Raw genomic sequence first — 230,686 nt, forward strand, 5'->3', positions numbered from 1 at the left:
CGAATTACTAAAAATCTAGTTTCTAATTAAGATTATTTGGGCAAGTTGCCTGAAAAAGGCAAACAGGCTTTTCACTATATCTTTTTTTAAAGAAAAAAAGGATGTCGTTTCAATCCTTCTTGCGTGTACTTGTAGAGGTTTTGTTTTATGTAAAAGGGAATTCTATTCCATAAACTGAAAATCGCCAAACTTCTCTAATACTTCATCAAAAGCAGCAAAAACATCTGCAGATGCATCGCTAGTTACCATTTTCATTCTATATTCCTTAAAGTGAGGAATGCCTTTAAAATAATTAGTATAGTGCCTTCTCGTTTCAAAAACACCTAAAATTTCTCCTTTCCAATCAATAGCCATTTGTAAATGTCTACGTGCTGCCTCAACACGTTCTTGCATAGTAATGGGTCTATAATGTTCTCCCGTTTCAAAAAAGTATTTTACTTGTTTAAAAAACCAAGGATTCCCTATGGTTGCACGACCAATCATTGCACCATCTAACCCATACTCATCACGCATAAGCATTGCTTTTTCAGGAGAGTCTACATCACCATTTCCAAAGACAGGAATATGCATTCTTGGATTATTCTTTACAGCTGCAATTGGTTTCCAATCGGCTTCCCCTTTATACATTTGTGCTCTAGTACGACCATGAATAGAAATAGCAGCACAACCAACATCTTGCAGTCTTTCGGCAACCTCCACTATTTTAATAGAGTCATGATCCCAACCCAATCGGGTTTTTACAGTAACTGGTAAATTGGTACGTTTCACCATTTCGGCAGTAAGCTGTTCCATTAAACAGATATCTTTTAAAATTCCTGCTCCTGCTCCTTTACTTACTACTTTTTTTACAGGACAACCAAAATTAATGTCTATAATATCTGGTTTCGATTTTTCTACAATATCAATGGTTTGCAACATGCTTTCCATATTGGCTCCAAATATTTGAATGCCAACAGGTCGTTCCTTCTCGTAGATATCTAACTTCATGACGCTTTTTGCTGCATCGCGAATTAAACCTTCACTCGAAATAAATTCTGTATACACTACATCTGCACCTTGTTCTTTACATAATGCTCTAAAAGGTGGATCACTAACATCTTCCATTGGAGCTAATAATAAAGGAAAATCTGGAAGTTCTATGTTGCCTATTTTAACCAATTCTGTTTTATTTTGTGGCAAAATTACACCTTTTTATTCAATAGACCTTTCCTGTTTTAAAAACCTAACAAGGCTAGGCTATAATTTATTAGCATTTATACTAAAACACGGAAAAAAGCGGTTATATGTAAATATGTATATTTGCTTCAAAAAAAAACAAAATGAAAAAGAGCCTAATTACACTTTTCATCTCTTTTGCACTACTTTTAAATTGTAGTGTTGTAGATGAATTAACCAAATTCGATTTAGAGTATCAGACAAGTTATTCTGTACCATCTTCTACATTATTAAATACACCTTTCGATTTTCAAACTCCAGATATGACAACAGAATCGGAGTCTACTTTTGAAAACAATGATACACGTAAAGATTTAATTGAAAGTATTAAACTAAAAACAATTAAACTTACTATTGAAACTCCTGAAGATGGAAATTTTAACTTTTTAAAAGAAATTCACATTTATATTAATGCTGAAGATGTTGAGGAAATAGAAATTGCCAATGCTTTTGATTTAGAAAATATAGGTGCTACTACGTTAGAATTAGAAGTTACAGACGAAGAATTAAAAGAGTTTATTAAAAAAGACAGTTTTAACTTACGTGTACAAACAGTTACAGACGAAACTATTAATGAAACACACGATATTACCATTGACACAAAATTTAGAGTTGATGCTAAAATTTTAGGCGTGTAATCTATTAACAACATAAAATTTGCATATACCATTTGAACCCATTCTATTTGGTTACACTATAAATATTCACCTTGTTTTAGAGTATTTAGCATTTTTTATTGCCTTTAGGTATTATCTTTTTTTAAGACGAAAAAGCACAGATAGTATTACTTCTAATAACAGATTATCTATTATTCTTGGTGCTGCTTTAGGTGCTTTAATTGGTTCTAGGTGGATAGGTTTTTTAGAAAACCCGCTAATAGAATATACACAACAAAACCTTATACAATTACTAAACACCAAAACCATTATGGGTGGTTTATTTGGTGGTTTAATTGGTGTAGAATTAGCAAAAAAGATTATTGGAGAGAAACATTCTTCTGGAGACTTGTTTGTGTTCCCTATACTATTAGGGATCTTTATTGGTAGAATTGGTTGTTTCTTATCTGGTGTAAATGAATTTACCTATGGTAAAGAAACCTATTCTGTTTTTGGTATGGATTTAGGAGATGGTTTGCTACGACATCCTACTTCACTTTACGAACTATTTTTTTTAATTTTCTTGTTTCTTTTTTTACAACAGATTAAAAATAAGATGGTTTTAAAAAATGGTGATTTATTTAAAATCTTCATGCTAAGCTATTTTGGTTTCCGATTTTGTATCGAGTTTTTAAAGCCAAATGTGTTTTATGTTTTTGGTTTTAGTACTATTCAACTATTATGTGTAATTTGTTGGTTGTATTACAGTACGTTTATTGCTAATCTATTAGTACGTTGGAAAGCGCGTTAAGGATTGTAGTGAAAATCCTTTTTCTTGTCTGTTCGAGTGTTTTAAGAAGTATGAGTAAAATGTATCGAGAACACAAGCAAAAAGATTGCAACGTAAAGCCTGACTTTTTTTGATCCTGTAAGTTCTTAAAAACTTGACAGGATTGAAAAAAGTAACGCTATAAAAACATTTAAAAAACAAAAAATGCCAGTTAGAAAATATACCTATTATGATTTTACCTTAAGTCTGTGTCCAGACTGTTTAAAGCGTGTAGATGCAAAAATTGTGTTTGAAGATGGTAATGTGTATATGCTGAAACGCTGCAAAGAACATGGTAATTCTAAGGTGCTTATTGCAGACGATATTGAATATTATAAAAACATACGAAACTATAATAAACCTAGCGAAACACCATATACGTTTAATACAAAAACCGATTATGGTTGTCCGTACGATTGTGGTTTGTGTCCAGACCATGAACAACATTCTTGTTTAACCGTTGTAGAGGTTACAGATCGTTGTAATTTAACCTGCCCTACTTGTTACGCTGGCTCTTCGCCAACCTATGGAAGACATCGTACTTTAGACGAAGTTAAAGCCATGTTAGATACTATTGTTAGGAATGAAAAAGAACCTGATGTGGTTCAAATTTCGGGAGGTGAACCTACAATTCATCCGCAGTTTTGGGAAATTATGGATTATGCCAAATCTTTGCCTATTCGCCATCTAATGCTAAATACCAATGGAATTAAAATTGCTAAAGATTTCGCTTTCGCGGAAAGGCTAAAAACTTATGCTCCAGATTTTGAAATTTATTTACAATTCGATTCGTTTGAGAATAGCGTTTTACAAGAACTTCGTGGTGCAGATTTAAATGACATTAGAAAAAAAGCAATTGAAAATTTGAATAAATTAAACCTATCGACCACTTTAGTAGTTACCCTTCAAAAAGGTTTAAATGATAGCGAAATTGGGAAGATTATTGATTATGCTTTAAAGCAAAAATGTGTTCGTGGTGTAACTTTACAACCAACACAAATTGCAGGAAGATTAGAGCATTTTAATCCAGAAACCGATAGAATGACATTAACAGAAGTGCGAAGAAAAATCTTAGAACAAACTTCTGTTTTTAATCCTGACGATTTGCTTCCTGTGCCTTGTAATCCAGATGCTTTGGTTATGGGCTATGCATTAAAATTAGGAGATGAAGTTTTACCGTTAACGCGTTATATTAATCCGAATGACTTATTAGATAATAGTAAAAATACTATTATTTACGAGCAGGATGAACAGTTACAAGATAAAATGATCGAACTTTTTAGCACAGGTAATTCGGTAGAAGTTGCCGAAGAAAATTTAAAATCTATTATGTGTTGTTTACCAGATATTGATGCGCCAAATTTGGGTTACGACAATTTATTTCGCGTAATTATTATGCAGTTTATTGACGCCTATAATTTTGATGTTCGCGCCATTAAAAAATCTTGTGTACATATTGTAGACAAAGACAATAAAATTATTCCTTTTGAAACCATGAATTTGTTTTATCGGGATGATAAAAAAGCACGATTAGAAGCACTTAGAAATGAAATATAAGGATGTGGTTTATTCTAATTCTTGTGATGTTTTTGCCTGCAGCAATATTCGCTATTTATGGTAAAGAAGCAGAAAAAGGAAGTGCTAAACAAAAACAATACTATCAATTAGCAATAGTGTGTTTGGTTGCTAGTTTTGTTATTTATAGCGTTGTAGTATTAACTAATTTATAAAATATATGAGTACCTTATTATTGGAAGCAACAGGAGGAATGAATTTAGATGGTCTATTTATAATCATTGGTTTGATTATGTTTGGTCCAGCTATTTTACTTGCTATAATAGGTGCTTTTGTGTTTAAAAAAAATAAAACAGCAGCTAAAGTACTATTTATTTTAGCTGCTGTTTATTTGATAATTAGTTTAGGTGTTTGCGGAAGTATGATGCTTTAAAACTGTATTTCAGCTTCTACTTCTTTACCATTTCTTTCCACAACCACTTTAGTAGTATCTCCTTTTTCAAACTTAGATAATCCCATCATATATGTTTTCATATCTATAACATCAATATCCCCAAGTTTGATAACCACATCTCCCTTTTGTAATCCTGCTTTTTGTGCAGGTTTTTCTTCGCTAATACCATCAATTCGCATGCCTTTTCCGTCGTATAAATAATCAGGAATTACTCCTAATCCTACTTTAAATCTTGGCACATCTTCGCTTTCATTTTTGGTTTTTCTAAATGGAAGTTTTCCGTTATTATCTAAATCGGAAACAATTTCATAAATATAGTTTGAAATCACTTGCATACCATTAAAGTGCAAACGCTCTGTATCGTCGCTTGGTTTGTGGTAATCTTCATGCTGCCCTGTAAAAAAATGTAATACTGGAATATCTGCATTATAAAAACTAGTGTGATCGCTTGGGCCAACCCCAGATTCTTTTTGTACTAATTTAAATCTGTTATTATTCGCTTTTAATGTTTGTTTAAATATTGGTGAAGTACCAACACCATAAACAGCTAATGTGCTATCCTTTTTAAGTCTACCAACCATATCCATATTAATCATATAGTTTGCTTTTTTGGTATCTATAGTTGGGTTTTTTACAAAATAATTAGAACCTAATAATCCCATTTCTTCTCCAGAAAAAGTAATAAATAGGTAATTATTATTAATGTTTCCTTTCATTAATCGTTTTGCTAAGTTTAATAATACAGCTACGCCGCTTGCATTATCATCTGCTCCATTATGAATAGCTTTTTCTCCTCTATATAAAGAACCTTCAGCGCCATATCCTAAGTGATCATAATGCGCACCAATAATCACTGTGTTTTCTGCTTTATTATCTATATAAGCAACGACATTTGTTCCTGTAATGGTGCTATCACCATCTTTTACAGTATAGTTTACTTCCTGGTGTGGGTCTGTTTTTGGTTTAAAAGAAAACGTTTGAAAGTAACCATCTGTACCTTTAGCATGTAGACCTAAATCTTGAAAACGTTTTGCAATATATGCTGCTGCTTTTTGCTCTCCAACGGTTCCTGTTTGTCTACCCTCTAGAGCATCGTCGGCTAAAAATGTTACGTCTTCTTCAATAGATACTTCTGGTTTTGCAATATCCTTATTACAAGAACTTAATAGAATTAAAAAAATGACAAGAATGCTATATTTCATAATGATAAATATTAATTTTACACAAAATTAGGTATTAAATGCCATTTAAGTAAAAAATCATGACTAAAAACTATACGCTATTTATAGTACTACTTTTATCGATTGTTTCTTGTAAAAAAAATGCTTCTAAAACAGAAGACGCTAGAACTGGAGCAACTAAATGGGTAGATTCTTTAATTTATCCAGAAGAAACGCATTTTAAAAACATTCGTCAAATTACTTTTGGTGGAGATAATGCGGAAGCGTATTGGAGTTTTGATGACAAGCAATTAGTATTTCAATCCAATAACAAAGATTGGAATGTAAACTGTGATCAAATGTTTTTAATGGATGTAGATGAAACGTTTAAAGATAAAATACCACCAATGATTAGCACAGGAAAAGGAAGAACTACTTGTGCTTATTTTTTACCAGATAATAAACATATTATTTATGCGTCCACACATTTAGGAGCAGATGCCTGTCCAGAGACACCATTACGTAAAAACGGAAAATACATCTGGCCAATTTATGATACTTACGATATTTTTGTAGCAGATTTAGAAGGCAATATTACATCGCAATTAACCAATGAAAAAGGTTATGATGCAGAACCAACGGTTTCCCCTAAAGGAGATAAAATTGTATTTACCTCAACCAGAAACGGAGATATTGATTTGTATACTATGAATTTAGACGGAAGTGATGTAAAGCAAATCACTTTCGAATTGGGTTATGATGGTGGTGCTTTCTTTTCTCCAGATGGCACAAAAATTATCTTCCGTTCTTCAAGACCAAAAACCGAAGAAGAAATTAAAGAATACAAAGATTTGTTAGCGGAAGGTTTAGTACAACCAACAGAAATGGAGCTGTATATATGTAATGCTGATGGAAGCGATTTAAAGCAATTAACCGACCTAGGGAATGCTAATTGGAGTCCGTTTTTTCATCCTAGTGGAAAGAAAATTTTATTCTCTTCAAACTTTGAATCCGAACGTGGTTTCCCTTTTAATTTATATTTAATAGATATTGACGGGAAAAACTTAGAACGCGTTACACATAGCACCACTTTTGATGCATTTCCTGTATTTTCTAATGATGGTAAATATTTAATATTCTCTTCGAATAGAAATAATGGTGGAGGACATGATACCAACTTGTTTATTGCAGAATGGCAGGACTAATAAGATTCTTTGTTACTCCTTTTCTAAACGATCTCTTTCTTTACGAGATTTAGTACGTGCATTGGTTTCTAAAGTAGTATTGCCAAACTTATAGCTAAAACCAAGTTTTATATACCTATTATCTTGATTATAGAATCTAGAATTATTTTGACTTTGATATTTAGAAGTTACTGTAAAGTCTTGTGTGTTAAACAAATCGGAAGCAGATAACGACAGAGTTGCTTTTTTGTTTAAAATGGTTTTCTTAATTGCTAAATCTGTTGCTAATCTAGCATCTACTATTTGAAATCCTTGTTGGTTTTTACCAACGTAAATAAAGGTTAAATTAGCGGATAAACTCTTGTCTTTTAAAAAAGAAAAGTCATTACTTAATACAGAGTAGTTAGACCAAGTATCTGTTTTTATTAGCTCCTCATTAAATATCGCTTGTTCTTCAACATTATAAAAGGACGTTACAAAATATACAAACCAGTTCTTATTAACATTAAAAAAGGTAGTAAAATCAAAACCATATTCTACAGTATTACTTAAATTAATTGGTGTGTGAACAATTATGTTTTCTTCATTATTTTGAATTGGTAATTCTAAAAAATTAGCATCGGTATACTTGTAATAGGCTTCAAAAATATACTTATCATCTAGAGTTGTTCCTAGAGTAATAAAGTCTGCAAATGCAGGTTGTAAATTGGGGTTACCTGTAACGATAGTATTATCATTTAAATAATACTTAAAGGAGTTTAAATCTTGATAGTTTGGTCTTTCAACACTTCGCTTATAATTAACATAAGTATTTACTTTCTCTGTTATTTGATATGCTAAATTTAAAGTAGGAAAACCCTTAAAATAATCTTGTTTGTTTTCTTCGTTTGTAATTGGAGATTGGCCTTCTATATTTGTTTGTTCTATTCTAAAACCTGAATATAAACTCCATTTTTCCCAGTTTTTCTCATAGCTAAAATATGCAGCTAAAATAGCTTCGTTATAATTAAAAGCATCCGAATTGTCTGTATTAACTGTTTCATTACCTCCTACTACATCAAACTGTTTTATATCACTTTCTGTTTTTATAAAAGAAGATTTAATTCCTACAGAAAAGGAAGAAGATTCGTTAATAGTAGAAGAATAGTCTAATTGCGAAGTATAAATATCTGTATCTTGGTTTGCATTTGTATTAAAAGCATTTGTAAAATTATTCAGATTCTCTTGAAAAAAATACCTGCTTAAAACATCTTGTTTTCTGTTGTAGTTATAAACGGTGTAGTGTGTATTAAAGGATAGTTTGGAAGCGTTTTTAAATAGATGAACATAATCTAGGTCAAATCCTAAGTTGTGCTTTGTATCTCTTGATAAATTATTAGAATCAAAACGATACGAATTGTTTTCTCCATTAGCATTTACCTCTGTATTACTTAGAATTTTATATTTATAATAAGGTATAAATAATAGATTTGTAGAAAAACTTAAAGTATTAGCATTATCGAAGAAATAATCTAAATTAAAATTAAAATTATGTGTTTTAGTCCATGTATTTCGATCTATGTTCGTATTCCATTCTTCAGAAATATTATCATTTTCTAAAAAATTAATCTTTTCATTACTCTCTCTATTTAACTTATTCTGTGTGTAACTATAATTGGCAAAAACATTAATTTTTTCGGTTTTATAAAAGTTTGTGGTTCCTACATTTGTTCTTGGAAAAACACCTTGTGTATAATTGGCAAAAACAGAACCTCTATAGCCCGTTATTAAATTTTTATCCATAACAATGTTTAAAACAGCACCACTAGATGCATCATATTTTGCTGGAGGATTTGTAATAACTTCAATAGATTTTATACTATTTGCTGGTGAGCCTTCTAATAATTGTGCTAGCTCTTCTCCAGAAAGATGTACTTTTTTATCGTTTATATAAACTGTTGGAGTTGTACTTTTTATTTGAATATTATTATCTATTACTAAAACACCAGGAGTACTTTGTAAAACTTCCATCATGTTACCTTCGCTTAACGCTGTATTTGCAACATTAAAAATCAAACGGTCTACTTCCTTTTTTACTGTTGGTTTTTTTACAACAATAGCCACTTCGTCTAAATGTTCATTAGATTCGGTTAAAGTAATTGTAGAAAGGTTCTTGTTTTTAGCGACTTGAATTTCTTTACTATAGGTATTAAAACCAACAAAAGAAACTTTTAAAATGTAGGTGTTTGCCTGGATATTATTTAAAAAAAAATCACCTAAATCATTACTACTCGTTCCAGATACAATCGTAGAATCTTGTTTATTTAAAATTATAATATTTGCATAAGAAATAGGAATATTCTCAGCATCTTGAATTTTTCCACTTAAAGAAAAGTCTTGGCTAAATAGACTTAAAGGAATTAAAACAAATAATAATATGTGGATTATTTTTAGATTCAAGATATTTTAGAATTTAAAACGCAATATACCAATACTTTCACAGTTTCATTTACGGTTTAGCCATAAATTTCAGGTTATTTTTCCTACAAAATAAAAGTGTGTAAAAGCGTAATAAATGCACTATATTTGCCAAATCTCTATAGAGAAGAGAAAAGGATTATGAAGCACATTAGAAATTTTTGCATTATTGCACATATAGATCACGGAAAAAGTACACTTGCAGATCGTTTACTAGACGTAACTGGTTCTGTAACTGCTCGTGAACAACAAGCGCAACTTTTAGATAGTATGGATTTAGAACGCGAACGTGGTATTACCATTAAATCGCATGCCATACAAATGGATTATACTTACGAGGGGCAAGATTATATATTAAACCTCATTGATACACCTGGTCACGTAGATTTCTCTTATGAGGTTTCTCGTTCTATTGCTGCTTGCGAAGGCGCTTTACTTATTGTAGATGCAGCGCAAAGTATACAAGCGCAAACCATTTCAAATTTATATTTAGCACTAGAGAATGATTTAGAAATTATTCCGGTACTTAATAAAGTAGATTTACCAAGTGCAAATCCAGAAGAAGTAACCGATGATATTGTAGATCTTTTAGGTTGTGATCCAGAAGAAGTTATTCATGCAAGTGGTAAAACAGGTTTTGGAGTTGAAAATATTTTAAAAGCAATTATTGAACGTGTTCCTGCTCCGCAAGGAGATCCTGACGCTCCTTTACAAGCATTAATTTTCGATTCGGTTTATAATACTTTTAGAGGTATTGAAACGTATTTTCGAGTTTTTAATGGAGAAATAAAAAAGGGACAAAAAATAAAATTTGTTGCTACAGATAAAGAGTATAATGCAGACGAAGTTGGTACATTAAAACTAACACAGATTGCTAAACAAAGTGTAAAAACCGGGGATGTTGGTTATTTAATTACTGGAATTAAAACGGCAAAAGAAGTAAAAGTAGGAGATACAATTACAGATTTTGCAAACCCTACAACTAATATTGTTGCAGGTTTTGAGGATGTAAAACCAATGGTATTTGCTGGTATTTATCCTGTAGATACCGAAGATTATGAAGAGCTTAGAAACTCTATGGAAAAATTACAATTAAATGACGCTTCTTTAGTTTTTGCACCAGAAAGTTCTGCAGCGTTAGGTTTTGGTTTTCGTTGTGGTTTCTTAGGAATGCTTCATATGGAAATTATTCAGGAACGTTTAGAACGTGAGTTTGATATGACTGTTATTACAACAGTTCCCAATGTATCTTATAACGCTTATACTAACAAAAACCCAGAAACACCTTTTATAGTAAATAACCCTTCCGATTTACCAGATCCTTCCACAGTAAATCGTGTAGAAGAACCATATATAAAAGCAACTATAATTACAAAATCGGACTTTGTTGGTAACGTCATGTCGCTTTGTATTGAAAAGCGTGGGATGATTATTAATCAAACATACTTAACTCCTGTTCGTGTAGAATTAACTTTTGAAATGCCTTTAGCAGAAATTGTTTTCGATTTTTATGATCGTTTAAAAACGGTTTCTAAAGGATATGCTTCTTTCGATTATCATCCAATAGGAATGAAGGTTTCTAAGTTAGTACGTTTAGATGTATTACTAAATGGGCAACCTGTGGATGCGCTATCTGCTTTAATTCATGCAGATAATGCACACAACATTGGTAAGAAAATGTGTGAAAAGTTAAAAGAGCTTATTCCGAGACAACAATTTGATATTCCAATTCAAGCAGCTATTGGAGCAAAAATTATTGCTAGAGAAACAGTAAAGGCCTTACGTAAAGATGTAACTGCAAAATGTTATGGTGGAGATATTTCGCGTAAACGTAAACTACTTGAAAAGCAGAAAAAAGGTAAAAAACGTATGCGTCAAGTTGGTAATGTAGAAATACCACAACAAGCATTTATGGCTGTTTTAAAGTTAAATGATTAAATAAAAAAAGCGTTGTGATTTACAACGCTTTTTTTATTTCTAATTTATTTTAAACCGTATCTATTTTTTCTACATCTAAAGGTTTTCCTAAGTAAACTAAAGCAAACCCTTCTCCTACTTCAATTTCTGTATTGTAAGAAGATATAATATGAAGCTCTCCTTCATCATCTTTTATAAATAAAGGAATAATATCTTTGTCTTGGTTGGTCGCTTTTATTAAGTCTAGTAAATGTTCTTTATCTATTATTTCTATTTCTTGAATACTCGGAAACTTTCTAGTAACATCAGATAATGTACTAAAATCATCTGTATGCGAAAATAGTCCTTCATGCGGATTATTGTTTTGATCTAGCATTTCTTCTGTAGAAACCAATCTAAAAGCACCATTTTCTCCAAACTGATTGGTAAACTTATTAATTGCATACTTATTAATTTCTGTGTTTCCTGTTAAGGCCATCAAATAACCAACATCATTAAGCTCAATATTATCGGTTAAGTTTTCAGAATATATATTGGTATTAATAGCCTCTAGGCCTAATTCTTTAGCCTTATTTATATTACTTTGATTGCTGTCTATTAAAACAACATGTCTGCCATGCGTCTCTAAATAATGCCCTATTAACCTAGAAACTTTAGATGCACCAACAATTAAAATTCCATTAGATTTCTTTAAAAACACACCTACTAATTTTGCAAATAGTCTTGCTGTTGTAGCGTTTAAAAGAACGGTTCCTAAAACGATTACAAAAACTAATGGTGTTATGTATTCTGCACCTGTAATTCCTTTACTTGCTAGTTTTAAACCGAATAACGAAGCAATACCTGCTGCTACAATACCGCGAGGACCAACCCAACTAATAAATAATTTTTCGTTTAATTTAAGTTTAGAACCATGTGTACTAATAAACACACCAATAGGTCTAACAATAAATACAATTACAGCAAATAAAGCAGCTGTTTCCCAATTGAAAATTAACAATAACTCACTATAATTAATGTTTGCGGCAAGTAGAATAAATAAAATAGAAATAAGTAGCACACTTAAAGATTCTTTAAAATAAAGAAGATCTTTTAAATAAGGAGAATTTGAGTTTCCTAAAACCATTCCCATCACTACAACTGCTAATAAACCTGATTCATGTGCAAATGCATCCGATAAAACAAAAACGCCTAAGACAGCTGCTAATGCAAATACATTTAGTAAATAATGTGGTACCCATTTTTTATTAATAATAAAGTTTAAAGCATGTGCAAAAGTAAATCCGAAGGTAGCTCCAAATAACACAATTTTTCCAAATTCTATTAATGCCGTTTTTGTAAACTCTCCTCCTGCATCTACACTTATAAATTCAAAAACCAATACAGCAACTAATGCGCCTATTGGATCAATTAGGATTCCTTCCCATTTTAAAACCGCTGAGACATCTTTCTTTAATGGAATATTTCTTAAAATTGGTGTAATAACTGTTGGTCCAGTAACGATTATTAATCCTGAAAACAGAAAAGAAATTTCCCAGCTTAGTCCAAAAATATAATAAGCAGCTACTCCTGCTCCAAAAAAAGTAACTAAAGACCCTAGAGAGATAAGTTTGGTTATCACTGGTCCTACATTTTTTATTTCGCTTAATTTAAGGGTTAATCCACCTTCAAAAAGAATAATACTTATTGCTAACGAAACAAAGTAAAATAAACTTTCTCCAGGAAATAAGCCTTCGGTTTCATTCCAAATGGGTTCAATCCATTTTGTACCATCTTCAGATAAAAACTCTGCAGCAATTGGTCCAACAAGTAAACCAATTAGAATTAAAGGTAAAATTGCAGGAATTTTAAATTTCCAGGCAACCCATTGTGCTAATATTCCTAAAATAATAATTCCTGCTAATTCTAACATCTAGTTGTTTTTGTGTGTGAAAATACTAAATAATTATAATTATTAAAGATATCTATACGTAATAAGACTCTTGAGTTTTTAAAAAAATACTATCTTTCAATCTTAATTGATTTAATAGCCTTGTCATTAAACCCTTTTCATACTATAGGAATTGGTGTAACCTTTTCTCCAAATTTAAAAGCAAATGTTTTTGAAGCATCTCGTTTAGCTATACTGTTTAAAAGTAAACTAATACTTATTCATGTTGGCGAGAAGTCTTCTGAAAAAACAAAAAAGTTTAAAAATCTTTTAGAACCCTTTGTTACACAGTCTTTAGATTATGAAATTGTATTTAAAACAGGAGATCCTGTAAATGTTATTTTATCTGTTTCCGAAGAAAAAAAAGTAGACCTATTAATTTTAGGAGCTTTAAAACAAGAAAATTTTCTTAAATATTATGTAGGCTCTATTGCTAGAAAAATAACACGAAAAGCAAAATGTTCTGTTTTATTACATATTAATCCTTCTGTAGAAAGAATACCTTGCAATCATGTCGTTGTAAATGGATTAAAAGACCCAAAAACAGAAAAAACGATTGCTTCTGCATTTTATGTCGCAAATTGTTTGGGTTCTGAAAAAATTACTATTGTAGAAGAAATAACACAAGACAAAAGAACGGTTAAGGTAGATGATGATAAGTCTTTAAGAAAAGCAACTATTGTAAAAGAACGTTTAAAACTACGAGAAACTTCTAGAGTAAATAATATTATTAAAAATATACCTGAAGAACATACACAAAACATTGCTATAAAATCGCAACCTATTTTTGGTACAAAAGGGTATTCTATTGGTCATTACGCACAAATAGCTAGAGCAGATTTATTAATTATGAATGCGCCCAGTAAAATGACTTTTTGGGATCGTTTATTTCCACACGATATAGAACATATATTAACCGAATTACCAACCGACGTACTTATTATTCAATGATAAAAAAAGAAAAAAAAATAGTGTCTTTTTTTAAAGCATTGCCTAAAAATATTTTTTCTGGTTTTGTGGTAAGTCTTATTGCTTTACCATTAGGTTTGGGGTTAGCAATGGCTAGCGATGCGCCTCCAATTGCAGGAATAATTGCTGCTGTTATTGGTGGTTTATTAGTTTCTATTTTAGGGGGAAGTAATGTTACCATTTCTGGCCCTGGAAACGGTTTAGTTGGCGTGCTTTTAGTTGCTATTACTACTTTAGGTTTAGAAAGCGCTTATGCTGCAATTATTTGCTCTGGAGTACTTTTACTCGTTTTAGGCTTCTTACGTTTAGGTAAATTGGCAGATTTTTTCCCTTCTTCGGCAATTCAAGGAATGCTTGCTGCTATTGGTCTAATTATTCTTGGTAAGCAATTTCACATCATGTTGGCTCATAAAATTAAACGTGAAGACACGATAGATTATTTAATAGAAATACCTGTTACTATAAACGATGCCATTCACTATGATAAATCTGGTCTTGTGTTTGCTGCTTTGGCTGGTGTGCTTAGTCTTTTAATTATGGCTTTTTATGGTAAAATTAGAAATAAATATTTTCAGCTAATTCCTGCACCAATGTGGATTGTTATTCTATCTATTGGATTTAGTTATTATTTTGAATTGATTGCACATGAAAACAACCCAATCGCTTCCGAATATATGATTTCAGGCATACCTTCGTTTCCAGAAATTATATCACAGTTACCAACTATTAATTTTAGTAAAATTGGAACCTTCCCTTTTTGGTCTAGTGTTTTAGCATTAACACTTATTTCTAGTATCGAATCGCTTTTAAGTATTAAAGCGGTAGATAAACTAGACCCTGAAAAAAGACGATCTAATGTAAATAAAGATTTAAAAGCATTAGGCTTAGCAACTATTGGTTCTGGTTTTCTTGGAGGTTTAAATGTAGTTACGGTTATAGCTAGAAGTTCTGTAAACGTTAATAATGGAGGAACTAACCGTTCTTCTAACTTTTTTCATGCTACTTTTTTAGTTGTTTTTATCTTACTTTTTAGCACACAATTAACCAGAATACCGCTTCCTGCTTTAATGGCAATTTTGGTTTTTACTGGATATAAATTAGCTTCTCCAGAAAATATTAAAAAAATATTTTCTATTGGTAAAGAACAGCTTATCATCTTTTTTGTAACCTTAATATTAACGCTTAAAGTTGGGTTAATTACAGGTATTATCTCTGGTGTGGTAGTTACTTTTTTAATACACATTTTTATAAATAAGAGTTTCTCTTTATTTGCAAGAAATGTATTAAAACCAAATGTTTTAATGTACAAAGAAGAAGAAGGTAATGGCAACTACTATGTAAGTGTGAAGCATTTTTGTAGCTTCCTAAATTATTACAGATTAAAAGAAAAACTAAATGCTGTCCCAGAAAATCAAGATGTTATTGTAGATTTTTCGCTTTGCGATTTTGTAGACCATACTGTTATGGAAAACCTTAATAACTATCAAGAAATTTTCACTAAAAGGGGTGGTCATTTTGAAGTGGTTGGTTTAGATCTTCACGATACAGATTCTAAACATCCTTTCGCTTTAAGACGTTTACTTCCTGTACCTAATGTTATTAAAAACAGCTTAACAAAAAGACAAACCAATATTGAAACATTGGCTAAAGATTATACTTTAAACTATGTCTCTAAAAAAGAAAAAAACGTTTCTTTTTTAAATCGTTTTTTATTTTTTAAAACCAAACAAATAAATCACATAAACAATCAGCTTTGCTCAGATAACAAAAAGTTAACCATGTTTGATATCGAATTTTCTGAAGGAGAATTCATTGCAAAAGAAGTTGTAAGATCTACCATGTTACATATACAATTAGATACAAAAATTCCAGAATTCACTTTAGATAGAGAGGGTTTTCTAGAAAAAGTATATGCTTTTGCTGGTTTTAAAGATATTCCTATTCAAAACCACGACGATTTTTCAAAACGTTTTTATTTACTTGGTGAAGACGAGCAAGCAATAAAACAGTATTTTAATGATGCTATTACACACTTTTTTGAAAGCAATCCATATTATCATGTAGAGTCTAATGGTAAAGCCCTTTTAGTTTTTAGTAAAGAAAGACATGCTAGTATTAAAGAAATTAAAGCCCTTTTCGATTTTGGAAAACGTTTAAAACAAGTTATTTCTTAATAAAATCTTAACACTTAATAAATTACGCTTCCTATTTAGTAATTTGCACATCTATGAAATTATATCCTATAAACGCAGGGAATTTTAAGTTAGATGGAGGCGCCATGTTTGGCGTAGTACCAAAATCTTTATGGACCAGAACCAATCCTGCAGATGCAAATAACATGATTGATATCGCTGCAAGGTGCTTATTAATTGAAGACGGTAATCGACTAATTTTAATCGATACAGGAATGGGAAACAAACAAAGTGATAAATTTTACGGTTACTACCACCTTTGGGGAAATGACTCTATAGACAAGTCGTTAAAATCACATGGTTTTCATCGCGATGATATTACTGATGTTTTTATGACGCATTTACACTTTGATCATTGTGGAGGTAGCGTACAATGGAACAAAGACAAAACAGGCTATGAGCCAGCATTTAAAAATGCTCATTTTTGGAGTAATCAAAATCATTGGCAGTGGGCAACACAGCCTAATAAACGAGAAAAAGCTTCGTTTTTAAAAGAAAATATTCTTCCTATGGAAGAAAGTGGTCAATTAAAATTCACTTCACTTCCACAGAAAACAATTTTAAAAAATTCTGCTTTAGGATTCGACATTTTTTTCGCAAATGGACATACCGAAAAACAAATGATTCCCATGATTAACTATAAAGGAAAAACCATTTGTTTTATGGCAGATTTACTTCCAACGGTTGGTCATTTACCAATTCCATTTGTAATGGGTTATGACACAAGACCTTTGTTAACCCTAGACGAAAAAGAAAACTTCCTCAATCTAGCTGCAAATAATAATTATTACTTATTTTTGGAACACGATGCAAACAACGAAATTATTACAGTAAAACATACAGAAAAAGGAGTTCGACTAGACAACCTTTTTACTTGTAATGATATTTTTTAAAAAACTAAAACTCAATTATGAAAATTATTAAACCTTTTGTGCTAGTTGGAAGCTTAGCGCTTATTTTAACTAGCTGTGGTGGTGGAGCAGAAATTTTATCTACACCTCTCGAAAACATTGATACTGTTGCTTTAAAAGAAGCAGAATTAAACGAAAATGAAAAACACACCTGGGGACATTTAGATCTTGTAAAAGATACAATTCCTGGTATGAGTGTAGATAAAGCTTACGCTGAAATAATAAAAGGAAAAGAAGGAAAAACAGTTATAGTTGCTGTTATAGATTCTGGAATTGATATTAATCATGAAGATTTAAACGGTGTAATCTGGACCAATAAAAAAGAAATTGCTGGAAACGGAATTGATGATGATAAAAACGGTTATATAGATGATATCCATGGCTGGAATTTTCTAGGAGATGCTTATGATGAGCAATTAGAAATGACAAGAATTGTTGCTAATGGCGATACAAGTGCTCCTCGTTTTGCGGAAGCTAAAGCAGATTTAGAAGAAAATATCGCTCAAATGGGGCCAACAAAAACGCGTTATGAGCAAATTTATGCATCCTTAGTAGAAGCAGACAAAGACTTCACTGCGCATTTTAAAACAGCAGACTATACTAATGAGCAAGTATTAAAATTAGAAACTACAGACGAAACACTACTACAACACAAACAAGTTGCAACACAAATGAACGGTTTTGGTTTACCGAGCGTTCAAGTAGCAAAAAAAGAATTAAAAGGTGCTTTAGAAGGTTTAACAGGAAGATTAAACACAAACTATAACTTAGATTTTAAAGGAAGAACAACAGGTGACAATCCAGATGATTGGAATGACAAACCTGGTTATGGAAATGCAAATGTATTACCTATTGCAGACGATGAAATTCATGGAACTCACGTAACAGGTATTATTGCTGCTGTTCGTGACAATGGTAAAGGAGCAAATGGAGTTACTAATAATGTTGAGATTATGAGTATTCGTGCAGTACCAAATGGTGATGAGTATGATAAAGATGTAGCGAAAGCTATTCGTTATGCTGTAGATAATGGTGCAAAAGTTATTAATGGTAGTTTTGGTAAAAGCTTTTCTCCTCATAGTGATTGGGTTAGAGATGCTATAAAATATGCTAGTGATAATAATGTGGTTTTTGTACATGCAGCTGGTAACGATAGTAAAGATGTAGATACAGAAGCTAATTTTCCTGATGATAACGTAAATTATGTTGAAATTAGTGATACTTACATTCGTGTTGGTGCATTAACTAGTAAATATGGTTCTTCAATGGTTGCTGGTTTTTCTAACTACGGAACTAAAAACGTAGATGTTTTTGCTCCTGGAGCTCAAATTTATTCTACATTCCCAAATAATGAATATAAAGCAATTAGTGGAACCTCTATGGCTGCTCCTGCTGTTGCTGGTGTTGCTGCTTTAATTTGGTCACAATACCCAAAATTAACTGCTGCACAAGTAAAACAAATCATTATGGATTCTGGACTACCAATTCATCAAAAAGTTGTTGTTGGTGGTAATTCTGGAGATGTAAGAGACTTTAGTACATTATCAAAATCTGGAAAAATGGTAAATGCTTATAACGCTTTAATTATGGCATCGCAATTATCTAAATAATAATAACAATCAAAAAAAGGCATCAAAATTATTGATGCCTTTTTTTATTCAATAACATATACAAATGAAAAAGTTTTTTCTTTTTGCTTTAGGTATCACATTGGTTTCTTGTGGTTCTACGAACTCTGTTTCTTCCACTCCAGAAACACCAACCTCACCAATAAATACTTCGATTTCTAAATCTACATATTGGCAACAACATGTAAATTATAAAATGGATATTGATATGGATGTTAACAACTATCAATACCAAGGAAAACAAAACTTAGTATATACCAATAACTCTCCAGATGTATTAACTAGAGTATATTATCATTTATACTTTAATGCTTTTCAACCAGGAAGTGAAATGGATGTACGTTCTCGTACCATTCCAGATCCAGATAGTCGCGTAGGAGATAGAATTAGTAAATTAGCTCCAGATGAAATTGGTTACATTAAAGTGTCTTCATTAAAACAAAACGGAACCACATTAAATTACGAAACAGTTGGTACTGTTTTAGAAGTAAATTTAGCGAAACCTATTCAACCGGGAGAAAAAGTGACCTTCGATATGGTTTTTAATGCACAAGTTCCTGTACAAATTCGTCGTTCTGGTAGAAATAATAAAGAAGGTGTAGCACTTTCTATGACACAATGGTATCCTAAATTAGCAGAATATGATTTTGAAGGTTGGCATGCAGATCCATACATTGGAAGAGAGTTTCATGGCGTTTGGGGAGATTTTAATGTAAACTTAACTATTGATAAAAACTACATAGTTGGTGGAACTGGTTATTTACAAGGAAGCCCAGAAATAAACGGAAACAAAAAAACACTTCGTTTTAAAGCACCAAATGTGCATGATTTTACTTGGGCTGCAGATCCAGATTATATTCACGATACTATGCAAGTACCTAATGGACCAATGTTAAACTTCTACTACAAAAAAGATTTACCTGCTGAAAACCTTCAGTTTTGGAAAGACTTTCAACCAAAAACAGTAGAATTAATGCAGTATTTTTCAGAAAACATAGGAAAATACCCTTACGAGCAATATTCTGTTATACAAGGAGGAGATGGTGGAATGGAATATGCAATGTCTACACTTATTACAGGAAAACGTAGTTATGGTAGTCTTGTTGGTGTAACTGCACATGAATTAGCACATACATGGTTTCAGTTTCTACTAGCTACAAACGAAGCGAAACACGAGTGGATGGATGAAGGTTTTACAAGCTATATTAGCGATCACGCTATGAATTCTATAATGAATAGTAAAAGAGAAAACCCTGCTTCCGGAGCCTATAGAAGTTATTTAGGTTTAGCAATGTCTGGTAAAGAACAACCATTAAGTACACATGCAGATCGTTATAATTACAATAGAGCTTATAGTGCTTCTGCCTATAGCAAAGGTGAGGTTTTTATGGCACAATTAGGATATATTATTGGTGAAGCTAATTTGAAGAAAACCATTAAAAAATACTATACTGATTTTGCTTTTAAACACCCAAGACCAATAGATATTATTCGTTCTGCCGAAAAAATTTCTGGTTTAGAGTTAGATTGGTATTTAATAGACTTTACACAAACTACAAATACGATAGATTATGCGGTAAATACTATAGAAGGAAACAAAGTAACCTTAGAAAGAATTGGCCTTATGCCAATGCCTTTAGATGTCACACTAACATATGTAGATGGTACAACAGAAGATATTTATATTCCGTTACAAATGATGCGTGGCGAGAAACCAACCACTGCTACCATTAAAGCAGATTGGGCTTGGGCATATCCAACCTATACTTTTGATGGCTCTAAAGCTATTCGTAGTGTACAAATAGATCCTAAAGAAATGATGGCTGACATTAATAAAGAAAATAATAAGAAGTAAAAATAAAGTATATTCTTTTTTTAAAACCACTAGATAAGTTAACTAGTGGTTTTTTTATTTCATTACCTTTGAAACATTAAAATAAACCACTTGAAATTTACCTATAACAAATCCGAAAAACTGAAAAGCGAAAAGCTTATCACCAAACTTTTTTCTGAAGGAAAGTCTGTTTCGGCATACCCTTTGCGTCTTGTGTATTTAGAAAGTACGTTTACTGAAGCAGTAAAACTAAAAACTGGCGTTTCAGTTCCTAAAAGGAATTTTAAAAAAGCGGTAGATAGAATTAGTATAAAACGCATGATGCGTGAAACATACAGACTCCATAAACACATGGTTTATAACAACATAAATTCATCATTTGCGTTTATGATTTTGTATGTTGGTAAAGAAAAACCTACGTACCATGAAATGGAATCTGCTACTAAAAAAATATTTAGTAAATTTTTAAACAAAAACATTGAAACAAATAAATAAGAATCATGAAAATTTTTTCTGCGCTTCTACTTCTTGTTCTTCCATTAGCTTGCTCTAATTCTAGTAGTAAAGAATCTAATTATGATTATGTAGAGACTTCCGAAATTGTATTAGAAGACATGGAAGCTCCCACACAAATATTGAAAACCGTTCCAGAAAATATGGAACAAAAATTAATTAAAGAATCTTATTTACGCTTTCAAACCCAAAATTTAGATAAAACGTATCAAAAAATTATTGGCTTCGTTAAACAAAATAATGGCTTTGTACAAGACGATAATTCTAGTAAATCCTACAATACAGTAACTAGAAATTTAGTAATTAGAATGCCTTCTAAAGGTTTTCAAAAAACAATAGATTCTATAAGTAATCATGTTGCTTTTTTTGATTCGAAACGTATTTCTTCCAAAGATGTAACCGAAGAATTTATAGATATTGAAGCGCGTTTAAAAGCTAAAAAAACACTAGAAAATAGATACTTAGAACTGCTTTCTAAAGCAAAAAATGTAAAAGAAATTTTAGAGATAGAACGCGAACTTTCCACTATAAGAGAAGCAATAGAAGCCAAACAAGGACGACTAAAATACTTACAAAGTAAAGTATCGTTAAGTACTTTAAATATTGAGTTTTACAAACAAACTGCCGAGAGTGGTGTAACCATTTCTTATGGAACAAAAATGGGTAATGCTATTAAATCTGGTTTTAATGGTATATCTTTATTTTTTCTAGGCGTATTACATATTTGGCCTTTTATCCTTATCTTAGGAATTGCTATATTTTTCTTTAGAAGATGGCTTAATAAGAAAAACAAAAAATAATGCAGATGAAAACTAGACTTATTAAAAGAATACTAATTCCCGTATTTGCAGCAACTATACTTTTTACAGGATCTGCTTTTAAAAATGATTTTTTTGAAATCGCTAAACAAATTGAAATCTTTACTACCTTATTTAAAGAACTCAATATGAATTATGTAGATGAAACAAATCCTGGAGATTTAATGGATTCTGCTATTAAAAATATGCTTACAAATTTAGATCCTTATACTCGTTTTTATAACGAACAAGATGTAGAAGCAGAACGAATAAAACGTACAGGAGATTATACAGGAATTGGTGCCAACGTACGAACCTTAAAAGACAAGTTAATTATTATTGAACCTTATAAAGATTATCCTGCAGATAAAGCAGGATTAAAAGCTGGCGACGAAATAATTAAAATAAACAATGTATCTATTGCAGATTATAAAGAAGAAGCAGGAAACTTATTAAAGGGAGCTGCTAATTCTTCGGTAGATGTTACTTATGTACGTCAAGGAAAAGAGAATACAGCGTCTATAATGCGTTCGGAAATAGAAATTAATGCAGTACCTCATTTTTCAATGATAGATGCTAAAACAGGCTATATTGTACTAAGTAAGTTTAATACAAAAACTACGAGTCAAACCGCTTTTGCTTTAAAAGATTTAAAAACCCAAGGAGCCGAACGTATTATTTTAGATTTAAGAAATAATCCTGGTGGATTACTACGCGAGGCTATTAGTATTGTAAATCTTTTTGTGCCTAAAGGACAATTAGTGGTTACCACAAAATCTAAAGTGAAAAAATACAATAAAACCTATTATACTAAAAACGATCCTTTAGATACCGAAATTCCGTTAGTGGTTTTAATAAACGGTTCTAGTGCATCTGCAAGTGAAATTGTTTCTGGTTCTTTACAAGACTTAGATAGAGCTGTAATTGTTGGGTCTAGAAGTTTTGGTAAGGGTTTAGTACAGAGACCTAAGAGTTTAACATATGGAACACAATTAAAGGTTACCATTTCTAGATATTATACACCTTCTGGTCGTTGCATACAAGCGTTAGATTACTGGAATAGAGATACCGATGGAAATGCAGTACGCGTAAAACAAGAAAACTATAATGCCTTTAAAACTAAAAACGGTAGAAATGTTTTTGATGGTGGAGGTGTATATCCAGACGAAGATTTAGCCATTACTAAAAACTCTCCTATTACTAAAGCTATTAATAACGATTTCTTGATATTTGATTTTGCTACTGATTATTATTACAAAAATAATATACCAGATATTAATACTTTTAAATTAACTAATGCCGATTTTTCAGACTTTAAAAACTTTTTAAGCTCTAATAATTTTAGCTTTGAAACCAAAACAGAAAAATCATTATCTAATGTTTTAATTCAAGCAGAAAAAGAAGAATTAGACGATGATATTTTAAAAGATTACAACACATTATTAGCTAATTTAAATACATCGAAAAGTAAAGCTATAGATGAAAACAAAGAGCAAATACTTGGATTATTAACAGACGAAATTGTAAAACGCCATGCATATAGAGAAGGTTTGTATGAATATTATAAAACTCATAATCTAGAAATTAAAAAAGCTACCGAAATTTTAGCAAATCCTTCTAAATACCAGAGTTATTTAAAATAAAATCTGGTACATTGAATTTTATATATGCCATTTCTATGGGAAATAAATTATGAAAAAAACAGTTATTTATTTATTCTTTTTTATAAATACTTTTTGTGTTTTAGCACAAGAAAAATTAACGCATGAAGTCTATTTTGAAACCGATGATTATCATGTTTTATCTACCGAAGAGAATAGATTATTATTATTTATTTCTGGCCTAGACGGAATTGATATAGAAAAGATTTCTATCTATGGATTTTGTGATGACAGAGGAAGCGAGCATTACAATTTAGCCTTATCACAAAACAGAGCAAATGCAATTAAAACTGTATTTTCTAATAACGAAATAGACGAATCTTTAATTAGTAATGTAGATGGAAAAGGAGAAGTTTTATTAAAAATTATAAAAGAAGATCAAGTTGATAAAATAAGAGGTTTAAACCGAAAAGTCGAAATTATAGTTACTAAAGAAACTCCGAAACCTAAAGAAAAGGTTATAGTAGAGAAACCTAAAGACACAGTTCCGAAACCAAAAAATCAAAAAACAACACAAGATATTGCAAACGGTAATGTGGTGGAAGGTGATAAAATACGTTTAGAAAATATTTATTTTAAAACCGGGTATGCTACACTTGCTAAAGACTCTAAGGGTACTCTTGAAGATATTGCTAATATATTAATAGAACAGGATAATATTTATTTTTCTATTGAAGGGCATGTATGTTGTACACAAAACTCTAGAGATGCTGTGAATAGAAAAACAAATCAGCGAAATTTATCACTAGCTAGAGCGAAATTTATTTACGATTACTTAATTAAAAAAGGTGTAAGTAAAAGACGTATGCGTTATATTGGTATGCGAAGAAAATTTCCGCTTGGTGGAGAACCTAAATTCGATAGACGTGTAGAAATTTTAATTACACATGTATCTGAAAAACGTTAGTTTTTTAACATAGCAATATGTGGTATACCATCTTCTAAATATTCGGCTCCTATTTCTTTAAATCCTAAACTATTGTAAAACTTCTTTAAATAACATTGTGCAGAAATTTTTATAATAGTTTCGTTATAATGTTGTTTTATAGCATCTATAGAAGCTTCCATAATAGTAAAACCATATTTATGTTTTCTTTGATTTTGTGCAACTACTACTCTACCAATACTTGATGCTTCAAAATATAATCCTGGTCTAAAAATGCGCGTATATGCAACTATTTTATCTGCTTTAAAACCTATAACATGTAACGCTTTTTCATCTTTTCCGTCAAGGTCTTGATACACACAATCTTGTTCTACCACAAAAACTTCAGATCGTAATTGTAAGATATTATACAACTCTTGAGTGGTTAATTCTTGAAAGGTTTTGGTTTTAATTTCTAACATTAGTCTTGAACTATTACTTCTTTAGGATCTTTTTTATTAAACTCTGGCTGAATGGTTACATGGTTAATATTAAATTGTTCATGTAATACATTTTCAATATCTAAAAGTAAAGTATTAAATGCTGTTGTTGTAATATCTTCATTTAAATCTAAATGCGCTTCTAAATGTAGTTCATTGTCACTTAAATTCCAGATATGAACATGGTGCAATTTTTTTACTTTTGGTAGTTTATTAACAACGCGTACTACTTCTTTAATATTAATATTCTCTGGAGTAAAAAGCATGAGCATTTTGGTCGATGTTTTTAATAGATCGTAACCAACCCAAATTAAATACAATGCAATTAAAAGTGTAAGTACACTATCTACCCAAAACACTTGGTAATATTTCATTAAAAAGCCTCCTAGTAATACTGCTACGCTTGCCAACATATCTGTAAGTAAATGTAAATAAGCAGAGCGCATATTTATATTATTTTTAGAGTCGTTTTTAAGTAATAAAACACTAAATCCATTACCAATAATAGCAATAACAGATAACCAAATTACTAATCCTGATGCTACTTCTTGCGGATTTTGAAAACGTTTTACCGCTTCAATTATTAATAGAATAGCCACAATAACTAAGGTGGAAGCATTAATAAAAGCAGCAAGAATTTCAGCACGTTTATAGCCAAAAGTTCTGTTAATAGATGCTTTTTGTTTCGATAATTTAGAAGCTATATAACTTACTATTAATGAAATAACATCGCTAAAATTGTGTAATGCATCACTTAATAAAGATAAACTTCCCGAAAGTAATCCTCCAATAACCTGAGCTGCAGTAATTATTATATTTAAAAATATAGTAATTAACAGTTTCTGCCCTTTTAAATCTTTTTGATTAGGAGAGAGGTTATGTACGTGAGAATGACTCATTTTAGCAACTAATTGGTATTTTATCTACTCTATTTTGATGACGTCCACCTTCAAATTTAGTTTCTAAAAAAGTATCTACCATTGCAATAGCTTGTTGTACGGCTGTATAACGTGCAGGTATACAAATAATATTAGCATTATTATGTTGTCTAGTAAGTTGAGTTATTTCTTTGGTCCAACAAATACCAGCTCTAACTTTTTGATGTTTATTAGCAGTTATAGCAACACCATTTGCGCTTCCACAAATTAAGATACCAAAATCTACTTTTTCATTTGCTACATCATCTGCAACAGGATGTACAAAATCTGGATAATCTACACTTGTATTATTATCTGTTCCATAGTTATTAACAATATATCCTTTTGCTTCTAAATGCTTCAGTATAGCAAATTTGTAATCTGTTCCTGCGTGATCGTTCCCTATTGAGATTTTCATTTTTTTTAAATTTTAAAATAATTTACGTTTTAAAGAAAATAAATATTTATTGTTTATAACCTCAAAGTTAATAATAGATAATAAGTATACAGCATATATAGAGTTTTACTTATTCATATTTTTTAGTTTTAAAAATTATATATAAATAATAGTGTCAATAATTACCTGTTAACAACTGCACTTGTTAATTAGAATAACTTGTTAATATCTTCGTATTGTTTTTTAAAACTTTAATTAGGATTATCCAGTTAATTTTTCAAACCAAAACTTAAAATAAACCACCAAAAAAGTTAGGATGTTTTTTTGGATAAGTTTTCAGACTAAAAAGAACAGATACCAACACAAAAAAATGAAATACTTATTAAAAATTGTATGTCAATAACACTTATTAACAACTGTTAATAGTAAAACTAAATCCTTTAAAAATAAAGCTTTTAAATAACTAATAACTTGTTAATAGAGTGTTTTATTAAAACCATCAAACAAAAAACTAATAAAGTTATACCGTTATTAACAAGCTATAATAACAAACATTATTTTTTTAAATTTTTAAAAGAAAAAGATGATTATATATATATATGTGGATAACTACAATAATTTTAAAATTTAAAATAGTTTTAAGAGAAGGATATATTTCTTCCTTTATTTAAAAAGAACACTTGTCTCTTTTTTATCAATTAATACCTCCTTAACATCCATTTAATATTAAAAACGTAACTTTGTAAAAACAAATAGCGAAATTTCTCCACGTAAAACGCTATATAATAACAGAATTTCACATAACTTAGAAATTCAAAAGATTACAAAAATTAAATGAGTAAAAAGAAACACAGGAAACCTTCACATAATAAGATTTCCAACCTTACAAATACTATTCTTAGTATTTTAAAAAAAGACAGAAACCAAACATTCAATTATAAACAAATAGCTGCTAAGCTTGGTGTTAACGATGCTAGTAGTAGAAACCAAATCATTAAAAAATTACAACAACTTAAAGCGAAAGAAGAAATTAAAGAAATCGATCGTGGCAAGTTTCAAATAATTAATAATACCGAATATCATACTGGAATTTTTGATGCTGCACAACGTGGTAACGGATACGTAATTTGTGACGATTTTGAAGACGATATCTACATAGCTTCTAATAATGTAAACAAAGCATTAAATGGTGATGAAGTAGAACTTTATGTGTACAAACGTAGAAAACGCGGTAAATTAGAAGGAGAAATTACCAACATTATCAAACGTGCAAAAACCGAATACGTTGGTATTATTCAAATTCATGCTAAAAAGAATTTTGCCTTTGTAGTAGTAGATGGTAACAAAATGAAAACAGATATTTTTGTGCCAATCAATAAAACCATGAAAGCTGAAGATGGAGATAAAGTACTAGTCTCTATGGAAGATTGGCCAGAAAAAGCAGATTCTCCAAACGGAAAAGTATTAAAAGTTCTAGGAAAAGCTGGGGAACACAATACCGAAATTCACGCTATTTTAGCAGATTATGGCTTGCCTTATGAGTTCCCAAAAGAAGTAGAAGACTATGCTAATAACATAGATTTAAACATCCAACCAGATGAAATAGCAAAACGTCGTGATATGCGTAAAGATTTAACCTTTACTATAGATCCAAAAGATGCTAAAGATTTTGATGATGCACTTTCTTTTACCGTTTTAGAAAATGGTAATTATGAAATAGGAATTCATATAGCAGATGTTTCACATTATTTAAAAGAAGGAACCGTTTTAGACGATGAGGCTTACGAACGTGCAACCTCTGTATATTTAGTAGATAGAGTAGTACCAATGCTACCAGAAATATTAAGTAATGGCGCTTGTTCGCTTCGTCCTCATGAAGAAAAATATACCTTCTCTGCTGTATTTGAATTAAATGCTAAAGCAGAAATAAAAAACGAATGGTTTGGTAGAACAGTAACCTACTCAGATGCTCGTTTTGCTTATGAAGAAGCACAAGCGATTATTGAAAATAAAAACAATACCATTCCACAAGAAGTTTCCCTTACTGGTACAGCATATAAAACAGACCAAGCCATAGCAGATGCTGTTTTAAAAATGGATGAACTCGCAAAAATTATGCGTGGAAAACGCATGCGTTCTGGAGCAATTTCTTTCGATAAAGTAGAAGTAAAATTCGATTTAGATGCAGCCGCTAATCCCGTTGGCGTTTTCTTTAAAACTAGTAAAGATGCTAATAAACTAATTGAAGAATTTATGTTATTAGCAAACCGAAAGGTTTCCGAATTTGTAGGTAAGCAAAAACCAGAAAAAACATTTGTTTATCGTGTGCATGACGAACCAAACGAAGAAAAACTTATGGCTTTACAAGGCGTAGTTGCTAAGTTTGGACATAAATTAAACTTTAATAATAAAGAAGGAATAGCATCTTCTTTAAATAAATTATTAAGTGATGTTCAAGGTAAAAAAGAACAAAATTTAGTAGATACTTTAGCTATAAGAACCATGTCTAAAGCAGAATATACTACCAAAAATATTGGTCATTACGGACTCGCTTTCGACTATTATAGTCACTTTACTTCACCAATTCGTCGTTATCCAGATGTCATGGCACATCGCCTATTACAACGCTATTTAGATGGTGAAAAATCTGCCAGTGCAGATGTATATCAAGAGCGTTGTAAACATTCTAGTGATATGGAATATCTAGCTACAAAAGCCGAAAGAGATTCTATTAAATACATGCAAATTCGTTTTATGCAAGACCATCAAGACGAAGAATTTTTAGGTGTTATTTCAGGTGCTACAGATTGGGGAATTTATATAGAAATTATCTCTAATAAATGCGAAGGAATGGTAAGAACTCGCGATATTAAAGGCGATTATTATGAGTTCGACCAAGAACAATTTGCCTTAATTGGTCGCGATACAAAAACCATGTACCAACTTGGTGATGAGGTAATTGTAAAAGTTAAAAATGCAGATTTAGTTAAAAAACATCTAGATTTTACACTTATAGGAAAACCAGAATAACACAAGTATAATTAGTATATTTAAGTAATTAATTTTTCAAATTTTTTATAGCGTTTACTACTTCGTAAAAACTACGTAGTACCACGCTTTCAGCAGTCGCTTTTTTTACAGCTTTTTTAAGAAGCTGTAAAAAAGAGCTTCAACAAAGCCTCAATCGCTAACGCAAATGGTAACAAATAGAGAAAAAGTACTACTAATTAGAAAACATAAAAAATGATTCTAACCACAACAAACACAATCGAAGGACATAAAATTCATGACTATTTAGGTATTATTACTGGTGTAGCAGTAAATAGAAAACAAACCGGAATGTCTTTTAGTATGAAAAAATACTTTGATGCTTTAGAAAGTAATATTGAATCTGTAAAAGAAATAGCCTTTCAAGATCTTAAAAAAAATGCCACCGCATTAAATGCTAATGCTGTTGTAGGTATTACTATAGATGTAGAAACTATTGCAACTTCCGGAATTCTAATGGTATCTATTACAGGAACAGCTGTTAAAGTTGCCTAAAAGTCAAGGAACTAAATATTTATTTTTATTAAATTTACTTAATAATTTATTATTTATTTATCATGAAAAAGCTTCTATACTTTCTTTTTTTAATAACCACAATTACAACCTTTGCACAAGAATCTCAAAAAACAACAATTGGAGAGTTTAGTGAAATTAAAGTCTACGATCGTATAGAGGTAGAACTTATAAAAGCAGACGAAAATAAAGTTGTTGTTTCTGGTAAAAACACCGAAGATCTTGTAATTGTTCACAAAAAAGATATTCTTAAAATTAGAATGACATTACAAAAAGCATTTAATGGAGACGAAACAACAGTTCAGGTCTATTATACTTCTTTAGATGTTATTGATGCGAACGAAGGTACTTTTATAGGCTCTAACGATGTTATAGAACAGTTTGATTTAAACGTTAAAGCACAAGAAGGAGGAACCGTTACCTTACAAGTTAAAGATCTTAATTACTTAGATATTAAATCGGTTTCTGGAGCAAATATCAATATCTCTGGTACTACTACTAATCAGAACATAGATATTAACACAGGAGGATCTTATAAAGCAAAAGATTTAATTTCAGAAAATGCTACTGTAACTATTAAAGCTGCTGGAGTTGCACATATTCATACTACTAAAAAAGTAGAAGCTAAAGTTAGAGCAGGAGGAAGTGTTTATATTTATGGAAATCCAGAAATAGTAGATGAAAATACTATTTTAGGAGGAAAAATTATTATTAAAGAATAATCCTATCCTTTTTCTTAAATTTGTAAGAAATAATCTCTTATGCTCGATGCAATTTTAACAGCAATTCCTTTCGGAATCATCCTATCTTTTACCATAGGACCTGTTTTTTTTGTACTACTCGAAACTAGTGCTACCAAAGGAATAAAAAGTGCTTTAATATTTGATTCTGGAGTAATTTTAGCAGACATTTTCTTCATTATTGTTGCTTTTTATAGTACCAATAAACTTCTAGAGAAAGTAAAAGACGATCCTAGCTTTCTTATTTTTGGAGGTGTTTTATTAACAGCTTATGGTTTAATTTCATTTATTAAAACCTCAAAATCTTTTCGTGAAATTGTTAGAGAATATCATAGAGTAGAATTTAAAAAAGATTATGGTAAACTATTTATTAAAGGTTTCTTACTTAACTTTATAAACATTGGTGTGCTACTTGGTTGGCTTGGTTTTATTGTAATTGGTAACTCTTTAACAGAAAATACAAAACAACTGCAAATATTTTTAGGAACTATTTTATTGGTTTATTTTTTAGTAGATTTATTAAAGATTGTTGCTGCAAAAACACTTAAAAATAAATTAACACCAAGACGTATTTTTAAGACAAAAAAAATAGTAGCTCTTGTAATTTTAGGTTTTGGCATTTTACTTTTAGTACAAGGTTTTTTTCCTAAAGAAAAAGAACTTATTAAAGATAAGTTAGAGCAGATCAGCCCTATTTAATAGTACTCTTAATGAGTAGTTGTTATTTATAAATATCAAAAATCTAGTCCTTTTTCTAATTTGGGATCCACAATAATATTTCCTTTTAAATAGATTTTTTCCTCTATTAATACCCCTTTTTTAGAATCCATATATTGTGAATAAACCTTCATTTTATATTTACTAATAGAATTAATTAGAAAGCTTAAATCTACAGTATCCAGATAAATCCATCTGTTTCTTTTCCACTTTCCAATTTTTACACTATTGGATAAAATCAACCCATTCTTATTTAAACGAAAATTTTTATAAAAAGTCAAAGCTACCTTTGACTTTTATACAATAAACAATGTTTCAGTCAATATTGTAATTTCTTCATTATTTAGTCTAACAATTTTTGAAGACTCTATTACTCGATGCTTACAGCCACACGATAATAAAGTGTAAAAAACAAGATTGAAAATAAGAATTTCATTAAGTTTTAATATTTGTTTAGTTGTAAATTAAAAAACTCCATTCATGTTGAAATTTTCTTTGGTGTCTATCGGATTCGAACCGCTGTATTAATCTTACTATAAATTTTCTTAAAATTTAAAATAAAAAACCCCTCCACTTTTGTTGAAGGTTTTTTGAGGTGTCGTTTCTTTCTTTCGAACTACTGTACAAACCTTACTCTAAATTTCTTAAATTAAAAAACTCCATTCATATCGAAATTTTCTTTGGTGTCTATCGGATTCGAACCGCTGTATCAATCTTACTATAAATTTTCTTAAAATTTAAAATAAAAAAAACCTCAACTTTTGTTGAAGGTTTCTTGAGGTGTCGTTTCTTTCTTTCGAACTACTGTACAAACCTTACTCTAAATTTCTTAAATTAAAAAACTCCATTCATGTTGAAATTTTCTTTGGTGTCTATCGGATTCGAACCGCTGTATCAATCTTACTATAAATTTTCTTAAAATTTAAAATAAAAAAAACCCTCAACTTTTGTTGAAGGTTTCTTGAGGTGTCGTTTCTTTCTTTCGAACTACTGTACAAACCTTACTCTATTTTTTTTAAATTTCTTAAATTAAAAAACTCCATTCATATTGAAATTTTCTTTGGTGTCTATCGGATTCGAACCGCTGTATTAATCTTACTATAAATTTTCTTAAAATTTAAAATAAAAAAAACCTTCAACTTTTGTTGAAGGTTTCTTGAGGTGTCGAGCGGATTCGAACCGCTGTAGATGGTGTTGCAGACCACTGCCTAGCCACTCGGCCACGACACCTTTTGTTCTCATAAAAAAGGTGATTTTATACTTTTAATGTAGAAAACCCATTATTTATAACGAGAAGGCAAATATAAAAATAATTCCCTTTTTACGCTATTTAGATGTACTTTTTCTTTTTTCGGTAATTTCAATCGTTACCATTTCTACATCTCCACCAATTGGAGGGTTAATTTTACTCACTGCAACTGTAGCAATAGTAACTAATTTATCTTCATTAAAAACACGAGTTAAAATACGTTTTGCAACGGTTTCTAATAAATGAGAAGGTTTTGCCATTTCTTCACGAATCACTTTATTTAAAAACACATAATCCACAGTATCTTTTAAATCGTCTGTGTTTGCACTTTTTTGTAAATCGGCTTTTACCTTAATATCTACACGATAATCGCTACCAATTTTTGTCTCTTCGGTTAAGCAACCATGATGTGCAAAAACACGAATATTTTCTACTTTAATTATTCCCATAGCGCAAAAGTAGTATAATACATTACACTAAAGATAAAATATGTAATGTATTTTAAAATAGAATTATTAGTTTGTAAATAAATCAAATATATTACTTATAGCACTTGTTTTTGCTTTGTAAAACTCAGTATAAGTACAGTTATTACAGGTTACCGAAGTGTATTTTTGCGATTGTACATCAAATATTTTTGACCAAGTTCCTCCTGTTGCTCGCATTTGCCCAGTAGTATAAGAATTGTTATTACATTTTGGACAATGATAGTTAATGTGTTCCATAATTTTTGTTGATTTACTGATAAGTCTAAATTCCTCAAAAAAGTTACAAAATTTATACTTATTTGTAAATACATAGTTACTATAAATTTGACTAGTTTTGTATTTCAGTTTATAAAGCAAAATAATTATGTCTGAAGAAGCTAAAGCGCTCCATTTTATTGAGCATATTGTAGAAGAAGATTTACAAAACGGAATGCCAAAAGAGCATCTACGTTTTCGTTTTCCACCAGAACCAAATGGCTATTTACATATTGGTCATACCAAAGCAATTGGTATTAGTTTTGGTTTAGGTGAAAAATACAATGCACCTGTAAACCTTCGTTTTGATGATACCAATCCAGCAAAAGAAGAACAAGAATATGTAGACGCTATTAAGCGTGATATTGCTTGGTTAGGGTATCAATGGGCAAATGAAGTATATTCATCAGATTATTTTAAACAGTTATATGATTGGGCTATACAACTAATAAAAGAAGGTAAAGCTTATGTAGACTCGCAATCTAGCGAAGCCATGGCAGAACAAAAAGGAACACCTACACAAGTTGGTACAAATAGCCCGTTTAGAGATAGAAGTGTAGATGAAAATTTAGACTTATTTCTTCGTATGAAAAACGGAGAATTTAAAGCAGGTGAGCATATTTTACGTGCAAAAATAGACATGGAAGATCCAAACATGCTTATGCGAGATCCTATCATGTATCGCGTTATGCATGCACATCACCATAGAACAGGAAACGATTGGTGTATTTACCCAATGTACGATTGGACGCATGGTGAGAGTGATTATATCGAGCAAATTTCACATTCCCTATGTTCATTAGAGTTTAAACCGCATCGTAAATTATACGATTGGTTTAAAGAACAAGTATATCCATTAAGCGCTAGCAAATATCCATTGTTACCAAAACAAAGAGAATTTGCGCGTTTAAATTTAAGTTATACCATTATGAGTAAGCGAAAGCTTCTTAAATTGGTGGAAGAAGGAATTGTTTCTGGTTGGGACGATCCTAGAATGCCAACTATTTCTGGTTTACGAAGAAGAGGTTATACGCCAAATTCTATAAGAAATTTTATAGAAAAAGTAGGAGTAGCAAAACGTGAAAATGTTATTGATGTTTCGCTTTTAGAATTTTGTATTCGTGAAGATTTAAATAAAGTAGCACCCAGAGTAATGGCTGTTTTAGATCCATTAAAAGTGGTAATAACTAATTATCCTGAAGATAAAGAAGAATGGTTTGAAGCAGAAAACAACCCCGAAGATGCTACAGCTGGTAGCCGAAAAGTGCCTTTTTCAAAAGAAATTTATATTGAAAAAAATGACTTTAAAGAAGAAGCTAGTACTAAGTTTTTTAGATTAAAACTGGGAGGTGAGGTACGACTTAAAAATGCCTATATCATTAAAGCTGAAAGTGTAGCTAAAGATGCTAATGGAAACATCACGGAAGTACATTGTACCTATTCTAAGGATACTACTAAAAAAGTTAAAGGAACACTACATTGGGTTTCTGTAAAACATGCGGTGCAAGCAGAAGTTAGAGAATATGATCGATTGTTTATTAATGAAGCTCCAGATAACCAAGAAGGTAAAGATTTTATGGAGTTTATTAACCCTAATTCTTTAAAAGTCACAACCGCATTTGTTGAACCAAGTTTAACTGAAGCTAAAGTTGGGGAGCAGTTTCAATTTCAACGTTTGGGTTATTTTAATGTAGATAATGATACTACTTCAAATAAACTAGTATTTAATAAAACTGTAGGTTTAAGAGATTCTTGGGCAAAAGTAAAGCCTAAAGAAAATAATAACCAACAAAAACCACAACAACAAAACCAAAGAAAAGCAATTAGCGTAATTCAACAATTTGGTAAGAAATACACCAATCTTCCTGAAGAAAAACAACTAAAAGTAAGAGCAGAAATACTAGAATTAGCCAAAGATGTTTCTTATGAAGAATTAGAACCTCTTTTTGCAACAGCAGTAAAAAAAGCTGGAACTAGAATAGGAGTCATGTTAACTTTAAGTGTTTTATTAGAAAAAGGTTTAGAAAAAAATGATGTTATAAACGATTTTATAACGAAAGCACTAGAGGACAAAAATGAGTTGTTAGTTGCAGAAGCTTCTAAACTTTAATTTTTTTTTTTAATAAATAGGAGAAATAAATTACTACCTTAGTAATCTATTATTTTATTTATTAAACGCTATTAATCAACCATTAAATGAGGTATAAAAGAGTTTTACTTTAAGTACCTCTTAAGTACATTATGAAAAAACGAAACCAACCTAAAGGCCTTTTTGGCATGCTTTGTTATGTCTTTATTGCAATAATTTTCTTGAATTGTAATATTACTCAAGCGCAAAATTCAAATTCTATTTACTTCCAAGATGAGGTAATAAACATGCCAAATAATATAGATTCTTTTAATTGGGTGGATATGCCAGAATCTGCAAAATTTAGAAATGGTTATTTTGGATGGCTGCAATTTAATGAAACACCTTCTCAAAATATTCAAGATCAATTTAAAGTTAGAAAACTAAAACTTATCGCTTATTATCCCGATAAAACGTATCTTTTTTATTTCCCAAAGTATACCAATATAGATTACTTAAAACTGTCTGGAGTACGTTCTATTATTCCTATTAAAAACAGTTTTAAAAAATCCTTAAATATTAAATCGAATACCATCGATGATTATGCTATGCAAGGAAATAAAGTGCTTATTATGTTAGAGCATTATGATTTTATTAATAAGGATTTTGTAATTACAGAATTATCAAAAATAGGAGCAGTAACCATTCAAGAAAATTATAAAGGGCATCATTTTTTACAAATAGCAGTTCCTTATGCAGAAATAGATGCTGTTGTATCTAAATCTTTTGTAAAATGGGTAGAACTTATTCCTGCACCTGCAGTTAAAGAAGATGATAGAGGGCGAAATTTACATAGAGCATCTAATCTAGATTCGCAAACATCAATCGGAAGAAATTATACAGGAGCTGGTATTGGTGTATTAGTTAGAGATGATGGTGTTGTAGGACCACATATTGATTTTCAAGGAAGAATAGATAACTCAGCAACAACAACAACAGGAAATACTCATGGAGATGGGGTTGCTGGAATTCTAACAGGAGCAGGGAATTTAGACCCACGAAAAAGAGGAATGGCAGCAGGTGCTAACCTCTATGTAACTAATTATGTTGCTTCCTTTTTAGACCCAGAAACTACAACTTTAATTAATAATGGATCGGTTCAAATAACAAACTCTTCTTATGGAGATGGATGTAATGATGGATATACTACTATTTCAAATACGGTAGATGCACAAATAAATACCACGCCTTCTTTATTGCATGTATTTTCTACAGGTAATTCTGGAACTAGTAACTGTGGTTATGGTGCAGGATCTGGTTGGGGAAATATTACAGGAGGGCATAAACAAGGTAAAAATGTTATAGCAACAGCTAACACATACTTTGACGGTACGTTAGCTACTTCTAGTAGTCATGGACCAGCAACTGACGGTCGTATTAAACCAGATATTACAGCGCATGGACAAGATCAAGAATCTGCAGCAGAAAATAATACCTATCAAACTTTTGGTGGTACTTCTGGAGCAGCACCAGGTATCGCTGGAGTATCTGCTCAATTATATGAAGCGTATGCAGACTTAAATGGTGGCGCATTACCAGAATCTGCTTTAATTAAAGCAACCTTATTAAATACAGCAAATGATTATGGAAATATTGGACCTGATTTTAGTTTTGGTTGGGGTATGGTAAACGGACTGCAAGCTGTAAAATTAATAGAACAAGGACGTTATATAAATAGTACAGTGACACAAGGAGTAAATAATAACCATTTAATGTATGTACCAGCAAATACTGCACAAATCCGTTTTATGGTGTATTGGAGTGATGAAGCAGCAGCTCCAGCAGCTTCTCCTGCTTTAGTAAATGACTTAGACCTAGTAGTAACAGCTCCAGGAGGAGCTACTCATTTACCATGGGTTTTAGATACAACACCAAATGCAGCAGCATTAAGCACACCTGCAACAACAGGAGTAGACCGTTTGAACAATATGGAACAAGTTTTAATTAATAATCCAACTGCTGGAGCATACAATATTAACATAGCGGGATTTAATGTTCCAATTGGTCCTCAAAAATATTATGTGGTTTATGAAATTGTTACAAATGGGTTAACACTTACGTATCCAATTGGAGGAGAAAAATTGGAGCCAGGAACCCAAGAGGTAATTCATTGGGATGCCGTAAATACAACAGGATCTACAGACCTAGAATACTCTATAGATAATGGGGCAAGTTGGACAGCAATTACATCTGTTGCTGCAACAACAACAAATTATACATGGACTGTACCATCCACTATTTCTGGTACTTGTTTAGTTAGAATTTCTAATGGCACTTTATCCGATCAAAGTATAGATAATTTTTCTATTGCAGAAAGAGTATCAGGTGTTAATATTACCCAAATTTGTCCTACAGAAGTAACAGTGACCTGGAATGCTGTTACAGATGCCACATCGTATGATGTATATTTTTTAGGGGAAAAGTTTATGGAAGTAGTAGGAACTACAACAGCAACATCCTTAGCGATTCCTATTACAGACCCTTTTACGCCAATTTGGGTGGCTGTTAGCCCTAAAGGAGGAAATAACTGGGAAGGATTAATTAGCAATGCAGTAAATTATGCAGGTGGTGGTTTATTTAATTGCCCGTTAAGTAAAGATTTATCGGTTACAACAATTCATAATACTTCTGCTGATTTTATCACCATCTGTAATGCCGATCCAGTTATTATTTCTGCAGCTATTAGCAATGAAGGTACAGACCCACAATCTAATTTTATGATTTCTTACCAAATGGGAGCAAATCCGGTGGTTGATGAAATGTATTTAGGTACTTTGGCATCCGGAGCTTCCGAGACATTTACTTTTACAACACCTGTAAATTTAACAGCTAATGAGGAAGATACTTTAAAAGTTTGGACGACACTTATTGGGGATGAGTTTATTAATAATAATGAAAAAACCTTAGATTATTTTGCGCAGGTAAGCGGAACAGTACTAGATATAGAAGAATCTTTTGAAGTAAATGGTTTCGCTCCAACCGGCTGGACAATAAGTAACCCAGATAACGCTAGAACTTGGGTGGAAGCAAGTAATATTATTGGTATCGATGGAAACCTAACAAAAACTGCCTACGTAAATGGAGCTAATTATTCCGGTACAGGACAAGAAGATACTATGACAACGACCTTTTATGATTTAGATTTTGATGGTACTGCTGAATTAAAATTCGATATAGCAAAAGCACAATGGTCTTCATCTTATAATGATGCTTTTCGTGTGGAAGTTTCTATAGATTGTGGAGATTCTTTTACGCAAATTTATTTTAAAGATGGCTTGGATTTAGCAACAGTACCTTATACTGATTCTGGATGGTCTCCTGCAAGTGCAGCTAATTGGCGAACAGAGAATATAGATTTAACACCTTTTATTGGCGAACAAATAGTACTGCGATTTATAAATATAAATAATTACAGTAACAATACTTTTTTAGATAATATTAATTTAATTAAAGATGAAAATCCATTATCTATTACAGAAAACACATTAGAGAAAGCAATTTATGTGTATCCAAACCCAGCAAAAGAAATCGTAACTATTAGTATTAATACCCAAATAGGTAATTCATATCAATTAGAATTATTTAATAACCTTGGACAAAGCATATCTACTGTTTCTAAAACTCCTTTTAATAATAATGCACAACATCGTTTGGATGTTTCAAAATACGCAGCAGGCCTTTATTTTTTAAAAATAAAAGTTAATAATCAAGATATAATTAAGAAATTAATAATAAATTAAGGTCTTTTAACTAACTAAAAACTTAAAAAATGGAACAATTTATTAACCCTTGGGCAATTCCTGTTGCAGCAGTTGCAGCTTTAGTAATAGGAGCAATTTGGTATAACCCAAAAGTATTTGGAAGTATTTGGATGCGCGAATCTGGTATGACGGAAGAGAAAATGAAGGGTGGAAATATGGCAAAAATCTTTGGATTATCTTTAGTTTTTGCAGCTATGTTGGCCGTATTATTAATGAATTTCACCAACCACCAATGGGGAGCTGTTGGTATGATAGGAGGAGACCCAGAAGTGGCACTACCATCTTTTGAAGCTTTTATGGCAGATTATGGCAATGCTTTTAGAACTTTTAAACATGGCGCATTGCATGGTACTATGTTTGGTATCTTTGGTGCGTTACCAATTATAGGAACAATAGCATTGTTTGAGCGTAAAAGCGCAAAATATATTTTTATTAATTCGGGGTATTGGATTGTTACGCTTGGCGTAATGGGAGCTTTACTTTGTGGTTTGTAAAATATTGTAATGATTTTATACCTTTAAAGACTGAAATTATTTAATTTCAGTCTTTTTTATTTCTCTTTTATTTGATACACTTTAAACTTTTTAATACTATTGATACACTTCCAGAATCCTGGGATACACTACCAATACAAGATATATTCTTAAAAACTCCTTTTTTACAAGCATTAGAACAGTCTTCACCTAGTAATATTACATCTTATTATTTAACCGTTTATAAAGCCGAAAAATTAGTTGGAATAGCCATTTTACAACGTTTAGAAATGTATGCAGATGATATTTTTAGAAAAACATCTACTAATACCTTCAAAGTTTTTGCAAAAAAAATGATAGCTCAAATTGTAAAAGGTAACGCCTTAATTGTTGGAAATGTAATGCATACAGGACAACATGGTTTGTTTTTTTTAACCGAAGAAATTTCGCAACAAGAATTTCTTAATCAAATAGGTGAAGCTATAGTAGAATTAAGAAAAATTATAAAAAAAGAGTATAATAAAAAGATTAGAATCATTGCCTTTAAAGATTATTTTGAAACCGATCTTATTCATAATAGTCATGCTTTTTTTAATAAAGAAAACCTATATAAAGTACAAGTACAACCCAATATGTTGTTTCCTATTCTTGACGAATGGAATACCAACGAAGATTATATCGCAGCATTCAAAAAAAAATATAGAGATCGTTTTAAAAGAGCAAGAAAAAAAGGAAATTCACTACAGCTTTTAGAACTTGATTTAGAAAACATAAAGAAGCATGCTAATACACTTTTCGAATTATACGAGTGTGTTTCAGACAACGCAGGAATAAACACGTTTAAACTATCTAAAAATCATTTTTATAGCTTAAAAGAACATTTAAAAAAAGATTTTAAGGTATTCGGTTTCTTTTTAAATACAGAATTAGTTGGTTTTTATACTTTAATCTTAAATAATAACAACTTAGAAACTTATTTTTTAGGATATAATCCAGACCTTCAACATGCACATCAAATGTATTTAAACATGTTGTATAATATGGTTAGTTTTGGTATCGAAAATAATTTTGAGACTATTGTTTTTGCAAGAACAGCAATGGAAATTAAAAGCTCTATAGGAGCAAAACCAAACAAGATGTTTTTGTATTTAAAACACACGAATAATTTTATTGCTAATACGGTTTTAAAGTTAATTGTTAAATACATGAACCCAATAAGAGAGTGGCAAGAACGGCATCCATTTAAATAAAAAAACCTCAAAGTATCATTTTGAGGTTTTTCGTTTTTATGTGTTTAAATTTAGTCTTCTATTTCTTCAGATTCCATCGTATCATTAGGAATTTCCATATTTGTTTCAAATCCAGGAAATAAAGTTTCTGCAACTGTTTGGTTATTCATTTTTTCGGCTTCAATAAAATACCAAAATTTTTCTTGGGCATTATAAAAACCTAATAAGTGACTTTTAGATTTAATTCGCATTCCAGGCATTTTCATTTGGTTGTATCCTTCTACAAGACATCTGTATTCGTCTTGTTCAAAAACCACATCCGAAACGCTAATTACATCTGCTTTTTCAAAAACAATGCCTTGTGCATTTATAGATTCAAAAGTAGTCTCCACAAGGTTTAAAGCTTGTTCTTCTCCTCCCATTAATTTAATAACACTAGGGTGAGTATGTTTTAAAACGGTTTTAAAATCCATTTTTAAAGTTGCTTCACTAGTAATCTTTGCATCTCTTAAAGCTTCTTCTTTAAGAGCTGTTTTATCTTGAGCAAAACTTAAAGAGCAACTAAAAAAAAGAAGAAATAGCAGTTGTAGTTTATTCTTCATCTTTTTTATTTTTCTTATTTAATTTAGCTTGTTTCATTGCTTCACCAATTTCATTACTTGCTGCAAAACTAGCAACCATGTCGTTTAACATATTACTTCCTGCTTGAGGAGAGTTTGGTAGTAAAATTAGATTACTATTCGTTTCTCCACCAATAGCTTGTAAGGTATCATAATGTTGGGTTACTACAATTAGTGCAGATGCTTCTTGACTGTTAATACCAACTTTATTAAGTACTTCAACAGATTCTTCTAAACCTCGAGCAATTTCACGACGTTGGTCTGCAATACCTTGTCCTTGTAATCGTTTGCTTTCTGCTTCTGCTTTTGCTTTTTCTACAATTAAAATACGTTGTGCATCTCCTTCATATTGTGCCGCAGTTTTTTCTCTGTCTGCAGCATTAATTCTATTCATTGCTTCTTTTACTTGCGCATCTGGATCAATATCTGTTACTAAGGTTTTAATAATATCGTAACCATAGTCCAGCATTGCTTCGTTAAGCTCCGATTTTACTGCAATAGCAATATCATCTTTCTTTAAAAAGACATCATCTAATATCATTTTTGGTACTTCTGCACGAACAACATCAAAAACATAACTTGTAATTTGCTCATGTGGATAATCTAATTTATAAAAAGCGTCTTCTACTTTTAATTTAATAACCTTGTATTGTACAGAAACTTTTAGTCTTACAAATACATCGTCTTTTGTTTTTGTTTCAATAATTACATCTAATTGCTGAATTTTTAAACTTAAACGACCTGCAATTTTATCAATTATTGGAATTTTAAACTGTAATCCAGACTGGCGAATACTTTGAAACCTTCCAAAGCGTTCTATTATAGCAGCTGTTTGTTGTTTTACGGTAAAAATAGAAGAAATCAAGATGATTATTCCGAAAAAAATAATTGGTATAAAAAGAAATTGTCCCATAACTTGTTTTTTTAATGGTTAAAATAATATGACTTTAAAATTAAACTATATTTGTCCAAACACATAAAGAATTATGAAATTTAAACAATACATCTTATTAGTAGTACTTTCTGTAGGTTTTGTTACAATTAATTTTGCGCAACATAGAACGGTTCCTATTAAAAATGGCCTAGGAATTCAAGGGGGTTTAACGCAATTTGATATTATTACAGATAATTTTGAAACTACAGCAGGTAATGGATGGATAGGTGGAGGATCTGCTACTGTAGATTTACCTCACAAATTTTATAACATGAGTTATAGCATTCAATTGTCTGAAAACACTATTGGAATAGCTTCTAGACCTTTTGCATTAGCAACGGTGGATGAATATGTAGACTATAAATTATTTACAGCGCAAATATCTTTACAAGCACACATAAAAATTATAGAAAGTTATTTAACTCTAGACGTTGGACCAATGTTACAATACAATAGTGAACTTGAATTAAAAGACGACGACCAGGAAAATTTTATTATTAATAACTACGATAATTTATTAGCGAAAGACATAAGTGATATTTCTAAATTTAATGTAGATGGAGCTATTGGTTTATCTGCTGGAGTTAGTCATTTTAGACTTAAAGCACAATATATTTACGGATTTACAAACATGTTTGGTAAGCTTAATAAAAATAATCTTGATACCTCCGGAAGTGGTGGTAGTAAGTTTAAAGGAAACCAATCCATGTTGGCTTTTACCCTTATGATTACATTTTAAACCTATATATTTTTATATTTATAAAAGTAAAAAGCGAGCTGTTAGGCTCGCTTTTGTATTAAATAGTTTTTGTTAGATTTTCTATTCGTTCTAAAGATTGGTTTTTACCAATCATGTACATAATATCAAAAACATCTGGTCCTTGTAAAGCACCTACTAGTGCTAATCGCAATGGCATCATTACTTTACCAAAACCAATTTCTTTATTGGTAATCCAAGTTTTAATAGTAGTGGTAAGATTTTCTACATTAAATTCTTCTATCGCATTTATTAATAATGAAAGCTCACCCATTAATTCACGAGTACCTTCTTTCATTGCTTTCTTATATGCTTTTTCGTCGTAAGTTTTTGGACTTGTAAAAAAGAAAGCACTTAAATCCCAAAAGTCGCTTACAAAAGTTGCACGTTCTTTAATTAAGCCAACAACCATAGCAATATAATTTACGTCTATATCTTTTAATTCATCATGATTTTGTTGAAACATAACCGCTAAAGCATCATTGCTTTGCTCTTGCATATAATGGTGATTAAACCATTTTATTTTGTCTGGATCAAAACGTGCTCCAGATTTATTTACGCGATCTAAATCGAAAGCAGCAACCAATTCATCTAGGTTAAAAATCTCTTGTTCTGTTCCTGGATTCCATCCTAAAAACGCTAGAAAATTCACCATTGCATCTGCAAAATAGCCATCTTCTTTATAACCTCTAGAGATTTCTCCTTCTGGTGATTTCCATTCTAATGGAAACACAGGAAAGCCTAATTTATCACCATCACGTTTGCTTAGTTTTCCTTTCCCTGTAGGTTTTAAAATAAGAGGTAAATGTGCAAATTCAGGAGCTTCCCAACCAAATGCTTTATATAATTGATAATGTAAAGCCAAACTTGGTAACCATTCTTCTCCTCGAATTACATGTGTAATTTCCATTAAATGATCATCTACAATATTTGCTAAATGATAGGTTGGCATACCATCACTTTTAAACAGAACTTTATCATCTAAAATATTAGTATCAATACTAATGTTTCCTCTAATTATATCTGTAAGAGCCAATGTTTCGTCTTGTGGTGATTTGAAACGAATTACATAATCTTCGCCAGCATCCAATTTTGTTTGTACTTCTTCTTCCGAAAGCGATAAAGAGTTGCTTAATTTTAAACGATTATGCCAATTATAGATAAACGTTTTTTTATTTGCTTCATGTTCTTTTCTGTGTGCATTTAAAGCATCTGCAGTATCAAAAGCGTAATAAGCATTTCCAGACGCAATTAATTGTTCCGCATATTGTTTGTATAAATCTTTACGTTCACTTTGTCTATATGGTCCAAATTTTTCGTTTTTACCTGGTCCTTCATCAAAAGGAATAGCACACCAATTTAAGGCATCTACTATATATTTTTCTGCGCCTTCTACATAACGATTTTGGTCTGTATCTTCTATGCGTAACACAAACGTTCCGTTGTATTTTTTTGCAAATAAATAGTTAAATAAAGCAGTACGAACTCCTCCAATATGTAAAGGTCCAGTTGGACTTGGTGCAAAACGCACTCTAACGTTTTTGGTCATTTTATTGTATTTTGAATGATTGCAAAGATAGACTAGCAAAGAATAAAGAACAAAGAAAATAGAATAAAGAGCAAAAGAGTTTTTTAAGATGAAATCATTTCACGTGGAACCCGTTTATTCATAATTTTAAACCAAAGCGGAGGAAACAAAGAAATAAGCATAGAAGTTGGATATCCATATGGCATTTGTGGACTTTCTTCATGACAATCTAAAATCTGATATTTTTTATTTGTTTTATAATGATGGTCGCTATGCCTAGTGAGTTCATATAGTACAATTCGGCCAATTACGTGGTTGGAGTTCCATGAGTGAATTTGTTTTACACGTTCGTAACGACCAGATTTTGTTTTTAAACGAAGCAAACCATAATGCTCTATATAATTAACTGTTTCTAATAGAATAAAACCAACAATTCCAGATACTAAAGCAAAAAGTAATCCTGTTGCAGAAAAAAAGAAATACACCAAAACCAAATACGTTATCTGGATAATAGAGTACCAAAACATGTCGTTTTTTAAAGAGAAAAAAGAAAGGTTTTTATTTTTTAAAAGCGTTTTTTGAATCTTCCAAGACTTGAAATATTGTCTAATAGTTGAGGTAAACCAAAAAGAATACACACTTTGGTTATATCTTGCAGTTGCTGGATCTTCTGGAGTTGCTGCATGTAAATGATGTCCAAAATTATGTTCTATATAAAAGTGCATGTATAACGAAGGAAGCAGTAAAGCTTTACCAAGAAAACGTTCGTTAGTACTTTGTCTGTGACCAAGTTCGTGAGCTACGTTTATTCCGTTAATTGCTAAAACAATTCCTAAAGAAATCATTAAACCAATCCATTCATAGGTTTCAATATTTTGTGAAGTAATTGTTTTTAAACTTAAAAAAAGTAAGCTAAAAACAATAGGAATATTTAAATATAACAACCAGTCGAAGAAAATATTTTTTAGTTTGTTTTCTACTTCTTCATCTTCTAGATTTTTTTCATCTACAGGAAAAATCATTTCAAAAATAGGCAATAAAACAAAAGCATAAGCGGGAACCAAAAACGAATATATTCCTTTAAGATATAAGCCAATAAATGCCATTAAAGGAATCGTAAATGCAAATAAATATTTAAGGTCTTTCATTTAAAATTATGTTTTTAGTTTCCATGAAGGTGGAAATCTTTTAATTCTAGACTAGAATTAACAGAATGTTACCAAATTTAGGCATTTATAGTTTAAATTATTATTGTAGTTTAGTAAGTTAAACGGCTATACATTGAGTAATTTTAAAAATATACAAGCAAAACTAGAAGCGTTTATTAGAAAATACTATACTAATGAACTCATTAAAGGTACCATTCTATTTTTTAGTATTGGTATGTTGTATTTTTTATTAACCTTACTTATTGAGCATTTTTTATGGTTAAGCTCTACAGGAAGAACCGTCTTGTTTTGGTTATTTGTAGTTGTTGAGGCGATGTTGTTTGCTAAATTTATTGCAATTCCTTTATCGAAGTTATTAAAGCTTCAAAAGGGAATAAACTATGAAGATGCATCCAAAATAATAGGGCAACATTTTCCTGAAGTGAATGATAAACTACTCAATGTACTTCAATTAAATCAAACAACTAATCAATCGGAATTACTTTTAGCAAGCATTGAACAAAAATCGGAAACATTACAACCTATTCCATTTAAGTTAGCAGTTAATTTTAAAAAGAATACAAGGTATTTAAAATACGCATCTATTCCAGTGCTTATTCTTCTTTTAGCCTTTGTTTCTGGACGTTTGGATTGGTTTAGTGATAGTTATGAGCGTGTTGTAAATTATAAAACAGCATACGAACCACCAGCTCCTTTTCAGTTTTTTGTTGTGAATGAGAATTTGCAAGCAATAGAGAATAAAGACTTTAAACTCTTAGTAAAAACAGCAGGTACAATCCAACCTGAAAATGTACAAATCACATATAATAATGAAACCTATTTTTTACAGCAAAAAGCCATAGGTAGTTTTGAATATAATTTACCAAAGCCAAAAAAGGATATTACGTTTCAGCTTTCTGCCAATAATGTTACTTCAAAACCCTATACTTTGCGAGTAATTGAAGCGCCAACCTTACTTAGTTTTGATATGATATTAGACTATCCTAGTCATACTAAAAAGCGAGATGAAACATTAAAGAGTACAGGAAATGCTGTGGTTCCTCAAGGAACTAATATTACTTGGAAATTAAACACCAATGCTACAGAACAAGTACAATTATATGCAAAAGACACTTTAGTGTTTATCACTAATAAGACTGGTGTTTTCGAAGCTTCTAAACGTATTTTTAATACTTTAAAATACAATCTAACCACAAGTAATTCTAAACTAAAAGATTACGAAAACTTAGCTTTTAATATAGATGTTATAAAAGACGAATACCCTGAACTAAATATCGAAATGCGTGTAGACAGTTTAGACCAGCAAAGTCTATATTTTTATGGTCAAGCTAGTGATGATTATGGGTTAAGTAAATTGCAATTGGTATATTATCCTTCGGAAACAGAGAAGGATAAGAAGCTTGAAATAATTCCTATTTCTAATTCGAACGTGTCGGATTTTATAAGTGCCTTTCCAAATAATTTAGAAATTACGGAAGGTGTTAGTTACGATATATATTTTGAGGTTTTCGATAACGATGCGATTCAGAAATATAAGCGTACAAAAAGCCAAATTTTTTCCTACAGAAAATTAACCAAAGAGGAAGAAGAACAAAAACAATTACAAGAACAAAACGAAACCATTCAAGATTTAGATAAATCTTTAGAAAAGTTCGAAGAACGCGAAAAGGAACTCCGAGAACTTTCTAAAACACAAAAAGAAAAAACAGAACTTAATTTTAATGATAAACGTAAACTGGATAATTTCTTGAAACGCCAAAAAGAGCAAGAAGAGATGATGCAGAGTTTTAATAAAAAACTGAAAGATAATTTAGAGCAATTTCAGCAAGAAAAGAAAGATGACCAATTTAAAGACGATTTAAAAGAGCGTTTAAAAGAAAATGAAGAGCAGCTTAAAAAAGACGAGAAACTGCTGGAGGAGCTTGAGAAATTGAGAGAAAAATTAGACAAAGAAGAATTAAGTGAAAAATTAGAAAAGTTAGCGAAGCAAAATAAAAATCAGAAAAGAAGTTTAGAACAATTACTAGAGCTTACTAAAAAATATTACATAGGAAAGAAATTAGAAAAGTTACAACAAGAATTAGCAAAATTAGCAGAAAAGCAAGAAAAGTTATCTGAGGAAACTCTAGAAAATAATACCAAAGAAAAACAAGATGAAATAAATAAGGAGTTTGAAAAATTTCAAAATGAAATGGATGCGCTTGAAAAAGAAAACCAAGAATTAAAACGTCCGGAAAAAATAGATCGAAATAAAAACGAGGAAGATAATGTAAAAGAAGATCAACAAGAAGCTTCCGATAAATTAGAAGAAAAAGAACAAAGTCAAGAAGAACAACAAAAACAAAATAGCCAGAATCAAGCAAAGCAAAAACAAAAGCAAGCAGCTCAGAAAATGAAAAAAATGAGCGAACAAATGCAAGCTGCTATGGCGGCTTCTGGAGGAGAACAAATGGCAGAGGACGCCGAAATGTTGCGTCAAATACTAGACAACTTAGTACTTTTTTCTTTTAACCAAGAAGGATTAATGAACCAGTTTGAAAGTATTGAGGTAAACCATAATAAATACGCATCTTATTTGCGTAAACAACATAATTTAAGAGAACATTTCTCACATATAGATGATAGTTTATTTGCACTATCGCTTCGTCAACCAAAAATTTCTGAGAAAGTAAATAAAGAAATTGGAGAAGTGTTTTATAATATTGATAAATCTTTAGTGGAATTTTCTGAAAATCAGATATATAAAGGGGTTTCCAATCAACAATATACCATAACTTCAGCAAATAATTTAGCAGATTTTCTAAGTAACGCATTAGATAATATGCAAATGCAAATGAATGGAGAAGGGCAAGGGGGTAAAGGAAACCCTAAACCAGGTGAAGGTAAGGGAGGAGATGGCGGACTTCCAGACATAATAAAAAGCCAAGAACAACTTGCAAAAGAAATGCAAGAAGGGATGCAAAAAGGAAAAGAAGGGGAAGAAGGAAAAGAAGGAGAAACTGGCGAAGGAGATAATGGAAAGGAAGGAAAAACAGGTAAAGAAGGTGATGCTAAAGAGGGGAAGGGTAAAGAAGGTGGAGATAAGCAAGGTGAAGGAGAAGGTAATAGCGAAGAATTAAATGGAGAGCTATATAGAATTTACCAACAACAACAGCAAATACGTCAAGCATTGCAAGATAGATTAGCTAAAGAAGGAAAAAATGGTGTTGGTAGTAATCTAGTGAAACAAATGGAACAGATTGAAATGGATCTTTTAAATAAAGGTTTCACGAATCAAACGATGGAGAAAATGTTAAATTTAAAACATCAATTATTAAAATTAGAACAAGCAACTTTTCAACAAGGTCAAGAAGAAAAGCGTGAATCGGAAACCAACCAAAAGCAATTTGATAACAAAACAAACAATCAAATTCCAACGGCAAAACAATATTTTAACACTACCGAAATATTAAATAGACAAAGCTTACCTTTGCAACCAATTTATAAAAAGAAAGTGCAAGAGTACTTTAAAAAAAACAATGATTAGTTTTAATTACGAGAACGATTTTATATTAGAAAATGAAACAAAATTAGCTACATGGATATCTAGCGTAATAGTTTCAGAAGACTGTAAAGAAGATGAAATAAATTACATTTTTTGTGATGATGCTTACTTGCATAAATTAAATGTTGAATTTTTAAATCATGATACTTTAACAGATATCATTAGTTTTGATTATTCAGTAGGTAAAATCTTACAGGGTGATATTTTTATTTCAACAGAAAGAGTAATAGATAATGCATCCGATTTCAAGGTTTCTTTTACTGAAGAATTACAAAGGGTTCTTGTTCATGGTATTTTGCATTACTGTGGTTATAAAGATAAAACAGAAGAAGAAGCAAAAAAGATGCGTAGCAAGGAAAACTTCTACTTAAAACAACTTGAACGTATTTAGAACTTTCGTTGTATATTTGCAAGCTTTTTAATTTTACAAACAAAAGTGTTCCACGTGGAACAATTTTTATTTCAAACGAAGAACATATTTAAACTTATAATTACATGTTTAACGAGTTATATGATGTTATAGTTGTTGGAGCTGGTCACGCAGGAAGTGAAGCAGCAGCAGCAGCAGCAAACATGGGAAGCAAAACCTTGCTTATTACCATGAACCTACAAAATATTGCACAAATGTCTTGTAATCCTGCTATGGGAGGAATTGCAAAAGGTCAAATTGTACGAGAAATTGATGCTCTTGGTGGTTACAGTGGTATTGTTAGTGATACTTCTGCTATTCAGTTTAAAATGCTAAATAAATCTAAAGGACCTGCAATGTGGAGTCCAAGAGTACAAAGTGACAGAATGCGTTTTGCAGAAGATTGGAGACTTCTTTTAGAACAAACGAAGAACTTAGATTTTTACCAAGAAATGGTTTCTGGTTTATTAGTTGAAAATGATAAAGTAGTTGGTGTACAAACTTCTTTGGGAGTAAAAGTAAAAGGTAAATCTGTAGTGTTAACCAATGGAACTTTTTTAAACGGATTAATTCATATAGGAGATAAGAATTTTGGAGGTGGAAGAGCTGGTGAAAAAGCAGCAACTGGTATTACAGAGCAATTGGTGGAATTAGGTTTCGAATCTGGAAGAATGAAAACAGGAACACCTCCAAGAGTAGATGGTCGATCTTTAGATTTTTCAAAAATGGTAGAACAACCAGGAGATTTAAATCCTGAGAAATTCTCTTATTTAGATATTACAAAGCCGTTGACTAATCAACGTTCTTGTCACATGTCTTATACAAGTGAAAAAGTACATGATCTTCTTCGTGAAGGTTTCGATCGCTCACCAATGTTTAATGGAAGAATTAAAAGTTTAGGGCCTAGATATTGTCCGTCCATCGAAGACAAAATAAATCGCTTTGCAGATAAAGATAGACATCAATTATTTGTTGAACCAGAAGGTTGGAATACTGTTGAATATTATATTAATGGGTTTTCTACTTCATTGCCAGAAGATGTTCAGTTTAAGGCATTGCGTTCAGTTGTCGGATTTGAAAATGTTAAGTTTTTCAGACCCGGTTATGCGATTGAATACGATTATTTTCCACCTACACAATTAAAGCATACTTTAGAAACAAAGTTGGTAGAAGGACTATATTTTGCCGGTCAAATTAATGGAACAACTGGTTATGAAGAAGCCGCATCTCAAGGTTTAATGGCTGGAATAAATGCTAGTTTAAAAGTTAGTGAAAAAGATCCTTTTACCTTAAAAAGAGATGAAGCATATATAGGTGTTTTGATAGATGATTTAATAACAAAAGGAACAGAAGAGCCTTATAGAATGTTTACTTCTCGAGCAGAATATAGAACTTTATTACGTCAAGATAATGCAGATTTAAGATTAACACCTAAAGGATTTGAACTGGGTTTGGCTAGTGAAAAACGTTTAAAGCGTATGGAAGAAAAACATGAAGAAGCTGAAAAGTTTGTTCAATTTTTTAGAACCACTAGTGTGCAACCAAAAGAAGCTAATCCAGTTTTAGAATCAAAAAACTCTGCTCTTGTGAAACAATCAGATAAGATGTTTAAGCTTTTTTCTAGACCTAATATTACTATAGAAGATGTTAGGAAATTTGATGCAGTTGAGAATTATATTCAAGACAATAATTTAGATAATGAAATAATTGAGCAGACCGAAATTCAAGTCAAATATTCTGGATATATAGCCAAAGAAAAACTAAACGCAGATAAATTAAATAGGTTAGAGTATGTAAAAATCCCTGACAATTTTGATTACTCTCAAATTAAATCTATGAGCTTAGAAGCTAGAGAAAAACTTAAAAACATTCAACCAACGTCGATAGCTCAGGCATCTAGAATAAGTGGTGTTTCACCAAATGATATTTCCGTTTTGTTGGTATATATGGGAAGATAGTTTTAAAGTGTTCCACGTGGAACATAGATGTTTTTTGGCTTGTTTATTGAAGCTAAAAATATTAAAAAGCATTATGAAATTACGAGTATTATTTGTTTTGTGTACAACATTATTTGTTTCATGTATTCCTGTAAAAAATGTTCAAGACATAAATGGATATCATATTATTGAGGGAAATAAAAAAGTTGGCAAAGACCTAAAAAGTCAAAATGTTTTTAGTTTTCAAATTTATAAAGACAGGCGTTTTTTCGATAGGTATTTGTACGAACGTTTTCATGATGTTCCTGGTTTTTCCTCCTCTGAATTTAATGTAGAAATTGAAGATGTACCGTTTACAATTCGAATATTAAGCAAAGAAGAAACAAGTACATATTTAGATTTTACTGATTATATATTTAAAAATGACGATCCCGAATTAGTTAAAAACGGAAAGAAAAAGCAATTCATTTATATGGTTGTAAAAGATGAAAACAATCAAGATGCTTTAAGTACAGATTCTTTTTATAGATATATTGTAGCAAAATATTTAGACGAAATTAGAATGGATTTTAAAGCTTATTAATATATTTGAAAACTAAAATAATTTAACAAAAAACATTTTTATTTGTTCTTCTGAATTTGTTTTCGAGTCTATTCTAAATGAAAGAAAACCGTATCCATTTAAAAGTAAAAGATCATTCTGTTTCTGGAGAAACATTTGAATTAATAGAAAATCCAATATTTGGTTTTTTAGAAACGAGTCCACAACCTAAAGCAGAAAAACTTTCCGAATATTATAAAACGGAAGATTATATTTCGCACACGGATGCGAAAAGAAATATACTTGAAAAAGTATATCATCTTGTTAGAAGTATTTCTTTAAAACGAAAATTGAAACTTATTAATTCTTTTTCCTTTGAAGAAAAAAAACTTTTAGACATTGGGTGTGGTACAGGAGATTTTTTACAAGTTTCCAAACAAAATAATTGGCAAGTTTCTGGTATAGAACCAAACCAACAAGCAAGAGAAATAGCAAATAAGAAAACAGAAAATAATGTTTTTGAAATAGAACAATTACAAAAATTTAAAAAGCATAGCTTTAATGTAATTACACTTTGGCATGTTCTAGAGCATTTACCAAATTTAGAAAATCAGATTTCTATTTTTAAAAGCTTACTTAAAAAAAACGGAGTTTTAATAGTAGCTGTACCTAATTATAAAAGTTATGATGCAAAACATTATAAAAATTTTTGGGCAGCCTTAGATGTACCAAGACACCTTTGGCACTTTAATCAAGATTCTATTGTTTCTCTTTTTGCGAAAGAAAATATGAAAGTGATAAAAATACTTCCTATGCAATTTGATGCGTATTATGTGAGCTTACTTTCCGAAAAATACAAATCTGGTTTTATGAATCCGATTAAAGCTTTTTGGATTGGTTTTCTTTCCAATCGCAAAGCGAAACGCTCTAAAGAGTATTCTTCCTTAATTTATGTAATTAAAAACGGTTAAATCTTCTTTTAACCTTAATTGTTACATTTTTAGAGTCACAAACAACTCTTTGTGCTTAAAATTCATAAAAGAGGCTTAAAACGCTTTATTTTAATCTGTTTTTAATAGTTGTAAACTATTGTTTTCGTATTTTTTATAAATAATTTTTATATAATAATATTCCTTTGCTTTTTTTACATTTGCGCTGATTAAAAAAATAAATCAGATAACATGAAAAAAATAATTTTAGCACTTGTAACCGTTTTCGTTTTTACTTCTTGTGATCAACAAAAAATTGCTTTTATAGATAATGGAGAGTTAATAAATGACTATCAAGGTAAAATAGACATTGAAGCAAAATTTAAAGTAAAAGATAGTTTGTTTAAAAAAGATACAGATAGTATTGGAATGGCTTTTCAAAAAGAAGTTAAAAACTACCAAATGAATGGAGCAAAAATGTCCACTAAAAAAAGACAAGAAACAGAGCAACAATTAGGACAAAAACAACAAATGTTACAACAGCAAATTCAAATGCAACAACAAGCAATGCAGCAAGAATTTCAAGTAGCTATAGATTCTGCTCTTGTTAAAGTAAAAGATTTTGTTACCGATTATGGTAAGAAAAATAACTACACTTACATTTTAGGGAAAAATGAAGCTGGAAGTGTAATGTATGGTAGTGATACTAATGATATTACTAAAGAGGTTACTGAGGCTTTAAATGCCACATACACAAAGTAATTTAAACATTTTATTTATAAATAAAAGTCAAGCTTATGCTTGACTTTTTTTATGTATTAACCTTGTTAATTTTATAGATAAATCGGTAAGGATTATTTTCGAATTTCCATTACGTTCTATATGATAAATAGCATCTTGAAGTTCATTAGAAATTTCTAAAATATTATTTCCATGAATAAAAGGAGCAAAATTTTCTAGTTTAAATTTTTCGGTTTTAGGTTCAAAATATACTAGTTCTTTTGCATTGTAATTCAACAAAAGTGCTTGCCTAAAAAAATCGATACAGAAGTTTAAAAATTGTTTTTGTGTTTCTCTTCCTGTTTTTGCAATTTCTTCGCTCCAAGAAATTAAATCGTGAATAGCAGCCTTATTTCCTTTGGCTTTAAATGCGCTTCTTATCCAGAAAATAAACCAAGTTTCAAATTGTATGTCTTCACTATCTTGATATACTAAATCGCAAGCTTTATTGTAATTTCCATTCGCTTGATGTGCAATTTTTGTTGCTACAGCATCTTGTAAATTATATTGATTTATTAAGCCTTGTTTTACATCCATCTCGGCTAAAGGCGGGAAGTGCAAAATTTGGCAACGGGATCTAATAGTATTAATTATTTGTTCTTCGTCTTCAGCAATAAGAATAAAAATCGTTTTGTTTGGTGGTTCTTCAATCAGTTTAAGAAGTTTGTTTGCAGCAGCAGTATTCATTTTTTCTGCCATCCAAATTAACATCACTTTATAACCACCTTCGTAAGATTTTAAAGCAAGTGATTTAACAACTTGTAGTGCTTCTTCAACACCAATCTGTCCTTGCTTATTATCTACGCCAAGTAGTTTGTACCAATCAAATAAATTACCATACGGTTGTTCTTTTAGCAATTGCCTCCATTCTTCTAAGTAAAAACTAGAAACTGGTTTACTCTTTACTTTATCACTTGTAGTTACAGGAAAAGCAAAATGTAAATCTGGATGCGAAAGGTTGTTAAACTTAAGATTACAAGCTGCGTTTCCGTTGTTGTTTTCTTTATTTGTATTCGCACATAAAATGTATTGTGCATAAGCAATAGCCATTGGTAAAGTTCCAGAACCTTCCGGGCCTACAAATAATTGTGCATGTGCAATTCTACCATTATCCACACTTTGTGTTAAATGGTTTTTTATATGTTCTTGTCCTAAAATATCACTAAAAAGCATACAGCAAATATAGTTTATATACTTAAAAGGAAAACTAAAAGCAAAGTCCAATTTTAAATAAATAAGTAAAATTCTGCCCTATAATCCCTTCTCTAAAACCAATAAAACAACGATTAAATACACAAAACACAGATAAAGTGTTTTATTATTATTATATTTGAGCCCCAAATCATTTCCCAAAAATGAAAAACCTACTTAAATTCAGTTTTACTGTACTTATTGTGTTTTCTATAAATGCACAAAAAAGTCAGGATATAAAACCTGCTCAAGAACAAGCTTTAACCACTCAAAAAGAGTTTTATATTCAAGGGAGTGCCATCGCTATAGGAAATAATATTTTAAGCGAAAACGCTACTCAAGATTATAATGAAATAGGTTTAATTAACGATAGAGTAGAAATGAAATATGTAGATATTGATAACGAGTTCTCTACATTTAGTTCTAGTTCTGCACATTTACAATTACCCAAAAACATTAGTAAAGTTAAGTATGCTGCCTTGTATTGGAGTGCTACATATGGATTTAAAAAAGGACAATATAAAAAAGTAAACAATAAAATGTTGGTGAAAGGAAAAGGAGAACGAGATACGACCTTTCATTCTATAAAGTTTAAAACCCCAAATCAAGAATACAAAAAGATTAAAGGAGAAATTGTTTTTGACGGGCATGAAAAAAAGTTTTTTGCCGCAAATTCACCCTATGTTTGTTATGCAGATGTAACTTCTTTATTGCAAAATAATACCGCAAATGGAAATTATACAGTAGCTAATGTGAGAGCTACAGAAGGTGTTATTACAGGTGGAAGTTCAGCTGGTTGGGTTTTATATGTCGTTTATGAAAAAGAAGACGACACACCCAAATATATTAGAACTTTTCACGGCTTGTCGCTTTTAAATAAAAACCCTTTAGATATTAATTTCAATAATTTTAAAACTCCAGAATTTGGCGAAATTAACGCTACAATTACTATGGCTGCAATTGAGGGAGATGCTAAATTAAAAACAGATAAGTGTTCCATTTTTAGTGAAAAAGAAAAGCAATTTGTTAATATGAGTACAGGTTTACGACCTGAAACAAATTTTTTTAATAGTAGCATAACAAATAATGAGGAACATGTAACCGAAAGACTTCCTAAAAGTGAAAACACTTTAGGATTTGATCTCGTATCATTTAATATACCAAACACAAACAATACACTTTTAGATAACAATCAAACCGAATTAGATTTTAATGTATCTACTAAAGCAGATCGTTTTTATCTTTTTTTTACTGCATTTCAAACAAATATAAGTGAAAGCTGTTACCTAGAGAATAACTTAGATAATATCAATATATTGGTTTCTGGAGATGTTTTAAAAGAAGCAAAACCTGTTGTTGGTAATGTTGAAGACGAAGAGTAAACTACTCTAAAATATTAGAGGAATAAAAAAATTGCGCATATTATTTATTTTAAAGACCTTTAGCCTTTAGAATAATATGCGCAATTTATATATATAACAAAAATGAAAACACTAAACGACTTCAACTTTAAAGACCAAAAAGCATTAATTAGAGTAGATTTTAATGTACCATTAAATGAAAAATTTCAAGTTACAGATGCTACCAGAATACTTTCTGCAAAACCAACTATTATTAAAGTTTTAGAAGACGGAGGAAGCTGTATTTTAATGTCGCATTTAGGAAGACCAAAAGGAGCTCAAGACGAGTTTTCTTTAAGTCATATTGCAAATAAAATAGAAGAAATAATAGGTGTTGAAACAAAATTTGTTTCTAATTGTGTTGGTGCAGAAGCAGAAGAAGCTGCTAAAAATTTAAAGCCAGGGGAAATCTTATTATTAGAAAATTTACGTTTTCATTCAGAAGAAACTTCTGGAGATAAAGACTTTGCCGAAAAACTTTCAAAACTAGGAGATATTTATGTAAATGACGCTTTTGGTACTGCGCATCGTGCACATGCTTCTACAACTGTTGTTGCTCAATTTTTCCCTAAAAATAAATGTTTCGGCTATTTATTAGCTCAAGAGATAGAAAGCATAAATAAAGTAATGGAATCTGGAGAAAAACCAGTTTTAGCTATTTTAGGTGGAGCAAAAGTATCTTCAAAAATTACAATCATTGAAAACATCTTAGATAAAGTAGACCATCTAATTGTTGGTGGAGGAATGAGCTTTACTTTTATTAAAGCACAAGGAGGAAAAGTAGGAGATTCCATTTGCGAAGACGACAAAATGCCATTAGCTTTAGAAATATTAAAGCAAGCAAAAGAAAAAGGAGTGCAGGTACATATTCCAGTAGATGTGTTAGCAGCAAATGCTTTTAGCAACGATGCAGATACTCAAGTTTGTGATATTACAGATATTCCAGAAGGCTGGCAAGGTTTAGATTGTGGACCAAAATCGAAACAAATATTTAACGATGTCGTATTACAATGTAAAACCATACTTTGGAATGGTCCTTTAGGAGTTTTTGAAATGGAAAACTTTGCTACAGGAACCATTGCTTTAGGAGATTCTATTGCAGAAGCCACAAAAAACGGAGCATTTTCACTAGTTGGAGGAGGAGATTCTGTTGCTGCTGTAAAGCAATTCGGATTCGAAAACAAAGTAAGCTATGTAAGTACAGGAGGAGGAGCAATGCTAGAAAGTCTTGAAGGGAAAACGCTTCCAGGAATTGCTGCTATTTTAGAATAGTATAAAGCAGAAAACATTTTTAATTATTAAACACGAATTTAGTATCTTATACGTTTAAATAAGACGCTAAACACATAACTATGCAGTTACAAAAACTCTTTTTCTTTGTATATTTTTTAGGTCTTACCATGCTACAAGCACAAGACACTTTACAAGTTGCTATAGAAAATCCAAGGCTTACAGAACAACAATTAGAAGCAGGAAAAAATTATATAATAGACACTATAATTGATGGTCAAGCTTACTATAAAAAAGAAATAAAAGTTGTAGAACAATTAAATCTTAATACAACACTTTTAGATAATGATCATGCAGCTGAAATTGATGATAAATGGCTACAAGAATTATATAGCACCTCTTTGTTTGATACTATTTATAGAACGGTTAGTGAACTAGATTATAAAGATGTTTATTATCCTGAATTATCTACAGAGTTACTAAAATCAAGACTAGCAGAACTTAATGCTAGAACCCCTTTTAATGTAGAATATAACCCATCTTTAGAAAGTGTTATCAAGTCCTTTTTAAAAAACAGAAGAAAATCTTTTGAAAAATTAATGGGATTAGGACATTATTATTTTCCAATGTTCGAACGCGAATTAGATAATTATAACATCCCGTTAGAGATGAAATATCTCGCTATCGTAGAATCTGCGCTTAAACCAAGAGCAAGATCTAGAGTTGGAGCAACCGGTTTATGGCAATTTATGTTTGCAACGGGAAAACAATATGGATTAGATGTAAGCTCTTATGTAGACGAACGTAGCGATCCTATTAAATCAACAGAAGCCGCATCTAAATATTTATCTAAACTGTATGAAATTTTTGGCGATTGGGATCTTGCTTTAGCAGCATACAATTCTGGCCCAGGAAATGTAAGTAAAGCAATAAGACGTTCTGGTGGTTATGAAAACTATTGGAATATTCGCCATAATCTTCCAAGGGAAACAGCAGGTTATGTTCCTGCATTTTTAGCAACTATGTATATCTTTGAGTTTGCTGAAGAACACGGATTTAAACCTGTAAAACCAGAGTTTCAGTACATAGAAACAGATACAGTGCGTGTAAAACATATGATTACCTTAGATCAAGTAGGTGAAGCAACTGGTGTACAAATAGAAAAATTACAGTTTTTAAACCCTTCATACAAACTAGATATTATTCCAGTTGTAAAAGGTGAAAACTATACCTTACGTTTACCAAGAGATGTTATTGGAAAGTTTGTAAATAATGAAGAAGCTTTTTATGCAATGACTAAAGCTGAATTTGATAAACGAGAAAAACAATTACCACAATTTTTTAATGCAGAAAGTAAAACAAGGTACAAAGTACAAAGTGGGGATTACCTCGGGAAAATTGCAAGAAAATTTGGTGTTCGCGTTAGTCAATTAAAACAATGGAATGGCTTACGAAGCAATAATCTTAAAATAGGACAACGCTTAACTATTTATCCAAGAAACACAGCTGCAACCACAAAAAGCACTCCTAATAAGCAGAATAAAAAGACAGTTCCTCCCAATGCAACAACCTACATGGTAAAAAGCGGAGATTCCCTTTGGAGTATTTCTCAAAAATTCCCAGGTATTTCTATTCAAAATATTAGAGATTGGAACGATATTAGTGGTAACAATTTAAAACCAGGAATGAGGCTTGTAGTATCGAAAGGCTAAAACTTCTATAAAAACTAACAATTATGCGTAATTTTCTTTGTATTGCAGTACTAATACTATTCTTTACTTCTTGTAATGATTCGAAAAAATCAAATAAAAGAATCGTTTCAGCATCTTCTGGAACACTTAATAACATTTCTGTTGTTGTTAATAATGATCTTTGGGATGGTAGTGTTGGAGAAGCTATTAGAGATGTGCTTGCTGCACCAATTTATGGTTTACCACAAGACGAGCCTATTTTTACAATGGCACAAATACCACCACAAGTATTTTCCGATTTTGTAACCAGGAACAGAACCGTTTTAAAAATAGAAAAAGGATCTGAAGAAGCTTCTGTAAAAATAGCAAGCGACGTATATGCAAAGCCTCAAAAAGTGGTTTTAATAACCGGAAAAACAAATGCTGAAATTGTTAAACAAATTAAAGATAATGCAGATAAAATTGTTTCTGCATTTAAAAACGAAGAGCTAAAAGAAAAACAAAGAAGAATTAACTTATCCCTTCATAAAGATAACGCAATTAAAGAAAAATTAGGGATAACAATAAATTTCCCAACAGCATATAGAATTGCTAAAGAAGAAGATAATTTTTATTGGATTCGTAAAGATATTACTACAGGAACTACTAATTTAGTATTATATGAATTACCATATAAAGCACTTAAAAAGAATGACAGTTTAATTAATCAAATAATAAAAATTAGAGACTCTATAGGCGAAAAGCACATTCATGGTTCACCAGACGGTGCGTATATGATAACTGAAAACGCATATACACCTTATTTATCGGAAACAATTATAGATAATAAAACCACTTTGGAAACCAAAGGGATTTGGGATATGAAAAACGCATTCATGTCTGGACCATTTGTAAACTATATGATAGAAGACAAAGTAAATCAGCGTTATTTAGTTGTAGAAGGCTTTGCTTTTGCACCATCCGTTTCTAAAAGAGATTATATATTTGAGCTTGAAGCTATTGTTAAATCTATAAAAATAGAATAAGCTTCAACTATTTTATAAAACAAAAAAACCAACGCATCGCGTTGGTTTTTTTTATCTAAAAGAATTGTTATTCTTTTTTGCTTTCTTCTTCCTCTTCTTTACCTGTAGCATCTTTAAATTCTTTAATTCCACTACCAAGACCACGCATAAGTTCTGGTATTTTTTTACCACCAAAAATAAGTAAAATAACAACGGCAATTAATACTACTTGTGGCCAACCTATAAAAAGAGGTGTCATATTTAAAATCATAATCTTTAAATTTAAAGCAAAGTTAATAATTAAAGTTTAATATTTTCGTTTTAACCCTAACTTTAGTATAATATTAAACTAAGACTTTGTAAATTTATATACTTTTGTTTTTAGTATGAAAAGAAAAAAGAAAAAAGAAAAAAAAATAGCAAAAAAGCTACTTCACAAGTATAGACTAGTAATACTTAACGAAGATACTTTTGAAGAACGCTTATCTTTTAAACTAACAAGGCTTAATGTTTTTGTTTTGTTAGCTATCTCTTCTATATTATTAATTACAGCAACAACCATATTTATAGCATTTACACCTTTAAAAGAATATATACCAGGTTACTCTTCAACAGCTTTAAAAAAGAAAGCCACTATTTTAAATCATAAAACAGATTCTTTAGAAAAAGTTATAGCGGTTAACGAACGTTATTTTTCTTCCATAAAAAAAGTTTTACATGGTGAGTTAAGTAGTGTCGACTTTAATAGAGATTCGATTATAGAATCGGCAAAGTTAGATGTTAGCGAAATAGATCTTGCTCCAACAAAAGAAGATTCCCTACTACGCGAGAAAGTAGATAAAGAAGATAAGTATAACCTTTTTGAATCTGCAACATCTAATGCAAGCTTTGTCTTATTTCCACCTGCAAATGGCGCCATTACAGAAAATTATAATGCCAAAGAAAAACATTATGCCGTAGATATTGTTGTGGCAAAAGACACACCAATAAAAGCAACAGCCGATGGTATTGTTATTTTTGCAGAATGGACTACTAAAACAGGACAAGTAATTATTGTAGAACATAGCCATGGATTAATTTCTGTATACAAACACAATGCATCTTTAAATAAAGAACAAGGAGATTTAGTTAAAGCAGGAGAGGTTATCGCTATGTCTGGTAACACAGGAGAACTTACAACAGGACCACACTTACATTTTGAACTTTGGAGTGATGGTTACCCAATTAACCCAACCAACTTTATAGATTTTGAATAAATGCTATCATTAAAAGCAGCCTTAGCAAAACCATTTGCAAAACGAGTATATAAGTCCATCCAAAAATGGGCTAATAATCCTGTGGAAACACAAAGTAAAGTGTTTCAAAAGTTAATTACTGATGCAACAACAACACAGTTTGGTCAAGACCATGATTTTGTTAGTATTAATAATCATGAAGACTTTACTAAACGCGTTCCAGTTAGAGATTATGAAGACTTAAAACCATATGTTGAAAGGGTTGTTGCAGGAGAAGAAAATATTCTTTGGAAAGGCAAACCAATTTACTTCGCTAAAACCTCAGGAACTACTTCTGGCGCAAAATATATCCCGATTACTAAAGAAAGCATGCCAACTCATGTCGAAGCAGCAAGAAACGCTATTTTAATGTATATTCATGAAACAGGAAATGCTAAATTTGTAGATGGCAAGATGATTTTTCTTCAAGGTTCTCCAGTTCTTGAAACACAAAACGGAATACAATTAGGAAGACTCTCGGGAATCGTAGCGCACTACGTACCAAAATATCTTCAAAAAAACAGAATGCCTTCATTAAAAACGAACTGTATTGAAGATTGGGAAACCAAAGTAAATGCTATTGTAGATGAAACGTTACCAGAAAACATGACCATTATTTCTGGCATACCATCTTGGGTACAAATGTATTTTGAAAAACTCCAGGAGAAGACAGGAAAAAAGGTTGGTGATATTTTTAAAAACTTCAATTTATTTATTTTTGGAGGTGTAAATTACGAACCATACAGAGCAAAATTTGAAAGCTTAATAGGAAGAAAAGTAGATAGTATAGAACTCTATCCAGCAAGTGAAGGCTTTTTTGCATACCAAGACAAGCAAAACATAAAAGGAATGTTGTTACAGTTAAACTCAGGGATTTTTTATGAGTTTATTAAAGTAGATGATTTTTTTAACCCAAACCCTGAAAGAATTACTATAAAAGATGTAGAAATAAATGTAAACTACGTTATGATTATTTCTACAAACGCAGGACTTTGGGGATATAATATAGGAGATACTATTCAGTTTACATCCACAAAACCATATAGAGTAATTGTTTCAGGACGAATAAAACATTTTATTTCTGCTTTTGGAGAACATGTAATTGGTAAAGAAGTTGAACAAGCATTACAAGAAGCTTTAGTCGATAGTGATGTTCAAGTTACAGAGTTTTCAGTAGCACCTCAAATTAGTCCAACACAGGGTTTACCCTATCATGAATGGTTTATTGAATTCGAAAAAGAACCAAAAAACATTTCCGCTTTAGCGCAAAAAATAGATGCATCTTTACAAAAACAGAACAGCTATTATTTCGACTTAGTAGAAGGTAAGGTTTTACAACAATTAAAAATTACTTTAGTTAAAAAAGATGGATTTCAAGAGTATATGAAATCTATAGGTAAACTAGGGGGACAAAATAAATTACCTCGTCTATCTAATGACAGAAAATTAGTTGATGATTTAGAAACATTAAATCTCACTAAATAATATTATATTTGCGGGTTAAATACAGTATATGAGTAATAAAAAACATCATGCAAGAACGAGAGCTCAAGAGAGTTCAAATGCTATAGAACGCATGTATATTACAATGAGGCACCTGTTTAATCGTGGTTTTTATAAGCCAATGGGTGTTTCTGGAGAAACATTAAGGGAAGCTTTATTATTACTAAGACCAGAAATTTATGGGTCTATTGGTGATGAGAAAGCAGAACTTGAAGGTCTTCTTTATGTAGTAGATCGATTGCCGGAAGGAATAGAAGAATGCACATTCATTAATTTAACAAGTGATGAAGGCTATGCAAATTCTCATTTTAAAGCTATAATTCCACCCAAAAGAAGACGTAATTGTTATCGAATAGATGATGAGCAAATGAACATTGAGATTACTCGTGGTCGCTCAGAAATTTATGATATACTTACGCATCTTACTTTTCTTTTTGTTGAGTCACATAAAATTAGCAAACGCGTTTTAATTGATGAAAATGGAGCTACTACCCGAGATTGGATTAAGCTTGAAAAAGCAGTAACGACCAAAAAGAAACTTACGCAACAAGAACGTGAAATAGCAATAACGCATACTGCAAATATTTTAGGAAGAACTTTTAATGAACTAAAAGAAGTATATTCCGATTTTGCAATACCAACACAACCAGAACGTTTATTACATATCGTATATTGGTTAGGTAAATTAGCTATTGAAGAAGTTGTAAATAACAACAAAAGAACCATTACTTTTAGCCCTGTTTTAAGAGAACGTCTAGGGCACCATATTCATGGAGAAATTTGGGCAAATAATATAAAAGCAATTTTAAGTAAAAATGAATTGCTAGAAAGACCAATTCATGTAATTAGTGCAAATATGCACAGTGTTATGAATACTCTTTTTGCTCCAAATGCACTTAAATCTTTAGCTTCTAAAAATGATATTTTTGAAGTATATGAAGCAATTAGTCATAAAGACAATAAAGATTTACGTAATAAAGTAACAAAAGAAGCGTTGCAAAAAGGAATGCTGTATGTAGAAGATACTTCGGGTACAAATATTAATGTGCAGATTTTTGATACAGCAAAAATTGATTTCTCTAAAGTGGATATAGACATTAATGCAGATAAACTAAAAGCAGATAAGCCAATTATAATTGTAATGGATTATGCTTTTGGTGAACAAGCTTATGAAACTATTGATGAGTTATTAAAACCCTATAAACCTAACGGAAAGAAAACGCATTTACATGTAGACTCTATTTCAATTATGGGAAAAGCAGGTATTTTAGAAGGAGGAAAAGGGGATATTATGATACCTTCTGCACATATTTTTGAAGGTACAGCAGATAACTATCCTTTTAAAAATGAGTTATGCAAATCTGACCTAGAAGGTCAAGGTTTAAAAATATTTGAAGGGTCTATGATAACCGTTTTAGGAACCTCATTACAAAATAAAGATATTTTAAAGTTCTTTTATAGTTCTACTTGGAATGTTATTGGTCTAGAAATGGAAGGTGCACATTACCAAAAGGCGATTCAAGCAGCATCCAAAGTAAGAGGTAGTATAAACGAAGATGTAAAAGTACGTTATGCTTATTATGCAAGTGATAACCCTCTAGAAACAGGAGGTACATTAGCATCTGGAGGTTTAGGAACTTCTGGTGTTAAACCAACCTATTTAATAACAAGAAAAATTTTACAACAAATATTTAATTAGTAAATTATTATGAGTGATAAATTACCAAATGCAAACACTACAGAAGAAGTAGATTTAGGCCAGATTTTTTTATACATAGAAAAAGTGTTTAAAAAAATAGGAAACCTTTTTGTAAAACTATTTCAAGCCCTAGGTTGGCTTATTAAGAAAATTGCAGTTCTTTTCCTTTTTGCAATTAGTATTGTAAAAAAACAATTTATTAAAATTGGTATCGCCGCTATATTAACTTATGTTGTATTTACAGTTTTAGACAAAAGATCGATTCCTGTTTACCAATCTTCCATATTAGTGAATCAAAATTATGAAACTGGAAAGCTGCTATATAACCATATTAGTAGGTATAATTTAATCGCAAGAAATAATGACTCAATAAGTTTAAGTAAAGAATTAAATATTCGACCAGAGGTGGCTGCAAAGATTACTGGATTTGATGTGAGTAGTAGTATCACAAAAAATCAGTTATACCATGAATATCATGAGTTCTTTAAAGAAGTGGATTCTACAATCTACGTGTCTTTTTATGAATTTGAAGACGAGTACCCAATGGAGCTTATTGAAACGCAACTAATTACAGTTCACGCACTTAGCCCTGATGCTTTTGATGGTTTAGCGAATTCGATTGTAAATGTTTTTAGAGAAAATGAATACTTTAAAGAGATAAAAGAAACCGAAATTTCAGATTTTGAAAATCAAATCAAAACTAATAATGAAATAATTACAGAGTCAGACACCCTAATGAAGAAGTATATTAATTTGATGCAAAATTATTATGGTAATTCAGCAGATCCACAAAAACAAGATCAAGCAACTATAAACCTTAACTTAGCTAATAATAAGGATAGAATTAATACACGAGAGTTCGAAGTTTTTAATTTACAAAATTCTAAAAAACAAGAAATAGTAGGATTACAAAAAGAAATAGTAGCAAGAAAAGAAATTATTGAATTACAATCTAATTTTACACAACCAACTTTAATCATTAATTTTTATAAAAAAAACAAAATGAAAGCAACCGTATTAGCTGGTCTTTTAGTTTTACTCTTTTTCTTTTTCAAAGAACTTGGTGTTTATAATTTAATCGATAAATACGGGAACAAAGAAAACCTATTAGAATCTTAGGCATGACCAATAGTACTATATTAGTAAGTGGAGGAGCAGGCTTTATTGGCTCTAATTTTATTACTTATTATTTAGAAGAGAATCCAACAGCAAAAATTATAAATTTAGACAAGCTTACCTATGCAGGTAAGCTTTCTAATTTAATTGAAGTAGAAAACAATAAAAATTATTCTTTTGTTAAAGGAGATATTTGTGATAGAGCTTTAATTGAAAAACTATTTAACATTTATAATTTTAACGGCGTTATACATTTTGCTGCAGAATCACATGTAGACAACTCCATTGAAAAACCCGAAGCATTTATTAGTACTAATGTTTTAGGTACATTTACATTATTAGACGTAGCTAAAAACCATTGGATGCAAGCCCCAAATAAAGTAAATGAAGGTTGCACTAATAATAGATTTCTTCACATCTCAACAGATGAGGTTTATGGTACGCTAGGAGAAACAGGTTTGTTTACAGAGCTAACTCCTTATGCACCAAATAGTCCTTATAGCGCATCTAAAGCTTCTTCAGATTTTATCGTAAGAAGTTACTTTCATACTTTTGGAATGAATGTGGTTACCACCAATTGTTCTAATAATTATGGGCCAAAACAACATGACGAAAAACTTATTCCTACTATAATTAGAAAAGCTATTCAAGGGGAAAACATTCCAATTTATGGCAATGGTAAAAACATAAGAGATTGGTTATATGTTTTAGATCATTGTAAAGGTATCGACTTAGTATATAAAACAGGCAAAGCAGGAGAAACGTATAATATTGGTGGTAAGAATGAGAGAGATAATATATATATTGCAAACACCATTTGTGAAGTTTTGGATACGGTTTTACCTAAACAAAAATCATATAAAGAATTAATAACATTTGTAAAAGATAGACCGGGACACGATTTTAGATATGCAATAGACGCATCAAAAATTCAAAAAGAATTAGATTGGAAAGCCAATGAAAATTTTGAATCAGGGATTAAAAAAACAATAAACTGGTATCTTAAAAAGTACATTAAAGCATGAAAGGAATAATACTAGCAGGAGGTTCTGGCACTAGGTTACACCCGCTTACAAAAGTGGTAAGTAAGCAGCTTATGCCTGTTTATGATAAACCCATGATATATTACCCACTTACTACTTTAATGTCGGCAGGAATAAACGAAGTTTTAATTATTTCAACCTCTAAAGAAGCAGGAAGATTTAAAGAACTGTTAGGCGACGGTAGTGACTACGGATGTACCTTTAAGTATGCCGTTCAAGAACAACCAAACGGTTTAGCCGAAGCATTTATTATTGGAGAAGATTTTATTGGTAAAGATAGCGTTGCACTTATTTTAGGAGATAATATTTTTTATGGTTCTGGATTAGAGCAAACATTAAAAGCAACTAGTAACCCAACTGGAGGTGTAATTTTCGCCTATCATGTTCAAGACCCAAAACGTTATGGTGTGGTAGAGTTTGATGAAAATAATAAAGCAATTTCAATTGAAGAAAAACCTAGCGAACCAAAATCTAATTACGCAGTACCAGGAATTTATTTTTACGACAATACAGTTATAGAAATTGCTAAAAATATAAAGCCTAGTCCTAGAGGTGAATTAGAAATTACTGATGTTAATAAAGCATATTTAAAACAAGAAAAGTTAAGTGTGCAAATACTAGATAAAGGAACAGCCTGGTTAGATACAGGTACCTTTAATTCCTTAATGCAAGCATCACAGTTTGTTCAAGTTATTGAAGAGCGACAAGGATTAAAAATAGGTTGTATAGAAGAAACAGCCTATAAAATGGGATATATTAATAAACAAGAACTCTTAGCGTTAGCTGCTCCTTTACTTAAAAGTGGTTATGGCTTATATTTACAACAACTAATCTAATATGCTTGTAGAAGAAACGTATTTAAAAGACTGTTTTGTAATAATACCAAAAGTACATCTGGATTCTCGTGGCTATTTTATGGAAAGCTTTAATCAAGAAACTTTTAATAAGGCAATACAAAATAAGATCGTTTTTGTACAAGACAACGAATCAAAATCCTCTAAAGGGGTTTTAAGAGGTTTGCATTTTCAAACGGGAGCTCATGCGCAAGCAAAGTTAGTTAGAGTTACACAAGGTAGTGTGTTAGATGTTTGTGTAGACCTTAGAGAAACATCTCCAACCTTTGGTAAATACTTCTCTGTAGTTTTAGATGCAATCCAAAAAAAACAATTATTTATTCCTCGTGGATTTGGGCATGGTTTCTTGGTATTAGAAGACCATACCGTTTTTAATTATAAATGTGATAATTATTATAATAAATCCGCAGAAGCCGGAATTATTTACAACGACAAGACTATAAATATCGATTGGGGTTTTCCGAGAGAAGCACTTATTTTTTCTGAAAAAGACTTACAGCTTCCAACGTTTGAAAAGCTATTTAAATGAAAACAAAAGTACTTGTAACGGGGGCAAATGGACAGTTAGGAAAAACACTAGCTTCCTTAAAAACAAAATTTAAAAATTTAGATTTTATTTTTGCAAGTACCTTAGATTTAGATATTACCAAATCGAATCAAGTCGAAACGTTTTTTTATACAAATAAAATAGATTGGTGTATAAACTGCGCTGCATATACAGCTGTAGACAAAGCTGAAAAAGAGCCTGAAAAAGCAAAAAAAGTAAATGTGTTAGGAGTAAAAAATCTAGCACTAGTATGTGCTAATAAAAACGTTGCCTTAATTCAAATATCTACAGACTTTGTATTTAATGGCGAAAAATCTGTAGCATATACCGAAAAAGACACAACAAAGCCAACTGGTGTTTACGGAACTACCAAACTAGAGGGAGAAATTGAAATAATAAAAAAATTAGAAAAGTATTTTATTATAAGAACTTCTTGGTTGTATTCTCAAAACGGAAATAACTTCATGAAAACCATGATAAAATTATCCAAAGAGAGAAAGAAGATAAATGTGGTTTCCGATCAAATAGGAACACCAACATACACAACAGATTTAGCAGAAATTATGCTTAAAATTATTACGACAAACAATAAACAATATGGCACTTATCATTATAGCAATGAAGGTGTTGCTAGTTGGTATGATTTTGCAAAAGCTATTTTTGAAGAAAGTAATATTGACATAAATGTATTACCAATAAAATCAGAAGCCTATCCAACACCAGCAAAAAGACCACATTTTAGTGTATTAGATAAAACTAAAATAAAAACAAATCTTAAAATAGAAATACCACATTGGAGGGTTAGTTTAAGAAAAGCAATAGCAAATAATAATGAATAAAAATCTACAAATAGCAATACAAGCAAGCTTAGAAGCTGGAAAAATAATTATGCAAGTCTATGATACCGCTTTTAATGTGGAAATAAAAGACGATAAATCTCCGTTAACAGAAGCAGATAAAAAAGCGAACGACATAATTAATTCGTATTTAGTAAATACAGAATTTCCAATTATTAGCGAAGAAAATAAACAAACAGATTATAGTATAAGAAAAGATTGGAAAACCTGTTGGGTTGTAGACCCTGTCGATGGTACTAAAGAATTTATTAAACGCAATGGCGAATTCACTGTAAACATTGCTTTAGTAAGAAATGGTAAGCCAGAATTAGGTGTTATTTATGTGCCTGTAACAAAAACTATTTATTATGCAAATGTAGCTACTAAAGAAGCTTTTAAGGCGCAATTAGAATCACATGACACTTCTTTAGATGAGGTGATTCATTCTGCATCGATATTACAGCCTAAAGCACCAGAATCGAACCCAGTTCAAGTTGTTGGAAGTCGCTCGCACATGAGCCAAGAAACTTTAGATTTTATTGAATCCATAAAAAAAGAAGGAAAAAAAGTAGAAGTAGTTTCAAAAGGAAGCTCCTTAAAGTTTTGTTTAGTTGCAGAAGGTAAGGCAGATGTGTACCCAAGATTTGCACCTACAATGGAGTGGGATACCGCTGCTGGTCATGCTATATGTAATGCAGTAGGCTTACAAGTTATCTCTAAAGAGACGAACCAACCTCTTTTATATAATAAAGAAAATTTATTAAACAGTTATTTTTTAGTTAGTAAATAGATGGCAGATGTATCTTATAAAAGACATATAGCAAAAACCCTTACTTGGAGGTTTATAGGTACTTTAGATACTATTGTATTATCATGGGCTATCACAGGTGATCCTTTTGTAGGACTAAAAATAGGTTTTGCAGAAGTGATTACAAAAATGACTTTATACTACCTCCACGAGCGTGTTTGGTTTAAAATAAACCTCTCTAAAGACGGTCGGATTTTAGAAAGTAGAAAACGCCATATAGCAAAAACCGTTACTTGGCGTGTTATTGGCACAATGGACACTATGGTGCTAGCTTGGCTAATTTCTGGAAACCCGTTAATGGGACTTAAAATAGGTTTCGCAGAAGTAATTACAAAAATGCTGTTGTATTATGTTCATGAACGTGCTTGGTACAAAATAGACTTTGGGCTTTTAGGACGAAAAAATCTAAAAAAATAAGTTGTTTGATAACTAAAAAGAAATTCGTTAAGTAGATGAAAGAAAATATAATTCCACATAGCTATCAAGTTTCCAAAAAAGATAGAGAAGAAAAAAATAAACACAAATCTTTTTTAATTTGGTTTACAGGACTTTCGGGCTCTGGAAAATCAACAATTGCAAATGTAGTAGAACAAGAACTCTATAAATTAGGTGTAAAAACGTATAGTTTAGATGGAGATAACATAAGAAAAGGTATTAATAAAGACCTAAGCTTTGCTCCAGAAGATAGAACCGAAAATATAAGAAGAATAGCAGAAATAGCAAACTTAATGGTAGATGCAGGATTAGTAGTTCTTGCAGCATTTGTTTCCCCTTATAGAAAAGATAGAGAGAACATTAAAGCGATTGTTAAAGACGTTAATTTCTTAGAAGTTTTTATTAATACAAGTTTAGAAGAATGTGAACGTAGAGATGTGAAAGGTCTTTACAAGAAATCAAGAGCTGGAGAAATAAAAAATATGACAGGAATTTCGTCACCATATGAAGCACCTCAAAACCCAGATATTGAAATTAAAACCGAAGAATGTACGGTTGAAGAGGCTGTAAATACCATTTTAAATTATATAAAACCTAAGTTAAAATAAAAAGAGCGCTTAACCCTTCGACGCTTTTTAACAAAGGAGTTTTTTTGTGTAACTTTCATAATAAATAATTTTGAGTAAAAAATCCAATCCAATATTAAAAAATTTAAAAATTATACTTCCAATAGTTTTGGCTGTTTTTTTTGGTTGGTTAACTTTTTCAAGATTACCAATTTCTGAAATTGTTCCCTATTTTAAAAAGGCTAATTATTGGTGGATTGTATTAGGAGTTTTTTTTGGCGTTTTAAGTCATTTATCTAGAGCCTATAGATGGAACTACATGCTAAAACCAATGGGGTATTCAATTAAAACCCAAAACAGTATAATGTCTATTTTTATTGCTTATTTAGCAAATTTTGGAATTCCAAGATCTGGCGAAGTGCTTCGAGCAGCAGTTGCTACAAATTATGAAGGCGTTCCTTTCGAAAAAAGTTTTGGAACTATTGTAACCGAAAGAGTTTTCGATGTAATAATGGTGCTTTTAATTTGTGTGGTTACTTTGTTTTTTCAATTCGATTTTATCTATAATATTTTAATAGAAAAACTGCATCCACAAAAAATAATAATCCTTGTACTAGTAATGTCTTTGGCACTTGCTTTACTTATTTTTTATATAAAAAAATCAAAAGGAAAAACAGCAAATAAAATCAAAGGTTTTGCTAATGGACTTTTAGAAGGAATTACAAGTGTTCGTAATATGAAAAACAAAGGCGCTTTTATTTTTCACACTGTTTTTATTTGGGTAATGTATATTTTAATGTTTTATATCACATCCTTTTCTGTTCAAGAATTACATGGAGCTCCTTTTTCTTCACTAATAGTAGCGTTTATTGCAGCAAGTTTTACTGTAGCAACAACAAATGGAGGGGTGTTTTTTTACCCAGCAGCAGTGCTGTCTGCATTAACCTTATTTGGTTTAACAGAAGAGCCTAGCTATGCATTTGGATGGATTATTTGGACCTCTCAAACGTTTATGATTATCGTTTTTGGTATAATTTCTTTTGTATACTTACCAATTTTCAACAAAAAGCAGAAAAACCTCAAGTAGTTTTATGTGTTCAAGTTATAATCGAAACACAGATGTTTTAAGGACCATATTTTAAAGAGTTCGTTTTATATTATTCTTAGTTTTACAGCTTAAAAAAAATTGTTTATACATACAAAATATCGTTAAAGATGTTAACTTTGCCGAAAGTTTTACACCTATTTAAAAGGATACTAATAGGTAACTATTATTAAAATATTTGAAGAAGCAGTTCATGTTGCCATGAATTATCTTAAATCAAATTTAAAATTGGAGCAATGAGTAAATATTACTTAAATTATTTAGACGAATTAGAAAGTGAAGCAATTTTTGTATTGCGTGAAGTTTGGGCACAATTTGAAAATCCAGTGATATTGTTTTCTGGAGGAAAAGACTCTATTTTAGTAACACATTTAGCTAAAAAAGCATTTTATCCAGCTAAAATACCATTCCCATTAATGCATGTCGATACAGGACATAATTTCCCGGAGACTATTCAATTTAGAGATAATACCATTACAGAATTAGGTGTAGAATTAATTGTTGGTTCTGTACAAGAATCTATAGATGAAGGTAGAGTAGCAGAAGAAAAAGGTAAAAATGCAACACGTAACGCACTTCAAACAACAACGCTTTTAGATGCTATAGAATCTAATAAAATAGACTGTGCTATTGGTGGAGGAAGACGTGATGAAGAAAAAGCAAGAGCAAAAGAACGTTTCTTTTCACATCGAGACGATTTTGGGCAATGGGACCCAAAAAACCAAAGACCAGAATTATGGAATATCTTTAACGGTAAGCACTTTGAAGGCGAGCATTTTAGAGCATTTCCAATAAGTAACTGGACAGAAATGGATGTTTGGAATTACATTAAAAGAGAAAATATTGCGATACCATCTTTATACTTTGCACACGAACGAGAAGTTGTTTGGAGACAAGACACATGGATTCCTTACTCCGAATTTTTAGTTTTAGAAGAACACGAAGAAGTTGTAACTAAAAAAATACGTTTTAGAACCTTAGGCGATATTACGATCACCGGAGGAGACGAATCGGAAGCAGATACATTAGAGAAAATAGCTGCAGAAGTTGCAGGAATGCGAAATACAGAAAGAGGAAACCGAAGTGATGATAAACGATCTGAATCTGCAATGGAAGATAGAAAACGCCAAGGATATTTCTAAAAATCATTAATTAAAGAGAAAATCACTTTCAGTATTACTAAAATCAAAAATATATTTTGAAGGAAAGTTCCAAATCCATTTTTAGGTAGGTCTTTTCAAATTATAAAAAAGCAAAAAATGTTAGACAATAATCAACTATTACGTTTTACTACAGCAGGAAGTGTAGATGATGGGAAAAGCACTTTAATTGGTCGTTTATTATATGATTCTAAATCAATATTTGAAGACCAACTTGAAGCAATAACAAAAACAAGTAATAAAAAAGGGCATGAAGGTGTAGATTTAGCTCTATTTACAGATGGCTTACGTGATGAACGCGAGCAAGGAATTACGATAGATGTTGCCTACAGATATTTTACAACACCAAAACGTAAATTTATTATTGCAGATACTCCAGGACATATACAATATACTCGTAATATGGTAACAGGAGCATCTACAGCAAATGTAGCAACAATATTAATTGATGCAAGAAAAGGAGTAGTAGAACAAACAAAAAGACATGCCTTTATAGCTTCCTTACTTCAAATACCTCATATTATTGTTTGTATCAATAAAATGGATTTAGTAGATTATTCTGAAGAAGTTTACAATAAAATCATTAGACAATTTGAAGACATCGCTTCCAAAATGTTAGTAACAGATGTGCGCTTTATACCCATGAGTGCGTTAAATGGAGATAATGTAGTAAATAAACTAGATAATATGCCTTGGTATCAAGGTGCTCCAATGCTACATACGCTAGAAACGATGCATATTAGTAGCGATATTAATAAAGTAGACGCACGTTTTCCTGTACAAACTGTTTTAAGACCTCAAAATGATTCTCATAGAGATTATAGAGGATATGCTGGTAGGGTTGCAAGTGGTGTATTTAGAGTTGGAGATGCTATTACTGTTATGCCTTCTGGCTTTAATTCTATTATAAAATCTATAGATGCTTTAGATAAAAATCTTACAGAAGCATATGCTCCTATGTCTGTATCCATAACTCTAGAAGACGATATCGATATTAGTCGTGGAGACATGATTGTGCGTTCCAATAATAAACCAACGGCAACACAAGACATAGAAGTAATGTTATGTTGGTTAAATAATAAACCTGCCAAACCAAGAGCTAAATACGCTATTCAACATACCTCTAATTTGCAACAGGCAATGATTAAAGATGTAATTTATAAAATTGATATTAATACTTTAGGTAGAAATACAGAGGATAAAGATTTAAATATGAATGATATAGCAAAACTTAAAATACGAACTACAAAACCTTTAATGGTAGATGCTTACAGAGAAAATAGAAGCACAGGAAGTATTGTTTTAATAGACACTACCACCAACGAAACTGTTGCAGCAGGAATGATTGTTTAAGCTGGAGGGTTTTGTAAAAGACGTTAAAAGGGGTATTTTACCGGTTGACTTGTTTTTTTGTATTTTGTAGCTTGGTAACACATCGTACGAAACTAAATATTGCTAAACATTTTATTTATAGTACTTTTGTAACCTTAAATGAATTTTAAAGTTTCATTAAATAAGTAAAAAGATTAATAAATGAAAAAAAATCTTATCGTTTTTGGTACACGTCCAGAAGCAATTAAAATGGCCCCATTAGTAAAAGCTTTTGAAAGCGAAAACGAGCATTTTGTAACCAAAGTTTGTATTACTGCACAACACAGAGAAATGCTAGATCAGGTTCTAGATTTTTTCGAAATTAAACCAGATTACGATTTGGATTTAATGAAACCAAATCAAAACCTATATTCCTTAACTGCAGATATAATTACCGAGTTAAAACCAATCTTAGAAGAGTTTAAACCAGACTATGTGTATGTACATGGAGATACAACAACTACCATGGCTACTAGTATTGCGGCTTTTTATTCTGGAGCACAAGTTTGTCATGTAGAAGCGGGATTAAGAACATTTAATAAAAGATCTCCTTTTCCGGAAGAAATTAATAGAAGTATTGCTGGAAGAATTTCCGATTTTCATTTTGCACCAACCCAAACTTCTAGGCAAAACTTACTAAACGAAAATATAGCAGATAAAAGCGTAATAGTTACTGGTAATACCGTAATTGATGCTTTAGAGTTTAGCAATAATAAAGTGAACTCAGCTAATTTTTCTGACCCTGAAATTGAAACCCTAAAACCAGTACTAGATAACTCTAAAAAGTTAATCTTAGTTACAGGACATAGAAGAGAAAACCACGGGCAAGGGTTTATTAATATTTGCAACGCTTTAAAGCAAATAGCTTTAGAAAACCCAGACACTCAAATAATCTATCCTGTACATTTAAATCCTAATGTGCAAAAACCAGTTTACGAATTATTAGGAGGTATAGATAACATAATGCTTATTAAACCTTTATCTTATCCAGCTTTTGTGTGGCTAATGAATAAGTCTTATTTAATTATCACAGATAGTGGTGGCGTACAAGAAGAAGCACCAAGTTTAGGGAAACCTGTTTTGGTAATGCGAGATACTACCGAAAGACCAGAAGCTGTAGATGCAGGTACGGTACTTTTAGTAGGTACAGATACCAACAAAATAATTCAAGAGGCTAATAATCTTTTAAATAATGTTGATAATTACAAAGCGATGAGCTTACTACATAACCCTTATGGAGATGGTACAGCTTGTAAAAAAATAGTAAACCATATTAAATTGTTACAAAAATAAGACGCTATTGTTTTTGTTTTTAGTTGAGAAGAGCATCAATTAGATATTAATTCCTCTAAAAACTTGAATTCTAGCCAAGAAATAATAATAGAAAATGAACAATCCAGAAGTAGTAATGATAGGCCTAGGTTATATAGGTCTGCCTACAGCAGCATTAATTGCACAAAATAAAACCCATGTTCATGGTGTAGATATTAACCCAAAAGTTGTAGAGACTATTAATGCAGGGAAAATACACATTGTAGAACCAGAATTGGATATAGCAGTAGCTACAGCAGTAAAAGAAGGTTATTTAAAGGCAGCAACAACTCCAGTTGAAGCTAACACCTACTTAATTGTTGTACCTACTCCTTTTAAGGCAAAAAATGAACCAGATATTTCTTTTGTAGAAGCAGCAACAAGAGCCATACTTCCTCTTTTAAAGCAAGACGATTTATATATTATAGAATCGACTTCTCCTATTGGGACAACTGAAAAGATGATGGATCTTATTTATAGTGAAAGACCAGAATTAACTAATAAAATTAATATTGCGTATTGCCCAGAACGTGTATTGCCAGGAAACGTAATGTACGAATTAGTACATAATGATCGTGTAATTGGTGGTGTAAACGAAAAGGCAACTCAAAAAGCATTAGCCTTTTATCGTCAATTTATTAAAGGGGATTTACACGAAACAAATGCTAGAACTGCAGAAATGTGTAAATTGGTAGAGAACTCATCTAGAGATGTACAAATTGCATTTGCCAATGAGTTATCTTTAATATGTGATAAGGCAGACATTAATGTTTGGGAGCTTATTAAATTGGCAAACAAACACCCAAGAGTAAATATTTTACAACCTGGTTGTGGTGTTGGTGGTCATTGCATTGCAGTAGATCCATATTTTATAGTTGCAGATTATCCAGCTGAATCCCAAATAATAGGTAAAGCCAGAGAAATAAATAATTATAAATCTTTTTGGTGTGCAGAAAAAGTACAAACTGCCAAGTTACAATTCGAATTAAAACACGGTAGAAAACCTAGTATTGCCTTAATGGGCTTAGCTTTTAAACCAAATATTGATGATTTAAGAGAATCTCCTGCAAAATATATAGCTCAAAAAGTATTACAAAATGCGAATAACGAAGCATATTTTATTGTAGAGCCAAATATAGAGTCGCATAAAGTCTTTAAATTAACCAATTACCAAACAGCTGCACAAGAAGCCGATATTATTGTATTTTTGGTAGCACATAAAGAATTTTCAACATTACAATTATCTAACGATAAAGTCGTTTTAGATTTTTGTGGAGTATTAAATAAGTAAAATATAAAATAGAATTATGAAAAAAGTATTATTAACAATAGTATTAGTAAGTGCATTAGTTTCTTGTAAAAGCGAAAAGAAAGAAGTTGAAAATGTAATTCCCGAAGTTGAGGTTGTACAACCAGAAGTAGAAGAACCAGAAATGCCTAAATTACCAGCAAACGTAGTCCAATTAAACGATACTGTTTACGAAGGTGATGGTCTTAATCTAGTAAAAGCGCAAATACAGAATACAGAAGGAAATAAGTTTCTTATTAAAGTGTTTTTAGGTTCTGAAAATATAGATTTATATAAAAACGGAGATTATTCTCTGTTTATTCAAAATTTTGCTTACGAAGGTGATGTAGAAAAATTAGACAAAAGATTTCAAAAAGCAGGAGTAGCATCTTATTGGGTTAATTTAAAGTCTATTAAAGACTATGATGAAGAACACGTATTATTTAAAGCTTTTGATAGCGAATTATTAGGCTTCAAAAAAACAGTAATTGGAGTAATGAATGTGAAAACAAAAACAGACGTTTTTAGAGTACAGTATGACGATACTATTTTAGTAAACTAATAACACTTATCCATATAGTCTAAATTAAAGACATTAAACTAGATGAACAAACTCAATTTAATAGGAAGAGAAAAAGAACTTTTTATTGCAGACATTAACAATCATGAAGAAGAGTTAAGTAGCATTGTTGCTGCGTCCACTTTTTTAGTTATTGGAGGTGCAGGATCTATTGGTCAAGCCGTAGTAAAAGAGATTTTTAAAAGAAACCCATTAAAACTTCATGTTGTAGATATTAGTGAAAATAACCTAGTGGAAGTGGTAAGAGATTTAAGAAGCTCGCATGGCTATATCGATGGCGATTTTCAAACCTTTGCACTAGATATTGGCTCTATCGAGTATGATGCCTTTATTGAAGCAGATGGTAAATACGATTATGTATTAAACCTTTCCGCTTTAAAACATGTAAGAAGCGAAAAAGATCCATTTACTTTAATGCGAATGATTGATGTAAATGTTTTTAATACCGAAAAAACACTAGAGCAATCTATACAAAAAGGTGTTAAAAAATACTTTTGTGTATCTACAGATAAAGCAGCAAATCCTGTGAACATGATGGGAGCTTCGAAACGTATTATGGAAATGTTTTTAATGCGTAAAAGTAAAGATATTAAAATATCGACAGCACGTTTTGCAAACGTTGCTTTTTCAGACGGTTCCTTATTACATGGTTTCGATCAACGTATAAAAAAAGGGCAACCTATTGTCGCACCAAACGATATTAAACGCTACTTTGTAATCCCTAAAGAATCCGGAGAACTATGTTTAATGTCCTGCATATTTGGTGAAAATAGAGATATTTTCTTTCCAAAGTTAAGCGAAAACTTACACCTAATTTCATTTGCAGATATAGCGGTTAAATATTTAAAAGAATTAAATTTAGAACCGTATTTATGTAAAACCGAAGACGAAGCAAGAAGTCTAATAAATACACTTCCACAAGAAGGAAAATGGCCTTGTCTATTTACTCCAAGCGATACCACTGGAGAAAAAGATTTTGAAGAATTTTTTACCGAAGGAGAAACACTAGACATGAATCGCTTTGAAAACTTAGGAATAATTAAAAATGAAGCAAATTATAATAATGATTTGCTGGAAATGTTTACAAGTACTATTCAAAAATTAAAAAAGGATAAACGCTGGAATAAAGAAGAAATAGTAGCGCTGTTTTTTAAAATGATTCCTAATTTCGGACATAAAGAAACCGGTAAATATTTAGACAGTAAGATGTAATACCTATGTATAAAGACACTATTAATTTTATTAAGGAACTGTATAATACAGATCAATTTATACCACTTCATGAACCTCGATTTGTGGGTAACGAGAAAAAGTATTTAAATGAATGTATCGATTCTACTTTTGTATCTAGCGTAGGTAAATTTGTAGATCAGTTTGAAGCAGATGTAGCAAAATATACAGGAGCAAAATACGCAATTGCAACTGTAAATGGTACCGCTGCATTACATATCGCCTTATTAATGGCAGGTGTAGAACAAAACGATGAGGTTATTACACAACCCTTAACATTTATAGCAACTTGTAATGCTTTAAGTTATATTGGAGCTAAGCCAGTTTTTGTAGATGTGGATAGAAATACTTTAGGTTTATCTCCAGAAAAATTAGCACACTTTTTAGCTAATAATACCGAAATGATTCATGGCGAATGTATAAACAAAACTACCAAACGCAAAATTAAAGCAGTAGTTCCTATGCATACTTTTGGTTTGCCTATTAATATAAACGAATTAATTACGGTGTGTCAAAAATATAATATTGAAGTTGTAGAAGACGCAGCAGAATCTTTAGGTAGTTATTACAACGGCAAACACACAGGTACTTCAGGTTTATTAGGTACATTAAGTTTTAATGGAAACAAAACCATTACAACTGGTGGAGGTGGTATGATTCTTACCAATAATGAAGCTCTTGCAAAAAAAGCAAAACATATTACTACAACGGCTAAAATCCCTCATCGCTGGGATTTTGAACATGATATGATAGCATATAATTATAGACTCCCTAATCTTAATGCAGCTTTAGGTTGTGCGCAAATGGAGAGCCTTCCTAGTTATATAAAAAATAAAAGAGAGTTAGCTTCGGTATATCAAAACTTTTTTAAAGATAAAGCGCAGCAATTTGTTTTAGAACCAGATAATACAAAATCTAATTATTGGTTGAATGCCTTAATCTTTTCTGATCTAAAAGAAAGAAATAGTTTTTTAGAGGAAACCAATGATAATGGTGTTATGACAAGACCAATTTGGAAATTAATGAATAACTTGTCTATCTATGGTGCAGCTCAAACTGGAGACTTAGAAAATGCTACCTGGCTAGAAGATAGAGTAGTTAATATACCAAGTAGTGTTATTATTTAAATATTAGAATCGTGAAATACTTAGTTTTTTCAGATGTTCATGGCAACTTACCGGCATTAGAGAATGTCCTAAAAAACGAACCAGATATTGAGGGATATCTCAACATTGGAGATGTAGTTAATTATGGACCATGGAGTAATGAGTGTGTTGATCTTATAGCTACGTTTAAAAATTGTTATAATATTTTAGGAAACCATGAAGAATATTTTAATAATGGAGTTTGTAATGTAGAGCACCCATTAGTGCAAATGTTTTTTAATAAAACATATCCAGATTTTACTAAAAAAGAAGCGACTTCTAAATATAAAAATAGCCTGTTGTTTAATGAATTTGAATTGATTCATACTTTAGGAGAAAAACGATATATATTTAGAGATACAGAAGTAAATCTAGAAAACAATATAATATTAGGCCATTCCCATCAACAATATATTAGATATATAAATAATAAACTTCTAATAAATCCGGGAAGTATTGGGCAAAACAGAGCATTTATAAATGTATCCAATTACGTGGTTTGGGATATAGAAACAAATGAGTTTCAAATGAAATCCACAACCTATAATTTAAAACATCTTATTTCAGAAATGAAATCAAAAAAATACCCACAAGCGTGTGTAGATTATTATCAAAACAAAAATATATATTAAATGATTTTTAATGTAGGAGTAACAGGAACCGGTAGTTTAATTGGTCAAGGAATAATAAAGAGTATTCAAAATAGTGAGTATTCAAAAAATTATAGATTAGTAGGATTTGATTATTTTAAAGATACAGTAGGATCTTTTTGGTGTGAAAACAACTATGTATTACCAGATATACTTAAAAAAGAAGTTACAGAACAGGATTGGCTAGACCTATTAGTAAAACTAATAATAAAAGAAAAATTAGATATTTTATTTATTGGAGTAGATTTTGAATTACCAATCTTAGCTACTGAAAGAGAAGCAATAAAAAAATTAACGGGTTGCCATGTTATTGTTAGCGATAAAAGGGTTATTGACATAGGAAATGATAAGTATTTAACTTATAAATTCCTGAAAGAGAATAATTTAAATTACCCCGAAACTCACTTGGTCGATGGTCTAGATTTTAGTAGTTTAAAATATCCATTAATTATTAAACCAAGAGTTGGAGCGAGAAGTATTGGTGTTTATAAAGTGGAATCTGAAGCCGATTTAAGAGATAAAATAAAAAAAGTGGATAATCCAGTTATTCAAGAATTGGTAGGTAATGATGATACAGAATATACCTGTGGCGTTATTTTTTTCGGGGATGAACTAAAAGCACAAATACCGCTAAGAAGAACTTTAAAAGCTGGAAATACAGCAGTTTCAGAATACAGCAGTTCTTTTTCAGAAAAAATAAATGAATATGTAGCGCAAATAGCTGTTAAGTTAAAACCATTTGGATCTTGTAATCTTCAACTAAGAGTAGATAATAACGGTATCCCAAAACTATTTGAAATTAACCCAAGGCATTCAGGAACAACATATATGCGTTCTTTATTTGGTCATAACGAAGTTATTTATACTTTAAAATACCTTCTTGAAAAGGAAGAAACAAGCTTTACGTTAAAAGAAGGTAAAGCCCTAAGATACTACGAAGAAAAATTGGTATAAAATGAAAATTTTAATAACTGGGGTTAGTGGTTTTGTTGGGAAAAATGTTTTTAAACATTTATCAGCTACTCATGAAGTTTATGGCGTTTCTAGAACCGATTTAGGATATAAAAACTGCCAAACATTAGACTTCTTGAACACCTTAGATGTTCAACAATATTTTAAAGAAAATCAGTTTGATGTAATTGTTAATTTGGTTAGTAGAATGGCTTCTGTAGAAACAGCAAAAGATATTACGCTATTCACAGATAACTTAAAAATACAAACCAATATTATAAAGGCATTAGAAAACTATAATAAATGCACCTTTATAAACTTTTCTAGTTCTGCAGTGTATCCTAATATTGATGGGGAGTTTCTAGAAGGAAGTACCATAGACCCTTCTTTTAATTCAGATTGTTTGTATGGCTTAGCAAAGTTTAATAGCGAAATTCTATTTAAATTTTTATTTAATGAAAACATTAAATTAGTTAATTTAAGGGTTGGTTATGTGCATGGAGAAGGCATGAATAACACTAGAATACATAAAGTTTTTGAAAAAGAATTAGAAGAATCTAATACCATATCTGTTTATGGAAATGGAGAAAGAATAATTCCGCAAATTAGTATAACTAGTTTGGTTAACACTGTTAGCTCCTTTATTGAAAGCCCTATTGAAGGTGTTTATAACGTAGCCGACGAGAATATTTCGGTATACGATATAGCAAAAAATATTATAAAAATAAAAGGAAATAGTTCTAGCGAAATTATACGAGTAGATAAAGGTAATACGACTAAGTTTCAATTAAATTTGGATAAAATTAATAGTATCTAAAATGTTTAAACACCTTAAATTTATATTAACATATCCCAAAATAGGACCCGATATGTATTTTACACATTGGTTACTGTTTTTTAAACCATTTAGGGCGTTTTTTCAAAAATATAAAATCAAACATATAGCAGCAACTGCAGATGTTAGACCGTATTGTACTATATTAGGAACAGATAATGTAATCATTGGAGAAAGAGTTATTATACCTCCTTATACTTTATTATCTAGCTTACCAGGAAACAAAGAGTCTATAATCACCATTGAAGACGATGTATTATTTGGACCCAATGTTTCTGTGTATAGTAGCACACATAAATTTGATGATTTTAGTAAGCCAATAAAAGATCAAGGATATACTTGTAGTCCTGTATTATTAAAAAAAGGATGTTGGTTAGGTATCAATACAGTAATTTTACCAGGTGTAACTATAGGTAAGAATGCCGTTGTAGGAGCAAATTCGGTAGTAACCAAAGACATTCCAGACTTTGCAATTGCGGTAGGAGCTCCTGCTAAAGTTATTAAGTTTACAAATGAGAAAAATAAATTATGAAAAAAACAATTATTATAGCCGAAGCTGGTGTAAATCATAACGGAAATTTTGAATTAGCTAAAAAACTAATTGATGCAGCAGCAGATGCAGGAGCAGATTATGTGAAATTTCAAACCTTTAAAGCAGAGAAAGTTATAAGTGTAAACGCAAAAAAGGCGGATTACCAAATTGAAAATACTGGAGACCAACAAGAATCACAATTAGAAATGGTGAAAAAATTGGAGTTATCACCAGCTATGCATGATGATTTAGTTGCTCATTGTGAGCAATACAATGTGAAATTCTTATCTACAGCATTCGATTTAGATAGTATTGACTTATTATCGAAATATAAGTTAGATATATTTAAAATCCCATCGGGAGAAATTACCAACTTACCTTATTTAGAAAAAATAGCAAAACTAAAATTCCCTTCCTATATTATGTCTACAGGTATGGCAAATATGGAAGAAGTAAATGACGCTGTACAAGTGCTTTTGAATCATGGAATACAAAAAGAAAAAATAACCATATTACACTGCAATACAGAGTATCCAACACCAATGATAGATGTTAACCTAAAAGCAATGAACGCTATCAAAGAACGATTTGGAGTGTCTGTAGGTTATTCCGATCACACATTAGGAATCGAAATACCAATAGCAGCAGTAGCATTAGGTGCGCAGGTTATAGAGAAACATTTTACTTTAGATCGTGAGATGAAAGGGCCAGATCATAGAGCGTCTTTAGAACCTCAAGAATTAAAACAAATGGTAACATCCATACGCAATATTGAAGTTGCCTTAGGAGACGGAGTTAAACAACCTTCCGATTCAGAAAAGAAAAATATTGTTATAGCTAGAAAAAGTATTATTGCTTTACAAGAAATAAAAGAAGGAGAGATTTTTACAGAACAAAACCTTACCGTAAAAAGACCAGGCTCTGGTATATCTCCAATGAAATGGTATGATGTTATAGGTACTAAAGCCTCTAAAAATTATCAACCAGACGATATAATTTAATACATGAGAAAAATAGCAATAGTTACTGGCACTAGAGCAGAATATGGTTTGTTAAAACCATTAATTAGCAAAGTTAACCAAGACAAAAACTTAGAACTACAATTACTAGTTACAGGAATGCATTTGTCACCTGAGTTTGGTATGACCATTAATGAAATTGAAGATGATGGTTTTCCTGTTATTAAAAAAGCAGAAGTACTTTTATCTTCAGATACTGGTGTAGGAGTTATAAAATCGATGGGTTTAACCATGATTTCTTTTTCAGAAGCTCTAACAGAGTTAAAACCAGATATTGTTATTGTATTAGGAGACAGAACTGAAATATTTTCTGTTGTAATTTCTGCATATACTCTAGGGATACCTGTGTTTCATATTTCTGGAGGAGAAACCACAGAAGGTGCTTATGATGAGGGTATTCGTCATGCCATTACCAAAATGAGTTATTTACACTTTACCTCTACCGCTTTATACCAAAAACGAGTAATACAACTTGGAGAATCTCCAGATCGTGTTTTTAATGTTGGAGCTATAGGAATTGATAGTATTAAAAGTTTAAAATTATTAAATAAACAAGAGTTCGAAAAATCTATTGATTTTAAACTATACAAAAAGAGCGTTTTAATTACTTTTCATCCAGTAACTTTAGAAAACGTAACAGCTAAATCTCAATTTAGTGAGCTTTTAAAAGCGTTAGACACTTTAGAAGACACCAGTTTAATTTTTACTAAGCCTAATTCAGATAAGGATGGAAGAATAATTATAAACATGATTGATGATTATGTGAGTAAAAACAATGAAAAAGCGATAGCTTTTATATCTTTAGGGCAATTAAGATATCTGTCTGCAATTAAACATGTAGATGTTGTTGTAGGTAATTCATCAAGCGGTATTACAGAAGTTCCCGTCTTTAAAAAACCAACAATAAATATTGGAGACAGGCAAAAAGGACGTTTAATGCCAGAAAGTGTAATTAATTGTATGCCAAATCAATTAGATATTGAAAAAGCGATGGAGCAATCGTTAAGTTCTAATTTTATGGAACAAATTCAAAATCAAGAAAATCCTTATGGTAATGGAGATACCGCAGAACAAATTATGGAGATTCTTAAAAAAACGAATATAAAGAGTATTAAAAAATCGTTTTACGATTTATAATAAAGTAGATATACAAAATATTTTTATGAGACAGTTTATACACCATTTATTACCGGCTAAAAGTACCATAAAAGAAGCTTTAGTTAAATTAAATGAACTAGGCTTTGATGCTATTTTATTTGTTGTTGATAAAGACAACAAATTAATAGGTTCGTTAACCGATGGAGACATACGTAGAGGTTTAATTACCGGTATTACTATAGAACATAATGTTTTAGATGTTATACAAGATAATCCGCGATTTGTTCGTAAAGGAGAATCTAATCTTAAAAAAATAATTGAATATAGAGAAGGTAATTTTAAAATTATTCCAGTTCTAGATAAAGACAATATAATTGTTAACGTTATTAACTTCCGCTTCTTTAAATCATATTTACCAATAGACGCTGTAGTAATGGCTGGTGGTCGCGGACAAAGATTACGTCCACTAACAGATAATACACCAAAACCATTACTTAAAATTGGAGACAAACCTATTATTGAACATAATATTGATAGACTAGTATCTTATGGTGTTGATGATTTTTGGTTGTCTGTTCGCTATTTAGGAGAGCAATTAGAAGATTATTTTAAAGACGGTTCCCAAAAAAATATTAAAACAGATTACATCTGGGAAACAGAACCACTTGGTACTATTGGTGCTATTTCTAAGGTTGATAATTTTCAGCATGATTATATTTTAGTAACCAATTCTGATATATTAACGAATCTAGATTACGAAGATTTTTTCTTAAGTTTTCTTGAATCTGGAGCAGATTTATCTGTAGTTACCATTCCTTACGACGTGAAAATTCCATACGCTGTTTTAGAAACCAATAACAATGAAGTGTTAAGTTTTAAAGAAAAACCTACATACACGTATTATTCTAACGGCGGAATTTATCTAATGAAAAAAGAAGTGCTAGATTTAATACCTAAGAATGCCTTTTTTAATGCAACCGATTTAATGGAAGCTTTAATCGATAAAAACTTTAAAGTACATTCTTATCCATTAAGAGGGTATTGGTTAGATATAGGAAAACACGAGGATTTTAAACAAGCTCAAGAAGATATTCAACACATAAAATTTTAATATGCTACCAGTTAATAAACCCTATTTAATAGGAGAAACAGCTCTTCACCATCAAGGAGATAAAGATTTTTTATACAAACTAATTGATTTGGGAGCAGAGGCTCGAGTAGATGCTATTAAATTTCATGTGTTATTAAATATAGACGATTATTTTGTTAAAAACCATGAGGCCTATAGTATTGTAAAAGATTGGGGTTTAACAAAAGAGGAGTGGACTAAGGCTATTCATTATAATGAAAGCAAAGGCTTAGATGCTGTTGTTTTATGTAATGATCCGCAATCTGTAGATTTTGTTATAGAATATTCTGGAGATTCCATTAAAGCTATTGAGTTGCATGCTACTGGATTAAACGATTATTTGTTGCTTCAAAAAGCAGCAAAGTTTAACGGGACTGTAATATTAGGGGTTGGTGGATCTTCTCTTGATGAAATATCCTATGCTATCGATATATTAAATGAATTAGGGCAAAATGATATTTTTCTAATGTATGGGTTTCAAAATTATCCAACACGCTACGAAGATATTAACCTGAAGAAAATGATTAAGCTCAAAGATCTTTTTGATTTGCCAGTTGGCTATGCAGATCATACAGACCCTTTAAATGAATATAACGAAGTGATTTCTACCTTAGGTATAAGCATGGGTATAAACGTTTGCGAAAAACACTTTACACATGCTGTAGGTGAAAAGCGAATAGACGGCCAAGCAGCAATAAGTGTAGAGCAACTTAAAAAAGTTAGGTTACTTATGGATATTATTACTACTAGTGTTGGTACTGGTAGTTTGAAAATGTCGGATGGCGAATTAAGTTATGGTAATACAGGCCCAATGAAAAAGGCCATAGTTGCAGAAATAAACATTAAAAAAGGAGACATTATAACCTTAGATAAAATAGGCTTTAAACGTACAAATGAAAGCACTTACATGCTGCAATACTTTTTACCTAAACTAATAGGTTTAAAAGCAAATAAAGATATTAATATAGACGAATTTATAGATTTTTCTAACGTGTCTTACGAGTTTAAAAAAGCAGATAGCAGTCAATTTAATGCTAATAAATAAAATAATTATCTTAAGTTTTGTATTGTTGTTCTTTTCTTGCCAAGAAAAAGAGACACAATTAGGAGTTAAAGTTTCTAGTCATTTTAATAATGCAGATGCTACTATAATACAATGTTCCGATCAATATTATGATAATTCTGCTACCTATAACAAAAGTAGACAATACAGCGCTGTAGTTGCTGAGTTTGAATCTTTAAAGCATAATATTCCTATTCATGTTTTTGAAGAAAAAGTGGAACGAGGTCTTAAAGAGTTTCTAGAAATGGGAAGGGGTGGTGTGAGTGCATATTATCCATCATGTTCCGAAAACTATAGAGCCTCCCTACTAGATTCTATACTAGATAATTTAAAGCTTGTTAATAACAGAAGACCTACAACGTTAGCTTATGGCTGTGGGAAAAACTATTATTATGACAGTTTGCCAAATTATATCTTAGGGGCTAGAAATAGTTCTCTACTCCCAGTATACGCTTTAAAAGAAGGAGTTGGTATTTGTACATATTATGGTAAAGATGCAGGAAATCCATCGATATACCCTGTAGGCGACTTCTCTTTTTTACGAAACAGACCAAGCGCATCTAAAAGCTGGGCTAATGTTATTTCTGATGGGTTATCTGAAAAAGAATCGCTAAGCTTCATTAAAAAGGAAGTTAAAAAAACAATAACTAATAAAGGTTTTTATTTAGATTTTATGCATTGGCATATAAATGAAATTAAAGGGAAGAATGCACAACAATTTATTCCAAAATTATTTAAAACATTAAATGAAGCTATTGGTTCTAGTTATATTGCTAAGGTAGATTATAACGAAGCTTTGGAGTACCTTTACGGTAAACAAACCATAGATTCCGTCTCTCTATTTGAAAATAAAGATGCATACATAATGCGTGTTTATATTAATAGAAAGAAAAAAGAGATTGATTATAATGTAATTAGAACACCAATCTCTTTTGAGACAGAAATAAAGACTACAGAAAGTTCTTTAATGGAGTTTTGGGGTAACAATATTCAATCTGTAACAAAAGTTAAAGACAAAATAATATTTAATGCATTAATAGACTATACTAAAAAACTAAATAAATTTATCATTTATAAACAAGCAAACAAACAAACAATTTTTTTACCTTTAGAGTATGAAGTCTCTTTTAACGATAGTATTATACAATCTAACTATCCAATTAAGATCTCCTATTTTAAAAAGGAAAAGAGAAATGAAGACTATAAAGTAGAAATTGTGGATAGAAGTTTAAAGTTTAAAAAAGAACATGCTTTGCGTTTTGATAGAAATAATATAAAGTATAATTATTATGCTGGTGTTATCAATAAATTAGGCGAAAGTAAATTGATTAAAATTTAATAAAATGAAATTAGGTAATTTTATAACAGCAAGATTAAAAAGTAGTAGACTAAAACGAAAAATCCTATTGCCATTAAATGGTAACACCGTTTTAGACCACGTAATTAATCGTTGCAAAGAAACTAATGCAATTGATGATGTCGTTTTGTGCACTTCCACAAACCCACAAGATGCAGAACTATTTGATTACGCTTTAAAACACCAAATTAAGTTTTATGCGGGATCTGAAGACGATGTATTAAAACGCTTACTAGATGCTGCCAAATATTACAATTTTGATGCATTTGTAAGTATTACTGCAGACAATCCATTACACTCTATTTTCGTGTCTAATCAAATAGTGGATTGGGTAAAAAAAGAAGATTTAGATTTTGTGTTTACTACAGGTTTACCAATTGGTTTAACACCTTATTTTATTAATACAAAAGCTTTAGAAATTGCTGTTGCAATGAAAGAGCAAGCAGATACAGAAATCTGGGGACCTTTTGTAAATAGACCAGACTTTTTTAAGATTGGATACCTTCATATAGAAACAGATTTATTTTCTGAAGACGTGAGATTAACTTGTGATTATGTAGAAGATTATAATGTAATAACAGAGATTTATAGTAAGTTTCCTCAACATCATAATCCAAGTATTTTTGAAGTATCAAAGTTAATAAAAGAAGGGCAAATTAGCCTCTCTAATACCAATGTAATACAAGCAGCTGTACCTTTAGAAACCATTGAAAAGATAAAGAAAACTTTTGATACACATATGGATCATGGAAAAGTTGTCGCACAAAAAATTGGGTACCATTTTGCACCAAGTGAACATAAATTAACTATAAAAATATAATTTACATGATATTTGATTCTTTAGATAATGCCGCATTTTATCACCAATTAAGTCCACATATAAAAAAAGGACTGGAATTTTTAGTTAACACCAAAAATTTACAAGATTTACCAGTGGGTAGAGTAGAAATAGATGGCGATAATGTATTTGCCTTAGTTCAAGAATATGACACCAAAGCATTTAATGTGGATATGTGGGAAGCGCATAAAAAATACTTCGACATTCAATTCATAGTTTCTGGTAGCGAAGCGATAAAAGTTTCTAGAATAGAGGATATGACACCAAACACAAAGTATCATGCCGATGGCGATTACTGGCTTTTTAGTGGAGAAGGTAATGCCTTAAAAATTATAGAAAATCAATTTGCAATTTTATCTCCAGAAGATATTCATCAACCAGCAATAACATTAGGCGATACGACTCAAAAAATAAAAAAAATTGTTGTTAAGGCTTTGATATAATTAAATATGTCTCAAAATAAAAAAAAGTTAGCAAAGAACTCTTTAATCTATGCTTTGTTTACGCTTTTACAAAGAGGCTTTGCATTTTTTTTAATTCCGCTCTATACCACGCAGTTATCCACTGAAGAATATGGTTTATTAGGAATTGTTATGGCTGCAATTCCTTTTTTTGTTTTAATAGCAGGTTTATCTTTAAGAGGTTCTACAGCCTATTTTTATTATGAGTTTAAAGACAATAACCCCGATTATTTAAAAAAACTTTGGGGTTCTAGTTTTACATTAATTTTAATATTAAGTCTTTGTTTTGCTGTTTTTTTATGGCTTTCCAAAAGCTTTATTTTAGACTACTTTTTTAAAGACATACCTTTTTATCCTTACTTATTTTTAGCACTTATAAGTGTTGCAACACAACCGGTATATTATTATTACCAGTCGATGTTAAAAGCAAAACAAGAAGCAAATAGAGCTGCCCTACTAGACTTTGTTTACTTCTTTATAATAATTTCCTTAACTATTTTATTGATTCTTTACTTTAATTTTAAAGCTGAAGGAGCATTACTTGCCTTGGCAATATCGAATGTGATTTTCTTTTTTTATAGTATTTATGGAGCTTTGAAAGAAATTAATCTTTGCCTGCATAAAGAACAATTAAAAAGAGTGTTAAAATATGCTTTACCTATTTTACCACACAATTTATCTGCTTGGGCTATGAACCTTGCCGATAGAATAATATTAAACAGTCTAACCACATTGAGTTTAGTTGGTTTGTTTGATATTGGCTCGCAAATAGGAAAACTAATTAATGTGGTTACTTTAGGAGTGAATTCAGCATATAGTCCTTGGTTTTTTGAACAATTAAAAGCATCCAAAGAAAATAAAGAGTTGATAGCCAATGTGACCGATAAAATTGTGCTACTTTATATTTTGTTCGGTACTGCAATAAGTTGGATGGCGCCAGAACTATTAAAGCTTATTGCAAATCAAGAGTTTCATACCGCTTGGATTGTGGTACCTTTTATAGCTTTTGCTTTTGTTGTAAATGGATTTTATTACTCTTTTAGTAATGTGTTTTTTCTTGAAAAAACAAAGTACTTACCAATTATTACAGGAGTTGGTGCTATTATTAATATCGCGCTTAACTTTATTTTAATTCCGCTTTATGGTATTATGGGAGCAGCAATAGCAAATATTTTGGCTAAAAGTATTTTTGCTATAATCGCGTATACTATCAGTCAAAAATTATATTATATCCCATACCGTATTCAAAGAATAATTTTATTTATTGTTTTAGGGTTTTTAGTATCCTGCTTGCCCTATCTTTTTCAAGAACATCTAGATGATCTAAATATTTGGCTTGTTATTTCACTAAAAGCAGTAGCGCTTGGGGTTTTATTAATACCTTTATTATGGGTAAATAAAAATATAATAATATCGTATATTCGCGCTAAGGTTTTAAGCAAGAATGAAGAATAAAAACGAACTACATTTAATTGAAAATAAATATGCTGTAGACAAGCTGAAAATTAATAATTTTTCTGCTTGGCCTCTAGTTAGACATCGAGTTTTTTTTGAAATATTTAGTAGGAAAATTAATTTTAATGAAAAATTAAGGACTCGAAGTAAGCTTCAACTTATTAAAAACTTTTTTTATGGCGCAAAGCATTTATTTCAATTAAAAAAGTATGATTTTCTTTTTTTTAATAATGCAGATAAAAGAACCCTTACAAAAAACAAGAAACAGTACGATATTTTTTTCGATTCTTGGGGAGATAAGGTTGGTCAAGAAAACGCTTTATTTATTGAATGGGCAATAAACAAACATTATTCAAAAGAAGAAACCTATTCTAAAAATGTAATTTCCGATTTAATACTAAAATTAGGTAGTTACTTATGTGCCCTTTTTGTTACATTAGACTATAAAGATGCCGATGTATTAGATAATATAAAGCAGGAATATAACCTCCAATTTAACACCAATAATTTATTAAAAAATAAGTTAGGAGAAATTAAGTTTTATGAGCTTTTTTTCAAATATATAAAACCGAAAGCTGTATTTTTAATCAGCTCTTTTACTAAAGAAAGTGTGGTGATTGCAGCGCATTTAAATGGAATTAAAGTATATGAAGCGCAACATGGTTATATAGGAGATAATCACCAGTTCTATAATTCCGTATATAAATTTGACGCGCTTTATTATCCAGATTATTTATTAAGTTTTGGAGAACAAGAAAAAAACAACTTACCTCAAGATTTTATTTTTAAAAAACAACAACTGTTACCAATTGGGAGCTTGTTTTTAGAAGAAACACAAATTAACTATACAAATAGTTATTTAGACTCTTTAAAAAATAATTATAAATACATTTTTTGTGTTACCCTACAAAACATTAAAGAAGAAGTACTTTTAAATTGGGTAACCGAACAAGCCAAAACAAACAAAAACTGGTTATTTATTCTTAAGCCAAGACATATAAAGATGGATTATAAAAAGTATACTAAATTAGATAACTGTATCCTTTTACCAGAAAACAATGTATATCAGGTGTTGAAATATTCTAATTTTAATATTACAATTTACTCTACTACCGCAATAGAAGCATCTGCTTTTAATGCGAAAACACTATTTTATAATATTGATAAATTGTCAGAAAAATATTTTGATGTTTCAAACATGTATGCTTCGATGATTAATGAAGGTGAAAACATTGAAAAAGAACATTTAATTGAAGAGGAAATAATTTCTAAAAATTATTTTTCAAGAAATTATTATACTAATGTAGCAAATACCAATCTAACCTTTTGAAAAAGCTTGTAATAATATTATTAATACTACAGCCATTAATAAACAAAATAACACTTAAATCTGGTGTATCATTTGATGTTTATAATGAACTACTAAGCATGCTTGTCTTTTTCATGTATTTATATCAGTTATTAAAACGTGGTAAAATAACTAGTATATCCTTAGTGTTTTTCACACTATTACTATACATGGTTCTTACTACATTTATAAAGAGCACTTACCCTCTGGGCTTTTTTCAAATAGTAATATATAGCCAATGGTTTTTTTATTTTCTTTACTACCACTCACTTACAATAGAAGAAAAGCATCAAACACTTTATAGTTTAAAAAAAATATTAGATAAAACCTTATTATTAGTGCTAATTATAGCCGTTTTTGAAATACCATTCCATAAACAATTTAAAGACTTTTTAGGGATTATTAGTCACGATAGAGGTATTGGTGGTTTTTATTTAGTTTCCTTTTTTGGTTCAGGACCAAGTTTAGCTAACTTCATGAGTCTCTATATTGTCTTTTGGTATTTTTATCATTATGGTTTTCAAGAACTAATTACTAAAAGAGATAAAAGAAAATTAATATTAGCATTTGTCTTTTTAATTCTATCTTTTTCTCGAAAAGAAGTGTTATTTGTTTTTCTTTTCATGTTGTTTTTTCCTTTTCCCTATCGATCTCAACTTAGAAAATGGATGAAAAAAACAATTGTTTTTGTTGGTATTTTTGCAGGATTATTTATTTATTATATAGTATTTTTTTCTAAAGCAAATCAAGTTGCTTTTGGAGATAAGTATATTAGGTGGCGTATTGCTGAGAAATCACATGAAATTTTAATGGATAACCTACCTTGGGGAAGTGGTATAGGTACTTTTGGGTCAAGAGTATCATTAATGGCAACAGATGTTTACGAGAAATATAATGTTGGTCCAGAAATGCTAGGCTATGAAGTGCTTAATCAAACAAGAGGTCCTATTTACGATGCTTTTATGTTTACGTTTACTACAGAGCTAGGAATAGGGATACTTATTTTTATGTTTTTCTTTTTTAAACTCTTTGAAGCACGTGTTTGGGATAGAAATAAATATAAAGGGTATTGTAAAAACTTTCTAATAGTATATTTCTTAGGACTTAGTTTTTTTCAACCTGTATTAATTAGTTCCTTTGGTTATTTGTGTGCCATATTTTTCGCGTTAACTATTAATAAAATATCTTTACTTAAATTTAGAACCAAGTATGCAAAAACTTAAACTAATAATATATTATTCATTTATACAATACTTACCACATTCTAGGTTAATTGGAATAAGTAATGTTGTTCGAATGTGGTATATGGCAAAGGTTTTAAAAGTGATGCCTTTCGATAAAAATTCTAAATTCGAATTTGGAGTTTATCTTTCTAACGCAAAAAATTTAAAAATAGGTAAACATGTTCGTATTAACGAAAATGTGTTTTTGCAAGGAAGTATTCAAATTGGAGATTATGCTATGTTAGCTCCTAATGTTTCTATTTATAGTAAAACACATAACTATCATGATATTAATATACCAATGGTAAAGTCTGGAGAATCTGAAACCAAAACAGTAACTATTGAAGATGACGTTTGGATTGGTATTAATGCTGTTATATTACCAGGGATTACCATAGGAAAAGGATCTATAATTGGTGCCAATTCTGTGGTTACTAAAAATGTAGCGCCATACTCTATTATGGGCGGGATTCCTGCGCGATTACTTAGAGAAAGAAAATAACATATGAAAAAACAAAGTGTGTTTTTTAGTAAAAAAAAGCAATTACTGCTACAAGGCGGTTTCGTCTTATTACTTCTTAACCTTTTATACTTCGCTTTCTTTTTTCAAAGAGAACATAAACCATTTTCAATTCAAACTAATTTAACTGTTTCTAGTCCTACAACAGTATGGTATGTTTATAAAAACAAGTATTCTGAAGAACGTTTTTTTTCTGATAGAATACAGTTACAGCCAAATACAGAGCATGACTTTGATTTTGATATTCCTACAAAGGATCAAATTGATTATATAGGTTTGTTTTGGGTAGCCAAAGAAAAGTCTTCTATTAAAATAGCTTCGTATGATTATACGATTAGCGGAAAAACGTACAGTAGTAAGAATAATAGAAGCATTATTCACTATACTAGCAATGGTAGTTTGATTACTACTAAAAAACAAGGCGTGAGTGTGCAGTCTACAACTAGCAAGCGTAACTGGATAATGTTAAATGACACCACCATTTTAAATGACAAACGAGATTATAAAAAGCATAGCCTAATTCCGTTAGTAGCTAACGGAATATTAGCAAGCCTTTTATTTGTTCTTTTTCTCGCTTTCAAAAATAAAATTCCCCCATTATATCCTGTAAAAAACATAAAAATAAACATAAAAAATATAAAGCTTTTTTTGTTAATCGTATGGGCATTTATATTACCCTTCTGGGTTATTATTTCGCATACATTACTAGTTACATTAGCTCTTATTACCTTGTTTGAAAGTTATAGAGAAAATCAATTTCCAAAACTTATTAAATATTTAAAAGGAAATGTTTTTTTAATAGCACTTTTTGTTTGGATTGTTATTTCGTCTATAATGTCTAGTACGAGCGCACAAGTAATGGATAGTCTCTTAGATTATTCGTACCTGTTACTAATGCCTTTGGTTTTTTTTAATATCAAAAAAAATCAAATGGAAAAAATTGCTCTTTCTTTTCAAAAAGGACTGTTAATATACTTTTGCTTACTATTAGTATATGCAATTAGTAATTTTTTAACTCAGAACACGGACTATGGTTTTATTCCGTTTTTAGAATTAAAATTAGAACAGTTTTGGCATACTAGTTATTTTAGCTTTCTTATTTTAATTGTATTTATTTTTAAAATTAAAACACCTTTAAAAAATAATGGGTTTTTAATTGTGTTTTACTTTTCGGCGCTAGTATTTATGTATTTAATGCACGCAAGACTACCGTTAATAGTAGGCTTGTTACTTTTGGTTTTTAGAATGTATGCCTACGCTAATACGGCCAAATTACGTGCTTTATATTTGCTGGTTGTTGGTTGTTTTTCAATAGGTTTGGTTGTTTTTTTTCTTACTAAAGCACCCATACAAAATAATAGTGATATTGGAGATGTTAATAGCTTGGATGCAAGACTATCAATTTGGGAGGCCAGTTTTAAAGAAATAAAAAACAATTTTGTTTTTGGAGTAGGTAGTAATAATACAAGAGACGCAATCTCTAATTCAATACAAGATAATGTAAACACAAAATTTAGAAGCTATAATAGTCATAATCAATTTATAGAACTTTTTTTAGCGCATGGTTTCCCTGCTTTTTTATTGTTTATATTCGCTTTATATAAACTGTTTATGGCCAAAAACATGTACGCAAAATGTTTTGTTTTTGTTTGTGTCGTTCTATTTTTAGTTGAGTCTTATATGCAACGACAAGCTGGTCTTGTTCTATTTGCTTTTTGGTATTGCTATTTTTTTAACCTTGCACGAAATGATGAAAAAGCTTACACAAGCTAAAAATATTAATTGGATTATAGTGCTTTTGGTAACTTTCTTTGTTTCTGAAGCAATTTATAAATACTTAATAGACCTCCATTTAAAGGAGTATAGAATTGCTGGTGTAATTAAATTTATAGCACAAATAGGCATGGGTTTTATTATTCTAAAGGAATATAAAAAGAACACCAAAAACATAGGGCTTTTAGTAATTCTAGCGATACTCTTCTTGCTAGGTCAAATTGCTATACAAGAGGATAATATATTTGTAAATATTGAGTACTTTAATAATTCTGTTTTTTTGGCTATTGTCTTGCTATTTGCAAATACCTTAACCCTTTCTGAAGAACAAAAAAAACAGATATTTAAATGGTTTGAAATTGTAATAATCGTAAACTCTATTGCGGTTATTGTTGGTTTTGTTTTTTCTATTACGTTTTTTGAAACCTATCAAGCAGATCGGTTTGGTTACAGCGGCTTTTTAATAAAATCAAGTTACGCTAGTTATTTTTATTTAATAGGCGTATTTTATTATACACATCAAGCTTTTATTTTAAATAAAAGCAAAAAACTTTTGTTTTTGTTAGTTGCTTTTTCTGCGATCATTGTTGGTACAAAAGCAGCTGTTTTATCTTTGTTATTATGTGTGTTGTTTATTGTTTTTAAAAGAAAACTACTCTTAAATAAGGTGTTTGTTTTAATCATTTTCGCTGCGTTAGTATTGGCTGTTATTTTTAATAAAAAAATCTTGTTTTTTTTTACACCTTATATCGATGTGTTTTTGCCAATAATTGAGCAATATGGGATTTTAACTGCGCTTTTTTCTTATCGAGATCTAATTTTAGAAGAGCATTTAATTCCTTTTATTCAATCCGATTGGACCCTTATTAACTATCTTTTTGGTGGTATCGGTAGCATTTTAATAAAAAGTGGTTTAGACTTTATTGATGTTTTCTACTTTTTTGGAATAATTGGTGGTGCTTTATATGTATACATACTATATCGCGTTTTGTATATTTATAATGTTTCAAAAGATTACATTTGTTTTATTTTATTTATTTGTATTGTTATGTCGTTAGCGGGCAATTTTTTTTATAACAGTTCGGTCGCTATTTTAATGTGCATAATGAAACTATATTTCCAATCCACAAAAGAGCATGAAAGTTAACATTTTAAACACACAAATAGATAATTACACAATGCAAGAAACTCTTGCAAAGATTGAGAAATCAATTCATGAGAATAAGAGTATTCATCATGTAGTTGTTAATGCTGGAAAAATAGTATCCATGCAAGACGATTTAGAATTGCGTAAAAGTGTAAATGAGAGTGATTTAATAAATGCAGATGGACAAGCAGTTGTTTGGGCTTCCAAAATACTAGGAAAACCTTTAAAAGAGCGTGTAGCAGGAATAGATTTAATGTCGAATCTTGTTGGATTAGCACATAAAAAAGGCCATAAAATTTTCTTCTTTGGTGCTAAAGAAGATATCGTTAAGAAAGTAGTGGACACTTATGCTAAACAATATTCTCCAAACATTATTGCAGGGTATAGAAATGGCTACTTTAAAAAAGAAGAAGAACAAAAAATAGCAACCCAAATAGCTAATAGTGGCGCTAATATTCTATTTGTAGCGATTAGTTCGCCAACTAAAGAGAATTTTTTATTTCAAAATAAAGAGATCTTAAGTAAAGTAAACTTTATTATGGGAGTTGGAGGTAGTTTTGATGTGGTTTCTGGCTTAGTTAAACGAGCGCCAATTTGGATGCAAAATGCTGGTTTAGAGTGGTTTTATAGGTTTGCGCAAGAGCCAAAACGTATGTGGAAGAGGTACTTAATTGGAAACTCTAAATTTATTTTGTTGGTGTTAAAAGAAAGATTTAAAAGTAAAAAATAAGCTCTAAAAAGACAATCTAAAAATAACCACAATAAATTCTAATAACTTTCTTACTTTTGTTTACATAAAAGCAATTTATGAAAATATCAGTTATAGGTACAGGTTATGTTGGTTTAGTAACAGGAACGTGTTTAGCAGAAACAGGAAACGAAGTTCTTTGTATAGACATAAATGAAGAAAAAGTAAAACTAATGCAAAACGGTGAGGTGCCAATCTACGAACCACACTTAGATGTTTTATTTGAAAGAAATATAAAAGCAAACAGACTTCGCTTTTCAACCTCTTTAAAAGAAGGTTTAGAGCATGGCGAAATTATTTTTCTTGCCTTACCAACGCCAGAAGATGAAGATGGTTCAGCAGACTTATCCTACGTCTTAGGAGCAGCAAAAGATATTGGTAAATTAATTACAGACTATAAAGTAATTGTAGATAAAAGTACAGTGCCTGTTGGTACTGCAGATAGAGTAAAAGAAACAATAGCAAAAGAAACATCTGTTGATTTTGATGTGGTTTCTAATCCAGAATTTTTAAGAGAAGGGTTTGCTGTAGACGACTTTTTAAAACCAGAAAGAATTGTAGTAGGTTCAAGTTCAGACAGGGCAACAGCTTTAATGCAAAAGCTATACAAACCATTTGTAAGGTCTGGAAATCCAATTATTATAATGGACGAAAAGTCGGCTGAGCTCACCAAATATGCAGCCAATTCTTTTTTAGCAACCAAAATTACCTTTATGAATGAAATTGCTAACTTTTGCGAAAAAGTTGGTGCAGATGTTGATAAGGTAAGAGCCGGAATGGGAACCGATTCTCGTATTGGTAAACGTTTCCTTTTTCCAGGAATAGGGTATGGAGGTTCTTGCTTTCCTAAAGACGTAAAAGCTTTACATAAATCAGGTAAAGATAACGGTTATGACTTCGATATATTGAATGCCGTTATTAAAGTAAATGATATTCAGAAAAAAATATTAATACCTAGAATTCTTTCCCATTTTGATAACGATTTAAAAGGAAAGAAAATAGGAATTTGGGGATTAGCATTTAAACCCGAAACAGATGATATTCGTGAAGCACCTTCCTTATACATGATTGAAGAATTACTAAAGCACGATGTCGTGTTAAATGTTTTTGATCCTGAAGCTATGCCAAACGTTAAAAGAAAGTTTGGTGATCAATTACATTATGCTTCTAATATGTATGAAACAATAAAAGATGTAGATGCTTTGATAATTTGTACAGAATGGAGTATATTTAGAACACCAGATTTTAATAAACTTAAACAAAACATGATAGAACCTGTTATTTTTGATGGTAGAAACCTATATGATGTAGATGATATTAAAGCAGAAGGGTTTAAATATAGTTCAATAGGTAGAAAATCATAACAACTAACCATCATGAAAAAAGTACTTATAACAGGAGCAGCAGGTTTTTTAGGTTCGCATTTATGTGACAGATTTATAGCTGAAGGTTTTTATGTTATAGGTATGGATAACTTTATAACTGGAGATAAAAAAAATATTTCACATTTAGAGAACAATGCTAATTTCGAGTTTATTAAACATGATGTAACAGAGTTTATTAGCATTGAAGGAGATTTAGATTATGTATTGCATTTTGCATCACCTGCAAGTCCTATAGACTATTTAAAAATACCTATTCAGACCTTAAAAGTAGGCTCGTTAGGTACACACAACTTATTAGGTTTAGCCAAAGCTAAAAATGCAAGGTTGCTAATTGCATCGACTTCCGAAGTATATGGAGATCCTTTAGTTCATCCTCAAACAGAGAGTTATTACGGTAATGTAAATACCATTGGACCTAGAGGTGTTTATGACGAAGCAAAACGTTTTCAAGAATCTATAACGATGGCATATCATAGATTTCATGGTGTAGAGACGCGCATTGTTCGTATTTTTAATACCTATGGGCCAAGAATGAGGTTAAATGACGGTAGAGTTATTCCTGCATTTATGGGGCAAGCACTAAGAGGAGAAGATTTAACTGTTTTTGGCGATGGTATGCAAACACGGTCTTTTTGTTATGTAGACGACCAAGTAGAAGGCATTTTTAGATTAATGTTTAGTGATTATGCAAACCCGGTAAATATTGGCAACCCGAACGAAATTACAATTAAAGACTTTGCTGAAGAAATTATTAAACTAACCAATACCTCTCAAAAAATAATTTATAAAGAATTACCAGTAGACGATCCACTACAAAGGCAACCAGATATAACTTTAGCAAAAAAATTATTAGGTTGGCAACCCAAAGTTGAACGCGAAGAAGGTATGCTTAAAACATTTAATTATTTTAAATCTTTATCCGACGAAGATTTATATAAAAGTGAGCATAAAGATTTTTCTAAACACATAAAAAAATAAATTGAGCACATTTAAGCAAGGAAGATATTCAGTCTATTTAAGACCAATTTCATATTTAATAGATTTAACTATAATAAATAGTTTGGCAATACTTTATTTTTTTAAAAGTGTTGATCCAGCAATCTTTGTTTTAACTATATCTATTTCATGGATTATTATTTCTACACTTTCTAAGTTTTATGGTGTTTTTAGATATACTCGTGAAGTAGCAATTATGACACTTGTTTTTAGGCAAATGGCTCTTTTTACACTTGTTATTTTTGCGTTTTCTGGCTTTTATTACGAATTAGATATTCTTCCAAAAACAATTTTTAAATACATTGTTAGTGTTTTTGCTCTTGTAACGCTATTTAAATTTACCTTATATTATTTATTACAAAGGTATCGAGTTTCTTTTGGTGGAAATTATAGAGTTACTGCTATTTTAGGTAAAAACAAACAAACGCTTGCTCTAGAAAAATTTTTTAACGATAAACCAGAATACGGTTATTCGCATACCAAAACCTTTAGTTTTAAAAATATTACTGAAGTAGATTTACAAGCATGTTTTGCCTTTTTAAAAGAGGAAAACGTAGATGAAATTTACTGTTCTTTATCGCAACTTACCAACAGCCAATTAAGTAAGGTTATAGACTTTGCAGATAATAACCTTAAGATATTAAAGTTTTTACCAGATAATAAAGATATATACTCTAAAAAATTAAAGTACGAATATTATAATTACACCCCTATTTTATCGTTTCGTAATATACCTTTAGAAGATTCTGTAAACCAGTTTCTTAAAAGAATATTCGATATTGTATTTTCATCTGCAGTTATTATTCTTTTACTATCCTGGTTAACTCCAATTATTGCAATACTAATATTATTAGAATCTAGAGGGCCAATTTTCTTTAAACAGTCTCGAAACGGTTTTAATTATAAAGAATTTGATTGTTATAAGTTTAGATCTATGACGCCAAATAAAAATGCAAACTTACACCAAGCAACAAGAGGGGACCAACGTGTTACTAAAATAGGTAAGTTTATTCGTAAAACTAGTATCGATGAGTTACCTCAGTTTTTTAATGTATTGTTTGGAGACATGTCGGTTGTAGGACCAAGACCACATATGGTAAGTCACACCAATATGTATGCAAAACGAATAGATAAATTTATGGTAAGACACTTTGTCAAACCTGGAATTACAGGATTAGCACAAGTAAGTGGTTTTAGAGGCGAAATAGAAACCGATAAAGATATAATTAATCGAGTAAAACTAGATATCTTTTATATTGAGAACTGGTCTCTATTATTAGATCTTAAGATTGTTACCCAAACATTCATGAATGTTGTTAACGGAGAAGATAAAGCATACTAGAGTGCGCTAGAAAGCTTTATAAGTTGTGCTTCTAAATTAAAAGCTATTGTTGCGGTTTCTTTTATTTTCTGTTTTGTAGCAAAGGTAATTTCCGAAACATCTATAGATGCAATTACAGTATTTAAATCTTCATAGTTTGAAGCAGTAGCAATCCAACCAAGTTTGTTGTTTTTTACAATAGTTTCTCCTTCGCCACCCCCAAAATACAAAATTGGTAATCCAAGTTTTGCATATTCATATATTTTTGAAGGTACCGAACCATATATTCTATTTAACAAAGGAATAATAGCTACATCATATCCTAAAAGGACTTTGTGTAATACTTTGCGCGTTACTCTTCCATGAAAATATATAGGAAGTTCAGGGTGCTCTACTAAAAAGCCTTCTATACGCTTCTGTTCGGCTCCTGAGCCATAAATATGTAATTCAATATTGTTATACTCTAACGCTGTACAAAGTTTATAAACACCTTGAGCAACTCCTAAAAGTCCAGCGTAAACTAGTTTTATTTTTTCTTCGGAAGGCTCTCTAGCTTCTATTTCTGGAGCTTCAAAATCTGGATAATTTCTATATAAAAACACTTCTTTTTTAGGGAAAATAGAATGAATATGTGTTCGTATCTCTTCACTTTGCCCTAAAATTAAATCTGCTTTGTTATAATTAAATCGTTCAATTTTTTCCAGCATTTTATAACTAAAATTCTTTTTTAAAGCACCAAGCTCTAATCCTGCAATTGGCCATAAATCACTTACATTTAAGATGAGTTTTCTTTTTTTAGAACGCAAAAAAAACATTGCAGTAAATGCAACTAGCAAAGGAGGAGACTGTACAATTACCGTTTTGGGTACCTTGTTAAAAATAAAAAACCAAACTAAACTAAAGCTATAGGAAAGCATTGCTATTAAACGCAAAAATTTGTTTTTAGAAACTGTTGCATAAATCCATAATCGATGTATTATTATGTTTTTTTCAATACTAGTATGCTTAAACTTCTTTTGGTAATCTTCAAATATTTTCCCGGTTGGATAATTAGGTAGAGGTGTAATAACGGATACTTTAAAATTACGTTGCTGCAAACCTTCCGCTAAATGAAAAATTCGATTTGAAGCTGCTCCAATTTCTGGAGGAAAGTAACTAGTTATAATTAAAATATCTTTCATTTCAATTTATATATTTCAAAAAAAACAATTAGAAAATTAAAAGGAAAGCTAGCTAAAAAGTTTAGATCAAGTTGGGTTTTACAATGCATACCCCTTCGTTTTGTTAGCCTTTTAATATTAATTAGTTTCATTTAAGTTAGTAAAGATATAAACTGTTTCAACTTTCCGCTTTTGGATCGTTCTATTTTCGTTTGCTTTTCAAAGATAATAGTCAAGCCTTTTTCTAAATAATTTTCAATTTCAATTTTTATATTCTCTTTTTTTTCTTCCGAAATAACTTCCGAGCTAACGTAAATAATTTTAAATTCATTTAGTTTAAGTTGCTCAATAATAAACTCTTTAATCTTTCCATTATCTTCAATTATACTTTTAGTAATGTAGTAAAAAGTTAACCCAGCAGCTTTTTTACCGCTTGGTAAAATAACGATATCATTAGTTCTGCCAATAAGTTTTTTAAGTATAGGTTTTTGTAAAGTACTGTTTTTACTTAGTATTCCAACATCACCAATATCATATCGTATAAAGGGATGTGCTTTATTGTAAAGCGATGTAATTACAATTCTACCTTCCTTTTCAAATGGTAAAATATTATCTTTTGCATCTAGAATTTCAACAAAAAGCGTTTCGCTATTTAATTGCCAAATATCTTCAGGGTTTTGAAAAGCAATTAAGTCAAGTTCGGATGCTCCATATTCATTAATTACCGGAATGTTAAATTGTTTTTCAAGTAGCTTTTTATCGTCTTCAAAAAGCATTTCCGAAGTTATAACACATGCTTTTAATGTAGGACAAACATTCTTTAAAACAACATTTTTTCTTTCCAAAAACTTTGCAAATTGCACAATAGCGCTTGTATAACCATTGATATAATCAAATTCTGTTCGCTTAAATTTCACCAAACATTTTGCAAAAGCAGCATCACTTAAATCGAAAACCGAAAACCGATAACGACTACTTAAAAAGTCTTTTAATCGCTCTTTATAATAGTTTTTTTTGTCTAATGGAATACCATAAAATCGTGCCTGTTTTGAAGAATTAAAATCTAAACTAAACCAACCAAATCTATTTTGTATTATAGCCCAAGTTAAAGCATGACAAAATTTGTCTTTAGCGAAAACAAAAGGGTCTCCAGAGGAGCCTGAAGTTTTGTTTACATATACATTTTTTGTAGTAAACCCTTCCGAAAGTCTTTGGTCGAGAGGTTTTTGTAAATCGCTTTTAGTTAGTACTGGAATACTTTTCCAGTCTGTAATAGTAGCATTTTTAGCTATTTGCTGATAAAACGAATTGTTTTGAAGGTGATAATTAAAAATATCCTTTTTTTTCTGAAGGATATAATCTTCAAAATCTGCTTCATTTTTTCCTTGAATCATTTCCAAAGTACGCTTAGCTTTCTTAATAGGAAAGCCATTTAGTTTTAAAGAAAGATTAAACAAATTCAAACAATAAGATATTTTTGTAAAGTAAATAAAAAATATTCGTGTTTTCGGCGCATTAGTTTTATTTTTGAGCAAACAAAATACAACATGACTATTTTAATTCTTGGTTCTGGTGGAAGAGAACATACTTTTGCTTGGAAAATCGCTCAAAGCCCTTTGTGTAAAAATATTTACGTTGCTCCAGGTAACTCTGGAACAGCAGCAATTGCTACAAATGTAGATCTAAGTGTAACCGATTTTCAATCTATTAAAACCTTGGTTTTAGAAAAAGAGATTGATATGGTTGTAGTTGGCCCAGAAGACCCACTAGTTTTAGGAGTTCATGATTTCTTTTTACAAGATGAAGCATTAAAACACGTTGCGGTTATTGGCCCAGAAAAAGCAGCAGCAGAATTAGAAGGTAGTAAAGAATTTGCTAAAGAGTTTTTATACAGACACAATATCCCAACTGCAGCGTATCAAAGTTTTAATGCAAATAACGTAGAAGAAGGTTATGCGTTTTTAGAAACTTTAAAGGCACCTTATGTTTTAAAAGCGGATGGGTTGGCAGCAGGTAAAGGGGTGTTAATTTTAAATGATTTAGACCAAGCGAAAGCAGAATTAAAAAGTATGCTATTAGATGCTAAGTTTGGTGAAGCAAGTAACAAAGTTGTTATTGAAGAGTTCTTAGACGGCATAGAATTAAGCTGTTTTGTTTTAAGCGATGGGAAAAATTACAAAATTTTACCAACAGCAAAAGATTACAAACGAATTGGTGAAGGAGATACTGGGTTAAATACAGGAGGAATGGGAGCAATTTCTCCAGTACCTTTTGCTACAAAAGAGTTTTTAAATAAAATTGAAGAGCGCATTGTAAAACCAACGATATCTGGTTTACAAAAGGACAATTTACCATATAAAGGTTTCATTTTCATTGGTTTAATAAAAGTTGGGGACGACCCTAAGGTTATCGAATATAATGTAAGAATGGGAGATCCAGAGACCGAAGTGGTTTTGCCAAGACTTAAAAATGATTTAGTGGAAATCTTTCAAGCAATAGCAAACCAAACTTTAGATGCCATAGAAATTGAGATAGACCAACGTGCAGCAACAACGGTGATGTTAGTTTCTGGAGGTTATCCAGAAGGATATCAAAAAGGAAAAGAAATTACAGGTGTAGAAAATATTAAAGAGTCTATAGCTTTTCATGCAGGATCAAAACTTAAAGACGGTAAAATAGTTACTTCTGGTGGACGCGTAATGGCAATTACAAGTTATGGAAATACCTACCAAGAAGCCATAAAAAAATCTTATCAAAGCATAGAAAAACTACATTTTGATAAGATGAATTATCGTAAAGATATTGGTTTTGACCTGTAATTCTTATAAATAAGAATGAGAGGTAACACTTTTATCTTCTTCATTGTTTTTATCAAATGTTCTTAATTGAAGCATCCAGTAAACCATTGCTACAAATCCAATAAGAATAAAAATCCAAGAAATAATGTTTGCTGCAAACCAGTTTTCAAGTTCTAATTTTTTAATTGCATCTAATGGTGCAAATAAAACATTAACAAATAAGTCTTGTATAGCGTAAAAGAAATCTTTCATAATAGTAATAATAGTATATTTACAAAGCAAAAATACAAAAAGAGTTAATGATTACAAGTATTTTTAGTAAATCTAAGCCAATAAATTTTTTAATAGTTTTTGTAATTACTGCTTTAGCATTTTTAAGTGTTAAATTAAAGTATGTACAAGAAGCTGTTACCACAGTGTTTATTATACAACAAGTGGGCGTTTTTATGGTTCTTTATTTTTCTGTTTTATTATTAAACTTTATTGTAACAAAAAATGAATTAACACTTAAAAGTAATTTAGAAATAATATTATTTAGTCTTTTTGTACTACTCTTGCCAGAATCTTTAATAAGTTCTAAAGTTATTTTGGCTAATTTTTTTGTTCTTTTTGCTTTAAGACGTTTAATTAGCCTGCGAACCAAAAAAAATATTAAAAGTAAACTGTTTGATGCTGCTTTTTGTATTACTCTAGCTTCTTTCTTTTATTTTTGGTCGATTTTATTTCTTGTTTTAATCCCTTTCGTTTTATTGTTTCATTCTAGTAACAACATAAAGCATTGGTTGGTCCCTTTTTTAGGTATTGCCATCGTTTTATTATTAGCTGTAAGTGCTTCTATATTATTTAATAATACATTTTTAGGTTTCTTTACTAGTAATATTAAAATAAGTTTAAATTTTAATAGCTACAATTCACTTCAGTTTTTAGTAGCTTTAACTTTACTATTTTCCTTTGGTTTTTGGTCTGTTTTCTACTATTTAAAGAATTTAAGAAAGAAAGTGAGAACGATACGACCAGCATTTAAAACAATTTTTACAGCGCTATTACTTGCCTTTATATTATTTGTTATTGCTCCAAGTAAAAACGGAAGTGAACTTTTATTTTTATTTACACCTTTAACCATAATAATTACTAATTATATTGAAATTATTAAAGAAAAATGGTTTAAGGAGGTCTTTTTTAGTATATTATTAGTTGTACCATTTATATTATTAATGCTGCACTTTTTTGCCAAAAGCTAAATCTCCAGCATCCCCTAATCCAGGAACTATATAACCTTTATCACTTAACTCTGGATCAATTGTTGCGATCCATAAACTCGTTTCTTCACTAAAATTTTTGTTTATAAAATCTACACCTTCTTGCGCACCAATTACACTTACTAAGTGTACGTTTTTTGGTTTTCCAAATGGTTTTAAAGCTTCAAAAGTAGCAAGCATCGATTGTCCAGTTGCTAACATCGGGTCTGCTAGAATAAGTGTTTTGTTTTCTAAACTTGGACAAGCTAAATACTCCACAATAATTTCAAAACTATCTGGATCATCTTTATGATGTCTATATGCTGAAATAAAAGCGTTTTCAGCTGCATCAAAATAATTTAATAAACCATTATGTAATGGTACTCCAGCCCTTAAAATAGAACACAATACAATATCATTATTCATTACGTTTATTTTGCAATTCCCTAAAGGGGTTTCTATTGTTGATGCGTTATATTGTAGAGACTTACTCATTTCATAACCCAATATTTCACCAATACGCTCGATGTTTCTTCTAAAACGCATACTGTCTTTCTGAATTTTCACATCTCTTATTTCAGAAACAAATGAATTTAAAATAGAATTTTCTTTTGCTAGATTGTATATTTTCATGGCATAAAAATAAGCATAAAAAAAATATAAAATTTAAGGATTTTATCGACTTTTTATGAGTTTAGTCTAAAAAATATGCAATTTTTTAAATTATCTTAAAATAGTGGTAATTTGTAGTATATTTATGCTCCCCATTACAAAAATCTATCCGAAATTTCTTACCTGTTTTATGTTATAGTTTGCTATAATTTAAACATAAAACTAATTAACATGAAATTAAAAATTACAATTCTAGCCTTTCTGGCTTTTACTTTTGGTTTTCATAAAATGGAAGCTAATGCACCTTTAAGTATTGAAGGTGAAGCAGCAAGTGTTATGATGACCACAAATGACAATTCATTGATTGTGTCTGCTGGATGTCATATTTATACAGTAAATATGGAAAGCTATCAAGCAACTTTGCTAACTTCTTCCCCTTATGTATCTGAGATTAACTCCTTAGCTGTTGATGCAAGCACAGGGTGGATTTTTTACGTAAGCAACCAAGCTTCCAGATACAATTGGACCGTTTATGGTTACAATGTATATACAAATACACACAAATCTTTTGGGGATATTCGATCGTATTTTACAGCAACAGGACACGCATATTCATCTAGAGGTTTAGGTTCTGGTGGTGCAACTTTTTATAATGGCAAACTTTATTTTGCTATGGAGTATCCAACAAATTGTTATAACTACAGAACTTCAAGTGGTGTAGTAAATGTAAAAGACGAACTAAAAAGAGAACTAGAAGGCGTTAAGATAAATAAAGGTTCGCTTATAAATACTTCTGCCGAAACAAACACTGGTAGATCAACTACTGGAGATATTTTACCTAGTTATAATAGTAATGAAACGATAAGAAATGATAAAAAAGAAGATAATTCTAACATACGGGATTATGAGTCTGAATCTAGTTTGTTAGGTAACACAAATTCTTTAAGTGGTTCTAGTGAAAGTAGTAATGAGAGATATGGTTATAGCTCTTATAATAATAGAATTTATTTATTAGAAGTGTGTTTTAATAATCTTTCAGATTTTAGTGGAGATTCATCTTCCATATCAAATGCAAGCCCTAAATATGATAATAATGGCCATTCTAGCTTTCTATACAAAGGGGAACTTGGTGATATTGCAGCAAGTGACGAAGGAGAAATTTATGCAGTAACAACATATCAAATACAACATTTCGATTTTGACACAAATACTTTTTGCTGGGCAAATAACGAAGATGTGTATGCACAAATAGCAAAAGATAAAAACAGTAATTTACATTTGCTTAAAAATATCAAGACTTGTTCTCATAGTGGGTCTTGTTATACTAGTTGTACTAGAAAAAGTTATGTACAAAGCTATACACAGCCAAATCAATTACAAACCTATAATAATATTCAATTAGGTAGTTTGATTGAAATTCAAGGTTTATCTTCAGAAGACAGAGGTAAAATTACTGACGCAGCAGATTATTTAAATTTAGTTGTTGATGTGGAAGTTTCTTATAATTTAGAAGGAACTGTTTTTGATGATGATAACCAAAACGGAAGCCAAGAAACAGAAGAAGCTAATTTAGAGGACATAAGAGTAACATTATATGCAGACAGCAATAATGATGGTATTTTAGATGATAATGATGTGCAATTAGATATTACATCTACAGACGAAAACGGTTATTACAACTTTACAGATATTAGTGAAGAAGATATATTGGTGGTTGTAACAGTACCAGAAGATACAGAAGAAATTACTTATACTTCAACTACAGATGACGTGATTGTAATTACTTCTACCGAAGATGTTACTGGAGTTGATTTTGGTATTGATGAAACCTTCATTATTAGCTATTACATTGAAGGAGTTGTGTTTGATGATGATAACAGTAGCGCTACTTACGACGATGGTGAAGCATATTTAAATAACATCCCTGTTGTTTTATATGCAGACACTAACAATAATGGAGTGCTAGATGCGGATGATCTAAAATTAGAAATAACTACTTCCGATGAAAATGGATACTATAGTTTTACTAACGTAAGCCATGAAAATGTGTTTGTAGTTGTAGTTACACCTGAAGATTCAAACGATAACTTATACACATTAACAACAGAAGAAATAGTTACTATTAGCTCTACCGAAGATGTTACAGGAGTTGATTTTGGGATTAACGAAGAAATAGTAGAGAGATTTAATATTTCTGGAGTTGTTTGGGATGATAACAATAGGGATGGTGTAAAAGACCCATCAGAAACACCTTTACCAAATATTATTGTTAACTTATTTAATGATGTAAATGGTAATGGAATTTTAGATTCTGGAGATGAATATCTAGAAACTAAGTTTACATCATTTGCAAACCCTAATTATTCCTTTAACGATGTTACTCCTGGTAATAAAATTGTATATGCAATAACACCGCAAAACAATCCTCCATTTCTATGGTTCTTTACTACTTTTGATTTAGATAATGGAACGCAAAATCCAGACGGTATTTATGCGTTTGATTTGCAGGAAACTACCGAAAATGTTGATTTTGGAATAGACAGATTATCGGGTAACTCTAAAGTTGCTGCCGAGGAAGAAGATCAAACAAAAGAAAAATCTGAAGATCCTTTAAATAATAATGAAGCAGTTGTTCAAAATCCAGAAGTAAGAGCGTTTGCTCAAGTTGAACAAGATTTAGATGCAGAATCATTAGAATTATTTAATGGTATAAAATTATATCCAAATCCTTCAACGAAATTCATTATTGTAAAATCGGATTTACTAGATGAGAATACAGTCGTTAATATTTACAGTATAACAGGTAAGTTAATTATGACAAAAGATTATAGTGAAGAGTCTAGTTTAAGTGAAGTAAAGTTTAATTTAGACAAGCTAAGTGCTGGTTTATATCTAGCAAAAATTTCAACTGGTAATAATAAAACAATAGTTAAAAGATTTGTTAAACAATAATTAAGCTTATTTATTTGGAAACCAAAAAGCCGCTTTAAGCGGCTTTTTTGGTTCCATTAATGTATATTTGTAGTCTAATAATTAAAATATGTTTTCAGAAAAAGCGAATAAAATATTTCAAGACGTAATTAATACATATCACGTTTTAAATACTGTAGATCAACCTTTCAATAATATTTATAATAAAGAAAAGAACTTATTAGAACATTTATTATACAGAAAATGTTGGATAGATACTGTACAATGGCATTATGAAGACATTATTAGAGATCCACAAATAGATCCTGTAGCTGCATTAAAATTAAAACGCCAAATAGACGCTTCTAATCAAGATAGAACAGATATGGTAGAATATATTGATAGCTATTTTTTAGAAAAACATAAAGAAGTCTCAGTAAAGAAGAATGCTACCATTAATACAGAGAGTCCAGCTTGGGGAATTGATCGTTTATCTATTTTAGCTTTAAAAGTTTATCACATGAACGAAGAAGCTACTCGAACAAATGCTACAGATGTACATAAAGCTGCCTGCCAAAAGAAACTAGACATCTTATTAGAACAACGTGTAGACTTATCAACAGCAATTGATACCTTGTTAAATGATATTGCAAATGGCGATAAATACATGAAAGTATACAAACAAATGAAAATGTATAACGATGATGAGCTAAACCCAGTTTTACGAAACCAAAAGTAACTCGTGTTTTTCCGTTTAAGAAACCACTTTCTTAAAAAGAAATACTTATAGGTTTTATGAAAACACCAAAACATATATTAGTAATTAGGCTTTCAGCAATGGGAGATGTAGCAATGACAGTTCCTGTATTAAGCGCATTTACCCAACAGCATCCAAATGTAAAAATCACTTTCTTAACACGTGAGTTTTTTAGTCCTTTTTTTAGAGATTTAAAAAATGTTACAGTTTATTCCATTGATTTAAAAGGCAAGCATAAAGGAGTTTTCGGACTCTATAAGCTTTCAAAAGAATTAAAAAAACTCCAGATAGATGCAGTTGCAGACTTGCATAATGTTTTACGAACTAAAATTTTAAAAGCCTTTTTCTTTGGAATCCCTTTTGTTCAAATAAATAAAGGTAGAGCTGAAAAAAAAGCATTAATTTCTGGGAAAGTTTTTAAACAATTAAAATCAACCCATGAAAGGTATGCTGATGTTTTTAAAGTCCTTGGCTTACCTATAGATCTAACCAAGCCTACTTTTTCAGAAAAAATTAGCCTTCCAAAAAAGATGCTTTCTATAACTGGAGAAAAAACTAAAAAATGGATTGGTATTGCTCCTTTTGCAACCTATAAAAGTAAAATGTATCCTTTAGAAGCTATGCAAATAGTTATTGAAGCACTTTCCAAGAAGCACACTATTTTTCTATTTGGAGGAAAACAAGATATACCAGAGTTACAAAGGTTAGAGCGAAACTCGAATGTAATTAATTTAGCAGGCCAATTAAGTTTAAATGAAGAATTAGATGTGATTTCTAATTTAGACGTTATGTTGTCTATGGATTCAGGTAATGCACATCTAGCTGCTATGCTAGGTAAAAAAGCGGTTACTATTTGGGGTGTTACTCATCCATTTGCTGGTTTTTATCCGTTTAACCAACCTGAAAATTATGCATTATTAGCAGATAGAAAACAATATCCATTAATACCAACTTCTATTTATGGAAACAAGTTTCCTGAAGGTTATGAAAATGCCGCAAAAAGTATTTCGACACAAAAAATTATTGACTTAATAAATACTATTCTTTAAAGTTTTTAGAACTAAAAACAAAAAACCCTACTCCAAAGAGTAGGGCTCATTTTAAACTTACCATAAAATAAATAATCCCTAACTATTATCATTTATTGTTTAAAACTAGAACGAATATATTTGGTTTATTTTTTAAAAAAAATTAACCTCTAGGAAAAGATAATATAATCGTTAAAGTGTATATTTTTTAAGCTAAAACTATATTTTCATCGATAAAATGTTATTTCGGGAAAGATTTTCATCTTTTTTTTACCTATTAAACATCATCGTAATCTACTATAATTTTAGAAGTTTTTGGGTGTGCTTGGCAAGTTAAAATTAAACCTTCAGCCAATTCGCTAGCGGTTAAAATATTATTTTGCCTCATGGTTGCTTCCCCTTCTTTAATTCTTGCAATACAACTACTGCAAATTCCACCTTGACAAGAATAAGGAGCGTCTAAGTCTTCATCTAAAGCAGCTTCAAGAATAGATTGTTTTTGAGACATGGTAAATGTTGTTGTTTCATCATCTACTGTAATTGTGATTTCTGTTTTACCATTATCAGTAACTTCTTCATTTATAGGAGCAGGTTTTGCTGCTTTAAAAAGCTCAAAATGTATTCTATCTTCGTTAATATCATGCGCTGTTAAAACATTTTTAACGGTATGTATCATTGCTTCAGGTCCACAAAGGTAAAAAGCATCTACTTCTACATGCTTATACTTGTTTTTCATTACATAATTCACAGTACTTTTTTCAATCCTTCCAAAAATAGCATCGTCTTCATCTGCTTGGCTAAATAAAAATTGAATTGAAAATCGTTCTTTATATGTATGTTGTAACTCTAACAATTCATTTAAAAACATGGTGTCTTTAGTTGTTTTGTTTCCGTAAACTAGAATTACTTTACTATGCACTTCTTCTTCTAAAGCACATTTTACAATACTTAAAACAGGCGTAATACCACTTCCTGCAGCAAAAGCAGCTATGTTTTTTGTTATAGAGTCGTTAGGTGTAAAAACAAATCTTCCTTTTGGCGAGGCGACTTCTAATGTGTCTCCAACTTTTAGAATGTTATTTGCGTATGCAGAAAAAGTTCCTCCTTCTACTTCTTTTACAGCTACTTTTAGAGTGTCACTTTTTGGCGAAGTACATAAAGAGTAATCACGTCTTACCTCTTTTCCTTCAATTGTAGTTTTTAAGGTAATATATTGACCAGCTTTAAAAGTAAAGTTTTCTTTTAGGTTTTCAGGTACATTAAAGCTTATACTTACTGCTTTTTCAGTTTCTCTATGTATCTCTTTAATGGTTAATTTATGAAATTGTGACATGTTGTTATTTTTTGTAAAAATAAGAAACAAAAATACGAATTACATTTTGTTTGTAACAAAAAGGGTTTTTATATTACTAATCTTTAAAACCTAACCAAAATGATAAAACGTTTTTTAGATTTAGAATGGAAACAATTTACTAGATCTGCAAGCTTTGGTAAAAGCCTTGTGTTAAAAATACTAATGCTCTTTTTTGCTTTATATTTTGTAGCTATGTTTTTAATCATGGGAATTGCAATGTACCCAATGCTTAAAAAAGTATTTCCAGAAAGTGACCCTTTTGTAATGTTTAATAGTTTTATTTTCTTCTGGGTTTTAGGCGACTTAGTGGTTCGGTTTTTCTTTCAAAAATTACCAGTAATGAGTGTAAAACCACTACTTACACTACCAATAAAACGTAAAAAAGTAGTGAATTTTGTTTTAGGGAAATCTGCTCTCTCTTTTTTTAATTTCTTACCATTATTTGCAATAATACCATTTGGAGTTACACTTATAGTAAAAGACTACAACGTTTCTACTGTTTTAGTTTGGATGCTTACCATTATTATAATTACACAAATAAATAACTTCCTGAATTTTATTATTGAAAGCCTTTCTGCTAAAACAGAATTATCTTTTTTACCAATTATACTTTTAGCAGGCTCTCTTTTCGCTTTAAATCATTTTCAAATAATAAGTATTGCAGAAACCTTATCTAATGGAGTGCAGGCCATTGCTAATAATCCATTGTTCTTGATAGTTCCAATCTTAATATGGATTGGTTTATATCTTTATAATTTTAAAATACTTCGTAATAAATTGTTCTTAGATAGCTCTTTAAAAACAAAAACCCAAGAGGTAAATGTATCTAATCTAGAATGGACTAAAAAGTTTGGAGATATTGCGCCTTTTATGCAATTAGATTTAAAATTACTATGGCGAAATAAGCGACCTAAATCTTCGGTTTGGATGTTGTTTTTAGGACTATTATATGGTTTGTTCTTTTATCCAAATCCAATCTATCAAGACAAAGAATTTTTATTTGCGTTTGTTGGCATATTTGTAACTGGTATTTTTCTTATCAATTTTGGGCAATTTATTCCAGCTTGGGATAGTGGTTACTACAAAATGTTAATGAGCCAAAACATTAAATACAAACAATATTTAAAATCGAAGTACACATTAATGACGCTTAGTGTAATAATACTTTTTGTTTTAAGTATTCCTTACGTCTATTTTGGTTGGAAAATTTTACTCGCACATTTTGCTGCTGCAATTTATAATATTGGTGTAAATACGTATGTCATTTTATTAGGTGGATCTTTTAATCGAAAAAAAATAGATTTAAATCAAAGAGCAGCTTTTAACTTTCAAGGTACAGGAGCAGTACAATGGATTATTGGTATACCATTAATGCTTTTACCAATGGGGATATTTGCCATTTTTAATTTCACTTTCCATTTTGAAATTGGCATTCTAGCGCTAATCCTTTTAGGAGTAATAGGAATTGTTTTCCACCAAAAAATAATGAAATTAATAACCAAAAAATATTTAGATTCTAAATATAAAATGATTGATGCTTTTGATCACGATAACTAAAATATAACAAGATGATAACTACTACAAATCTTTCTAAAAAATATAATACAAGTCAAGTTTTAAATATCGAAAGTTTAAATATTCCTAAAGGACAAAGTTTTGGTTTGGTTGGTAATAATGGCGCAGGAAAAACCACCTATTTTAGTTTGTTACTAGATTTAATTCAACCAACAACGGGACATATAAAAAACAATGACATACAGGTAAATCTAAGTGAAGACTGGAAACCTTTTACTTCTTCTTTTATAGACGAAAGCTTTTTAATAGGTTACCTAACAGCAGAAGAATACTTTTATTTTATTGGTGAGCTTAGAGGCCAAAATAAAGCAGATGTAGATGCATTAGTCTCTAATTTCGAAGACTTTTTTCATGGTGAAATCCTTGGTCAGAAAAAATATCTAAGAGATTTAAGTAAAGGAAACCAAAAAAAAGCAGGAATAGTTGCTGCACTTATTGGTAATCCAGAAGTAATTATTTTAGATGAACCTTTTGCTAATTTAGATCCAACAACCCAAATAAAACTAAAACAAATAGTAAAAGATTTAGCACAAAAACAAGGGGTAACAGTACTTATTTCTAGCCACGATTTAATGCATGTTACAGATGTTTGCGAACGTATTGTTGTTCTAGAAAAAGGAGAAATAGTTAAAGATCTTGTTACAAGTCAAGAAACCCTTAAAGAGCTGGAAGCACACTTTGCAGGAATAGAAAAAATCTAAAAACACCTCGTTTTTATAGCTAAATTAAAAAAGATGCGTATTTTTACGTGCTTATGCAGTATTTATATAATATTTGCCTGAGTTTATAGTTATTTATTTGATTAAATACACAACTTTTGAAAACAAGATACCAAATTATATTAGTCCTTTTAGTTTCTGTTACTTTAATAACAAGTTGTTCTAGAAAAAAGAATAGTTTTATTAGCCGAAATTATCACGCACTTGCTGCAAGAGACAATACACTTTTTAATGGCTTTAATTCGCTTGAAGAAGGCAGAGAAAACCTAAACCAAAGTTATACCGATAATTATTGGGAAATCCTTCCAATAGAGAGAATGGAGGTTTTTGAAGAGGTAACTCTTCCTGGTCAAAATAAAAATGAAAGCTTTAGTAGAGCTGAAGAAAAAGCAGTAAAAGCCATCCAAAAACATGGTATGAATATTCAAGGAAAAGAATATAACTACCAAATAGACGAAGCTTATTTACTTTTAGGAAAAGCTCGTTATTTCGACCAACGTTTTGTTCCTGCATTAGAGTCTTTTAACTATATTTTATACAAATACGCAACAAGTAATAAAATAAACCAAGCTAAAATTTGGAGAGAAAAAGCGAATATTCGTTTAGAAAATGAAGAGCTTGCTATTAAAAACTTAAAAAGACTTTTAGATCAAGAAGAATTAAAAGATCAAGATTTAGCAGATGCAACCTCTATACTTGCACAGGCATATATAAACACAAAATCTTTAGATAGCGCACTTACACAAATAGACATCGCATCAAACGCAACCAAAAGTGATGATGAACGTGGAAGATATCGTTTTATACAAGGGCAATTATACAACGCTTTAGGAGACAAAGACAGTGCTAATATTGCTTTCGATAGAGTTATAGATCTAAATCGAAGTACACCACGAATGTACCTTATTAGTGCGCATATTGAAAAAGCAAAAAATTTCGACTATAACGAAGGAAACAAACTTGAGTTTTTAGAGTTACTTACAGATTTAGAAGAAAACCGAGAGAACAGACCTTATTTAGATAAAATTTATCATCAAATTGCCGAATATCATTTAACAAATCAATCCGATTCTTTAGCACTTGCTTATTATAATAAATCGCTAAGAACCAACTCTAAAGATAAAGTTTTAAAAGCGAAAAACTATGAGATTATTGGTGATATGAAATTCATAGCTGCTGCATATAAAAGTGCAGGGGATTATTACGACAGTACTATGACTAATATGGTCGTAAACACCAAGCCATACAGAGTAATTAAACGCAAAAGAGACAATCTTGAAGATGTTATTTTATATGAAGATATAGCAAAAAATAACGATAGTATATTAAAATTAGTTTCTTTGTCTAAAGAAGAGAAGTTAGCTTATTTTAAGACACATATAGAAAATCTTAAAATAGAAGCAGAAAAAGAAAAAGAAAGACTTGAAACTGCAGAAAGAAACAAAGGTATAGCAGTTGCTAATAATAACTTTGGTAAAACACAATCTGCATTAGGTGGAGGACAAGGATCCAGAGGTGGTCCAACTCCAGGTAAAGGATCTTCTTTTTATTTTTATAATACAACTACGGTAGCTTATGGTAAATCTGAATTTATTAAAGATTGGGGAGATCGTAAATTAGAAGACGATTGGAGGTGGTCTAGTAATAAAAACTCAAGAATAAACGCCACGGAAACAAATCCAACAATAACAAATGCTTCCGAAGAAGAATTATATAATCCTCAATTTTATATAGACCAAATTCCTTCCGAAGAAAAAGTAGTAGATAGCATTGTAAAAGAAAGAAACTTTGCATACTACCAATTAGGTTTAATATATAAAGAGAAGTTTAAAGAATATCCTTTAGCTAAAAGTAAATTCACCCAGCTTTTAAATAATAATCCAGAAGAAAATTTAATCCTTCCTACAAAATATAACCTGTATAAGATTTATCAATTATTAGGAGACGAAGGGGAAGCTAACTTTACCAAAAAAGATATAACAACCAATTACCCAGATTCTAGATACGCTACTATTTTAAACAATCCAGAAGCAGCAAATCTAGAAGATGAAAATAGTCCTGAAACCATATATAAAAATCTATACAATCAATTTAGAAATCAAGAGTATGCACAAGTACTTTCTAATATAGATAACTATATTACTGCTTTTGAAGCAGAAGCCATAGTTTCTAAATTTGAACTCCTTAAAGCAACAGCGACTGGTCGTTTATATGGTTATGAAGCGTATAAAAAAGCAATTAATTTTGTAGCACTTAATTATGCAAACACTCCAGAAGGAAAACAAGCACAAGAGTTGTCTAGCAACGCATTACCAAAACTTGCTAAAAAAGAGTTTGCCTCAGATAGCTTAAATGGTAATTATAAAGTGTTGTATAAATTCAGCACAGCTAACACACAAGATATGTCTAGCTTTGTAAAAACATTAAACGAAGTAATCTCTAATATTTCACATTATAACTTAACTACTTCAACAGATGTATATGATCAAGAAACAACATTTGTTGTAGTACATGGTTTAAAAAGTATAGATGGAGCAAAAGGGTTTGCTTACATATTAAGAGATGAGGATAGATATAAAATAACCAAGCCATCCATAGCAATTTCCTCTCCAAATTATCAAATTGTTCAGGTTCATAAAAATTTGGACGAATATATTAAAGAGCACCAATAATAAAATAAGAGTCATGTTTTCAGATAATAAAAAAGAAAGAAATACTTACGAAAATTCTTCTAGCCAAAATATTATTGCAAAAGGAACCAAAATTGTAGGAGACTTTTCTAGTGAAGGCGATTTAAGAATAGATGGAACTATTGAGGGGAATTTAAAAACTCCTGGAAAAATAGTAGTAGGAAAATGGGGCGTTATCAATGGAACATTAACAGGGTCTGATGCATATTTTGAAGGAAAGTTTTCAGGAAATTTAACATTAACAGGTACACTAACTCTAAAATCTTCAGCACATATTGAAGGAGAAGTGGTTTTAGGAAAACTAGAAGTAGAACCTGGAGCAACATTTAATGTAAACTGTGTAATGAAAGGTGCTTTAAAAGAATTAGATACGAGTAAAAATTCACAAAAATTAAAAAAAGGGCAAAGTGCCTAGTAAGTTTTTAAGGTTTACTTCCACAGCATTTCAAATGGGAGCAACCATTTGGTTGGGAAACCTATTAGGTAATTGGCTAGATATTAAATATCAAACCACATATCTAGAAAATACAATTACTCTTCTAGCTGTTTTTATCTCTATGTATTTAGTAATTAGTCAGGTTTTAAAAATATCAAAAGATAATAAGGATAATGATTAAAAAAATCGTTTTCTATAGTATCGGTTTTACCATGCTATTTGCAATCTCTTATGCAATTCACTTATCTAGTTTAAAAGATTTAAATCTTATACTAAGCGTTCCGTTGTTTTCTGTTTATCTATTCCATTTTATAATATCCTTACTCATTTGTATTGGCTTTGCAGTACTTTCAGAAAGTTCAAAATGGGATCAACAATTAGGTTTTGTGTATATGTTTACCTTTATAACTAAGCTTATGTTGTTTGCAATACTCTTTAAAAATACAGTATTTAAAGCAGGTGGTTTAAGTAAAATAGAAGCCTTTAATTTGTTAATTCCAGTCTTTCTTTTTCTTTTTTTGGAAGTCTATTTCATAGCGAAGATATTAAGTAAAAAATAGCGTTAAATATTATTGAGAAAAAAGTAATTGTTTTTTCAATAATTTCCGTAGTTTTGCACCGAATTTAAAAACACAGTTTTTTTGATTTTTTTAACAATGAAGGTAGCTAAACAAACTTTTAAATTTTACTCACTAGTATTAATGCTTTTCGTAAGTGCTTTCGCAATGGCTGAAAACACTACAGATCCTGTTGAAAATACAGGAGGTCAAGTAGATACAAAAGAAGAAGTAGAAGCGTATATTTTGCATCACATTCAAGATTCGCATGATTTTTCACTATTCTCTTATACAAGTGATACAGGAGAACGTAAACACTTTGGATTTCCACTTCCAGTAATATTATGGTCGAGTAATGGCTTAACAACTTTTATGTCTTCAGAGTTTCACCACAATGACGATGGACATGTAATTGTAGAAAAGAACGGATTAAAATTCGCGAAGATTCATTCAAAAATATACGAGTTAGATGGCGGAGCAGCAACAGTAGCTTTCGATGAAACACACCATGCTACTAATGCACATCGAGTTTTAGATTTTTCTATTACTAAAAGTGTAGTTGGTGTTTTACTAATAGGGCTATTAATGTTAATCTGGTTCTCCGGTTTAGCAAGACAATATAAAAAGAGACAAGTGCCAACAGGTTTTGGTAGAGTTTTAGAGCCTTTAGTATTATATGTTAGAGACGAAATTTCTAGACCAAACATTGGTGAAAAACACTACAGAAAATTTACAGGGTATTTATTAACCGTATTCTTTTTTATCTGGATCTTAAACTTATTAGGTTTAACACCATTTGGTTTTAATGTAACAGGGCAATTAGCAGTTACGGCATGTTTAGCAATATTTACATTAATAATATATACTGTAAGTGGTAATAAAGATTACTGGATGCATATTTTATGGATGCCAGGAGTACCTGTTTTAATTCGTCCAGTTTTAGCGATTATAGAATTAGCAGGGGCATTAATTATTAAGCCATTCTCATTATTAGTACGTTTGTTTGCAAATATATCTGCAGGACACATAGTTGTAATGAGTTTAATTGCAATTATGTTTACGCTTAAAAAATCTTTAGGTGTTGTAGGTGCAACAAGTTTATCATTAGTATTATCGTTTTTTATAACATTAATTGAAGTATTAGTTGCTTTCTTACAAGCATATATCTTTACCATGCTATCTGCATTGTTTATTGGTATGGCTGTAGCAGAGCACGATCACGAACATGATCATGATGATCATGGTCACGAAATCCCGGACGCAGAAGATGTGCGCGGAGATTTCATTTAACAAGAGTTTTTTTAATTTAACTATAAATCTATTATTATGTACAATTTAATTGGAGCAGGTTTAATCGTAATCGGAGCAGGAATTGGTCTTGGTCAAATTGGTGGAAAAGCAATGGAAGGTATTGCTCGTCAACCAGAAGCAACAGGAAAAATCCAAACAGCAATGATTATTATTGCAGCACTTTTAGAAGGATTAGCATTCGGTGCTTTATTCTTAGGAAAATAAGCAGTATGCAAACTAATAACACAAACCTGTAACGGTTGGTTACAGGTTGTGTTTATTAAATTAAAAAAGAAAAAATTTAAATACATTTAGAAATGGATAAGTTATTAAATGATTTTTCACCAGGTTTATTTGTAGTACAAACGATACTACTTTTACTATTAATCTTTTTAATGGTGAAATTTGCATGGAAACCTATCATGACTTCTCTAACAGAAAGAGAAGAGGGAATCCAAGGAGCTTTAGATGCTGCTGAAAAAGCAAAATTAGAAATGCAAAATCTGCAAGCAGATAATGCTAACTTATTAAAAGAAGCACGTGCAGAACGCGAATCTATGCTTAAAGAAGCAAGAGATTTAAAAAATAAAATGATTGAAGACGCTAAAACAGAAGCACAAACGCAAGCAAACAACATGATTGCTCAAGCGCAAAGTGCTATTGAAAGCGAAAAGAAATCAGCTATGGCAGAATTAAAAAACCACGTAGCAGGTTTATCTATAGAAATTGCAGAAAAAGTAGTAGGTCAAGAATTATCTAACAAAGACAAACAATTACAATTAGTAGAGTCTATGTTAAATGATGCTAAATTAAACTAAGTTTAAATCATGGCAGGAGAAAGAGCAGCAATACGTTACGCAAAAGCAGTTTTAAGTTTAGCTACAGATAATAATACAGCGGAAGTTGTAAATAACGATATGGAGCTAATTAATAATACAGTAGCGCAAAGTAAAGACTTAAAAGACATGCTTTATAGTCCTGTAATTAGTTCGACTGTAAAAAAAGCAGCTTTATTAGAAATCTTTAAAGGGATTAATACTGCAACGGTTAATTTAATAGATACACTAATAACGAATAAGCGTACAGATTTATTACCAGAAGTGGCTTCTAAGTTTATCTCTTTATACGAGCAACAAAAAGGAAGTCAAATTGCTATAGTTACAACAGCAGTTCCTTTAACAGAAGCTTTAGAAGCAAAAGTTTTAGCTAAAGTGAAAGCGCTAACAGGTAAAGAAACAGCAATTAAAAATATAGTAGATGAAAGCATTTTAGGTGGTTTCATTTTACGCGTTGGAGATACACAATACAATGCAAGTATCGCTAACCAATTAAATAAACTTAAAAGAGAGTTTACTATTAATTAATTTATGAAAACTATTATACCATTTTTATTCATCTTATTTACTTTTAGTGTAACAGCACAAAAGGTAAAAATTAAGAAAGGTAAAGTTTTTATAGATAAAGTAGAATACGTTCTTACAGAAGAAGATAAATTGTCTGATGATTCTTTTATAATTTCAAACTTAAAAGGAGAAGAGTTGTTTTATTTAAAGTATAAATATTACTCAGACCCTAATTTAAGAAGAGACACTAATCCAAATGGAACAGTCGTGTATTTTGAGCTAATGTCTAAAGATTTAGAAACAATTTATTTTGAAGCAGAATCACATCCAAGTTTAAGTGCTATGGGGATGTCAAAAAAAACGTATAAAATTTTATATAATGGAGAAGTTATTAATAAAGACGGAACCATTAATAAAGATAATTTAGAAACCGTATCCAAAAAGATTGGTTTTGAATTTTCAAAAAAGAGAACAGAATTAAATTAAAAAAAGAGTTATTCAAAAGATGTTTAACATCTAGAGTATAACGTCTAATATCTAATTATAAAAAAGATGGCAGAAGTAAAACCAGCTGAAGTATCAGCAATCTTAAAACAACAACTATCTGGTTTTGAAGCAAGCGCTTCATTAGACGAAGTTGGAACAGTATTAACAGTAGGTGATGGTATTGTACGTGCTTACGGATTATCTAACGCACAATATGGTGAGTTAGTAGAATTTGAAGGCGGATTAGAAGGTATCGTACTTAACCTTGAAGAAGATAATGTAGGTATTGTACTTTTAGGAACTTCAGTAGGAGTTAGAGAAGGTTCTACAGTAAAACGTACTAATCGTATTGCATCTGTAAAAGTAGGTGAAGGTATTGTTGGTCGTGTTGTAGATACACTTGGTAACCCAATTGATGGTAAAGGACCAATAACTGGCGAAACATACGAGATGCCTTTAGAGCGTAAAGCACCTGGAGTTATCTATAGAGAACCAGTAACCGAACCATTACAAACAGGTATTAAAGCAATTGATGCTATGATTCCAGTTGGTAGAGGGCAACGTGAGTTGGTAATTGGTGATAGACAAACTGGTAAGACTGCAGTTTGTATTGATGCTATCTTAAACCAAAAAGAATTTTACGATGCAGGGGAGCCTGTATATTGTATATATGTTGCTGTAGGTCAAAAAGCATCAACAGTAGCACTTATTGCTAAAACTTTAGAAGAAAAAGGAGCTTTAGCATACACAACAATAGTAGCTGCAAATGCATCAGATCCTGCTGCAATGCAAGTATATGCACCTTTTACAGGAGCATCTATTGGTGAGTACTTTAGAGATACTGGTAGACCAGCTTTAATTGTATTTGATGATTTATCAAAACAAGCCGTTGCTTACCGTGAGGTATCTTTATTATTAAGACGTCCACCAGGACGTGAGGCGTATCCTGGAGATGTATTCTATTTACACTCTCGTTTATTAGAACGTTCTGCAAAAGTGATTAATAATGATGCTATTGCTAAAGAAATGAATGACTTACCAGAGTCATTAAAACCATTAGTAAAAGGTGGTGGTTCTTTAACAGCATTACCAATTATTGAAACGCAAGCAGGAGATGTATCTGCATATATTCCAACGAACGTAATTTCTATTACAGATGGACAAATTTTCTTAGATGGAGATTTATTTAACTCTGGTGTTCGTCCAGCAATTAACGTAGGTATTTCTGTATCTCGTGTTGGTGGTAATGCACAAATTAAATCCATGAAAAAAGTATCTGGTACTTTAAAATTAGATCAAGCACAATATCGTGAGTTAGAAGCTTTCGCTAAGTTTGGTTCCGATTTAGATGCGGTTACTCTAAATGTAATTGAAAAAGGAAAACGTAACGTAGAGATCTTAAAGCAAGGACAAAACGAACCGTTTACAGTAGAAGATCAAGTAGCAATTATTTATGCTGGATCTAAAAACTTATTAAAAGACGTTCCTGTAAATAAAATTAAAGAATTTGAAAGAGATTTCTTAGAATTCTTAAACGCTAAACATAGAGGTGTTTTAGATACTTTAAAAGCAGGTAAATTAACAGATGAGGTAACAGATACATTAATGTCTGTTTGTAAAGACCTTTCTGCTAAATATAGAGCATAAAAAAGTTTTAAATTTAGAGTTATTAGTTAAGAATTCTTCTCGCTCATAACTCTAAATTTTCATTAATAAAATTAATGTCACTCTGAGCTTGTCGAAGAGTCTTTATAAAAATAAAGAATGGCTAATCTTAAAGAAATACGTAACAGAATATCTTCAGTATCTTCAACGATGCAGATTACTAGTGCCATGAAAATGGTATCGGCTGCAAAATTGAAAAAAGCGCAAGATGCTATTACTGCAATGCGACCTTATGCAGATAAGTTAACCGAACTTTTACAAAGTTTAAGTGCAACTTTAGATGCAGATTCTGGAAGTAAATTTGCCGAAGAACGCGAAGTTAATAATGTATTAATTGTAGCTATAACCTCTAATAGAGGTTTGTGTGGTGCTTTTAATTCTAACATTATCAAACAAACAAATAACTTAATTTCTAATGTACATGCAGGTAAAAAAATAGCTGTCTTAGCGATTGGAAAAAAAGCGAACGATGCGTTTTCTAAAAAAGGAATTGTAATAGACAATAAGAGCACTATTTTTGATGATTTAACTTTTGATAACGTATCCGAAATTGCAGAAATGCTAATGGAAAAATTCGTTGCAGGGGAATTTGATAAAATTGAAATTGTTTACAACAAGTTTAAGAATGCAGCTACACAAATTGTGATGACTGAACAGTTTTTACCAATTGTTCCAGTTGCAGGTGAAGCAGTAAATAATGCAGATTATATATTTGAACCATCAAAACTTGAAATCGTAGAACAATTAATTCCTAAGTCGTTAAAGACACAATTATATAAAGGAATTAGAGATTCTTTTGCTAGTGAGCATGGAGCACGTATGACTGCAATGCATAAAGCAACAGATAACGCTACAGAACTAAGAGATCAACTTAAATTAACTTACAACAAAGCACGTCAAGCCGCAATTACTAATGAAATCTTAGAAATCGTTGGTGGAGCGGAAGCTTTGAACAATTAAAGATTACTAAAATGTTTACCTTGAGCGCAGTCGAAAGGTCTTTTTATAACTTATCAAAAAGCTTTACTATTATAGTAGAGCTTTTTTTATGGAACACTATTTGATTCACTATCTTTATAAAAACTAAACTTATAGTCATGCGTTTAATTAAAACATCAACCCTATCGCTTTTAATGCTTTTACTTTTTACCAGTTTCTCGAATTGTTCTAGCGCTAAACAGACCAATAATAATGAATCCAGTAAGATAGCAATGCAAGATTTTCAAAATAATCCATCTTTTACGTTAGGGGAAACCTATTTTAAACATTGGGTGTCTGGAGTTAAAGGGGGCGGAGCTGGTATCACTTTATTAATCCCTATAGAAAAGAATGTTAAAAATACCGTGTTTGATTCTGCTTATTTTAGAGGTATGAAAACAAAACTAGAAGCTGTAAAATCTGGTTATGTTGCAAACTTTAAAACAACAGCAAATCAAAAAAAAGACATAATAATGAGTACCAAGAAGAATGCAGAATATGGTAACCAAATACCAAATAAAGCTAACTTCCCTTTTCAATTAAAAGATGATGAATGTGTTATTCGTTTTAAAGAGGATAATACTATCAAGTACTATAAAATTGAAAAAATAGTAGAAAAACCTAGAGACGAATACCCAAGTGCTCCACCACAGCGTTAATACTATTTAGTATTGTAAACCGTTTCTATTACATATTTTGGTATATTTATACGCATAAAAAATAAGCTTCTTGAGCGCATTAAAAACACTTTTCAAACAAACTTTCATTTACGGATTAGCAACTGTGCTACCAAGAATGTTAAGTTTTTTACTAGTGCGTTTGCATACAGATAAGAGTGTTTTAAAAACAGTTGCAGATTATGGCGATGTTTCCTTAATATTTTCTTATTTCGTATTATTTAATGTCATATTAGCCTACGGAATGGAAACTGCATTCTTTAGGTTTTTTAATAAAGATGAAGACAAAGATAAAGTTATTGGAACTTCTGCTATTTCATTAATTATTAGCTCTATACTTTTCTTTTTTCTAGCATTTGCTTTTCAATACCACATTGCAAACCTAATAGATATTAAAGTAGAATACATAAATCTTGTAATCTGGATTTTACTTTTAGATGCATTAGTCATCATACCTTTTGCTTGGTTACGAGCAAATGCAAAACCAATGAAATATGCAGTAATTAAAATACTAAACGTGGTCATCAATTTAGGGTTAAATTTATTCTTTTTACTTTGGTTAAAAGAACTAGCTTCAGAATCCTCAGTATTTGCAGCTATTTATAAACCAGATTTCGAAATCAATTATATTTTTATTGCCAATTTAATAGCAAGTGCAATAACCTTACTATTAATGCTTCCATTCTATTTCAAAATAAAGTATACCTTCAATAAAAAACTATGGCAAGAAATGATGCGTTATGCATTTCCTGTTTTAATTGCTGGCGTTGCATTTTCTGTAAATGAAACTTTTGATAGAATCTTACTAGATAAACTCTTACCAGAAAGTATTGCAAAAACCGAAATAGGTATGTATTCTGCATGTTACAAATTAGCTTTATTTATGACGCTTTTTGCTACAGCATACAGATTAGGAATAGAACCTTTCTTTTTTAGTCATGCGAAAACTAAAAACCCTCAAAAAAATTATGCTACAATTCTAGAATACTTCGTCATCTTTGGTTCTGTAATTTTATTAACCGTAATTGTTTTTGCCGATGTTTTAAAAATTATTTTTATTGGTAATGAAGCATATTGGGAAGCCATGTGGATTGTTCCAATTATATTATTAGCAAATTTTTGTTTAGGCATTTACCACAACCTATCCGTTTGGTATAAAATAACCGATAAGACAAAATACGGAGCATATATTTCTGTCTTTGGAGCAATATTAACCTTAGCTTTAAATTTTTGGCTTATTCCAATACTTAGTTATAAAGGTTCGGCAATTGCAACACTTACCGCATATGCTTGTATGATGATTGCTTCCTATTATTTTGGAAGAAAATATTACCCTATTCCATATAACATAAAAAAAATAACAGTGTACCTATTAGTTTCCATTCTTTTTTCAGCTTTATGTTTTTATAGATTTAGAGGGAATTATTTTATAGGAATTGCTGCAATAATTGTATTTTTAGGTCTCGTTTTCCAATTGGAAAAAAAAGAATTAAAAAGAATATTCATTAATAAATAGTTTTTCGCTTTAGAAAGACAGAATATTACCGCTTTCGCGGAAAGTAATCATGAAAATAAAAATAATAAACAAATCCAGTCACGCATTACCAAACTATGAAACCATAGCCTCTGCAGGAATGGATTTAAGAGCAAATATCACAGAGTCTATACTACTTAAGCCTTTAGAAAGAACCATCGTTAAAACAGGCTTATTTATAGAATTACCAATAGGTTTTGAAGCACAAGTAAGACCAAGAAGTGGACTTGCAGCAAAAAAAGGAATTACAGTATTAAACGCTCCAGGAACTGTAGATGCAGATTATAGAGGAGAAATTGGAGTTATTTTAGTAAATCTTTCAAACGAAACATTTACTGTTGAAAATGGAGAACGTGTTGCACAACTAGTAATAGCAAAACATGAAAGAGCAGAATGGGTAGAAGTTGAGAGCCTTTCTGAAACCGATAGAGGAGAAGGTGGTTTTGGAAGCACAGGAGTAAAATAAACACCTGCAAAGGCAGGAATCTCATAATCTATAATTACGAAAAAATGGTGTGTCTATATCCTGACAAATAAACCGAATGGAGTTTTTATTAGTATAATAAATAACATTAAAAAATGAATATCAGTTATTTAAGTTTAAGCATAAACTGAAAATTCAATAACAATAAATAAAGATTTTAGTATAACAATTAAAAGATACCTGCTTACGCAGGCATGAATATGAAAATAATAGTACCAATGGCAGGACGAGGTTCTCGTTTGCGTCCACATAGTTTAACAGTGCCAAAACCATTAATTCCTGTTGCAGGACAGCCAATAGTACATAGATTGGTAAAAGACATAGCTAAAGTTTTAAAACAACCAATAGAAGAAGTTGCATTTGTTCTTGGTGATCCAGCTTGGTTTGGTGACGATGTTGTTACTAGCTTAAAAGCATTGGCAGAAAGCCTAGGAGCAAAAGCATCTATTTACAGACAAGATAAACCCTTAGGAACTGGTCATGCAATTATGTGTGCAGAACCTTCCCTTTCTGGCCCAGCAGTTATCGCATATGCAGATACTTTAATTCGTGCAGATTTTAATTTAGACCCAGAAGCAGACGCTGTAATTTGGACTAAAAAAGTAGCAAATCCTGAAGCCTATGGTGTTGTAAAATTAAATGCAGAAAACAACATTACAGAGCTAGTCGAAAAACCTGAAACCTTTGTTAGTAACCAAGCAGTTATTGGTATTTATTACTTTAAAGATGTTGCCGTTTTAAAAGGAAAATTACAAGAAGTTTTAGACGAAAACATTATGAATGGTGGCGAATACCAAATTAATGATGGTATTTTGCGCATGATGGCAGCAGGTAAAATCTTTAAAACAGGAACCGTAGATGAATGGATGGATTGCGGAAACAAAGCAGTTACCATTGAAACAAATACAAGAATGTTAGGCTTTTTAAAAGCCGATAATGAAGAACAATTAATTTCAGATTCCGTAACTTTAGAAAACGCAAAAATTATAGCACCTTGTTTTATTGGCGAAAATGTAAAACTGATAAATACAACCATAGGACCAAATGTATCTATTGGTAATAATTGTACATTAGAAAATACAAGCGTTAAAAATAGTTTAATACAAAACCATACAAGCATAAAAAACGCTAATTTAGACGAAGCTATGATTGGTAATCACGTAAAATACGATGGTAAATTCACCAAAATTAGTATTGGTGATTATTCTATTTTGGAATAGCTAAGTTCCTCATCAGGCAGGAATCTCATGAATGTAATTAAATCGAGTTTGGAACAATAAGCGATGCCAACTTAAAAGAAAAAGATTCCCTTTTTAATGGGAAATAAACATGAAAAAACAACTATACATAGTACTTTTTACCTTCGGAATCCTTCTTTTTCCGCAGGTAAATTATGCTCAGGTTGATTTTAATAAAAAACCAGATGACGATTTAGGAAACAATGAAGATGCATATCAAGAACTCTTTTTTGAAGCCTTAAAACAAAAAGGAATAGAAAACTATGATCGTGCTATTGAAGCATTACTAAAATGCGAAAAGCTTGATAATTCGGACCCTGCTTTGTTTTTCGAATTAGGAAAAAACTACAGTAAGCTCAAAAATTTTGGAGCAGCAGAAGATGCTTTACAAAAAGCAATTAAAAAACAACCAGATAATGAGTGGTATTTAGATGAGTTATATGAGGTTTATGCTAAACAAAACGATTTAGAAAAAGCAATAAAAACAGTAAAAAAACTAGTTAAATACCATCCAGATTATAAAGAAGATTTAGCAACGTTATATGTTAAAACCAAAAAGTATGAAGAAGCATTACGAGTTATAGACGAGATGGATGCAGAACTTGGAGTTTCTATTACTAGAGATCGTGTACGAAACATGATTTATAACGCTACAGGAAATAAAAAAGAGCAAATTAAAAATTTAGAAGAACGAGTTGAAGAAAATCCAGATGAAGAAAAAAATTACCTTGCTTTAATTTTTAGGTATAGTGAAAATAATGAAAAAGAAAAAGCTTTTGAAACTGCTAAAAAACTCTTAGATAGTCACCCTGATTCCGAAATGGTACATCTTGCTTTGTACAAGTTTTATTTAGAGGATATGGAGGCAGAAAAGGCTGTTGCTTCTATGCAAATAGCTTTAAGTAGTAGACTAATAAAACCAGAGGCTAAAATGATGGTATTATCCGATTTTGTGAAATTTGTATCTAAAAATCCAGAATACGAAAGCAAGTTGGTAGAAATTACTTCTAAAATTGCCGATGATGAAAAAGGGAAATCTAACATAGAAGTCGCACAATATTTTTTAACTAAAGGAGAAAAAAACAATGCATTAACCTATTACGAAAAAGCATTAGAAACAGCACCAGAAAACTTTGGTGTTATTCGTAATGTATTATTGTTATATATAGATGTAGAGAATTATTCAAAAGCGGTAGAAATGAGTAATGAAGCTCTAGACACATACCCATCTCAACCCATATTTTATTTGGTAAATGGGGTTGCTCAAAACAAACTAAACCAGCCCGAAAAAGCGATACGCGTTTTAGAGACCGGTTTAGATTATGTTATAGACGATCCTAAAATGGAAGGTGATTTTTACAAGCAAATTAGTATTTCATACACACAATTGAACAATACCGATAAAGCAAAAACGTTTAGTGATAAAGCAAAACAACTAGAATCTACAAATTAGATGCATACAAATCGCCTTATTTACATCCTTTCTTTTTTCGTTTTCGCGTTCCTTGGTTGTTCATCTACCAAAACGGTAACCTCAGGAAACAATAATTTAAACCTAACTGCAAAACAGCTTATTAAAGAAAATACTAAGCAGAATCCAAGTTTTAAAACACTTGCTGCTAGAGTTAAAATTGATTATTCTAAAGGTGAAAATTCACAGGGAACCACTGTAAGTTTTAGAATGGAAAAAGGTAAAGCCATTTGGATGAGTAAACTAGGCTTTATTAAAGTTTTAATTACACCAGAAAAAGTGCGTTTTTATAATAAATTAGATAACACTTATTTTGATGGAGATTATAAATATTTAAGTGATTTATTAGGAACGGATTTAGATTTTATTAAAGTGCAAAACCTACTTTTAGGTGAAGCATTATATGATTTAAATGAAGGGGATTATGAACTGTCAACTCAAGAAAATAATTACGTATTAAATCCTAAAAAACAACCCAAGGCTTTCGAGTTATTTTATATTTTAGATGCATCCCATTTTAAAATAAGTTCCCAACAATTGGCACAAGCAAAAGAAAAACGTATGCTTCAAATAGATTATACAAGCTATCAGGAAGTTGAAAAAGAAACCTTTCCGCAGCATATTCAAATAAATGCTGTTGAAACGTTTGAAGAAACTAAATTGCATTTAGAATTTAAGTCTATTGTTTTAGATGAAAAACTAAGCTTTCCGTTTAATATTCCTTCTGGATTTGATGAAATTATACTTAAATAATGCAACAAAAACTTACATACCAAATAACCCTTTTAGTCGCATTATTTTTCTGTACTTCTTTTTCCTTTTCACAAAGTAAAAAACAACAAGAATTAGAAGATAGAAGACAAGAATTACGTCGTGAAATACAACAAATAAATAGTTTACTTTCTAAAAATAAATCACAACAAAAATCGCAATTAACGGTAATTGAAGATTTAAATTATAAAGTTAGCGTACGCCGAAATTTAATAAAAATAACCAATCAACAAGCTAATTTACTAACTAGAGAAATTAACGATAATCAAAATAAAATAACCCAATTAAGAGAAGAATTAGAAACACTAAAAGATAATTATGCAAAAATGATTGTTACTTCTTATAAGAGTAAAAGCGAGCAAAGTCGTGTTATGTTTTTATTGTCTTCAAGCAACTTTCAGCAAGCGTATAAACGTGTTAAATACATTAACCAATACGCCGAATACCAAAAAGAACAAGGCGAATCTATAAAGACTAAAACGGCAGAATTACAAGTAATAAACAAAGCTTTATTAAATCAAAAAGAAGACAAACAAAAGCTAATTAATGAGAATAAAATAGCACAAGTTGAATTAGAAAAAGAGCTAAAACAACATAAAAATTTAATGGATGCTATTAATAAAGATCTAAGTAAATATGCATCGCAAATAAAAAGTCGCCAAGCTGAAGCAAATCGAATTGATAAAGAAATTGAACGTATAATTAAAGAAGCGATTGCAAGTTCGAATGCCAAAACAGGAACAAAAACTACCAGTAAATCTTCTGCTTATGCGATGACACCAGAAGATAAGGTTTTAGCAAATAGTTTTGTAACTAGCAAAGGAAAATTACCCTGGCCTGTAGAAAAAGGAATTGTAAAATTACGCTATGGTAGACAACCTAGCCCTATTGTAAAAACCATTATGATACAAAGTAATGGTGTTAGAATTGCAACCGAAAAAGAGGCAAAAGTAAGAGCGGTTTTTAATGGTGAAGTGTATAGAATTATAGCTTCTAAAAATGGGAACCCTTCGGTTTTAATTCGTCATGGTAATTATTTCACAGCTTATTCTAACCTTGGAAAAATTTACGTAAAAAAAGGGGATAAGGTTACTACCAAACAAGAGATAGGAGAGGTTTTTACGAACCCTTCTAACGGGCAAACCATGTTAAGTTTTAGTGTGTTTAATAACTCTAAAACAGAGAATCCTGCTTCTTGGATTTTTAAAATGTAACGACATTTAAGATTAAGTAAACAAGGCCTTCAACTCTGTAGCATCATTAGGTTTCATTTTTCCAGCAAGAACTAAACTTAATTGTTTACGCCTTAAAGCGCCTTCAAAACGTTGTTTTTCTAGATTGGTTTCCGGATGAATATCATCTACTCGAACAGGTCTTCCTGTTTCGTCTACAGCAACAAAAGTATAAATGGCTTCGTTAGCCTTCGTTTTATCACCAGACTCTCTGTCTTCTATCCAAACATCTAAATAAATCTCCATAGAGCTTTTAAATGCACGAGAAACCTTAGCTTCTACAGTAACTACACTACCAACAGGAACTGCACGATTAAATGCAACATGATTTACAGATGCTGTAACCACAATACGTCTAGAATGTCTTCTTGCAGCAATACTAGCAGCACGATCCATTCTAGCTAATAACTCGCCACCAAATAGATTGTTTAATGGATTGGTTTCGCTAGGTAAAACTAAATCTGTTAATACCGTTTTAGATTGTTCTGGTGTTTTCACAACTATTTTGTCTTTTTAATGAAGCACAAAGGTAAAACGATTTTAGAGTTTACTAGGTATGAAATACAATTTTATAAAAAGAATAACACTCCTTTTAATCCTTTAGTATGTAATATTTAAAAGTGTAATAAAATAAAACATCCCTCCATAAAGTAAGGGATGAGTATAAAAATATTTTTATGTAAATTAGTTAAGATCTTTAACCAGTAACCAAGCTTCTTTATTATGCGTTTTTTTAACGTCACGTAAAGTTTGTAATGCTTCTAATCTATCTGCATGAGTTGAGTATACTACTTGATGTAAACCATACTTATTCACGCCTATTTTTCTAGCATGAAAGCCTTCGGCTTTTAATTGCTGTACTTTTTTATCGCAATTTTCTTCCTCTCTAAATGCACCAGCAATAATGTGGTATTTTCCTGTTTGCTTGTTTACCGTAAGCGTAACAGCTGGAAGCGGATTGTCGATTACAAAAGTTGCCTCTTGTATTTTGTTTTCTAATTGTGTGTTTGCTTCTTCTTGTGCTAATTGATTATGCGTTTTAATTTGGTTTACATAGTAATTAGAAGAAACTAAACCACCAGCAGTTAAAGCCAATAAAGCAATTGCAGCATATTTTAAATACGGTCTTGCTTTACGTTTTTCTGGAGTTATAGTAATAGGAATTACTTTTTCTATTGTTTCTACTTCTTCTTTGAAAACTTCTCTAGTAATTGCTGGAGAAACCAGTTGACTTAAACCAAAAGCATCTGTTAAATAATTTAAATGATAAGATGGCTCAAACAACATTTTACCTTCGTTGTTAAACGATAAATCACCAATGTTTTCAAAAGAAAGTGTTTCTCCTTCTGTTAAATAAGACTTTAAAGATTTTACTCTTTTATCAATTTTTTTAAGTGCAACTTCAAAAGGAATCTTCTCTACATCAGCAATATAATGTGCCAATAAACCATCACTTTTTTGTATTTGCTCATTAAAAGATAATACTTTTTTTGGAGGATAAAAGGCATTGGTAGACTCGTGTACTTTCGCAGAAACACGTTGTGTTAAAAACGATCCAAAGCCAGGAACAGTAACACAGTCATATCTATATAGTAAGTCGCTTATGTAGGTTTCTAATTGCATAAAACAAAGTTATACATTTTTTACTTTAGAAAAAAGAACAGGGGTATGAGTTATTAACATTATGTTTTTTTGTTTACTTTGCGATATAGAAAAAATTCTACACAATGAATAATAACGAATTACTATACGTTTTAGCTTTGCAACATGTAGCCAAAATTGGAGATATAACTGCAAAAAAGCTTATTGCACATTGTGGTTCTGCGGAAGCTGTTTTTAAGGAAAAGAAGCAGCATTTATTAAAAATTGATGGTATAGGAAGTATTGTGATTAGCGATTTATTTGCAACGAACCATTTCCAGGAAGCCGAAAAAGAACTACAATTTATTAAAGACGAAAATATTAGTTGTCATTATTTTGCAGATCAAGAATATCCAGAAAAATTAAAACATTGTATTGATAGTCCTATTTTGTTATTTCAAACAGGAAATATTAACTTAAAAAAACAACGAATAATTAGTATTGTAGGAGCAAGAAAAGTAACCACTAACGGTATTGCTTTTTGTGAAAAATTAGTAGAGGAGCTTGCGGTTTTTAATCCTATTATTGTTTCAGGTTTTGCTTATGGTACAGACATTACTGCACAAAAAGCAGCAATAAAACATAAATTACAAACCATAGGCTGTTTGGCACATGGTTTAAATCAGATATATCCAAAAACGCATAAAAAGTATGTTTCTGAAGTAGAAAAATACGGAGGGTTTTTTACCGATTTTTGGAGCTCTGCTACCTTTGATAGAAATAATTTTTTGAAACGAAACCGAATTATTGCAGGGATTAGCCAAGCTACTATTGTAATAGAATCTGCAGAAAAAGGAGGGAGTCTTGTAACTGCAGATATAGCAAACTCTTATAATAGAGATGTTTTTGCAGTTCCTGGAAGGGTTACAGATAGCCAAAGTATGGGGTGTAATAATTTAATAAAACACCAAAAAGCGCACATGCTATCTACTCCTTTAGATGTCCCTTATATTTTAAATTGGGAATTAGAAGCCAACCAAAAACCTATAATACAAAAACAGTTATTCGTAACGCTTGACGACCAAGAAAAAGTGATTTACGATTTCTTAAAGGAAATTGAAAAAGAACAATTAGACGTTATTGCTTTGCGATGTAACCTGCCAACTTTTAAAGTGGCAGGCTTGCTATTAAATATGGAGTTGAAAGGTGTTGTTAGACCACTTCCAGGAAAGTTGTTTGAGGTTATTTAATACCCCACTTTTTCTCTTACTCTAGCTAAAACTGCATTAGCAACTTTAGCTGCTTTTTCTGCGCCAATAGCTAGTGCATTATCTAGTTCTTTTGTATTAGCCATATAATAATTGTAACGTTCTCTTTGGTATGCAAATTTTTCAATGATTAATTCAAATAAAGCTTGTTTTGCATGACCATAACCATAACCTCCATTTTCATAGTTGGCTTTCATGGTTTCTATTTCTGCTTCCGAAGCTAAAATTTTATATAAAGCAAAGCAATTGCAGGTTTTCCAGTCTTTAGGATCTTCTAGAGCTGTGCTGTCTGTTGCAATACTCATAATTTGTTTACGTAGTTTTTTATCGTCTAAAAATATATTTATAAAATTATTTCTACTCTTACTCATTTTCTCACCATCAGTACCAGGAACAAGCATGATGTTTTCTTGTATTTTTCCTTCTGGTAAAACAAAAGCTTCTCCCATTTTTGCATGAAAACGTGAAGCAACATCACGAGTCATTTCTATGTGTTGTAGTTGGTCTTTTCCAACAGGAATGATATTGGCGTCATATGCTAATATATCTGCAGCCATTAACATAGGATAGGTAAATAATCCAGCATTTACATCTTCTAATCGATCTGCTTTGTCTTTAAAACCATGTGCTAATGTTAAACGTTGAAACGGGAAAAAGCAACTTAAATACCAAGATAACTCTGTAACTTGAGGCACATCACTTTGTCTATAAAACACCGTTTTTTCAATATCTAAACCAAATGCTAACCATGTTGCGGCAACCGAGTAGGTATGTTCTCTTAATAGTGCTGCATCTTTAATTTGTGTTAATGTATGCATATTTGCGATAAATAAATAAGACTCATTATTAACATCTTCTGCCATTTGAATTGCTGGCATAATTGCGCCTAAAATGTTTCCTAAATGTGGTGTTCCTGTACTTTGTACTCCTGTTAAAATTCTTGCCATGTTCACTTTCCGCGAAAGCGGAAATTTTTTTAAATTAAACTTAAATCTGCATTGATAAAGCAAAGATAATTTTTTTATAAAGAGGAATTCGATAAATTTAGTAGTTTTGGCACTTATGAAAGTTTTTAAATACATTTTCTGGATTTTCTATCGTATTTGGTTTTACATACTGGTTGCAATACCAATTCTTATTATGTTTCCGCTACTTATTGTTTCTATTCTTAAAGAATCTTGGTATCCTTTCTTTTTTAAACTTGCGCGTATTTGGTCTAGATTTATTTTAATTGGAATGGGTTTTAAAATTAAAATAGAACGCGAAGCACAACTGGAACCTAATAAAAGTTACATGTTTATTGCTAACCATACTTCTATGGCAGATATTATGCTCATGTTGGTTACTGTTAAAAATCCCTTTGTGTTTGTTGGTAAAGCAGAATTAGCAAAAATTCCACTTTTTGGTTTCTTTTATAAGCGTACTTCTATTTTGGTAGATAGAAGTAGCGAACGTAGTAGAAAAGCTGTGTTTAAAAGTGCACAAAGACGTTTAAATCAAGGCTTGAGTATTTGTATTTTTCCAGAAGGATTAGTTCCTGATGACGATGTACTTTTAGCAGATTTTAAAGACGGTGCTTTTAGACTTGCAATTAATCATCAAATACCAATTGTACCTTTAACTTTTGCGGATAATAAAAAGCGTTTTTCTTATGTTTTTTTTAGTGGAAACCCAGGGAAAATGCGAGCTAAAATGCATAATATTATTCCTACTTTAGGATTGAAAACGGAGAATTCAAAAGAAATAAATAATAAATCTAGAGAAGTAATTTTAAATCAGTTAATTGCTTATACTAAATAAAAAAGCTGTTCTTGGCACAGAACAGCTTTTTGTGTTATTGTTTTTCAGAATTTATAAATTCCAATAAACAAGAACCAATCTAACCAACTAAAAACTAAAACTTATAACTCAAACCTGTGTAAACACCAATAATGTAAGGCCTAAAATTACCAGAGGTATTTTCAAAAGCATTCATTTGGTATTTAAAGGTTGGTTGTACGTTAAATTTAATTTTATTAGAGAATTTGTAGTCTAAACCAAGACCTAAGTTTCCGCTAAAACTAACATCATTTATATTATTTGCTTCTCCAATTTCTGTTTTTCTTCCTTCAAACTCCGAGTATATTTTATTATCATTTAAAATAAAGGTGCTTAAACCTGCAATTACATTTACCCCAAACTTTTTGCTAGATACCGTGTATTCAAGTTCCATAGGGATTTCATAATACCCTAAACGTTGGCTAATGGCTGCATTTTCATTCGGTAAAAGTCCAACAGCTTGTTGTACACCAAGATTGGTTGCAGAAATTGCAGAAATACTTTGTTCGTTATTAAAGTCTACATTTTTTAAAGTGGCAGCATTGTTACCAGAAACATTTTGATAAATAATTACATTATCTGTGTCATAGCTTAAATTTAATGAGTTTACACCAGAGCGAAGTTTTAGCTTTTTGTTAAATGCATAGCTTACATTAACACCATAACTTGTGTTTGTTTCACCAGATTTAGAATTGTCTACAAACTGTTCATCAATATGCGATCCTTTGCCTAGAGTATTATAGTAAACAGGAGCAATGTTAGCATAGACTTGCCACCTGTTTACTTTTTCTTCTTCTTCTTCTTTTTCAATGCGCTCTTCTGCTTTTGCTATTTCTTCTTCTATAGATGTTTCTTCTACTTTGGTTTCGGCATCTGTAGTTTTATTTTCTTCTTCAGTATTGGATAGATTTTCTGTAACAGCATTTGCACTGTTCTTTTTTAATTCGGAATCCACTTTATTTTTGTCTAATACAGCTATATTATCGATGGTGTTACTTCTCTTTTTGGAAGTGTTTTGCGCTAATAATTTTGAATTTGTATTAGAAATTACTGTGTTGGTTTGGTACTTTTTTGTCTCGTTTTTGTTAGAAATAACATTTGGATTTCTATTTGAATTATTCGCTGTTGCGTTTTCTGACTTTGTAGAAATAGGTGTATTCTTTTTTGTAACTACTAAAGGATTTTGTGTTGTTCTATTTTGAGTAGTAGCATAGCTGTTTTGTTTCTTGTTGATAACGGTTTTGTTATTGTTAGAATTTTTACTTTTTGAAGTATTAGAAGTATTAGAGGTTGCAATACCTGTATTTTCTTTTGAAGTGTTTTTGGTTTCTAAAATAGTTTCTCCCTTTTTTAAAGCATTTGCACTTTCATCTACCATAGCATTATTTGTATTTTCTATGTTTAGGTTCTTCTTTTGGGGTTCTGCGGTATTAATAGTGTTTTCTGTATCTACAAAATGAATTTCTTTCGTATTCGTTTTACTTGAAGTATAGAGGTTTCCAACAGTTAATAATATTAATAGTAACGCTGCAATGCTAGTAATACGAAGCCAAATAGGGAAAGCTTTTTTTGTTTCTTCTTTTGGTTGCTCTATTTTTCCTTGAATGTTTTTCCAAACTTTAGGACTTGGAGATATCTCTAAATCTTTAAGTTTTTCTTGAAAAATTCTATCTATATGTTTTTTGTCACTCATTATAATGTCTGTGAGTTTAAACTCGTTCTATAGGTTTCTATTTTATCTTTTAAAATCTGCCTAGCTCTTGCTAAATTCGATTTGGATGTTCCAGTTGTAATATGTAACATAGATGCTATTTCTTTATGGGAATAACCATCTAAAGCATATAAATTAAATACTAATCTGTATCTGTCTGGTAATTCTTGAATAATGTTTAATAGATAGTCTATAGATAATTCATTATCTTCAATTTCAAGAGTTACATCTTCTATGTTTTCTTCGTTTACAATTTCAAAAACACCTTTGCTTCTGTAGCATTGTAAAGCTGTATTTATTGTTATTCTTTTTAGCCAACCTTCAAAAGATCCTTTGTTGTTATACTGTGACATTTTGTTAAAAATAGTCACAAAAGCATCCTGCAGATTATCTTCTGCTTCTGCGTAATTTCTTGAATACTTTAAACAAAGTGAAAATAATTTACTCGAAAAGAGTTGGTATAGTTCGCTTTGTGCTTTAGCATCATTTTTTTTACAATTTATAATGAGTTGATTTAAACTCACATGATACATGTATTAGTTAAACTTAAATTTATTCTACGACTTCAATTTCATATTCTAAATAAACATCTTGACCAGTATTTGTGCCATTTACTCCATGCCAAAATTTAAAAATATAGGAACCTAATTCTGTAGGTGTGAAATCAAAAGATGTTTCTGACTCTGTGGTTATTTGTTGACAATCTACATTGCTAGTATGTATATCGGTTACTATAGCGAAGGTAGTTTCGTTACCAGTTACTGTAGAGTAAATACTATTAAAAACATAGCAAGAAGATGGTTTGTAATAAGATAGAGTTATATTATGTGTCTGATTTCTTATAAATTCATTAGGCATGGTAACGTTTTCTATTGGTAAAAACACGGTTTGTGAACTTGTTGTGTCATCACTTAGGCTACAAGAAAAGATAGAAAAGATTAATAAGAGAACTACTATTTTTTTCATTTTTAGTACTATAAAAAATACATGTTTTTATTACTAGATGCAGAAAAGTATAAAAGGTTGCGTGTAAAAATAAAAAATCCCGATCATGTCGGGATTTTTTATTTTACTCTTTATTTTCTTTAATGGCTATTTTTATTTTTCCTTCTAGCTCATCCATGAGTTCTGGATTGTCTTTTATTAATGCTTTTACAGCATCTCGGCCTTGACCAAGTTTTGTTTCGCCATAACTAAACCAGGATCCACTTTTCTTAATAATTTCAAATTCTACTGCAATGTCAAGAATTTCACCAACTTTAGAAATTCCTTCTCCATACATAATATCAAATTCTGCAAGTCTAAAGGGAGGAGCTACTTTGTTTTTAACCACTTTAACTCTTGTCTTGTTTCCTTGTACGTCTCCATCGGTACTTTTTATTTGTGTAGATCTTCTAATATCTAATCGAACAGAAGCATAAAACTTTAAAGCATTACCTCCTGTTGTAGTTTCTGGATTACCAAACATTACACCAATTTTTTCTCTTAATTGATTAATGAAGATAACCGTACAATTTGTTTTACTAATTGATGCGGTTAGTTTTCTTAATGCTTGCGACATTAAACGAGCATGTAAACCCATTTTAGAGTCTCCCATTTCACCTTCAATTTCACTTTTAGGAGTTAATGCAGCAACAGAATCTACTACAACTATATCAATAGCCCCAGAACGTATTAAATTATCTGCGATTTCTAAAGCTTGCTCTCCATTATCTGGTTGCGAGATTATTAAATTGTCTATATCTACGCCTAGTTTTTCAGCATAAAATCTATCAAAAGCATGTTCTGCATCAATAAATGCTGCAATACCTCCAGATTTCTGTGCTTCTGCAATAGCATGTAAAGTTAATGTTGTTTTACCAGAAGATTCTGGTCCATATATTTCAATAACACGACCTCTTGGGTAACCACCAACGCCTAATGCAATATCTAAACCTAAAGATCCAGAAGAAATAGCCTCTACATCAACAATGGCTTTATCGCTCATTTTCATTACTGTTCCTTTTCCGTAAGCCTTATCTAGTTTGTCTAAAGTTAGTTTAAGGGCTTTTAATTTTGCTTCTTTTTCGCTGCTCATTTCTGTATATTAATTTATTCGTGTAAGAGACGCTAAAATACTACTTCTTTTGTCATATTGCAATACAATATTACATTTCATTTTAAATTAATGAATAAAAAAATAGCTTCTTGACGCAACCTTTTTACTCTTTCTGCATCTACTATATAAAGTGGGAAAATTTTATGCTGTGAAAAAGAAAAACAACCTTGCTTTTTAATAAATAGTGCCAAATAAATTTTAAAATTTTTGAAACTAAATTTAAAGTTTATTTTCTTTTGATAAAATTAGAGCTTAAGCAGTGCTGGAGTGAATTTTATTTTATGTTGGAACATAAAGGAAATAGAGAAAAATTTAATTCTATTGTTTTATTTTTATTAGGTGTATATAGTTTAATCTTTAAAGAATAAAGCTATGAAGTTTTTTAAAAAATGTATTAATGCATTAGGCGTTTCAGTTGCTATATTTATAAATAGTAACTGTAAAGCCGATGGAGGTTAACTCGTATGGTATTTTGAAATTTAATAAATTAAAAAATATTAATAACGAGTTAGTCTATGAAAAGCACTTTAGAATGTCTAAAGTGCTTTTTTTTGTTTTCACTTTTTGTTTTTTATCAAAACAATCAAAATTTGCCTATTATTTATAAAATACTACCTTTGCCTCAAAATATTCTTTAACCTTAAAACTTAGTATAGCATGCAACTGTACAACACATTAAGCGCAAAAGAAAGAGCTGCGTTAATCGAGCAAGCAGGAAAAGACCGATTAACACTTTCTTTTTATCAATACGCTAAAATTGAAAACCCTCAAGAATTTAGAGACCATTTATTTATAACTTGGAATGCATTAGACGTTCTAGGTAGAATCTACGTGGCAAAAGAAGGAATAAACGGGCAACTATCTTTGCCTGCAGATCAATTTGAAGCCTTTAAAACTCATTTAGATACCATCGATTTTTTAAACGGAATTAGGCTGAATATTGCTGTAGAGCAGGACAATATGTCTTTTTTAAAGCTTAAAGTAAAAGTGAGAAACAAGATTGTTGCAGATGGTTTAAATGATGCCACTTTTGATGTAAGAAATAAAGGAACTCACGTTCGCGCAGACCAATTTAATGCACTTATTGAAGATGAAAACACCGTTTTGGTAGATATGCGAAACCATTACGAAAGTGAAATTGGTCATTTTAAAAATGCAGTTACTCCAGATGTGGATACTTTTAGAGAATCTTTAGATATTATTGAAGAAGATTTAAAAGAACATAAAGAAGATAAAAATCTAGTAATGTACTGTACGGGTGGAATACGTTGCGAAAAAGCTTCCGCTTATTTTAAACATAAAGGCTTTAAAAATGTATATCAATTAGAAGGAGGCATTATAGAATACACACGTCAAATAAATGATGAAGGATTAGAAAATAAATTTATTGGAAAGAATTTTGTTTTCGATGAAAGAAGGGCCGAAAAAATTAGCGAAGACGTAATAGCACAATGCCACCAATGTGGATCTCCTTTTGATGTGCATACCAATTGTGCAAACGATGCTTGTCACCTTTTATTTATTCAATGTGATGCATGTAAAGAAGAAATGAATAACTGTTGTTCTACCAACTGTAAAGAAATTCATGCTTTACCTTTTGAAGAACAAAAAGCATTGCGAAAAGGACAGGCAAATAGTAACGATATATTTAAAAAAGGAAGAGCAGATCACTTACCTTACAAAAAAGATTTAAGGAATATTTTTGAATCCTTACCAAACAAACAGTAAATGAATATTTACAAACTATTACAATTAAATCGAAAGATTAAAAGTCACCGAATTAAATTTCTAGGACTTTGGCTATTGCATAAATTTAACAAAAGATATTTAGCAGTAAATCTCGATCCTGTAATGGCTTGTAACTTACGCTGTAAAATGTGCTATTTTACAGATGCAGATTATGTAAAAACATTAAAAGGGCAATTTAAACCAGAAGAATTAAACCAAGTTGCAAAAACTATTTTTAAGCGTGCTTTAAAACTTCAAATTGGTTGCGGTACAGAACCAACACTTTATAAAAACTTACCAGAACTTGTAAAACTAGGTAAACAATACAAAGTGCCTTATATCTCTTTAACAACGAATGCTAATTTGCTAGATGAAGAAAAAATTGAAGTTCTTTTACAAGCAGGACTTAATGAGTTTACTATTTCATTACATGGAGTGACAAAGGAAAGTTATGAAGGTTTTATGAAAAAATCTAGTTACGAAAAATTTCATAACGCTTTTAATGCTTTTCAAAAACTTAAAAGTAAATATGATTTTAAGGTGAGAATTAACTATACCTTTAATAAGGATAACTTTTACGAATTAACTGAACTCTTTAATCATTTTAACGGAAAAAGCTTCGATTTGCTTCAAATTCGCCCCATTAGAAAGATTGGGAACACAGAGTATAATGACTTTGATTTAGAAAGTATTCGTGCAGATTACCCAAAATTAATAAAACAAATTAGAGCCAATTGTAAAGCCAATAATATTACACTTTTAGCTTCTAACGAAATACCTAAAAGCACGCAAATAAATAACTCTAGTTTAATTTTTGATTATACATTTTGTTATGTTTCTCCAAATAAATTCTGGAAAGATGGCTTTAATTGGAAAGAAGAAAGCTTCAATGATTACTCTAAAAGAATAGGATGGAGCAAGCAATTATATGCGAACGTTTTTAAGTCGGAAACCGAATTAAAGTCACTTACCAATAGGTTAAATTACGAAGTAGAGTTTAATTAATCACTCTTTAATAATTTTAAAAGTTTTCTTTTTATTAGTTTCACTTTCCAGAGTTAAAAAATACATTCCGTTAGAAACATCTCCTAAATTCACCTTTTTTATTCCGTTAGAAACATTATAAATTGTTTTAATGGTTTTACCTTGTACATCCACCAAACTCGCTTTAAATATTAATTTTTCGGTTGAAATATGTATAAAATCTTTAGTAGGATTAGGATACACAGAAATGGTTTGTATTTCGTTTTCATCAACACTTAAGGTTTGTATTGTGAATAAATGTGTAACTGTTTGCCCTTCATAAGTTACTTCCCATTTCCATTCTCCTATAGCATCAAATGAAGTAAAATACCACCAATAATACCATGAAGAACTTGTTGCAGTAGTATTAAAAGAGCTATTATAAAAAACAGAATTATCTGGTCTTAAAATTTGAACGCTTAAATTGGTTCCGGCAATTTGGTCTCTTAAAAAAGCGGTTAAATAAATAGTATCTCCTAATTCAAAAATATCACTTTCATAAGTAGTTTCTGCTGTTGGACATGTTGGAAAAACAATAGGGTTATCAGTATGTGTAAGTGCAGCATTTATGTTAGGATTGCTATATGGTTTTTGCGAATTCCACCAAGAATCTGTATTTAAACTATTACATGTTCCATAAAAGGGATCAACCAATTGCGTGTAACTACTATCTGTGTAAACCTCAAAATGTAAATGTGGTCCAGTTGAATTTCCAGAACTACCAACAACTCCAAGCACTTCTCCAACGCTAACCGTTTCCCCAATGTTTTTTGTGGTAACAGATCCATTTTTCATGTGTCCATACCATGCAATACTTCCGTCATTATGTTGTACATATACTGCATTCCATTGGTTATTGTTAAACCCACAACTCCTGTCATAATAACCATCACTTTTTCCAATAATTTGGCCATCTGCTGCAGCAATAATTTCCGTAGCATTATCATCCATTTGTTTCCAAGTAAAAGGCCATAAATAGACATCTACGCCTTGATGGTTATACCCTCCAGAGGTGTCATAAGTTTGTGTGCCACAATTAAAATCTAATAGTTGGTTAGGAAAGTTTGCATTATGATCTACATAACCAGAAATAGCCCAAGAGTCATTATAATTAGAACTAGATGCTTGTTGTATTGGCCAGTCAAACAAAACGTGTCCACCAGCTCTGTTTGTTTCCTTAAAAGCAAGTTTGTTTTCTTGTTTTAATATTTCTTCGTTTTCTTTTAAAAACGCTTTAATGTTTTTCCTTTGTTCAAAAGTTAAACAAGGGTTTTTAGCTTCATTGAAGCTGTACTCACTCCCATTTATTTTTTTAGAAGATTCTTGAGCATGAAGTGTTAAAAACAATCCAAATACTGAAAGTAGAATTGCTGAAGTTTTCGTAATTTTTTTCATAATATTAATAGCTTTAAAAGATAAATTTTAAATGAATAAAAAATAATATTAAAATGCTTGCTATTAATGTATTAGGGAGTATAAATATACAATTTTTTTATAATATTCAGTTTTATAAAACTACTAGCTTTTTAACTTAATAAATAATATTATCTTTACAATCCAAAGTTATGCTTTGGATTGTAATTTCTATGTGATTAGAAATCAATAAAAAAGAAAATATTTTTTTATTAATCTTCTTCTAAAAAAGATGTACTTTTTTAGAAACAATATATACACTTTATGGCTTGTGGAACTTGTTCAACAGGAAAAGATGGGCAGCCAAAAGGCTGCAAAAGTAACGGAACATGTGGAACAGATAGTTGTAATAAACTCACTGTTTTCGATTGGTTAGCAAATATGTCACTTCCAAACGGAGAAAAACCTTTCGATTGGGTTGAGGTTCGTTTTAAAAACGGAAGAAAAGAATATTACAAAAACACCGAAAACTTAACATTAGCAATTGGAGACGTTGTTGCAACACAAGCGCAATCTGGTCACGATATTGGTATGGTAACTCTTTCTGGGGAATTGGTAAGAGTTCAAATGAAACGTAAAAAAGTTTCAGAAAAGCCTGAAGTCCTTCAAAAAATATATAGAAAAGCATCACAAAAAGATATCGATATTTGGTCGGAAGCTCGAGATAGAGAAGAGGCAATGAAGGTAAAAGCTCGTCAGTTTGCTATCGACTTAAAATTGAAAATGAAGATTTCCGATATCGAATTTCAAGGCGATGCAAGTAAAGCTACTTTTTATTACACAGCAGAAGAACGTGTAGATTTTAGAGAACTTATTAAACTTTTTGCAAGAGAGTTTAGAACCAGAATAGAAATGAAACAAGTTGGCTTTAGGCAAGAAGCAGCAAGACTTGGAGGTATTGGTTCTTGTGGTCGTGAGTTATGTTGTTCTACATGGTTAACAGATTTTCGTTCGGTAAGCACATCTGCAGCACGTTACCAGCAATTATCTTTAAATCCGCAAAAATTAGCCGGACAATGTGGTAAACTAAAATGTTGTTTAAACTATGAATTAGATAGCTATTTAGATGCTTTAAAAAGTATTCCTAAGCCTGAAATAAAATTATACACCCAAAAAGGTACTGCAGTTTGCCAAAAAACAGATATTTTTCAAGGCCATTTATGGTATGCTTATGAAGGCGAATGGATGAATTGGCACAAGATTACAAAAGATCAAGCCAATGAAATAATAGCATTAAATAAGAAAAAACAAAAAGTTGTAAGTCTTGAGGAATACGCTACAGAACTAATAGAAGATACTAAAACAGAGTTTGAAAACGTTGTAGGTCAAGATAGTTTAACACGTTTTGATAGTCCAAAAGGCAATAAAAAACGTAAAAATAATAGAAACAGTAGAAACAGAAACAACAAGAGTAATAATACACCTAAAAATACAAACAAAAATAATAACCCAAACAGTAAAAATAACAACAATAAAAGACGAAGAAAACCTCAAAACAACAAAAACAATGCGAAATAGTATTTCTCTATTGCTTTTTTTTCTTTCTTTCTTTTTTGTGTCTTGTGATGCCAATGGTGTTTTTGATCAATACCAAAACGTACCAAATAATTGGAATAAAAAAGATGTTATACAATTTAAAGTTCAAGCTCCAGACACGATAAATAAGTATAATTTGTTTGTAAACTTGAGAAACAATCAAGAATATAAATACAGCAATTTATATTTAATAGTAGCAATGAATTTTCCACATGGAAAAACGGTGAAAGACACACTAGAATACAAAATGGCAAAACCTAATGGTACATTTTTAGGCACGGGTTTTTCTAGTATTAAAGAAAATAAATTGTGGTACAAAGAGGGTTTTATTTTTAATGAAATAGGTGAATACCAAATCAATATACAACATGCCATGCGAGAAAACGGAGAAGTAAATGGTGTTAACGATCTAGAAGGTATTACCGATGTTGGATTTAGAGTAGAAAATATAAATAATAATTAACGTCACGGCAAGTGATTTTGTTCATGCAGAGCCAATCTAATTGAAACAAAACAGTATCGAAGTAAATTTAATATGGCAAAAAAGCAAGCAAAAAAACAAACAGAAACACAAGATTTTTCCAAATACGTACGTTTATTTTGGAAACTTTTTTTAGGTGGTTTCTTAGCATTAATCCTATTGTTTTTGTTAGCATCTTGGGGAGTTTTTGGAGCACTTCCAGATCATACTATTTTAGAAAATCCTAAAACTAATTTAGCTACAGAAATTATTTCTTCAGATGGTAAAACACTTGGGAAATTTTATTTTAATGATAATAGAACTCCAGTGAGTTATGATGAATTGCCTCAACATTTAGTAGATGCTTTAGTCGCAACCGAAGATGCTCGTTTTCATGAACACTCAGGAGTAGATGCAAGAGGTACATTAAGGGCTGTTGTTAAACTTGGAAGAGGAGGAGGAGCGAGTACCATTTCGCAACAATTAGCAAAACAATTATTTCATGGTGAAGGTTCTAAAAACACTTTCGGAAGAATAGCACAAAAAGCAAAAGAGTGGATTATCGCTACCAAGCTAGAAAGACAGTATACCAAAGAAGAGATTATTGCGCAATACTTTAATATCTATGATTTTGGTAACAATGGCGATGGCATTCGTTCTGCTTCTAGAATTTACTTTGGTAAAGAACCAATGGAATTAGATATAAAAGAATCTGCTATGCTGGTTGGTATGTTTAAGAACTCCTCTTTATACAATCCAAGACCAGAACGAAATCCAATAGGTGTAAAAAATAGACGTAATGTTGTTTTAGCACAGATGGAAAAATATGGTTATATAGACGAAACAGTCAAAGATTCCCTTCAAAAATTAGAATTAGGTTTGCGCTATTCACCAGAATCACATCGTGAAGGTACAGCAACTTATTTTAGAGAATACCTTCGTGCTTTTATGAAGGATTGGACCAAAGATAAAGCAAATAGAAAACCAGATGGCACAAAATACAATATTAATAGTGATGGACTAAAAGTGTATACTACCATTGATTCTAGAATGCAATTGTATGCAGAAGAAGCTGTAAATAGACACATGCCAAGATTGCAAGCAGAGTTTTTTCATCAAAATACACCAAAAAGAAACCCAACTGCTCCATTTCTAGATCTTACAAAAGGAGGAATAGATTCATTAATGCAACGAGCAATGAGTAGAGGTGAGCGTTGGAGAATATTAAAAAAAGCAGGTAAATCAGAAAAAGAAATAAGAGAATCTTTTTACAAGCCAAGAAAAATGACTGTTTTTCAATGGAAAGATGGTCAGGTTTCAGAAGTAGATACTATTATGAAGCCTATTGATTCTATGCGCTATTATAAATCATTCTTACATACAGGAATGATGTCTATGAATCCACAAACTGGACATGTAAAAGCTTGGGTTGGAGGTATTAGTTATAAGCATTTTCAGTATGATCATGTAAATCAAGGGAAGCGTCAAGTAGGTTCTACATTTAAACCTTTTGTATATGCAACAGCTATAGATCAATTACATCTTTCGCCATGCGATGAGTTACCAAATACGCAAATTACTATCGAAGCGAACAAGTATGGAAACCCAGAATCTTGGACACCAGGAAACGATAATAATGAATACGGAGGAACGCGAACTTTAAAAAATGCATTAGCAAATTCTATAAATACAATTACTGCACGTTTAATGGATAAAGTTGGCCCGCAACCCGTTGTAGACTTAGCAAAAAAATTAGGAATAGAATCTGAAATTCTTGCAGTTCCTTCTATTGCTCTAGGTACACCAGATGTTAGTGTTTATGAAATGGTTGGTGCGTATTCTGCATTTGCAAACCAGGGAGTGTATACTAAACCAGTAATGGTAACACATATTGAAGATAAAAACGGAACCATATTATATCAATTTACACCAGAGTCTAGAGATGTTTTAAGTGAAGAAGCAGCTTATGTTACTGTAAACCTTATGGAAGGTGTAACCCAATATGGATCTGGAGGAAGATTAAGAGGTAAAGGTAGAGATAAATGGCGTGCAGATTATAGAGAAGTTATAACAGGCTATCCTTACGAGTTTACAAACCCTATAGCTGGAAAAACAGGAACCACACAAAATCAAAGTGATGGTTGGTTTATGGGTATGGTTCCAAATCTTGTAACAGGAGTATGGGTTGGTGCAGAAGATAGAGCAGCACATTTTGCATCGATAACTTATGGGCAAGGAGCAGCTATGGCATTACCAATTTGGGGAATGTATATGAATAGTTGTTATGAAAATGAAGAACTGGGTATTTCTAAAAGCGAATTTACAAAACCAGCAAATTTATCTATTGAGGTGGATTGTGATAATTACAAACAAGAGCAAGGTTCCGATTCTGATACTCCAGATGAAGATGTACCTGAAGAATTGGACTTCTAATAAATTAAATTCCTGCGAAGGCAGGATTCTCATAATGTATTCGTGAAATTTTAAAACAAACAACTCCTTCCTTAAAATCAGGAAAGGAGTTGTTTGTTTTCTTGTCATTCTGAGGATAGTCTAAGAGTCTTACATGATTTCAAAGCCATTCAGAAAAGAATGGCTTTTTTAATTAAAAAATCGATATGAAAAAAACAGGTATTTATATATCCTATTTTTTCTGTTGAGGTCCTATTAATGAAGGGTTCACTTCTAATATTATTATTTTATAGAATATTTTCTATTAAAATTCGGTGAGCTTCTCTGCTTATTTCCCCCTCATCGAACTGTCTTTGTATTGTATAACATCAGGGAAATCTAAAAACTCTAAAAAGAAGTACTATGAGTTTGTAGAATCCTTTGTATCTAATCATAGTAAATTAGGACTCACTTTAAATATTTTAATAAATAACAAAGGAGAAGTTCTTTATGCTTCAACATATAATGAAAGCAAAGAAGAAAGAATTAATAGATTAAATCAAATAATTAGTAACAACAAGGAGTAATAATCAAACGCTTTAATAGTCACACGTAAATTCAAAGCCATTCTTTTTAGAATGGTTTTTTTATTTTGTATTTTTAGTTCAGAAAAATGACGTAAAAATGATTAATAAAAAAGTGGCTTCTGTACAAGAAGCATTGCAAGGTGTGAAAGACAATATGACTTTCATGTTAGGTGGATTCGGACTTTCTGGTATTGCCGAAAATGCAATAGCAGAATTAGTGAAATTGAATATAAAAGGACTCACCTGTATTTCTAATAATGCAGGAGTAGATGACTTTGGTTTGGGTTTATTATTGCATCAAAAGCAAATCAAAAAAATGGTTTCTTCGTATGTTGGTGAAAATGCAGAATTTGAACGTCAAATGCTTTCGGGTGAATTAGATGTAGAGCTTATACCACAAGGTACTTTAGCAGAACGTTGTCGAGCTGCACAAGCTGGTTTTCCTGCAATTTATACACCAGCAGGATATGGTACAGAAGTAGCCGAAGGAAAAGAAACCAGAGAATTTGATGGTAAAATGTATGTGCTAGAACATGCTTTTAAAGCAGATTTTGCTTTTGTTAAAGCTTGGAAAGGCGATGCAGCAGGAAATCTTATTTTTAAAGGAACGGCTAGAAATTTCAATCCAAATATGTGTGGCGCAGCCAAAATCACCGTTGCTGAGGTAGAAGAATTGGTTCCTGTAGGGACTTTAGATCCTAATCAAATTCATATTCCAGGAATATTTGTGCAACGCATTTTTCAAGGTGCCAAATATGAAAAAAGAATAGAACAACGTACAGTAAGACAAAGAGGTTAAAATTATGTTAGATAAAAACGGAATAGCAAAACGAATTGCAAAAGAAGTACAAGATGGTTACTACGTAAACCTTGGTATTGGTATACCTACTTTAGTAGCAAATTACGTTAGAGAAGATATAGAAGTAGAATTTCAAAGTGAAAATGGTGTGCTAGGAATGGGGCCATTTCCTTTTGAAGGAGAAGAAGATGCAGATATAATTAATGCTGGAAAGCAAACTATTACAACGCTTCCTGGAGCTAGTTTTTTTGACTCTGCAATGAGCTTTTCTATGATTAGAGGTAAACATGTAGATCTTACTATTCTTGGTGCTATGGAGGTTGCTGCAAATGGCGATATTGCCAATTGGAAAATTCCTGGTAAAATGGTGAAAGGAATGGGAGGAGCAATGGATCTAGTAGCAAGTGCAGAAAATATTATTGTTGCCATGATGCATACCAATAGAGCAGGAGCATCTAAGCTGCTTAAAAAGTGTAGTTTACCATTAACAGGAGTTGGATGTGTCAAGAAAATTGTAACCAACCTTGCTGTTTTAGAAGTCACTAAAGATGGTTTTAAATTATTAGAAAGAGCACCTGGAGTTTCTGTAGAGGATATTAAAAATGCTACAGAAGGGAATTTAATTATAGAAGGTGAAATACCAGAAATGGATATTTAATTCATAGTTTTAAGATGAAAATAAAATCTTTAGAAGGAAAGTTCTATACCTATAAATATAAAGAAGAACGAGATTCTAAAACAATACCAGATCGTTTTGTTAGAAATACTACCATTGCATTAGATTATTTAGTGAAAAATAGTACGCTCACTATTACATTTAAAGATGATGATACACTAAAGCGTGTTGATATTATAGATGTTTTAGTCGCAGATACTACTAATAATATTTTTATAGTTCCAGGAAATAGAAACGCATATAATCATAAATTGAACGCCATTATGTTTTATGATACACATGGAGCTGTGTTTAGAAAAAATCATAAAAAGAAATGGTTTAGAAGAAACAAAGGCTACAATTCTCCTTTAGCCTTGCTTAGTCATGAACTTATTCATTGTTATAACGAACTTTATGAAACAGAAGATTACTTGGCTCGAAAAAAAGACCATTCTTCTAGAGGTGAAAAAATAGATCATGATGGTAATGATTTGTCTTTTCCAAATGCAGAAGAAGTGTTTGTTATTAAAATGACTAACCAAGTTGCAAAAAGATTAGGGGAAGATAAACGCTCTAATTATGGTAGAAATTATTATCCTACAGAAGATGTTCTAAGTACTAAAAAGAAGCGTAAAGGACTACGAAAAGTGTTCAAACGTTAAAATTTAATGTATTTCATCGAATAATTATGCTTTTAAACTGATTATTCTGAATATATGTTTCATATTTGTAATCCCCAAATGTACCAAATATAATAACCCAAGTCTACCATAGACTTAACCTTAAATTATGAATTATGAATACCGATTTATTTTTTTTAAAACTTTTTAAAAAAGTAAGGAGTACATTCAAATTTATAGCAAGTTTATTATATTTAACAAAAAAAGTATTCATGCTATAATCCTTTTGGTATAGCATGAATTAACTTTTTTGTATATTCTTTTTTAGGATTATTATAGATAACATCTGCATCATCTAATTCTTCAATTTTGCCAGCATTCATTACTAATAATTGATCTGCCATATATTTTACAACAGCCAAATCGTGTGAAATGAATATATAAGTAAAGCCAAAGTCTTTTTTTAACTCATTTAACAGATTTAATACTTGTGCTTGTACCGAAATATCTAAAGCCGAAACAGATTCATCACAAATAATTAATTTTGGCTGTAATGCAATAGTCCTTGCAATACCTATACGCTGTCTTTGTCCTCCAGAAAAAGCATGAGGATATCTATTAAAAGATGCTGCATCTAAACCAACTCTATTTAATATTTCTAAAACTTTTTCTTTTCTTTCTGCATCCGAATGAAAGAGATTGTGTACTCGCATTGGTTCTAAAATAGCATTCCCAACGGTTAATCTTGGATTTAACGATGCATAAGGGTCTTGAAAAATAATTTGAATATCTTTTCTAAGCACTCGCATTTCTTGAGTAGATATTTTAGTAATATCGACACCTTTATATAAAATACTTCCAGCTGTAGCTTTATCTAATTGCAAAATGGCTTTACCAAGTGTAGATTTACCACAACCAGATTCTCCAACTAATCCCAGGGTTTCTCCTTCGTATAATTTAAAACTAACATTATTTACCGCTTTAAATCCTTCAGGTTTATTTAACCAACCTGAAGAACTAAAGTATTCTTTTTCTAGATTAATTACTTCTAATAATGGTGCTTTACTGTATATTAATTCGTGTTGCTTTTTTCTGTCTTCACTGGTTATAATTTCTGAAGAAATAGTACCATTTAGATAATCTTTAATAGTAGCTAGTGTTTTAAACCTTGTATGTAATGATGGTCTTGAGTTAATTAGTGCTTTGGTATAAGTATCGTCTGGATTTTTAAAAATTTTATCTATACTACCTTGTTCAACAATATTTCCTTGATACATTACTAAAACGCGATGTGCAATTTCAGATATTAATGACAAATCATGTGTTATAAAAATAATACTCATCTTGGTTTTAGCTTGCAACTCTTTTAAAAGTAGAATAATATCTTTTTGTACTGTTACATCTAAAGCGGTTGTAGGTTCGTCTGCTATTAAAATCTCCGGTTCGCAAGCAATTGCCATAGCAATCATTACACGTTGCATCTGTCCGCCAGATATTTCATGAGGATATTTTTGGTACGTTGTTTCTGGAATAGGAAGTTTTACTTGTTCAAATAAAGATAATACCTTTGTTTTTGCTTCCGTTTTATTAAGCTCGGTATGTTGCAAGATAATTTCTAAAACCTGTTTTCCGCAAGTCATCGAAGGGTTTAAAGAACTCATAGGTTCCTGAAAAATAATAGATATTTTTTTCCCTCGTAACCGCTGTGATTTCTTAGCGCTCAATTTTGTTAAATCTATGTCTTTATATAAAATACTTCCGCTAGTAATTTTCGATATGTTTTTCGGTAATAAACCTAATATAGCCAATGTAGAAACAGATTTTCCAGATCCAGATTCTCCAACAATGCCTAGTATTTCATTTTCATTTAAGTGATAAGAAATGTTGTGAATAATTTCTTTTTCTTCCTTTTTGTTAAAGAAAGAAATAGATAGGTTTTTAATAGATAATATTTTGCTTTTTAACATCTTTAAAAATAGCTTTTTTAGGCTTAAAAATTATGGAAAAACCGTAAAAATCAACCTGTTTTTTTATTAAAAGATGCATTTTGTCGAAAAAACAAAAATTTATTATAATTTTAGTTAATAAATTATAAATTCATCAAAATATTAACTAAAATTATATAATAACATGAAAAAAACAATTACAATATTATGTTTCTTAATGGTGTTTTCCGTTTTTGCTCAAGAGCGAAATTGTTCCTCTATGGAAAACTTAGAATATAGGATGCAGCAAGATCCAGGTTTGGAACAAAGGATGCAAGAAATTGAATCGTATACCCAAAATGCAATTGCTCAAATGCAAACGAATAGAATAGTTGGTGATATAATTACTATTCCGGTAGTGGTTCATGTTATTTATAGTAACTCCAATGAAAACATTAGTGACGCTCAAATTCTGTCGCAAATACAAGTGTTAAATGATGATTTTAGAAGATTAAACTCGGATGCAAACAATACTTGGTCACAAGCAGCAGATACACAAATTGAATTTTGTATGGCTGCAACAGATCCTAATGGAAATGCAACCAATGGTATAACTAGAAAATCTTCTTCAACTACAGCTTGGGGAACCAATGATGCTATGAAGAAATCTTCACAAGGTGGAGTAGATCCATGGGACACCTCTCAATACCTAAATATGTGGGTTTGTAATATTGGTAGTAGTCTTCTTGGTTATGCGCAATTTCCAGGAGGAAGTGCTGCAACAGACGGTGTTGTAATGGGACCAAATTATTTTGGGTCTTCAGATTTAGGTTCAGGGTTTTACTTATCGGCTCCTTTTGATAAAGGTAGAACAACAACACATGAGGTAGGACACTTTTTAAACCTTCGCCATATTTGGGGTGATGGTGGTTGTTCTGTAGATGATTTTGTAAGTGATACGCCAACATCTGATGCGGCAAATTATGGTTGTGCTACAGGTCATGTATCTTGTAGTTCTACAGATATGGTTGAAAACTATATGGATTATAGTGATGACTCTTGTATGAATTTATTTACCCAAGGACAAAAATCTAGAATGCGTACCGTTTTACTATCTGGAGGAAGTAGAGCTTCTCTTGGAGCATCCACGAAATGTGATGGAGGAGGCGGAACAACACCAACGTGTACTGATGGTATTCAAAATGGAGACGAAACTGGTGTAGATTGTGGTGGTTCTTCTTGTACGCCATGTCAAACGGCATGTAATGATAATGAGGTAAATATTTCAATAACATTTGATAACTACCCTGAAGAAACGGCTTGGACACTTACTAACGCAAGTGGTACAACTGTTGCTTCTGGATCATATTCTTCTGCAAATGCAGATGGATCTACAGTTAATGAAAGTTATTGCTTGCCTGATGGTTGTTATGATTTTGTAATTACAGATGCTTATGGAGATGGTATTTGCTGTTCTTATGGTAATGGTTCTTATAGCGTAACCAGTGGTTCTACTGCTTTAGCTTCTGGTGGCTCGTTTACTAGCTCAGATACTACGAACTTCTGTTTAGGTGGCGTTGTAGCAGATACTGAAAAACCAGTGATTACTTTAACAGGTAGTGCAACGATTAACTTAACTGTTGGTGATACGTATACAGAACAAGGAGCAACAGCTACAGATAATATTGATGGTAACTTAACTTCTAGTATTGTTATTTCTGGTACCGTAAATACTAGTTCTGCAGGTACATACACAAGAACGTACAACGTTAGTGATGCTGCTGGTAATGCTGCAGATCCAGTGTCTAGAACGATAGTGGTAAGCCCTGCAAGTACTTCAGGATGCTCTGGTGCTATTTCTTCTTTCCCTTATAGTGAAGGTTTTGAGTCTGGATTTGGAGCTTGGTCACAAGGTAGTGGCGATGACTTTAACTGGGCAACGCGCTCTGGTTCTACACCTTCAAGTAATACAGGGCCTTCTAGTGCAGCAGCAGGATCTCAATATATTTATATGGAGTCTTCTTCGCCTAACTATTCTACTAAAAGAGCTATTTTAGTTTCTCCTTGTTTCGATTTAACAGGTCAAAATGATGCAACATTAAGTTTTGAATATCATATGTATGGGTCTTCATCTATGGGAAGTTTAAGTGTAGCTATTAGTACAGATAACGGATCTTCTTGGTCTACACTTTGGTCCAGATCAGGAAATCAAGGTAATTCTTGGCAAGATGCTAGTATCGATTTATCTTCATATGCAGGAAGTTCTGTGCAGTTACGTTTAGATGGTACAACTGGTACTACTTGGCAAGGTGATATGGCTGTAGATGCTATTTCACTTGCAAACGGAGCAACCTCTACAGATAAGTGTGATGGTGTTTCCGAGTATGTTTCAGGACAATCTTACGCTGTAGGAGATCAAGTTACCTATTTTGGAACTTTATATGAAAGAACAAACTCTGGTTGGACAAACTTAGGAGCGTGTGGAACTGCAAGAACAGAAGCTCAAGGGTTTGTAGCACACTTAGGTTATGAAATATCCATTTACCCTAACCCTGTAAAAGGAAACATGTTATATGTAAAGTCTACTATAGAAAACCTACCATTTACTGTTGTTAATATGTTAGGACAACAAGTAGCAAAAGGCATATCTACTAATGGCGTAAATGTTAGTAATTTAGAGTCTGGAATCTACTTGATTCAATTTAATGTAAACGATACTTTAGAAACACGTAAATTTATTAAGCAATAAATTTTTATAATACTAAACTTTGATTTATTGTCAAGCCCAGAGTGAAAACTCTGGGCTTTTTTTATTCTTTTAAGAAAATGTTGTTTTGTTTTTTGGCAAATTTTTTTGAAGAAAAAAAAACAGGCTCTCGGCAGTCGCTCTCTGCGAGGAGCTCCAACAAAGCCTCCATCCTTTTTGCGATACTAAATATGAATAATCTCGTTATCATGAAGTAAATCATCACCTCGAAGCCTTAAAAATATTTGTGCTACAGCAATAGTATCCTTTTCACAATAAACAATAATTCGGTCTATTTCTTTTTCTTGATAATATACTTTGTATACTTCGCTGCCATCTATATCATCTTTTGGTGATGGTATTCCTAAAACATTGGTAAGTAATTTTAAAGAAGTGTAATTTTTATAGTCACCAAATTTCCATAGCTCTAAAGTGTCAAGATGCGGTACTTCCCAAGGTTTTTTCCCAAACAAATTCAATTTATATGGCAATTCAATATTATGAATAATCATACGTCTTGCTATATACGGAAAGTCAAATTCTTTACCATTATGTGCACAAAGCAAATGTTTGGTTTGATTGAAATGGGAAAGTAATAGGTTTTTAAAATCTTTTAAAAGTTTGGGCTCTTCGCCATAAAAAGAAGTAACTCTAAAAGTTCTGGTATCGTTTTGAATAGCAAAATAACCAACCGAAATACATATTATTTTACCAAACTCTGCCCAAATTCCTGCACGATCATAAAATGCTTCAGCAGTAAATGCTTCTTTTCTTTGGTAACGTGATTTTGCCTCCCAAAGTTCTTGTTTGGTTGTATCAAGATCTGAAAACTTTTCCGTTTCCGGAACCGTTTCTATATCTAAAAACAATATGTCCTCCAAGTTCAGTTTGCTAATCATATTCTTTTCCGCGAAAGCGAAAGCTATTTAGTTATTCATCATCTTATAAGCTTCTTCAATATATAATGAAATATCATCTGTAAATACACCAACTCCTGCGTCAGGTGATTTTTGATGTCCTAATCGCACAATAATTATATTATCTTCTGGTTGTACAATTACGTATTGTCCTAGATGTCCACGCATCATGAAAAAGTCTTTACCTTTTTGGTTTTTTAACCATAAGCCATAGCCGTATTCTGGACTTTCAGGGAAACGAGGTTTTAAAGATTTGGCTACAAAAGCGGAATCTAATACTTGTTTTCCATTCCATTTTCCATGGTCTTTATATAGTTTTCCAAAACGAGCAAAATCCTTTGCATTACTAGCAATACAACAGTATGCTTTTACTAAGTCATGTGCTTCACTGTCTACTTGCCAAAGTGTTTCGTTTTCGCTACCTAATGGTTTCCAGAAGCTTTCGGTAAGGTAATTATATAGTTTTTTACCTGTTGCTTTTTCTATAACCATAGCTAGCATTTGGGTGTCACCACTTGCATATTTAAAAGCTTTTCCTGGTTCAGTAACTACTTTTAATCCGTTCATAACCTTTGCTAAATCATCATCAAAATAAGCACGAGTGGTAATAGATAAAGGCGAGTAATACGCTTCATCCCAATTGGTTCCAGATGCCATGCTACTTAAGTCACCAATAGTCATTTTTGCTGCTTCTCCATCGCAAAATGCAGGTAAGAAGTCGCAAACAGGTTGCTCTAAACTTTTAATATAACCGTCCATAATTGCTTTCCCCATAAGACCAGACACATAACTTTTGGCCATTGAAAAAGAGTTTGTTTTTGAGTCTTTGTTGTAACCATCATAATAGTTTTCAAACCAAACACTATCGTTTTTAATAATTACATATGCTATTGTTCCCCAATCTTTGTTTGCTTTTTGTAAGGCTTCTGTTTCTGTTATAGAATTGTAGTTTTTATGATTTGGCCAAGGTTGTGGTGTGCCATTTTCTATCTTTTGGTTATCAAACTTTTTATAGTCGTCTAGAAAAGCTGTCGTGTAGCCTTGCATGTAAATAGTACGAACAGCTTTTATTAAGTAATCTGTATCGGTAATATAGAGTACAGCAATTAGTAAAGCAAAAAGAGCAATAAGTATTTTGATTCGTTTTTTTATAAATTTCATAAGGTAATATAATTAATAAATATAGAATATTTTCTCTAATTAAAAAAATTAAATTTGTTTTAAAATAGGCTTTCCTGTTTGTAAGGACTTTCATGCTCTAGTAGCCATTGTTTTCTGTGTAAACCTCCAGCATAACCAGTTAAACTACCGTTACTACCAATAACACGATGGCATGGTACAACAATCCATAACGGATTTTTACCATTAGCATTAGCTACAGCTCGAATAGCTTTTACATCTCCAAGCTTTTGAGATAATTTAAGGTAGGATGTCGTTTTACCAAAAGGGATGGTAAGCAGTTCTTGCCAAACTCTTTTTTGAAAATCGGTGCCTTGGGCATTTATTTTAAAATTGAATTGTTTGCGCTCTCGTTTAAAATATTCTTGAAGTTGTGTAACACAATCTTCCAATTCTAGAGGAAGGATATCACTAATTTTTTCTTCAGAATTTAAAACTATTATGGATGCAATACCATCTTTATCTCCAGTTATTTTAGTGTAACCTAATGGGGTTTTGATGATGCATTCTTCCATGGTTATTCTGGAGTGTTTTCGTCTATAATCCCTAATTTTTTTGCACGGGATTCCCAGCTTTTCCTTGCTAAATGTTGTAAATCACTAACGTTATCACTTTCGTCCATAATTTCCATTCCAAGAAGTGTTTCTATAACATCTTCCATCGTTACAATTCCGCTAACGCTTCCATATTCATCTACAACTAAAGCCATATGGTTTCTAGTCTCTACTAGTTTTTCAAATAAAGTTGGAATAGCCAAATCGCGATTTACAATAATAATATCTCTTTTAAGTTCGGAAAGTTTTTTACTTCCATTTCCTAAAGCCATTTCTTTAAAGATTTCGTCTTTTAAAACCAGTCCTTTAATATTATCTTCAGTATCGGAATATACAGGTATTCTAGAGAAACGAAGATTCATGTTTTTGTTAAAGAAATCTTCAACGGTTGTTTTTTCGTTTTCCGATTTCATGACGGTTCTAGGAGTCATTACATTTTTTGCAAATACTTCTTTAAAAGTCAATAAGTTTTTAATGATTTTACTTTCGTTGCCTTCAAAAACACCTTCTTCATGAGCCATATCTGCCATTACTAAAAAGCCTTCTCGACTTAAAACACTTCCATGGCCTTTACCTCCAATTAGTTTGGTGGTAAGTTGCATTAGCCAAAGCAATCCCGTCCATTTTAAAGGAAAAATTAAAATATTAAGTGCAGTAGTGGTAAAACCTGCTAGACTTTTCCAGTAGGTTGCACCAATGGTTTTTGGTATAATTTCTGAAGCAACTAATATTAAAATAGTCATTACCGCAGATACTATAAATACACCATAACCGCCTTCACTTCCGTAAAGCCCTTCTGCTTCTTTACCTACCAAAATGGCACCAACTGTGTGTGCTATAGTATTTAGAGTTAGAATCGCAATTAAAGGTCTGTCTACATCTTTTTTAAGTTCTTCTAAATTTTCTGCAAATGTTTTGCCTTCTTGCTTTTTAACATTAATAAATGTTGGTGTTACACTTAAAAGCACGGCTTCAAGTATAGAGCATAAAAAAGAGAAAAATATAGAAATAACGCCGTAAAATATTAGTAATCCCATGAATGATTTTTAATTTATTAAATGCGAATTTACGATAATAATTTAACAACATCCTTTGCAAAGTAACTTGCAATGATATCTGCGCCAGCACGTTTAATAGCTGTAATTTGTTCTAGCATCACGGCATCATGATCTAGCCAGCCTTTCTCTGAGGCAGCTTTTAGCATGGCGTATTCTCCAGAAACTTGATATACTGCAACTGGAACATCCACTTCATTTTTAATTTCACGTACAATATCTAAGTAGCATAAGCCTGGTTTTACCATTACAATATCTGCGCCTTCATCAATATCCATTTCAGTTTCACGAAGGGCTTCAAAACGATTGGCATAATCCATTTGATAGGTTTTTTTGTCTTTTGGAATATCTTGTACATCTACAGGTGCAGAGTCTAAAGCATCTCGAAAAGGACCATAAAAAGCAGAGGCATATTTTGCCGAATAGCTCATGATTCCTGTATCTGTAAATTCATTGTCTTCTAAAGCTTCACGAATGGCTAAAATACGACCATCCATCATATCACTTGGTGCTACAATATCTGCTCCAGCTTCTGCATGCGATACACTCATATCTGCTAAAATATCTACAGTAGCATCATTCGTTACTTTTCCATTTTCAATAATACCATCATGGCCATAAATGGAATATGGATCTAGAGCAACATCGGTCATTACTAGCATTTCTGGACAAGCATTTTTAACCGTTTTTATTGCACGTTGCATTAAGCCTTCTGGGTTTATTGCTTCTGTACCTTTATTGTCTTTTAAACTATCGGGTACTTTTACAAATAGTAACACCGATTTTAAGCCTAGTTTCCAAAGTTCTTTTACTTCTGCTTGTAGTAAATCTAAACTGTAACGATAGTAGTTAGGCATGGATGCAATTTCTTCTTTTACCCCTTTTCCTTCCACTACAAATAATGGCACTAAGAAGTCGTTTGGTGAAATAATGGTTTCTCTTACCAAGCTTCTAATAGCTTCGTTGGTTCTTAATCTTCTATTTCTTCTAATTGGATACATATGTTTTAATTTTTGGCATAACCTAAGTAATACCATTTGTTTTTTTCTTTTATAAAAGCTGATTTTTCATGAATAACTTCTACGTTTCCGTTTTCATAAAAATACGCATTAAATATTACTGTACCCTCGGTATCGTCTAGTAATCCTTTAATGGTTTCTTGAATTTCTAGTTTTATCCATTCTACCGATTTTGCCCATGTAACAATGGCTTTTTTTTCGGCAGTAGGTCTTGTAGATACATGATGGCTTTGCATTAAATAATCACCATTAGCCAATACAAAAGCACTGTATCTAGAGCGCATTAATTGTTCTGCTGTTTCTGTTTTTCCTTGGTTTAGATGAAAAACTTCACAGCATGCTTGGTAGGTTTTATTATTTCCGCAGTAACATTTCATATTACACCCAATCTTTCGGGTTTTGTAATACTTCGATTAATCGTTCTTCTTCACTTCCTGCTTCTGGATGATGGTCATAAACCCATTGTACATGTGGCGGAAGGCTCATTAAAATACTTTCAATTCTTCCGTTTGTTTTTAGGCCAAAAAGGGTTCCTTTATCATGTACTAAATTGAATTCTACATAACGACCACGACGAATTTCTTGCCAATCGCGTTGCTCTTTCGTGTATTTTAAATCTTTTCTTTTTTCTACAATAGGAAGATAAGCTTCTAGGAAACTATCTCCAACTTTGGTTACAAAATCATACCAGTTTTGCATGCTCATTTCTTCTGATGCTTTGCAATAATCGAAGAATAAACCGCCAATACCACGACCTTCATTTCTATGAGTATTGTAAAAATATTCGTCGCAACGTGCTTTGTACTTTGCGTAAAATTCTGGGTTGTGTTTATCGCAGGCCGTTTTACAGGTTTGGTGAAAGTGAGTCGCATCTGCATCAAACAAGTAATATGGTGTTAGGTCTTGTCCGCCACCAAACCATTGGTCTACTATATTTCCTGCTTTATTATACATTTCAAAATAACGCCAATTAGCGTGTACTGTTGGTACCATTGGGTTTTTAGGGTGTAATACTAAACTTAAACCGCAAGCAAAAAAATCGGCATCTTCTACACCAAAATATTTTTGCATAGAGTCTGGAAGTTTTCCATGCACACCAGAAATATTAACACCTCCTTTTTCAAAAACATTTCCGTTTTCAATAACACGTGTTCTTCCGCCACCACCTTCAGGGCGTTTCCAAATATCTTCTTGAAAGGTTGCTTTGCCATCTACTTTTTCTAGACCAGCTGTAATAGTATCTTGTAATTGATGTATGTATTTGAAAAATGTATCTTTCATTTTATACCATTGATTTGTTACAATATGTTGCCTTTTCAAAATCTCTTATATTTATTGCTATAAAAGGAATCTCTGGAAACATGGTTTTTAATTGGGCTACTATACCTTTGGAAAGCTTCGCTTTTTGATTTGTAGTTCTGCCTTCCATGATGTTTGCAAAAACATGAATAAAAGGTGCTTCTTTTCCGCCAACCAAATAGTTTTCTTTAAAAGGATTTAATCGAACTTTAATATCTGCTTCATCAAACAGCATGCTGTTATTTGCAGTTTCATGTACTTTAGACAAAACAGATTTAGCATCTATTTTATTGAGAACATCTTCGGAGCAATCGATAACAAAATGTGGCATAATTTAATTTTTATATAATTCGTATAGCTCCATATCTAAAGGGTTTTCACCAATTGGAGTAAATTCGTTTTTCAAGGTTTTTATCCATTTAAAACTATTGTTTTCTGCTACTCTTACACTTGGAGTGTTGTTTTTATGCACAATAATTTGAAGCGTTTTTAAATTTAAAGTATCAAAAGCATATGCGGATAAGTACTTGACTGCTTTAGAGGTTAAGCCTTTGCCTTCAAAATTGTAATCAATACAATAGGCAAATTCTCCTTGTTGTTTTTTGTAATCTATTTCTTTAATATAAATTATTCCTGCTAATACTCTAGTTTCGGTTTGTTTTAATGTGAACAGAAATTCTTCTTTATTTTCAAACTGTTTTATTTTTTTGTCGACAAACAATTGGGATAAAGTAGGTGTAAGGTTTTGTTTTAATGTTTTGGGAAAATAGCGTTGTAAACGATCTTGATTAGCAACTATAAAATCACAGATTTTCCATGCATCTCCATTATGGATTGGATTAATTTCAAAACCATCAAATTGCATTTTCATTAGATTGCATTTTTGTTTTCAGATTCTTCTTTTAATAGGTTTACTGTGCTTATAGAAGCAGCAGTAACACTAAGAGGTAGTACTAAAATAACACCAATAATTGGTATTAATAAAAAGAGCATAAACAAAATGCCGTTACCTGTTGCAACACCTCTATTTTTTCTTATGAATTGAATACTTTCTCGATATTTAAAATGTCTCTCTAACGTATAATCCATATTACCAAAGCCAGCATAATAGGCTTGCATTAAAAATAATAATACGGTTGAAAATATATTGACTATTGGAATAAATTTAAGGATTAATAAAGGAATAGTAAATAAAAGTTCTTTTCCCAAATTTCTAATATTGATGCGTATACCTCTCCATAATTGTTCTTGAAAGGAAGTGTCTCTGTGCGAATGGCTTTCTATACCTGTTAGATGTGTTTCAATTTTTTCGGAAACAGGGCTCATAAATGGCGCAGAAAGTGCCATAATAATATGTTTATATAGAATTAAACCTATTGCTAAAACGGCAATACCACCTATAAAAGTGGAAATGGAAGTGAAGGTTTCTTTTCCCCATTCCCAAAACCATATTTTAGCTATAAAACTACCAACATTATCGGATAATCCATACGCAGAAAAACCAATAATAGATGCAGTAACTAAACTAATAATGATTGGAATGAAAAAGAATTTCCAAAGCTTTAGTTTGGATATTAATGCGAAACTATTTGCGTATGCTTTTAAGCCTTTTAGTATGTTTTTAACCATAGTTTTATTTTGAAACTAAGCCTTGCGTTAGCGATTGCAGCATTTGTTGAAGCTCTTTTAGTTGCTATAAAAGCAACTAAAAAGCGACTGCGGAAAGCGCGACCTACTTTTTTACACCTATAAGTAGTAATTAAAAACGAATTGTTACTTAAAAAAGTAGGTAACGCCCAAATTATTTTACGCTTTATATTCTTTTACTGCGTCTATAAATGCCTTTGCATTTTCTAATGGTATGTTTGGTAAAATACCATGACCTAGGTTTACAATGTATTTATCTTTTCCGAAATCGTTTATCATTTGGGTAACCATTTTTTTGATTTCTGCTGGAGGTGAAAATAATCTTGTAGGATCAAAATTACCTTGAAGCGTGATGTTTCCACCGGTTAAATACCTTGCATTTCTTGCAGAGCATGTCCAGTCAATTCCTAAAGCAGAAGCGCCAGATTTAGCCATTTCACCAAGCGCAAACCAGCATCCTTTACCAAAGGCAATTACAGGAGCATCGTCTTTTAAAGCATCAATGATTTGTTGTATATATTGCCAAGAGAATTCTTGATAATCTACAGGAGAAAGCATGCCTCCCCAAGAATCAAAAACCTGAACAGCGTTTACACCTGCTTTTACTTTTTCTTTTAAGTATGCAATGGTGGTGTCTGTAATTTTTTGTAATAATCCATGCGCAGCAACAGGGTTTGTAAAACAAAATTCTTTTGCTTTATCAAAGTTTTTAGAGCCTTGGCCTTGAACGCAATAACAAAGTATGGTCCATGGAGAACCTGCAAAACCAATTAATGGAACTTCGTCATTAAGTTTTTCTTTGGTTGCTTTTATAGCTTGATATACATAATCTAAAGCTTCTGTTACGTCAGGAACAATAACGTTATCAACGTCTTTTTGAGAGCGAATAGGATTTGGTAAATATGGACCAAAGTTTGGTTTCATTTGTACCTCAATATTCATCGCTTGCGGAATGACTAAGATGTCTGAAAATAAAATAGCAGCATCCATGCCATAACGACGAATTGGTTGCACGGTAATTTCACTTGCTAATTCAGGAGTTTGACAACGTGTAAAAAAATCGTATTTGGCCTTTATTTCCATAAATTCTGGAAGATAGCGTCCTGCTTGACGCATCATCCAAACTGGTGGACGTTCTACGGTTTCTCCTTTTAATGCTCTTAAAAATAAATCGTTTTTCAACATAGTTAATCGTTGTTGGTTAGAAGTTTATAGTTGTAAAAGGTTAGGGAATCAACAACTAATAACTTGTAACACTTATATATAATGTTCGTTTACTAATTGTATAACACTTTCTACTGTTGGTACTTTTGCAATACGAATGTCTTTAAAGTGTTTTTTTGCTTCTTTGGCAGTGGTTTCTCCAATACAAAAAGCAATCATATTATCTTTTACATTGTTTTCTTGTTTGAAACTCTGTACTGTAGATGGACTATAAAACAGAATCGCTTCAACAGTGTCTTCAAGTTTTACAGCGTCTAGTTTGGTTTGGTAGGCTTCTATTTCATTAACAGTAATGTTGTTTTCTGTTAAAATAGTTGGTATAGCATCTAGTCTTAAGTCGCTACAAAAATAAGTCACTTCTGTACCTTCTATATAGTCTACTAGATAAGTGGCTAATTTGGTTGCATTTGGTTCTGTGTGTTTCACTTTACCAATACGCTTTTCTATTAAACGTTTTGTTCTTCTACCTACGCAGTAAATATTTTCAAATTGTAATTCTACCGCGGAGAAATTTTGAAGTAAAGCTTCTACCGCATTTTGACTTGTAATTACTACATTTTTAATAGGGTTTCTAACTACTTGCGGTTTTAGTCTATTGCTATTAATTTTTACAAAATCAGAGCTTGCTACACCAAGGTTGTCATTTACCAATAAACGTTGGTCTTCGGTAAGTGCTTTTGTAGAATACACTTTAGTAGGTTTGTTAGATTCTTTAATAGCATCCATCAAGCGTTTTCCGCCTTTTTCTATTACATAGTCTGCACACCATTGGGCAATGTCATGATGTTCTCCAACAGGTTTTACACGTTGTACCGTTATTTTTTTACTTCCATTAGGACTTAATAAAACACCATCGAAATGTATTTCCTCCTCTTTTATATAGCATAAAGCACCAATTGGAGCGGTGCACCCACCTTCTAAACGATTTAAAAACTCACGTTCAATTTGTGTGCAAGTTTGTGTTTCTTCATCGTTAATTTCTTTTAAAATAGCTCTAGTTTCTTCATCTTCTTCTAAAGCGGCAACCATAATTGCTCCTTGAGCTGCTGCTGGAATCATCCATTCTAAATTGACAGCAGTTTCTGGACGTAAACCTAAGCGTCCAATTCCTGCGGCAGCAAAAATAGCTGCATCAAAATGTTCGGTTTCGTCTAATTTTTGCAATCGCGTATTAACATTTCCACGAATATCTTCTATAGTATGTGTAGGATAGCGATTTAACCATTGTGCTTTTCTACGTAAACTGCTGGTTGCAATTACTGCGTCTCTAGCGCCTAAAAATTCTTCTGTTGTTTTGTAGACTAAGGTGTCACGTACATTACCACGTTTTAAAACAGCAGCTTGAATAATACCTTTAGGTAATAATGTTGGTACATCTTTTAGAGAGTGCACAGCAATATCAATATCACCATTAAGCATAGCAATGTCTAGCGTTTTTGTGAAAATTCCTGTAATTCCTAGTTCGTAAAGTGGTTTGTTTAGTTGTAAGTCTCCAGTAGATTTTACAGGAACTAAAATTGTTTTATAACCAAGATGTTCTAATTGGCTTTTTACGATGTTGGCTTGGTATAATGCAAGTTCGCTGTCGCGAGTACCAATTCTAATAGTTTTAGACATTTTTTGTAGCTGTTTCTAGTTGAAACACTTTTTTTATGAGTTCTAGACTTTCGTCTGTAGAGATTGCATCATCTTTTAGGTGGTGTGCAAAATGATTTGTTATTTTTTGAATAATTTTATTACCAATAATTTCCGCTTGTTCTTCGTTAAAATTTACCATTTTTTTACGTTGCGTATCTAATTCGGCATTTTTAAAATCTTGTAACTTATGCTTTAAAGCTTTAATGGTAGGAGCAAATTTTCTGGTTTCTAGCCAGGCATTAAATTCGGCTTTCACCTCTTCAATAATTTGTTCTGCAAACGGAATATGTTCTTTACGTTTTTCTAATGTATCATCTGTTATTTTAGACAAATGATCTAAATGAACTAAAGTAACATTTTCGAGTTCGTTTACGTTTTCGTTTACGTTTTTCGGAATAGATAAATCTAAAATTAAAAGCGGTTTTTTGTTTTGCACAATATGTTTGTCTACTGTTGGCATTTGAGCTCCAGTAGCAACTATTAATATATCTGAAGTATGAATTTCTTCTTGTAAATTGCTGTAATCTTTAACAACGAGATTAAATTTTCCAGCAATCGCTTCGGCTTTATCTTTGGTCCTATTAATTAATGTGATTTGTTCATTTTGAGAATGCTTCACTAAATTTTCACAGGTGTTTCTTCCTATTTTTCCTGTTCCGAAGAGTAGGATGTTTTTTTGTGAAACGTTTTCTACTTCATTTAAAATATATTGTACAGAAGCAAAAGAAACAGAAGTCGCTCCTGTGGAAATATTCGTTTCGGTTTTAATACGTTTACTAGATTGAATAACTGCATTTATTAAACGCTCGGAAAAGTGATTTAATAAACCTTCTTTTTTAGATTGTGATGCAGCGTGTTTTAACTGACCGATGATTTCGAAATCTCCTAAAATCTGACTATCTAATCCAGAACCAACACGAAACATATGTGAAATAGCATCTTTATTTTTAAAAACGAATGCTACTTTTTGAAATTCTTCGACAGTACCTTTAGTGTTATCACAAAGTAATTTTATAAGTTGAAAAGGGTGTTGTGCAAACCCGTAGATTTCTGTTCTGTTACAAGTAGAAGTAACAATAAGGCTTTCAATACCTTCTTGTTTTGCTTGTTCTAGTAAGTTTGTTTTAGATTCTGAGTCTAAACTAAAGTGCCCACGAATTTCGGCGTCCGCTTTTTTATAGCTTAAACCAATTGCGTAAAATGAATTGCCTTTAGAAATATTGTACTGCTCCATTACCTGATTTGGATATTACCAGACAAAAATAGAACGGTTATGTCTATAAAAGTAACGCTAAAAGAACTTTTAGTGTCGTTTGTGGTTTTTTAGCACTTTTTTTAAATAATATATGATAAATGTCATACTTTTGCAGTCATAGCAATGCTTTTTAGCGCAATTGTTTAGAACAATTCTAAATAAGATTTTAAAAATGAAAGAGAATACAACTTTAAAAAATGTCGCTAAAGGTACTTTTAATGAAACGAAAGTAGAAGATGGTTTTTTTGTGTTAACTTATCAAAATGAAAACCAGGCAGTTGAAACCTTAGCTCGTGAAATAGATAGTAGTTTCATTCAGTTTCATTTTTGTATTAAAGGATCTGGTGCGTTCTTATTTAATAATGGAAGTTATACATTAAGTATAGATGACGAAACATCTTTGCTTTTATATAATCCGCAACGAGATTTACCAATTCATTTAAAAGTAAATACAAATACTTGGCTGGTTACGCTTTTAATTTCCATTAAAAAATTTCACGGATTATTTAGTCAAGAGGCAGATTATATCACGTTTTTAAGTGATGATAATAAAGATAAAAAGTATTATAAAGATGGAAAAATTTCTCCATCTATGTCAATTGCTTTAAACCAATTGATACATTATAATTTAAATCAATCTATTAAGAACCTCTATTTTAAAGGAAAAGCTTATGAGCTTTTAAGCTTGTATTTTAATAGAAATGAAGATGCAGATATTGAGCAATGTCCTTTTTTAGTTGATGAAACTAACGTAATAAAAATAAGAAAAGCAAAAGATATTATTATCTCTAGAATGGCAGAGCCACCAAGTTTGCAAGAGTTGGCAGATGAAATTGAATTAAGTTTAAAGAAACTTAAAGAAGGCTTTAAACAAATTTATGGCGATTCTGTTTTTAGTTTTTTATTAGATTACAAAATGGAAGTCGCTAGAAAATTATTAGAATCAGGAGATCATAATGTAAATGAAGTTGGGCATAAAGTTGGTTACAGTACATCTAGCCATTTTATTGCCGCTTTTAAAAAGAAATATGGTACTACTCCAAAAAAATATATACAATCTATAACTTAAATATTTCCGCTTTGCGGAAAACACTATATAAATGAGTAAAGGAATATTATTAGTAAATCTAGGTTCGCCAGAAAGCCCAGAACCTAAAGATGTTAAAAGGTATTTAGGGGAGTTTTTAATGGACGAAAGAGTTATTGACCTGCCAGTTTTGGCTAGAACAGCGTTGGTGAAAGGTATTATTTTAAATACAAGACCAAAAGCATCTGCAGCTGCATATAAAAAAATATGGTGGGAAGAAGGTTCTCCTCTTATTGTTCTTTCGGAAAGGCTTCAAAAGAAAGTACAAAAAAAGACAGAAATGCCTGTTGCATTAGCCATGCGTTATGGAACTATGACCATTAAAAAAGGGATTCAAGAATTGATAGATAAAGGCGTAGACGAAGTTTTACTTTTTCCGTTATATCCTCAATTTGCAATGGCAACTACTGAAACGATTACGGTTTTAGCAGAAAAATTGCAACGAAAATTTTTTCCGAATATAAAAATTGAATCTGTTCCAGCTTTTTATAATAAACCGGATTATATTGAAGTATTATCGAATAATATTGCAGGACATTTAGAAGGTAAAAACTATGACCATGTATTGTTTTCTTATCATGGAGTTCCAGAAAGACATATTAGAAAAAGTGATGTAACAAAATCCCATTGTAAAATCGATGGAAGCTGTTGTGCAACACCAAGTAAGGCGCATGAGTTTTGCTATAGGCATCAGTGTCTGGAGGTTACCAGATTGGTTGCCGAAAAATTACAATTTAAAAAAGGGGTTTTTTCTACATCGTTTCAATCTAGATTAGGATTTGATCCTTGGTTACAGCCATATACCGATAGAACTATAGAGCGTTTAGGGAAAGAAGGCGTACAAAATATGGCTATTATTACACCAGCTTTTGTAAGTGATTGTTTAGAAACTTTAGAAGAGATAGCTATGGAAGGTCAGGAGATTTTTCATGAAATGGGAGGGAAAGAATTTACAACTGTTCCTTGTTTAAATGATGATGATGCTTGGGTTGCATTACTTGCTAAATGGATGAATAATTGGTCTGAAAACGGTTCTTTATCGTAATATAGCTATGGATTATTATAACTACATAAAAGCGTTACATCTTATCTTTGTTATTACTTGGTTTGCTGGTTTATTTTATATTCCTAGACTTTTTGTGTATCAAATTGAAGCTTTTCATAAACCTTCACCCGACAAAGAGATCCTTGGTAAACAACTTAAATTAATGGCCAAACGTTTATGGAATATTATTACTTGGCCTTCTGCAATTTTAGCAACTGTTTTCGCAATTTGGTTACTTGTTTTACAACCTTTTTGGTTGCAACAACCTTGGATGCATGTTAAATTAACCTTTGTTGTTTTGTTAATAATCTATCATTTAAAAACACATCAGTTTTACAAACAATTGCAAAAGGGAGTGGTTAAAAAAACTTCTAATTTTATGCGTTTATGGAACGAAGGCGCAACCTTTATTCTGTTTGCTGTTGTATTTTTGGTTATACTTAAAAGCGCTTTTAATTGGATTTTTGGAGTTGTAGGAATTCTTGTTTTAGGTGTTTTGTTAATGTTAGGTTTTAAACTTTATAAAAACATTCGAAATAGAAATCCGGAAGCTTAATTTAATATTGAATTTTACATGCAATGTATTTGGTGTGATTATTGTTATATTTAGACAATTACAACACTAATTTAAGATCCCTAGTTTATACAGGCATTTCTATGAGATTAAAAAAACTGTCTTTACGAGTTCGAATTTTTATTGCCATGATTTTTTTGGTGTTTTTTGCATCGATATTAATTACAGCAGTAGCTATTTATCAAAATAAAGAAGAAACAATAGACTACCATACGCAAAGGTTAGAGCGTAAAGAGTCTAATATAAAAAGACATATCAATTTTGTAATTCAAGAAACATCTTTTGAGGTTAAAACCGAAAAAATTCCATTTATTTTTAAAGATGAAATTTACAAAATTGCTTCTACACATGATTTGCCTATAAATCTCTATGATTTAGATGGTCAGCTATTAAAATCTTCTATTGCAGCTTTAACGCAAGATTCTTTACAAACCTGTTTAAATGCCGAAGTTTTAAATGCTTTGGCAAATACCGTAGAGCATAGATATGTTTTAAAACGAAAAGTTGGAGGAGAAACGTATCAATCTTCTTTTACATATATAAAAGATCAAAAATCGAAACCAATTGCTATTTTAAATTTACCATTATTAGAGAATGATGATTTTTTAGCAAAAGAGTTAAATGAATTTCTAGAACGTATTGGTTTTGCTTATTTGTTTATGTTATTAATGGCAGTAGGATTGGCTTATGTTTTATCTAAATATATTACTAAATCTTTGAATACCATAAGTGACAAAATTAATACAACAAGACTAGAAAAACGCAATCAAAAAATTGAAATAGACTCTGCAACAGTGGAAATTGCAGCGCTTGTTAAATCGTATAATAGTATGATTGATGAGTTAGAAGAAAGTGCTGTACAGTTAGCTACAAGTGAGCGAGAGCAGGCTTGGCGAGAAATGGCAAAACAGGTAGCTCATGAAATAAAAAACCCGTTAACTCCCATGCGATTAACTGTACAGAGTTTTCAACGTAAGTTTGATCCTTTAGATGAAAATATTTATCAAAAATTAGACGAGTATAGTAAAACGTTAATTCAACAAATAGACACAATGAGTTCTATTGCATCTGCATTTTCGAACTTTGCAAAAATGCCAGCACAGAAAAATGAAATGCTTAATGTTGTAGAAATAGTAGACCTTTCTTTAGATATTTTTACGGAAGAATTTATAGCGTTTTCATCGAATAAGGAAGAAATTATTGCTAAGTTTGATAGAACACAATTAATTCGAGTAGTTACTAATTTAATTAAAAATGGTATTCAAGCAATTCCTGAAGATAGAACTCCAGAAATTGTAGTGAAAGTGCTTGAGGAAAATGAGGAGGTAAAAATAACAGTTTCAGATAATGGAATAGGCATTACAGAGGAAAATAAAATAAAAATATTTGAACCAAAATTCACCACCAAATCTAGCGGAATGGGACTAGGACTTGCAATGGTTAAAAATATTATGGAAACTTATAACGGAAGCATTACCTTTACATCTCAATTAGGTATGGGTACAACTTTTACAGTTACTTTTCCTAAAAAATAAATTTATAATCAAAACAAATGGACGGGTTGCACTTGTTGACGCGTTCTTTGCGAAAAATATAATAATAGACAACTCCCTTTCTTTAGGGAATATAAATAGCACTTTTATGGCATATAATAACATACTTTCTACAACAGAAAAAGGGATTACAACAATTACCATTAATCGACCAAGCAAATTAAATGCACTTAATAAAGAAACTATTCAAGAATTACACGAAGGGTTTAAAGATGCAGATAAAGACAAAAACACAAAGGTTATTATTGTAACTGGTAGTGGAGAAAAAGCCTTTGTTGCAGGAGCAGATATTAGTGAGTTTGCGAATTTTAGCGTGGAGAACGGAGGGAAGCTTGCTGCAAAAGGACAAGCGTTATTGTTTGATTTTGTTGAAAATTTAAAAACACCAGTAATTGCTGCTATTAATGGTTTTGCTCTTGGTGGTGGTTTAGAATTGGCAATGGCTTGTCATTTTAGAGTAGCAAGTGATACAGCTAAAATGGGATTGCCAGAGGTATCTCTTGGTGTAATTCCTGGTTATGGAGGAACACAACGTTTACCACAATTAGTTGGTAAAGGTCGTGCTATGGAAATGATAATGACAGCAGGAATGATTGATGCAGAAACAGCTAAAAATTACGGTTTAGTAAACCATGTTACAACATTAGAAGCGTTACTGCCTTTAGCAGAAAAAATTGCGGGTAAAATTATGCGTAACTCTACCGTTGCAATTGGTAAAGCTATAAAAGCAATTAATGCCAATTATAAAGAAGGAAAAGATGGTTATAAATTAGAAATAAAACAATTTGGAAAATGCTTTGGAACCGAAGATTTTAAAGAAGGTACAACAGCCTTTTTAGAAAAACGTAAAGCAGATTTTCCAGGGAAATAATTTTTTAAAAGAACAAATTAGGTATTAAAAAAGCGAGCAGTTATGCTCGCTTTTTTAATTAAATAAGAATAGAAAATTTTATAATAATTCTATATTATTAATATAGGTTCTTCCTTCCGTTTTTATTACTATTTCATATTTTCCTTTATGTTCTGGATTTAAGCTTAAAATCCTACCAATATTGGTTGTGTTTTCAATAGTTTCTTCGTAGATTAAATAAAATTCATTCCCTTCTGTATCTTCGTAGTGTACATTAATTTCTAATGGTTTTTGATCTAAGGATAATTTAGAGACATATACTTTATTCGCATTGTTTCTAATTACCGGTTTAAAGATTGTTTTGGTTTTATCTTTTTCAAATACCACTATGGTATTAGAAACCTGAAAAGGAATTACTTCGATTTCTAATGCTTTGTTCAATTCAAAAATGTAATCGCCATTTGGTAATGCTGTTAAATCAAATCCTTTTATGTATTTACCAGAATTCTGAATTAATTCATTGTATAGAATAATCCCGTGTGTATTCTTAATTAAGAGCTCGTCTCCTTCTTTAACATCATTTAATGTTAACATGGTTCTTTTTGCATCATTTAAATTACTTAAAGGTGCATTTGCATTTGCTAGTAAAGTCGTACATAGTACTACTAATACTAAAGTGTTTTTCATTAATTTTTTCATAATCTAATAGGTTTAATGATTATATAGACAAAGCTATATCTAAAGGGGGATTTACAAAACATCTATATTTACTATTATATATAGTATTTTAACTTAAAATATTGATTACTAATTAGTTGTGATAAAATATAACATATTAAAGTTAATTTAGTATAGACTGTTTTTTTTTGTCATTTTTAAGTTGTTGAAAAGAATTTCGAATAACATTGGTAAACAAAAAAGCGAGCAGTTGTTGCTCGCTTTTAATAAACTGAAGAGTATTATATAAATCTAACTAAAACTGTATATAATCGACAAAAGTTCTTCCTTCGGTTTTTGTAACTATTCTATATCTTCCTTTTTTGTTTTCGTCTAAATTTAAAACTCTAGCAATATTACTTGAATCTTCAATCTTTTCAGAATAAATTAAATGGAAGTCATTGTTTTCTATATCTTCATAAAAAACCTCAACATTTAAAGGTTGTTGGTTTAAAGATAATTTAGAGATATACACTTTATTTTCTTTATTTCTTATAGAAGGTATAAAGATTGTTGATTCTTCTCCATTATTAAATGCAATCATATTATTAGAAACATGAAAAGGAATAATTTTAATTTCAGAATCTTTTACTAATTCAAAAAAGTATTCACCATTTGGTAATGCTGTTAAGTCAAACCCTTTTGTGTAGTCCCCAGAATTTTCAATTAATTCTTTGTAAATAACGATATCTAATGTATTCTTAATTAAAAGTTCGTTTCCTTCTTTAACATTATTTAATGTTAAAGTTGTTCTTCTTGCATCGTTTAAAGGATTTAAAGGAGCATTTGCGTTAGCTAGTAATGTAGTAAACAATACTGCAATTACTAAAGTGTTTTTTATGAATTTTTTCATGATATTTTATTTTATAATTTATGTTGTTTTCTTTTACAACTTTTTAAATTGGTTCTTGATTTAAAGACTTGTTTGCGTTTACTAGTACACTTAACATTTGAGCTCCTAGATTTTTAATGTTTTTTATGAATTTTTTCATAACTATTTGGGTTTAATTATTCTGAGGACAAAGTTATAGACATAGAAGAGTTTAAAAAGCATCTATTTTTACAACTATATATACTATTTTACCCTAGTTAATAGTATCGAAAACGTTATATGTTAATATAGTATATATTAGTGGTAAATTACCATACTCTAAGACTATTAAAAGTTGTAATTTTGCTGTATTATATAATAACTGATTTTTATTGTGCAATTAAAACCTACATTTAAAAAGATTACACCAGATTTTGGTAGCTCCATAACTGCTATACAAAAAACGAAAAAGCGAAAACGAAGTGAAGCTTTTTGGCACTTTCACCCTGAATTAGAATTAGTTTATGTAAATAAAGGAAAAGGGAGAAGGCATATAGGTAATCATCTTTCATACTTTAATAACAGTCAATTGATATTAATAGGATCTAATTTGCCTCATAACGGGTTTACAGATCGTTTGACTTCTAAAGGTAAAGAAACGATGTTGCAATTTCATCCAGAGTTTTTAGGGGATCTTTTTAATAAACTGCCAGAGATGAAAAACATCACGCAGTTAATAGAACGTTCTAAAAAAGGAATTTTATTTAAAAGAGAAATAAAAGAAATCGTTGGCCCAAAAATAGAAAAACTGCCTAAATATGAAGGTATTAAACGCGTAACTAAGCTTTTAGAAATATTAGAATTATTAGCGTTGAGTTCCGATTATGTGTTGTTAAATGAAAACGGTTATATGTTTGAAACACAACCACAAGACAGTAATAAAATAGATAAGATTTTTAAATATGTTAATAAAAATTATCAAGAACATATTAGTTTAGATGAAATTGCTGCATACGTAAACTTAACTGTTCCTGCATTTTGTAGATATTTTAAAAAAGTAACAGGTAAAACCTTTACACAGTTTGTTAACGAGTGTCGTATATTTTATGCAACAAAACTATTAACAGAAAGTCAAAGTAGTATTACTGATATTTGTTTTGAATGTGGTTTTAATAATTTTTCACACTTTAATAAAGTGTTTAATGAAGTTATTGGTAAAAGTGCATCCAAATATAGAAATGAAATGCGTTTAATTATTCAATAAGAAGCTTATGGACGATAAAATCGATAAAACACTAGAATACTATAGTATTAAAAAAAGAGAAATTCTTGATTTTGTTAATTCACAAAACAATCTAACCACAGAGCAGATAATAGAAAGCGGAGAGGGTTTAGAAGCTTTAGAATATAAAATTACAGCATTAGAAATTGCAAAAGAAAATTAGAGTTTACTTTTTTCCATTCCATTCTGCGTAAAATTGTTTTAAAAAGCCTTCCATATATTGATGTCTTTCGAGGGCAATTTGTTTCCCTGTTTGTGTATTCATCTTGTCTTTTAACAACAAAAGCTTTTCGTAAAAATGATTAATGGTTGGCGCGGTCGATTTTTTATATGCCGCTGTGCTCATATTTAGATTCGGTTTAATATCAGGATTGTAAAGTGCCCTATCTTTAAAACCACCATAATTAAAACAACGCGCAATACCAATAGCTCCAATAGCATCTAGTCTGTCTGCATCTTGTACCACTTCTAATTCTTTTGAGGTAAAGGTGGTATTACCATCTAAAGATTTATTAAAAGACATGTTAGCAATAATGGCTACGACATGTTCTATAATATCTAAAGGTATATTTTCTTCACATAAAAATTCTCGAGCTAATTTTGGGCCAACAGTATCATCACCATTATAAAACTTACTATCTGCAATATCGTGTAATAAAGCTGCTAATGAAACCACCAAAACATCTACTTCTTCTTTTTTAGCAATTAGTAAGCTATTATTATATACGCGTTCAATATGAAACCAATCATGGCCACCTTCGGCATTTTTGAGCGTTTCTTTCACAAAACGCTTAGTAGTTTCAATAATAGAATTTGTAGTTTGCATTTACGATTATAATTTTGCTGGTTCTACCCATTTAAATTCAAAAGAGTTTTCCGGAATTTTCATACGTTCTGCAATTCGTATCATTCTAGAGGGTAGCTTCATTAGGTAATCTCTAGCTTTCTCTGCTTCATCGGTTAGGTTTGAAATTTTATCGATTTCCCAACGCTTAGTAAGTTTTTCTAAAATATCAACATAATCTGTAGCGGTGTATACTCCAATACGTTGTGCGGTATTAGAAAATTCTTCAAAAGCAGAACTTATTTTATTTCCAGATTCTCTTAAAAAGTGAGCAGGCATGGTGATTTTTTGCTTCATCATATATTGAAAAGCAAGCATCATTTCACTAGGATCTACAGCAAAAATTCGTTCTACAAATTCACAATATGCATGATGGTGTCGCATTTCGTCTCCTGAAATTATTTTACACATTTTAGCAAGTTGTTTGTTTCCTTTTTGTTTTGCAATTTTTGCAACTCTATTGTGTGAAATATATGTAGCTAGTTCTTGAAAACTGGTATATAAAAAGTTTTTATAAGGATCTCTATCTGTGCCAATATCAAAACCATCGGCAATAAGATGTTGTGTCGTTTTTTCAATTTCTTTCATGTTTACACGTCCAGAAAGGTAGAGGTATTTGTTAAGCACATCTCCATGTCTGTTTTCTTCAGCAGTCCAATGTCTAACCCATTTAGACCAACCATTTCTTCCTACTTGATCGACGCCTTCTACATCCATTAACCAAGATTCGTAAGTTGGTAGGGCTTCTTCGGTTATCATGTCGCCAACTAAAACGACCCAAAAATCATAAGGTAATTCTTTCGATAATTCTCTAATTTCTTTTACTTCTTCCAAAAAATTATCTCCTTCACTATTTGGTAAAAAATCGGTTGGTTGCCAAATGGTATCTACAGGAATTAAATATTTCTGAATTAAGGATTCTATGTCTTTTTCTAAAAACGACATTACTTCTAATCTTACATTTTTTATGGACATAATTTCTAAATTTTAATACTGTTTTTTATTGTTGTTTCAATATGCTCCAGTAATAATTCTTGTGTTTCAAAATCACTTTTAGTAACCGGTTTGTGTGCTGTAAAAGTTAAATGATTACCTATTCCTAAAGGAAACTTTCCGTAACGTAGATTTTTCCATGAATTATTAATAGTTACTGGTATAATTACTGCACTTGGAATATATTTTATTAAGGTTTCAAGACCTTTAGTGTGAAAAGGTTTTGGTTTGCCATCACGACTTCTTGTTCCTTCCGGAAAAATAACTGCAGCACGTTTATTGGTTTCAATATAATCTGCGAATTTTCGAATAGCTACAATAGATTGTCTGGCATTTTTTCTATCTATTAAAACAGATCCTCCATGGCGTAAGTTATAGGACACACTAGCAATCCCTTTTCCTAATTCTTTTTTGCTAACAAATTTTACATGATGTTTTCTAAAATACCACATGATTGGAGGTATATCTGACATGCTTTGGTGGTTTGCCACAATAATTATTGGCTGCGAAGTATCTATATTATATTTGTTATAAAACGAATGTCTAGAACCTAAAAGATTTACGCAACGCATTAGGCAAAACTGTAAAGCATCTACACTATTTTTATGCGCTTTGTAGCCAAAAACATTAAAACAAAACCATTGTATTGGGTGAAATACCAGCAATGCTATCGCAAAAAACAAGTAATAGATACAAGATAAAGGATATGCTAAAATTTTCCTCATTATAATTGTTAAAATTAATGATTCAAAAATAAAAAAACCACGTCTATAAAACGTGGTTTAATACTGTTAGTTTGTGTGTAAACTAAACTTTAACATATAGTGTTAAAAATTTACTAGCAGTGCTCATTATAAGCATCTGTAAGATTTTCAGCAATCATTTCGGCAGGTCTACCTTCAATATGGTGACGCTCTAGCATATGCACTAATTCTCCATTTTTAAATAAAGCCATACATGGCGAACTAGGAGGAAAAGGAATCATATATTCACGTGCTTTATTTACTGCTTCTTTATCTACGCCAGCAAAAACCGTTACAATATGATCTGGTTTTTTTGCGTTTTGTAAACTAGTTTTTGCTCCTGGTCTTGCGTTAGCTGCTGCACAACCACAAACCGAATTCACAACCACTAAAGTTGTTCCTTCTTTTGCAATAGCTGCATCCACATCTGCAATGGTGTGTAATTCTTCAAAACCTACGTTTGTTAAATCTTCACGCATTGGTTTTACTAATTCTGCTGGGTACATATTTTGTAATTTTAATTTTATTAATTTATCTCCTACAAATATAATCAAAAACCATGCAATTTAATGAGATAGCTATTTTATAAGACACAATGGCGTACTAAAATGACGTAATTGAAATAATTATGTGATAATAGTAACTCTTGATGTTATATAAATTTTGAGTTGGCGTTCCTTTTTACAAAAGGGTTTCTGTAACAAAAGCATTCACATTGTAACTAACAAATAGTATATTTGATTTTTAAAAAATAAAACATGAGTTTCGGAAAATGGATTGGAGCATCTTTAGGATGGTCGTTTGGTGGGCCAATTGGTGCCATTATAGGTTTAGCACTTGGTAGTTTTGTAGACACGTTGTCTTCAGGAAATGGAAATCCGCTTTTAGGAGATCGTCCAACACAACAAAGAAGAAGATCGCAAAACGGAAGACCAAACTATAGAACCCAACAACAACGTAGAGCGCAAACTACTTCTGGTGATTTCGAGGTAAGCTTACTCATTCTTGCTTCTGTTGTAATAAAAGCAGATGGTGTACAAGACCAAAGAGAACTAGATTTTGTACGTAGCCAATTTGTAAGCATGTACGGTAAAGATCGAGCGAACAAAGCATTTAAGCTATTTAAAGGTGTAAACAATCAAACGGTTCCATTGCGTCAAGTTTGTACGCAAATTAAGCAAATGATGGATCATGCTTCACGTTTACAATTGATGCATTTTCTTTTCGGAATTGCTAAAGCAGACGAAATGGTTACCGAAGACGAAGAACGTCAAATATTTACCATTGCTGGTTATTTAGGTATAAGCTCCAGAGATTATAATAGTATTAAAGCGATGTTTTATAACAGTAGTGAAAATGCATATAAAATTTTAGAGATAACAAAATCTGCCACCAATGATGAAATTAAAAAAGCGTACCGTACTATGGCTAAAAAATATCATCCAGATAAAGTCGCCCATTTAGGAGAGGAGCATAAAAAAGGAGCAGAAGACAAATTTAAACAAGTTCAAAAAGCATACGAGCAATTACAAAAAGAACGTGGCTTTTAATTCTACTTTTTATTATTAAATCGTTTTTCCATTTGCTTAAAATAGCGTTTTTCTTTCCACTTTCGAATGATAAAGACTACTAAGACAATTAGTCCTAGAATCATTATTCCGTCTTTTCCTGTAAGGTATTCTAGTATTTTCATGATTGTTATTTAGATATGCAAAAGTCGGAAAATATATATAAAACTTTCAGGGTATAACATCTTTTTAAACTTTAGTTAATTGATTTTTATTACCCTCTAAACAAAAAGAAATCTTCTTTCATATCTTCAATTTGTGCATCTTCATTGGTGATGATATAATCGATAGCTTTAGAGGTGAAAGTGTCTCCTTTTTCAGTTAAAGAAACAATGTTTTTATTAAAAACAATCATATTGTTTTTAAGGGCTAAATCTAAAACGGTTTTAGCTCTCACTTTTTGCCAATTAATATGTTCTTGCAAATGGTTTACATGGCGTTCCCGTTCTTCGGTATGGTTTTTTAAATGCAATAAAAAAGTAAGTAAAGATACTTCGGTACGTTGTTGTTTTTCTCTATACATAACAGCAATAATTCCTTTGCTGGGAGCAAATAAAAAGACTATTAGAAAGATAAAGCCTAACATAGTGGTTATAGAACCAGCAATAGATGCATCTAACCAGTGTGCAAACCAATATCCTGAAATAGCACTTAGCACACCAAAACCAATAGCAAGACCAAGCATTTTCTTTAAATCTGTAGTCAACAAATATGCCGTTGCAGCAGGAGCAATCATTAAGGCAACCACTAAAATGGCGCCAACAGCATCAAAAGCACCAACTGTTGTTACCGATGCTACTGACATTAAGCCATAATGAATAATTGCTGGTGAAAACCCTAAAGAAGCAGCCAAACCTTTATCGAAAGTGCTTAATTTTAGTTCTTTAAAAAAAGCGAGTAGTAAGCCAATAGTTGTTATTAAAATAGAGCCAATAATCCAAAGGGATTTCGGACCAACATCTGTTCCGCCAATAAATAACCGATCGAAAGGAGCAAAGGCTAATTCGCCAAGTAAAACAGCATCGACATCTAAATGCACGTCATTCGCGTTTTTTGCAATTAAAATAACACCAATACTAAACAGCGCAGGAAAAACTAAGCCAATGGCCGTGTCTTCTTTTACCAAACCTGTTTTCTGAATATATTCTACTAAAACCACAGTAATAATTCCGGTAAACGCAGCTAGTAATATTAGTAACGGAGAGTTTAGATCTTGTGTTATAAAGAACCCAATTACAATTCCTGGTAAGATGGAATGACTAATAGCATCACTAATCATAGCCATTTTTCTTAATACAAGAAAGGTTCCCGGAATCGCGCAAGCAATAGCTACTAAGCTTGCAATAAGTTGTATTTCTATTTGCGCACTATTCATCTTCTGTAGATTGTTTGGTGTATAAATTGGCTGCAGTTTCAAAACCTAAATCGGTTAAACTCCACATCGAACCATCAATAGTTGCATAATTTTTCTCTACTAGTTTCTGAAGCGTTTTCTTTGTAAAACCTTGAAAGTTATTTAATAATTTAATGGCATGCGGATGCGAAATATTTTCATGTGTTTCTGCTATATGATACATAAACGCTAAAGTTTTATGTAACTCTAAATCCCGTCTATTTTTAATAAAACGAATTTGTTTAAAAAGCAATCCTCTGCTTGGTGAAAAGATAAAAGAAAATACTACAAAAACAGCAGCAACTAATACAATTACTGGTCCTGTAGAAAGATTGTTTTGGCTGGCGCTAATTGCTGTACCAAAGACACCAGAAAATGCACCAAAAATGGCAGCAAGAAAAACCATTGTACTAAGACTATTGGTCCATTGTCTTGCAGCAGCAGCAGGAGCAAGTAGCATAGCACTCATTAAAACAACACCAACGGTTTGCAAGCCTAATACAATTGCTAAAACAATAAAACTAGTAATTAAAACATCTATAAATCTGGTGTTAAACCCTAAGGTTTTGGTGTAATCTGCATCAAACAATAGTATTTTAAATTCTTTCCAAAATAGTAAGAGTACTAATAGGCAAACTCCTGTAACAATAGCCATTAACCAAACATCACTTTCTACAAGTGTTGCTGCTTGTCCGAATAAATACTTATCTAAACCAGCTTGGTTTGCATTTGGTTGTTTTTGTATGAAAGTAAGTAGTAACATACCAAAACCAAAAAAGAGTGATAAAATTAAACCTAAAGCAGTATCACTTTTTAAATGTGTTTTTGTGATTATTCCTCGAATCCAGAAGGTGCCAATAAGACCACTAACCAAAGCACCAATTAATAATGTATTTGTGTCTTTTGCTCCAGTTATTAAAAAAGCAATTGCAATTCCAGGTAAAGCAGCATGCGAAATGGCATCACCAAGAAGACTTTGTTTTCTTAGTACAGCAAAACTACCAAGCATGCCTGTAACTGCTCCTAAAATTGCAGTTCCAAGTGTGATGGTTCTTAGCGTGTAGTCTGTAAAAACTAGTTTTATGTATTCTGTTATGTCCATAATACCCGTTAAAGCAGAAATCTCTTCCTTGATTCGTGAATTGTTTTTGTTTTGTTATTCTGCGTAAAGACGCATAATCTATTTTATGGTCATCCTGAATCCAGTTCAGGATGACCATTCATTTATATTTTTTATTGCTAAACTTCTAAAGAAATTTGTGGCAATCTGTTCTTTTTTTACTTTTTAAGATTCCTGCCTTCGCAGGAGTTTATTACTCTTGAATACTTACTTTATAATTAATTCCATAGGTCTTGGTTAAATTATCATCGTTAAAAATATCTTTAACAGGACCTGTAGCAATTTTCTTCACATTTAAAAAAGTAACCCAATCAAAATATTCTGGAACGGTTTGTAAATCGTGATGTACTACAATAACTGTTTTACCAGCTTTTCGTAATTCTTTTAAAATATTAATAATAGCAATTTCTGTGGTGGCATCTACTCCTTGAAAAGGTTCATCCATAAAATAAATGGATGCGTTTTGTACTAAAGCTCTGGCTAAAAATATTCGTTGTTGTTGCCCTCCAGAAAGCTGACTAATTTGTCTACTTTTAAAGGCAAGCATTCCAACTTTTTCTAAAGCTTCTAAAGCTGCTTTTTTTTCTTTTTGCTTAGGTCTTTTAATCCAGCCTAAACTTCCGTAAGTTCCCATCATAACAACGTCTAAGGCTGTCGTTGGGAAGTCCCAATCTACACTTCCTTTTTGTGGCACGTAGGCAACTAATTTACGTTGTTTGTCATATGGTTTACCATAAATTGAAACGCTTCCTGCAATTGGTTTTAAGATGCCTAAAATAGATTTTATAAGTGTAGATTTTCCAGCGCCATTTGGACCAACAATTGCCATAAGAACACCTTCTGGAATTTCTAAATCAATATCCCAAAGTACAGGTTTGTAGTTGTATGCAACGGTTAAATCGTCAACTTTTACTGCTAATACTCCTGAATAGGTAGGAGTCTCTTTATTTTGTGATTGTTCTTTCATAATTTTATTTCTGTTCATTTTGCCTTGATGCAAAACGAACCAAAAGATCACGATCAAAATCAGGAAATTGCTAAAGCAACATTCACTATCAGAACTTCGTGCTTGAAGCTTTGCTTCGCATCTTTGTTCTTTCGCTCATTATTTCTGAATTTTGATGTTTTCCGACTGTGTCGGAATTTCAAGTTCCATTTATATTTTTGTTTTAAGTATTATAATTTGTTTTCAACCAAGTACGCACTGCAAATTGCTACTCAATACTGCCTACTTACTTTAAAGCATTTACAATAGTATTTACATTATATTCAAACATGCCAATGTAAGTTCCTTCTGCGGTTCCATCATTTCCTAAGGCATCCGAATACAGTGTTCCGCCAATAACAACTTCATGATTTTTAGAGTTTACAGCTGCTTGTAGCGCTTCAATAGTACGTTTAGGTACAGAGCTTTCTACAAAAACAGCCTTCACTTTTTTATTTATTATAAATGTAGCTAATTTTTGTACATCTTGAACACCAGCTTCTGTTGCAGTAGATAACCCTTGCAAACCAACCACTTCAAAATCATAATTTTTCCCGAAATAATTAAATGCATCATGCGCTGTTACTAGAATTCTTTTTTCTTTTGGAAGCGTTTTAATTGTTGCTTTAATCTTCGTTTCTAGCGTTTCTAATTTTGCTAGATATTGCTTTTCATTTTCTTTGTAATTTAAGCTGTTTGCAGGATCTTTTTCCGATAACACTTGAGTTACTTTTTTAGTGAATTGTTTAAAGTATTCAATATTAAACCAAACGTGTGGGTCGTAATTAGAAGCAAAATAATCGGAACCAATCAAGGTGCTTTTATCAATAACTTCCGCTAAAGCGATAGGGGTTTTGGTTTTACTTCCCATTTTTTCAAAAACTTCTACTAGTTTTCCTTCTAAATGTAAACCATTATAAAAAATAATATCTGCGTTTACTAGTTTTGTAACATCACCTTCACTGGCTTTATATAAATGTGGGTCTACTCCAGAACCCATTAAACCTTGCGTGTTTACATATTCACCGCCAACATTTTTAACCAGATCTGTTATCATGGTCGTGGTGGTTACTATGTTGAGTTTTCCGTTTTCTTTAGTCTCTTTTTTACAAGCGGTTAAACTAAAAGTAATGGCTAAGAAGAACATTATTTTTTTCATATATCTAAATATTTATTGCGAAAGTACTAAAAATGAGCGATTAATTTAATTTATATCTTACACCAAAAAACAATCGAATACCTTGGTTTGGACCATAAACATACGATGGGTCAAAGGTTAGTGCATATGGATTGTCTGTGGTTGCAATGACATCTCCATTAGTGTTAAATGCTACATTTTCGTCAAAAGGATCGTTTGCTCTTGCTATTACAAACGGATTTCCTTTGTTGGGTGTCCAGTTTAAAAGATTTTTAACACCTCCATATATTTCTAAATTATCTATTCCATCATGAGTAAGCTGAATGTTTTGTATGCTCCATGTTGGAGAGTATTCTTGTCTTGGGTCTAAATCTCCTAGTAATGGTAATCGCATTGGCCCATAAATGTTACCTGTATAATCTAAAGTAAGATTCGTTGGGTAGTTTTTATAACTAAAAGACCATACGCCAGAATATTTTTCTGTGAGTATTTGATCTATTCGCTCACCATTTTTCGTTTGTGAAACCTCTTGATACGTAGCGCCAATAGACGCTTTTATTCCATTTTTTATAACAGCATCTATATTGATACTAAGTCCTTTAGATGTAGAATAACCATCTAGATTGTCATATATAATCTGATTTGGATTGGTATCATAATCTGGAATGATAGCATTTGTAAAATAGGTATACCAAGCAGAAGTGTCTAAAGTAAAATACATCCCGTTTTTTAAGTATAATTTTTTAAGATAATTAAGTGTAACATTATAGGATTCTTCCGGATTTAGTTCCTCTTTAATAATCACCTCTCTTGCTCCAGTAAGTGCTGCATGTTCTTCGGTAAATAGATTAACAACTCTAAAGCCTGTTCCAGCATTTAACCGAATGATATCACTATCTGTTGGTTTGTATTTGTAAGCGATTCTTGGTGTGAAAATAGTACCATGTCTAGTATCATAATCAAAACGCAGACCTAATAACAAACTTTGTTTTTTGTTAAAAGCTATTTCATCTTGAACAAATAAAGATGGAATAGTCACTTTGTCTGCATTTGGAGTTGCTGTGGTATTATCATTATAATAATTGTAGCGAAATGCTGCGCCAAAAAGCAGATCGTTTTTACTTATTTTTTTATCCCAAATAAATTGGCCAAACCCAATACTTTGTTGCGCTAAATAAGGCGTGTCTCCATACACTGAGTTTTGATCGTGATCGGAATAGGAGAATTGAAAATTCACTTTTTCTTTAAAGGGTAATTCATAGTTACCTAAAATTTCAAATCGAGAGGTATAAATACTTTCACCATAAACTTCATTACCTCCTCTATCTGCTTTAGTCCATTGTAGCTCTCCTCCCCAACGATCTTCATAAAAGTAACGGCCAGCAAGAGCTAGTTTTTTGTTATTTGCTCTTTTAAAATCCCATTTTTGGAAAATAGAAATACGATCTTGTAATGTTAGATCGGTAAAATTATCTTTGTTATTATCCACAGGATTGTCGTATTTAAAATAATTAGTACCAAATAAAACCGTTGCTTTTTCACCTACATTTGCTTTAAAACCAGCGTCTATATTTACTTCACCCCAACCTGTAACAAATCCATCTGCAAAGAATCTTGGCGCATTTTCAGGTAATTTGGTGATAACATTAATTAAACCGCCTACAGCTTCGCTTCCATATAGTGAGGAAGCCGGTCCTTTAACCACTTCTATTTGTTCTATTAATGAATTTGGAATTCCAGACAAACCATAAACGGTAGACAGGCCACTTACAATTGGCATACCATCAATTAAAACTAGAGTGTAAGGTCCTTCTAAGCCATTAATATGAATATCCCCAGTATTACAAACATTACAATTTAATTGTGGTCTAACTCCATTTACATTTTGTAGTGCTTCAAAAATATTTGGTGTTGGATTTTTTTTCAAAAATGTTGGGGAATATACTTCTACAGGAACAGGACTCTCTAATCTAGAAACTGCTTTTAATGTGCCTGTTATTATGATTTCTTCTAAATCGTCATTTTCATTTAAATGGAAGTTTATATAAACAGTTTTGTCTGAAATATGAATCGTTTTCTTTTGTGTTTTATACCCAGTAAATGAAGCTATTATTGTATAGTTTCCTTTCTCTAAATTTTTAATTAAAAAATGACCATTTTCATCGGTTGTGCTTCCTTTTGTGGTGTTTTCAATATAAATATTAGCAAATGGAAGTGGTTCTCCGTTTGATATAACTTTTCCTTCCACATTATAAATGCTTTGTGCAACTATAGTAGAACCGTAAAATAGTATAACTATGAAATAAATTAGTTTCATGTAGAATTATTTTTAATTAAATATAAAATAAAATTTAGACTAGTCTAAAAATATTTTAAGAAATATATCTTTTCTATATTTGTAAGAGATAATAATACTATGATTACATTAACAGAAGAAAATTATATAAAAGCAATTTATCATCTTGGAAGCAATGGTGATACATCCGTAAATACAAATGCTATAGCTGAAGTCATGCAGACTAAAGCTTCTTCGGTTACAGATATGATTAAAAAATTGTCGGAAAAAAATTATGCAGATTATAAAAAATACCAAGGAGTCACATTAACAGAAGCGGGAAGGGTTGTAGCTGTAAATATTATTAGGAAACATCGACTTTGGGAAGTTTTTTTAGTTGAAAAATTGAATTTTTCTTGGGATGAAGTTCATGAAGTTGCAGAACACTTAGAGCACATTAAGTCAGAGAAGTTGATTAATCAGTTAGATGCTTTTTTAGAATTTCCGAAGCATGATCCTCATGGAGATCCAATTCCTGATAAAGAAGGAAATTTTCAGCATATAGAAAAGATTATTCTAGCTAAAGCCGAAGTTGGTTCTACATATAAATGTGTTGGAGTAGATGATGATTCTTCTAGTTTTTTAAAATATTTAGATAGTAATAAAATTGCTTTAGGCACAATAATAACCATTAAACATAGGGAGCCTTATGATAATTCTATAAAAATTGCATTAGAAAATACAGAAATTGTTGTTTCTCAAAATGTAGCTAAGAATTTATATTTAAAGAAGGTTTAAAAGAAAACAAAATATTTTGGCACGATTTAGGATTATAAGCTACTAATAACTACACTATGAAGTACGTATCATTTATTATTCTATTATTTGCTGCATCTGCTCTTTTTGCTCAAGATTCTACAAAAACAAATACTGTAATACCGCCAAAAATTGTGACTAAACTTAATTTTGGTGAAGATTTACAAGTTAATGATATACGTTTAAAGTTTGTAGAAGTAGTTCAAGATTCTCGCTGTCCTAAAGCGGTTCAATGCATTTGGGAAGGAGAAGTAATTATTTTGGTAGATGTTTATGAACACAATAAAAAAGTGGTACAAAAGAAATTAGTTTTTAATGCAAGAAGTACTTTTAATAATGAAATAGGTAATTTATTTACTTCAGATGTTTTAAATATTTCGGGTATTAAAGTAATGCCATATCCTGTTGCTAGTAATAAAATTTTGAAAGAAGATTATTATGTACAACTAGATGTAAGTAATTAATGACAACTGCAATCGTCTGTTCCGCAGGCTTTTTTAGCTTTCTTTTTATAAAAAAACTTCTTAATAATAAATGCTAATGCAAGTAAAACAGAAGAAAAAGCTAGTATATTTTGAATGATCGTATTCATAATTAATTGGTCGAAATCTTTCTTCTAAATTTACAAAAAAAGGATTACTTTAAAAACTGATAAGCAATTAATGCTGCTATATACGCAATAATGGTCATTATTATTAATTGTAAGGTTGGCCATTTCCAAGAATTGGTTTCTCTTTTAACAATAGCTAAAGTGCTCATACACTGCATGGCAAAAGCATAAAATAAAAGTAGTGAAATACCCGAGGCTAAGGTAAATAATGGTCCGCCAGTAATTGGGTTGACTTCTTTAGCCATTCTGTTTTTAATGGTTTCTTCCTCATCACTACCAACACTATAAATGGTTGCTAATGTGCCAACAAAAACTTCACGAGCAGCAAAACTACTCACAATAGCAATACCTATTTTCCAATCGTAACCTAGAGGCCTAATAACAGGTTCAATAGCTCTTCCTGTAATTCCAATAAAAGAGTGTTCTAGTTTATGAGAAGCCACTTTTTGGTCTAACTCTTCTTCAGATAAATTTTGCGAAGCATATTCTGTTTTTACAATTTCTTCGGCATTATTAAAGTTTTTCCCTGGTCCGTAAGAAGCTAAAAACCATAATATAATTGAGATTGCTAAAATTATTTTTCCAGCTCCAAATACAAATGATTTTGTTTTTTCTAAAACCGTTAAAGCAACATTCTTAATCAGCGGAAGCTTATAGTTTGGCATTTCTACTACAAAGAAACTTTTGTTCTTAATTTTTAGTATTTTATTTAAAATATATGCAGAAAAAATTGCTGTTCCAAATCCTATTAAATACAAAAGCATTAAAGTTAGCGCTTGGTAGCTTAAACCAAGAAAACGACCTTCGGGAATCACTAAAGCAATAATAATTAAATATACAGGAAGCCTAGCAGCGCAGGTAGTAAAAGGGGTCACTAAAATGGTAATTAATCGTTCTTTCCAGCTTTCAATATTTCTTGTAGCCATAATTGCAGGAATTGCACATGCGGTACCAGAAATTAACGGTACAACGCTTTTTCCGCTAAGGCCAAAGCGTCTCATAATTCTGTCCATTAAAAAGACTACACGACTCATGTAGCCACTTTCTTCTAAAAGGGCAATAAATAGAAATAAGAATGCAATTTGAGGAATAAAAATAACAACACCACCAAGCCCGGGAATTATTCCTTCGGCAATTAAATTGGTAAAAGCACCTTTAGGTAATGCGTTTTTTGTCCATTCACTTAACGAAGCAAAAGCAGAATCTATTAAATCCATTGGTATGCTAGACCAGTCATAAATAGCTTGAAAAATAGTTAATAAAATGAAAGCAAAAATGACATAACCCCAAACTTTATGGGTTAATATTTTGTCAAATTTTGCACGTAAACCTTTAGCTTGACTAGCGTCTATAGTTTGTCCTTTTTTAAGAACATTATTAATAAACTGATATCTTTTTATGGTTTCTTTTTGCTGTAATTTTTTTAAGTTGCTTGAAGATTTAGTTTTAAAACTAGAAATAGCTTCCATTTCTTTTCTTTCTAGTTTTCCAAAATTTACATCCTGTGTAATAACTAGCCAAAGTTTGTATAAGAGTTGGTTTGGAAAAGTATTACGGAGTCTATCAAAATATTCCTTGTCAATTTCAGAAGCATGAAGACAAGGGGTAACAGATAAATCTTTATAGTCTGTAATTAGTTTTTTTAAGGAGTCTATACCTTCGCTTTTACGCGTGCTTATTAATGCTATTTTTGTTTTTAGTTGTTCTTCTAAATATTCAATGTCTAACGAAATACCTTTATATTTCATTCTGTCAGACATATTAATAACTAGAATACAAGGGATTTCTAAATCTTTTATTTGAGTAAAAAGGAGTAAGTTTCTTTTTAAATTTTCAACATCACTTACAACAATCGCAACATCTGGATAATCCTTATCGTTTTTATTTAAAAGCAGTTCTATAACGACATTCTCATCTAAAGAAGAAGCGTTTAAACTATAGGTTCCAGGTAAATCTATAATATGGGCTTTTACACCACGAGGTAGTTTGCAAATACCTTCTTTTTTTTCAACCGTAATTCCAGGATAGTTTCCAACTTTTTGGTTTAAACCAGTAAGGGCATTAAACACGGAGGTTTTTCCGGTATTTGGGTTTCCAATAAGTGCAACATTTATTTGTTTACTCATGGATAATTTTTTCGATTAATATATGACTTGCAGTTTCTTTTCTAATCGCTAAATGTGTTCCATTTATATTTAAATACATTGGGTCTTGAAAAGGAGCAACCTGCAGAAGCTCTACCGTATTACCAGGCAGACAACCCATTTCTAAAAGTTTTAATGGTATATGTATAGATGAAACATCCGTTATAATACCTTGTTCTCCTCGTTTAAGATGTGCTATTGTTATTTGCAAGCTTATTTAGATTGATTTTAAAGAAGCAAATGTACTATAAAAGTAGTTGCTAAAAAAATAGTTGCTTAATAAACTATTTATATTCTTTTTTTAACGTTTTAATGTCTTCCAAAATACGTTCTACATCTTCTGTTTTTGTGCCATCATAAAAGCCTCTAATTTGACGCTTTTTGTCAATAAGCATAAAGTTTTCAGTGTGTACCATATCAAAAGGACCTCCGTCACCTGCGTCTTTAACTGCTAGATAACTTTTTCTTGCAAGCGCGTAAATTTGTTTTTTATCTCCAGTTACTAAGTTCCATTTTTCATCATTTACACCTTTTTTTAAAGCGTAACGTTTTAATTGTGCAACACTATCTATTTTAGGTGTAACCGAATGTGAAAGCAACATCACTTCGTCATCATTTAAAATCTCTTTTTGAATTTGATACATGTTATCTGTCATTAACGGACAAATGGTTTGGCAAGTGGTAAAAAAGAAGTCGGCTACGTAAATTTTGTCTTTATAATGTTCCTGCGTTATTGTTTTTCCATTTTGATTAGTAAGGCTAAAATCTGCTATTTTATGATATTTCTTTTTATACTGAATTGTGCTATCAACTAATTCGGCATTAACCAAAGCAGGTTGATAGACAGGGAGAACTCTGTCTACTTTTAAAATACTGTAGAAAATAGAAATAATAATAATGGATAAAATCCCTAAAACAATAGCAAAATATTTGTAGTCTTTAAAAAATGAAAGCATGAAAAAAAAGTTTGTATACAAAATTACAATTTATTTCATCTTGAGCTAGTAATAAAGGTTACATTAAATACAACTAAATATTGTAACTTTAATGTTTAAAAATGATATTGAAATGAAAAATTATTTTTTATTGATCCTATTATTATCTACCATTTTTTCTTTTGGGCAAACCTATGATGACGAATTAAATACTCTGGTTGAAGCAGAAGCTAAATCTGCATCCAATAGAATTTATAACCAAAGAGTTAATTTAAATACAGGGAATTACGATGTTACTTATCATCAATTAGAATTTACTATAGACCCAAGTATTACAGGTATTTCGGGAGTTGTAACTACACATTTTATGGCTAAAGAAAACATGACAGAAGTAACTTTTGATTTAGCAGATAATATGATCGTATCTCAAGTTTTACAAAACGGAAATACACTGTCATTTACTCAAAATACAGACGATGAGCTTGTAATAGTCTTAGCGCAAACCTTAAATACTGGGCAAACAGGGATTGTAGAGATTAGTTATTCTGGAAACCCAATAAGTTCTGGTTTTGGTTCTTTTGCTCAAACCACTCATAATAGTGATCCAATAATTTGGACATTATCGGAACCTTATGGAGCTAAAGGGTGGTGGCCTTGTAAACAAGATTTAAATGATAAAATTGAAAGTATAGACGTATATATTACAACGCCGCAATTTAATTCGCAAGGAGAAGAATATATTGCAGTTAGTAATGGTGTAGAACAAAGTCAAACCGTAAATGGTACTAATAAAACGACACATTATAAGCATGAATTTCCTATTCCAGCGTATTTAATTGCTATTGCAGCTACTAATTATGAAGTCTATTCTCACACGGTTGCAAATAATGGGAATCCTTTCGAAATTGTAAATTATGTATATCCAGAAAGTCTAACATTGGCACAAGCTAGTACAGAAGTAACTGTAGATATTATGGAATTGTTTTCTGAGAAATTTGAGGAATATCCTTACGCTTCCGAAAAATATGGACACGCCCAATTTGGTTGGGGAGGAGGTATGGAACATACTACCGTTTCTTTTATGGGAAGTTTTAGTAGAAATTTAATAGCTCACGAATTAGCCCACCAATGGTTTGGAGATAAAATTACTTGTGGTAGCTGGAAAGATATTTGGTTAAATGAAGGCTTTGCTACCTATTTGTCTGGACTAGTAATTGAAGATTTTGACGGAGAAGCAAGCTTTACTAGTTGGAAACAAGGACGCGTTAGTTCTATAACATCTCAAACAGATGGAGCGGTGTATTTAACAGACAGTGACACTACAAGTGTTAGTAGGATTTTTAATAGTAGATTAAGTTACAATAAAGGATCCATGGTTTTGCACATGCTTAGAAAGAAAGTTGGAGATGCTAATTTTTATCAAGGAATGCAAGACTATTTAAGCGATACTAATTTAGCTTTCGATTATGCGAAAACTCCAGATTATATTTCTAAAATGGAAACTGCTAGTGGGGAAGATTTAACCGAGTTTTTTAACGATTGGGTATACAATCAAGGATATCCAACATACACAATTAATGCGAGTTGGGTAGATGTAAATAGCCTTCAATTAGAAGTAAATCAAACCCAAAGTCATAGTTCTGTGACTTATTTTGAAGCACCTATTCCGTTAAGAATTATTGGAACAAATGGGGAAGAATTAAATATCATTTTAAATAATACTTATGAAGGAGAAACTTTTGTTGAAACTGTAAGTTTTGAAATTAGTGAAATTCTATTAGATCCAGATGTAGACCTAATTTCTAAAAATAATATGGTAACATTAAGTACCAATACTTATTATTTAAAGAATCAGTTATTCATGTATCCAAACCCAACAACAACAAGTATTAATTTTACAAAACCGGAAGGGTTAATAGTTAATACGATTCAAATTTATGACGTATTAGGGAAATTGGTTTTAGAGTCTAGCTATCAGGAAAGTATTGCTACAGAAACATTGTCTTCTGGAGTACATTTTGTAAAATTTTCCACAAATCAAGGTGTTTTTCATAAAAGGCTGTTAAAGGATTAAGCAATATATCTTTGCACTTTTTTTAGTTAGTATAAAAACGTACTTTTGCACGTTATAAACAAAACCCAATACATGACTGTATTTATAATTAAAGCCGCTCAGTTATTTTTGAGCCTTTCTATATTAGTAGTTTTACATGAGCTAGGACATTTTATTCCTGCAAAACTATTTAAAACCAAAGTGGAAAAGTTCTACTTATTTTTCGATATTAAATTCTCATTATTCAAGAAAAAAATTGGCGAAACCGTATATGGTATTGGTTGGTTGCCCCTTGGAGGTTATGTAAAAATAGCAGGAATGATAGATGAAAGTATGGATAAAGAGCAAATGGCTAAACCACCACAACCATGGGAGTTTCGCTCTAAGCCAACCTGGCAACGATTAATCATTATGTTAGGTGGTGTTTTTATGAACTTTGTACTGGCATTCTTCCTTTACATGGTAATACTATTTGTTTGGGGAACCGTTTATATCAATAAAGATGATGTAAAATATGGCTACGGAGTTAGTAAAACTATGGAGAACTATGGTTTTCAACAAGGAGATAAAATTGTTTCTGTAGATGGGGAACCAATTGAAGATTTAACAGAAGATGTTAGTAAATATCTAATGTTTAGAAATATTGAAACCATAAAAGTAGAACATACTAATGGTGCTATGGAAGATCTTGCTATACCAGAAGATATTGGTAAACAGCTTTTTGCAGCTGGAGATTTGCCAGCTTTCGAACCAAGATCCCCTTTTAAATTAGAAGGAGTAGAACCAGGTTTACCAGCAGAACAAGCGGGATTAAAGGCAGAAGATAAAATTGTAGCAGTTAATGGAAATCCGATTACTTATTTTTCAGATTTCACGTATCAATTAAAAAATAGTGCAACAAAAGATATTGTTTTACTAGTAGAACGTAATAATGAAGAAAAGGAATTTACAATAACACCAACCGAAGATAATAAGGTTGGTATTTCGGTAACCAGAACGGATCCAGATTTTATTAAAATTAACCAGAAAGAATACGCCATAGGAGAAAGTATTTCGGGAGGTATTAGTAAAGGTTATTGGGAGATAAAAGACTATTTAGCACAATTTCAATACATATTCACTAAAAAGGGAGCATCACAAATTGGAGGTTTTGCTGCTATAGGTCAAATGTTTCCTGCACAATGGAACTGGCAAGTATTTTGGAAAATGACAGCTTTCTTGTCTATCATGTTAGGTGTATTAAATTTATTACCAATTCCAGCACTAGATGGTGGTCATGTAATGTTTTTATTATATGAAATTGTTTCCGGAAGAAAACCAGGAGATAAATTCATGGAGTACGCGCAATTAGTTGGTTTTGTACTTCTTATAGGTTTGGTTTTGTTTGCAAACGGAAACGATGCATTTAAAGCGATTCAAGAGTGGTTAAAATAATTTTAATTATTTTTAATTTTGTATTTGTAGAAATTAAAAAATAATATATATTTGCACTCGCAAAAGTGATAAACTCATTTTTTTAGGAGTTAGTTCTCTAAAAAAAATAATAGTTTTAGCAAAAGCGAAAAGTCAGAAAAAAGACTTTAAAAGAAAACGACACTCCTCTTTAGCTCAGTTGGTTAGAGCATCTGACTGTTAATCAGAGGGTCCTAAGTTCGAGTCTTAGAAGAGGAGCCAAATGGGTAAAAGCCTTTACAGCAATGTAAGGGCTTTTTTTATGGCGTAAAGTGAAATTTAAAACACTTTCTGTTATCTCGGCTATAATAAATCTCTTGCTATGTTGTTTGTATATAGGTGTTTATGGTTTTATAAAACCATTCGTCGACACTTGCTTCCCGCCCATCTATAGACATTGTTTGTTAAAAGAATATTTAATATAACAGGTTAGTCTTCGGTTAATTTTGTACCAGTTAATCCAAACAAACCATGTTAAAAACAGAAGTTCCCTCTTTATTATTTTTAAATAAAATAAGTAGAAAGTTATTTAAAAATGAAAAAAATAATACAGTCGAAAATAATACATATCCAATTAACATTGATGATGAAAAATATAGCTTAAAAACGATGGAAAAATATGCTTTAAATAAAAACATAAGAAACTTAGAGTTTATAAATCATTTAGAAATGAATTTACAAGACAAACAATTAAAAAATATGCCCCTTGAGTTTCTTACAGATTTAAAACAATTAAAAATACATTCTCAAAACAATCTATTAACAACACTTTATTCTATTAATAAAAAATAGATTTAGGTATTGTAAAAAACCATTGGTCGACACTTAAACGTTATTGGTCGACACTAAAATCGTTCTAATCGAATATAAAAAATAAAAACTCCTATTAAATCTAGCTTTGTTGTGTTAAATAAAAGACCCTCGTAATGTTAAAAAAACTTAAAATACTTCTTATTGAAGATGACATGATTGAAATAATGAAATTGAATAGAACGATTTCTACATTAAAATTAGATCATAAAATTATTGAAGCAAATAATGGAGAAGAAGCACTAGAAATTTTAGAGCAAAAAGATAACTTACCTGATGTTATTTTATTAGATTTAAATATGCCAAAAATAAATGGCATCGAGTTTTTAAGCATTTTAAAAAAAGATGATGTATTAAAATATATTCCTACCATAATTTTAACAACATCCAATAATCAAAAAGATTTATTAGAATGTTATAAGATAGGTGTTGCTGGTTATGTTTTAAAGCCATTAAAATATGAGGATTATGTTAGTAAAATTGAAAAATTATTAGCATATTGGAGTATCAACGAGTTAATAGTAGTTTAAAAAAATGAAAGGAATAGTTTTTACCGAGTTTTTAGAATTAGTAGAAGATAAATTTGGATTAGAAATGGTCGATAATATTATCTCAAGTTCTACATTAGAATCTGAAGGCATTTATACAGCCGTAGGGACATATAGTTTTTCAGAAATGTTACAATTATTAGGGCATTTAAGCGAAAACACAGGTATATCAATAGACAACTTGTTATTGGTATATGCCGAACACTTTTTCAGTGTAATTGAAAAAAGTTATCCTGGACTCTTAGAAACATATAAAGACCCAATTGAAATGATTTCATCTATAGAAAATCATATTCATGTAGAAGTTAGAAAAATTTATCCAGATGCAGAATTGCCAACTTTTGAAGTTGTCGAAAAAACAGAAAACTCTTTAGTAATGATATATACTTCTAGCAGAGCTATGCATCACTTTGGCTTAGGTTTAATGAACAAAACTTTCGAACACTTTGGTTCAACTGCAAAAATAGATTTAGAAAAAATTAAAGAAGACGGAACAGAAGTGCGATTTGTTATTCATAAAAATTAATGAGTCAAGAGCAAGTAGAAATATTACAACGTGCTTTAAAAAGAGAAAAAGCGGCAAGAAAAGCAGCCGAAAAAATTCTTGAAGAAAAATCAAGAGAATTATACTTTACATCACAACGACTAGAGCAATTACTAGAAGAGAAATCTTCACAATTACAAGGTGTTTTTGAAAATATTGTAGATGCATATGTTGTTATGGATTTACAAGGAAATATCATAAAATTTAATGAAGCAGCAACTAAATTATTTGGTTACGATATTAGTAGAGAAGAAATAAACGTTGTAAATCTTATTTATAAAGAAGATTATCCATATGCAATATCTTCTTTTATGGAACTGCAAAATAAAGCCTATTTTAAAAATTACGAAGCTAGAGTGTACACTAAATCTAAAGAGGTTAAATGGGTACATATAAATGCTAGTTTAATTTTTGATAAAGAAAAAAAACCCGTTGCAGCACAAGGTATTGTTAGAGATATAACAGACCAAAAAGCATCCGAAGAAAAATTAATAGCATCCGAAAATAGATTAGCATCACTAGTTGTTAATCTAGATAGTGGTATCGTATTAGAAGACGAAAACCGTAGCATTGTTCTTACAAATAATAAATTTTGTGACCTTTTTAATATTGAAGCAAAACCATCAGATCTAATAGGGATGGATTGCCAAGCTGCATCCGAACAAAATAAAGTGCTATTTAAAAACCCAGACTCCTTTTTGCAAAGAATGCGAGTTATTGATGAAAATAAAAAAACAGTTTTAGGAGACGAACTAGAAATGTTAGATGGTAAAATACTCGAGAGAAACTATATTCCAATAATAACAGGTGATACCAGTAAAGGCTATTTATGGACATTTAAAGATGTCACCTTAAACAGAACTTATAGAAAAAGCCTTGAAGCTCAAAAACAAAAGTATTACAGCATTATTGCCAATATGAATTTAGGTTTGGTCGAAGTAAATAATAATGAAGAAATATTAATGGTAAACCAAAGCTTTGAGAAAATTTCTGGATTTAAACAGGAAGAAGTTTTAGGTAAAAATGCAAGAGAGCTTTTTGCAATAGACGGCTCTTCTGATGTTATTTTAAAAGAGAATGTTAAACGTCTTAAAGGAGAATCTAGCTCCTATGAAATTAAAGCCAGAAATAAAGCAGGTGAAATACTGTATTTATTAATAAGTGGAGCACCAAATTATAATATAGATGGAGAAGTAATAGGTTCTATTGGTATACATCTAGACATTACGGCAATTAAAAACTTAGAATTTCAAAAAGAAAAATTATTAAGTAAACTAGAAAAAAGTAACGACGAATTACAAGAGTACGCACATATTGTATCCCACGATCTAAAATCACCATTAAGAAGCATACATGCACTAGTTAGTTGGTTAAAAGAAGACAATCAAGGTAAACTTGACGATATAAGTATACAAAACATAGGGCTTATAGAAACTACATTAGAGAAAATGGAACAACTTATTACAGATGTTTTAAATTATTCTAGTGTAGGCGCAGAGACTTCCTTAAAAACAGAAGTCGATTTAAATAGTTTAGTAAACGAATTAGTATCGATTTTATACATTCCAGATCATATAGAAATTAAAAGTTTAAATACATTACCAAATATAATTGGGGATAGAACGAAACTTCAACAAGTATTTCAAAATTTAATTAGTAACTCTGTTAAGTTTATAGATAAAGAGCATGGAAGTATTATAATAGATGTAGAAGACTTAAAAAGTCATTATAAGTTTTCTATTAAAGATAATGGTATTGGTATTGAGAAAAAATATCATGATAAAATATTTAAGATATTTCATTCTTTAAAGAAAAGCAAAGATTCCTCAGGAATTGGCTTATCTATTGTTAAAAAAATTATCAACTTACATGAAGGAGAAATATGGTTAGATAGCGAACCAAATGTAGGTAGCACTTTCTATTTCACTTTAAAAAAATAAAAATGAAAACAGTACAACTAGTAAAAAATAAAAATAAAGATTGGGAATATGTTGTCGAAAAACAAGAGTTAAAAGAACCTTTAGTATTGGTTTTTGGTAACAGATATATGTTAGAAGACAAAGATGTTTACAAGGATATTAAACAATTATTTCCTGATGGACATATTGTTTTTGCCTCTTCATGTGCCGAAATTTCATCGAACACAGTAAACCAAGAAAGTATAACTATTACTGCAATTGAGTTTGAAAAAAGCACTTTTCAAATACAGACAAGTAATGTTTTAAACAAAGATTTAGATAGTTATAAAACTGGTAACGATTTAATAAATCAGCTTTCGCAAGAAAACTTAAAATATGTACTAGTAGTTTCTGAAGGTAGTTTTATTAATGGTAGCCAACTTACCAAAGGTATGAGCGCATCAACATCTGATAATATAGTAATAACAGGTGGTTTATGTGGAGATGATGATAGATTTGAAAAAACATTAGCATCTTATAATGAAAATCCAAAAGAAGGGGAACTTGTAGCTATTGGTTTTTATGGAGATACCCTTGAAATTTCTTTCTCTATTCATGGTGGATGGACACCTTTTGGCCCAGAGCGAAGAGTAACAAAATCTAAAGGCAATACCTTGTTTGAATTAGATGGAAAACCAGCTCTTGACTTATATAAAAGTTATTTAGGAGATAAAGCAAAAGACTTACCAGGAGCAGCATTATTATATCCTTTAAATGTGAAGTCTACAGACGAAAAGCAATCTATTGTAAGATCTATTTTAAATATAAATGAAGAAGAGAATGCTGTAATTTTAGCAGGGGATATTAAAGAAAATTCTAAAGTTCAGCTTATGATGACTAATGTAGATCATATTGCAAATGCATCCGAACGTGCAGCAAGACAAGCATTAGAATACCGAACAAATAAACCAGAATTAGCCATATTAGTAAGTTGTATTGGCAGAAAATTAGTGCTAGACCAACGTGTAGAAGAAGAAATTGAAGAAGTAATAGAGGTTATAGGTAATGATACTGTAATTAGTGGTTTTTATTCCTATGGGGAGATAGCACCTTTTCATGGTGAAGTAGCTTGCCAATTGCATAATCAAACCATGACCATAACGCTAATAAGCGAATAATGAATTCCCTTTTAAAAAGACAAATTCGTAAATATTTAAGTGAAGAGTTAAAAAACAATGAAAATTTAAAAACGTTTATTAACGCTGTAGATTTGTCGTATAATAATTTTGACGAACAATCTGCTATGATTCAAAGAGCAATGGCTATTAGCTCTGACGAATTATATACCGCTAACCGAAAATTACAAAAGGAAGCAGACGAACAAAAGGAAGTTATTAATAAACTTAAAAGTGTTATCGATACACTAAAATTTTATAATTTAAAAGAAGACGAAAAAGAAGAGAATGTCGAGTTAACTGGTTCTAATTTGGTAGATTTTATTGATAACCAAACTAAGGAGATTGTTCAAATGAACAAGCAAAAGCAATTTATGTTAAATGAACTTGCACATCAAAACCAAGAGCTTAGCGATTATGCACATATGGTATCTCACGATTTAAAATCACCACTTCGTAGTATAGATACATTAACCGCTTGGTTAAGACAGGATTATGAAGAAATATTTGATGAAAACGGAAAAAAAACATTAAAACTAATTCGAACAAATGTTGAAAAAATGGATACCCTAATTAGTGGTATTTTAGAATATTCAACCATAGGTAAAAACCGAATAGAAGTATACGATGTAGATTTAAATAATTTAATTGAAGACTTATTAAAAAGTATTCAAGTCCCAGACCATATTCATATTACAAAAACAGATTTACCTATAATTAAAGGCGATAAATATAGATTGAAACAACTGTTTCAAAACCTAATTGGCAATGCAATAAAGTATAATGATAAAGATCAAGGAACTGTTGCTATTGGTTTAGAAGATAAAAAGGAATACTGGCAATTTCACATAAAAGATAACGGAAAAGGTATTGACAAAACCTACTTTAACAAAATTTTTAAAACCTTTGAGAAATTAGAAAATAATCCAGATTCTTCCGGAATAGGATTGTCTATTGTTAAAAAAATTGTCGAATTGTATGGAGGAAAAATATGGCTAGAATCGCAAGTTCATATTGGAACCACATTTTATTTCACCCTTAAAAAATCCCCAAATGGAACAGCCTAATCAATCTTACATTAACAGCTTGTCTGGAGGTGATCAAGCATTTAAACAAAAACTAATAGATGTTATAAAAAAAGAGTTTCCAGAAGAGAAATTAGTGTATTTTAATAACTACAATGCTAAAAATTATAAGTTAGCAGCAGAAAATGTACATAAACTTAAACATAAAATTAGTATTTTAGGGCTCGAGAAAGGTTATGAAGTTGCAGTAGCATACGAAAATAGTTTGCTAGAAGGTTCTACAAACCATAAGGAAGCATTTGAAGCTATTTTAAACAGCATAACAATATATCTAGAAGAAATTTAAATATACCATATGAATTGTATTGTTATTGATGACGAAGCTACTGCTAGAATGATTATTTCGCAATTATGCTCCAATGTGCCAAGTCTTAATGTTTTAGAAGAGTTTCCTAATGCAATGCAAGCTATTAAATACTTAAATCAAAATGAAGTTGATTTAATTTTCTTAGATATACACATGCCAGATTTTACAGGTTTCGATTTTATTGAAACCCTTAAAAATCCCCCAAAAATAATACTCACAACATCAGATCCTAATTTTGCTATTCAAGCTTTTGAATATGACTGTATTGTCGATTATTTGGTAAAACCAATTACCCAAGAACGGTTTAATAAAGCTATAGGTAAAGCAGAAGCTAAACAAAATAAACCCGTTACAAAAGCTTCAAAAACAGAAAAAGTTGAAAGTACTTCAGGTAACGACTTGTATGTAAATATAGATAGACGCTTAATTAAAATAGATATCCCAAGTATTTACTTAGTCGAAGCTAAGGGAGATTATATTCAGGTTAAAACAGAAGATAAAAATTATACTGTACATTCTACCTTAAAAAAAATAGAAGAAAAACTTCCAGACAATTTATTCTTAAAAGTACATAGATCGTATATTATCAATATTAAAAAGATAATTGATATAGAAGATAACAGTGTTTTAATTAAAAAAGATGTTATTCCCGTAAGTAGATCGAATAGGCCAGAATTAATGAAAAGGCTTAATTTATTATAAGACATTGCATTTCAACGATTATTTTAAGAGAGTCGTCTTAAAATTCGTTTCAAACCTATTTAAAACCAACAAACGCTTTCATTAGCATTATGTTTACATTGTAATCAGTTAAGGGATTCATTGGTTAGTATATAAAAAGGCAGAAATTTATTTTTCTGTCTTTTTTTTTGCCTTTAACTTCTGCAATTTACCATTCATCTATACTTTAAATTACACTAATCGAAAAACATAAAATGCAGCTTGCTTTCCTAATAGTTTTGTCGTCAAATTAAACCAAAACCGATGAAAAAAGTAGCAGTTATTATAACCGTTTTATTAAGTACATTTTTAATGTCTTGCTCTGTTGAAGAGGATGTTAATTCTTCAGAAAATTATACTACACAAGTTGTAGAGGTAACATATACAACTTTAGATTATGAAATTGCAGAGCTAATAAATGCACATAGAATTTCGATAGGTCTTGATACATTAAGTCTACTTAGTCAAGCCTCCAAAGAAGCGATTACACATAACCAATATATGGCTAGTCAAGGTAATATAAGTCATGATCATTTTAGTGAACGTTCTCAAAACTTAAAAGATTCGGTGAATGCAAAAAAAGTATCAGAAAATGTTGGTTACGGTTATAATAGTGCTACATCCATAGTGAATGCTTGGTTAAATAGCGAAGGGCATAGACAAGCTATAGAAAATCCAGTTTATACAGACTTTGGTATTTCTTCAAAAGAAGATGAAACAGGCAGTAATTACGTAACAAACATCTTTGTAAAGCTATAATTTAAAATAGCTTATCTACACATAATTACCATTCGTCTACACTAAAGCTACACGAAACGAAAAACATAATTTGAAGCAGGTAATATCAATAAATTTGTACTGTAAATAAGAAATAAATATACCATGAAAACAAAATTACACATATTAAAAAATCAACTAGTAATACTAGCAGTAGTATTAGTTGGTTTAACAACACAAGCACAAAATATTCCTTTTAATTGCGATTATAGTGCATACTTATTTCAACGTAATGATGTATATGCAATTGATTTAGCATCTGGTAATTCTTACCTTGCTGCAACAGATATTACACCAGGAAATATTAATGCGGCAGCATATAATCCAGCAGATGGTTTTATTTGGGGTTATTTAAGTACACCTTCTAAAACCATTGTTAGAATTGGAAAAGATTTCCAAACTACATCTTTTACGATACCAGAACTAACTACAGGAAATAAATATGTTGGAGATATTAGTCCCGATGGTATTTATTATTTTAAAGCTGGAGGTACAAGCTATTTTAAAGTAGATTTAAATCCTAACTCTGCAACTTATACACAATACCTTTCAACAGAAAGTTTAACACAAAATATTAACATCCATGATTGGGCCTTTAATGCAGTAGATGGTAACTTATATGCAGTAGAAAAAACTTCAAATGTTTTATATAGAATTAACCCAATAACAAGTGCAGTATCATCTTTAGGTGTTGTCCCAATTCTATCTGGATTAAGCTATTCATATGGAGCTGTGTATTTTGATGCAGATGGTCGTTTTTATGTCTCGGCTAATGAAACCGGAACTGTTTATGTAATACAAAGTGTTCAGGATTTAGACGGAATAAATGTTATGGAATCTAATTTATTTGCATTTGGTCCTTCAAGCTCTAGTAATGATGGTGCACGTTGCCCAACAGCTCCAGTTGCTCAAGAAATATGTGATAATGGTATTGATGATGATGGAGATGGTTTAATAGATTGCGAAGATCCTTCTTGTTCAGGTTTTGGAAGTTGCGAAGTGATTGCACCACCTACAACTGCTAACGATGGCGGTTTAGAAAGTAACGGAAGATTATCGGAAGCAATTAGCAAACGTAACTTTAATCGTGCTAAAAAGAGCTATGCCTTTGACCAAATGTCGGCAAAACGTGTTACTCCAAACCCAGTAAGTTATACTAGTAGAACCACCAATGATTTTCAATTACAAGATTTTGTACCATTAACAACTATTAACGAAGATTATGCAGTAGAGTCTACACCTTCAGACTTATTAAACATTACCAACGCAACAGAAGTGTATTCTGTAGATTATATGCAAAACGATGCGTCTATAGCTTCCATCTTAGCTTTAAAAACAGAAAACGGCGTATACGAACATACCAAATATATTTGTGATAGATTATTAGGAGCAGAATTAATTTCGGTTTCTACCATTGATATTAATGATCAAGCATTCATTAAATCCATTATAAAAAATGCAGACGGTTCTTTTGAATATGTTTTAAGCTTATCTGCTAAAGTTGCTAATAACGATGCGAATTTTGCAATAGAAAGCCATTGGAATTTAGATGTATATGAAGAAAATATAACTTTTTACAACTTTCAAATCTGGTCGAATTCTATAGACGATTTATATAGCTTGTCTCAAGAAGTATTAAACTTATTAGAAGTAGTAAAACCAATCTCTGGTTACGAATTATCTACGCCTCCAACCGTTTTTGTAAGAAAAGGAAAGTATAACAATGGCGCCTTAGATCTTCAAATAATAAATACCAATGCAACCGAAAATGTAACTTTCGATTCTGGTTATAGAGAAACAGAAACGAGTGACTTTAACTACACATCGTCTAACTTAAACTTAAACGAAAATTATATTACCAATATTCAAGTACCAACAGGAAATCTATTTGATGTTGGGTTTAGAATTGGAGATGGTATAAACACACCAGACGATTTATTTATGTCCGATGGGCCTTGGGGAGTTGATGATTCACAAGCAGGAACAGTTGTAACTAATTACAATATTTCACCTAATACGAATGAATTTGATGCGGCAGATTTTCCAATAGAAAGAAACCTAAGCTTAAGCGCACACACAAGTACTTATTTTGCAGCTTACAGAGCATTAACACCACGTTTTAAAGCAGTAGATGTAACAAACTACGATAGCTTCAAACTTAAAGCAAAAGGAACAGGAAATTTAGAAATTACTTTAGTAAAACAAAGTATCACCAATTGGGAAGAGCAATATAAAACAACCATTGCTTTAACAGCAGATTACCAGAGTTTTGCAATACCTTTTTCTGCATTTACATCTGCTTTAAATACCGAATTACAAGCAAACGATGTGGTTACCATAGTATTTACAATGGTAAGTGAAGACGGAACAAGAACCGCAAAAGAAATGGATGTACAGGATGTACGTTTCTCTACAGGAAATACCTTATCTGTAAACGATTTTGAAACAGATACAACAACAAATTCTGTAAAAGCATATCCAAACCCAATGCGAAATGCATCTAATATTCACTTTAGTGCAAATCAAAATGAAACTGTACAATTAGTTATTTATAACCAATTAGGTAAAGTAGTATTTCATACTACAGTAAATGCACAAGCAGGTAAAAACCAAATAGCAATAGAAAGAAATAACTTAAGTTCTGGTTTATACATCTGTAAAATAGTAAGTACACAAACCCAATATAATCCCTTGAAGTTACTTGTAAAGTAACACTAATTATTTGTTTTTTGATTGATAGCGTGGAAACCTAAAAACTAATAATAGCTTATAAGTTGGTTTCTACTAAAGGCAAGAGCGAGGGCTCTTGCCTTTTTTTGTTCTTATTTTAAGGAAGTTGAAATGCTTCGTTATGTTTTGAAAGATAGTGTTTTAGCTTTTATTTAATAAGAAATTACATAAGCTGTTATTTAGAAGGAGTTACGACTGAAGAATCTTTTTTATGTAATGAAGTAATTACAGAAAGTATTTTTTAAGTAGTAAATTTAATAGTTAATTACAATGGGATTATACTTATTTAAAGTCGTGCACTATAATTTTTAATGGGAAATAATTTTTAAAACAAAATCCAATGAACAATAATCAAATCAATAAAAAACTAGAAAGAAAAATTAATTTCTTTACAGCTTATTTTTTTAAGTGCTTTAGTTATTTCTTTTTTTGCTTTTAGTAATAAAGATAAAATGGAGCGTTTTGATGAGCTCATTGTAAAAAAAAATTACTGTAATTGGTGAAGACAATTTACCTAGGATGGTACTTAGTAATGAAAACAGGCAACATTTAGGAAGAATGAATGGCAAGAATGGGAGAAAGAGAACGTCCTTTAGGTATTTTTTCTTTAATAACGAAGGAGATGAATGTGGTGGTTTAGTATTTAAAACAAAAGAAAAAGATGGAAAAATTATCTTCGAAATGTCTTTTACAATGGATAATTATAAAGATGATCAAGCAGTACAAATACTTAATGATGAGTATTATTCTAATGCTAAAGCATATATAAAAAGGGGAATCTCTATCAATCAATATTCGGTTGGTTCTATCATAGACGAAAGAAATAATAAGCTTAAAAAGTTAAGCATGATTGAAGATGGAAAAGAACGTACGGAAAAATTAATACGTTAATGGAACAATAAGGAGCTGTAAACCGTTTGTTTATGGGTAAAACAAAAGGAAACAGTTCGGGGCAGTTTTAGCTGGACCTGACGGTCCTCCAAAAATGATGATATATTTAGATGATAAAGGAGTGCCAAAAATTCAAACTTTTACTGAAAATGGCGAAATAAAAGACTTCCTGGAAAATTAATACCGGGCCAGTTCTACTAAAGAATTTCCATAGTAATCGAATAAACTAAGAATCTCTTTTTATTTTAGTTAATAAGATTAAATAATAAATCTTATTCCCTAAAAACAGGCTTTTCAAACAATAACCATTTAAAACGCAATCCAACCTCATTAAACGTAAAACCAGCAGCAGTTGCAGAGGCAATATTACTTCGTGTACCAAATAGATTTGCCATACAACGATCGGAGAATTTATATCCAAGTTTTCCTTGTATTCTGTAGGTGCTTTGGCTTTTATCGTCTTCAATATATTGTAATCCTGTTGCTGCAGTTAATTCGTAAAACCATTCTTTAGGTTTCGCTATGTTTTCGTCTTTAATAAGATTAGCAAAAACTTCCACTGCATTAAATTTTTCAGGGGAGAAATAAACCGTTGGCACTTGGTTTTTAAATGTAATGTATTGGTAGTTTATACCAGCTTTAAGTGATGGTTTTGGTAAAATGTTATAGTATAATGAAGTAAATAAAAGGTTTCTCGCATTGTTATCGCTTTGGCTGGTGTAAAAGTATTGTGTAAACCAACCTAAGTTAAAGTTCGTGTTTAAGCTATAGTTTGCATAATAGTTATTTTGTACTATTTCACGATCTAATAATTCGGCATTAAAGCTTTGTAATTCACGTTTGTACCCCACCGTTAAATCTTGTAATTTAAAAGGTTTAATATTAAAAGAAACATCGGTTAATAGTTGCGTATAATCATTTGTAGTTGCTTTTGCCGAGGTTAATCCTGCAGTACCTTTAAAGGTTACGTTTGGTAATAATTGATACGAAAGACCTAAGCTAAAGTCGTTAGAAGTTGCATCGTTATTTGTAACGGCATTGGTGGTGTTTCTGTAATTATAGCTTGCTAATACTTTAAATTTTGTAGAAAACGGAAACTCTATATTGTTGTTAAACGCAAATGCTTCGTTATCTCCATTATCAAAGGAATAGGATGTTTTTCCTTCGTAAAAAGGAGTAAAGGTAGTGTTGAGGTTTTTTATAAAGTTGGTAGCATCTTTTTGGTTTTCGTAAAACTTCAACGTGTTTTCTGCAGAAGTATATGCCGCTTCATATTTACCTAAAGCTTTTAATGCATTTGCGTTTCCTAAGTTACCATCAAAAGAAGTACTATCATTTACCAAAATTTGGTCGTAATCTTTAACACTCTTTTTAAAATCGCTTTTGTAGATATTAAGTGTCGCACGTAAAGCCAATAACCAGTTTTCGTTAGGTTTGGTTTCTATTAAATTTGCGATAAGCGTATCTGATGCTTTAAATTTCTTGTTCCAAATTAAGGCTTGTACATAACGTTCTGTCGTTTGTTGACTAAGTGTCGGTTCGGTAGTTTTATCTAGACTTTCAAAAGCTTCTGTACTTAGTTGTAATGCCTCTTTTTCTTTTCCGTTTAAATGCGAAACTAATGCTAAACCGTTTAATGCTGTGATTTTATTTTCAGGATTTTCAGCTAGAATGTCATAGGTTGCTTTGGCATCTTCTAAACGATTGGCAATTAAATATAAGTTGGCTAAGTTTAATAAGGTGTCTTTGTCATTATTAAAAAGAATTAAGTTTTCTTTTAACAATAACTCAGCTTCATCGTATTTTTGCGATTGCTGTTTTTGGTAAGCATATCCTAAATACATGTATTTTTTAGAGGTTAATGCGTTTGGGTTTCCTGGTAATACTTCTAATGCTTTATCTACATATTTTAAAGCATCTTTATATTCTTTTAAATTAGAAAGAGTATTGGCGTAACTTAATAATGCAGGAAAACTTTTAGGGTCTTCATCTATCAAGCCCTTAAAATAAGTTTTAGCTTTTGAAAAATTACTATTCCATAATAAAGACTCTCCATAATTTAGCTTCACCTCAAAATCTGTAGGGTAATCTGCTAATAGATTTGTAAATAGTGTATTTGCTGCTTCTGGTTTTCCGTTTAATCCAATCGCACGACCATAACATAGTCTAGCGGTTTTGTTTTGTGGATATTCTTTTAAAATACTTTGAAAAAACGTTTCCGCTTTCGCGTATTTGCCTGTTTCTAAATAGGTAAACCCTTCTTGCATGTCTTGTGCATAGCTAAAAAAAGCAGTTAATAATAATGTAAATAGGGCAAAAAATTTAAGTTTCATGTTCTAGTTTTTAATCATTTGCAAGTTAGGCATTCATTTCCATTCATTCATCTACAGCAATGGTCCACTCATCGAAATTCAATGGAATCTCATAGCTTTCTATTGCATCTTTGCATCAGAAATTAGTCACAAACAAATCAAAAATAAGAATTATGCCACTAACAATTACAGAAGAAAACAACACCATTATATTAGAAGGTGTATTAAATACAAACACAATAAGTGGTTTTAAAAATCACTTTAATGTTATTTTAAATACGAACAAAGCAGTGACCTTAGATATGGATAAGGTTACTGAAATCGATGCATCGGGAATGTACACATTAAAAGAAATGTATAGAAACGCAATTCATAGTAACAACATATTTTTCGTTATTGGTTCTGGTTGTAAAGATGTTTACGAAGATTTTAAATATCCAAACGTAGCCTAATTAATACTAACAAAAACCACATCCTACGATGCAAGCTTTATCTATATTAAAATCGAAAAAAATAACTCCAGAACAAGTATTTATGCTAAGTGTATTAGCCGTTAATGGAGGGAACTATTTGTACAATCTTATTTTAGGTCGTGTTTTAGGACCAGCACAATTTGCAGATGCAGCCGTGTTAATTACCTTTTTATTGGTGCTATCTTTTGTAGCGATGACCTTTCAATTAGTAACTGCAAAATTTTCTGTAGTTTTTGAAAACGATACGTTTAAAAATTTCATTTCTAAAATTTATAAAAACGCAAGCATTGTTGGGTTGGGATTAGGTGCATTAATCATCGTGTTTGCCAACCAACTTCAAGACCTTTTTAATACGTCGTCTTCTAGTATGTTTACCATTTTTGGAATTGGAGTGCCTTTATATTTTTTAATGAGTGTGAATCGCGGTGTTTTTCAAGGAAAAAAAGAATTTAAATCGTTATCGATTACCTATCAAGCAGAAATGCTAAGCAGATTAATAATCACCTTGGCTTTAATCTTCTTGTTTGATATACAATCTTCGGTGGTGATTGCAATTGGTATTTTAATTTCTTTTGGATTTGGATTAGTGCCTTTTAAATTTAGAAATCTAAACTTTAAAAAGACGATTGCTATAGAAGCAAACCAGTCTAAACAAGTACGAAGTTTTTTTATTATTACAGCTTTTTACGAGTTCACACAAATCATTATTAACAATAGTGACATCTTATTGGTAAAACATTATTTTGATGCTTATGAGGCAGGGTTATATGCTTCATTAGCTTTAATAGGTCGTATTGTTTACTTCGTCGCTTGGATGTTTGTAATGTTATTACTACCAACAGTAGTACAGCTTAAAAAAGAAGGAAAAGAAACTGCACCAATTTTATTTAAATATGTTGGTTATATAGCAGCAATTGCAACAACTATTGTTATTGGTTGTGCATTATTTCCAGAAACCGCAATAACCATATTGTTTGGAGATAGCTATTTGGCAATGGCTCCATTGTTATGGAAATACGCTTTAGCTACTGGCTTATTTGCCGTATCTAACCTCTTTGCATATTACTATTTATCCTTAGACAGGTTTGTTCCTGTTGTAATTTCGGGTGTATTCGGTATGCTTCAAATGGGATTAGTTATCTTTTTTCATGATAGTTTAGAACAAGTAGTTCACATGCAAATTGTAGCAATGATTCTATTATTAGTAATGCAGCTTTTTTTCTTCGTTTTGGATACGAAAGGTAAGCAATAGAAATAAAAAAAGAATTTTATATTATTAGTCTATATAAAGGAAAAGGCTGTGGTTTTGTACTGCAGCTTTTTTAGTTTGTAGTTATTGTGTCTTCCTTTTGAATGACAGTATCCATTTTATTTAATAATATTTTCAGAGGTATTCGGTTATTGGGAGAGCAACGAAGAATTTAACTAAGAAAGTTAATATGTTAAAGAGATTCTTAAGTCATACTTCTTTCTAAAGGATACTATTAAAAATACTAAAACGACATCTTCTTACCATTCGTCTACAGCAACGTGCAACCTATCTAAACTCTCCTGAATATGTCTCTTTAAATACGCAAATTTGTAGTGTAATTAAGAAACAACATATTAAAATTTATATTATGAACCATCCAGAACGAGGTTCTTCTTTAAAAGAAAAAATTAAAACTGGATGCCATATAAAACCTTTAAAAAATAAATAACAAACTTATGAAACTAGCAATCGTAACTGCATATCCACCAAGTAAAGTAACTTTAAACGAATACGCTTACCATTTAGTAAAGCACTTTAGACAAAAAGATAATGTAACTGAAATTGTTTTACTTACAGACAAAACGGAAGGAGCAAAAGATATTGCTTTTACTGAAGATGGTTGTAAGATTACAGTGAAAGAATGCTGGGCATTTAATAGCTATACAAATATTATAAATGTGACTAAAGCGATTAATAATACACAACCAGATGCCGTTTTATTCAACTTACAATTTATGAAATTTGGAGATAAAAAAGTTGCAGCAGCTTTAGGCTTAATGTTACCATTAGTTTGTAAGCTAAAAAAGATTCCAAACATTGTATTATTACACAATATACTAGAAGAAGTAGATCTAGGCTCAGCAGGATTTACAAGTAGTAAAATCATGCAAAAAGTATATGGCTTTATAGGAACTAGCTTAACAAGGTTAATATTGCAAGCAGATACTGTTGCAGTAACCATGCAAAAATATGTGGATATTTTAGAAGAAAAATATAATGCTTCAAATGTGACTTTAATTCCACATGGAACATTTGAAATTTCTGAAGAAAAACCTGAATACAGCTTGCCACAAGGACCTTTACAAGTGATGACTTTTGGTAAATTTGGAACTTACAAAAAAGTAGAAGGTATGATTGAAGCCGTAGAAAAAGTAAGAGTATCTACAGGATTAGATTTAGAAGTTGTAATTGCAGGAACAGACAATCCAAATGTACCTGGTTATTTGGCAAAAGTTCAAGAAGATTACAAGCATATACCTCAAGTTCGTTTTACTGGTTATGTAGAAGAATATGAAGTGCCAACCTTATTTAAAGAAAGTGCTGTGGTTGTATTTCCATACACGTCGACAACAGGAAGCTCGGGTGTTTTACACCAAGCAGGAAGTTATGGAAAAGCAGTAGTGATGCCAGACTTAGGAGACCTTGCTTTATTAGTAAAAGATGAAGGGTATAAAGGAGAGTTTTTTGAGCCAACTTCTGTAGAAAGTTTAGCAAATGCAATTGAAGCAATTGTAACCAATGAAGCACACAGAATTGCTTTAGGAAAAGCAAACTATGAAGCTGCAACAGCCTATCCAATGGAGAAAATTGCAGATATGTACTTATCGAATTTTGATAGAATTATTACAAGAAAAACACCAAAAAGTAGAAACGCATTAAAACCTACTAATGCATAGAATATAATGAATCGCCACCTTTTTTTGTCCCAAAACAATTAAAAAACCTATAGTTATTTAGAAGTAAGTATACAGGAAGAATCTAATAATTAAGCTATTTGATTTAAGATTCTTCTTGCTGTACTCTAAATAGCAAACGAACAAAAATACTAGTTCGTAATGTATTTAAACGATGCCTTTTTTGCCCCATTTTTATCGATAAATCCAAAATGTTTTTGAGTATTTCGACGCCAAGGCCTACTACCTACGACCGCTTTTGGTACATCTACAAAATCATATAAAGTCCAAGACATAAATTGCAATTTATTAGCAGCAATTATTTCTTGGATTTTCTTGTGATAATTCTCCTGGTCTTCTACTGAAGAACCAAGAGGTTTCCAGAAACCGCTATAAGAAGATATTCCAAATTCCTGTAACACCAAAGGTTTGTTAGGTATCTCTTTTTGCATCTTTTTTATAGCAGCATCCAGTTCTTCTAAATCTTCATAATAATGAAAGGATACAATGTCTACTTTATCTTTTAATATAGAAGCACTTTGTGTATTAGACCAACCAATAGTTACTGGGTGTGTTGTATCTACAGATTTTACTAAGTCTATCATATTATCTAACCAAGCGATTACATTTTCTTTTCCTCTAGATTCAAAATCAAGGTTTGGTTCGTTTTTAATATCCCAAGCAATAATAGCGTTATGGTTTTTAAAAGTAGTTACTATGGTTTCTGCGTGACGTTGGTTCAAGGTCCAATTCATTACCGAATAATCACCATAAAAATCAAACAAGGTCAGCACGACTTTGAGGTTGTTTTCTTCCGCAGCATCTAAAGTTTGTTTTAGTTTTTCTAGCTTTCCCGGTTTTACATCTGCTTTTCCAAAATCGTCATATTGCACGAAAATTCTTACCGAATTTAAACCAGCATCTTTTATAATTTTAAAGTCGTTAGTAATAATGTCTTTCGAAAAATCGTCGCCAAACATATTCCAAGGAGTTGCTTTCGGGTAGTAATTAATACCTTTAATAGTTAAACTATCGGTTTCAATTTTTGGTGTTTTAGCTTCAAAAGGATTACTACTTTCTTTTACCAAATGTCTAATACGCCAAAAGCCATCCTCTAATAAAAATACCATTTTGTAAGTAGATGTTTCTGTAGTTTCTAAAACTAGTTTTTCAGCTTTAAAAATTCGCTTGTACTCTATAACATTTCTATCTGTAATAACAGCCAATTGTCCATCTTCACTAAAAAACTCTAAAGTTGGATTGTGTTTTAATGTAGTAGCTTCAATGGTGGTGTTTTCGGATTTGTTTAAATGAATAAAAGCATATAAATTTTCTCTAGCACTATCGGTGTAATAATCTTTTATTCCGGCAGTTTTATTCGTTTTGTAAGCCACTTGTTTTACATACCAAGCATCTAAATAATCATTCTGTAAGGCATTGAGGTTTTCGTTATCTATTGGCCGTCCTTCATTATTTAAAGGTTCCCAAATTAATTTTGGAGCATATTGTTCTACTTTTTGTATTTCGGTATGTAGCATGGTACTTCTATCTGCCCCAGTATTTAGATAGCTAAAAATCGCGCTAATACCAGAAATAATCAATGCTACAATCATAATATATGAGATTATTAATATGGTACGTAGTATGTTTTTATTAAGACCTACCATAGTTTTTTGTTTTTAAATGTTTTGTTAATTCCTGCGGTTTCTATACGAAAATTATAAGTGTCACTTTCATACACAGCTGGCTTCAAGAAAAAGGTAGCATAGCCATTAAAAGACGTTTTAGTAATAGTGTCTACAAGTGTATTGTCTTTATAAATTAATAGTTTTACGTGTAATCCATCCGGAATCATTTGCTCCATAAAACTTTGTAATGGACCAACTAATATTTCGCGATTTTTGTTAGTAAAGGCAACTTTAAAATCGTCTAGAACACTTTGATATTTTAAGGTAATCGTATTACTTGCTGCCATACCATCTACATAAGCTTTAATGCTCCAGTTGTCTTTAAAATCGGGATGAATTATTTTAGAATGTGCCACTCCTTCTATAGTAGTTCCTGTCGTTTTTAAAATATTTCCATTCGCATTTGTAATATAAAAGGTAACAAATGTACCATCGCTAACCACATTATCTTGCTTGTCTTTTAGTACAGAAGTTGAAAAGGTTGTAATCTGATTTCCGTCGGCATAATTATGTGGTCGTTTTGCTGAAATGGTAAAATCTGTAGGAATTGCAGCCCAAACATGAATAGTGAATTCTTTAGAATTGACGCCTAAACTTTCCGAAGATACTAACATACGTCCACTTTCTCTTTTAGAATAAATGTTTCGATAAGTAATTAAATTCTTGGTAAAAATAGCATTGTTTTCTTCGGAAGCTAAAAACTGAAACTTTGCATTTACCTTCGTATTTGTAGGTACAGGATTATCTAAAGAATCTGTAGGAATTACAACCAACATGGTGTAATCTGTTTCTCCAGCTTCAATACTTGGCGGGCCAATATAGGTTTCCATAGTGGCGACTTCTGCTTTTGAATTCATATAGAATTGACCAGAAATAGATTTGTTGCCCTTTAATAATTTCCAGTTTACAACCCCCATTTTTTTTGTGATGTTTTGTGGAATTTCATATTGAAATGCATTGTCTTTTACTATAGCTGTAACCAAAGTAGAACCATAACTATTCGAGCAATAGAGTAGTGGTTTTTCATCTTCGGAAGCTGTAAATTTTAAAATAACAGCATTTCCAACTTCATATTCTATTTGTGTGCTTAGTAACTGAACCGGATTAGTAGCTTCGTTGTCTTGCACAAAAGCAAAGGAAGATAATAAAATCAATCCTAAAAGGAATATGTATGTACGTTTACATTGCATTAATTCGGGTTTCCTATATATGTGTTAATTTCTATTTTAATATAACTAAAATCTGGATGATCGATTTTTTGTAATTGGGCATCACTATGATTTTCTATTCTGTTAGGTACTATTTTTGCTGCAATGGCAGCATTTGGTAAACCATTTACAAAAATGTTTTGCATGTTTGTATTTATGATTTTTACTTTACCATTTTTTAAAATTTCGTATTCAAAATCTTGTTTGCGTTGTTGTCTCACACCTTCTTTTACAAATAAATGATCAACCCAAACCATATTTTTATTGGCATCATAATAACTAACCAATAGCTGAGGTATTGTAATTTCTTGGATGCCACTATTAAATAAGTTTCCGTTTATAGTTTCCTCTTTAATAGTAATGGCACTTAATACCACATTCTTATATAAATCGGATCCAGATACATTTCCAGCGATTTGTAAGTTGAATTTTGTGGGTTGTTCTTCAAATTCGACAGGTGTAAATTCATCTGGGTTAAATGTGTCTGGAATAGAATCCTGCGTTCTAGACCAGGCAATGCCTTCAAAATTAATGCGGAAACTACTCGATTCTTTTGGCATTAATTTATGTTTAACGTGATACTTTGCATTGTAGGTTGCTAGTTGTTTGTTATCATTATTGTATAAGGTTCCTTTTAAAATAACATCAGCAGGTACATTATCTATATTCTGTACTTCACCAATAATGGCATAACTACCATCATACTGCACTAGTTTAGCAGAAACGACTTCTAAAACAGGTTGTTTTAAAATGTCTTCATGATGTGTTTGTTGAGTAGTGATACGACGTCTCCCTTGATTAAAATACTTGGTTGCATTTGCAGAATAAAGTTGATCTGGCGGTAAATCGTTGTTTAAATCATCTGGTTGTAAATACCACTTTCCTTTTCGTTTGGATAAGGATTTATAATCTACTTTTTCTATTTTTTCTAAAGGAGTAATCCATTGGCTAGTCACTTTTGCCGAAACGGTACTGTCGTTATGTTTTGTAATTTCTGTATCAATAGCATCCATTTTTGCATAGCTACTTAGTAAACCATCAGTTACTGAAATCTCTAACATGTATTGTGCAATTGGTAACTGGTTTTCTGGATCGATTAAACCATGCGCTTTTTCAAATTCTTTAAAATCTAAAGCATCGTAATATGCGATAATAGCATTTTCTGGACTGCGTTGCGAATCGTTTTTTAGATAGAATAAATAGATACCATAAAATACTGTAATAGCTAATATGAAAGACCAAATATGCGTAATTCGTAAAACAATTCGTGAGAATTTATTATACGTCGTTGGAAACTTTAAAAAATCGGGAATAGGTTTAATCCTAGTTTTAAGTGCGATTACCCAAAGCATTTGTATGTTTAAAACAAAGGCTATTAAAACGGTTAAAAATGGAATAATTCCCCACATTATTTTCACCCATTTAGCAACATCCTCTTTTGGTAAAATAGAGGAAACAGGAGGGATGTTTAGTCGTTCCCATACCATAATGCCATTTTCTAATTGACGCAAGCGTTGCCAACCACAAAAGTATAATATGGGATCGTAAAACTTATCGTTAGAAAAGATGTATTTGAGATTGTATTTTTCTGGTGTGGTTAAAAATTGCTGTAACGATCCAATACCGGCAACGCCTTTAAACTTAGAGTTTTCTAAACGCTCGATTGGTCGTGTGGTTAATTCTGGCAGTCGTCTTGCAGAGTGGTAGTTTCCATCTACAGTCATGGCATTGGTTTGTGCACTTAGCCAAGCCATTTGGTCCCCAAAACCTAAAGTTAAAAAGCGCCATTTATCATGATCGTCTTGATTTAAGAAATTCACAATAGGAAGCATTTTTATTTTTTGAGGTTGTGATGGTCTAAAATAATTTAAACTCATAGTAAACACGACCATAAACACCATTAAACAAGCTAATATGCCGCCAATAATTCTGTGGTAAACAGCTCCAAATTTAGCTTGAATTAATTCTTTTAAATCACCTTCTACAAAACGATATGCAAACTCTCCCATTAATGGTATAGATAAAATGGAAGCCCAAAGTGTAAATCTATCTAGGGTTAAAATATTAAAAGCGGTTTCTCCTAACATTTTTAAAGGTATAGGAGTTGTTCCTCCTGTTCCTAAAATGGTGCAAATGGTTACAGATAACCCAAAAAACAGATATCGTTTGCTATAATATCTATAAAATATATATGGTAAAAGAACAAGTAAAATTCCCCAAGGAATTAAAAAAAACACTAATCCAGAGGAGGTGATTTCTAAGAAATTATCACGAGAACCATGCGGAATTGGCACTTGTGTAATTGGGTTCGCTTTCGAGTTTAACCAATATGGAAAAATACAACCTATAATTAAAACTAAGGATAGCATCCCAAAGCTCACAATACGTTTAAACAACTTAAAAAAACTATTCAAAAATATTTTAAAGGTCACTTCTTTCATCGAGCTGACCTGCTCTCTAGAAACATCCATAATAACCATTCCTATTAAAGGAAAAATAAAAAAGATCATTCCAAAAATGGGCGTCACATGATGTGAAGTAACGGTTACGGCTATTAAAGATAAGGATGTAGCTAAATACCATTTCTTACCTGTTTTTAACCACAAATAAATTTCGGGTAGGGCATGCATTAAAACAGAAACGCCAACAATACTTGGTAATTGACCAAAAATATGAAGCGTTTCTACAAAAGAAGAACTAAAGACTGCTAAAATAGCAGCATAACCAGCAACTGTTTTGTTGGCAGTCATCATTAAAGAAAATCGATAAGCTCCAGTAATAAAAAGGATAATTGCAATTAAGGCTACACTAAACATCCCAAACTTTAAACCACCAATCATAGACAATAATCCAATGGTTTGATGCACTAAAGGAGGATAACTTTGTACAGTAAAACCAGTATACCATTCGTAGTTCCATGGCTCAAACCAACTATTTGCATAATGATCTGCAAAAAATAGGTGTATTAACGCATCATAAGTAGTTTCCAAAGTGAAAAATATGGAACTGCCATGAAAAGCCAATCCTAAAAGAATGGCTGTGATTAAGTATTTATTTGAGGTTTCCTTCATTTAAAGCCTAAGCTACAATAATATGGTAAAGATAATTAAATATAACAGTGCTTCCATTTTTAATTATCTACAGCAACTTACCATTCGTCGATACTTACCTATAGGTTAAACTAAATAACAATTTTAAGGTTGTCTTCTCCTGTACATTTGTAGTATCAAAACAAAAAAAAAACGAATTATGAAAGTTTTAGCAATAGATGACCAACAATTAGTATTACTTCCTTTACAAAAGCGATTAGTAGCATTAGGATACGAAGTGCAAGTAGAAACAGACGCTAAAAAAGGGTTAGAATTATATGAATCCTTTAAGCCAGATTTAGTGATTGTAGATATTAATATGCCATTTGTTTCTGGGTTAGAGGTTGTAAAACATATAAGAATTACTAAAAACTCGCAAACACCAATTATGGTTTTATCTGGTGATACAAAAGATGAAACGATTACGGAAGGTTTTGAATTAGGAATTAACGATTATATGAAAAAGCCATTAAGTTTAAACGAGATAAGTGCTCGTGTAAAACGATTAATTGGAGTTCCAACATTGCAAAATGTGGTGACGAATAGTAATGTAATGATACAAGAGCGTTGCGTTGGTGTTGTAATACCATGTTATAACGAAGAAGAACGTTTATTAAGTGATGAATTTATAAGCTATATCGATAAAAATTCTGGTTATCATTTATGTTTTGTAAATGATGGAAGTAAAGATAAAACATTAGAAGTTTTAAAAGAACTACAAAAAGGAAGAGAAGATTTTATTACCGTTTACGATTGTGAGAAAAACGGTGGAAAAGCAGAAGCTGTTCGTTTAGGAATGTTACACATGTCTAAAAAAGAAGATTTAGATTATATCGGGTTTTTAGATGCAGATTTATCAACAGACTTAGCAGATTTTGACGATTTAGTAAAGACAATTGAAACTTCAGAATTTAAAATTGTAAGTGGTTCTCGTATCTCAAGAATGGGAGCGAATATCACTAAAGAATCCGCTAGAAAAATAATCAGTTTAACCATCAATTTTATTATCAGAAAGATTTTAAAAATGGATTTTAAAGATACACAATGTGGCGCTAAAATTTTCCGTAAAGATGTAATTGAAATTGCTTTTGGTAAAAAGTTTGTAACCCAATGGATTTTTGATGTAGAAATCTTTAAAAGAATGAGTATTCATTTCGGATTAAAAGAGGCGAAAACAATGCTTTGCGAGCAACCATTAAAAAGATGGATACATGCAGATGGTTCTAAGTTATCTATGAAGGATTCTGTAAAAATTGTTGGGCAATTAGGACAAATAGCTTGGGTATACAGAAGTAAAAAACAATACTTAAAAGCTGTCAGTTCAACAGATTTAAAAGTAGCCTAATAATAACAATAAAATGTAACTAAGTCATGAAAATAGGTATTATCATCATCTTTCATAATAATGAAAATGAAATTGACACTTCCTTCTTTATAGAGCAAATTAAAAAGACTCCAAATATCGAATTGTGTTTAGTAAATAATGATAGTAAAGATTGTACTTACAGTTTGTTAAATGAAATAAAAGAAGCATGTAACAACGTTTCTGTAGTAAACATTAAAAAATTCAAGTCAGATATTGCAGCAGTAAAAGCAGGGGCAAGATTTATGTTTAATGCGTTTAACTTAAAACATTTAGGTTACGTTTCTATAAATATGTTAAACATTAAATATTATGGTTTAAATGGCTTGATTCGGGTAATAATAGAAAATCAAGAAGTGATTTTAAACTATAATATTAAGAAGATAAAAACCTATGAAATCAAGCAAACATTATTTCAGAGTTTATTTTCAGTAATAGATTATTTAAAAAAAATACAAACGAATAACCCGTTTATTCAATTACAATATCAAAGAAACCTTTAAAAGAAAAAATTATGAAAGTTTATCCAATAAAATTCAATCCAATATTAAAAGAAAAAATCTGGGGAGGTAACAAACTAGGTACCCTTTTAGGAAAAGATACAAACAAAAATAATGTAGGTGAAAGTTGGGAGATTTCTGATGTAAATGGAAATATTTCAGAAGTTAGTAATGGAGCTTATAAAGGAGCTAGTTTAAAAACACTAATTGAAGATCATGAAGCAACGCTTTTAGGAGCAGAGAATTTTGCAAACTTTGGATATAATTTTCCGCTATTAATTAAATTTTTAGATGCGAAAACAGATTTATCTGTGCAAGTACACCCAGATAATACAATGGCTAAAAAACATCATGATTCTTTTGGTAAAACAGAAATGTGGTACATTATGGATAGCGATGAAAAAGCAGATATTGTTTTAGGTTTAAAAGATAAAACTACAAACCCAAAAGTTTTAAATCATATTAATGCAACTAATGTAGATACTATTTTTAATAGAGAACAAGTAAAAAAAGGAGATAGTTTTTTTATTCCTGCAGGAAAAATTCATGCTATTGGAGCTGGAGTTCTTGCAGCAGAAATTCAACAAACAAGCGATATTACTTACCGTGTTTACGATTGGGATAGAACCGATGATTCTGGACAAAAAAGAGAATTACACACGCAATTGGCAGAACAAGCAACTAAAGAGTTTGATACTAATTGTAAAGCAAGCTACGATTTAAAACCAAATACAAGCGCAAGTTTAGTAGATTGTGAATATTTTACAACTAACATTTTAGATATTACCAACCACCAAGTAAAGAATTATAGTCACTTAGATTCGTTTGTAATTTTTATGTGTGTAGAAGGGCAAGTTGAAATAACAGCTGGTTTACATACCGAAACGGTAAAGATGGGAGAAACGATTTTAATTCCTGCAAATACAGAGGAGGTAGTATTTAGTTCTAATACAGCAAAACTTTTAGAAGTTTATGTAGATAAAGGTTTAGTGCAAAACATGCAACAAGCGTCATAATACATTAGGATCGCTTATCAATTACCAAAATAGGTTTTCTGCTCATTGCAGGAAACTGTAGTTTTTGAATTTCTTTTTTATCATGAAAGGCTATTCTTGGCGCAACACGAAGTTTCGCTCTAAAGTGATCTTTAATACTTTGTAATAATTTTTCGGAAGGATCGGTTGCCGCAATTTTTATTAGAATTTCATCGGTACCAATATCATTATGAGAAATCTCGATAATATAACTTTCTACTGCATTAAAATCGTTTAAAATATTATCCATTGCTGGAGGATACAAAGTGGTGCCTTTATATTTTATCATTTGTTTTTTTCTACCAACAACTGGTCCTAAACGCATGGTGTTTCTACCACAAGAACAAGTTTCTTTATGTGCCTTTACCATATCACCAGTTTTAAAACGCAATAAAGGCATACCCTCTATACCTAAAGTTGTGATGGTTAATTCGCCAACTTCACCTTCAGGAACAACATGATTTTTATCGTCTAAAATTTCAACAATAATTAATTCTGGGTGCTGATGCCCTCCTTGTTGGTGTTCACATTCGGTAAATGCAGTATTCATTTCGGTAGAAGCATAGGTAGAAAACAATTCAATATCCCACTTGGCTTTTATTTTTTGCGACAAGGTATTTAAACTAAAATCTTGTTCGCGCAACGGTTCGCCTATGCATATGGCACCTTTAACTCCAGATGCATTTATATCTATTTCATTTCGTTCGGCATACTCCATAAGTTTTAATAAAAACGAAGGGACAGCTATCAAATAGGTTGGTTTAAATTTTAAAATGGAATCCCATTGTAATTCTGGTATTCCTGCGCCTACACGAATGATTCCGGCACCAAGTTTACGTACACCAAGAAAGTATGCTAATCCTGCCATAAAACGCCTGTCTATGGTTGTCATGAGTTGTACAATATCTTCCTTGCCAACTCCTGCACAAGCAAAAGAAATAGCTTCGTTATATGCTAAACGCTCTAAGTCATTATCGGTTAAAGCAAAAGTTACAGGGTCTCCTAAAGTACCAGAAGTAGTAACATAATCGATTATTTTACTTTTTGGCACACATAAAAAAGCATCATTATTTTGTTGTAATTGGTCTTTGGTTGTAACTGGAATTTTAGATAAATCTTCAATAGTTTGAATAGCATCAATTGCAATATTGTTTTCTTTAAAAACACGTTTGTAGTATGCTGAGTTTTCATTTAAATACGTTAACAATTCTGCTAATTTATTTTCTTGAAAAGCTTTAATTTCTTTGGTTGATGCTTGTTCTATTTTAGGAATCATAAATTTAATTTCCTTTTAATCTTTTTAATATATTTATCTAATTCCTCTTGATCTGGAACGGTAGTAATTTCTTTGGTATTTGCAGTTTCAAAAGCATGTAAAGCTGCTGTATAAAATCCTTTTTCGTAATAATATTTTCCAACAAGATAATATACTTCCCAATACTCTGGGTTTAGTTGAATGGTTTCTGTAAGCTTTTCTGAAGAAATTTTTGTTTCATTACTAATAGCATGTTGTAATGCTTTACTAGCTATTCTGTAGGCTTCATAATTTTTATATGCTTCGGTAAACTGAAACGCATCTGCTTCAATGGTTAATTCTGGTATAGAAAGGTTTAGATGGGAAGCGGAAGCATCTGCAAAAACCTCATCTAAATCGTAAGCTACAAATGCACCTAATTGATACGGATTGGATGAAACCCAAACCTGTCGCTCTTCGGGTTTAAAAACAATACCATGGTGTGCTAAAAGTTGGTTTAAGGCTTTCTCATTGCCATAACCAATGGCTTTATCATGTAAACCTTCTTTGTTTCGTAGAATAGCTACAGCGTCTTGTACATTTAATTTTTCGGTAGCAGCTAAAAGTTCTTCCATACGTTCGTAACGATATGCTGAATGACTTTCGGCTATTGCTTTTATGTTATTTTTATCTTCTGCATAAGCGTCACTTTGAAAGTGATTGGTACATATTAATTGGTTGGTATTTTCTACTTGATACACACCAAAATTCTTAGGTGAAACCTCAATAGTAATGGCTTTTTTGTCTTTTGCACTACCAACAAAAATGGATTCGGATACAAAAACCTGACGTTTTTTGGCAATGGCTATGGCTTCATCAATAGTTGATGCATATTGTAAAATTTCACGATTTAAAATAGAAATTGGTGTTTTGGCAATCCAAGGAATTTTAGATTTTCCAGCATTTATAGTCACTGTAAGTCCGTGTTCATTCATACCAGAAACTACACCAATCATTCCGGGCCAAGTTACCGACATAAATTTGTAACCTTCTGTTGGGTTTACAAAAGCTACTATTTTATTTTTTGCGAAGTCATCACCAGCATAGAAATCTAGGTTTCTACCGATTAATAATTGTCCGTCTTCGGTTTTATTCCCCCAAGCAGCAAAAGAAGAACAACCAACCAACATTAAATCTTGCATAGCGTGACCAATATCATGCGCGCCGTGAAGATACAACACTCTTAAATATTCTTCGGCAATATGATTATAGTCGTTGGATGCATATTTGGATAGCCCTAAAATCTCTGCTTTGTAAGCTTCTGGAATATGTAAATACATCTTTCGATTGTAGAAAGCTAAAACTTTTCGTAGTAGATATTGCTTGAATTTAGAGGGAACCAATTCGTCTACTTTACTTAAAAAAGCATGCTCTTGGGTTTTAAATAAATCTTCGGTTAATAAACCCGTATTTAAACCAATTTGGTAAGCGTTTCCTTCTACAAACAATTCATAAGAACCATATTCGTTTTTTGCAAAACTATTATTTCCTGAAGCAAACGTAGAATCGTTAATTGTAATTTTTTCTGAAATTGTTGCATCATAACCACTTACATCTGGAATGTCATGTATAGATTTTGAGATACCACATGAAGTGAGTGCCGCAAAAAGTATGACAACTAAAAACGAAGTGTAGCAATTAAAATTTTTAATCTTCATGGCTGTTAGATTCTAAAATCTTATCTAATAAATAATCTTTACCAAGAATTTCGGAACAGGTAATAATAGCGCTTATCGTTACTCCTAAAATTCCGTGCATATTTAAACTCTGACCGGTAAAAAACAAGTTTTTTATTTTAGTTTTTGGCGATAAATGTGAGTGTAAAGGTTTGTTTACATCTTTAACATAGGCGTACATAGAACCACGATTACTACCAATATAATCTCTATAAGACAAAGGTGTTGAGGTGTAATAAGCTTCGATACAATCTCTAATATTAGGGAATTTTTTTACTAACTCATCAATAAGTGTTTCTGCTTTTTCGGTTTTAAATTGCTCGTAGGTTTGCCCTCTGTCGTTTTTATTTGCAACGGTATTGTGTGTGTCTTCCCAAGGTTTTACTTCGTCATAATTCATATAGGTCATTACCGCAATACTATCACCAAATCCGTTAGAATTTTTCTTAATTCCCATAGACATCATATATCCTTCTGGCCAACTTTCTTGTGTGTAGTTGTGGGAATCCCAAACTTTGGTAGCATCTTTAAAATGGTAGAAGTTTTTATTTTGATATTTAAACGTGTTCGGTTTTAAAACAAGGTATAAAGTGAAAGCAGCAATGGTACTTTCAATTTTTTCAATTCGGTTGGTGTATGATTTTCTAAATTTATCTTCCCCTACCATTTTTACAGTAAGTTTCGGTTCTATATTAGAAATAAATAAACCACCTTTAACCTCTACTCCTTTGGTTGTAGTTGCTGAAGTGATTAAACCATCTTCAAATCCGAATTTTGAAACTTCGTGATGTTTATACACTTCTCCACCTTCGGCTTTTAGTCTTTTAATTAGCACTTTGGTAATTTGGCTTCCACCATTGACACAACGATAGGAACTTTGTATATAGGAGTTTGTAGATAATGCATGTACAAAAAATGGTGTTTTGTTTTGATCTCCGGCATACAAATAATTAGAACCAGCTAAAACCGCTTGCAGTTTTTTATTTGTTGTAAATGAATTTATGTATTCTTTTGCTGGTAGTTGAAAAATTTCAGCATCATCATAATAAGGCTTTCCTTTTTTAAGGGAGTATAACGGGAATTTAAGACAGGTTTCTTGTAGCTTTTGGCAATACATTTTGATACCTTCTTCTTCATCAGGGAAATCTACTAATAAGTTTTTTATAAAATTATCGTAGCCTTGTGCATGTTTATACTCTTTAGGGTCTTCATCAAAAGAGATGACATCAAAACCATCTTCATCCATTTTATGAAGCTGTATGCCGTCTAAAATATCAATATATTTAAAGTATTGATGTAAGTTTTGTCCTTCGCTTAAGCCACCAATATAATGTACTCCTGTATCAAAAATAGTTTTGTTACGAACAAAGGTTTGTAGGTTTCCACCATATTGATTGTTTTTTTCTAAAACGCAAACACTCTTTCCTTCTTTGGCAAGAATAATTGCAGAAACCAATCCAGCGAGACCACTTCCAACGATTACAACATCATAATATTCTTTGTACTTCAATATTTTATTTTTTTAAGATAATAAGTGTTTCGTTTTCTTTTTCAACTTTAAAATCTAAAGATTTTAAAAGTTCAATATATAAATTTCGACATTCTTTTAATAATACAAAAACATTCGCAGTATTTGCTATATTTTTAATTTCATTTTCAGGAATCCCTTTAAGATTAAGTATAGCAGTATTAGTGTTGTTTTGTATTAGTTCTTCCATAGAATTATACACCGAAATTTTATAATGTGTATTTGTAATGTAGCTATTTTTAACTATTGCACTTTCATTTTTGTCTTTAATAAACGTATGTATTTTCCTGTCTGGATGATCTAAAGCCAATAGTAAGTCTAGTTGTCCAGAATCTTTAGAAAAATGTGTAATAACATCTTTTTCGCCAATAGTATCTAGAATTGCTCTATAATTTATTGCGTTGGTCTTTAAATCTGTTTTAACCTTTTTATAAAGTGCATCTCCTTTATATCTGTAATCTTCTAAAACAATACGATGAAAGTATGTTTCGTTTTCTAACTCATCACGAAGTAGATTAAATTCTTTCTTAAAATGAGCACTTATTGCTTTCGTTTTTTCTCTAGATGTAGAACCAAAACTTTGATCTTCGGTTGTAATTCTATCTAATATTTTTATGGTAAGATGTTCTCTTTTTATTATAAAGCTTCCTTTTGGTAGGACTTCAGAATTACCATGAATTAGTATAGGCAGAATATCTAGATTTAATTCTTCGGCTAAGAAAAAAGCACCTTTATGAAAACGTTTTATCTTGTTTGTATAAGATCTAGTTCCTTCTGGAAAGGCCATTAAAGAATAGCCTTGATCTAATTTGTTTTTTAAATGTGAGACACCACCATCAATACCATTAGAAACTGGATAAAAACCAGCCATTTTTACAGTTCTTCCAAAAACAGGAGAGTTGTATACCCAATCGTTTACCAAGAAAATAATTTTTGGAGATTGCATACCAATTGCTAGAATATCTAAAAAAGAGGTGTGGTTTGCAATAATGATAGCTTGTTTTTTAAAGGTTTCGTTATTTGGATTTAGAGTTTTTACCTTAACAAATGGATTAGTAAAAAATACAGATCTCATAAATTTAGAGAGCACTTGATGAAACCAAGGCATTTTTACTTTTTTAGAAAGCGGAATGAGAGGGAAAACAATAGCTGCTATTAATCCCAATACAAATCCACCAATACCATAATACCCAAAAGAAAAAAGAGCATGTAATAATAAATGCAAAGTTATTGGTCTTTTGGTTTTACTTCCAATAAATAATTTAAAAAGTAAAGGTTGTATACTAAACGAAATTAATAAAGCAGATAAAATACCAATAATCGAAACTAGCGAGATGGAATGTAAAGCAGGATGCTTAGCAAAAATTAAAACACCAACGCCTAAAATAGTGGTTATAACCGAAAGTATAATAGAGGTTTTATGTGTTGGTAAAGCTATTTCTCCTGTTTTATATTCGTGCAGTAAACCATTAGTAATAAAAATACAATAGTCTATACCTAAACCAAAAATAAAGGTGGAAATTATGATATTAAATATATTAAACTGTATACCAAAAAATCCCATTGTACCAATGGTTAACAGCCAAGTAAGTGCAATTGGAATTGCTGTAACTAAGGTTAAAGAAATACTTCTGTAAAAAAGTAATAATAATAATAAAACAACGATAGAAGAGTATAAAACTAGACGATTAAAGTCGGTTTTTAGATTGCCTAAAAAAGTTTCGTTCATGTGTTTTCTATCTACAACGACTGTTTTTTCTTGGTTTTCAAAAGTATCTACTAGGCTTTGTGTGTTTTTATCTTGTACTTTAACTAAAGTAGTTACGGTGGAGAAATCGTTTTTGGAAGAAATATAATCTTCGGTAGAAATATTTTTTAAAGCTTTAAAGTCGGTAACCGTTAGCGGATTAAAAGTATTCTCTAATAGCGCATAAAATTTGTGGAAGGTGGTTGGTTTAAAACCTAAAGTTTTTCCGCTTTCCACTAAATTGTTTTTTGTGTTTTGAATGTTTTCTATAGTCCAAAACTGCTTCCAAGTATTAATTTTCTGATTTTGAATTTCTTCAGATTGAATTAAAGAACCAATAGAACTAAACTGAATTATTTTATCATCCTTTTGAAGCTTTTTAAGCATTGGGAAAATAACATCATTAGCTTGTAGTGCTTCGTTTTCTGTGTTTCCGTATGTGGCTAAATACACCGATTTTGATGAAATATTAGTAAGTGCATCTAACCTTTGTTGCGCATCCATTAACGATTTAGGTTCAAAATTTAGTTTTGCTAAGTCGTTATTAAAAGTCACTTTGTTATAGGTAAAAGCACTAATACCTATAAGAATTGCTAAAGCAATTAAAACCCATTTGTTTTGGTGCAAAGGATAAGAAGCTACGCGATCTATAACATTTTTTTTAGTAGCCGTTTCTGTTTTGGTATTATATACTTGCGGAATAAAAAGTAGCGCAAAAACCGAAGCGCCTAAAACGCTAATTGCTGCAAAAATGCCTAAATCTTGTAATGCTTGCGACTCAATAAACAATAAACATAAAAAGGCTAAAGCTGTTGTTAAACTACTGATTAAAATAGGTTTAGTAATTTCTTTATATAACTGTTTTGCATTGTTGTTACTGCGAATATGTGTAAGAATATGTAGCGCATAATCTAGAGTTACACCAAGAAGTACTGAACCAATACCCAGTGAAATTGCAGATATTTTACCGCGTATAAGATATAATAAGCTTACCGCCAAAAGTGCACCTAAAATGGTAGGTGTAAATAGAATAATTGGTATGCTTAATTTTTTGTAAAAAAGAATAAGAATAAGTAATAAAACGGTTACAGCAATACCAACAGTAAGTTGAATGTCTCTTTTTATTTGCTTGGCATTTGCAACAGCTATAAGCGCTCCTCCAAAATATTCAGCTTCTACTTTATTTTTAAATGTTATATTCAGTTGATCTTGTAGTGCATATAAATTATCTGCAAAAGTTGCGTTTTCTGCTGTTTCGCTAGATGCAAATGTTGGTGTAATAAAAAGCAGTACATTGTTTTTGTCTTTACTAATTATAAATCCGTTATATAGCGTGAAGTCATCACCAAAACTTAATTCTTGTAGTTTTTTTAAAGCAATAAAAGATAAGCCTAATGGATCTTTTAAAATGGTTTCTTTAGCCACAAAACCAGAAGGGGAAACTAAGGTTTTATAATTAGCATTCGTGGTTTTTTGAATACTATCTTTATCTAGTTTTTGTTGTATGGTTTGGTAATCTTCTTTATTTAAAAACAAAGGTAAATTGTTGTATACAAAGTCTAAGGTATTCATTATATCCTTATCTGCAACTTGCCCTTGAATGTCTTTTATATATGCTTCTGAAGAATTAGAAATACTATCAATAAACTGCGTTGCATAGTTGGTTAAATCATCTGTATTTCCGTTTTCTTTTCGTTGAATATTTACAATAATCTTATCGGCAAAATTAACTTGTTTAAGTACTTTTTGTGCTTCGGAAGATTTTTCGCTTTGCGGAATAAGTTTGGTAATATCTTCTTCG

At 31.1% G+C, this 230,686-nt stretch carries 207 protein-coding genes and 2 tRNA genes (2 of these 209 running past the window's edge); 143 read left to right on the forward strand and 66 right to left on the reverse strand.

Annotation, left to right across the window (positions count from 1 at the left end; translation table 11 throughout):
• Positions 1-30 carry the final stretch of an FtsX-like permease family protein gene (locus Q4512_RS02710; protein WP_303421349.1) on the forward strand. Its footprint begins 1,176 nt before the window's first position, so the window shows 30 of its 1,206 coding nt (coding positions 1,177-1,206); the start codon falls outside the window, past its left edge; it ends in the stop codon at positions 28-30.
• A 132-nt stretch (positions 31-162) separates the two neighbouring features.
• On the opposite strand, the gene dusB is transcribed toward Q4512_RS02710, so the two are convergent.
• A complete protein-coding gene (gene dusB, locus Q4512_RS02715; RefSeq protein WP_303421826.1) occupies positions 163-1,158 on the reverse strand; it encodes a tRNA dihydrouridine synthase DusB in 996 nt (331 codons plus the stop codon).
• Between the two features lie 161 nt (positions 1,159-1,319).
• Between dusB and Q4512_RS02720 the strand changes: the two genes are divergently transcribed.
• From Q4512_RS02720 to Q4512_RS02740, 5 genes are all read left to right on the forward strand, one after another.
• Positions 1,320-1,853: a hypothetical protein gene (locus Q4512_RS02720; RefSeq protein ID WP_303421350.1), complete on the forward strand. Its 534-nt coding sequence runs from the start codon at positions 1,320-1,322 to the stop codon at positions 1,851-1,853.
• A 19-nt stretch (positions 1,854-1,872) separates the two neighbouring features.
• Complete coding sequence (locus Q4512_RS02725) at positions 1,873-2,622, forward strand: prolipoprotein diacylglyceryl transferase (RefSeq protein WP_303421352.1); 750 nt, start codon at positions 1,873-1,875, stop codon at positions 2,620-2,622.
• A 183-nt stretch (positions 2,623-2,805) separates the two neighbouring features.
• Positions 2,806-4,197, forward strand: a complete 1,392-nt coding sequence (locus Q4512_RS02730; protein ID WP_303421354.1) for a radical SAM protein — start codon at positions 2,806-2,808, stop codon at positions 4,195-4,197.
• A 2-nt stretch (positions 4,198-4,199) separates the two neighbouring features.
• Positions 4,200-4,370 (forward strand): hypothetical protein, encoded by a 171-nt coding sequence (locus Q4512_RS02735; protein ID WP_303421356.1) that lies wholly within the window; start codon positions 4,200-4,202, stop codon positions 4,368-4,370.
• 5 nt (positions 4,371-4,375) lie between these two features.
• Positions 4,376-4,588, forward strand: a complete 213-nt coding sequence (locus Q4512_RS02740; protein WP_303421358.1) for a hypothetical protein — start codon at positions 4,376-4,378, stop codon at positions 4,586-4,588.
• On the opposite strand, the gene Q4512_RS02745 is transcribed toward Q4512_RS02740, so the two are convergent.
• Complete coding sequence (locus Q4512_RS02745; RefSeq protein WP_303421360.1) at positions 4,585-5,811, reverse strand: M28 family peptidase; 1,227 nt, start codon at positions 5,809-5,811, stop codon at positions 4,585-4,587. The genes Q4512_RS02740 and Q4512_RS02745 overlap by 4 nt on opposite strands.
• Before the next feature lie 59 nt (positions 5,812-5,870).
• Between Q4512_RS02745 and Q4512_RS02750 the strand changes: the two genes are divergently transcribed.
• Positions 5,871-6,974 carry a hypothetical protein gene (locus Q4512_RS02750; RefSeq protein WP_303421362.1) on the forward strand — a complete coding sequence of 368 codons (1,104 nt, stop codon included), beginning with the start codon at positions 5,871-5,873 and terminating at the stop codon, positions 6,972-6,974.
• A 12-nt stretch (positions 6,975-6,986) separates the two neighbouring features.
• Here Q4512_RS02750 and Q4512_RS02755 read toward each other — a convergent pair whose 3' ends face one another.
• Positions 6,987-9,392 carry a TonB-dependent receptor domain-containing protein gene (locus Q4512_RS02755; protein ID WP_303421364.1) on the reverse strand — a complete coding sequence of 802 codons (2,406 nt, stop codon included), beginning with the start codon at positions 9,390-9,392 and terminating at the stop codon, positions 6,987-6,989.
• Between the two features lie 159 nt (positions 9,393-9,551).
• Here Q4512_RS02755 and lepA point away from each other — a divergent pair, with 159 nt between their 5' ends.
• Positions 9,552-11,348 carry a translation elongation factor 4 gene (lepA, locus tag Q4512_RS02760; RefSeq protein WP_303421366.1) on the forward strand — a complete coding sequence of 599 codons (1,797 nt, stop codon included), beginning with the start codon at positions 9,552-9,554 and terminating at the stop codon, positions 11,346-11,348.
• A 49-nt stretch (positions 11,349-11,397) separates the two neighbouring features.
• Here the strand turns inward: lepA and Q4512_RS02765 are convergent, their stop codons facing one another.
• The gene (locus Q4512_RS02765) at positions 11,398-13,239 is read right to left on the reverse strand and encodes a sodium:proton antiporter (RefSeq protein ID WP_303421367.1); all 1,842 of its coding nucleotides are present in this window, start codon (positions 13,237-13,239) and stop codon (positions 11,398-11,400) included.
• A 120-nt stretch (positions 13,240-13,359) separates the two neighbouring features.
• On the opposite strand from Q4512_RS02765, the gene Q4512_RS02770 reads away from it, so the two are divergent.
• From Q4512_RS02770 to Q4512_RS02810, 9 genes are all read left to right on the forward strand, one after another.
• Positions 13,360-14,208 (forward strand): universal stress protein, encoded by an 849-nt coding sequence (locus tag Q4512_RS02770; RefSeq protein ID WP_303421369.1) that lies wholly within the window; start codon positions 13,360-13,362, stop codon positions 14,206-14,208.
• On the forward strand, positions 14,205-16,400 hold the full coding sequence (locus Q4512_RS02775; protein WP_303421371.1) for a SulP family inorganic anion transporter: 2,196 nt from the start codon (positions 14,205-14,207) through the stop codon (positions 16,398-16,400). Before Q4512_RS02770 ends, Q4512_RS02775 begins: the two co-directional genes overlap by 4 nt.
• A 53-nt stretch (positions 16,401-16,453) precedes the next feature.
• Entirely contained in the window at positions 16,454-17,311 is an 858-nt protein-coding gene (locus Q4512_RS02780) for an MBL fold metallo-hydrolase (RefSeq protein WP_303421373.1), read from the forward strand.
• Positions 17,312-17,328: 17 nt separating this feature from the next.
• Positions 17,329-18,939, forward strand: coding sequence for a S8 family peptidase (locus Q4512_RS02785; RefSeq protein ID WP_303421375.1), 1,611 nt, complete (start codon positions 17,329-17,331; stop codon positions 18,937-18,939).
• Positions 18,940-19,003: 64 nt separating this feature from the next.
• The gene (locus Q4512_RS02790; RefSeq protein WP_303421377.1) at positions 19,004-20,812 is read left to right on the forward strand and encodes a M1 family metallopeptidase; all 1,809 of its coding nucleotides are present in this window, start codon (positions 19,004-19,006) and stop codon (positions 20,810-20,812) included.
• 90 nt (positions 20,813-20,902) lie between these two features.
• Positions 20,903-21,286, forward strand: a complete 384-nt coding sequence (locus tag Q4512_RS02795; protein WP_303421379.1) for a ribonuclease P protein component — start codon at positions 20,903-20,905, stop codon at positions 21,284-21,286.
• Positions 21,287-21,291: 5 nt separating this feature from the next.
• On the forward strand, positions 21,292-22,104 hold the full coding sequence (locus Q4512_RS02800; protein ID WP_303421381.1) for a DUF4349 domain-containing protein: 813 nt from the start codon (positions 21,292-21,294) through the stop codon (positions 22,102-22,104).
• A 5-nt stretch (positions 22,105-22,109) separates the two neighbouring features.
• Positions 22,110-23,744: a S41 family peptidase gene (locus Q4512_RS02805; RefSeq protein WP_303421383.1), complete on the forward strand. Its 1,635-nt coding sequence runs from the start codon at positions 22,110-22,112 to the stop codon at positions 23,742-23,744.
• A gap of 49 nt (positions 23,745-23,793) precedes the next feature.
• Positions 23,794-24,669, forward strand: a complete 876-nt coding sequence (locus tag Q4512_RS02810; RefSeq protein WP_303421386.1) for an OmpA family protein — start codon at positions 23,794-23,796, stop codon at positions 24,667-24,669.
• On the opposite strand, the gene Q4512_RS02815 is transcribed toward Q4512_RS02810, so the two are convergent.
• From Q4512_RS02815 to rpiB, 3 genes are read right to left on the reverse strand one after another with little or no spacing between them, the layout of a single operon-like run.
• Positions 24,666-25,109, reverse strand: a complete 444-nt coding sequence (locus Q4512_RS02815; protein ID WP_303421387.1) for a GNAT family N-acetyltransferase — start codon at positions 25,107-25,109, stop codon at positions 24,666-24,668. The two genes, Q4512_RS02810 and Q4512_RS02815, sit on opposite strands and share 4 nt — an antisense overlap.
• Positions 25,109-26,026 carry a cation diffusion facilitator family transporter gene (locus tag Q4512_RS02820; RefSeq protein ID WP_303421389.1) on the reverse strand — a complete coding sequence of 306 codons (918 nt, stop codon included), beginning with the start codon at positions 26,024-26,026 and terminating at the stop codon, positions 25,109-25,111. The genes Q4512_RS02815 and Q4512_RS02820 overlap by 1 nt, the downstream gene beginning before the upstream one ends.
• 1 nt (position 26,027) lies before the next feature.
• On the reverse strand, positions 26,028-26,462 hold the full coding sequence (gene rpiB / locus Q4512_RS02825; RefSeq protein ID WP_303421391.1) for a ribose 5-phosphate isomerase B: 435 nt from the start codon (positions 26,460-26,462) through the stop codon (positions 26,028-26,030).
• 813 nt (positions 26,463-27,275) lie between these two features.
• Between rpiB and rnr the strand changes: the two genes are divergently transcribed.
• The 4 genes from rnr (at position 27,276) to Q4512_RS02845 (ending at position 31,441) form a co-directional block, all read left to right on the forward strand.
• Positions 27,276-29,471 (forward strand): ribonuclease R, encoded by a 2,196-nt coding sequence (rnr, locus tag Q4512_RS02830; RefSeq protein ID WP_303421393.1) that lies wholly within the window; start codon positions 27,276-27,278, stop codon positions 29,469-29,471.
• A gap of 213 nt (positions 29,472-29,684) precedes the next feature.
• Positions 29,685-29,984: a heavy metal-binding domain-containing protein gene (locus Q4512_RS02835; protein ID WP_303421395.1), complete on the forward strand. Its 300-nt coding sequence runs from the start codon at positions 29,685-29,687 to the stop codon at positions 29,982-29,984.
• Positions 29,985-30,046: 62 nt separating this feature from the next.
• Entirely contained in the window at positions 30,047-30,724 is a 678-nt protein-coding gene (locus tag Q4512_RS02840; RefSeq protein WP_303421397.1) for a head GIN domain-containing protein, read from the forward strand.
• Between the two features lie 39 nt (positions 30,725-30,763).
• On the forward strand, positions 30,764-31,441 hold the full coding sequence (locus tag Q4512_RS02845; RefSeq protein ID WP_303421399.1) for a LysE family translocator: 678 nt from the start codon (positions 30,764-30,766) through the stop codon (positions 31,439-31,441).
• 1,177 nt (positions 31,442-32,618) lie between these two features.
• On the opposite strand, the gene Q4512_RS02850 is transcribed toward Q4512_RS02845, so the two are convergent.
• The 3 genes from Q4512_RS02850 to Q4512_RS02860 form a co-directional block, all read right to left on the reverse strand.
• A tRNA-Cys gene (locus Q4512_RS02850) sits at positions 32,619-32,689 on the reverse strand.
• A 96-nt stretch (positions 32,690-32,785) separates the two neighbouring features.
• Positions 32,786-33,157, reverse strand: a complete 372-nt coding sequence (gene folB / locus Q4512_RS02855; RefSeq protein WP_303421401.1) for a dihydroneopterin aldolase — start codon at positions 33,155-33,157, stop codon at positions 32,786-32,788.
• 66 nt (positions 33,158-33,223) lie between these two features.
• Positions 33,224-33,433 carry a zinc ribbon domain-containing protein gene (locus tag Q4512_RS02860; protein ID WP_303421403.1) on the reverse strand — a complete coding sequence of 70 codons (210 nt, stop codon included), beginning with the start codon at positions 33,431-33,433 and terminating at the stop codon, positions 33,224-33,226.
• Positions 33,434-33,560: 127 nt separating this feature from the next.
• On the opposite strand from Q4512_RS02860, the gene Q4512_RS02865 reads away from it, so the two are divergent.
• The 4 genes from Q4512_RS02865 (at position 33,561) to Q4512_RS02880 (ending at position 41,063) form a co-directional block, all read left to right on the forward strand.
• On the forward strand, positions 33,561-35,561 hold the full coding sequence (locus tag Q4512_RS02865) for a glutamine--tRNA ligase/YqeY domain fusion protein (RefSeq protein WP_303421405.1): 2,001 nt from the start codon (positions 33,561-33,563) through the stop codon (positions 35,559-35,561).
• 131 nt (positions 35,562-35,692) lie between these two features.
• Complete coding sequence (locus Q4512_RS02870) at positions 35,693-39,319, forward strand: S8 family serine peptidase (RefSeq protein WP_303421406.1); 3,627 nt, start codon at positions 35,693-35,695, stop codon at positions 39,317-39,319.
• 29 nt (positions 39,320-39,348) lie between these two features.
• Positions 39,349-39,834, forward strand: a complete 486-nt coding sequence (locus Q4512_RS02875; RefSeq protein ID WP_303421408.1) for a DUF1761 domain-containing protein — start codon at positions 39,349-39,351, stop codon at positions 39,832-39,834.
• A gap of 71 nt (positions 39,835-39,905) precedes the next feature.
• Positions 39,906-41,063, forward strand: coding sequence for a GNAT family N-acetyltransferase (locus Q4512_RS02880; RefSeq protein WP_303421410.1), 1,158 nt, complete (start codon positions 39,906-39,908; stop codon positions 41,061-41,063).
• Positions 41,064-41,113: 50 nt separating this feature from the next.
• Here Q4512_RS02880 and Q4512_RS02885 read toward each other — a convergent pair whose 3' ends face one another.
• Positions 41,114-41,644, reverse strand: coding sequence for a hypothetical protein (locus Q4512_RS02885; RefSeq protein ID WP_303421412.1), 531 nt, complete (start codon positions 41,642-41,644; stop codon positions 41,114-41,116).
• Positions 41,634-42,575, reverse strand: a complete 942-nt coding sequence (locus tag Q4512_RS02890; RefSeq protein WP_303421414.1) for an SPFH domain-containing protein — start codon at positions 42,573-42,575, stop codon at positions 41,634-41,636. The genes Q4512_RS02885 and Q4512_RS02890 overlap by 11 nt, the downstream gene beginning before the upstream one ends.
• A 73-nt stretch (positions 42,576-42,648) precedes the next feature.
• Here Q4512_RS02890 and Q4512_RS02895 point away from each other — a divergent pair, with 73 nt between their 5' ends.
• Positions 42,649-43,335: a hypothetical protein gene (locus Q4512_RS02895; protein ID WP_303421416.1), complete on the forward strand. Its 687-nt coding sequence runs from the start codon at positions 42,649-42,651 to the stop codon at positions 43,333-43,335.
• Between the two features lie 58 nt (positions 43,336-43,393).
• Here Q4512_RS02895 and gltX read toward each other — a convergent pair whose 3' ends face one another.
• Together gltX and Q4512_RS02905 are read right to left on the reverse strand one after the other, a co-directional pair.
• A complete protein-coding gene (gene gltX / locus Q4512_RS02900) occupies positions 43,394-44,902 on the reverse strand; it encodes a glutamate--tRNA ligase (RefSeq protein ID WP_303421418.1) in 1,509 nt (502 codons plus the stop codon).
• A gap of 83 nt (positions 44,903-44,985) precedes the next feature.
• Positions 44,986-46,029 (reverse strand): alkane 1-monooxygenase, encoded by a 1,044-nt coding sequence (locus tag Q4512_RS02905; RefSeq protein WP_303421420.1) that lies wholly within the window; start codon positions 46,027-46,029, stop codon positions 44,986-44,988.
• A gap of 133 nt (positions 46,030-46,162) precedes the next feature.
• On the opposite strand from Q4512_RS02905, the gene Q4512_RS02910 reads away from it, so the two are divergent.
• The 6 genes from Q4512_RS02910 (at position 46,163) to Q4512_RS02935 (ending at position 54,172) form a co-directional block, all read left to right on the forward strand.
• A complete protein-coding gene (locus Q4512_RS02910; protein ID WP_303421422.1) occupies positions 46,163-49,576 on the forward strand; it encodes a DUF4175 family protein in 3,414 nt (1,137 codons plus the stop codon).
• Positions 49,569-49,985, forward strand: coding sequence for an rRNA maturation RNase YbeY (ybeY, locus tag Q4512_RS02915; RefSeq protein WP_303421424.1), 417 nt, complete (start codon positions 49,569-49,571; stop codon positions 49,983-49,985). Before Q4512_RS02910 ends, ybeY begins: the two co-directional genes overlap by 8 nt.
• 104 nt (positions 49,986-50,089) lie before the next feature.
• Positions 50,090-51,961, forward strand: coding sequence for a tRNA uridine-5-carboxymethylaminomethyl(34) synthesis enzyme MnmG (gene mnmG, locus Q4512_RS02920; protein ID WP_303421426.1), 1,872 nt, complete (start codon positions 50,090-50,092; stop codon positions 51,959-51,961).
• Positions 51,962-52,034: 73 nt separating this feature from the next.
• Positions 52,035-52,523 carry a hypothetical protein gene (locus Q4512_RS02925; protein WP_303421428.1) on the forward strand — a complete coding sequence of 163 codons (489 nt, stop codon included), beginning with the start codon at positions 52,035-52,037 and terminating at the stop codon, positions 52,521-52,523.
• Between the two features lie 77 nt (positions 52,524-52,600).
• Positions 52,601-53,452: a class I SAM-dependent methyltransferase gene (locus Q4512_RS02930; protein WP_303421429.1), complete on the forward strand. Its 852-nt coding sequence runs from the start codon at positions 52,601-52,603 to the stop codon at positions 53,450-53,452.
• 210 nt (positions 53,453-53,662) lie between these two features.
• Complete coding sequence (locus Q4512_RS02935; protein WP_303421431.1) at positions 53,663-54,172, forward strand: OmpH family outer membrane protein; 510 nt, start codon at positions 53,663-53,665, stop codon at positions 54,170-54,172.
• Positions 54,173-54,205: 33 nt separating this feature from the next.
• Here the strand turns inward: Q4512_RS02935 and Q4512_RS02940 are convergent, their stop codons facing one another.
• Entirely contained in the window at positions 54,206-55,363 is a 1,158-nt protein-coding gene (locus Q4512_RS02940; protein ID WP_303421433.1) for a DNA polymerase III subunit delta', read from the reverse strand.
• Between the two features lie 182 nt (positions 55,364-55,545).
• On the opposite strand from Q4512_RS02940, the gene Q4512_RS02945 reads away from it, so the two are divergent.
• The 4 genes from Q4512_RS02945 to Q4512_RS02960 all read left to right on the forward strand — a co-directional run bounded on the left by Q4512_RS02945 (position 55,546) and on the right by Q4512_RS02960 (position 60,727).
• On the forward strand, positions 55,546-56,763 hold the full coding sequence (locus tag Q4512_RS02945) for a hypothetical protein (RefSeq protein ID WP_303421435.1): 1,218 nt from the start codon (positions 55,546-55,548) through the stop codon (positions 56,761-56,763).
• A 102-nt stretch (positions 56,764-56,865) separates the two neighbouring features.
• Positions 56,866-58,053 carry a phosphoglycerate kinase gene (locus Q4512_RS02950; protein ID WP_303421437.1) on the forward strand — a complete coding sequence of 396 codons (1,188 nt, stop codon included), beginning with the start codon at positions 56,866-56,868 and terminating at the stop codon, positions 58,051-58,053.
• A gap of 80 nt (positions 58,054-58,133) precedes the next feature.
• On the forward strand, positions 58,134-59,723 hold the full coding sequence (locus tag Q4512_RS02955) for a LysM peptidoglycan-binding domain-containing protein (RefSeq protein WP_303421439.1): 1,590 nt from the start codon (positions 58,134-58,136) through the stop codon (positions 59,721-59,723).
• A gap of 23 nt (positions 59,724-59,746) precedes the next feature.
• The gene (locus Q4512_RS02960; RefSeq protein WP_303421441.1) at positions 59,747-60,727 is read left to right on the forward strand and encodes a DUF4837 family protein; all 981 of its coding nucleotides are present in this window, start codon (positions 59,747-59,749) and stop codon (positions 60,725-60,727) included.
• Positions 60,728-60,794: 67 nt separating this feature from the next.
• Here the strand turns inward: Q4512_RS02960 and Q4512_RS02965 are convergent, their stop codons facing one another.
• Positions 60,795-60,977 carry a twin-arginine translocase TatA/TatE family subunit gene (locus tag Q4512_RS02965; RefSeq protein ID WP_303421443.1) on the reverse strand — a complete coding sequence of 61 codons (183 nt, stop codon included), beginning with the start codon at positions 60,975-60,977 and terminating at the stop codon, positions 60,795-60,797.
• Positions 60,978-61,092: 115 nt separating this feature from the next.
• Between Q4512_RS02965 and Q4512_RS02970 the strand changes: the two genes are divergently transcribed.
• The 40 genes from Q4512_RS02970 to Q4512_RS03165 all read left to right on the forward strand — a co-directional run bounded on the left by Q4512_RS02970 (position 61,093) and on the right by Q4512_RS03165 (position 102,447).
• Positions 61,093-61,962: a M23 family metallopeptidase gene (locus Q4512_RS02970; protein WP_303421446.1), complete on the forward strand. Its 870-nt coding sequence runs from the start codon at positions 61,093-61,095 to the stop codon at positions 61,960-61,962.
• The gene (locus Q4512_RS02975) at positions 61,963-63,465 is read left to right on the forward strand and encodes a GH3 auxin-responsive promoter family protein (RefSeq protein ID WP_303421448.1); all 1,503 of its coding nucleotides are present in this window, start codon (positions 61,963-61,965) and stop codon (positions 63,463-63,465) included. It abuts the gene before it with no gap.
• A 28-nt stretch (positions 63,466-63,493) separates the two neighbouring features.
• Positions 63,494-65,182: a DUF6909 family protein gene (locus tag Q4512_RS02980; protein ID WP_303421450.1), complete on the forward strand. Its 1,689-nt coding sequence runs from the start codon at positions 63,494-63,496 to the stop codon at positions 65,180-65,182.
• 9 nt (positions 65,183-65,191) lie between these two features.
• Complete coding sequence (locus tag Q4512_RS02985; protein WP_303421452.1) at positions 65,192-66,301, forward strand: hypothetical protein; 1,110 nt, start codon at positions 65,192-65,194, stop codon at positions 66,299-66,301.
• A gap of 2 nt (positions 66,302-66,303) precedes the next feature.
• Positions 66,304-67,323, forward strand: a complete 1,020-nt coding sequence (gene rfbB / locus Q4512_RS02990; RefSeq protein ID WP_303421454.1) for a dTDP-glucose 4,6-dehydratase — start codon at positions 66,304-66,306, stop codon at positions 67,321-67,323.
• The gene (gene rfbA / locus Q4512_RS02995) at positions 67,320-68,177 is read left to right on the forward strand and encodes a glucose-1-phosphate thymidylyltransferase RfbA (RefSeq protein ID WP_303421456.1); all 858 of its coding nucleotides are present in this window, start codon (positions 67,320-67,322) and stop codon (positions 68,175-68,177) included. The genes rfbB and rfbA overlap by 4 nt, the downstream gene beginning before the upstream one ends.
• 1 nt (position 68,178) lies before the next feature.
• A complete protein-coding gene (gene rfbC, locus Q4512_RS03000; protein WP_303421458.1) occupies positions 68,179-68,724 on the forward strand; it encodes a dTDP-4-dehydrorhamnose 3,5-epimerase in 546 nt (181 codons plus the stop codon).
• Positions 68,721-69,581, forward strand: a complete 861-nt coding sequence (gene rfbD, locus Q4512_RS03005; protein ID WP_303421460.1) for a dTDP-4-dehydrorhamnose reductase — start codon at positions 68,721-68,723, stop codon at positions 69,579-69,581. The genes rfbC and rfbD overlap by 4 nt, the downstream gene beginning before the upstream one ends.
• Positions 69,574-70,368, forward strand: a complete 795-nt coding sequence (gene cysQ / locus Q4512_RS03010) for a 3'(2'),5'-bisphosphate nucleotidase CysQ (RefSeq protein WP_303421462.1) — start codon at positions 69,574-69,576, stop codon at positions 70,366-70,368. Before rfbD ends, cysQ begins: the two co-directional genes overlap by 8 nt.
• The gene (locus tag Q4512_RS03015) at positions 70,369-70,803 is read left to right on the forward strand and encodes a DUF2061 domain-containing protein (RefSeq protein WP_303421464.1); all 435 of its coding nucleotides are present in this window, start codon (positions 70,369-70,371) and stop codon (positions 70,801-70,803) included.
• Between the two features lie 35 nt (positions 70,804-70,838).
• On the forward strand, positions 70,839-71,429 hold the full coding sequence (gene cysC / locus Q4512_RS03020) for an adenylyl-sulfate kinase (RefSeq protein ID WP_303421466.1): 591 nt from the start codon (positions 70,839-70,841) through the stop codon (positions 71,427-71,429).
• A gap of 70 nt (positions 71,430-71,499) precedes the next feature.
• Positions 71,500-72,474 carry a lysylphosphatidylglycerol synthase transmembrane domain-containing protein gene (locus tag Q4512_RS03025; RefSeq protein WP_303421468.1) on the forward strand — a complete coding sequence of 325 codons (975 nt, stop codon included), beginning with the start codon at positions 71,500-71,502 and terminating at the stop codon, positions 72,472-72,474.
• 254 nt (positions 72,475-72,728) lie between these two features.
• Positions 72,729-73,634 carry a sulfate adenylyltransferase subunit CysD gene (gene cysD, locus Q4512_RS03030; RefSeq protein ID WP_303421470.1) on the forward strand — a complete coding sequence of 302 codons (906 nt, stop codon included), beginning with the start codon at positions 72,729-72,731 and terminating at the stop codon, positions 73,632-73,634.
• Positions 73,635-73,751: 117 nt separating this feature from the next.
• On the forward strand, positions 73,752-75,005 hold the full coding sequence (locus tag Q4512_RS03035; protein ID WP_303421472.1) for a sulfate adenylyltransferase subunit 1: 1,254 nt from the start codon (positions 73,752-73,754) through the stop codon (positions 75,003-75,005).
• Between the two features lie 180 nt (positions 75,006-75,185).
• Entirely contained in the window at positions 75,186-76,316 is a 1,131-nt protein-coding gene (wecB, locus tag Q4512_RS03040; protein WP_303421474.1) for a non-hydrolyzing UDP-N-acetylglucosamine 2-epimerase, read from the forward strand.
• A gap of 94 nt (positions 76,317-76,410) precedes the next feature.
• Positions 76,411-77,625, forward strand: coding sequence for a UDP-N-acetyl-D-mannosamine dehydrogenase (wecC, locus tag Q4512_RS03045; RefSeq protein WP_303421476.1), 1,215 nt, complete (start codon positions 76,411-76,413; stop codon positions 77,623-77,625).
• Positions 77,626-77,641: 16 nt separating this feature from the next.
• On the forward strand, positions 77,642-78,184 hold the full coding sequence (locus tag Q4512_RS03050) for a hypothetical protein (RefSeq protein ID WP_303421478.1): 543 nt from the start codon (positions 77,642-77,644) through the stop codon (positions 78,182-78,184).
• Between the two features lie 42 nt (positions 78,185-78,226).
• A complete protein-coding gene (locus Q4512_RS03055) occupies positions 78,227-79,414 on the forward strand; it encodes a UDP-N-acetylglucosamine 4,6-dehydratase (RefSeq protein ID WP_303421480.1) in 1,188 nt (395 codons plus the stop codon).
• Between the two features lie 5 nt (positions 79,415-79,419).
• The gene (locus tag Q4512_RS03060; RefSeq protein ID WP_303421482.1) at positions 79,420-80,559 is read left to right on the forward strand and encodes a LegC family aminotransferase; all 1,140 of its coding nucleotides are present in this window, start codon (positions 79,420-79,422) and stop codon (positions 80,557-80,559) included.
• 11 nt (positions 80,560-80,570) lie between these two features.
• Complete coding sequence (locus tag Q4512_RS03065) at positions 80,571-81,209, forward strand: metallophosphoesterase (protein ID WP_303421484.1); 639 nt, start codon at positions 80,571-80,573, stop codon at positions 81,207-81,209.
• The gene (locus tag Q4512_RS03070) at positions 81,210-82,181 is read left to right on the forward strand and encodes an ATP-grasp domain-containing protein (protein ID WP_303421485.1); all 972 of its coding nucleotides are present in this window, start codon (positions 81,210-81,212) and stop codon (positions 82,179-82,181) included.
• Position 82,182: 1 nt separating this feature from the next.
• Entirely contained in the window at positions 82,183-82,995 is an 813-nt protein-coding gene (locus Q4512_RS03075) for an NAD(P)-dependent oxidoreductase (protein ID WP_303421487.1), read from the forward strand.
• Positions 82,996-83,047: 52 nt separating this feature from the next.
• Complete coding sequence (locus tag Q4512_RS03080) at positions 83,048-83,545, forward strand: acyltransferase (RefSeq protein WP_303421489.1); 498 nt, start codon at positions 83,048-83,050, stop codon at positions 83,543-83,545.
• Positions 83,542-84,546, forward strand: a complete 1,005-nt coding sequence (gene neuB, locus Q4512_RS03085) for an N-acetylneuraminate synthase (protein ID WP_303421491.1) — start codon at positions 83,542-83,544, stop codon at positions 84,544-84,546. Before Q4512_RS03080 ends, neuB begins: the two co-directional genes overlap by 4 nt.
• 3 nt (positions 84,547-84,549) lie before the next feature.
• Positions 84,550-85,701 (forward strand): UDP-N-acetylglucosamine 2-epimerase, encoded by a 1,152-nt coding sequence (gene neuC / locus Q4512_RS03090; RefSeq protein WP_303421493.1) that lies wholly within the window; start codon positions 84,550-84,552, stop codon positions 85,699-85,701.
• Between the two features lie 25 nt (positions 85,702-85,726).
• Complete coding sequence (locus Q4512_RS03095) at positions 85,727-86,773, forward strand: nucleotidyltransferase family protein (protein ID WP_303421495.1); 1,047 nt, start codon at positions 85,727-85,729, stop codon at positions 86,771-86,773.
• A 1-nt stretch (position 86,774) separates the two neighbouring features.
• Positions 86,775-87,836 carry an N-acetylneuraminate synthase family protein gene (locus tag Q4512_RS03100; protein ID WP_303421497.1) on the forward strand — a complete coding sequence of 354 codons (1,062 nt, stop codon included), beginning with the start codon at positions 86,775-86,777 and terminating at the stop codon, positions 87,834-87,836.
• Positions 87,823-89,193 carry a hypothetical protein gene (locus Q4512_RS03105; RefSeq protein WP_303421499.1) on the forward strand — a complete coding sequence of 457 codons (1,371 nt, stop codon included), beginning with the start codon at positions 87,823-87,825 and terminating at the stop codon, positions 89,191-89,193. The genes Q4512_RS03100 and Q4512_RS03105 overlap by 14 nt, the downstream gene beginning before the upstream one ends.
• Before the next feature lie 4 nt (positions 89,194-89,197).
• On the forward strand, positions 89,198-90,031 hold the full coding sequence (locus Q4512_RS03110; protein WP_303421501.1) for a cytidylyltransferase domain-containing protein: 834 nt from the start codon (positions 89,198-89,200) through the stop codon (positions 90,029-90,031).
• Positions 90,032-90,036: 5 nt separating this feature from the next.
• Positions 90,037-90,492: a YhcH/YjgK/YiaL family protein gene (locus tag Q4512_RS03115; protein ID WP_303421503.1), complete on the forward strand. Its 456-nt coding sequence runs from the start codon at positions 90,037-90,039 to the stop codon at positions 90,490-90,492.
• 6 nt (positions 90,493-90,498) lie between these two features.
• Entirely contained in the window at positions 90,499-91,965 is a 1,467-nt protein-coding gene (locus Q4512_RS03120) for a lipopolysaccharide biosynthesis protein (protein WP_303421504.1), read from the forward strand.
• Positions 91,955-93,295, forward strand: coding sequence for a hypothetical protein (locus Q4512_RS03125; RefSeq protein ID WP_303421505.1), 1,341 nt, complete (start codon positions 91,955-91,957; stop codon positions 93,293-93,295). Before Q4512_RS03120 ends, Q4512_RS03125 begins: the two co-directional genes overlap by 11 nt.
• Positions 93,292-94,536, forward strand: coding sequence for a hypothetical protein (locus Q4512_RS03130; RefSeq protein ID WP_303421506.1), 1,245 nt, complete (start codon positions 93,292-93,294; stop codon positions 94,534-94,536). The genes Q4512_RS03125 and Q4512_RS03130 overlap by 4 nt, the downstream gene beginning before the upstream one ends.
• Positions 94,523-95,038: a DapH/DapD/GlmU-related protein gene (locus Q4512_RS03135; RefSeq protein ID WP_303421509.1), complete on the forward strand. Its 516-nt coding sequence runs from the start codon at positions 94,523-94,525 to the stop codon at positions 95,036-95,038. Before Q4512_RS03130 ends, Q4512_RS03135 begins: the two co-directional genes overlap by 14 nt.
• Before the next feature lie 3 nt (positions 95,039-95,041).
• On the forward strand, positions 95,042-96,829 hold the full coding sequence (locus Q4512_RS03140; RefSeq protein WP_303421511.1) for an O-antigen ligase: 1,788 nt from the start codon (positions 95,042-95,044) through the stop codon (positions 96,827-96,829).
• A complete protein-coding gene (locus tag Q4512_RS03145; RefSeq protein WP_303421513.1) occupies positions 96,804-97,976 on the forward strand; it encodes a hypothetical protein in 1,173 nt (390 codons plus the stop codon). The genes Q4512_RS03140 and Q4512_RS03145 overlap by 26 nt, the downstream gene beginning before the upstream one ends.
• Entirely contained in the window at positions 97,966-98,706 is a 741-nt protein-coding gene (locus Q4512_RS03150; RefSeq protein WP_303421515.1) for a WecB/TagA/CpsF family glycosyltransferase, read from the forward strand. The genes Q4512_RS03145 and Q4512_RS03150 overlap by 11 nt, the downstream gene beginning before the upstream one ends.
• Positions 98,707-98,783: 77 nt before the next feature.
• Positions 98,784-100,088: a UDP-glucose/GDP-mannose dehydrogenase family protein gene (locus Q4512_RS03155; RefSeq protein WP_303421517.1), complete on the forward strand. Its 1,305-nt coding sequence runs from the start codon at positions 98,784-98,786 to the stop codon at positions 100,086-100,088.
• Positions 100,089-100,100: 12 nt separating this feature from the next.
• Positions 100,101-101,087, forward strand: coding sequence for a UDP-glucuronic acid decarboxylase family protein (locus Q4512_RS03160; RefSeq protein WP_303421519.1), 987 nt, complete (start codon positions 100,101-100,103; stop codon positions 101,085-101,087).
• A gap of 1 nt (position 101,088) precedes the next feature.
• The gene (locus tag Q4512_RS03165; protein ID WP_303421521.1) at positions 101,089-102,447 is read left to right on the forward strand and encodes an exopolysaccharide biosynthesis polyprenyl glycosylphosphotransferase; all 1,359 of its coding nucleotides are present in this window, start codon (positions 101,089-101,091) and stop codon (positions 102,445-102,447) included.
• On the opposite strand, the gene Q4512_RS03170 is transcribed toward Q4512_RS03165, so the two are convergent.
• Positions 102,444-103,607 carry a glycosyltransferase family 4 protein gene (locus Q4512_RS03170; protein WP_303421523.1) on the reverse strand — a complete coding sequence of 388 codons (1,164 nt, stop codon included), beginning with the start codon at positions 103,605-103,607 and terminating at the stop codon, positions 102,444-102,446. The two genes, Q4512_RS03165 and Q4512_RS03170, sit on opposite strands and share 4 nt — an antisense overlap.
• Before the next feature lie 131 nt (positions 103,608-103,738).
• Entirely contained in the window at positions 103,739-105,049 is a 1,311-nt protein-coding gene (locus Q4512_RS03175) for a phenylacetate--CoA ligase family protein (protein ID WP_303421525.1), read from the reverse strand.
• Positions 105,050-105,133: 84 nt separating this feature from the next.
• Between Q4512_RS03175 and purD the strand changes: the two genes are divergently transcribed.
• Complete coding sequence (purD, locus tag Q4512_RS03180; RefSeq protein WP_303421527.1) at positions 105,134-106,405, forward strand: phosphoribosylamine--glycine ligase; 1,272 nt, start codon at positions 105,134-105,136, stop codon at positions 106,403-106,405.
• A 3-nt stretch (positions 106,406-106,408) separates the two neighbouring features.
• Here purD and Q4512_RS03185 read toward each other — a convergent pair whose 3' ends face one another.
• Positions 106,409-106,636 carry a DUF6341 family protein gene (locus tag Q4512_RS03185; RefSeq protein ID WP_303421529.1) on the reverse strand — a complete coding sequence of 76 codons (228 nt, stop codon included), beginning with the start codon at positions 106,634-106,636 and terminating at the stop codon, positions 106,409-106,411.
• Positions 106,637-106,683: 47 nt separating this feature from the next.
• Between Q4512_RS03185 and Q4512_RS03190 the strand changes: the two genes are divergently transcribed.
• Entirely contained in the window at positions 106,684-107,625 is a 942-nt protein-coding gene (locus Q4512_RS03190) for a DUF6427 family protein (protein WP_303421531.1), read from the forward strand.
• Here Q4512_RS03190 and upp read toward each other — a convergent pair.
• Complete coding sequence (upp, locus tag Q4512_RS03195) at positions 107,596-108,255, reverse strand: uracil phosphoribosyltransferase (RefSeq protein WP_303421533.1); 660 nt, start codon at positions 108,253-108,255, stop codon at positions 107,596-107,598. The two genes, Q4512_RS03190 and upp, sit on opposite strands and share 30 nt — an antisense overlap.
• Before the next feature lie 210 nt (positions 108,256-108,465).
• On the opposite strand from upp, the gene Q4512_RS03200 reads away from it, so the two are divergent.
• From Q4512_RS03200 to Q4512_RS03210, 3 genes are all read left to right on the forward strand, one after another.
• On the forward strand, positions 108,466-111,186 hold the full coding sequence (locus Q4512_RS03200) for an SdrD B-like domain-containing protein (RefSeq protein WP_303421534.1): 2,721 nt from the start codon (positions 108,466-108,468) through the stop codon (positions 111,184-111,186).
• An 88-nt stretch (positions 111,187-111,274) separates the two neighbouring features.
• Positions 111,275-111,883, forward strand: a complete 609-nt coding sequence (locus Q4512_RS03205) for a DUF4254 domain-containing protein (protein WP_303421536.1) — start codon at positions 111,275-111,277, stop codon at positions 111,881-111,883.
• A gap of 56 nt (positions 111,884-111,939) precedes the next feature.
• Positions 111,940-112,950, forward strand: coding sequence for a glycosyltransferase family 9 protein (locus Q4512_RS03210; protein WP_303421538.1), 1,011 nt, complete (start codon positions 111,940-111,942; stop codon positions 112,948-112,950).
• A 256-nt stretch (positions 112,951-113,206) separates the two neighbouring features.
• On the opposite strand, the gene Q4512_RS03215 is transcribed toward Q4512_RS03210, so the two are convergent.
• Positions 113,207-114,262: a ferredoxin--NADP reductase gene (locus Q4512_RS03215; RefSeq protein ID WP_303421540.1), complete on the reverse strand. Its 1,056-nt coding sequence runs from the start codon at positions 114,260-114,262 to the stop codon at positions 113,207-113,209.
• Between the two features lie 99 nt (positions 114,263-114,361).
• Here Q4512_RS03215 and Q4512_RS03220 point away from each other — a divergent pair, with 99 nt between their 5' ends.
• The 20 genes from Q4512_RS03220 to Q4512_RS03315 all read left to right on the forward strand — a co-directional run bounded on the left by Q4512_RS03220 (position 114,362) and on the right by Q4512_RS03315 (position 133,411).
• Positions 114,362-115,840 carry a DUF5687 family protein gene (locus Q4512_RS03220; RefSeq protein WP_303421542.1) on the forward strand — a complete coding sequence of 493 codons (1,479 nt, stop codon included), beginning with the start codon at positions 114,362-114,364 and terminating at the stop codon, positions 115,838-115,840.
• Positions 115,841-115,851: 11 nt separating this feature from the next.
• Positions 115,852-116,559: an ABC transporter ATP-binding protein gene (locus tag Q4512_RS03225; RefSeq protein WP_303421544.1), complete on the forward strand. Its 708-nt coding sequence runs from the start codon at positions 115,852-115,854 to the stop codon at positions 116,557-116,559.
• A gap of 116 nt (positions 116,560-116,675) precedes the next feature.
• Positions 116,676-119,249: a tetratricopeptide repeat protein gene (locus Q4512_RS03230; RefSeq protein WP_303421546.1), complete on the forward strand. Its 2,574-nt coding sequence runs from the start codon at positions 116,676-116,678 to the stop codon at positions 119,247-119,249.
• A gap of 13 nt (positions 119,250-119,262) precedes the next feature.
• Positions 119,263-119,682 (forward strand): polymer-forming cytoskeletal protein, encoded by a 420-nt coding sequence (locus tag Q4512_RS03235; protein WP_303421548.1) that lies wholly within the window; start codon positions 119,263-119,265, stop codon positions 119,680-119,682.
• Positions 119,675-119,884 (forward strand): AtpZ/AtpI family protein, encoded by a 210-nt coding sequence (locus Q4512_RS03240; protein WP_303421551.1) that lies wholly within the window; start codon positions 119,675-119,677, stop codon positions 119,882-119,884. The genes Q4512_RS03235 and Q4512_RS03240 overlap by 8 nt, the downstream gene beginning before the upstream one ends.
• A complete protein-coding gene (locus Q4512_RS03245; RefSeq protein ID WP_303421553.1) occupies positions 119,877-120,263 on the forward strand; it encodes a DUF6168 family protein in 387 nt (128 codons plus the stop codon). Before Q4512_RS03240 ends, Q4512_RS03245 begins: the two co-directional genes overlap by 8 nt.
• Before the next feature lie 96 nt (positions 120,264-120,359).
• Positions 120,360-121,550: a F0F1 ATP synthase subunit A gene (gene atpB, locus Q4512_RS03250; protein ID WP_303421555.1), complete on the forward strand. Its 1,191-nt coding sequence runs from the start codon at positions 120,360-120,362 to the stop codon at positions 121,548-121,550.
• A 36-nt stretch (positions 121,551-121,586) separates the two neighbouring features.
• The gene (gene atpE, locus Q4512_RS03255; RefSeq protein WP_013993139.1) at positions 121,587-121,775 is read left to right on the forward strand and encodes an ATP synthase F0 subunit C; all 189 of its coding nucleotides are present in this window, start codon (positions 121,587-121,589) and stop codon (positions 121,773-121,775) included.
• A 92-nt stretch (positions 121,776-121,867) separates the two neighbouring features.
• Positions 121,868-122,368 (forward strand): F0F1 ATP synthase subunit B, encoded by a 501-nt coding sequence (locus tag Q4512_RS03260; RefSeq protein WP_303421557.1) that lies wholly within the window; start codon positions 121,868-121,870, stop codon positions 122,366-122,368.
• A 9-nt stretch (positions 122,369-122,377) separates the two neighbouring features.
• The gene (atpH, locus tag Q4512_RS03265; RefSeq protein WP_303421559.1) at positions 122,378-122,914 is read left to right on the forward strand and encodes an ATP synthase F1 subunit delta; all 537 of its coding nucleotides are present in this window, start codon (positions 122,378-122,380) and stop codon (positions 122,912-122,914) included.
• Positions 122,915-122,917: 3 nt separating this feature from the next.
• Positions 122,918-123,379 carry a hypothetical protein gene (locus Q4512_RS03270; protein ID WP_303421561.1) on the forward strand — a complete coding sequence of 154 codons (462 nt, stop codon included), beginning with the start codon at positions 122,918-122,920 and terminating at the stop codon, positions 123,377-123,379.
• Between the two features lie 66 nt (positions 123,380-123,445).
• On the forward strand, positions 123,446-125,026 hold the full coding sequence (gene atpA, locus Q4512_RS03275; RefSeq protein ID WP_303421563.1) for a F0F1 ATP synthase subunit alpha: 1,581 nt from the start codon (positions 123,446-123,448) through the stop codon (positions 125,024-125,026).
• A 117-nt stretch (positions 125,027-125,143) separates the two neighbouring features.
• Positions 125,144-126,004: an ATP synthase F1 subunit gamma gene (gene atpG, locus Q4512_RS03280; RefSeq protein WP_303421565.1), complete on the forward strand. Its 861-nt coding sequence runs from the start codon at positions 125,144-125,146 to the stop codon at positions 126,002-126,004.
• Positions 126,005-126,141: 137 nt separating this feature from the next.
• The gene (locus Q4512_RS03285; protein ID WP_303421567.1) at positions 126,142-126,681 is read left to right on the forward strand and encodes a hypothetical protein; all 540 of its coding nucleotides are present in this window, start codon (positions 126,142-126,144) and stop codon (positions 126,679-126,681) included.
• Positions 126,682-126,751: 70 nt separating this feature from the next.
• On the forward strand, positions 126,752-128,215 hold the full coding sequence (locus Q4512_RS03290; RefSeq protein ID WP_303421569.1) for an oligosaccharide flippase family protein: 1,464 nt from the start codon (positions 126,752-126,754) through the stop codon (positions 128,213-128,215).
• A gap of 49 nt (positions 128,216-128,264) precedes the next feature.
• Complete coding sequence (gene dut, locus Q4512_RS03295) at positions 128,265-128,699, forward strand: dUTP diphosphatase (protein ID WP_303421571.1); 435 nt, start codon at positions 128,265-128,267, stop codon at positions 128,697-128,699.
• A gap of 218 nt (positions 128,700-128,917) precedes the next feature.
• Positions 128,918-129,937, forward strand: a complete 1,020-nt coding sequence (locus Q4512_RS03300) for a sugar phosphate nucleotidyltransferase (RefSeq protein WP_303421573.1) — start codon at positions 128,918-128,920, stop codon at positions 129,935-129,937.
• A gap of 109 nt (positions 129,938-130,046) precedes the next feature.
• Positions 130,047-131,408, forward strand: a complete 1,362-nt coding sequence (locus Q4512_RS03305; protein WP_303421575.1) for a lipopolysaccharide assembly protein LapB — start codon at positions 130,047-130,049, stop codon at positions 131,406-131,408.
• On the forward strand, positions 131,409-132,179 hold the full coding sequence (locus tag Q4512_RS03310; protein ID WP_303421577.1) for a DUF4292 domain-containing protein: 771 nt from the start codon (positions 131,409-131,411) through the stop codon (positions 132,177-132,179). It abuts the gene before it with no gap.
• A complete protein-coding gene (locus Q4512_RS03315; RefSeq protein WP_303421579.1) occupies positions 132,179-133,411 on the forward strand; it encodes a murein hydrolase activator EnvC in 1,233 nt (410 codons plus the stop codon). Before Q4512_RS03310 ends, Q4512_RS03315 begins: the two co-directional genes overlap by 1 nt.
• 12 nt (positions 133,412-133,423) lie before the next feature.
• Here the strand turns inward: Q4512_RS03315 and Q4512_RS03320 are convergent, their stop codons facing one another.
• On the reverse strand, positions 133,424-133,933 hold the full coding sequence (locus tag Q4512_RS03320) for an acyl-CoA thioesterase (protein WP_303421828.1): 510 nt from the start codon (positions 133,931-133,933) through the stop codon (positions 133,424-133,426).
• 180 nt (positions 133,934-134,113) lie between these two features.
• Positions 134,114-135,052 carry an SPOR domain-containing protein gene (locus Q4512_RS03325; RefSeq protein ID WP_303421581.1) on the reverse strand — a complete coding sequence of 313 codons (939 nt, stop codon included), beginning with the start codon at positions 135,050-135,052 and terminating at the stop codon, positions 134,114-134,116.
• Between the two features lie 104 nt (positions 135,053-135,156).
• On the opposite strand from Q4512_RS03325, the gene dprA reads away from it, so the two are divergent.
• Positions 135,157-136,260 (forward strand): DNA-processing protein DprA, encoded by a 1,104-nt coding sequence (gene dprA, locus Q4512_RS03330; RefSeq protein ID WP_303421583.1) that lies wholly within the window; start codon positions 135,157-135,159, stop codon positions 136,258-136,260.
• Here dprA and trpS read toward each other — a convergent pair.
• Positions 136,257-137,225 carry a tryptophan--tRNA ligase gene (gene trpS / locus Q4512_RS03335; protein WP_303421584.1) on the reverse strand — a complete coding sequence of 323 codons (969 nt, stop codon included), beginning with the start codon at positions 137,223-137,225 and terminating at the stop codon, positions 136,257-136,259. The genes dprA and trpS overlap by 4 nt on opposite strands.
• A 115-nt stretch (positions 137,226-137,340) precedes the next feature.
• Here trpS and Q4512_RS03340 point away from each other — a divergent pair, with 115 nt between their 5' ends.
• Positions 137,341-138,078 carry a 1-acyl-sn-glycerol-3-phosphate acyltransferase gene (locus Q4512_RS03340; protein WP_303421585.1) on the forward strand — a complete coding sequence of 246 codons (738 nt, stop codon included), beginning with the start codon at positions 137,341-137,343 and terminating at the stop codon, positions 138,076-138,078.
• A 94-nt stretch (positions 138,079-138,172) separates the two neighbouring features.
• Here the strand turns inward: Q4512_RS03340 and Q4512_RS03345 are convergent, their stop codons facing one another.
• From Q4512_RS03345 to recA, 4 genes are all read right to left on the reverse strand, one after another.
• Positions 138,173-139,789, reverse strand: coding sequence for a hypothetical protein (locus Q4512_RS03345; RefSeq protein ID WP_303421587.1), 1,617 nt, complete (start codon positions 139,787-139,789; stop codon positions 138,173-138,175).
• Entirely contained in the window at positions 139,789-140,331 is a 543-nt protein-coding gene (locus Q4512_RS03350) for an RNA polymerase sigma factor (RefSeq protein ID WP_303421830.1), read from the reverse strand. The genes Q4512_RS03345 and Q4512_RS03350 overlap by 1 nt, the downstream gene beginning before the upstream one ends.
• Positions 140,332-140,359: 28 nt before the next feature.
• The gene (locus Q4512_RS03355; RefSeq protein WP_303421589.1) at positions 140,360-140,773 is read right to left on the reverse strand and encodes a hypothetical protein; all 414 of its coding nucleotides are present in this window, start codon (positions 140,771-140,773) and stop codon (positions 140,360-140,362) included.
• Between the two features lie 103 nt (positions 140,774-140,876).
• The gene (gene recA / locus Q4512_RS03360; RefSeq protein ID WP_303421591.1) at positions 140,877-141,884 is read right to left on the reverse strand and encodes a recombinase RecA; all 1,008 of its coding nucleotides are present in this window, start codon (positions 141,882-141,884) and stop codon (positions 140,877-140,879) included.
• A 678-nt stretch (positions 141,885-142,562) separates the two neighbouring features.
• On the opposite strand from recA, the gene Q4512_RS03365 reads away from it, so the two are divergent.
• Both Q4512_RS03365 and Q4512_RS03370 read left to right on the forward strand, forming a co-directional pair.
• Positions 142,563-143,633: a rhodanese-related sulfurtransferase gene (locus tag Q4512_RS03365; RefSeq protein WP_303421593.1), complete on the forward strand. Its 1,071-nt coding sequence runs from the start codon at positions 142,563-142,565 to the stop codon at positions 143,631-143,633.
• Positions 143,634-144,638 carry a radical SAM protein gene (locus Q4512_RS03370; protein ID WP_303421595.1) on the forward strand — a complete coding sequence of 335 codons (1,005 nt, stop codon included), beginning with the start codon at positions 143,634-143,636 and terminating at the stop codon, positions 144,636-144,638.
• Here the strand turns inward: Q4512_RS03370 and Q4512_RS03375 are convergent, their stop codons facing one another.
• Positions 144,639-146,051 carry a peptidoglycan DD-metalloendopeptidase family protein gene (locus Q4512_RS03375; RefSeq protein ID WP_303421597.1) on the reverse strand — a complete coding sequence of 471 codons (1,413 nt, stop codon included), beginning with the start codon at positions 146,049-146,051 and terminating at the stop codon, positions 144,639-144,641.
• Positions 146,052-146,333: 282 nt separating this feature from the next.
• On the opposite strand from Q4512_RS03375, the gene Q4512_RS03380 reads away from it, so the two are divergent.
• From Q4512_RS03380 to Q4512_RS03410, 7 genes are all read left to right on the forward strand, one after another.
• Positions 146,334-147,587 (forward strand): regulatory iron-sulfur-containing complex subunit RicT, encoded by a 1,254-nt coding sequence (locus Q4512_RS03380; protein ID WP_303421599.1) that lies wholly within the window; start codon positions 146,334-146,336, stop codon positions 147,585-147,587.
• Positions 147,577-148,068 (forward strand): gliding motility lipoprotein GldH, encoded by a 492-nt coding sequence (locus Q4512_RS03385; protein ID WP_303421601.1) that lies wholly within the window; start codon positions 147,577-147,579, stop codon positions 148,066-148,068. Before Q4512_RS03380 ends, Q4512_RS03385 begins: the two co-directional genes overlap by 11 nt.
• 72 nt (positions 148,069-148,140) lie before the next feature.
• A complete protein-coding gene (locus Q4512_RS03390) occupies positions 148,141-150,498 on the forward strand; it encodes a penicillin-binding protein 1A (protein WP_303421603.1) in 2,358 nt (785 codons plus the stop codon).
• 332 nt (positions 150,499-150,830) lie between these two features.
• A complete protein-coding gene (locus tag Q4512_RS03395; protein ID WP_303421605.1) occupies positions 150,831-151,043 on the forward strand; it encodes a hypothetical protein in 213 nt (70 codons plus the stop codon).
• Positions 151,044-151,140: 97 nt separating this feature from the next.
• Entirely contained in the window at positions 151,141-151,842 is a 702-nt protein-coding gene (locus Q4512_RS03400) for a CoA transferase subunit A (protein WP_303421607.1), read from the forward strand.
• Between the two features lie 4 nt (positions 151,843-151,846).
• A complete protein-coding gene (locus Q4512_RS03405; protein WP_303421608.1) occupies positions 151,847-152,500 on the forward strand; it encodes a CoA transferase subunit B in 654 nt (217 codons plus the stop codon).
• A 14-nt stretch (positions 152,501-152,514) separates the two neighbouring features.
• The gene (locus Q4512_RS03410; protein WP_303421609.1) at positions 152,515-153,159 is read left to right on the forward strand and encodes a hypothetical protein; all 645 of its coding nucleotides are present in this window, start codon (positions 152,515-152,517) and stop codon (positions 153,157-153,159) included.
• Between the two features lie 233 nt (positions 153,160-153,392).
• Here Q4512_RS03410 and Q4512_RS03415 read toward each other — a convergent pair whose 3' ends face one another.
• Positions 153,393-155,084 (reverse strand): ABC transporter ATP-binding protein, encoded by a 1,692-nt coding sequence (locus tag Q4512_RS03415; protein WP_303421611.1) that lies wholly within the window; start codon positions 155,082-155,084, stop codon positions 153,393-153,395.
• A 163-nt stretch (positions 155,085-155,247) separates the two neighbouring features.
• On the opposite strand from Q4512_RS03415, the gene Q4512_RS03420 reads away from it, so the two are divergent.
• A complete protein-coding gene (locus Q4512_RS03420; protein WP_303421613.1) occupies positions 155,248-157,791 on the forward strand; it encodes an immunoglobulin-like domain-containing protein in 2,544 nt (847 codons plus the stop codon).
• Positions 157,792-157,973: 182 nt separating this feature from the next.
• Here the strand turns inward: Q4512_RS03420 and Q4512_RS03425 are convergent, their stop codons facing one another.
• From Q4512_RS03425 to hemA, 13 genes are all read right to left on the reverse strand, one after another.
• On the reverse strand, positions 157,974-158,687 hold the full coding sequence (locus tag Q4512_RS03425; RefSeq protein WP_303421614.1) for a 3'-5' exonuclease: 714 nt from the start codon (positions 158,685-158,687) through the stop codon (positions 157,974-157,976).
• Positions 158,688-158,714: 27 nt separating this feature from the next.
• Positions 158,715-159,866 (reverse strand): serine hydrolase, encoded by a 1,152-nt coding sequence (locus Q4512_RS03430; protein ID WP_303421616.1) that lies wholly within the window; start codon positions 159,864-159,866, stop codon positions 158,715-158,717.
• Positions 159,867-159,925: 59 nt separating this feature from the next.
• Entirely contained in the window at positions 159,926-160,399 is a 474-nt protein-coding gene (locus tag Q4512_RS03435) for a methylated-DNA--[protein]-cysteine S-methyltransferase (protein WP_303421618.1), read from the reverse strand.
• Between the two features lie 2 nt (positions 160,400-160,401).
• Positions 160,402-161,475: a CNNM domain-containing protein gene (locus Q4512_RS03440; RefSeq protein ID WP_303421620.1), complete on the reverse strand. Its 1,074-nt coding sequence runs from the start codon at positions 161,473-161,475 to the stop codon at positions 160,402-160,404.
• A 29-nt stretch (positions 161,476-161,504) separates the two neighbouring features.
• On the reverse strand, positions 161,505-162,494 hold the full coding sequence (hemB, locus tag Q4512_RS03445) for a porphobilinogen synthase (RefSeq protein ID WP_303421622.1): 990 nt from the start codon (positions 162,492-162,494) through the stop codon (positions 161,505-161,507).
• 5 nt (positions 162,495-162,499) lie between these two features.
• Positions 162,500-162,889, reverse strand: coding sequence for a YchJ family protein (locus Q4512_RS03450; RefSeq protein ID WP_303421624.1), 390 nt, complete (start codon positions 162,887-162,889; stop codon positions 162,500-162,502).
• A 1-nt stretch (position 162,890) separates the two neighbouring features.
• Entirely contained in the window at positions 162,891-163,793 is a 903-nt protein-coding gene (gene hemF / locus Q4512_RS03455; protein WP_303421626.1) for an oxygen-dependent coproporphyrinogen oxidase, read from the reverse strand.
• Between the two features lies 1 nt (position 163,794).
• Positions 163,795-164,142 carry a 5-carboxymethyl-2-hydroxymuconate Delta-isomerase gene (locus tag Q4512_RS03460; RefSeq protein WP_303421628.1) on the reverse strand — a complete coding sequence of 116 codons (348 nt, stop codon included), beginning with the start codon at positions 164,140-164,142 and terminating at the stop codon, positions 163,795-163,797.
• Between the two features lie 3 nt (positions 164,143-164,145).
• Positions 164,146-164,682 (reverse strand): GNAT family N-acetyltransferase, encoded by a 537-nt coding sequence (locus Q4512_RS03465; RefSeq protein WP_303421630.1) that lies wholly within the window; start codon positions 164,680-164,682, stop codon positions 164,146-164,148.
• A complete protein-coding gene (locus tag Q4512_RS03470; RefSeq protein ID WP_303421632.1) occupies positions 164,682-165,440 on the reverse strand; it encodes an EI24 domain-containing protein in 759 nt (252 codons plus the stop codon). Before Q4512_RS03470 ends, Q4512_RS03465 begins: the two co-directional genes overlap by 1 nt.
• Positions 165,441-165,617: 177 nt before the next feature.
• Positions 165,618-166,643, reverse strand: a complete 1,026-nt coding sequence (gene hemE, locus Q4512_RS03475; protein ID WP_303421633.1) for a uroporphyrinogen decarboxylase — start codon at positions 166,641-166,643, stop codon at positions 165,618-165,620.
• A gap of 72 nt (positions 166,644-166,715) precedes the next feature.
• Positions 166,716-168,299, reverse strand: coding sequence for a hydroxymethylbilane synthase (hemC, locus tag Q4512_RS03480; protein ID WP_303421635.1), 1,584 nt, complete (start codon positions 168,297-168,299; stop codon positions 166,716-166,718).
• The gene (gene hemA / locus Q4512_RS03485; protein WP_303421637.1) at positions 168,292-169,554 is read right to left on the reverse strand and encodes a glutamyl-tRNA reductase; all 1,263 of its coding nucleotides are present in this window, start codon (positions 169,552-169,554) and stop codon (positions 168,292-168,294) included. The genes hemC and hemA overlap by 8 nt, the downstream gene beginning before the upstream one ends.
• A gap of 193 nt (positions 169,555-169,747) precedes the next feature.
• On the opposite strand from hemA, the gene Q4512_RS03490 reads away from it, so the two are divergent.
• From Q4512_RS03490 to Q4512_RS03510, 5 genes are all read left to right on the forward strand, one after another.
• On the forward strand, positions 169,748-170,644 hold the full coding sequence (locus tag Q4512_RS03490; RefSeq protein ID WP_303421639.1) for a helix-turn-helix transcriptional regulator: 897 nt from the start codon (positions 169,748-169,750) through the stop codon (positions 170,642-170,644).
• A gap of 31 nt (positions 170,645-170,675) precedes the next feature.
• Positions 170,676-171,707, forward strand: a complete 1,032-nt coding sequence (gene hemH, locus Q4512_RS03495; protein WP_303421642.1) for a ferrochelatase — start codon at positions 170,676-170,678, stop codon at positions 171,705-171,707.
• Positions 171,708-171,714: 7 nt separating this feature from the next.
• Positions 171,715-172,263: a CopD family protein gene (locus tag Q4512_RS03500; protein WP_303421644.1), complete on the forward strand. Its 549-nt coding sequence runs from the start codon at positions 171,715-171,717 to the stop codon at positions 172,261-172,263.
• 101 nt (positions 172,264-172,364) lie between these two features.
• Positions 172,365-173,816 (forward strand): ATP-binding protein, encoded by a 1,452-nt coding sequence (locus Q4512_RS03505; RefSeq protein WP_303421646.1) that lies wholly within the window; start codon positions 172,365-172,367, stop codon positions 173,814-173,816.
• Between the two features lie 106 nt (positions 173,817-173,922).
• Positions 173,923-174,705 carry an enoyl-CoA hydratase/isomerase family protein gene (locus Q4512_RS03510; protein ID WP_303421648.1) on the forward strand — a complete coding sequence of 261 codons (783 nt, stop codon included), beginning with the start codon at positions 173,923-173,925 and terminating at the stop codon, positions 174,703-174,705.
• A 78-nt stretch (positions 174,706-174,783) separates the two neighbouring features.
• Here the strand turns inward: Q4512_RS03510 and Q4512_RS03515 are convergent, their stop codons facing one another.
• The gene (locus Q4512_RS03515; RefSeq protein WP_303421650.1) at positions 174,784-175,383 is read right to left on the reverse strand and encodes a hypothetical protein; all 600 of its coding nucleotides are present in this window, start codon (positions 175,381-175,383) and stop codon (positions 174,784-174,786) included.
• Between the two features lie 274 nt (positions 175,384-175,657).
• Entirely contained in the window at positions 175,658-176,254 is a 597-nt protein-coding gene (locus Q4512_RS03520) for a hypothetical protein (RefSeq protein WP_303421652.1), read from the reverse strand.
• A 349-nt stretch (positions 176,255-176,603) separates the two neighbouring features.
• Between Q4512_RS03520 and Q4512_RS03525 the strand changes: the two genes are divergently transcribed.
• Positions 176,604-177,476, forward strand: coding sequence for an AraC family transcriptional regulator (locus tag Q4512_RS03525; RefSeq protein ID WP_303421832.1), 873 nt, complete (start codon positions 176,604-176,606; stop codon positions 177,474-177,476).
• A gap of 7 nt (positions 177,477-177,483) precedes the next feature.
• Positions 177,484-177,657, forward strand: coding sequence for a hypothetical protein (locus tag Q4512_RS03530; protein WP_303421654.1), 174 nt, complete (start codon positions 177,484-177,486; stop codon positions 177,655-177,657).
• 3 nt (positions 177,658-177,660) lie between these two features.
• Here the strand turns inward: Q4512_RS03530 and Q4512_RS03535 are convergent, their stop codons facing one another.
• From Q4512_RS03535 to Q4512_RS03550, 4 genes are all read right to left on the reverse strand, one after another.
• A complete protein-coding gene (locus Q4512_RS03535) occupies positions 177,661-178,320 on the reverse strand; it encodes an HD domain-containing protein (protein WP_303421656.1) in 660 nt (219 codons plus the stop codon).
• A 6-nt stretch (positions 178,321-178,326) separates the two neighbouring features.
• Positions 178,327-179,313, reverse strand: coding sequence for an acyl-ACP desaturase (locus Q4512_RS03540; protein WP_303421658.1), 987 nt, complete (start codon positions 179,311-179,313; stop codon positions 178,327-178,329).
• 5 nt (positions 179,314-179,318) lie between these two features.
• Positions 179,319-180,056, reverse strand: coding sequence for a 1-acyl-sn-glycerol-3-phosphate acyltransferase (locus Q4512_RS03545; protein WP_303421660.1), 738 nt, complete (start codon positions 180,054-180,056; stop codon positions 179,319-179,321).
• 113 nt (positions 180,057-180,169) lie between these two features.
• Positions 180,170-180,580: a BrxA/BrxB family bacilliredoxin gene (locus Q4512_RS03550; protein ID WP_303421662.1), complete on the reverse strand. Its 411-nt coding sequence runs from the start codon at positions 180,578-180,580 to the stop codon at positions 180,170-180,172.
• Between the two features lie 252 nt (positions 180,581-180,832).
• Between Q4512_RS03550 and Q4512_RS03555 the strand changes: the two genes are divergently transcribed.
• Positions 180,833-181,624 carry a TerB family tellurite resistance protein gene (locus Q4512_RS03555; RefSeq protein WP_303421664.1) on the forward strand — a complete coding sequence of 264 codons (792 nt, stop codon included), beginning with the start codon at positions 180,833-180,835 and terminating at the stop codon, positions 181,622-181,624.
• A gap of 232 nt (positions 181,625-181,856) precedes the next feature.
• On the opposite strand, the gene Q4512_RS03560 is transcribed toward Q4512_RS03555, so the two are convergent.
• The 5 genes from Q4512_RS03560 to Q4512_RS03580 all read right to left on the reverse strand — a co-directional run bounded on the left by Q4512_RS03560 (position 181,857) and on the right by Q4512_RS03580 (position 188,595).
• Positions 181,857-183,017, reverse strand: a complete 1,161-nt coding sequence (locus Q4512_RS03560; protein ID WP_303421666.1) for a metal ABC transporter permease — start codon at positions 183,015-183,017, stop codon at positions 181,857-181,859.
• Positions 183,010-184,137, reverse strand: a complete 1,128-nt coding sequence (locus Q4512_RS03565; RefSeq protein ID WP_303421668.1) for a metal ABC transporter permease — start codon at positions 184,135-184,137, stop codon at positions 183,010-183,012. Before Q4512_RS03565 ends, Q4512_RS03560 begins: the two co-directional genes overlap by 8 nt.
• A 211-nt stretch (positions 184,138-184,348) precedes the next feature.
• On the reverse strand, positions 184,349-185,122 hold the full coding sequence (locus Q4512_RS03570; protein WP_303421670.1) for a metal ABC transporter ATP-binding protein: 774 nt from the start codon (positions 185,120-185,122) through the stop codon (positions 184,349-184,351).
• Positions 185,123-185,387: 265 nt separating this feature from the next.
• Entirely contained in the window at positions 185,388-186,299 is a 912-nt protein-coding gene (locus Q4512_RS03575; protein ID WP_303421672.1) for a metal ABC transporter solute-binding protein, Zn/Mn family, read from the reverse strand.
• Positions 186,300-186,339: 40 nt separating this feature from the next.
• Entirely contained in the window at positions 186,340-188,595 is a 2,256-nt protein-coding gene (locus Q4512_RS03580; protein ID WP_303421674.1) for a TonB-dependent receptor, read from the reverse strand.
• Between the two features lie 99 nt (positions 188,596-188,694).
• Here Q4512_RS03580 and Q4512_RS03585 point away from each other — a divergent pair, with 99 nt between their 5' ends.
• Both Q4512_RS03585 and Q4512_RS03590 read left to right on the forward strand, forming a co-directional pair.
• Positions 188,695-189,351 (forward strand): metal-dependent transcriptional regulator, encoded by a 657-nt coding sequence (locus Q4512_RS03585; RefSeq protein ID WP_303421676.1) that lies wholly within the window; start codon positions 188,695-188,697, stop codon positions 189,349-189,351.
• Positions 189,352-189,407: 56 nt separating this feature from the next.
• Positions 189,408-189,833, forward strand: coding sequence for a hypothetical protein (locus Q4512_RS03590; protein WP_303421678.1), 426 nt, complete (start codon positions 189,408-189,410; stop codon positions 189,831-189,833).
• Here the strand turns inward: Q4512_RS03590 and Q4512_RS03595 are convergent.
• The 4 genes from Q4512_RS03595 to Q4512_RS03610 form a co-directional block, all read right to left on the reverse strand.
• Complete coding sequence (locus Q4512_RS03595) at positions 189,830-189,961, reverse strand: FeoB-associated Cys-rich membrane protein (RefSeq protein WP_303421679.1); 132 nt, start codon at positions 189,959-189,961, stop codon at positions 189,830-189,832. The two genes, Q4512_RS03590 and Q4512_RS03595, sit on opposite strands and share 4 nt — an antisense overlap.
• Positions 189,962-190,005: 44 nt before the next feature.
• Positions 190,006-192,105: a ferrous iron transport protein B gene (gene feoB, locus Q4512_RS03600; protein ID WP_303421680.1), complete on the reverse strand. Its 2,100-nt coding sequence runs from the start codon at positions 192,103-192,105 to the stop codon at positions 190,006-190,008.
• Entirely contained in the window at positions 192,098-192,334 is a 237-nt protein-coding gene (locus tag Q4512_RS03605) for a FeoA family protein (protein ID WP_303421681.1), read from the reverse strand. The genes feoB and Q4512_RS03605 overlap by 8 nt, the downstream gene beginning before the upstream one ends.
• Positions 192,335-192,407: 73 nt before the next feature.
• Positions 192,408-193,079, reverse strand: a complete 672-nt coding sequence (locus tag Q4512_RS03610) for an SCO family protein (RefSeq protein WP_303421682.1) — start codon at positions 193,077-193,079, stop codon at positions 192,408-192,410.
• Positions 193,080-193,191: 112 nt separating this feature from the next.
• On the opposite strand from Q4512_RS03610, the gene Q4512_RS03615 reads away from it, so the two are divergent.
• The 14 genes from Q4512_RS03615 (at position 193,192) to Q4512_RS03680 (ending at position 208,048) form a co-directional block, all read left to right on the forward strand.
• Positions 193,192-195,132: a M1 family aminopeptidase gene (locus tag Q4512_RS03615; protein WP_303421683.1), complete on the forward strand. Its 1,941-nt coding sequence runs from the start codon at positions 193,192-193,194 to the stop codon at positions 195,130-195,132.
• Positions 195,133-195,204: 72 nt separating this feature from the next.
• Positions 195,205-196,545 (forward strand): RIP metalloprotease RseP, encoded by a 1,341-nt coding sequence (gene rseP / locus Q4512_RS03620; RefSeq protein WP_303421685.1) that lies wholly within the window; start codon positions 195,205-195,207, stop codon positions 196,543-196,545.
• A gap of 163 nt (positions 196,546-196,708) precedes the next feature.
• A tRNA-Asn gene (locus tag Q4512_RS03625) sits at positions 196,709-196,785 on the forward strand.
• 249 nt (positions 196,786-197,034) lie between these two features.
• Entirely contained in the window at positions 197,035-197,355 is a 321-nt protein-coding gene (locus tag Q4512_RS03630) for a hypothetical protein (protein WP_303421687.1), read from the forward strand.
• 134 nt (positions 197,356-197,489) lie between these two features.
• The gene (locus Q4512_RS03635) at positions 197,490-197,903 is read left to right on the forward strand and encodes a response regulator (protein WP_303421689.1); all 414 of its coding nucleotides are present in this window, start codon (positions 197,490-197,492) and stop codon (positions 197,901-197,903) included.
• A gap of 4 nt (positions 197,904-197,907) precedes the next feature.
• Complete coding sequence (locus Q4512_RS03640) at positions 197,908-198,447, forward strand: heme NO-binding domain-containing protein (protein ID WP_303421691.1); 540 nt, start codon at positions 197,908-197,910, stop codon at positions 198,445-198,447.
• The gene (locus Q4512_RS03645) at positions 198,447-200,405 is read left to right on the forward strand and encodes a PAS domain S-box protein (RefSeq protein ID WP_303421693.1); all 1,959 of its coding nucleotides are present in this window, start codon (positions 198,447-198,449) and stop codon (positions 200,403-200,405) included. The genes Q4512_RS03640 and Q4512_RS03645 overlap by 1 nt, the downstream gene beginning before the upstream one ends.
• A 2-nt stretch (positions 200,406-200,407) precedes the next feature.
• On the forward strand, positions 200,408-201,541 hold the full coding sequence (locus tag Q4512_RS03650; RefSeq protein WP_303421695.1) for an FIST signal transduction protein: 1,134 nt from the start codon (positions 200,408-200,410) through the stop codon (positions 201,539-201,541).
• Positions 201,541-202,605: an ATP-binding protein gene (locus tag Q4512_RS03655; protein WP_303421697.1), complete on the forward strand. Its 1,065-nt coding sequence runs from the start codon at positions 201,541-201,543 to the stop codon at positions 202,603-202,605. Before Q4512_RS03650 ends, Q4512_RS03655 begins: the two co-directional genes overlap by 1 nt.
• A complete protein-coding gene (locus tag Q4512_RS03660; RefSeq protein WP_303421699.1) occupies positions 202,592-202,909 on the forward strand; it encodes an Hpt domain-containing protein in 318 nt (105 codons plus the stop codon). The genes Q4512_RS03655 and Q4512_RS03660 overlap by 14 nt, the downstream gene beginning before the upstream one ends.
• Positions 202,910-202,918: 9 nt before the next feature.
• Positions 202,919-203,632, forward strand: coding sequence for a LytTR family DNA-binding domain-containing protein (locus tag Q4512_RS03665; protein WP_303421701.1), 714 nt, complete (start codon positions 202,919-202,921; stop codon positions 203,630-203,632).
• A 282-nt stretch (positions 203,633-203,914) separates the two neighbouring features.
• Entirely contained in the window at positions 203,915-204,409 is a 495-nt protein-coding gene (locus tag Q4512_RS03670; RefSeq protein WP_303421703.1) for a CAP domain-containing protein, read from the forward strand.
• A gap of 123 nt (positions 204,410-204,532) precedes the next feature.
• Positions 204,533-207,139 (forward strand): T9SS type A sorting domain-containing protein, encoded by a 2,607-nt coding sequence (locus Q4512_RS03675; protein ID WP_303421705.1) that lies wholly within the window; start codon positions 204,533-204,535, stop codon positions 207,137-207,139.
• Positions 207,140-207,676: 537 nt separating this feature from the next.
• Positions 207,677-208,048, forward strand: a complete 372-nt coding sequence (locus tag Q4512_RS03680) for a hypothetical protein (protein WP_303421707.1) — start codon at positions 207,677-207,679, stop codon at positions 208,046-208,048.
• Between the two features lie 272 nt (positions 208,049-208,320).
• Here the strand turns inward: Q4512_RS03680 and Q4512_RS03685 are convergent, their stop codons facing one another.
• On the reverse strand, positions 208,321-210,381 hold the full coding sequence (locus Q4512_RS03685) for a tetratricopeptide repeat protein (protein ID WP_303421708.1): 2,061 nt from the start codon (positions 210,379-210,381) through the stop codon (positions 208,321-208,323).
• 152 nt (positions 210,382-210,533) lie between these two features.
• Between Q4512_RS03685 and Q4512_RS03690 the strand changes: the two genes are divergently transcribed.
• The 3 genes from Q4512_RS03690 to Q4512_RS03700 all read left to right on the forward strand — a co-directional run bounded on the left by Q4512_RS03690 (position 210,534) and on the right by Q4512_RS03700 (position 213,761).
• Positions 210,534-210,812, forward strand: a complete 279-nt coding sequence (locus Q4512_RS03690) for an STAS domain-containing protein (RefSeq protein WP_303421710.1) — start codon at positions 210,534-210,536, stop codon at positions 210,810-210,812.
• Between the two features lie 28 nt (positions 210,813-210,840).
• Entirely contained in the window at positions 210,841-212,085 is a 1,245-nt protein-coding gene (locus tag Q4512_RS03695; RefSeq protein WP_303421712.1) for an oligosaccharide flippase family protein, read from the forward strand.
• Positions 212,086-212,540: 455 nt separating this feature from the next.
• Positions 212,541-213,761 carry a glycosyltransferase gene (locus Q4512_RS03700; protein ID WP_303421714.1) on the forward strand — a complete coding sequence of 407 codons (1,221 nt, stop codon included), beginning with the start codon at positions 212,541-212,543 and terminating at the stop codon, positions 213,759-213,761.
• 149 nt (positions 213,762-213,910) lie between these two features.
• Here the strand turns inward: Q4512_RS03700 and Q4512_RS03705 are convergent, their stop codons facing one another.
• From Q4512_RS03705 to Q4512_RS03715, 3 genes are read right to left on the reverse strand one after another with little or no spacing between them, the layout of a single operon-like run.
• Positions 213,911-215,425 (reverse strand): glycoside hydrolase family 2 TIM barrel-domain containing protein, encoded by a 1,515-nt coding sequence (locus tag Q4512_RS03705; RefSeq protein ID WP_303421716.1) that lies wholly within the window; start codon positions 215,423-215,425, stop codon positions 213,911-213,913.
• Positions 215,419-216,636, reverse strand: a complete 1,218-nt coding sequence (locus Q4512_RS03710; protein ID WP_303421718.1) for a hypothetical protein — start codon at positions 216,634-216,636, stop codon at positions 215,419-215,421. Before Q4512_RS03710 ends, Q4512_RS03705 begins: the two co-directional genes overlap by 7 nt.
• Positions 216,636-219,725: a hypothetical protein gene (locus tag Q4512_RS03715; RefSeq protein ID WP_303421720.1), complete on the reverse strand. Its 3,090-nt coding sequence runs from the start codon at positions 219,723-219,725 to the stop codon at positions 216,636-216,638. Before Q4512_RS03715 ends, Q4512_RS03710 begins: the two co-directional genes overlap by 1 nt.
• 178 nt (positions 219,726-219,903) lie before the next feature.
• Between Q4512_RS03715 and Q4512_RS03720 the strand changes: the two genes are divergently transcribed.
• The 3 genes from Q4512_RS03720 to Q4512_RS03730 are packed head-to-tail and all read left to right on the forward strand — an operon-like array spanning position 219,904 to position 222,622.
• Positions 219,904-221,088: a response regulator gene (locus Q4512_RS03720; protein WP_303421722.1), complete on the forward strand. Its 1,185-nt coding sequence runs from the start codon at positions 219,904-219,906 to the stop codon at positions 221,086-221,088.
• A 26-nt stretch (positions 221,089-221,114) separates the two neighbouring features.
• On the forward strand, positions 221,115-221,609 hold the full coding sequence (locus Q4512_RS03725; protein ID WP_303421724.1) for a family 2 glycosyl transferase: 495 nt from the start codon (positions 221,115-221,117) through the stop codon (positions 221,607-221,609).
• 11 nt (positions 221,610-221,620) lie between these two features.
• Positions 221,621-222,622 (forward strand): type I phosphomannose isomerase catalytic subunit, encoded by a 1,002-nt coding sequence (locus Q4512_RS03730; protein WP_303421726.1) that lies wholly within the window; start codon positions 221,621-221,623, stop codon positions 222,620-222,622.
• A 4-nt stretch (positions 222,623-222,626) separates the two neighbouring features.
• Here Q4512_RS03730 and Q4512_RS03735 read toward each other — a convergent pair whose 3' ends face one another.
• The 4 genes in view from Q4512_RS03735 to Q4512_RS03750 are tightly spaced (at most 4 nt apart) and all read right to left on the reverse strand, a layout consistent with a single transcriptional unit that may run on beyond the window.
• Positions 222,627-223,916, reverse strand: a complete 1,290-nt coding sequence (locus tag Q4512_RS03735; RefSeq protein WP_303421728.1) for a phenylacetate--CoA ligase family protein — start codon at positions 223,914-223,916, stop codon at positions 222,627-222,629.
• A complete protein-coding gene (locus Q4512_RS03740) occupies positions 223,913-225,592 on the reverse strand; it encodes a C45 family peptidase (RefSeq protein ID WP_303421730.1) in 1,680 nt (559 codons plus the stop codon). Before Q4512_RS03740 ends, Q4512_RS03735 begins: the two co-directional genes overlap by 4 nt.
• Positions 225,582-227,120 carry an NAD(P)/FAD-dependent oxidoreductase gene (locus tag Q4512_RS03745; protein WP_303421732.1) on the reverse strand — a complete coding sequence of 513 codons (1,539 nt, stop codon included), beginning with the start codon at positions 227,118-227,120 and terminating at the stop codon, positions 225,582-225,584. The genes Q4512_RS03740 and Q4512_RS03745 overlap by 11 nt, the downstream gene beginning before the upstream one ends.
• A gap of 4 nt (positions 227,121-227,124) precedes the next feature.
• Positions 227,125-230,686, reverse strand: the 3' portion of a protein-coding gene (locus Q4512_RS03750; protein ID WP_303421734.1) for an MMPL family transporter. 116 nt of this gene lie beyond the right edge of the window; the window shows 3,562 of its 3,678 coding nt (coding positions 117-3,678); its start codon lies beyond the right edge, outside the window; it ends in the stop codon at positions 227,125-227,127.

The sequence above is a fragment of the Oceanihabitans sp. 2_MG-2023 genome, from assembly GCF_030547245.1.
Lineage (GTDB): Bacteria > Bacteroidota > Bacteroidia > Flavobacteriales > Flavobacteriaceae > Oceanihabitans.

Excerpts from the sequence above, each read along its gene's own strand:
- mnmG (WP_303421426.1), top strand. The coding sequence starts at position 50,090 with ATGTTTAACGAGTTATATGATGTTATAGTTGTTGGAGCTGGTCACGCA.
- Q4512_RS02940 (WP_303421433.1), bottom strand. The coding sequence starts at position 55,363 with ATGCTTTTTAGTGATATTTTAGGACAAGAACATATAAAAAACCATTTA.
- Q4512_RS03735 (WP_303421728.1), bottom strand. The coding sequence starts at position 223,916 with ATGATTCCTAAAATAGAACAAGCATCAACCAAAGAAATTAAAGCTTTT.
- Q4512_RS02840 (WP_303421397.1), top strand. The coding sequence starts at position 30,047 with ATGAAAAAGCTTCTATACTTTCTTTTTTTAATAACCACAATTACAACC.
- atpB (WP_303421555.1), top strand. The coding sequence starts at position 120,360 with ATGAAGGTAGCTAAACAAACTTTTAAATTTTACTCACTAGTATTAATG.
- Q4512_RS03520 (WP_303421652.1), bottom strand. The coding sequence starts at position 176,254 with ATGAAAAAATTCATAAAAAACACTTTAGTAATTGCAGTATTGTTTACT.
- Q4512_RS03565 (WP_303421668.1), bottom strand. The coding sequence starts at position 184,137 with ATGGACATAACAGAATACATAAAACTAGTTTTTACAGACTACACGCTA.
- hemB (WP_303421622.1), bottom strand. The coding sequence starts at position 162,494 with ATGTATCCAATTAGAAGAAATAGAAGATTAAGAACCAACGAAGCTATT.
- Q4512_RS03505 (WP_303421646.1), top strand. The coding sequence starts at position 172,365 with ATGAGATTAAAAAAACTGTCTTTACGAGTTCGAATTTTTATTGCCATG.
- Q4512_RS03110 (WP_303421501.1), top strand. The coding sequence starts at position 89,198 with ATGAAATTAGGTAATTTTATAACAGCAAGATTAAAAAGTAGTAGACTA.
- Q4512_RS03650 (WP_303421695.1), top strand. The coding sequence starts at position 200,408 with ATGAAAACAGTACAACTAGTAAAAAATAAAAATAAAGATTGGGAATAT.
- Q4512_RS03425 (WP_303421614.1), bottom strand. The coding sequence starts at position 158,687 with ATGATTAGCAAACTGAACTTGGAGGACATATTGTTTTTAGATATAGAA.
- Q4512_RS03670 (WP_303421703.1), top strand. The coding sequence starts at position 203,915 with ATGAAAAAAGTAGCAGTTATTATAACCGTTTTATTAAGTACATTTTTA.
- atpE (WP_013993139.1), top strand. The coding sequence starts at position 121,587 with ATGTACAATTTAATTGGAGCAGGTTTAATCGTAATCGGAGCAGGAATT.
- Q4512_RS03080 (WP_303421489.1), top strand. The coding sequence starts at position 83,048 with ATGTATTTTACACATTGGTTACTGTTTTTTAAACCATTTAGGGCGTTT.
- atpH (WP_303421559.1), top strand. The coding sequence starts at position 122,378 with ATGGCAGGAGAAAGAGCAGCAATACGTTACGCAAAAGCAGTTTTAAGT.
- Q4512_RS03200 (WP_303421534.1), top strand. The coding sequence starts at position 108,466 with ATGAAATTAAAAATTACAATTCTAGCCTTTCTGGCTTTTACTTTTGGT.
- Q4512_RS03220 (WP_303421542.1), top strand. The coding sequence starts at position 114,362 with ATGATAAAACGTTTTTTAGATTTAGAATGGAAACAATTTACTAGATCT.
- atpA (WP_303421563.1), top strand. The coding sequence starts at position 123,446 with ATGGCAGAAGTAAAACCAGCTGAAGTATCAGCAATCTTAAAACAACAA.
- Q4512_RS03710 (WP_303421718.1), bottom strand. The coding sequence starts at position 216,636 with ATGCAATGTAAACGTACATACATATTCCTTTTAGGATTGATTTTATTA.
- dut (WP_303421571.1), top strand. The coding sequence starts at position 128,265 with ATGAAAATAAAAATAATAAACAAATCCAGTCACGCATTACCAAACTAT.
- Q4512_RS03575 (WP_303421672.1), bottom strand. The coding sequence starts at position 186,299 with ATGAAAAAAATAATGTTCTTCTTAGCCATTACTTTTAGTTTAACCGCT.
- Q4512_RS03140 (WP_303421511.1), top strand. The coding sequence starts at position 95,042 with ATGAAAAAACAAAGTGTGTTTTTTAGTAAAAAAAAGCAATTACTGCTA.
- Q4512_RS02930 (WP_303421429.1), top strand. The coding sequence starts at position 52,601 with ATGAAAGAAAACCGTATCCATTTAAAAGTAAAAGATCATTCTGTTTCT.
- Q4512_RS03405 (WP_303421608.1), top strand. The coding sequence starts at position 151,847 with ATGTTAGATAAAAACGGAATAGCAAAACGAATTGCAAAAGAAGTACAA.
- Q4512_RS03155 (WP_303421517.1), top strand. The coding sequence starts at position 98,784 with ATGAAAATATCAGTTATAGGTACAGGTTATGTTGGTTTAGTAACAGGA.
- Q4512_RS03515 (WP_303421650.1), bottom strand. The coding sequence starts at position 175,383 with ATGAAAAAATTAATGAAAAACACTTTAGTATTAGTAGTACTATGTACG.
- Q4512_RS03235 (WP_303421548.1), top strand. The coding sequence starts at position 119,263 with ATGTTTTCAGATAATAAAAAAGAAAGAAATACTTACGAAAATTCTTCT.
- Q4512_RS03325 (WP_303421581.1), bottom strand. The coding sequence starts at position 135,052 with ATGCAATTAGAAACCTACATAAGCGACTTACTATATAGATATGACTGT.
- Q4512_RS03380 (WP_303421599.1), top strand. The coding sequence starts at position 146,334 with ATGGCTTGTGGAACTTGTTCAACAGGAAAAGATGGGCAGCCAAAAGGC.
- Q4512_RS03385 (WP_303421601.1), top strand. The coding sequence starts at position 147,577 with ATGCGAAATAGTATTTCTCTATTGCTTTTTTTTCTTTCTTTCTTTTTT.
- Q4512_RS03715 (WP_303421720.1), bottom strand. The coding sequence starts at position 219,725 with ATGAAGGAAACCTCAAATAAATACTTAATCACAGCCATTCTTTTAGGA.
- Q4512_RS03610 (WP_303421682.1), bottom strand. The coding sequence starts at position 193,079 with ATGCTTTCATTTTTTAAAGACTACAAATATTTTGCTATTGTTTTAGGG.
- Q4512_RS02765 (WP_303421367.1), bottom strand. The coding sequence starts at position 13,239 with ATGTTAGAATTAGCAGGAATTATTATTTTAGGAATATTAGCACAATGG.
- rfbC (WP_303421458.1), top strand. The coding sequence starts at position 68,179 with ATGCTTGTAGAAGAAACGTATTTAAAAGACTGTTTTGTAATAATACCA.
- Q4512_RS03300 (WP_303421573.1), top strand. The coding sequence starts at position 128,918 with ATGAAAATAATAGTACCAATGGCAGGACGAGGTTCTCGTTTGCGTCCA.
- Q4512_RS02845 (WP_303421399.1), top strand. The coding sequence starts at position 30,764 with ATGCTCGATGCAATTTTAACAGCAATTCCTTTCGGAATCATCCTATCT.
- Q4512_RS03705 (WP_303421716.1), bottom strand. The coding sequence starts at position 215,425 with ATGGTAGGTCTTAATAAAAACATACTACGTACCATATTAATAATCTCA.
- gltX (WP_303421418.1), bottom strand. The coding sequence starts at position 44,902 with ATGACCAAAAACGTTAGAGTGCGTTTTGCACCAAGTCCAACTGGACCT.
- Q4512_RS02780 (WP_303421373.1), top strand. The coding sequence starts at position 16,454 with ATGAAATTATATCCTATAAACGCAGGGAATTTTAAGTTAGATGGAGGC.
- Q4512_RS03315 (WP_303421579.1), top strand. The coding sequence starts at position 132,179 with ATGCAACAAAAACTTACATACCAAATAACCCTTTTAGTCGCATTATTT.
- Q4512_RS03135 (WP_303421509.1), top strand. The coding sequence starts at position 94,523 with ATGCAAAAACTTAAACTAATAATATATTATTCATTTATACAATACTTA.
- neuB (WP_303421491.1), top strand. The coding sequence starts at position 83,542 with ATGAAAAAAACAATTATTATAGCCGAAGCTGGTGTAAATCATAACGGA.
- hemC (WP_303421635.1), bottom strand. The coding sequence starts at position 168,299 with ATGTCTAAAACTATTAGAATTGGTACTCGCGACAGCGAACTTGCATTA.
- Q4512_RS03590 (WP_303421678.1), top strand. The coding sequence starts at position 189,408 with ATGAAGTACGTATCATTTATTATTCTATTATTTGCTGCATCTGCTCTT.
- Q4512_RS03545 (WP_303421660.1), bottom strand. The coding sequence starts at position 180,056 with ATGAGGAAAATTTTAGCATATCCTTTATCTTGTATCTATTACTTGTTT.
- Q4512_RS03310 (WP_303421577.1), top strand. The coding sequence starts at position 131,409 with ATGCATACAAATCGCCTTATTTACATCCTTTCTTTTTTCGTTTTCGCG.
- Q4512_RS02980 (WP_303421450.1), top strand. The coding sequence starts at position 63,494 with ATGAGTAATAAAAAACATCATGCAAGAACGAGAGCTCAAGAGAGTTCA.
- Q4512_RS03740 (WP_303421730.1), bottom strand. The coding sequence starts at position 225,592 with ATGAAGATTAAAAATTTTAATTGCTACACTTCGTTTTTAGTTGTCATA.
- Q4512_RS03420 (WP_303421613.1), top strand. The coding sequence starts at position 155,248 with ATGAAAAAAACAATTACAATATTATGTTTCTTAATGGTGTTTTCCGTT.
- Q4512_RS03435 (WP_303421618.1), bottom strand. The coding sequence starts at position 160,399 with ATGGAAGAATGCATCATCAAAACCCCATTAGGTTACACTAAAATAACT.
- Q4512_RS03185 (WP_303421529.1), bottom strand. The coding sequence starts at position 106,636 with ATGAAAGATTTCTTTTACGCTATACAAGACTTATTTGTTAATGTTTTA.
- Q4512_RS02885 (WP_303421412.1), bottom strand. The coding sequence starts at position 41,644 with ATGAAGAATAAACTACAACTGCTATTTCTTCTTTTTTTTAGTTGCTCT.
- Q4512_RS02950 (WP_303421437.1), top strand. The coding sequence starts at position 56,866 with ATGAAAACACTAAACGACTTCAACTTTAAAGACCAAAAAGCATTAATT.
- Q4512_RS02720 (WP_303421350.1), top strand. The coding sequence starts at position 1,320 with ATGAAAAAGAGCCTAATTACACTTTTCATCTCTTTTGCACTACTTTTA.
- Q4512_RS03375 (WP_303421597.1), bottom strand. The coding sequence starts at position 146,051 with ATGAAAAAAATTACGAAAACTTCAGCAATTCTACTTTCAGTATTTGGA.
- Q4512_RS03215 (WP_303421540.1), bottom strand. The coding sequence starts at position 114,262 with ATGTCACAATTTCATAAATTAACCATTAAAGAGATACATAGAGAAACT.
- Q4512_RS03560 (WP_303421666.1), bottom strand. The coding sequence starts at position 183,017 with ATGAATAGTGCGCAAATAGAAATACAACTTATTGCAAGCTTAGTAGCT.
- Q4512_RS02970 (WP_303421446.1), top strand. The coding sequence starts at position 61,093 with ATGAAAAGAAAAAAGAAAAAAGAAAAAAAAATAGCAAAAAAGCTACTT.
- rfbB (WP_303421454.1), top strand. The coding sequence starts at position 66,304 with ATGACCAATAGTACTATATTAGTAAGTGGAGGAGCAGGCTTTATTGGC.
- Q4512_RS02790 (WP_303421377.1), top strand. The coding sequence starts at position 19,004 with ATGAAAAAGTTTTTTCTTTTTGCTTTAGGTATCACATTGGTTTCTTGT.
- Q4512_RS03725 (WP_303421724.1), top strand. The coding sequence starts at position 221,115 with ATGAAAATAGGTATTATCATCATCTTTCATAATAATGAAAATGAAATT.
- Q4512_RS03150 (WP_303421515.1), top strand. The coding sequence starts at position 97,966 with ATGAAAGTTAACATTTTAAACACACAAATAGATAATTACACAATGCAA.
- Q4512_RS02815 (WP_303421387.1), bottom strand. The coding sequence starts at position 25,109 with ATGTTAGAAATTAAAACCAAAACCTTTCAAGAATTAACCACTCAAGAG.
- Q4512_RS03015 (WP_303421464.1), top strand. The coding sequence starts at position 70,369 with ATGGCAGATGTATCTTATAAAAGACATATAGCAAAAACCCTTACTTGG.
- Q4512_RS03685 (WP_303421708.1), bottom strand. The coding sequence starts at position 210,381 with ATGAAACTTAAATTTTTTGCCCTATTTACATTATTATTAACTGCTTTT.
- Q4512_RS03345 (WP_303421587.1), bottom strand. The coding sequence starts at position 139,789 with ATGAGTGACAAAAAACATATAGATAGAATTTTTCAAGAAAAACTTAAA.
- Q4512_RS03415 (WP_303421611.1), bottom strand. The coding sequence starts at position 155,084 with ATGTTAAAAAGCAAAATATTATCTATTAAAAACCTATCTATTTCTTTC.
- Q4512_RS03535 (WP_303421656.1), bottom strand. The coding sequence starts at position 178,320 with ATGCAAACTACAAATTCTATTATTGAAACTACTAAGCGTTTTGTGAAA.
- rfbD (WP_303421460.1), top strand. The coding sequence starts at position 68,721 with ATGAAAACAAAAGTACTTGTAACGGGGGCAAATGGACAGTTAGGAAAA.
- Q4512_RS03595 (WP_303421679.1), bottom strand. The coding sequence starts at position 189,961 with ATGAATACGATCATTCAAAATATACTAGCTTTTTCTTCTGTTTTACTT.
- hemA (WP_303421637.1), bottom strand. The coding sequence starts at position 169,554 with ATGGAGCAGTACAATATTTCTAAAGGCAATTCATTTTACGCAATTGGT.
- Q4512_RS03660 (WP_303421699.1), top strand. The coding sequence starts at position 202,592 with ATGGAACAGCCTAATCAATCTTACATTAACAGCTTGTCTGGAGGTGAT.
- Q4512_RS02805 (WP_303421383.1), top strand. The coding sequence starts at position 22,110 with ATGAAAACTAGACTTATTAAAAGAATACTAATTCCCGTATTTGCAGCA.
- Q4512_RS03050 (WP_303421478.1), top strand. The coding sequence starts at position 77,642 with ATGAAAAAAGTATTATTAACAATAGTATTAGTAAGTGCATTAGTTTCT.
- Q4512_RS02785 (WP_303421375.1), top strand. The coding sequence starts at position 17,329 with ATGAAAATTATTAAACCTTTTGTGCTAGTTGGAAGCTTAGCGCTTATT.
- Q4512_RS03125 (WP_303421505.1), top strand. The coding sequence starts at position 91,955 with ATGAAGAATAAAAACGAACTACATTTAATTGAAAATAAATATGCTGTA.
- Q4512_RS03070 (WP_303421485.1), top strand. The coding sequence starts at position 81,210 with ATGATTTTTAATGTAGGAGTAACAGGAACCGGTAGTTTAATTGGTCAA.
- Q4512_RS03730 (WP_303421726.1), top strand. The coding sequence starts at position 221,621 with ATGAAAGTTTATCCAATAAAATTCAATCCAATATTAAAAGAAAAAATC.
- cysQ (WP_303421462.1), top strand. The coding sequence starts at position 69,574 with ATGAATAAAAATCTACAAATAGCAATACAAGCAAGCTTAGAAGCTGGA.
- Q4512_RS03305 (WP_303421575.1), top strand. The coding sequence starts at position 130,047 with ATGAAAAAACAACTATACATAGTACTTTTTACCTTCGGAATCCTTCTT.
- ybeY (WP_303421424.1), top strand. The coding sequence starts at position 49,569 with ATGATTAGTTTTAATTACGAGAACGATTTTATATTAGAAAATGAAACA.
- cysC (WP_303421466.1), top strand. The coding sequence starts at position 70,839 with ATGAAAGAAAATATAATTCCACATAGCTATCAAGTTTCCAAAAAAGAT.
- Q4512_RS02945 (WP_303421435.1), top strand. The coding sequence starts at position 55,546 with ATGAAAAACCTACTTAAATTCAGTTTTACTGTACTTATTGTGTTTTCT.
- Q4512_RS02865 (WP_303421405.1), top strand. The coding sequence starts at position 33,561 with ATGTCTGAAGAAGCTAAAGCGCTCCATTTTATTGAGCATATTGTAGAA.
- Q4512_RS03500 (WP_303421644.1), top strand. The coding sequence starts at position 171,715 with ATGGATTATTATAACTACATAAAAGCGTTACATCTTATCTTTGTTATT.
- Q4512_RS03655 (WP_303421697.1), top strand. The coding sequence starts at position 201,541 with ATGAATTCCCTTTTAAAAAGACAAATTCGTAAATATTTAAGTGAAGAG.
- purD (WP_303421527.1), top strand. The coding sequence starts at position 105,134 with ATGACTATTTTAATTCTTGGTTCTGGTGGAAGAGAACATACTTTTGCT.
- Q4512_RS02740 (WP_303421358.1), top strand. The coding sequence starts at position 4,376 with ATGAGTACCTTATTATTGGAAGCAACAGGAGGAATGAATTTAGATGGT.
- Q4512_RS03075 (WP_303421487.1), top strand. The coding sequence starts at position 82,183 with ATGAAAATTTTAATAACTGGGGTTAGTGGTTTTGTTGGGAAAAATGTT.
- Q4512_RS02750 (WP_303421362.1), top strand. The coding sequence starts at position 5,871 with ATGACTAAAAACTATACGCTATTTATAGTACTACTTTTATCGATTGTT.
- Q4512_RS03060 (WP_303421482.1), top strand. The coding sequence starts at position 79,420 with ATGTATAAAGACACTATTAATTTTATTAAGGAACTGTATAATACAGAT.
- wecB (WP_303421474.1), top strand. The coding sequence starts at position 75,186 with ATGAAAAAAAATCTTATCGTTTTTGGTACACGTCCAGAAGCAATTAAA.
- Q4512_RS03410 (WP_303421609.1), top strand. The coding sequence starts at position 152,515 with ATGAAAATAAAATCTTTAGAAGGAAAGTTCTATACCTATAAATATAAA.
- cysD (WP_303421470.1), top strand. The coding sequence starts at position 72,729 with ATGAGTAAATATTACTTAAATTATTTAGACGAATTAGAAAGTGAAGCA.
- Q4512_RS02890 (WP_303421414.1), bottom strand. The coding sequence starts at position 42,575 with ATGGGACAATTTCTTTTTATACCAATTATTTTTTTCGGAATAATCATC.
- Q4512_RS03460 (WP_303421628.1), bottom strand. The coding sequence starts at position 164,142 with ATGCCACATTTTGTTATCGATTGCTCCGAAGATGTTCTCAATAAAATA.
- trpS (WP_303421584.1), bottom strand. The coding sequence starts at position 137,225 with ATGGCAAGAATTTTAACAGGAGTACAAAGTACAGGAACACCACATTTA.
- Q4512_RS02985 (WP_303421452.1), top strand. The coding sequence starts at position 65,192 with ATGAGTGATAAATTACCAAATGCAAACACTACAGAAGAAGTAGATTTA.
- Q4512_RS03490 (WP_303421639.1), top strand. The coding sequence starts at position 169,748 with ATGAAAGAGAATACAACTTTAAAAAATGTCGCTAAAGGTACTTTTAAT.
- Q4512_RS03665 (WP_303421701.1), top strand. The coding sequence starts at position 202,919 with ATGAATTGTATTGTTATTGATGACGAAGCTACTGCTAGAATGATTATT.
- Q4512_RS03160 (WP_303421519.1), top strand. The coding sequence starts at position 100,101 with ATGAAAAAAGTACTTATAACAGGAGCAGCAGGTTTTTTAGGTTCGCAT.
- Q4512_RS03055 (WP_303421480.1), top strand. The coding sequence starts at position 78,227 with ATGAACAAACTCAATTTAATAGGAAGAGAAAAAGAACTTTTTATTGCA.
- Q4512_RS03260 (WP_303421557.1), top strand. The coding sequence starts at position 121,868 with ATGGATAAGTTATTAAATGATTTTTCACCAGGTTTATTTGTAGTACAA.
- rfbA (WP_303421456.1), top strand. The coding sequence starts at position 67,320 with ATGAAAGGAATAATACTAGCAGGAGGTTCTGGCACTAGGTTACACCCG.
- Q4512_RS03430 (WP_303421616.1), bottom strand. The coding sequence starts at position 159,866 with ATGAAATTTATAAAAAAACGAATCAAAATACTTATTGCTCTTTTTGCT.
- Q4512_RS02735 (WP_303421356.1), top strand. The coding sequence starts at position 4,200 with ATGTGGTTTATTCTAATTCTTGTGATGTTTTTGCCTGCAGCAATATTC.
- Q4512_RS02860 (WP_303421403.1), bottom strand. The coding sequence starts at position 33,433 with ATGGAACACATTAACTATCATTGTCCAAAATGTAATAACAATTCTTAT.
- Q4512_RS03390 (WP_303421603.1), top strand. The coding sequence starts at position 148,141 with ATGGCAAAAAAGCAAGCAAAAAAACAAACAGAAACACAAGATTTTTCC.
- Q4512_RS03720 (WP_303421722.1), top strand. The coding sequence starts at position 219,904 with ATGAAAGTTTTAGCAATAGATGACCAACAATTAGTATTACTTCCTTTA.
- Q4512_RS02925 (WP_303421428.1), top strand. The coding sequence starts at position 52,035 with ATGAAATTACGAGTATTATTTGTTTTGTGTACAACATTATTTGTTTCA.
- Q4512_RS03550 (WP_303421662.1), bottom strand. The coding sequence starts at position 180,580 with ATGTACCCAGCAGAATTAGTAAAACCAATGCGTGAAGATTTAACAAAC.
- Q4512_RS03690 (WP_303421710.1), top strand. The coding sequence starts at position 210,534 with ATGCCACTAACAATTACAGAAGAAAACAACACCATTATATTAGAAGGT.
- Q4512_RS03145 (WP_303421513.1), top strand. The coding sequence starts at position 96,804 with ATGATGAAAAAGCTTACACAAGCTAAAAATATTAATTGGATTATAGTG.
- rpiB (WP_303421391.1), bottom strand. The coding sequence starts at position 26,462 with ATGAAAATCTCAATAGGGAACGATCACGCAGGAACAGATTACAAATTT.
- Q4512_RS03465 (WP_303421630.1), bottom strand. The coding sequence starts at position 164,682 with ATGAAAATGCAATTTGATGGTTTTGAAATTAATCCAATCCATAATGGA.
- Q4512_RS03340 (WP_303421585.1), top strand. The coding sequence starts at position 137,341 with ATGAAAGTTTTTAAATACATTTTCTGGATTTTCTATCGTATTTGGTTT.
- Q4512_RS02870 (WP_303421406.1), top strand. The coding sequence starts at position 35,693 with ATGAAAAAACGAAACCAACCTAAAGGCCTTTTTGGCATGCTTTGTTAT.
- Q4512_RS03580 (WP_303421674.1), bottom strand. The coding sequence starts at position 188,595 with ATGAAACTAATTTATTTCATAGTTATACTATTTTACGGTTCTACTATA.
- Q4512_RS02955 (WP_303421439.1), top strand. The coding sequence starts at position 58,134 with ATGCAGTTACAAAAACTCTTTTTCTTTGTATATTTTTTAGGTCTTACC.
- Q4512_RS03540 (WP_303421658.1), bottom strand. The coding sequence starts at position 179,313 with ATGTCCATAAAAAATGTAAGATTAGAAGTAATGTCGTTTTTAGAAAAA.
- Q4512_RS02810 (WP_303421386.1), top strand. The coding sequence starts at position 23,794 with ATGAAAAAAACAGTTATTTATTTATTCTTTTTTATAAATACTTTTTGT.
- Q4512_RS02730 (WP_303421354.1), top strand. The coding sequence starts at position 2,806 with ATGCCAGTTAGAAAATATACCTATTATGATTTTACCTTAAGTCTGTGT.
- upp (WP_303421533.1), bottom strand. The coding sequence starts at position 108,255 with ATGAAAATATACAATCTAGCAAAAGAAAATTCTATTTTAAATTCATTT.
- Q4512_RS03035 (WP_303421472.1), top strand. The coding sequence starts at position 73,752 with ATGTTAGACAATAATCAACTATTACGTTTTACTACAGCAGGAAGTGTA.
- lepA (WP_303421366.1), top strand. The coding sequence starts at position 9,552 with ATGAAGCACATTAGAAATTTTTGCATTATTGCACATATAGATCACGGA.
- Q4512_RS03675 (WP_303421705.1), top strand. The coding sequence starts at position 204,533 with ATGAAAACAAAATTACACATATTAAAAAATCAACTAGTAATACTAGCA.
- Q4512_RS02895 (WP_303421416.1), top strand. The coding sequence starts at position 42,649 with ATGAAATTTAAACAATACATCTTATTAGTAGTACTTTCTGTAGGTTTT.
- Q4512_RS03170 (WP_303421523.1), bottom strand. The coding sequence starts at position 103,607 with ATGAAAGATATTTTAATTATAACTAGTTACTTTCCTCCAGAAATTGGA.
- feoB (WP_303421680.1), bottom strand. The coding sequence starts at position 192,105 with ATGAGTAAACAAATAAATGTTGCACTTATTGGAAACCCAAATACCGGA.
- Q4512_RS03640 (WP_303421691.1), top strand. The coding sequence starts at position 197,908 with ATGAAAGGAATAGTTTTTACCGAGTTTTTAGAATTAGTAGAAGATAAA.
- neuC (WP_303421493.1), top strand. The coding sequence starts at position 84,550 with ATGAGAAAAATAGCAATAGTTACTGGCACTAGAGCAGAATATGGTTTG.
- recA (WP_303421591.1), bottom strand. The coding sequence starts at position 141,884 with ATGAGCAGCGAAAAAGAAGCAAAATTAAAAGCCCTTAAACTAACTTTA.
- Q4512_RS03120 (WP_303421504.1), top strand. The coding sequence starts at position 90,499 with ATGTCTCAAAATAAAAAAAAGTTAGCAAAGAACTCTTTAATCTATGCT.
- Q4512_RS03115 (WP_303421503.1), top strand. The coding sequence starts at position 90,037 with ATGATATTTGATTCTTTAGATAATGCCGCATTTTATCACCAATTAAGT.
- Q4512_RS03365 (WP_303421593.1), top strand. The coding sequence starts at position 142,563 with ATGCAACTGTACAACACATTAAGCGCAAAAGAAAGAGCTGCGTTAATC.
- Q4512_RS03585 (WP_303421676.1), top strand. The coding sequence starts at position 188,695 with ATGATTACATTAACAGAAGAAAATTATATAAAAGCAATTTATCATCTT.
- Q4512_RS02745 (WP_303421360.1), bottom strand. The coding sequence starts at position 5,811 with ATGAAATATAGCATTCTTGTCATTTTTTTAATTCTATTAAGTTCTTGT.
- Q4512_RS03700 (WP_303421714.1), top strand. The coding sequence starts at position 212,541 with ATGAAACTAGCAATCGTAACTGCATATCCACCAAGTAAAGTAACTTTA.
- Q4512_RS02965 (WP_303421443.1), bottom strand. The coding sequence starts at position 60,977 with ATGATTTTAAATATGACACCTCTTTTTATAGGTTGGCCACAAGTAGTA.
- Q4512_RS02960 (WP_303421441.1), top strand. The coding sequence starts at position 59,747 with ATGCGTAATTTTCTTTGTATTGCAGTACTAATACTATTCTTTACTTCT.
- Q4512_RS02875 (WP_303421408.1), top strand. The coding sequence starts at position 39,349 with ATGGAACAATTTATTAACCCTTGGGCAATTCCTGTTGCAGCAGTTGCA.
- Q4512_RS03225 (WP_303421544.1), top strand. The coding sequence starts at position 115,852 with ATGATAACTACTACAAATCTTTCTAAAAAATATAATACAAGTCAAGTT.
- hemH (WP_303421642.1), top strand. The coding sequence starts at position 170,676 with ATGAGTAAAGGAATATTATTAGTAAATCTAGGTTCGCCAGAAAGCCCA.
- Q4512_RS03470 (WP_303421632.1), bottom strand. The coding sequence starts at position 165,440 with ATGGTTAAAAACATACTAAAAGGCTTAAAAGCATACGCAAATAGTTTC.
- Q4512_RS02905 (WP_303421420.1), bottom strand. The coding sequence starts at position 46,029 with ATGAAAGACCTTAAATATTTATTTGCATTTACGATTCCTTTAATGGCA.
- hemE (WP_303421633.1), bottom strand. The coding sequence starts at position 166,643 with ATGTTGAAAAACGATTTATTTTTAAGAGCATTAAAAGGAGAAACCGTA.
- Q4512_RS03270 (WP_303421561.1), top strand. The coding sequence starts at position 122,918 with ATGAAAACTATTATACCATTTTTATTCATCTTATTTACTTTTAGTGTA.
- rnr (WP_303421393.1), top strand. The coding sequence starts at position 27,276 with ATGAGTAAAAAGAAACACAGGAAACCTTCACATAATAAGATTTCCAAC.
- Q4512_RS03105 (WP_303421499.1), top strand. The coding sequence starts at position 87,823 with ATGCTAATAAATAAAATAATTATCTTAAGTTTTGTATTGTTGTTCTTT.
- Q4512_RS02775 (WP_303421371.1), top strand. The coding sequence starts at position 14,205 with ATGATAAAAAAAGAAAAAAAAATAGTGTCTTTTTTTAAAGCATTGCCT.
- Q4512_RS03400 (WP_303421607.1), top strand. The coding sequence starts at position 151,141 with ATGATTAATAAAAAAGTGGCTTCTGTACAAGAAGCATTGCAAGGTGTG.
- Q4512_RS03680 (WP_303421707.1), top strand. The coding sequence starts at position 207,677 with ATGGTACTTAGTAATGAAAACAGGCAACATTTAGGAAGAATGAATGGC.
- atpG (WP_303421565.1), top strand. The coding sequence starts at position 125,144 with ATGGCTAATCTTAAAGAAATACGTAACAGAATATCTTCAGTATCTTCA.
- Q4512_RS03695 (WP_303421712.1), top strand. The coding sequence starts at position 210,841 with ATGCAAGCTTTATCTATATTAAAATCGAAAAAAATAACTCCAGAACAA.
- Q4512_RS03450 (WP_303421624.1), bottom strand. The coding sequence starts at position 162,889 with ATGAAATGTTACTGCGGAAATAATAAAACCTACCAAGCATGCTGTGAA.
- Q4512_RS03555 (WP_303421664.1), top strand. The coding sequence starts at position 180,833 with ATGAGTTTCGGAAAATGGATTGGAGCATCTTTAGGATGGTCGTTTGGT.
- Q4512_RS03510 (WP_303421648.1), top strand. The coding sequence starts at position 173,923 with ATGGCATATAATAACATACTTTCTACAACAGAAAAAGGGATTACAACA.
- Q4512_RS02820 (WP_303421389.1), bottom strand. The coding sequence starts at position 26,026 with ATGAGTCATTCTCACGTACATAACCTCTCTCCTAATCAAAAAGATTTA.
- Q4512_RS03210 (WP_303421538.1), top strand. The coding sequence starts at position 111,940 with ATGAAAACACCAAAACATATATTAGTAATTAGGCTTTCAGCAATGGGA.
- Q4512_RS03355 (WP_303421589.1), bottom strand. The coding sequence starts at position 140,773 with ATGAAAAAAATAGTAGTTCTCTTATTAATCTTTTCTATCTTTTCTTGT.
- Q4512_RS03095 (WP_303421495.1), top strand. The coding sequence starts at position 85,727 with ATGAGACAGTTTATACACCATTTATTACCGGCTAAAAGTACCATAAAA.
- folB (WP_303421401.1), bottom strand. The coding sequence starts at position 33,157 with ATGGGAATAATTAAAGTAGAAAATATTCGTGTTTTTGCACATCATGGT.
- Q4512_RS03190 (WP_303421531.1), top strand. The coding sequence starts at position 106,684 with ATGATTACAAGTATTTTTAGTAAATCTAAGCCAATAAATTTTTTAATA.
- Q4512_RS03645 (WP_303421693.1), top strand. The coding sequence starts at position 198,447 with ATGAGTCAAGAGCAAGTAGAAATATTACAACGTGCTTTAAAAAGAGAA.
- Q4512_RS02975 (WP_303421448.1), top strand. The coding sequence starts at position 61,963 with ATGCTATCATTAAAAGCAGCCTTAGCAAAACCATTTGCAAAACGAGTA.
- rseP (WP_303421685.1), top strand. The coding sequence starts at position 195,205 with ATGACTGTATTTATAATTAAAGCCGCTCAGTTATTTTTGAGCCTTTCT.
- Q4512_RS02935 (WP_303421431.1), top strand. The coding sequence starts at position 53,663 with ATGAAAAAAATAATTTTAGCACTTGTAACCGTTTTCGTTTTTACTTCT.
- wecC (WP_303421476.1), top strand. The coding sequence starts at position 76,411 with ATGAACAATCCAGAAGTAGTAATGATAGGCCTAGGTTATATAGGTCTG.
- Q4512_RS02800 (WP_303421381.1), top strand. The coding sequence starts at position 21,292 with ATGAAAATTTTTTCTGCGCTTCTACTTCTTGTTCTTCCATTAGCTTGC.
- Q4512_RS03205 (WP_303421536.1), top strand. The coding sequence starts at position 111,275 with ATGTTTTCAGAAAAAGCGAATAAAATATTTCAAGACGTAATTAATACA.
- Q4512_RS03615 (WP_303421683.1), top strand. The coding sequence starts at position 193,192 with ATGAAAAATTATTTTTTATTGATCCTATTATTATCTACCATTTTTTCT.
- Q4512_RS03440 (WP_303421620.1), bottom strand. The coding sequence starts at position 161,475 with ATGGGATTACTAATATTTTACGGCGTTATTTCTATATTTTTCTCTTTT.
- Q4512_RS03630 (WP_303421687.1), top strand. The coding sequence starts at position 197,035 with ATGTTAAAAACAGAAGTTCCCTCTTTATTATTTTTAAATAAAATAAGT.
- Q4512_RS03570 (WP_303421670.1), bottom strand. The coding sequence starts at position 185,122 with ATGAAAGAACAATCACAAAATAAAGAGACTCCTACCTATTCAGGAGTA.
- Q4512_RS03530 (WP_303421654.1), top strand. The coding sequence starts at position 177,484 with ATGGACGATAAAATCGATAAAACACTAGAATACTATAGTATTAAAAAA.
- Q4512_RS03285 (WP_303421567.1), top strand. The coding sequence starts at position 126,142 with ATGCGTTTAATTAAAACATCAACCCTATCGCTTTTAATGCTTTTACTT.
- Q4512_RS03370 (WP_303421595.1), top strand. The coding sequence starts at position 143,634 with ATGAATATTTACAAACTATTACAATTAAATCGAAAGATTAAAAGTCAC.
- hemF (WP_303421626.1), bottom strand. The coding sequence starts at position 163,793 with ATGAAAGATACATTTTTCAAATACATACATCAATTACAAGATACTATT.
- Q4512_RS03100 (WP_303421497.1), top strand. The coding sequence starts at position 86,775 with ATGCTACCAGTTAATAAACCCTATTTAATAGGAGAAACAGCTCTTCAC.
- dprA (WP_303421583.1), top strand. The coding sequence starts at position 135,157 with ATGAATAATAACGAATTACTATACGTTTTAGCTTTGCAACATGTAGCC.
- Q4512_RS02835 (WP_303421395.1), top strand. The coding sequence starts at position 29,685 with ATGATTCTAACCACAACAAACACAATCGAAGGACATAAAATTCATGAC.
- Q4512_RS03635 (WP_303421689.1), top strand. The coding sequence starts at position 197,490 with ATGTTAAAAAAACTTAAAATACTTCTTATTGAAGATGACATGATTGAA.
- Q4512_RS03245 (WP_303421553.1), top strand. The coding sequence starts at position 119,877 with ATGATTAAAAAAATCGTTTTCTATAGTATCGGTTTTACCATGCTATTT.